The 227,456-nt window shown below is 62.5% G+C and carries 206 protein-coding genes, 2 tRNA genes and 1 other RNA gene (2 of these 209 running past the window's edge); 99 read left to right on the top strand and 110 right to left on the bottom strand.

Annotated features, from left to right (window positions below; all coding sequences use genetic code 11):
- Positions 1–155: the 5' end (the start) of a crotonase/enoyl-CoA hydratase family protein gene (locus tag QYQ99_RS15865; RefSeq protein WP_302089056.1), read on the bottom strand. Its footprint begins 628 nt before the window's first position; 155 of the gene's 783 nt are visible here — the first part of the coding sequence; the start codon lies at positions 153–155; its stop codon lies off the left edge, out of view.
- 158 nt (positions 156–313) lie between these two features.
- On the opposite strand from QYQ99_RS15865, the gene QYQ99_RS15860 reads away from it, so the two are divergent.
- The gene (locus QYQ99_RS15860; RefSeq protein ID WP_302089055.1) at positions 314–2,008 is read left to right on the top strand and encodes an MBL fold metallo-hydrolase; all 1,695 of its coding nucleotides are present in this window, start codon (positions 314–316) and stop codon (positions 2,006–2,008) included.
- 66 nt (positions 2,009–2,074) lie between these two features.
- Positions 2,075–2,842, top strand: a complete 768-nt coding sequence (locus QYQ99_RS15855; RefSeq protein ID WP_302089054.1) for a pseudouridine synthase — start codon at positions 2,075–2,077, stop codon at positions 2,840–2,842.
- A 57-nt stretch (positions 2,843–2,899) separates the two neighbouring features.
- Here the strand turns inward: QYQ99_RS15855 and QYQ99_RS15850 are convergent, their stop codons facing one another.
- Positions 2,900–3,928, bottom strand: a complete 1,029-nt coding sequence (locus QYQ99_RS15850) for a Bug family tripartite tricarboxylate transporter substrate binding protein (RefSeq protein ID WP_302089053.1) — start codon at positions 3,926–3,928, stop codon at positions 2,900–2,902.
- Between the two features lie 27 nt (positions 3,929–3,955).
- Complete coding sequence (locus QYQ99_RS15845) at positions 3,956–4,441, bottom strand: DUF3237 domain-containing protein (protein ID WP_302089052.1); 486 nt, start codon at positions 4,439–4,441, stop codon at positions 3,956–3,958.
- A 136-nt stretch (positions 4,442–4,577) separates the two neighbouring features.
- Between QYQ99_RS15845 and QYQ99_RS15840 the strand changes: the two genes are divergently transcribed.
- Positions 4,578–5,360 (top strand): helix-turn-helix transcriptional regulator, encoded by a 783-nt coding sequence (locus QYQ99_RS15840; RefSeq protein ID WP_302093192.1) that lies wholly within the window; start codon positions 4,578–4,580, stop codon positions 5,358–5,360.
- A 42-nt stretch (positions 5,361–5,402) separates the two neighbouring features.
- Here the strand turns inward: QYQ99_RS15840 and rnpB are convergent.
- Together rnpB and QYQ99_RS15830 are read right to left on the bottom strand one after the other, a co-directional pair.
- An RNA gene (rnpB, locus tag QYQ99_RS15835) (RNase P RNA component class A) lies at positions 5,403–5,763 on the bottom strand.
- Between the two features lie 21 nt (positions 5,764–5,784).
- A complete protein-coding gene (locus QYQ99_RS15830) occupies positions 5,785–6,609 on the bottom strand; it encodes an AraC family transcriptional regulator (protein WP_302089051.1) in 825 nt (274 codons plus the stop codon).
- A gap of 91 nt (positions 6,610–6,700) precedes the next feature.
- Between QYQ99_RS15830 and QYQ99_RS15825 the strand changes: the two genes are divergently transcribed.
- Positions 6,701–7,615 carry a DMT family transporter gene (locus tag QYQ99_RS15825; RefSeq protein WP_302089050.1) on the top strand — a complete coding sequence of 305 codons (915 nt, stop codon included), beginning with the start codon at positions 6,701–6,703 and terminating at the stop codon, positions 7,613–7,615.
- On the opposite strand, the gene QYQ99_RS15820 is transcribed toward QYQ99_RS15825, so the two are convergent.
- On the bottom strand, positions 7,599–7,763 hold the full coding sequence (locus QYQ99_RS15820) for a hypothetical protein (protein WP_230847704.1): 165 nt from the start codon (positions 7,761–7,763) through the stop codon (positions 7,599–7,601). The genes QYQ99_RS15825 and QYQ99_RS15820 overlap by 17 nt on opposite strands.
- A 414-nt stretch (positions 7,764–8,177) precedes the next feature.
- Here QYQ99_RS15820 and QYQ99_RS15815 point away from each other — a divergent pair, with 414 nt between their 5' ends.
- The 3 genes from QYQ99_RS15815 to QYQ99_RS15805 all read left to right on the top strand — a co-directional run bounded on the left by QYQ99_RS15815 (position 8,178) and on the right by QYQ99_RS15805 (position 11,631).
- The gene (locus tag QYQ99_RS15815; protein WP_302089049.1) at positions 8,178–9,497 is read left to right on the top strand and encodes an MFS transporter; all 1,320 of its coding nucleotides are present in this window, start codon (positions 8,178–8,180) and stop codon (positions 9,495–9,497) included.
- A gap of 76 nt (positions 9,498–9,573) precedes the next feature.
- A complete protein-coding gene (locus QYQ99_RS15810) occupies positions 9,574–10,251 on the top strand; it encodes a DUF2848 domain-containing protein (protein WP_302089048.1) in 678 nt (225 codons plus the stop codon).
- 15 nt (positions 10,252–10,266) lie between these two features.
- Positions 10,267–11,631, top strand: a complete 1,365-nt coding sequence (locus QYQ99_RS15805; protein WP_302089047.1) for an amidase — start codon at positions 10,267–10,269, stop codon at positions 11,629–11,631.
- Positions 11,632–11,807: 176 nt separating this feature from the next.
- Here QYQ99_RS15805 and QYQ99_RS15800 read toward each other — a convergent pair whose 3' ends face one another.
- The gene (locus tag QYQ99_RS15800) at positions 11,808–12,749 is read right to left on the bottom strand and encodes a LysR family transcriptional regulator (protein WP_302089046.1); all 942 of its coding nucleotides are present in this window, start codon (positions 12,747–12,749) and stop codon (positions 11,808–11,810) included.
- A gap of 156 nt (positions 12,750–12,905) precedes the next feature.
- Here QYQ99_RS15800 and cysK point away from each other — a divergent pair, with 156 nt between their 5' ends.
- The 3 genes from cysK to QYQ99_RS15785 all read left to right on the top strand — a co-directional run bounded on the left by cysK (position 12,906) and on the right by QYQ99_RS15785 (position 17,366).
- Positions 12,906–13,826 carry a cysteine synthase A gene (gene cysK, locus QYQ99_RS15795; RefSeq protein ID WP_302089045.1) on the top strand — a complete coding sequence of 307 codons (921 nt, stop codon included), beginning with the start codon at positions 12,906–12,908 and terminating at the stop codon, positions 13,824–13,826.
- A gap of 226 nt (positions 13,827–14,052) precedes the next feature.
- A complete protein-coding gene (locus QYQ99_RS15790) occupies positions 14,053–15,897 on the top strand; it encodes an ABC transporter ATP-binding protein (RefSeq protein WP_302089044.1) in 1,845 nt (614 codons plus the stop codon).
- 227 nt (positions 15,898–16,124) lie between these two features.
- A complete protein-coding gene (locus QYQ99_RS15785) occupies positions 16,125–17,366 on the top strand; it encodes a helix-turn-helix transcriptional regulator (RefSeq protein ID WP_302089043.1) in 1,242 nt (413 codons plus the stop codon).
- Between the two features lie 78 nt (positions 17,367–17,444).
- Here QYQ99_RS15785 and QYQ99_RS15780 read toward each other — a convergent pair whose 3' ends face one another.
- Both QYQ99_RS15780 and QYQ99_RS15775 read right to left on the bottom strand, forming a co-directional pair.
- The gene (locus QYQ99_RS15780) at positions 17,445–18,389 is read right to left on the bottom strand and encodes a LysR family transcriptional regulator (RefSeq protein ID WP_302089042.1); all 945 of its coding nucleotides are present in this window, start codon (positions 18,387–18,389) and stop codon (positions 17,445–17,447) included.
- 15 nt (positions 18,390–18,404) lie between these two features.
- Positions 18,405–19,379, bottom strand: coding sequence for a quinone oxidoreductase family protein (locus QYQ99_RS15775; protein WP_302089041.1), 975 nt, complete (start codon positions 19,377–19,379; stop codon positions 18,405–18,407).
- A 187-nt stretch (positions 19,380–19,566) separates the two neighbouring features.
- On the opposite strand from QYQ99_RS15775, the gene QYQ99_RS15770 reads away from it, so the two are divergent.
- The 4 genes from QYQ99_RS15770 to QYQ99_RS15755 all read left to right on the top strand — a co-directional run bounded on the left by QYQ99_RS15770 (position 19,567) and on the right by QYQ99_RS15755 (position 24,833).
- On the top strand, positions 19,567–19,833 hold the full coding sequence (locus QYQ99_RS15770; RefSeq protein ID WP_003081203.1) for a DUF2164 domain-containing protein: 267 nt from the start codon (positions 19,567–19,569) through the stop codon (positions 19,831–19,833).
- A 103-nt stretch (positions 19,834–19,936) separates the two neighbouring features.
- A complete protein-coding gene (locus tag QYQ99_RS15765) occupies positions 19,937–20,113 on the top strand; it encodes a hypothetical protein (protein WP_302089039.1) in 177 nt (58 codons plus the stop codon).
- Between the two features lie 47 nt (positions 20,114–20,160).
- Complete coding sequence (sbcD, locus tag QYQ99_RS15760) at positions 20,161–21,405, top strand: exonuclease subunit SbcD (protein WP_302089037.1); 1,245 nt, start codon at positions 20,161–20,163, stop codon at positions 21,403–21,405.
- On the top strand, positions 21,402–24,833 hold the full coding sequence (locus QYQ99_RS15755) for an SbcC/MukB-like Walker B domain-containing protein (protein ID WP_302089036.1): 3,432 nt from the start codon (positions 21,402–21,404) through the stop codon (positions 24,831–24,833). The genes sbcD and QYQ99_RS15755 overlap by 4 nt, the downstream gene beginning before the upstream one ends.
- Positions 24,834–24,841: 8 nt before the next feature.
- Here QYQ99_RS15755 and QYQ99_RS15750 read toward each other — a convergent pair whose 3' ends face one another.
- Positions 24,842–25,795: an intradiol ring-cleavage dioxygenase gene (locus QYQ99_RS15750; RefSeq protein WP_302089034.1), complete on the bottom strand. Its 954-nt coding sequence runs from the start codon at positions 25,793–25,795 to the stop codon at positions 24,842–24,844.
- Between the two features lie 339 nt (positions 25,796–26,134).
- On the opposite strand from QYQ99_RS15750, the gene QYQ99_RS15745 reads away from it, so the two are divergent.
- The 5 genes from QYQ99_RS15745 (at position 26,135) to QYQ99_RS15725 (ending at position 32,628) form a co-directional block, all read left to right on the top strand.
- On the top strand, positions 26,135–27,250 hold the full coding sequence (locus QYQ99_RS15745) for a TRAP transporter substrate-binding protein (protein ID WP_302089033.1): 1,116 nt from the start codon (positions 26,135–26,137) through the stop codon (positions 27,248–27,250).
- Between the two features lie 112 nt (positions 27,251–27,362).
- A complete protein-coding gene (locus QYQ99_RS15740) occupies positions 27,363–27,935 on the top strand; it encodes a TRAP transporter small permease subunit (protein WP_302089032.1) in 573 nt (190 codons plus the stop codon).
- On the top strand, positions 27,932–29,869 hold the full coding sequence (locus QYQ99_RS15735) for a TRAP transporter large permease (RefSeq protein ID WP_302089030.1): 1,938 nt from the start codon (positions 27,932–27,934) through the stop codon (positions 29,867–29,869). Before QYQ99_RS15740 ends, QYQ99_RS15735 begins: the two co-directional genes overlap by 4 nt.
- A gap of 220 nt (positions 29,870–30,089) precedes the next feature.
- A complete protein-coding gene (locus QYQ99_RS15730; RefSeq protein ID WP_302089029.1) occupies positions 30,090–31,874 on the top strand; it encodes an NAD(P)/FAD-dependent oxidoreductase in 1,785 nt (594 codons plus the stop codon).
- 178 nt (positions 31,875–32,052) lie between these two features.
- Positions 32,053–32,628: a hypothetical protein gene (locus QYQ99_RS15725; RefSeq protein WP_302089027.1), complete on the top strand. Its 576-nt coding sequence runs from the start codon at positions 32,053–32,055 to the stop codon at positions 32,626–32,628.
- 18 nt (positions 32,629–32,646) lie between these two features.
- Here QYQ99_RS15725 and QYQ99_RS15720 read toward each other — a convergent pair whose 3' ends face one another.
- The 6 genes from QYQ99_RS15720 to pyrC all read right to left on the bottom strand — a co-directional run bounded on the left by QYQ99_RS15720 (position 32,647) and on the right by pyrC (position 37,886).
- Positions 32,647–33,441, bottom strand: coding sequence for an oxepin-CoA hydrolase, alternative type (locus QYQ99_RS15720; RefSeq protein ID WP_302089026.1), 795 nt, complete (start codon positions 33,439–33,441; stop codon positions 32,647–32,649).
- Positions 33,442–33,527: 86 nt separating this feature from the next.
- Positions 33,528–33,905, bottom strand: a complete 378-nt coding sequence (locus QYQ99_RS15715) for a hypothetical protein (protein WP_302089024.1) — start codon at positions 33,903–33,905, stop codon at positions 33,528–33,530.
- A gap of 124 nt (positions 33,906–34,029) precedes the next feature.
- Positions 34,030–34,902 (bottom strand): protease HtpX, encoded by an 873-nt coding sequence (gene htpX, locus QYQ99_RS15710; protein WP_003068113.1) that lies wholly within the window; start codon positions 34,900–34,902, stop codon positions 34,030–34,032.
- Positions 34,903–34,975: 73 nt separating this feature from the next.
- Positions 34,976–35,794 carry a DUF3025 domain-containing protein gene (locus QYQ99_RS15705; protein WP_302089023.1) on the bottom strand — a complete coding sequence of 273 codons (819 nt, stop codon included), beginning with the start codon at positions 35,792–35,794 and terminating at the stop codon, positions 34,976–34,978.
- Between the two features lie 14 nt (positions 35,795–35,808).
- A complete protein-coding gene (locus QYQ99_RS15700) occupies positions 35,809–36,690 on the bottom strand; it encodes an NYN domain-containing protein (RefSeq protein ID WP_302089022.1) in 882 nt (293 codons plus the stop codon).
- A gap of 149 nt (positions 36,691–36,839) precedes the next feature.
- The gene (gene pyrC, locus QYQ99_RS15695; RefSeq protein ID WP_302093191.1) at positions 36,840–37,886 is read right to left on the bottom strand and encodes a dihydroorotase; all 1,047 of its coding nucleotides are present in this window, start codon (positions 37,884–37,886) and stop codon (positions 36,840–36,842) included.
- Between the two features lie 162 nt (positions 37,887–38,048).
- Here pyrC and QYQ99_RS15690 point away from each other — a divergent pair, with 162 nt between their 5' ends.
- Both QYQ99_RS15690 and rocF read left to right on the top strand, forming a co-directional pair.
- Positions 38,049–39,155 (top strand): ornithine cyclodeaminase, encoded by a 1,107-nt coding sequence (locus tag QYQ99_RS15690; protein WP_302089021.1) that lies wholly within the window; start codon positions 38,049–38,051, stop codon positions 39,153–39,155.
- Positions 39,156–39,168: 13 nt separating this feature from the next.
- Positions 39,169–40,122: an arginase gene (gene rocF / locus QYQ99_RS15685; protein ID WP_302089020.1), complete on the top strand. Its 954-nt coding sequence runs from the start codon at positions 39,169–39,171 to the stop codon at positions 40,120–40,122.
- Positions 40,123–40,150: 28 nt separating this feature from the next.
- Here rocF and QYQ99_RS15680 read toward each other — a convergent pair whose 3' ends face one another.
- Positions 40,151–40,870, bottom strand: a complete 720-nt coding sequence (locus QYQ99_RS15680) for a Crp/Fnr family transcriptional regulator (RefSeq protein WP_302089018.1) — start codon at positions 40,868–40,870, stop codon at positions 40,151–40,153.
- A 165-nt stretch (positions 40,871–41,035) separates the two neighbouring features.
- Between QYQ99_RS15680 and QYQ99_RS15675 the strand changes: the two genes are divergently transcribed.
- From QYQ99_RS15675 to QYQ99_RS15645, 7 genes are read left to right on the top strand one after another with little or no spacing between them, the layout of a single operon-like run.
- Positions 41,036–42,100, top strand: a complete 1,065-nt coding sequence (locus QYQ99_RS15675) for a porin (protein ID WP_302089017.1) — start codon at positions 41,036–41,038, stop codon at positions 42,098–42,100.
- A 12-nt stretch (positions 42,101–42,112) separates the two neighbouring features.
- Positions 42,113–44,251, top strand: coding sequence for an acetate--CoA ligase family protein (locus QYQ99_RS15670; RefSeq protein WP_437439041.1), 2,139 nt, complete (start codon positions 42,113–42,115; stop codon positions 44,249–44,251).
- A 40-nt stretch (positions 44,252–44,291) separates the two neighbouring features.
- A complete protein-coding gene (locus QYQ99_RS15665) occupies positions 44,292–45,404 on the top strand; it encodes a Bug family tripartite tricarboxylate transporter substrate binding protein (RefSeq protein ID WP_302089015.1) in 1,113 nt (370 codons plus the stop codon).
- Between the two features lie 56 nt (positions 45,405–45,460).
- Positions 45,461–46,849: a DUF1254 domain-containing protein gene (locus tag QYQ99_RS15660; protein ID WP_302089014.1), complete on the top strand. Its 1,389-nt coding sequence runs from the start codon at positions 45,461–45,463 to the stop codon at positions 46,847–46,849.
- The gene (locus QYQ99_RS15655; RefSeq protein WP_302089013.1) at positions 46,846–48,201 is read left to right on the top strand and encodes a DUF1254 domain-containing protein; all 1,356 of its coding nucleotides are present in this window, start codon (positions 46,846–46,848) and stop codon (positions 48,199–48,201) included. Before QYQ99_RS15660 ends, QYQ99_RS15655 begins: the two co-directional genes overlap by 4 nt.
- A gap of 1 nt (position 48,202) precedes the next feature.
- A complete protein-coding gene (locus QYQ99_RS15650) occupies positions 48,203–49,456 on the top strand; it encodes an alkyl sulfatase dimerization domain-containing protein (protein WP_302089012.1) in 1,254 nt (417 codons plus the stop codon).
- Between the two features lie 35 nt (positions 49,457–49,491).
- Positions 49,492–50,487, top strand: coding sequence for a Bug family tripartite tricarboxylate transporter substrate binding protein (locus QYQ99_RS15645; RefSeq protein WP_302089011.1), 996 nt, complete (start codon positions 49,492–49,494; stop codon positions 50,485–50,487).
- 212 nt (positions 50,488–50,699) lie between these two features.
- Here QYQ99_RS15645 and QYQ99_RS15640 read toward each other — a convergent pair whose 3' ends face one another.
- The 5 genes from QYQ99_RS15640 to QYQ99_RS15620 form a co-directional block, all read right to left on the bottom strand.
- The gene (locus QYQ99_RS15640; protein WP_034373277.1) at positions 50,700–51,437 is read right to left on the bottom strand and encodes an amino acid ABC transporter ATP-binding protein; all 738 of its coding nucleotides are present in this window, start codon (positions 51,435–51,437) and stop codon (positions 50,700–50,702) included.
- A gap of 143 nt (positions 51,438–51,580) precedes the next feature.
- Entirely contained in the window at positions 51,581–52,252 is a 672-nt protein-coding gene (locus tag QYQ99_RS15635; protein ID WP_302089010.1) for an amino acid ABC transporter permease, read from the bottom strand.
- A 1-nt stretch (position 52,253) separates the two neighbouring features.
- The gene (locus QYQ99_RS15630) at positions 52,254–53,006 is read right to left on the bottom strand and encodes an amino acid ABC transporter permease (RefSeq protein ID WP_302089009.1); all 753 of its coding nucleotides are present in this window, start codon (positions 53,004–53,006) and stop codon (positions 52,254–52,256) included.
- A gap of 113 nt (positions 53,007–53,119) precedes the next feature.
- On the bottom strand, positions 53,120–54,019 hold the full coding sequence (locus QYQ99_RS15625; RefSeq protein ID WP_302089008.1) for a transporter substrate-binding domain-containing protein: 900 nt from the start codon (positions 54,017–54,019) through the stop codon (positions 53,120–53,122).
- A 430-nt stretch (positions 54,020–54,449) separates the two neighbouring features.
- Positions 54,450–55,400 (bottom strand): LysR family transcriptional regulator, encoded by a 951-nt coding sequence (locus QYQ99_RS15620; protein ID WP_003081255.1) that lies wholly within the window; start codon positions 55,398–55,400, stop codon positions 54,450–54,452.
- A gap of 425 nt (positions 55,401–55,825) precedes the next feature.
- Here QYQ99_RS15620 and QYQ99_RS15615 point away from each other — a divergent pair, with 425 nt between their 5' ends.
- From QYQ99_RS15615 to QYQ99_RS15605, 3 genes are all read left to right on the top strand, one after another.
- Positions 55,826–56,389, top strand: coding sequence for a TRAP transporter small permease (locus QYQ99_RS15615; protein WP_302089007.1), 564 nt, complete (start codon positions 55,826–55,828; stop codon positions 56,387–56,389).
- Positions 56,386–57,684, top strand: coding sequence for a TRAP transporter large permease (locus QYQ99_RS15610; RefSeq protein ID WP_302089006.1), 1,299 nt, complete (start codon positions 56,386–56,388; stop codon positions 57,682–57,684). Before QYQ99_RS15615 ends, QYQ99_RS15610 begins: the two co-directional genes overlap by 4 nt.
- A gap of 83 nt (positions 57,685–57,767) precedes the next feature.
- Entirely contained in the window at positions 57,768–58,805 is a 1,038-nt protein-coding gene (locus tag QYQ99_RS15605) for a DctP family TRAP transporter solute-binding subunit (protein ID WP_046460558.1), read from the top strand.
- A 287-nt stretch (positions 58,806–59,092) separates the two neighbouring features.
- Here QYQ99_RS15605 and QYQ99_RS15600 read toward each other — a convergent pair whose 3' ends face one another.
- The 9 genes from QYQ99_RS15600 to QYQ99_RS15560 all read right to left on the bottom strand — a co-directional run bounded on the left by QYQ99_RS15600 (position 59,093) and on the right by QYQ99_RS15560 (position 68,516).
- Complete coding sequence (locus tag QYQ99_RS15600; RefSeq protein ID WP_302093190.1) at positions 59,093–60,034, bottom strand: 2-hydroxyacid dehydrogenase; 942 nt, start codon at positions 60,032–60,034, stop codon at positions 59,093–59,095.
- Between the two features lie 112 nt (positions 60,035–60,146).
- Entirely contained in the window at positions 60,147–61,115 is a 969-nt protein-coding gene (locus QYQ99_RS15595) for a PDR/VanB family oxidoreductase (protein WP_302089005.1), read from the bottom strand.
- Positions 61,116–61,145: 30 nt separating this feature from the next.
- Positions 61,146–62,225, bottom strand: a complete 1,080-nt coding sequence (locus tag QYQ99_RS15590) for a Rieske 2Fe-2S domain-containing protein (RefSeq protein ID WP_302089004.1) — start codon at positions 62,223–62,225, stop codon at positions 61,146–61,148.
- A 14-nt stretch (positions 62,226–62,239) separates the two neighbouring features.
- Positions 62,240–63,595, bottom strand: coding sequence for an MFS transporter (locus QYQ99_RS15585; protein WP_302089003.1), 1,356 nt, complete (start codon positions 63,593–63,595; stop codon positions 62,240–62,242).
- Positions 63,596–63,756: 161 nt separating this feature from the next.
- Positions 63,757–64,236, bottom strand: coding sequence for a MarR family winged helix-turn-helix transcriptional regulator (locus QYQ99_RS15580; RefSeq protein WP_003051093.1), 480 nt, complete (start codon positions 64,234–64,236; stop codon positions 63,757–63,759).
- A gap of 108 nt (positions 64,237–64,344) precedes the next feature.
- On the bottom strand, positions 64,345–65,421 hold the full coding sequence (locus QYQ99_RS15575) for an aromatic ring-hydroxylating dioxygenase subunit alpha (RefSeq protein ID WP_302093189.1): 1,077 nt from the start codon (positions 65,419–65,421) through the stop codon (positions 64,345–64,347).
- Positions 65,422–65,502: 81 nt separating this feature from the next.
- Positions 65,503–66,264, bottom strand: a complete 762-nt coding sequence (locus QYQ99_RS15570) for a GntR family transcriptional regulator (RefSeq protein ID WP_302089001.1) — start codon at positions 66,262–66,264, stop codon at positions 65,503–65,505.
- A gap of 180 nt (positions 66,265–66,444) precedes the next feature.
- Complete coding sequence (locus QYQ99_RS15565) at positions 66,445–68,274, bottom strand: ABCB family ABC transporter ATP-binding protein/permease (RefSeq protein ID WP_302089000.1); 1,830 nt, start codon at positions 68,272–68,274, stop codon at positions 66,445–66,447.
- Positions 68,232–68,516, bottom strand: a complete 285-nt coding sequence (locus QYQ99_RS15560; protein ID WP_302088999.1) for a hypothetical protein — start codon at positions 68,514–68,516, stop codon at positions 68,232–68,234. The genes QYQ99_RS15565 and QYQ99_RS15560 overlap by 43 nt, the downstream gene beginning before the upstream one ends.
- A gap of 688 nt (positions 68,517–69,204) precedes the next feature.
- Here QYQ99_RS15560 and QYQ99_RS15555 point away from each other — a divergent pair.
- A complete protein-coding gene (locus tag QYQ99_RS15555; RefSeq protein WP_302088998.1) occupies positions 69,205–69,675 on the top strand; it encodes an acyl-CoA thioesterase in 471 nt (156 codons plus the stop codon).
- A gap of 64 nt (positions 69,676–69,739) precedes the next feature.
- Here the strand turns inward: QYQ99_RS15555 and QYQ99_RS15550 are convergent, their stop codons facing one another.
- From QYQ99_RS15550 to argB, 14 genes are all read right to left on the bottom strand, one after another.
- Positions 69,740–70,393, bottom strand: a complete 654-nt coding sequence (locus tag QYQ99_RS15550; protein WP_302088996.1) for a bactofilin family protein — start codon at positions 70,391–70,393, stop codon at positions 69,740–69,742.
- 241 nt (positions 70,394–70,634) lie between these two features.
- Entirely contained in the window at positions 70,635–71,147 is a 513-nt protein-coding gene (locus QYQ99_RS15545; RefSeq protein WP_302088995.1) for a thioesterase family protein, read from the bottom strand.
- A gap of 345 nt (positions 71,148–71,492) precedes the next feature.
- Positions 71,493–72,287: an enoyl-CoA hydratase gene (locus QYQ99_RS15540; RefSeq protein WP_302088994.1), complete on the bottom strand. Its 795-nt coding sequence runs from the start codon at positions 72,285–72,287 to the stop codon at positions 71,493–71,495.
- 46 nt (positions 72,288–72,333) lie between these two features.
- Positions 72,334–73,167, bottom strand: coding sequence for an acyl-CoA thioesterase (locus QYQ99_RS15535; RefSeq protein ID WP_302088993.1), 834 nt, complete (start codon positions 73,165–73,167; stop codon positions 72,334–72,336).
- A gap of 37 nt (positions 73,168–73,204) precedes the next feature.
- A complete protein-coding gene (locus QYQ99_RS15530; protein WP_302088992.1) occupies positions 73,205–74,170 on the bottom strand; it encodes an alpha/beta hydrolase family protein in 966 nt (321 codons plus the stop codon).
- Between the two features lie 12 nt (positions 74,171–74,182).
- Positions 74,183–75,379 carry an acetyl-CoA C-acyltransferase gene (locus QYQ99_RS15525; RefSeq protein ID WP_114863266.1) on the bottom strand — a complete coding sequence of 399 codons (1,197 nt, stop codon included), beginning with the start codon at positions 75,377–75,379 and terminating at the stop codon, positions 74,183–74,185.
- 180 nt (positions 75,380–75,559) lie between these two features.
- Complete coding sequence (locus QYQ99_RS15520) at positions 75,560–77,983, bottom strand: 3-hydroxyacyl-CoA dehydrogenase/enoyl-CoA hydratase family protein (protein WP_302088991.1); 2,424 nt, start codon at positions 77,981–77,983, stop codon at positions 75,560–75,562.
- 178 nt (positions 77,984–78,161) lie between these two features.
- Positions 78,162–78,605 carry a DUF2147 domain-containing protein gene (locus tag QYQ99_RS15515; protein ID WP_302088990.1) on the bottom strand — a complete coding sequence of 148 codons (444 nt, stop codon included), beginning with the start codon at positions 78,603–78,605 and terminating at the stop codon, positions 78,162–78,164.
- A gap of 87 nt (positions 78,606–78,692) precedes the next feature.
- Positions 78,693–80,489, bottom strand: a complete 1,797-nt coding sequence (locus QYQ99_RS15510) for an acyl-CoA dehydrogenase C-terminal domain-containing protein (protein ID WP_302088989.1) — start codon at positions 80,487–80,489, stop codon at positions 78,693–78,695.
- A 75-nt stretch (positions 80,490–80,564) separates the two neighbouring features.
- Positions 80,565–81,371 (bottom strand): TetR/AcrR family transcriptional regulator, encoded by an 807-nt coding sequence (locus QYQ99_RS15505; RefSeq protein WP_302088988.1) that lies wholly within the window; start codon positions 81,369–81,371, stop codon positions 80,565–80,567.
- 186 nt (positions 81,372–81,557) lie between these two features.
- On the bottom strand, positions 81,558–82,253 hold the full coding sequence (gene slmA / locus QYQ99_RS15500) for a nucleoid occlusion factor SlmA (RefSeq protein WP_034373339.1): 696 nt from the start codon (positions 82,251–82,253) through the stop codon (positions 81,558–81,560).
- 176 nt (positions 82,254–82,429) lie between these two features.
- Positions 82,430–83,929 carry a sensor histidine kinase gene (locus QYQ99_RS15495; RefSeq protein ID WP_302088986.1) on the bottom strand — a complete coding sequence of 500 codons (1,500 nt, stop codon included), beginning with the start codon at positions 83,927–83,929 and terminating at the stop codon, positions 82,430–82,432.
- A 130-nt stretch (positions 83,930–84,059) separates the two neighbouring features.
- Positions 84,060–84,779 (bottom strand): response regulator transcription factor, encoded by a 720-nt coding sequence (locus tag QYQ99_RS15490; RefSeq protein ID WP_003068054.1) that lies wholly within the window; start codon positions 84,777–84,779, stop codon positions 84,060–84,062.
- Between the two features lie 157 nt (positions 84,780–84,936).
- Positions 84,937–85,836, bottom strand: a complete 900-nt coding sequence (gene argB, locus QYQ99_RS15485) for an acetylglutamate kinase (protein WP_302088985.1) — start codon at positions 85,834–85,836, stop codon at positions 84,937–84,939.
- A gap of 148 nt (positions 85,837–85,984) precedes the next feature.
- Here argB and QYQ99_RS15480 point away from each other — a divergent pair, with 148 nt between their 5' ends.
- A complete protein-coding gene (locus QYQ99_RS15480) occupies positions 85,985–87,094 on the top strand; it encodes an MraY family glycosyltransferase (protein ID WP_302088984.1) in 1,110 nt (369 codons plus the stop codon).
- On the opposite strand, the gene QYQ99_RS15475 is transcribed toward QYQ99_RS15480, so the two are convergent.
- The 10 genes from QYQ99_RS15475 to glyQ form a co-directional block, all read right to left on the bottom strand.
- On the bottom strand, positions 87,080–87,580 hold the full coding sequence (locus tag QYQ99_RS15475) for a WbuC family cupin fold metalloprotein (protein WP_302088983.1): 501 nt from the start codon (positions 87,578–87,580) through the stop codon (positions 87,080–87,082). The two genes, QYQ99_RS15480 and QYQ99_RS15475, sit on opposite strands and share 15 nt — an antisense overlap.
- A gap of 2 nt (positions 87,581–87,582) precedes the next feature.
- Positions 87,583–88,761, bottom strand: coding sequence for a glycosyltransferase family 4 protein (locus QYQ99_RS15470; RefSeq protein WP_302088981.1), 1,179 nt, complete (start codon positions 88,759–88,761; stop codon positions 87,583–87,585).
- 27 nt (positions 88,762–88,788) lie between these two features.
- Entirely contained in the window at positions 88,789–89,919 is a 1,131-nt protein-coding gene (gene wecB / locus QYQ99_RS15465; protein ID WP_302088980.1) for a non-hydrolyzing UDP-N-acetylglucosamine 2-epimerase, read from the bottom strand.
- A 60-nt stretch (positions 89,920–89,979) separates the two neighbouring features.
- Positions 89,980–91,110: a UDP-2-acetamido-2,6-beta-L-arabino-hexul-4-ose reductase gene (gene wbjC, locus QYQ99_RS15460; protein WP_302088979.1), complete on the bottom strand. Its 1,131-nt coding sequence runs from the start codon at positions 91,108–91,110 to the stop codon at positions 89,980–89,982.
- Between the two features lie 3 nt (positions 91,111–91,113).
- A complete protein-coding gene (locus tag QYQ99_RS15455) occupies positions 91,114–92,163 on the bottom strand; it encodes a polysaccharide biosynthesis protein (RefSeq protein ID WP_302088978.1) in 1,050 nt (349 codons plus the stop codon).
- On the bottom strand, positions 92,150–93,271 hold the full coding sequence (locus QYQ99_RS15450; RefSeq protein WP_302088977.1) for a hypothetical protein: 1,122 nt from the start codon (positions 93,269–93,271) through the stop codon (positions 92,150–92,152). Before QYQ99_RS15450 ends, QYQ99_RS15455 begins: the two co-directional genes overlap by 14 nt.
- Positions 93,264–94,250, bottom strand: a complete 987-nt coding sequence (locus tag QYQ99_RS15445; RefSeq protein WP_302088976.1) for a glycosyltransferase family 2 protein — start codon at positions 94,248–94,250, stop codon at positions 93,264–93,266. Before QYQ99_RS15445 ends, QYQ99_RS15450 begins: the two co-directional genes overlap by 8 nt.
- A gap of 4 nt (positions 94,251–94,254) precedes the next feature.
- Positions 94,255–95,484 carry an oligosaccharide flippase family protein gene (locus QYQ99_RS15440; RefSeq protein WP_302088975.1) on the bottom strand — a complete coding sequence of 410 codons (1,230 nt, stop codon included), beginning with the start codon at positions 95,482–95,484 and terminating at the stop codon, positions 94,255–94,257.
- 50 nt (positions 95,485–95,534) lie between these two features.
- On the bottom strand, positions 95,535–97,643 hold the full coding sequence (gene glyS / locus QYQ99_RS15435; protein ID WP_302088974.1) for a glycine--tRNA ligase subunit beta: 2,109 nt from the start codon (positions 97,641–97,643) through the stop codon (positions 95,535–95,537).
- 97 nt (positions 97,644–97,740) lie between these two features.
- Entirely contained in the window at positions 97,741–98,679 is a 939-nt protein-coding gene (glyQ, locus tag QYQ99_RS15430; protein WP_087863825.1) for a glycine--tRNA ligase subunit alpha, read from the bottom strand.
- 390 nt (positions 98,680–99,069) lie between these two features.
- Between glyQ and QYQ99_RS15425 the strand changes: the two genes are divergently transcribed.
- The 3 genes from QYQ99_RS15425 to QYQ99_RS15415 all read left to right on the top strand — a co-directional run bounded on the left by QYQ99_RS15425 (position 99,070) and on the right by QYQ99_RS15415 (position 101,778).
- Positions 99,070–100,182: an SPFH and helix-turn-helix domain-containing protein gene (locus QYQ99_RS15425; RefSeq protein WP_302088973.1), complete on the top strand. Its 1,113-nt coding sequence runs from the start codon at positions 99,070–99,072 to the stop codon at positions 100,180–100,182.
- A 29-nt stretch (positions 100,183–100,211) separates the two neighbouring features.
- Positions 100,212–100,595, top strand: a complete 384-nt coding sequence (locus tag QYQ99_RS15420) for a bleomycin resistance protein (RefSeq protein WP_302088972.1) — start codon at positions 100,212–100,214, stop codon at positions 100,593–100,595.
- Between the two features lie 88 nt (positions 100,596–100,683).
- Entirely contained in the window at positions 100,684–101,778 is a 1,095-nt protein-coding gene (locus QYQ99_RS15415) for a TFIIB-type zinc ribbon-containing protein (RefSeq protein ID WP_302088971.1), read from the top strand.
- A gap of 106 nt (positions 101,779–101,884) precedes the next feature.
- Here the strand turns inward: QYQ99_RS15415 and QYQ99_RS15410 are convergent, their stop codons facing one another.
- The 4 genes from QYQ99_RS15410 to QYQ99_RS15395 form a co-directional block, all read right to left on the bottom strand.
- The gene (locus tag QYQ99_RS15410; protein ID WP_302088970.1) at positions 101,885–103,000 is read right to left on the bottom strand and encodes a TIGR03364 family FAD-dependent oxidoreductase; all 1,116 of its coding nucleotides are present in this window, start codon (positions 102,998–103,000) and stop codon (positions 101,885–101,887) included.
- A gap of 97 nt (positions 103,001–103,097) precedes the next feature.
- Positions 103,098–104,861 carry a putative 2-aminoethylphosphonate ABC transporter permease subunit gene (locus QYQ99_RS15405; RefSeq protein WP_302088969.1) on the bottom strand — a complete coding sequence of 588 codons (1,764 nt, stop codon included), beginning with the start codon at positions 104,859–104,861 and terminating at the stop codon, positions 103,098–103,100.
- 2 nt (positions 104,862–104,863) lie between these two features.
- On the bottom strand, positions 104,864–105,940 hold the full coding sequence (locus QYQ99_RS15400; protein WP_302088968.1) for an ABC transporter ATP-binding protein: 1,077 nt from the start codon (positions 105,938–105,940) through the stop codon (positions 104,864–104,866).
- A 193-nt stretch (positions 105,941–106,133) separates the two neighbouring features.
- Complete coding sequence (locus tag QYQ99_RS15395; protein WP_302088966.1) at positions 106,134–107,183, bottom strand: putative 2-aminoethylphosphonate ABC transporter substrate-binding protein; 1,050 nt, start codon at positions 107,181–107,183, stop codon at positions 106,134–106,136.
- 346 nt (positions 107,184–107,529) lie between these two features.
- Between QYQ99_RS15395 and QYQ99_RS15390 the strand changes: the two genes are divergently transcribed.
- Positions 107,530–108,396: a LysR substrate-binding domain-containing protein gene (locus QYQ99_RS15390; protein WP_302088965.1), complete on the top strand. Its 867-nt coding sequence runs from the start codon at positions 107,530–107,532 to the stop codon at positions 108,394–108,396.
- On the opposite strand, the gene rfbC is transcribed toward QYQ99_RS15390, so the two are convergent.
- The 5 genes from rfbC to QYQ99_RS15365 all read right to left on the bottom strand — a co-directional run bounded on the left by rfbC (position 108,393) and on the right by QYQ99_RS15365 (position 112,704).
- The gene (gene rfbC / locus QYQ99_RS15385; protein ID WP_302088964.1) at positions 108,393–108,944 is read right to left on the bottom strand and encodes a dTDP-4-dehydrorhamnose 3,5-epimerase; all 552 of its coding nucleotides are present in this window, start codon (positions 108,942–108,944) and stop codon (positions 108,393–108,395) included. The two genes, QYQ99_RS15390 and rfbC, sit on opposite strands and share 4 nt — an antisense overlap.
- The gene (gene rfbA, locus QYQ99_RS15380) at positions 108,941–109,828 is read right to left on the bottom strand and encodes a glucose-1-phosphate thymidylyltransferase RfbA (RefSeq protein WP_302088963.1); all 888 of its coding nucleotides are present in this window, start codon (positions 109,826–109,828) and stop codon (positions 108,941–108,943) included. The genes rfbC and rfbA overlap by 4 nt, the downstream gene beginning before the upstream one ends.
- A 63-nt stretch (positions 109,829–109,891) precedes the next feature.
- Entirely contained in the window at positions 109,892–110,797 is a 906-nt protein-coding gene (gene rfbD / locus QYQ99_RS15375; protein WP_302088962.1) for a dTDP-4-dehydrorhamnose reductase, read from the bottom strand.
- Entirely contained in the window at positions 110,794–111,864 is a 1,071-nt protein-coding gene (gene rfbB, locus QYQ99_RS15370; RefSeq protein WP_302088961.1) for a dTDP-glucose 4,6-dehydratase, read from the bottom strand. The genes rfbD and rfbB overlap by 4 nt, the downstream gene beginning before the upstream one ends.
- Before the next feature lie 66 nt (positions 111,865–111,930).
- Entirely contained in the window at positions 111,931–112,704 is a 774-nt protein-coding gene (locus tag QYQ99_RS15365; RefSeq protein ID WP_302088959.1) for a type III pantothenate kinase, read from the bottom strand.
- A gap of 170 nt (positions 112,705–112,874) precedes the next feature.
- On the opposite strand from QYQ99_RS15365, the gene lysM reads away from it, so the two are divergent.
- Together lysM and galE are read left to right on the top strand one after the other, a co-directional pair.
- Complete coding sequence (lysM, locus tag QYQ99_RS15360) at positions 112,875–113,345, top strand: peptidoglycan-binding protein LysM (protein ID WP_302088958.1); 471 nt, start codon at positions 112,875–112,877, stop codon at positions 113,343–113,345.
- An 81-nt stretch (positions 113,346–113,426) separates the two neighbouring features.
- The gene (gene galE, locus QYQ99_RS15355) at positions 113,427–114,437 is read left to right on the top strand and encodes a UDP-glucose 4-epimerase GalE (RefSeq protein ID WP_302088957.1); all 1,011 of its coding nucleotides are present in this window, start codon (positions 113,427–113,429) and stop codon (positions 114,435–114,437) included.
- A gap of 24 nt (positions 114,438–114,461) precedes the next feature.
- On the opposite strand, the gene QYQ99_RS15350 is transcribed toward galE, so the two are convergent.
- From QYQ99_RS15350 to QYQ99_RS15305, 10 genes are all read right to left on the bottom strand, one after another.
- A complete protein-coding gene (locus QYQ99_RS15350) occupies positions 114,462–114,878 on the bottom strand; it encodes a rhodanese-like domain-containing protein (protein WP_003068022.1) in 417 nt (138 codons plus the stop codon).
- Between the two features lie 26 nt (positions 114,879–114,904).
- Entirely contained in the window at positions 114,905–115,897 is a 993-nt protein-coding gene (locus QYQ99_RS15345; protein ID WP_302088956.1) for a M48 family metallopeptidase, read from the bottom strand.
- Between the two features lie 13 nt (positions 115,898–115,910).
- Positions 115,911–116,651: a lysophospholipid acyltransferase family protein gene (locus tag QYQ99_RS15340; protein WP_302088954.1), complete on the bottom strand. Its 741-nt coding sequence runs from the start codon at positions 116,649–116,651 to the stop codon at positions 115,911–115,913.
- 131 nt (positions 116,652–116,782) lie between these two features.
- Complete coding sequence (locus QYQ99_RS15335) at positions 116,783–117,370, bottom strand: D-glycero-alpha-D-manno-heptose-1,7-bisphosphate 7-phosphatase (protein WP_302088953.1); 588 nt, start codon at positions 117,368–117,370, stop codon at positions 116,783–116,785.
- 79 nt (positions 117,371–117,449) lie between these two features.
- Positions 117,450–118,673, bottom strand: coding sequence for a beta-ketoacyl-ACP synthase I (gene fabB, locus QYQ99_RS15330; RefSeq protein ID WP_302088952.1), 1,224 nt, complete (start codon positions 118,671–118,673; stop codon positions 117,450–117,452).
- Positions 118,670–119,194 carry a bifunctional 3-hydroxydecanoyl-ACP dehydratase/trans-2-decenoyl-ACP isomerase gene (gene fabA / locus QYQ99_RS15325; RefSeq protein ID WP_003073442.1) on the bottom strand — a complete coding sequence of 175 codons (525 nt, stop codon included), beginning with the start codon at positions 119,192–119,194 and terminating at the stop codon, positions 118,670–118,672. Before fabA ends, fabB begins: the two co-directional genes overlap by 4 nt.
- A gap of 202 nt (positions 119,195–119,396) precedes the next feature.
- A complete protein-coding gene (gene lnt / locus QYQ99_RS15320) occupies positions 119,397–121,058 on the bottom strand; it encodes an apolipoprotein N-acyltransferase (protein ID WP_437439040.1) in 1,662 nt (553 codons plus the stop codon).
- Between the two features lie 152 nt (positions 121,059–121,210).
- Positions 121,211–122,092: an HlyC/CorC family transporter gene (locus tag QYQ99_RS15315; protein ID WP_302088951.1), complete on the bottom strand. Its 882-nt coding sequence runs from the start codon at positions 122,090–122,092 to the stop codon at positions 121,211–121,213.
- Between the two features lie 188 nt (positions 122,093–122,280).
- The gene (locus tag QYQ99_RS15310; protein WP_302088950.1) at positions 122,281–123,003 is read right to left on the bottom strand and encodes a GNAT family N-acetyltransferase; all 723 of its coding nucleotides are present in this window, start codon (positions 123,001–123,003) and stop codon (positions 122,281–122,283) included.
- 143 nt (positions 123,004–123,146) lie between these two features.
- On the bottom strand, positions 123,147–123,629 hold the full coding sequence (locus QYQ99_RS15305; protein ID WP_302088949.1) for an Lrp/AsnC family transcriptional regulator: 483 nt from the start codon (positions 123,627–123,629) through the stop codon (positions 123,147–123,149).
- A 219-nt stretch (positions 123,630–123,848) separates the two neighbouring features.
- Between QYQ99_RS15305 and hppD the strand changes: the two genes are divergently transcribed.
- The 4 genes from hppD to QYQ99_RS15285 all read left to right on the top strand — a co-directional run bounded on the left by hppD (position 123,849) and on the right by QYQ99_RS15285 (position 129,960).
- Positions 123,849–124,970: a 4-hydroxyphenylpyruvate dioxygenase gene (gene hppD / locus QYQ99_RS15300; RefSeq protein WP_302088948.1), complete on the top strand. Its 1,122-nt coding sequence runs from the start codon at positions 123,849–123,851 to the stop codon at positions 124,968–124,970.
- Positions 124,971–125,281: 311 nt separating this feature from the next.
- Positions 125,282–126,292: a Bug family tripartite tricarboxylate transporter substrate binding protein gene (locus QYQ99_RS15295; protein WP_302088947.1), complete on the top strand. Its 1,011-nt coding sequence runs from the start codon at positions 125,282–125,284 to the stop codon at positions 126,290–126,292.
- A 94-nt stretch (positions 126,293–126,386) separates the two neighbouring features.
- Positions 126,387–127,271, top strand: a complete 885-nt coding sequence (gene phhA, locus QYQ99_RS15290; RefSeq protein WP_003073454.1) for a phenylalanine 4-monooxygenase — start codon at positions 126,387–126,389, stop codon at positions 127,269–127,271.
- Between the two features lie 199 nt (positions 127,272–127,470).
- Positions 127,471–129,960, top strand: a complete 2,490-nt coding sequence (locus QYQ99_RS15285; protein WP_302088946.1) for a DUF3772 domain-containing protein — start codon at positions 127,471–127,473, stop codon at positions 129,958–129,960.
- Here the strand turns inward: QYQ99_RS15285 and QYQ99_RS15280 are convergent.
- Entirely contained in the window at positions 129,900–130,913 is a 1,014-nt protein-coding gene (locus tag QYQ99_RS15280) for an esterase/lipase family protein (protein ID WP_367882813.1), read from the bottom strand. The two genes, QYQ99_RS15285 and QYQ99_RS15280, sit on opposite strands and share 61 nt — an antisense overlap.
- Before the next feature lie 187 nt (positions 130,914–131,100).
- Here QYQ99_RS15280 and QYQ99_RS15275 point away from each other — a divergent pair, with 187 nt between their 5' ends.
- The 5 genes from QYQ99_RS15275 (at position 131,101) to QYQ99_RS15255 (ending at position 134,691) form a co-directional block, all read left to right on the top strand.
- Positions 131,101–132,810: an AMP-binding protein gene (locus QYQ99_RS15275; RefSeq protein WP_302088944.1), complete on the top strand. Its 1,710-nt coding sequence runs from the start codon at positions 131,101–131,103 to the stop codon at positions 132,808–132,810.
- A gap of 66 nt (positions 132,811–132,876) precedes the next feature.
- Positions 132,877–132,951: transfer RNA gene (locus QYQ99_RS15270), tRNA-Val, on the top strand.
- 6 nt (positions 132,952–132,957) lie between these two features.
- Positions 132,958–133,032 (top strand) — tRNA-Val (locus QYQ99_RS15265).
- Between the two features lie 159 nt (positions 133,033–133,191).
- Positions 133,192–133,644, top strand: a complete 453-nt coding sequence (locus tag QYQ99_RS15260) for a bacteriohemerythrin (protein ID WP_302088943.1) — start codon at positions 133,192–133,194, stop codon at positions 133,642–133,644.
- An 84-nt stretch (positions 133,645–133,728) separates the two neighbouring features.
- Entirely contained in the window at positions 133,729–134,691 is a 963-nt protein-coding gene (locus tag QYQ99_RS15255; RefSeq protein ID WP_302088942.1) for an MBL fold metallo-hydrolase, read from the top strand.
- A 49-nt stretch (positions 134,692–134,740) separates the two neighbouring features.
- Here the strand turns inward: QYQ99_RS15255 and QYQ99_RS15250 are convergent, their stop codons facing one another.
- On the bottom strand, positions 134,741–135,016 hold the full coding sequence (locus QYQ99_RS15250) for a DUF2798 domain-containing protein (RefSeq protein WP_302088941.1): 276 nt from the start codon (positions 135,014–135,016) through the stop codon (positions 134,741–134,743).
- The gene (locus tag QYQ99_RS15245) at positions 135,009–135,809 is read right to left on the bottom strand and encodes a siderophore-interacting protein (RefSeq protein ID WP_302088940.1); all 801 of its coding nucleotides are present in this window, start codon (positions 135,807–135,809) and stop codon (positions 135,009–135,011) included. Before QYQ99_RS15245 ends, QYQ99_RS15250 begins: the two co-directional genes overlap by 8 nt.
- Before the next feature lie 67 nt (positions 135,810–135,876).
- Here QYQ99_RS15245 and QYQ99_RS15240 point away from each other — a divergent pair, with 67 nt between their 5' ends.
- Together QYQ99_RS15240 and QYQ99_RS15235 are read left to right on the top strand one after the other, a co-directional pair.
- Positions 135,877–136,320 carry a MarR family winged helix-turn-helix transcriptional regulator gene (locus QYQ99_RS15240; protein WP_302088939.1) on the top strand — a complete coding sequence of 148 codons (444 nt, stop codon included), beginning with the start codon at positions 135,877–135,879 and terminating at the stop codon, positions 136,318–136,320.
- Between the two features lie 256 nt (positions 136,321–136,576).
- Entirely contained in the window at positions 136,577–136,669 is a 93-nt protein-coding gene (locus QYQ99_RS15235) for a hypothetical protein (RefSeq protein WP_367882856.1), read from the top strand.
- A gap of 28 nt (positions 136,670–136,697) precedes the next feature.
- Here the strand turns inward: QYQ99_RS15235 and QYQ99_RS15230 are convergent, their stop codons facing one another.
- The 3 genes from QYQ99_RS15230 to QYQ99_RS15220 form a co-directional block, all read right to left on the bottom strand.
- Positions 136,698–137,270 (bottom strand): DUF4124 domain-containing protein, encoded by a 573-nt coding sequence (locus QYQ99_RS15230; protein ID WP_302088938.1) that lies wholly within the window; start codon positions 137,268–137,270, stop codon positions 136,698–136,700.
- Between the two features lie 209 nt (positions 137,271–137,479).
- Positions 137,480–139,675, bottom strand: a complete 2,196-nt coding sequence (locus tag QYQ99_RS15225; RefSeq protein ID WP_302088937.1) for a TonB-dependent receptor domain-containing protein — start codon at positions 139,673–139,675, stop codon at positions 137,480–137,482.
- 368 nt (positions 139,676–140,043) lie between these two features.
- Positions 140,044–142,023 carry a lytic transglycosylase domain-containing protein gene (locus tag QYQ99_RS15220; RefSeq protein ID WP_302088936.1) on the bottom strand — a complete coding sequence of 660 codons (1,980 nt, stop codon included), beginning with the start codon at positions 142,021–142,023 and terminating at the stop codon, positions 140,044–140,046.
- A 15-nt stretch (positions 142,024–142,038) separates the two neighbouring features.
- Between QYQ99_RS15220 and QYQ99_RS15215 the strand changes: the two genes are divergently transcribed.
- Positions 142,039–142,611 carry a 5-formyltetrahydrofolate cyclo-ligase gene (locus QYQ99_RS15215; protein WP_054073811.1) on the top strand — a complete coding sequence of 191 codons (573 nt, stop codon included), beginning with the start codon at positions 142,039–142,041 and terminating at the stop codon, positions 142,609–142,611.
- A 28-nt stretch (positions 142,612–142,639) separates the two neighbouring features.
- The gene (locus QYQ99_RS15210; protein WP_302088935.1) at positions 142,640–142,900 is read left to right on the top strand and encodes a hypothetical protein; all 261 of its coding nucleotides are present in this window, start codon (positions 142,640–142,642) and stop codon (positions 142,898–142,900) included.
- Positions 142,901–143,017: 117 nt separating this feature from the next.
- On the opposite strand, the gene queC is transcribed toward QYQ99_RS15210, so the two are convergent.
- Positions 143,018–143,782, bottom strand: a complete 765-nt coding sequence (gene queC, locus QYQ99_RS15205; protein ID WP_302088934.1) for a 7-cyano-7-deazaguanine synthase QueC — start codon at positions 143,780–143,782, stop codon at positions 143,018–143,020.
- Between the two features lie 115 nt (positions 143,783–143,897).
- Between queC and QYQ99_RS15200 the strand changes: the two genes are divergently transcribed.
- The 3 genes from QYQ99_RS15200 (at position 143,898) to adhP (ending at position 147,172) form a co-directional block, all read left to right on the top strand.
- The gene (locus tag QYQ99_RS15200) at positions 143,898–144,578 is read left to right on the top strand and encodes a glutathione S-transferase family protein (RefSeq protein WP_302088933.1); all 681 of its coding nucleotides are present in this window, start codon (positions 143,898–143,900) and stop codon (positions 144,576–144,578) included.
- 59 nt (positions 144,579–144,637) lie between these two features.
- A complete protein-coding gene (locus QYQ99_RS15195; protein WP_302088932.1) occupies positions 144,638–145,900 on the top strand; it encodes a multifunctional CCA addition/repair protein in 1,263 nt (420 codons plus the stop codon).
- Positions 145,901–146,137: 237 nt separating this feature from the next.
- Positions 146,138–147,172, top strand: a complete 1,035-nt coding sequence (gene adhP, locus QYQ99_RS15190) for an alcohol dehydrogenase AdhP (protein WP_302088931.1) — start codon at positions 146,138–146,140, stop codon at positions 147,170–147,172.
- A gap of 61 nt (positions 147,173–147,233) precedes the next feature.
- Here adhP and trxC read toward each other — a convergent pair whose 3' ends face one another.
- Both trxC and QYQ99_RS15180 read right to left on the bottom strand, forming a co-directional pair.
- Positions 147,234–147,668, bottom strand: a complete 435-nt coding sequence (gene trxC / locus QYQ99_RS15185) for a thioredoxin TrxC (RefSeq protein WP_302088930.1) — start codon at positions 147,666–147,668, stop codon at positions 147,234–147,236.
- 209 nt (positions 147,669–147,877) lie between these two features.
- On the bottom strand, positions 147,878–148,078 hold the full coding sequence (locus QYQ99_RS15180) for a DUF2905 domain-containing protein (RefSeq protein ID WP_012839950.1): 201 nt from the start codon (positions 148,076–148,078) through the stop codon (positions 147,878–147,880).
- 208 nt (positions 148,079–148,286) lie between these two features.
- On the opposite strand from QYQ99_RS15180, the gene QYQ99_RS15175 reads away from it, so the two are divergent.
- Positions 148,287–149,273, top strand: a complete 987-nt coding sequence (locus QYQ99_RS15175; RefSeq protein WP_302088929.1) for a Bug family tripartite tricarboxylate transporter substrate binding protein — start codon at positions 148,287–148,289, stop codon at positions 149,271–149,273.
- 20 nt (positions 149,274–149,293) lie between these two features.
- Here the strand turns inward: QYQ99_RS15175 and QYQ99_RS15170 are convergent, their stop codons facing one another.
- Positions 149,294–150,421 (bottom strand): class I SAM-dependent methyltransferase, encoded by a 1,128-nt coding sequence (locus QYQ99_RS15170; RefSeq protein ID WP_302088928.1) that lies wholly within the window; start codon positions 150,419–150,421, stop codon positions 149,294–149,296.
- 9 nt (positions 150,422–150,430) lie between these two features.
- Between QYQ99_RS15170 and QYQ99_RS15165 the strand changes: the two genes are divergently transcribed.
- The 7 genes from QYQ99_RS15165 to QYQ99_RS15135 all read left to right on the top strand — a co-directional run bounded on the left by QYQ99_RS15165 (position 150,431) and on the right by QYQ99_RS15135 (position 156,150).
- The gene (locus tag QYQ99_RS15165) at positions 150,431–151,216 is read left to right on the top strand and encodes an SDR family oxidoreductase (RefSeq protein WP_302088927.1); all 786 of its coding nucleotides are present in this window, start codon (positions 150,431–150,433) and stop codon (positions 151,214–151,216) included.
- Between the two features lie 25 nt (positions 151,217–151,241).
- A complete protein-coding gene (locus tag QYQ99_RS15160; RefSeq protein WP_003050921.1) occupies positions 151,242–151,613 on the top strand; it encodes a dihydroneopterin aldolase in 372 nt (123 codons plus the stop codon).
- Positions 151,607–152,602, top strand: a complete 996-nt coding sequence (gene ttcA / locus QYQ99_RS15155) for a tRNA 2-thiocytidine(32) synthetase TtcA (RefSeq protein ID WP_053283233.1) — start codon at positions 151,607–151,609, stop codon at positions 152,600–152,602. Before QYQ99_RS15160 ends, ttcA begins: the two co-directional genes overlap by 7 nt.
- Before the next feature lie 82 nt (positions 152,603–152,684).
- Positions 152,685–153,401 (top strand): DUF4136 domain-containing protein, encoded by a 717-nt coding sequence (locus QYQ99_RS15150; protein WP_302088926.1) that lies wholly within the window; start codon positions 152,685–152,687, stop codon positions 153,399–153,401.
- A 104-nt stretch (positions 153,402–153,505) separates the two neighbouring features.
- Positions 153,506–153,988, top strand: a complete 483-nt coding sequence (locus tag QYQ99_RS15145; RefSeq protein ID WP_087084422.1) for a DUF2501 domain-containing protein — start codon at positions 153,506–153,508, stop codon at positions 153,986–153,988.
- Between the two features lie 352 nt (positions 153,989–154,340).
- Positions 154,341–154,982, top strand: a complete 642-nt coding sequence (locus tag QYQ99_RS15140) for a histidine phosphatase family protein (protein WP_034373486.1) — start codon at positions 154,341–154,343, stop codon at positions 154,980–154,982.
- On the top strand, positions 154,966–156,150 hold the full coding sequence (locus tag QYQ99_RS15135; protein ID WP_302088925.1) for a DSD1 family PLP-dependent enzyme: 1,185 nt from the start codon (positions 154,966–154,968) through the stop codon (positions 156,148–156,150). Before QYQ99_RS15140 ends, QYQ99_RS15135 begins: the two co-directional genes overlap by 17 nt.
- Positions 156,151–156,272: 122 nt before the next feature.
- On the opposite strand, the gene QYQ99_RS28475 is transcribed toward QYQ99_RS15135, so the two are convergent.
- The 5 genes from QYQ99_RS28475 to QYQ99_RS15115 form a co-directional block, all read right to left on the bottom strand.
- Positions 156,273–156,638, bottom strand: coding sequence for a phosphoribosyltransferase (locus QYQ99_RS28475; RefSeq protein WP_437439039.1), 366 nt, complete (start codon positions 156,636–156,638; stop codon positions 156,273–156,275).
- Positions 156,598–157,041, bottom strand: a complete 444-nt coding sequence (locus QYQ99_RS28470; RefSeq protein ID WP_437439038.1) for a hypothetical protein — start codon at positions 157,039–157,041, stop codon at positions 156,598–156,600. Before QYQ99_RS28470 ends, QYQ99_RS28475 begins: the two co-directional genes overlap by 41 nt.
- 7 nt (positions 157,042–157,048) lie before the next feature.
- Entirely contained in the window at positions 157,049–158,278 is a 1,230-nt protein-coding gene (locus QYQ99_RS15125; RefSeq protein ID WP_302088924.1) for a M20 aminoacylase family protein, read from the bottom strand.
- A gap of 3 nt (positions 158,279–158,281) precedes the next feature.
- The gene (locus tag QYQ99_RS15120) at positions 158,282–159,274 is read right to left on the bottom strand and encodes a Bug family tripartite tricarboxylate transporter substrate binding protein (protein ID WP_302088923.1); all 993 of its coding nucleotides are present in this window, start codon (positions 159,272–159,274) and stop codon (positions 158,282–158,284) included.
- 196 nt (positions 159,275–159,470) lie between these two features.
- A complete protein-coding gene (locus QYQ99_RS15115; protein ID WP_302088922.1) occupies positions 159,471–160,436 on the bottom strand; it encodes a LysR family transcriptional regulator in 966 nt (321 codons plus the stop codon).
- 104 nt (positions 160,437–160,540) lie between these two features.
- On the opposite strand from QYQ99_RS15115, the gene QYQ99_RS15110 reads away from it, so the two are divergent.
- From QYQ99_RS15110 to QYQ99_RS15070, 9 genes are all read left to right on the top strand, one after another.
- Positions 160,541–161,737, top strand: a complete 1,197-nt coding sequence (locus tag QYQ99_RS15110) for a CaiB/BaiF CoA transferase family protein (protein WP_302088921.1) — start codon at positions 160,541–160,543, stop codon at positions 161,735–161,737.
- A gap of 26 nt (positions 161,738–161,763) precedes the next feature.
- Positions 161,764–162,990 carry an acyl-CoA dehydrogenase family protein gene (locus QYQ99_RS15105; RefSeq protein ID WP_302088920.1) on the top strand — a complete coding sequence of 409 codons (1,227 nt, stop codon included), beginning with the start codon at positions 161,764–161,766 and terminating at the stop codon, positions 162,988–162,990.
- A complete protein-coding gene (locus QYQ99_RS15100; RefSeq protein ID WP_302088919.1) occupies positions 162,987–164,087 on the top strand; it encodes an NAD(P)H-dependent flavin oxidoreductase in 1,101 nt (366 codons plus the stop codon). The genes QYQ99_RS15105 and QYQ99_RS15100 overlap by 4 nt, the downstream gene beginning before the upstream one ends.
- Positions 164,088–164,232: 145 nt before the next feature.
- Positions 164,233–165,093, top strand: a complete 861-nt coding sequence (locus QYQ99_RS15095) for a Bug family tripartite tricarboxylate transporter substrate binding protein (RefSeq protein ID WP_302088918.1) — start codon at positions 164,233–164,235, stop codon at positions 165,091–165,093.
- A 74-nt stretch (positions 165,094–165,167) separates the two neighbouring features.
- Positions 165,168–166,970, top strand: a complete 1,803-nt coding sequence (locus tag QYQ99_RS15090) for a lysoplasmalogenase family protein (RefSeq protein ID WP_302088917.1) — start codon at positions 165,168–165,170, stop codon at positions 166,968–166,970.
- A gap of 388 nt (positions 166,971–167,358) precedes the next feature.
- Complete coding sequence (locus tag QYQ99_RS15085; protein WP_302088916.1) at positions 167,359–167,556, top strand: hypothetical protein; 198 nt, start codon at positions 167,359–167,361, stop codon at positions 167,554–167,556.
- Positions 167,557–167,792: 236 nt separating this feature from the next.
- Positions 167,793–168,116 (top strand): hypothetical protein, encoded by a 324-nt coding sequence (locus QYQ99_RS15080; RefSeq protein WP_302088915.1) that lies wholly within the window; start codon positions 167,793–167,795, stop codon positions 168,114–168,116.
- A gap of 12 nt (positions 168,117–168,128) precedes the next feature.
- Positions 168,129–170,876 (top strand): magnesium-translocating P-type ATPase, encoded by a 2,748-nt coding sequence (gene mgtA, locus QYQ99_RS15075; protein ID WP_302088914.1) that lies wholly within the window; start codon positions 168,129–168,131, stop codon positions 170,874–170,876.
- A gap of 105 nt (positions 170,877–170,981) precedes the next feature.
- Positions 170,982–171,701, top strand: a complete 720-nt coding sequence (locus tag QYQ99_RS15070) for an MgtC/SapB family protein (RefSeq protein WP_302088913.1) — start codon at positions 170,982–170,984, stop codon at positions 171,699–171,701.
- Between the two features lie 152 nt (positions 171,702–171,853).
- Here the strand turns inward: QYQ99_RS15070 and ruvB are convergent, their stop codons facing one another.
- Positions 171,854–172,951, bottom strand: a complete 1,098-nt coding sequence (gene ruvB, locus QYQ99_RS15065; protein WP_302088912.1) for a Holliday junction branch migration DNA helicase RuvB — start codon at positions 172,949–172,951, stop codon at positions 171,854–171,856.
- Between the two features lie 143 nt (positions 172,952–173,094).
- Between ruvB and QYQ99_RS15060 the strand changes: the two genes are divergently transcribed.
- Positions 173,095–173,628 (top strand): peroxiredoxin, encoded by a 534-nt coding sequence (locus QYQ99_RS15060; RefSeq protein ID WP_302088911.1) that lies wholly within the window; start codon positions 173,095–173,097, stop codon positions 173,626–173,628.
- Between the two features lie 27 nt (positions 173,629–173,655).
- Here the strand turns inward: QYQ99_RS15060 and QYQ99_RS15055 are convergent, their stop codons facing one another.
- Positions 173,656–175,221, bottom strand: coding sequence for a trypsin-like serine peptidase (locus QYQ99_RS15055; protein ID WP_302088910.1), 1,566 nt, complete (start codon positions 175,219–175,221; stop codon positions 173,656–173,658).
- A 49-nt stretch (positions 175,222–175,270) separates the two neighbouring features.
- A complete protein-coding gene (gene ruvA / locus QYQ99_RS15050) occupies positions 175,271–175,846 on the bottom strand; it encodes a Holliday junction branch migration protein RuvA (protein WP_302088909.1) in 576 nt (191 codons plus the stop codon).
- A gap of 49 nt (positions 175,847–175,895) precedes the next feature.
- On the opposite strand from ruvA, the gene QYQ99_RS15045 reads away from it, so the two are divergent.
- Together QYQ99_RS15045 and ybeY are read left to right on the top strand one after the other, a co-directional pair.
- Positions 175,896–176,909 (top strand): PhoH family protein, encoded by a 1,014-nt coding sequence (locus QYQ99_RS15045; protein ID WP_302088908.1) that lies wholly within the window; start codon positions 175,896–175,898, stop codon positions 176,907–176,909.
- 138 nt (positions 176,910–177,047) lie between these two features.
- Positions 177,048–177,506, top strand: coding sequence for an rRNA maturation RNase YbeY (ybeY, locus tag QYQ99_RS15040; RefSeq protein ID WP_302088907.1), 459 nt, complete (start codon positions 177,048–177,050; stop codon positions 177,504–177,506).
- Positions 177,507–177,652: 146 nt separating this feature from the next.
- Here the strand turns inward: ybeY and QYQ99_RS15035 are convergent, their stop codons facing one another.
- Entirely contained in the window at positions 177,653–178,636 is a 984-nt protein-coding gene (locus QYQ99_RS15035; protein ID WP_302088906.1) for a Bug family tripartite tricarboxylate transporter substrate binding protein, read from the bottom strand.
- A 195-nt stretch (positions 178,637–178,831) separates the two neighbouring features.
- Here QYQ99_RS15035 and QYQ99_RS15030 point away from each other — a divergent pair, with 195 nt between their 5' ends.
- On the top strand, positions 178,832–179,596 hold the full coding sequence (locus QYQ99_RS15030) for a sulfite exporter TauE/SafE family protein (RefSeq protein WP_302088905.1): 765 nt from the start codon (positions 178,832–178,834) through the stop codon (positions 179,594–179,596).
- 99 nt (positions 179,597–179,695) lie between these two features.
- On the opposite strand, the gene dbpA is transcribed toward QYQ99_RS15030, so the two are convergent.
- Entirely contained in the window at positions 179,696–181,105 is a 1,410-nt protein-coding gene (gene dbpA / locus QYQ99_RS15025; protein WP_302088904.1) for an ATP-dependent RNA helicase DbpA, read from the bottom strand.
- Between the two features lie 163 nt (positions 181,106–181,268).
- Between dbpA and QYQ99_RS15020 the strand changes: the two genes are divergently transcribed.
- Positions 181,269–182,594, top strand: a complete 1,326-nt coding sequence (locus QYQ99_RS15020) for an amidohydrolase (RefSeq protein ID WP_302088903.1) — start codon at positions 181,269–181,271, stop codon at positions 182,592–182,594.
- A 45-nt stretch (positions 182,595–182,639) separates the two neighbouring features.
- Here QYQ99_RS15020 and QYQ99_RS15015 read toward each other — a convergent pair whose 3' ends face one another.
- The 3 genes from QYQ99_RS15015 to QYQ99_RS15005 are packed head-to-tail and all read right to left on the bottom strand — an operon-like array spanning position 182,640 to position 185,899.
- Positions 182,640–184,424, bottom strand: coding sequence for a dipeptidase (locus tag QYQ99_RS15015; protein ID WP_302088902.1), 1,785 nt, complete (start codon positions 184,422–184,424; stop codon positions 182,640–182,642).
- 54 nt (positions 184,425–184,478) lie between these two features.
- A complete protein-coding gene (gene dtd / locus QYQ99_RS15010; protein ID WP_302088901.1) occupies positions 184,479–184,928 on the bottom strand; it encodes a D-aminoacyl-tRNA deacylase in 450 nt (149 codons plus the stop codon).
- On the bottom strand, positions 184,925–185,899 hold the full coding sequence (locus QYQ99_RS15005; protein ID WP_302088900.1) for a cation diffusion facilitator family transporter: 975 nt from the start codon (positions 185,897–185,899) through the stop codon (positions 184,925–184,927). The genes dtd and QYQ99_RS15005 overlap by 4 nt, the downstream gene beginning before the upstream one ends.
- Before the next feature lie 238 nt (positions 185,900–186,137).
- On the opposite strand from QYQ99_RS15005, the gene QYQ99_RS15000 reads away from it, so the two are divergent.
- From QYQ99_RS15000 to QYQ99_RS14990, 3 genes are read left to right on the top strand one after another with little or no spacing between them, the layout of a single operon-like run.
- Positions 186,138–188,138, top strand: a complete 2,001-nt coding sequence (locus QYQ99_RS15000; protein WP_367882855.1) for a putative bifunctional diguanylate cyclase/phosphodiesterase — start codon at positions 186,138–186,140, stop codon at positions 188,136–188,138.
- Positions 188,139–188,183: 45 nt separating this feature from the next.
- Entirely contained in the window at positions 188,184–189,635 is a 1,452-nt protein-coding gene (locus QYQ99_RS14995) for an AMP nucleosidase (protein WP_034354761.1), read from the top strand.
- 8 nt (positions 189,636–189,643) lie between these two features.
- Positions 189,644–190,858 carry a GGDEF domain-containing protein gene (locus QYQ99_RS14990; RefSeq protein WP_302088898.1) on the top strand — a complete coding sequence of 405 codons (1,215 nt, stop codon included), beginning with the start codon at positions 189,644–189,646 and terminating at the stop codon, positions 190,856–190,858.
- A 1-nt stretch (position 190,859) separates the two neighbouring features.
- On the opposite strand, the gene QYQ99_RS14985 is transcribed toward QYQ99_RS14990, so the two are convergent.
- On the bottom strand, positions 190,860–192,452 hold the full coding sequence (locus QYQ99_RS14985; protein WP_302088897.1) for a GMC family oxidoreductase: 1,593 nt from the start codon (positions 192,450–192,452) through the stop codon (positions 190,860–190,862).
- Positions 192,453–192,649: 197 nt separating this feature from the next.
- Between QYQ99_RS14985 and QYQ99_RS14980 the strand changes: the two genes are divergently transcribed.
- A complete protein-coding gene (locus tag QYQ99_RS14980; protein WP_302088896.1) occupies positions 192,650–193,498 on the top strand; it encodes a 3-hydroxybutyryl-CoA dehydrogenase in 849 nt (282 codons plus the stop codon).
- A 52-nt stretch (positions 193,499–193,550) separates the two neighbouring features.
- On the opposite strand, the gene QYQ99_RS14975 is transcribed toward QYQ99_RS14980, so the two are convergent.
- Positions 193,551–195,674, bottom strand: coding sequence for a radical SAM protein (locus QYQ99_RS14975; RefSeq protein WP_302088895.1), 2,124 nt, complete (start codon positions 195,672–195,674; stop codon positions 193,551–193,553).
- 147 nt (positions 195,675–195,821) lie between these two features.
- On the opposite strand from QYQ99_RS14975, the gene QYQ99_RS14970 reads away from it, so the two are divergent.
- The 4 genes from QYQ99_RS14970 (at position 195,822) to QYQ99_RS14955 (ending at position 199,081) form a co-directional block, all read left to right on the top strand.
- Complete coding sequence (locus QYQ99_RS14970) at positions 195,822–196,637, top strand: crotonase/enoyl-CoA hydratase family protein (protein ID WP_302088894.1); 816 nt, start codon at positions 195,822–195,824, stop codon at positions 196,635–196,637.
- A 21-nt stretch (positions 196,638–196,658) separates the two neighbouring features.
- Positions 196,659–197,984 carry a serine hydrolase domain-containing protein gene (locus QYQ99_RS14965; RefSeq protein WP_302093186.1) on the top strand — a complete coding sequence of 442 codons (1,326 nt, stop codon included), beginning with the start codon at positions 196,659–196,661 and terminating at the stop codon, positions 197,982–197,984.
- Between the two features lie 140 nt (positions 197,985–198,124).
- Positions 198,125–198,601 (top strand): MarR family winged helix-turn-helix transcriptional regulator, encoded by a 477-nt coding sequence (locus tag QYQ99_RS14960; RefSeq protein WP_302088893.1) that lies wholly within the window; start codon positions 198,125–198,127, stop codon positions 198,599–198,601.
- A 63-nt stretch (positions 198,602–198,664) separates the two neighbouring features.
- Positions 198,665–199,081: an organic hydroperoxide resistance protein gene (locus QYQ99_RS14955; protein ID WP_302088892.1), complete on the top strand. Its 417-nt coding sequence runs from the start codon at positions 198,665–198,667 to the stop codon at positions 199,079–199,081.
- Here the strand turns inward: QYQ99_RS14955 and QYQ99_RS14950 are convergent.
- The gene (locus QYQ99_RS14950) at positions 199,078–199,743 is read right to left on the bottom strand and encodes a 2'-5' RNA ligase family protein (RefSeq protein ID WP_302088891.1); all 666 of its coding nucleotides are present in this window, start codon (positions 199,741–199,743) and stop codon (positions 199,078–199,080) included. The two genes, QYQ99_RS14955 and QYQ99_RS14950, sit on opposite strands and share 4 nt — an antisense overlap.
- Before the next feature lie 176 nt (positions 199,744–199,919).
- On the opposite strand from QYQ99_RS14950, the gene QYQ99_RS14945 reads away from it, so the two are divergent.
- Positions 199,920–200,954 carry a serine/threonine protein kinase gene (locus QYQ99_RS14945; protein WP_302088890.1) on the top strand — a complete coding sequence of 345 codons (1,035 nt, stop codon included), beginning with the start codon at positions 199,920–199,922 and terminating at the stop codon, positions 200,952–200,954.
- Positions 200,955–200,977: 23 nt separating this feature from the next.
- Here the strand turns inward: QYQ99_RS14945 and QYQ99_RS14940 are convergent, their stop codons facing one another.
- Together QYQ99_RS14940 and QYQ99_RS14935 are read right to left on the bottom strand one after the other, a co-directional pair.
- Positions 200,978–201,439: a hypothetical protein gene (locus QYQ99_RS14940; protein ID WP_437439037.1), complete on the bottom strand. Its 462-nt coding sequence runs from the start codon at positions 201,437–201,439 to the stop codon at positions 200,978–200,980.
- 11 nt (positions 201,440–201,450) lie between these two features.
- Entirely contained in the window at positions 201,451–202,185 is a 735-nt protein-coding gene (locus QYQ99_RS14935) for a TetR/AcrR family transcriptional regulator (protein WP_302088889.1), read from the bottom strand.
- A 93-nt stretch (positions 202,186–202,278) separates the two neighbouring features.
- Here QYQ99_RS14935 and QYQ99_RS14930 point away from each other — a divergent pair, with 93 nt between their 5' ends.
- Positions 202,279–203,487, top strand: a complete 1,209-nt coding sequence (locus QYQ99_RS14930; protein WP_302088888.1) for an MFS transporter — start codon at positions 202,279–202,281, stop codon at positions 203,485–203,487.
- Between the two features lie 6 nt (positions 203,488–203,493).
- On the opposite strand, the gene soxR is transcribed toward QYQ99_RS14930, so the two are convergent.
- Complete coding sequence (gene soxR / locus QYQ99_RS14925) at positions 203,494–203,961, bottom strand: redox-sensitive transcriptional activator SoxR (protein ID WP_302088887.1); 468 nt, start codon at positions 203,959–203,961, stop codon at positions 203,494–203,496.
- Positions 203,962–204,161: 200 nt separating this feature from the next.
- On the opposite strand from soxR, the gene QYQ99_RS14920 reads away from it, so the two are divergent.
- Positions 204,162–204,656 (top strand): RidA family protein, encoded by a 495-nt coding sequence (locus QYQ99_RS14920; RefSeq protein WP_302088886.1) that lies wholly within the window; start codon positions 204,162–204,164, stop codon positions 204,654–204,656.
- A gap of 19 nt (positions 204,657–204,675) precedes the next feature.
- Positions 204,676–205,884 carry an MFS transporter gene (locus tag QYQ99_RS14915; RefSeq protein WP_302088885.1) on the top strand — a complete coding sequence of 403 codons (1,209 nt, stop codon included), beginning with the start codon at positions 204,676–204,678 and terminating at the stop codon, positions 205,882–205,884.
- Between the two features lie 112 nt (positions 205,885–205,996).
- On the opposite strand, the gene htpG is transcribed toward QYQ99_RS14915, so the two are convergent.
- The 3 genes from htpG to QYQ99_RS14900 all read right to left on the bottom strand — a co-directional run bounded on the left by htpG (position 205,997) and on the right by QYQ99_RS14900 (position 211,138).
- Positions 205,997–207,946 carry a molecular chaperone HtpG gene (gene htpG, locus QYQ99_RS14910; protein ID WP_302088884.1) on the bottom strand — a complete coding sequence of 650 codons (1,950 nt, stop codon included), beginning with the start codon at positions 207,944–207,946 and terminating at the stop codon, positions 205,997–205,999.
- A 288-nt stretch (positions 207,947–208,234) separates the two neighbouring features.
- A complete protein-coding gene (locus tag QYQ99_RS14905; RefSeq protein WP_302088883.1) occupies positions 208,235–210,322 on the bottom strand; it encodes a pseudouridine synthase in 2,088 nt (695 codons plus the stop codon).
- A gap of 84 nt (positions 210,323–210,406) precedes the next feature.
- Entirely contained in the window at positions 210,407–211,138 is a 732-nt protein-coding gene (locus QYQ99_RS14900; RefSeq protein WP_302088882.1) for a Crp/Fnr family transcriptional regulator, read from the bottom strand.
- Positions 211,139–211,364: 226 nt separating this feature from the next.
- On the opposite strand from QYQ99_RS14900, the gene QYQ99_RS14895 reads away from it, so the two are divergent.
- From QYQ99_RS14895 to QYQ99_RS14860, 8 genes are all read left to right on the top strand, one after another.
- Positions 211,365–213,302, top strand: coding sequence for an AMP-dependent synthetase/ligase (locus QYQ99_RS14895; protein WP_302088881.1), 1,938 nt, complete (start codon positions 211,365–211,367; stop codon positions 213,300–213,302).
- An 11-nt stretch (positions 213,303–213,313) separates the two neighbouring features.
- Positions 213,314–214,099, top strand: coding sequence for an ABC transporter ATP-binding protein (locus QYQ99_RS14890; protein ID WP_003073630.1), 786 nt, complete (start codon positions 213,314–213,316; stop codon positions 214,097–214,099).
- Positions 214,100–214,109: 10 nt separating this feature from the next.
- Positions 214,110–215,039, top strand: a complete 930-nt coding sequence (locus tag QYQ99_RS14885; RefSeq protein WP_302088880.1) for a branched-chain amino acid ABC transporter permease — start codon at positions 214,110–214,112, stop codon at positions 215,037–215,039.
- A gap of 17 nt (positions 215,040–215,056) precedes the next feature.
- Positions 215,057–216,121, top strand: coding sequence for a branched-chain amino acid ABC transporter permease (locus tag QYQ99_RS14880; protein ID WP_302088879.1), 1,065 nt, complete (start codon positions 215,057–215,059; stop codon positions 216,119–216,121).
- 183 nt (positions 216,122–216,304) lie between these two features.
- Positions 216,305–217,621 (top strand): ABC transporter substrate-binding protein, encoded by a 1,317-nt coding sequence (locus QYQ99_RS14875; protein WP_302088878.1) that lies wholly within the window; start codon positions 216,305–216,307, stop codon positions 217,619–217,621.
- Positions 217,622–217,819: 198 nt separating this feature from the next.
- Entirely contained in the window at positions 217,820–218,659 is an 840-nt protein-coding gene (locus tag QYQ99_RS14870; protein ID WP_302088877.1) for an ABC transporter ATP-binding protein, read from the top strand.
- Positions 218,660–218,818: 159 nt separating this feature from the next.
- Positions 218,819–220,066, top strand: a complete 1,248-nt coding sequence (locus QYQ99_RS14865; protein ID WP_302088876.1) for a phenylacetate--CoA ligase family protein — start codon at positions 218,819–218,821, stop codon at positions 220,064–220,066.
- Positions 220,067–220,340: 274 nt separating this feature from the next.
- A complete protein-coding gene (locus QYQ99_RS14860) occupies positions 220,341–221,330 on the top strand; it encodes a tripartite tricarboxylate transporter substrate-binding protein (protein ID WP_302088875.1) in 990 nt (329 codons plus the stop codon).
- Between the two features lie 77 nt (positions 221,331–221,407).
- On the opposite strand, the gene QYQ99_RS14855 is transcribed toward QYQ99_RS14860, so the two are convergent.
- The 3 genes from QYQ99_RS14855 to QYQ99_RS14845 all read right to left on the bottom strand — a co-directional run bounded on the left by QYQ99_RS14855 (position 221,408) and on the right by QYQ99_RS14845 (position 223,705).
- Positions 221,408–221,728 carry a DUF1840 domain-containing protein gene (locus QYQ99_RS14855; protein WP_302088874.1) on the bottom strand — a complete coding sequence of 107 codons (321 nt, stop codon included), beginning with the start codon at positions 221,726–221,728 and terminating at the stop codon, positions 221,408–221,410.
- A 12-nt stretch (positions 221,729–221,740) separates the two neighbouring features.
- Positions 221,741–223,012, bottom strand: coding sequence for an SAM-dependent methyltransferase (locus tag QYQ99_RS14850; protein WP_302088873.1), 1,272 nt, complete (start codon positions 223,010–223,012; stop codon positions 221,741–221,743).
- A gap of 75 nt (positions 223,013–223,087) precedes the next feature.
- Positions 223,088–223,705 (bottom strand): hypothetical protein, encoded by a 618-nt coding sequence (locus QYQ99_RS14845; protein ID WP_302088872.1) that lies wholly within the window; start codon positions 223,703–223,705, stop codon positions 223,088–223,090.
- Positions 223,706–223,747: 42 nt separating this feature from the next.
- Here QYQ99_RS14845 and QYQ99_RS14840 point away from each other — a divergent pair, with 42 nt between their 5' ends.
- Both QYQ99_RS14840 and QYQ99_RS14835 read left to right on the top strand, forming a co-directional pair.
- A complete protein-coding gene (locus QYQ99_RS14840; RefSeq protein WP_302088871.1) occupies positions 223,748–224,929 on the top strand; it encodes an aminopeptidase in 1,182 nt (393 codons plus the stop codon).
- Positions 224,930–225,031: 102 nt separating this feature from the next.
- Entirely contained in the window at positions 225,032–226,729 is a 1,698-nt protein-coding gene (locus tag QYQ99_RS14835) for a phosphoethanolamine transferase (RefSeq protein WP_302093184.1), read from the top strand.
- 98 nt (positions 226,730–226,827) lie between these two features.
- On the opposite strand, the gene QYQ99_RS14830 is transcribed toward QYQ99_RS14835, so the two are convergent.
- A protein-coding gene (locus QYQ99_RS14830; protein WP_003068629.1) for an ABC transporter permease crosses the window boundary here: on the bottom strand, positions 226,828–227,456 show its 3' portion. 142 nt of this gene lie beyond the right edge of the window; only the last 629 of its 771 coding nucleotides appear in the window; its start codon lies beyond the right edge, outside the window — the gene reads right to left on this strand; its stop codon occupies positions 226,828–226,830.

Here is a 227,456-nt window from a genome sequence, read left to right as displayed (position 1 = left end):
GCGCGCACACTGGCGGGCAGATTCATGAATACATCGCGCAGACCCAGCACCAGGCCATCGGACAAGGCGTTGCGCTTTGCGGCACGCATCAGGCGAATGACGGCAACCTGTTCGGCTTCGCCACGGAACTCAACTGCAATTTCTTTATGAGTCATAACCATTCCTTTTGCCACATTATTGTTATTTCAAATAACTAAATGCAAGACATCCCCGGACATTTGCTCTCAGTGCTTTCCCCGATTCGGGTGCTGTAGCGCACAACTAGTCCGGGCGTGACAGGCACGAAGCCTGCGACTTCGCATAATGTGACCTCATGACATCAACCAGCCAGCCCCGTCCCAGTCAGCTCCTTCTGCCCCAGCGCGAACCGGTGCCCACGCGTGACGCCTCGACCTTGCTGTTGCTGCGCGACTGCGCCGACGGCAACGGTTTTGAAGTGCTGATGACAAGGCGTGCCGATCAAGGCATCTTTGCCAATGCCTATGTTTTCCCCGGTGGCGGCCAGGAAGATGAAGATGCCGCCCCAGCCAGTCATGCGCTGGCGCGCGTGCGCCCCAGCATGATTGCCGAGGCGGGAGATGAACGCATCACCCAGGCCCTGGCAGGCATTCGCGAGACTTTTGAGGAGCTGGGCATCCTGCTGGCCTATGACCAGGCCGGCCAACCCGTTCCACCTGCCCAGGTTCAGCAACTGGACCGCAAGGCATCGCTGTATGAACAATGCCGCGCGCGCGGCTGGACGCTGGCCGTGGACCAGCTCTGGTATCTGGCCCACTGGACCGCACCACTGGACCTGCCCAAGCGCTTTGACGTGCCGTTCTTTGTGGCCCGCATGCCCGAGGGCCAGACGGCGGTGGCGGACGAAACCGAGCAGTTCGAGCCCACCTGGATCTCTGCGCAGGATGCGATTGCACGCGTTGAAGAGAAAAAGCTGTTCATCCTCTTTCCCACCCAGCGTACATTGCAGCGCATCGCTCACCTGCCCGATACCCAGGCCGTGATCCAGACCCTGATCAACGAGAAGCCGCTATGGCGGGCCTGTCCCCGTGGCGGCCACCTGAAAGGCAAAGACACGCGCCATACCGAAACCGATATGGCCTATGGCGAGCTGGAAATGGTGCTGCCCGACGGCCACGGCATTCACCATCTGGACTGGCAGCCTGAAAAAGCGGTGCCGCTGCGCAAGAACCTGCTGCGCCTGACGGCCCCCAACCCCGGCATGATGACCGGCCCCGGCACCAACAGCTATCTGGTCGGCGATGCGCATACCGGCTATATCGCCATCGACCCCGGCCCGGACGATGCCGAGCATCTGCAGCGCCTGCACGATGCAGCTGGCGGCGATATCCGTTTCATCGTCTGCACCCATTCCCACCCCGATCACTCGCCGGGTGCTGCGCCGCTGCAGGCCATGGTCCTGCTCTCCGGCCACGCCAGGCCGCCTATCATGGGCCTGCCTTCAGCGCCCACGGCACGTGCCAACAGTCGCTTCAGACCCGAGGTGACGCTACAGGACGGAGAGCGCATCACGCTTACCGGACAAGGCACAGAGGGCGAAATCACGCATACGCTGCAAGCCGTCTTCACGCCCGGCCACGCGGCCAACCACCTGTGCTTTGTGCTGGAGGAGGACGCGCTGCTATTCAGCGGCGATCACATCCTCAACGGCAGCACCACCGTCATCAGCCCGCCGGACGGCAACATGATCGATTACCTCGATTCGCTGGACCGGCTCCACGCCATGTGCCTGGAGTACGACATTCGCTACATCCTGCCCGCCCACGGCTACGTGCTGGGCTTTGCTCCGCACCAGATCACCCGCCTCAAGGCCCACCGCCTGGCGCGCGAGGCCAAGGTGCATCAGGCCATGCGCACCAAGCCGGACGGCAGCATTCAGGACTGGGTTGCGATTGCCTATGCCGACACGCCGCAAGCCCTGTGGCCCGTGGCCCAGCAATCGCTGCTGGCGCATGTGGAACGCATTCAGAAGCTCTGCCTGGGCCGATAGCGCGCCGCGACCGCCGCGCTAGACCTGTGGACAACTAGGACATGGCCGGAGCATTAAGCTCTCGCCATGTCTGAATCCCTGCCTGAACAAGAAAGCATCCGCCTGGCCAAACGCCTGGCGGAGCAAGAACAATGCTCGCGCCGCGAAGCCGAGCTCCATATCGTCGCGGGCAATGTCCATGTGGACGGCAAAGTGGTGCAAGTGCCCGAAACCCGTGTGCGTCCCGACCAGGTGGTGATCCTGCGCAAGGATGCCAAGCCTGAAGCCATTCCGCCCGTCACCATCCTGATGAACAAGCCTGCGGGCATGACCCAGGGCCCGGCCTATGGCCGTGTGCGCAGCGCGCATTCGCTGCTGAGCGAAGACACCAAGGCCAAGCTGGACACACCCATGCCCCAGCTGGTGCTGGATCATCACTTCAGGAATCTGGAGTCGTTTCTGACGATTCCCCTGCCTGCCAGCGGCCTCATCGTCTACACCCAGGACAAGCGCGTGGCACGCAAGCTGACCGAGGAAGGCATCTGGCTGGAACAGGAAATCATCGTCGGCGTGGAAGGCCAGATCATTGAAGATGGCCTGGAGATCCTGTACGAGGGTCTGCCCATTCCCGGCGGCAACGGCCATCGCCGCATGCCTCCCTGCCATGTGAGCTGGCAAAGCGACAACCATCTGCGCTTCGCTCTCAAGGGCATTGCACCCGAAGAGATCGAGAAGATGTGCGCCGCCATCGGCCTGACGGTGCTCAGCATGCGCCGGCTGCGCCTTGGCCGCGTCTCGCTGGCCAAGGTGCCCGAGGGGCAGTGGCGCTATCTGATGCCCTGGGAAAGGTTCTGAGCGGATCGACCTTCGCGCGCCTCGCGCCGGACTCAGCCGCAGCCCGCGCTGGTCCGCTCAATCCGCCTTGAAACCCGTCGCTGCCACCGCCTTGCCCCATTTGACGGTATCGGCAGCAATGATGTCGGCAAACTGCTGCGCACTGGTGCCCGTGACCCTGAAGCCGGCCTCCTGCAGCCGCGCCTTGCCGTCGCTCGATTGCAGGACCTTGAGCAGATCGGCATTGAGCTTGCTCACCACTTGCGCAGGTGTCCTGGCTGGCGCCACGATGCCGAACCAGGAACTGAACTCCAGGTTGCCAAAGCCCTGCTCCTTCATGGTCGGCAGCTCGGGCAGCTGCTCCACACGCGCGCTGCCCGTGCTTCCCAGGGCCACCAGCTTGCCGGCACGCACCTGCGGGATCGCCATGCCGGAGGAAGCGAACACGCCCTGCACATCGCCGCTGAAAATGCCGCTCAAGGCATCCGAAGTGCTCTTGTAGTGCACCACCTCGGGTTTGGACTGCACGGCATCGCCAAACATATAGGCCCCGAAATGCCCCGGCGTGCCCGCTCCGAAAGTGGCCATGAACAAGCCGTTTTGCTGCCGGGTCCAGGTCACGAAGTCCCTGACGTTACGCGCCTTGACCTTTTCGGGATTGACCAGCAGCACGAAGTCGGAACTCACCACCTGGCTGACGGGGGCGAAATCCTTGCTCGGTTGGTAGGCAAGCCGTTGATAGGTATTGGGAGCGATGCTGAGCTGTCCTGTCTCGGCCAGCATGATGGTGTAGCCGTCGGCCGGTGCGCGCGCCGCCTCGCTGGCTGCGATCAGGCCGGCGGCACCGGGCTTGTTGTCCACCACCACGCCCACGCCGCCCCATGCTTCGGATAGCTTCTGTGCCAGCAGCCGGGCCACCACATCGGGTCCCGTGCCCGCTGGAAAGCCCACAATCATGCGCACCGTCTTGCTCGGATAAGCCGTCTGGGCCTGAGCGATGCCTACGGCTGCGCCGCTGCCGGCCAGCAGCGCCAGGGCCATCAGCCGACGTCGCCAGGCCTGTGCCAAAGCGGGTGCGGGCAGGTTCCGGGCTTGCAGTACTTTCATGTTTTGTCTCCTTGTTGCGATGCTGTTTCACAGCACTTCGAAAAACCGCATGACGACCTGCTCCGGAAAGCGCGCTCCCGCGCCCACGAACAGGCGCTGCCCCAGCCAGGCAAAGCGCTTGGAGGCCGTCTCAAAGCGTGGCGCACAGCGAAAGTAGATCGCCGAGGGATCGACCGTCTCGCCACGGCGCAGGCGCTCCATCAGCTCGGCCGGCCCGGTGCGCAACGCCTGGTTGCTCACATAGATCAGATCGCCACCGTCGGTTTCGATGACATAGCGCGCGTCCAGCTCGGCCACTTCCTCGCTGACCAGCAGCTGGAAGTCGGCCCCGCCCGGCAGCACACGCGCCGACCAGTCCTGTCCCTGCACCTGCCCGCCGACGATGGGGATCACACGCCGCAAGCCGCGTGTCGTCGCGCCCACCTCCTGCGCCTGCCCCACCTGCACGCGAAATTCGGCAAAGTGGCGCAGCCTTGGAGCGGCAATCTGGAAATCATGGTTTGGCGACAGCATGGCTCTCCTTGCGATGTCTCAGCACAGGGACATGAGCGTAAGCACTGTTGAAGAATTCGCTGTCCCCCAAGAAGATGACAGCCCACGCCAAGGCACACCGATGAGAACCTGGAAGCTACCCTCGACGACTGAAGCCATGCAGGCCGGCAATAGGGCCCAAGCCAGCAGCATGGCCCAGGCCAGCGCCTTGCTGGCCGGTCTGGTGGAGCATCTGGGACAGGGCTGTTTTGCCCAGGCCGCGCTCGCGCAGCTGAGCGCCATTGCGCCCACGGCCTCGCTGTCGGTGTATCGCATCGGCAGTTGCCGGCCGCGGCTGTTTCTCTCGGCCTCCCAGGGCGTTGCGGACACCACGCGCCAGTGCTGGAGCGCCTATCTCTCGGGACCTCAGCACGAGGACAGAAGCTGGGGCCAGGAATGGCCCGGACATATGCGAACGCCAGGCGCCCGCAATCTGGTCCATGTGCAGGCCAACGAGGTCACGCCCTTGCATCGCCAGTGCGTGTATGACGCCCATGGCGTGGCAGAGCGCATCTCGATTGCCGAGCCCGGCGCAGACGGCTCGGTGTTTGCCGTCAACCTCTATCGCCATGCGCACCAGAAACCCTTTGCCGACCGGCACCTGAGCGACTTCGCGGACCTGTCCAGCGCGCTGATGGCTCTGACGCACAAGCACCTGGCGCTGACGGCGGACATGGCTGCCGGCGATGAGAGATGGCCGACTCGCCTGCACAAGCTGGCACCGGGTCTGACGGCGCGCGAGCTCGAGGTCTGCCTGCGCCTGCTGCGCGGCATGACCCAGGACGGCATTGCGGCCGATCTCGGGTTGAGCGCAGCCACCGTGAAGACCTATCGCAACCGCGCCTTTGCGCGGCTCGATATCCACCACCGCCATCAGCTGTTCGCGCTGATGGTGGAGTGAATGCCGGGGAATCGTCGGGGCTTTGCCCGAGCGAGAAAGAAAGTGTGAAGTGCGCCGATAAGCCGGATTCTGTGCACAACGGTTGCCCGCCATGTGACCGCCATTAATCTTGGCCATCAGTCGCCTGATGGCTCGGTGCTACCTACCCGCACACTCCGGGGGCCCCGTCAACGTGTGCCTACTTGGTATTGCTGCGCGTAGAGATTGCCCGTTTCACCCTGGTTGGTCTGCCTTGCGGCACTCCTGCCAGACTCGTCTCTGTTGCTCTGATCCTCACCTCACGGTGGACAGCTGTTAGCTGCTACGCTGCCCTATGCAGTCCGGACGTTCCTCCAGTACGGTCTTTCGACCCAACGCAAGCGTTGGCCTTTCGGCTAGTACCAGCGGCGGTCTGGCGCACTTCACGGCGCGCATTATCCCGCGTTCAGAAAGAACTTGCACAGAACTCGCGCCGGAACTGCTCGGGCGGCAGGCCGGACTCGCGCTGGAACATGGCAATAAAGGCCGAAGGCGTGCTGTAACCCAGGTCGTAGGCGATGCGCTGCACGGTGTGGCCGGCCTCCAGCGCATCGATTGCCTGCAGATAGCGCATGCGCTGGCGCCATTCGCCCAGACTCATGCCCAGCTCGCGCTGGCAGTGGCGGGCCAGCGTGCGCTCCGTCATGTGCACGGTCTCGGCCCATTCGGCCAGACTGCGGTGGTCGTCGGGGCGCGACTGCATGGCGTCCAGCACCTGCACCAGCGCGGGATGCCGGGCCACGGGCAGAAAGCTCAGCTCCAGCGGCGTGGCACGCAGCTGGTCATGCACCACCCGGGCAAGCCGCAGGTCTGCGTCAGTCACCGGGACCTGCACGCCCCTGGCGCCGAAGTCCGCCAGCACGGCTTTGACGATGGGCCCCAGGCGCATGCAGCCCGCCGTCTGCGGCAGATCCGCACACAGATCAGGGGCCAGATAGACGGAGCGGTACTGCACCGCATGCTGCAGATAACAGCTGTGCACCACGCCCGGCGGTATCCAGACCCCGTGCTGCGGCGGGCACAGGATATGACCCGTGGGCACGTCCATGCTCAGACTGCCGTGTGCCGCATAGTTCAGATGCCCCCAGCGATGGCTGTGCGGCGGAGCCTCGCTGTGTTCGCCGAACTCGTCATAGCGGAAGTAATAGCTGCCGGGCACTTTGTCGGTGTCCAGTATCTGCACGGCATGGCGCTTGGCGGCCGGACCGGGAGTCGGGGCGGAGGCGGGCATGGGTTCGTCCGGCTTGAGTGATGAAATGTCTGAAATCAGCAATGCGCTTCAAATACGTCAAGCGCATCATAAGCACCTCAAGGAGTTTCATATGGGTGCATACCTACTACCACTGGGCGCGGTGCTGATCTGGTCGGTCAACACCGTGGTCAGCAAGCTGGCCGCAGACAGCATCAGCGCGGCCGAGATCGGGTTCTTTCGCTGGCTGGTGGCTGCCGTGCTGTTCACGCCCTTTGTCCTGCCCTCGATCTGGCGCCAGCGCGCCGACATCAAGCCCCTGCTGCCGCGGATCCTCGTGCTGGGCGTGCTGGGCATGGTCATCTACCAAAGCCTGGCCTATTACGCTGCCCACTTCACCACGGCCACGCACATGGGCATCATCGGCTCTCTCACGCCCATGCTGGTGCTGGCCCTGGCCGTGTTCATGCTGGGCCAGCCGCTCACGCATGGCGGCATCTGGGGTTCGTTGCTGGCAATTGCGGGAGTCGCGCTGGTGGTTTCCTCGGGCCGGCTCAGCCATCTGGCCTCCGAGGGCCTGAACCTGGGCGATGCCATGATGTTCCTGGCCATGCTGTCCTATGCGATCTACAACATCCTGCTCAAGCGCTGGCCCATGCCGCGCCTGGCCACGGTGCAGCTGCTGTATCTGCAGGTGCTGGTTGCCGTGATCGTGCAATTGCCGCTCTATCTCTTCTCGCCCAAGACCGGGCTTGACGCCAGCAACCTGCCGCTGGTGGGCTACGCCGGCATCATGGCCTCCATCGCCGCGCCGCTGCTGTGGATGAAGGCCGTGCAGACGCTGGGGCCCGGGCGATCGAGCATGTTCTTCAATCTGATCCCGGTATTCACCGCCCTGATCGCGGCTCTCGCCCTGAACGAGCCCCTGGCGGCCTACCACGCCGTGGGCGGCATCATGACGATTGCCGGTCTGCTGCTGGCCGAGCTGTGGAAGGCCCCGCTGCGCTCGCGGCCTGCCCTGGCCTGCAGTGCTAAAGCAGCAGATTGAGAATCGCGTAACTCATCAGCGACAGCAGACTCACCACGAACACCAGCATGACCCAGGGCCCCCAGCGCTGCTCGCGCCAGGAAAAACCGACCAACAGGCCTACGCAGCAGGCCCCCAGCAGCATCAAAATTGTGTTGAACGTGAGCAAGAGCAGTCCTCCCTCAAACAGACTTCGCTCCATTGTTCCCGATTGCAGGCCCCAGGGGAAACGCCATCACCCCTAGGCTTGATGTGAATCAATCGTCAATCCCTGACACCAGGCGCAGACCGGGGCTTTGAGCGGCCCGGCAGCGCGATCGGGCGTGCCTGACCCCTAGGGTTTTCCCGCGTTTTATCGGTGCACGCCTGCCTCATGCCGGTGCACAGCCCGCACCACCTCTGCTCATAAGAATTTGCATTCAGGGCCGCTCAGAATTTCTTGTTGGACAGCCCCTCGCTGCCTTTCGATACTGCCGCCACAGGAACACCGGCCCGCGCCGCATCCCCATGTTCCAAGACACACAGGAGCGCCAGCAAAAGCGCCCCATGTGCCCGCTGCACTTTCGCATACAGGAGACTCCCCATGAGCAGCCCGGCTTCCGCCACCCACCCTCTTGCCGGCCATGCCGGTGCGCACGCGCACCCCGACATGGACGCCACCTACCGCAAGATCACCTGGCGCCTGATCCCCTTTCTGGTCTTTCTCTTTGTCCTGGCCTGGATAGACCGCGTCAACGTCGGCTTCGCCAAGCTGCAGATGCTGCAGGACCTGCAGTTCAGCGAGGCCATCTACGGCCTGGGTGCCGGCATCTTCTTCATCGGCTACTTCCTGTTCGAAGTGCCCAGCAACCTGCTGCTGGAGAAGATCGGCGCGCGCAAGACGCTGGCGCGCATCACCATCCTCTGGGGCGCGGCCTCCATGGCCATGGCCTATGTGACCACGCCCACCATGTTCTATGTGCTGCGCTTCATCCTGGGCGTGGTCGAGGCGGGCTTCTTCCCCGGCGTGGTGCTGTATCTGACCTACTGGTTCCCGGCCCGCCACCGCGCCCGCATCAACGGCCTGTTCATGACCTCGTTCGCCATCGCCGGCGCTGTGGGCGGCCCGATCGCGGGCGCCATCATGAACGGCATGCAGGACGTGGGCCATCTGGCCAACTGGCAATGGCTGTTCATTCTCGAAGGCATTCCCTCGGTGATCGCCGGCTTCTTCGTGCTGGCCTGGCTGCCCGAGAAACCCGAGAACGCCAAGTGGCTGAGCGCCGCCGAGCAGCGCGCCGTCACCGCCGCCGTGGCCCAGGAGAGCCAGCAGGGCCACAAGCAGCATTCCTTCGCCGACGCCTGCCGCAACTACCGCGTCTGGCTGTGCGCCGCCGTGTACTTCTGCATCGTCAGCGGCAACGCCACGATCGCCTTCTGGTCGCCGTCCATCATCAAGGAGATCGGCATCCAGAACAATCTGCAGATCGGCCTGATCTCGGCCATTCCCTTCCTGGCCGGCACGCTGGCCATGGTCTGGAACGGCATGCATTCGGACAAGACCGGCGAGCGCCGCATGCACAGCGCCATCCCCGCGCTGATCGCCACCACAGGCCTGATCCTGACGGGCATGTTCCTGCACGACGCCGTGCTGGCCCTGTGCGCGCTGACGCTGGCCTCCGTCGGCATCCTCGCCGCCTTCCCCGTGTTCTGGTCCATTCCCTCGGCCTTTCTGGCCGGCACGGCGGCCGCAGGCGGCATCGCCCTCATCAACTCCATCGGCAACCTGGCCGGCTTTGTGGCGCCCTACATGATCGGCGCGCTCAAGACCAGCACCGGCTCGCTGTCCTCGGGGCTGTACTTCGTGGCCGCGCTGGAGTTCCTCGCCGCCTTCCTGGTCGTGCTCTTCGTCAAGAAGCAATGACCGCCTGACGCTGCCTGCGCAGCGCCGCTTTGCGGGGCCCACGGCCTCGCACTCCCCTTTTTTTGAGATTTCCGCCATGCAACTGCAATTCACCACCCCCGAAGGCCAGACCCTGGCCCCCCTCTTCGACACCCTGATCGTCGCCGGCTGGGCCGGACGCGACCATGCGGCCATCGAGCACCACATCGAGGAGCTGGCCGCGCTCGGCATTCCGCGCCCCAGCGCCGTGCCGCTGTACTACCGCATCGCCAGCAACCAGCTGAGCCAGAGCAGCCTGCTGCAGGTGCTGGGCCCGGACTCCTCGGGCGAGGCCGAGGTCTTCGTCTTCAGCCATGACGGCGAAATGTTCGTGAGCCTGGCCTCGGACCACACCGACCGCAAGCTCGAAGCCTATAGCGTGGCCTTCTCCAAGCAGGCCTGCATCAAGCCCGTGGCCACCCAGGCCTGGCGTTTTGCCGACGTGGCCGGCCACTGGGACGAGCTGATCCTGCGCTCGTGGATCGTGGAGGACGGCCGTGAGGTGCTGTACCAGGAAGGCACGCTGGCCAGCCTGCGCACGCCCCGGGACCTGATCGCGGGCTACACCGGCGGCCAGAGTCTGCTGCCCGAAGGCAGCGGCATGACCTGCGGCACCATGGCTGCCATTGGCGGCATCCGCCCGGCCACGCAGTTCGCCATGGAGCTGCACGACCCGCGCAGCCAGCGCAGCATCCGCCACCGCTACCGCAGCGAGCTGCTGGACATCGTCGCCTGAACACCGGAGCTACCCATGACTTCAATCTCCCCCCGCCTTGACCAGGTCTGCGAGCGCCTGGCCCAAGGCCAGACCAGCGCCGTGCAACTGGCCGAGCAGGCGCTGGACCGCGCCGCGCAAGGCGAAGGCCCGCGCGTGTTCACCCGCGTGCTGCGCGAGCAGGCCCTGGCCGAAGCCCGCGCCAGCGATGCGCTGCGCGCGGCCGGCCTGGCACGCTCGCCCCTGGAAGGCCTGCCCATCTCGGTCAAGGATCTGTTCGACATCGCCGGCCACCCCACGCTGGGCGGCTCCAGGCTGCTGGCCAGCGCCGCACCCGCCACGCAGACTGCCGAAGTCGTGCAGCGCCTGCGCCGCGCGGGTGCGGTCATCGTGGGCACCACCAATATGACCGAGTTCGCCTACTCGGGCCTGGGGCTGAATCCGCACTACGGCACGCCGCGCAATCCCTGGCAGCGCGATATCGACGGCGGCCGCATTCCCGGCGGCTCGTCCTCGGGCGCGGCCATCTCGGTGACCGACGGCATGGCGCTGGCCGCCATCGGCTCGGACACCGGCGGCTCGGTGCGCATTCCCTCGGCGCTGTGCGGCCTGACCGGCTTCAAGCCCACGGCGCGGCGCGTTTCCATGCAGGGCGTGCTGCCGCTGTCGGCCAATCTGGACTCCATCGGCCCGCTGGCGCCCAGCGTGCGCTGCTGCGCCGCGCTGGACGCGGTGCTGTCGGGCCAGTCGCATGACGAGCTGCGCGCGGCCTCGCTGCAGGGCCTGCGCCTGCTGGTGCCCACGAACGTGGTGCTGGACGGCATGGACAGCACCGTGGCTGCGGCCTGGCAGCGTGCGCTGTCGCTGCTGTACGCGGCCGGCGTGCAGATCACCGAGGCCGTGGTGCAGCCCTTTTCCGAGCTTGCGCAGATCAATGCCAAGGGCGGCTTCACCGCCGCCGAGGCCTGGGCCTGGCACCGCCGCCATATCGACGGCGCCGGCCGCCTGGCCGAATACGATCCGCGCGTGGGCACACGCATTCTGCGCGGCAAGGACATCAGCGCGGCCGACTATATCGAGCTGCTGGCGCTGCGGCAGCAGTGGATTGCCCGCGTCCAGGCGCAGATGGCCGATCACGACCTGATGCTCATGCCCACGGTGCCTGTGATTGCGCCCAAGATTGCCGAGCTTGAGGCCAGCGACGAGGCCTATTTCGCGGCCAACGGACTGATGCTGCGCAATCCCACGCTGATCAACTTCCTCGATGGCTGCGCGCTGTCCCTGCCCTGCCACCGCGCGGGCGAAGCGCCCGTGGGCCTGAGCCTGGCCGGCACGGCCGGCCAGGACCAGCGCCTGCTGTCGGTGGCGCTGGCCGTGGAGGCCCTGCTCGCCCGGGCCTGATTGCAGAGCCAAAAAATAGGAGCTACTACCGCTTGACTGCAATCGATTTCAGATAGAAAACACTCTGAAATCCATATGCATCAAGCGGTTAAAGCTCCTTTTTTATTCGGTACTGAGGCACACCCCAAATGCACGGCAGGCATTGGCGCGGGCACCATTGGTGCCTGCTCCTGCGCTTATGCATCCCCTGCCAGACGGGTGCCGGGCAGCCGCGCCACCGCCTGGCCGTGGTTCAGCGCAAAGGCCGTGGCCACTTCTTCGGCGGCGCGCACCACGGTTTCGGCCAGCGGGTTATGGTGGTCGTTGCGCCAGCAGGCCACCAGCGGCAGCGTGGGGAACTCGCGATCCACGCGCAGCAGGCGCAGGCGCTGCTCGGACAGCTCGCGCTGGATGATGGCCGGCGGCACGGCCGCCACGCCCAGGCCGTCGCAGACCACGCGGATCATGGTCGCCACCGAGGCAATGCAGTTCATGTGCGGCGAGGCGCTGCCTTCGGCGCTGAACAGTTGCTCGATCACCGCATACGGCTCCGAGCCGCGCGCAAAGCTCATGATCGGAAAAGCCGCCAGCTCGGCCAGGCTCAGGGTCTCGTCGCCTATGCCCAGCTTGGGGCTGCCCACCCAGGCCATGGCGAACTCGCCCAGCGACAGATTCGCGATGGCACCGCTGGACACGGGCTTGGCCTGCAGCGAGACATCGAGCTGCCCCTTGAGCAGTTGCTCCGACATATGGATCGTGGTGTCGCAGGCGATCTCCACCTGCAGCCGCGGATAGCGCTGCTGCAGCAGCGCGAGAAAGTCGGGGAACCAGCTGTGCACGATGGATTCGATGGCGCCGATGCGGATCACGCCCGCGTAGGCCTGCTTGTCCAGCATGTCCTCGCGCATCTCGCGCATCAGCCTGAGCATGCGCTCGGCATGCACCAGGGCCTTGGCTCCGTCGGCCGTGAGCGTGACCTCGCGTACGCCGCGGTCGAACAGGCGCACGCCGAACTCCTGCTCCAGCGTGGCGATGCGGCTGGAGACGGCGGCCTGCGTGGTGAACAGCCGCTCGGCCGTCATGCGGAAGTTGCGCAGCTCGGCCAGCAGCACAAAGGTTTCCAGAAACCGTAGATTCATGGGTCGATGTTAATCACCGCCTGCGGCCTTGCCCACTTTTCGGGTCATATCGATATAGCCCATTCGCACAATGCTTGCGTGCACAATGCTCTGTGTCTGCGCAGACAGCCTGCGCTGTGATCCACTGTCCCACCACCCCTTATTCGCGGAGGTCCGATGAGAGCTGACAACATTCTGCAAACGATTGGCGACACGCCCGTCATTCACATCAACCGTCTGTTCGGAAGCAATACCAACGTCTGGATCAAGTCCGAGCGCAGCAACCCCGGCGGCTCCATCAAGGATCGTATTGCGCTGTCCATGGTGGAAGACGCCGAAAAGTCCGGCGCGCTCAAGCCCGGCGGCACCATCATCGAGCCCACCAGCGGCAACACCGGCGTGGGCCTGGCCCTGGTCGCGGCCGTCAAGGGCTACAAGCTGATCCTGGTCATGCCCGAGAGCATGAGCATCGAGCGCCGCCGCCTGATGCTGGCCTATGGCGCATCGTTCGATCTGACGCCCAAGGAAAAAGGCATGAAGGGCGCCATCGCCCGCGCCCAGGAACTGGCCGCCCAGACGCCCGGCGCCTGGATTCCCCAGCAGTTCGAGAACCCCGCCAACGTGGCCGTGCATGAGGCCACCACGGCCCAGGAAATCCTGCGCGACTTCCCCGACGGCATCGACGCCTTCATCACCGGCGTGGGCACGGGCGGTCACCTGTCCGGCGTGGCCAAGGTGCTCAAGGCCAAGTTCCCCAATCTCAAGGTCTATGCGGTGGAGCCCGCGGCATCGCCCGTGATCTCCGGCGGTCAGCCCGCGCCCCACCCGATCCAGGGTATTGGCGCCGGCTTTGTGCCCAAGAATCTTGACGTCAGCCTGCTCGACGGCGTGATTCAGGTGGAGGCCGAGCCCGCACGCGAATACGCGCGCCGCGCCGCTCGCGAGGAAGGCCTGCTGGTCGGCATCTCCTCGGGCGCCACACTGGCCGCCATTGCCCAGAAGCTGCCCGAGCTGCCACCCAGCGCCAGGGTGCTGGGCTTTGCCTACGACACGGGTGAGCGCTACCTGTCGGTGGAAGGCTTCCTGCCCAACGCCTGATCGCGCAGCGCGCTTTCCTGCCACGCCGCACACGATGCGGCGTTTTTTTTCGCCGCGCAGGCCGCCGCAATAACCCGCTATAGCCCGAGCGCGCCATGCGCTCATCAGGCCCGCACCAATGGCCCATGGGACAAGCGGTCATCGAGTCCGCTTGACACCCATCCCGGACACTCCCCTACCATGCGGACAAGATATGCCACAAGCATGAACCGGGAGAATTTCCATCTTGTTCCGATTTTTTGAAAAACAGGTTCCACCTTATCCCGCGCAGGAGCCCAAGGTCCCGCCCAAAGGTTTTTTTGCCTTTGTCTGGGCCTGCACGCAAGGCATGCGCGGCTGGATTGGTCTGATGACCCTCACCTCGGCACTGCTGGCCGCTTATGAAGCAGTGCTGTTCGCCATCATGGGCCGCGTGGTGGATTGGCTGGGCACGGTCTCGCCCGCCCACTTCTGGGCCGAACAGCAATCCATGGTGCTGGGCATCGCCGCCATCTTGCTGGGCAGCGTGGCGCTGCTGGCCCTGCACACCACCGTCATGCACCAGGTGCTGGCCATCAACTTTCCCATGCGGCTGCGCTGGGTGTTCCACAAGCTGATGCTGGGCCAGAGCATGTCCTTTTATGCGGACGAATTTGCCGGCCGCATCACCACCAAGATCATGCAGACCGCGCTGTCGGTGCGGGAAGTGGTGTTCATGGTGGTGGACGTGTTTGTAGGCGTGGGCGTCTACATGATCGGCATTCTGATTCTGGCGGCCAGCTTCGAGTGGCGGCTGATGATTCCGTTTGCGCTGTGGTTCGTCGCCTATGCCGGAGCCTGCTTCTATTTCGTGCCGCGCCTGGGCCAGATCGGCAAGGAGCAGGCCGATGCGCGCTCCATGATGACGGGCCGCGTCACCGATGCCTATACCAATATCGCCACCGTCAAGCTGTTTGCCCACACGCGCCGCGAAGCCGAATATGCGCGCAATGCCATGGAGGCCTTCAAGGCCACGGGCTATGCGCAGATGCGTCTGGTCAGCCTGTTCGAGATCGCCAACCACCTGATGATTGCCCTGCTGCTGCTGGGCAGCGGCGGCACGGCGCTGTATCTGTGGACGCAGGCTCAGGCCTCCGCCGGCGTGGTGGCGGCCGTGATTGCCATGGCGCTGCGGCTGATGGGCTACTCGCACTGGGTGATGTGGCAGATGACGGGCCTGTTCGAGAACGTGGGCACCATCCAGGACGGCATCACCACGCTGACCAAGCCGCGCACCATCGTCGATGCACCCGACGCCAAACCGCTGCAGGTCACGCGAGGAGCGATTGCCTTCGAGGATGTGAGCTTTGGCTACAAGGCGGACGGCAAAAAGGTGCTGGACCATCTGAACCTGCACATCCGCCCTGGCGAGCGCATCGGCCTGATCGGACGCTCGGGCGCGGGCAAGTCCACGCTGGTCAATCTGCTGCTGCGCTTTCACGAGCCGCAAAGCGGGCGCATCACCATCGACGGTCAGGACATCCGCAGCGTGACGCAGGACAGCCTGCGCAGCGCCATCGGCATGGTGACGCAGGACACCTCGCTGCTGCACCGCTCCATGCGCGACAACATCCTCTACGGTCGCCCCGACGCCAGCGAAGCCGACATGCACGCCGCTGCCGACAAGGCCGAGGCTTCTGACTTCATCGCCACGCTGACCGACCTCAAAGGCCGCAGCGGCTATGACGCCCAGGTCGGCGAGCGCGGCATCAAGCTCTCGGGCGGCCAGCGCCAGCGCGTGGCAATTGCACGCGTGATGCTCAAGGACGCTCCGATTTTGCTGCTCGACGAAGCCACCAGTGCACTGGACAGCGAGGTGGAAGCGGCCATCCAGGAAAGCCTGGACTCGCTGATGGACGGCAAGACCGTGATCGCCATTGCCCACCGCCTGTCCACCATCGCGGCCATGGATCGCCTGATCGTCATGAACGAAGGCCATATCGTGGAAGAAGGCACGCACCAGCAACTGCTGCAGCGCGGCGGCATCTACGCCAAGCTCTGGGCGCACCAAAGCGGCGGCTTCCTGGCCGACCAGGACGAGGCCGTGCAATAGCCCAGTGTTGTCGTGCGCTCAGGCCACCATCGCCGGTAGCGCCTGACACACGGGCGTACCCCGCTCATTGCATGAGTGCGCCGTAGATCATAAGGGGAGCATTGCTCCCCTTTTGCATGCTTCCATTCAAGTGCTGCCAGATGGCTTTGTGTCGTTCACACGACGGTATTGAAAGAGGCAAGCCGATGAGGGGCGCTAATAATGCAATACAGCAAGAGGTCAACGCAATGAGCCCCACCTACGGCAAACTCAAACCCATCGATTACGCACAAGCCTCAATGACTTTTGCGCTCAAAGATGGCCCGACATCCGGAATTCAGACCCCAGAGACCGAAGAGCTGATCGGCGCGGAGCGCTTCAGCGAATTCATCAACCACCTCTATGACGCGGCTTCTTTGCCGGAGGCCTGGGTTCCCTGCCTGGAGGTGATTCGCACGCATATGCGCAGCAATTTTGCCGTGCTGATCATCCGCCAGACCGCAGGGGACAATATCGGTTTGGTGGTCACCGCATCCGGAGGGCTCGAGGGCTTGCTCACGCACGACGTCTACAGCGAGCACAGTCCATTCCTTGGCATGCCCAAGGAGCAATTCAAGACCATTCCCGACCTGATGTCCGAGAGCGAATGGCGCAGCAGCGTCTATTACAAGGACTGGTGCCGTGTGCACAATATTTTCCATGTGATGGCTGCCGATATCGTGACCACAGACGGCAGTGTCTACGGCCTGCGGATCACGCGCCCCGAATCAGAACCGGCCTTCAGCCAGCGGGACCTGGATCTGGGGCGCATGATCATGCCCCATATCCGCCGTGCGCTGAATATGCATCTGGCACTGCACCATGATCGCCAGGTCATGTCGCTGTACAGCACTGTCACGGCTCGCTTGATGGTCGGTGTCGTCATCCTGGACCAGAATGGCCAATTACTGGAAAGCAATCCTGCGGCCAAAGGCATTCTCGATGCTCAGGATGGACTCAGGATCTCCGGCGGCACGCTGGAGGCTGAATATGCCAGCGACAACCGAAAGCTCCAGCGATTGGTCAAGGATGCCTTGATCTCCTCCCAGGTATCGGCGTCCGTCATGACCGAAGGCATCTCGATTGCCCGTCCCTCGGGTCAGCTCAATTGGGGGCTTGTCGTCCAGAGCATTTGCTCGGGTGACAACGCAGAGGCCAAGACCCGTCCCTGCGTCGCGGTGTTCATGCGCAACACCGATGACAAGGCCGATCCGTCGGCGCACCTGGCCCAGCAGCTGTTTCAGCTCACGTCTTCGGAGACCGCGCTGGTGATCCAGCTGACCCACGGCCTGACGCTGGAGGAAGCCGCCAAAGCGCTGGGCATTCGCCTCAATACCGCAAGAGCTCACCTGCGCTCCATCTTCTCCAAGACCGGTGCCCGCCGTCAAAGCGAGCTGGTACGCTTTTTTCTCAATAGCGCTGCCTGGCTGGGAAGCAGGAGCGGCACCTGATCCTCGCGTGGCCAGCGCGCTTCAGGCCTTGAGCGGCCCGTACTCATCGCCCTGAAGCCGCAGGGCAGGCAGGGCTACTCAGCGGTCCGAGGGCCGCCAGGGAGCCGCCGCAAAAGCCTCCGTCACCCATTGCTTGAACGCCTTCATGGCGCCCGTGTTGTACTGCCCCGAAGGTCGCAGCAGGTAGATGCCGCCGGCTTCCCCCAAGGTCCATTGCGGCAATATGCGGACCAGCTCTCCCGCATGGATGGAAGGCATGAGGTGCCAGTCACTGCCGGCGATGATGCCCACGCCTTTGAGTGCCGCATGCAGCAAAGCTTCGTTGTCGTTGCTGAGGATGGAGCCGCTGACGCGCACCGACTCGGCAACCCTGGCGACCTTCTCTCCTGCCGACTGAACCAGCCGCCATTGCGGAAAGTCCAGCAAGCCGGTGTAGCCCAGGCAGTTGTGATGGGCGAGATCCGCAGGCCTGCCTGGCGCTTCATGGCGCTCAAGATAGCTGGAGGATGCACACAGAAAGCGGTACTGATCGCACAGCCGCGTGGCCACCAGCCTGCTGTCCGCCAGACTGCCGATACGTATGGCGGCGTCAAAACGCTCCCCCACAATGTCCACGATGCGCTCGCTGTACTCCACTTCGAGCGCTACTTGCGGGTAGGCCAGGGAAAAATCCGCCAGCATGGGGCTGATCCACCGCCGCCCCATCGTCGCGGGCATGGACAAGCGCAGGCGCCCCCGCACTTCCTGCGCTCCCTGAGCCGCTTCCTGCTCCGCATCCCGAATCAGATGGGCAGCCTGGCGCAGCTTTTCGACAAGTCGCCAGCCCTCGTTGGTGAAATGCAGCTGGCGCGTGGTGCGCTCCACCAGACGCACGCCCAGTCTTCGCTCAAGAGCCTGCATGCGCTTGGAGAGCACCGAAGGGTGACGCGCCAGCAATCGTCCCGCAGCGGCAAACGAGCCCTGGTCCGCCAGTGCGACCAGCGTGGCGAGCTCATCCGTGTGCTGGCTGTCGAATATCTCCATGGTGTCTATAGCGATTCAGGGGGTGAGGATGATCGAGCCTTGCGAGCGTCCTTGCTCCAGGTCTGCGTGCGCCAGGGCTGCGTCCTTGAGCGCGTAGCTTTTCCATATGCGAGGCGTGAGTATGCCGGCTGCGATGGCATCCAGCACGTCCTGCGCACGGCTCTGATACTCCTCTGTCGTTGCCGTATGCGCGGCCAGAGACGGACGGGTCAGAAACAGCGAGCCCTTGGCATTGAGCACGCCCACCTCGACGGCAGGCGGCAGGCCCGATGTGGCCCCAAACGACACCATCAGCCCTCTGGGTCGCAGGCAGTCCAGCGAAGCGAAGAAAGTGTCTTTTCCGATGGAGTCGTAGACCACATCCACCTTCTGGCCCTGCGTGGCCTGCATCACCTGGGATGGCAGTGACTGCGCCTCGAAGACAAACACATGGTCGCAGCCTGCCGCCTTGGCGCGCTCCACACTGGCGGGCTTGGAGACAACGCCCAGAACCTGGGCACCCAGATGCTTTGCCCAAGCGCACATCAGTTGCCCCAGAGCCCCCGCAGCGCCATAGATCAGCACGCGGCTGCCCTGCTTCACCTGGCCGGTGGTCTTGAGCAGGTACTGGGCCGTGATGCCCTTGAACAGGACCGCTGCGGCAGCTTCGTCCCCAAGTGCGTCCGGAAGCCTGATCAGGCGATCCGCGGGAAACAGGCGCGCACTGGCATACGCGCCCAGGGGACCGGTGGCGTAGCCGACCCGATCGCCTGACTTCAGACCCGACACCCCCGAGCCCACGGCGGCCACGATACCCGCGCCCTCAAGGCCCAAACCCGAAGGCAATGCAATCGGGACCATGCCCTTGCGCTGATTGACATCCAGAGGATTGACACCGATGGCGGTCTGCTCAAGCAGAACCTCGCCCGGGCCTGGAGAGGGCAGATCCAGCGCTTCGAGCTGCATCACTTCGGGTGCACCTGAGCTGTAGATTCGAATGGCGAGGGCCATGGCTTTTCCTTGCGAATGATGAAGCAGCCATCGTATTCGTGCCATCTGCGTGCACCAACATGAGCGCATGCACATAATAAGTGCATGTGGTGCAGCAATATCTTCCTCAAACCCTGAGCTTGTACCCAGGTCACGAAGCGAAATCAGACGCCCGAAGCGAAAGAAGTTTTACAAGAAAGCTGGATCGATGAGCATAGAACTCCCCAAACACGCACAGCAGCAGGCCATTGCCTCCATAGAACGCTATTTCCGCGAAAACATGGACGAGCCCATAGGCAATATGCAATCCGGTGCCCTGCTGAATTTCTTTCTCGCGGAAATAGGCCCCAGCATCTACAACCGTGCCGTGGCCGATGTGCAGGAGAGCCTGCAGGCCCGGCTGCAGGAGCTGGACTATGAAGTGGGCAAGGAAGAATTCAGCTACTGGACGGCCAAGCGCACAGGCAAGCGCTGAAACGATGCCTGCCCGACGCCTGCAAGCCGCTTTGCGGCCAGGTCAGCCGGCACCGACTGTGGCTGCGTTAGAGAAGCTGGCGCATGCCCTCAGGGATGAAGGTATGAGCCAGGTCGCGCTCTACCGCCTGTACCTGGCCGAACATGCACGCAGCGACCTCTACGAACCGCGCCTGGAGGCGCTGGCCGAGACCCTGGATCTGATCTGGGGTGGCGGCTGGGCCAAAGGCCGTGCATTGTTCGAGCAAGAGCTGTCGCAAGCACGGCTCAATAGCGGATAAGACAGCGCCTGGCCCGCCAGTCGGCCCGTCTGGCATACCATCGCCGCATGCGTCTTCTCCATACCTCCGACTGGCATCTGGGCCAGCACTTCATGGGCCGCAGCCGCCAGACCGAGCATCAGGCCCTGATCGACTGGTTGCTCACCCAGGTCCAGACCCATGCCGTGGATGCCGTGCTGATCGCCGGCGACATCTTCGACACCGGAGCCCCGCCCAGCTATGCGCGCGAACTCTACAACCAGCTCATCGTGCGCCTGCACGACGCAGGCGCGGCCTTGCTGCTGCTGGCCGGCAATCATGACTCGGTCAGCGTGCTCGATGAAAGCCGCGAGCTGCTGACCTACCTGGGCGCTCAGGTGGTCAGCTCGACCGGTGATGAGGCCCGGCATGTCGTCACGCTGGCGCGGCGTGGCACAGCGCAGGAGCCCGGCTGCATCGTCTGCGCCCTGCCCTTCATCCGCCCGCGTGATGTGCAGCAAAGCCAGGCCGGACAAAGCGCACAGGACAAGCAGCAGGCACTGCAAACCGCGATTGCGTCCACCTACCAGCGCGTGTATGCCGCAGCCCTTCAAACGCAGCAGGAGATACAGGCCAGCCAGGGCGAGCTGCTGCCCATCATTGCCACCGGCCATCTGACCACGGTGGGGGCCAGCAGCAATGAATCGGTACGTGAAATCTATGTGGGCGCACTGGAGGCTTTTCCGACCAATGCCTTCCCGCCAGCCTGCTATGTCGCCCTTGGCCATATCCACAAGCCGCAGCTCGTCGGCGGGCTCGATCACATCCGCTACAGCGGCTCACCCATCGCGCTGGGCTTTGACGAAGCTAGGCAGACCAAGCAGGTACTGCTGGTGGATCTGGATGCCGACGGACTGCAGGCCGTCACCGCCCTGCCCGTGCCGGTGTTCCAGCCCATGGCCTCCATCACCGGCAGTCTGACGCAGATGCCAGAGCTGCTGAAGTCTGCCGCCGCTCAAACCCGCAACCATCTGCCTGTCTGGCTGGAAGTGACGGTGCAGGAAGACGACTACCTGTCCGACCTCACGGCGCGCGTTCAGGCCATGGCCGAGTCACTGCCCGTCGAGATTTTGCGCATCAAGCGCCAGCGCAGCCAGGCTGCGGCACTGCTGTCCGGCGAGGCCCGCGAATCGCTTGATGAACTCACTCCGCTCGATGTGTTTGCGCGCCGACTGGCCCAGGAGAGCCTGGAGCCACCGCTGCAATCGGCGCTGACCGAGCGCTATCGACAAGTGCTGCACGGCCTCCATGACGAGCAAGGAGCAGCGGCATGAGAATTCTCAAACTGCGCCTGAAGAACCTGAACTCGCTCAAGGGCGAGTGGAAGGTGGACTTCACCGTCGCCCCCTTTGCCGACAACGGCCTGTTTGCCATCACCGGACCCACGGGCGCGGGCAAGTCCACCTTGCTCGATGCCATCTGCCTGGCGCTCTATCACCAGACGCCGCGCCTTGACAGCATCAGCGGCAGCAACGACATCATGACGCGCCACACCGGCGAGTGCGAAGCCGAGGTGGAGTTCGAAGTCAAAGGTGTGGCCTACCGCGCCTTCTGGAGCCAGCGCCGCGCGCGCGGCAAGCCGGACGCAGCCCTGCAAGCGCCCAGGGTGGAGCTGGCACTGGTGGCGGACGGCAGCATACTCACCACCCACATCAAGGACAAAGCCCGGCGCATCGCCGAGATCACCGGGCTGGACTTTGCGCGCTTTACCAAGTCCATGCTGCTGGCCCAGGGCGGCTTTGCCGCTTTTTTGCAGGCCACGGCCAATGAGCGTGCCGAGCTGCTCGAGGAACTGACCGGCACCGATATCTACGGTCGCATCTCGGAAAGCGTCTTTGCACGCGCCCGCGACGCCCGCCAGGCCCTGGAAAAGCAACAGGCACAGGCCCAGGGCATGCAGCTGCTGGATGCAGGCACGCGCGAGCAGCTGCAATCCGAGGCGGCGCTGCTGCAAACCGGCTTGACGGATCTGCAGGCACGCCACCAGCAGCTGCAAACCGTACAACGCTGGCAGGCGCAGACCATGCAGGCCATGCAGGAGGTGGAGCAGGCGCGCAATGCGCAAGCGAGCGCCCAGCAAGCGCTCAGTGATGCCGCGCACGATTTGCTGCGCCTGCAGGCCCACGGACCTGCGCAGGCAATCCAGCCCATGCACCATCGCTGGCAGCAGGCGCAAGACCAGCAAAGCGAACAGGCCGCGCAATTGCAGCAACTGCATACCCTGCGGCTGCAAGCCCAAAGCGCGCAATGGCAGCAACATCAACAGGCCCGGCAATTGGCTGGCGATCAGCTGCAGCAGTCACGGCTGCAACTGCAGTCTGCACAGGCTCAGCAGGCTGATTTGGCCGCATGGCTGCAGGTCCATGCCAGCCGCGCCCTGCTGGGTGAAAACCTCAGCGGCTGGCGCGAGCAGCTGCAGCAAGGCCAGCACCTGCAGCAGCAAGCTGCTCAGACAAAAGCGCAGGCCATGCAGTTGCAGCAAGTCGCCCGGCAGCTGCAGCAGCAGGCCGATGAGCAGGCACAGCAAGGCATGCAGTCGACACGACAAGCCGCCCTGGCGCTGCAACAGCAGCAGGCCGCTGAACAAGCCCTGCAGCAGCAGCTGGCCATGCATGGCAGTCTGCCTCAGCTGCGCAGCCACTGGCAAAACGCACAGCGCCAGCTGCATCACTGGCAGCAGTTGCAGGAGCATGCCGCACTGCGCCAGCCCCTGGATGCGCAAGAGCAACGCAATGCGCAGGCGTTGCGCTCCGTTGAAGCCCGCATTCAGGAGCAGCTTGCGCAACGCGATGACTTGCGTGCGCAGTACAAGGCGCTCAAGGACAAGGTGGCCGACAAGCAAGCCCTGCTTGACCAGGAGCGCCTCATCCAGAGCCTGCAGGAGCACCGCGCCGCGCTGCAACCCGGCGAAGCCTGCCCGCTGTGCGGATCGCACGAGCACCCGGCCATCACCGAATACGCGGCGCTGGATGTATCGGCCACTGCCGCTGCACTGCAGCAAGCGCAGAGCGAACTCGAGTTGCTGCAGCGCCAGGGCGAGCAGCTGAACACCGCGCTGGCCACTGCCCAGGGTCAGCGGCACCAGCAGCAGGAGCAGCATCAGGTCATTGCCCAGCAGATTGAACAATGGCTGGCACGCTGGGCTGACCTACGCGCACAGAGCGCGGTGCCGCTGGAGGAGGCGGCATGGCAACAGCCCGATGCACTGCGCACCGCTTGCGCTGAAGCCGGGCAGCAGATTGCGCAGCTGCAGCAGAGCCTGGCCGATGCCGAGGCCGCCGAACGCCAGCTGCAACAGGCCAAGGACGCCTGCCAGGCGGCTGTGCAGCACCAGCAGCAGATCGAGCATGCACAGGCCAGCACCCAGCAGGCTCGGCAGAACAATCTGACGCAGCAGCAGCAGACCGATCACGCACTGCAAGCCTTGATGCAGCAGGCCGGCGACCTGCAAAATCGCTTGCAGCTTGCTCTGCAAACGGCAGGCTACGCATTGCCCGACAGCGCTGACACGACAGAGTGGCTGGCGGCACGACAGCAGGAATGGCAGCAATGGCAGCGCCAGCAACAGGCAATGCAAGAGCTGGCCCAGCAGATCGACCTGCTGCAACGCCGGGTCGAGCAAGCCGCAGAGGATGCCGAGCACTGGCTGCAACGCAGCCAGGCCCTGCCCGATCTCCCCGCCGACGCCACTGCCTGTACAGCGCAACCCCCCGCCACGCTGCAAGAGTGCAAGATCCTGATCGAGCAGACTGCGCAGCAGCTGGCCACGCTTCAAGGTCAGGCAAGCCAGGCCCAAGCCACGCTCGAGCAGTTGCAGCAATCGACGCAGACGGCCCTGCTCGCATGGCAGCAGGCGCTGCAGGCCAGCCCGTTCTCCGACGAGGCGCAGTACACCGCAGCCCTGCTGTCCGATGCCGAACAGCAAGGTCTGCAGGCACTGAGCAACCAGCTTCAGGGCGCGGCACAACGCGCGGCCACCTTGCAGGCAGACGCATGCCAGCGCCTGACCACACTGCAAACACAGGCGCTCAGTGATGAAGCACCCGAAACCATTACCGAGCACATTACCCAGCTGGAGACCGAACGCACCCAGCAGGCCGAACAACTGGGCGCACACCGCGCCCGCCTCAAAGATGACGATGACCGCCGCGCCGGCCAGCAGGCCTTGCTGGCCCAGATTGCCGAGCAGGAAAAAGACTGCGACCTGTGGCAGCGGCTGGACGGCCTGATCGGCTCGGCCAAGGGCGACAAGTTCCGCAAATTTGCACAGGGGCTGACGCTGGACCATTTGCTGCATCTGGCCAACCGGCACCTCGAGCGCCTGCACGGTCGCTATCTGCTGCGGCGCAAGCCCACTGGCGAGCTGGAGCTGGACATCGTGGACGGCTGGCAGGGTGATGTGGCACGCGACACGCGCACGCTCTCCGGCGGCGAGGCCTTTCTCGTCAGCCTGGCACTGGCACTGGCACTGTCCGACCTGGTCAGCAGCAAGACCTCGATTGACTCGCTATTCCTCGACGAAGGCTTCGGCACGCTCGACGGCGACACGCTGGAGATGGCCCTCGCCGCGCTAGACGCACTCAACGCCAGCGGCAAGATGATTGGCATCATCAGCCATGTGGAAGCGCTCAAGGAGCGCATTCCGGCGCAGATCCGCGTAGAAAAAGCGGCCGGAATCGGCTACTCCAGACTGGTGATCTGAAGCCTGGTTCAGGTGCCGGGCTGAGGTGGCGGCACCATGCCCGGGCGCGGCGGCCGCCGCCCCGGACCTCCCGGCCCGCCTGGTCCGCCCGGCGGCATGGAACCCTTGACCTGGCAGAGCTTGTCGGTGCTATCGCTGCGCACCACCACGGTCTTCGATGCCAGCATCACCCCGCCCAGGTTCTGCACATCGAAGACATAAGCCGTCTTGTCCGGCTCTTGCCCGACCACGTTATCCACATCCAGGCGGGTATCGGGCTGGCCCTTGTCCCTGTAAAGCGGCGCCTGCGCAAAGATTTCGCTGTTGAGCGCATCGCTGAACAACAGCTGGCTGGTCAGCCACGATGCAGCGTTGTCTGACGGGTCGTAGCTGCCTTGCAGAATGCGAAAGTGCACATGCACGGCGCGGCCTCGGTACCAGCCCGGGTAGCAGCTATCAAAGCGCGCCACGCCATTGCCGTCGGTGCGCTGATAGCCTCGAAAGAACTGCTTGTTCGCATCGGCGGCATCGTTGTTGCACATGCGGTGAATCTGACCCGAGTAACCGCCCGTGTGATTGGTATGCCAGATCTCGACAATCGTTCCCGCCACCGGCTCGCAGCGCTCGTTGACCACGCGGATCTGCATATGCAGCGGCAGGCCATCCCAGCCATCGCTGATATCTGTTCGCTGCGGCGACAGCGTGTGGCAGGGGCCTATGGTGGCCTCGCAGGTCAGGCGGCAACCGCCCGCCAGCCCGGCACCGGCAAACGGGTTGATGCTGCGCGCAGCAGCTGTGATGGCCGCCGTACCACCGCTGAGCCATGGAGCAGCCGCTTGCCCTCCGCCCCTCACCGACTGCGCAGCGGGAGCTGCGCAGCCGAGCAAGGGAATGACGGGCAGCGCCCCCAGTACAGCACCGGAATGCTGCAGCCAATGCCTGCGGGTAAGCGGTGGGAAAGAGTCGGGGGATGAATGGGACATGGAGCTTGGGCGTCAAGTCAGACTGACTGCATGCTAGTGCACGGCAAGTCATTCGGGCACTTGCTTTGCGAGCTTTACCGCAACGATACATCCACGCAGCGCCCCCCAAATTACCCTTAACCGACAGATCTCCAGCACCGCCGAACACTCACCAATCCATAGCAAACACCACTTTAATTTCGGGCGCAATAGATTGATTTCAATAAAGAAAAATCAAGAATTCAAGCAGCCACCCGTCCATCAAGTCTGGTGTTAACCCTCTGCGCCGGCCTGTCACTCGCTTCAAAGATGCATGCACTGGCGGAAGGCCAGGATAACCACCCTGAGGAGATGAAGTAGATGACACAGGAGACCCAAAAAGCTGGCCGCCGCAACCTACTCAAAGGTGCCGCGGTGGCTGCTTCCTCCATGTCCGTGCCCATGATAAGCACGGCCCAGACCATTTCCTGGCGCTTTCAGAGTACCTGGCCCGCCAAGGACATCTTCCACGAATTTGCCCAGGATCTGGCCAAGAAAATCAATGAAATGGCGGGCAACCGCCTGAAGATCGAAGTGCTGCCCGCAGGTGCCGTGGTGCCTGCGTTTCAATTGCTGGACGCAGTCTCCAAAGGCACGCTCGATGGCGGCCACGGCGTGATTGCCTACTGGTACGGCAAAAGCCAGGCCGTGGCGCTGTGGGGCTCTGGCCCGGCCTTTGGCATGGATGCCAATATGGTGCTGGCCTGGCACAACTATGGCGGCGGCAAGGAGCTGCTGGACGAGATCTACGGCGGCCTGAAGATGGACGTGGTCTCCAAGCTCTATGGTCCCATGCCGACCCAGCCGCTGGGCTGGTTCAAGAAGCCGGTGGCCAAGGTGGAAGACCTCAAGGGGCTGAAGTTCCGCACCGTGGGCCTGGCGGTCGATGTGTTTACCGAGATGGGCGTGGCCGTCAACCCGCTGCCCGGCGGGGAGATCGTGCCCGCGCTGGACCGTGGCCTGCTGGATGCGGCCGAGTTCAACAACGCCTCCAGCGACCGGGTACTGGGCTTTCCCGACGTCGCCAAGAACTGCATGCTGCAAAGCTTTCACCAGTCCAGCGAGCAGTTCGAGGTGCTGTTCAACAAGACCAAGTTCAACGCCCTGCCCGCCGAGGTCAAGTCCATCATCGAATACGCCACGCAGGCAGCCAGCGCCGACATGAGCTGGAAGGCCGCTGACCGCTATGCCAAGGACTATGCGGAGATGCAATCCAAGCAGGGAGTGAAGTTCTACAAGACGCCGGATGCCATCCTGCGCGCCCAGCTGGCCGCCTGGGACAAGGTGACGACCAAGAAATCCGCCGAGAACCCGATGTTCAAGAAAGTCATGGACTCCATGCGCACTTTTGCCCAGCGCAGCGGACGCTGGCAAAACGACACTGACATCGATTTCAAGATGGCCTGGAATCACTACTTCGCGCAAAAGCGCGGTTAATCCTCAACAGCGCAGCTCCAGCAGCTGCGCTTTTTTGTGGTCCAGGGGCCAGACCGGAGCACTGGCCCGCCTCCCTTTGCAAACCTCGCTGCAAGTGGCAGCGGAGACTGCCATGCAAAAAATCCTGCTTGCTGTCGACGCGTTTTCGACCTTTATCGGCAAGGTGGCGGCCTGGGCCGTGGTGCTGCTGACTTTGCTGATCAGCTGGGAGGTTTTCTCCCGCTACGTCCTCAACCAACCCCATGCCTGGGTGCTGGATGCGCAGATCATGCTCTACGGCACCATGTTCATGCTGGCCGGTGCCTACACCCTGTCCAAGAACGGCCATGTACGCGGTGATGTGCTGTATGGCTTCTTCAGCCCGCGTGCACAAGCGGCCGTGGACCTGTGTCTTTACATCCTGTTCTTTCTGCCCGGCGTACTGGCCCTGACCTGGGCGGGCTGGACTTACGCCAACGAGTCTCTGGCCATCCGCGAGCAGACGTTCTCCGCCCACCCGCTGCCGCTGTACCCGTTCAAATTCATGATCCCGCTGGCCGGTGCCGTACTGCTGTTGCAAGGGCTGGCCGAGATTGCACGCTGCGTGCTGTGTCTGCGCCAGGGTGTCTGGCCTTTGCGCGGCAGTGATGTGGAAGAGGTGGATGTGGAAAAGCTCAAGGAAATGGTGCAGGAGGGCAAAGCATGAAGATGCGCAAGGAACTGTGGTTCGGCTTTTCCATCATGGCCCTGGTCGTCCTGTCGGCCATTGCCTTGCTGCTGAGTGTGGAGACCATCACCAACGGTCATCTGGGCCTGCTGATGCTGTCACTCGTGGTCGTCGCCATCATGCTGGGCTTTCCCACGGCGTTCACGCTGATGGGCATGGGCATGATCTTCACCTGGCTGGCCTATGAGCGCGACACCACACGCACTCTCGACCTGATGGTGCAAGCCGCCTACAAGAGCATGACCAATGATGTGCTGATCGCCATCCCCCTGTTCGTCTTCATGGGCTATCTGGTCGAGCGCGCCAACCTGATCGAAAAACTCTTCAAAAGCATGCACCTGGCCATGGCCCGCGTGCCGGGCTCGCTGGCCGTGGCCACGCTGGTGACCTGCGCCGTGTTTGCCACGGCCACCGGCATTGTGGGCGCCGTGGTCACGCTCATGGGCCTGCTGGCACTGCCCACCATGCTGCGCGCCGGCTACAACACGTCCATGGCGGCAGGTGCCATCACGGCGGGTGGTTGCCTTGGCATCTTGATACCGCCTTCGGTGCTGCTGATTCTCTATGGCGCGACAGCAGGCGTTTCCGTCGTCCAGTTGTATGCCGGCGCTTTCTTCCCTGGCCTGATGCTTGCCGGCCTGTACCTGGGCTATGTGGTTATCATGGCCAAGATCAAGCCGGCCTGGGCACCGCCGCTGTCAGCCGCCGAGCGCCAGGTAGCTCTACCGCCCCTGACTCGAGAGCTGCCCGCCACTGCTCAGCAATACGCCCCCATGCGCCTGCTGGCCGCACTCAAAGGCCAGCGCAATGCACAGGTTCCCACAAGCTATCTGCTGCGCCAGCTGGCCGTGGTGGTTCTGCCCGGAATGCTGTTCCTGCTGCTGGCTGCCAGCAGTTGGCGGGCAGTGACGACGCCTACAGTGCAGGAACAGTTCGAGATCCAGCCCATAGGCATGGAAAGCGGCAGCTCCTCGAGCTCCGGCACAGGCCTGGCCGAGCCGCCCATCGAAGGCGGCTTGCAGGAACCACCCACCGAAGGAGGGCTGCAAGAGCCGCCCGGCTCAGAGTCCTCCGCCCCGGTGGCAGCAACGGCGCCGGCAGAGCCTGAAACAGGCAGCAACGCACCGGGCGTGCCTGCTGCCAGCCAGGCTGAAACCCAGCCAGCTCCCACCTGGTGGTGGATTGGCTTTGCAATGCTGGGGACCTGCACAGCGCTGTTCTACCTGTTTCTGAGTTTTGCGCGGCTGGAAATCTTCAAGATGCTGCTGAGCTCGTTCTTTCCGCTGGTGGTGCTGATCCTGACCGTACTCGGCTCCATTGTCTTTGGCCTGGCCACGCCGACCGAAGCGGCTGCCATGGGTGCCTTGGGCGGCTTTGTGCTTGCTGCTGCCTACAAGCGCCTGAGTCTCGATGTCGTCAAGGAGTCCGTGTACCTGACTGCCAAGACCTCGGCCATGGTTTGCTGGCTGTTTGTGGGCTCGGCCATTTTCTCCGCCGCCTTTGCGTTGCTGGGCGGGCAGGAGCTCATAGAGCGCTGGGTGCTGTCCATGAACCTCAGCAAGATCGAGTTCATGATCCTCTCCCAGGTCGTGATCTTTCTGCTGGGCTGGCCGCTGGAGTGGACGGAGATCATCGTCATCTTCATGCCCATCTTCATTCCCCTGCTCAACCACTTTGGCGTTGACCCGCTGTTCTTCGGCCTGCTGGTGGCGCTGAATCTGCAGACGGCTTTCCTCTCTCCGCCCGTGGCCATGTCTGCCTTCTACCTCAAGGGAGTGGCGCCGCCTTCGGTGACGCTCAACCAGATCTTCTTGGGCATGATGCCCTTCATGGGAATACAAATCCTGGCCATCGTGCTGCTCTACATCTGGCCGCAGATCGGTCTGTGGCTGCCGCAACTGCTCTACAAATAACAAAAGGCCAGCAGCACATCACTATTAAATGCATAGCTTGCCGCTCTTGTTACACATCAACTTCGTGCTCATAGATGTGAAAAAATGAGATACATCAAGCGCAAGCAGCTATATTTTTAGAATCGATAAGCACAACAAAGGTCGAGGTCACCACGGCCTTGTCGCGCAGTCATCAGGTCTTTGCCGTACCATCCAGACCCTTGCTTGATAGGTACAAGCCATGATCCGGATCGCAGAACTCAAACTCCCTCTCTCGGCGGTTGAATACCACCCCGAGAACCACACCGAATACCAGCCCACGGACAAGCTCACCCAGCTCGCGGCCGAGCGTCTGGGCCTTGCGGCCGACGCCATTGCCAATGTGCATGTGCACAAGCGCAGCTTCGATGCGCGCAAGGCGGAACTGCTGGCCGTCTACATCGTCGACATCACGCTGGCCGACGAAAGCCAGGAGGCCGCGCTGCTGACGCAGTTTGCCGACCATCCGCATGTCAATCCCACGCCCGACATGAGCTGGAAGCCCGTGGGCCAGGCCCCGGCGGATCTGGACGAGCGCCCCGTGGTCGTGGGCTTTGGCCCCTGCGGCATGTTTGCCGGACTGGTGCTGGCCCAGATGGGCTTCAAGCCCATCGTGCTGGAGCGCGGCAAGACCGTGCGCGAGCGCACCAAGGACACCTGGCGCCTGTGGCGCAAGCGCGAGCTGACGCCCGAGTCCAATGTGCAGTACGGCGAAGGCGGTGCCGGCACCTTCTCCGACGGCAAGCTCTACAGCCAGATCAAGGACCCGCGCCATCTGGGCCGAAAGGTGCTGACCGAGTTCGTGACCTATGGTGCGCCGCCCGAAATTCTCTATGCGGCTCACCCCCACATCGGCACTTTCAAGCTGGTCAAGCTGGTCGAAGGCATTCGCGAGGAAATCGTGCGCCTGGGCGGCGAAATCCGCTTCGAGCAGCGCGTGACCGATGTACAGATCGAAGAAGTCGACGGCCAGCGCCAGTTGGTCGGGCTGCAGGTGCTCGACCAGGCCACGGGCCAAAGCTATGCACTGCCCACCCATCACGCCGTGATGGCTCTGGGCCACAGCTCGCGCGACACTTTTGCCATGTTCTACGAGCGCGGCGTGGCCATGGAGGCCAAGCCCTTCTCCGTGGGCTTTCGCATCGAGCATCCGCAAAGCGTGATCGACCGCGCCCGCTGGGGCAAGGATGCCGGCCATCCGCTGCTGGGCGCTGCCGACTACAAGCTGGTGCACCATGCCAAAAACGGCCGCGCCGTCTATAGCTTTTGCATGTGCCCTGGCGGCACCGTGGTGGCCGCGACCAGCGAACCCGGGCGCGTAGTCACCAACGGCATGAGCCAGTATTCGCGCGCCGAGCGCAATGCCAATGCCGGCATGGTCTGCGCCATCAGCCCTGAGGACTACCCGCAGGACGCCGAGAGCTTTGCCTGGGCCTTCGACGGCAAGACCTTTGGCGTCGAAAAGCTGCAAAAAGGCGAGCATCACCCGCTCTCTGGCATTGTGCTGCAGCGCCAGCTGGAGTCCAAAGCCTATGTGCTCGGCGGCCAGAACTACAGCGCGCCCGGCCAGCTCGTGGGCGACTTTGTGGCCGGCAAGCCCTCCAGCGCGATAGGCGAAGTTCAGCCCTCCTACAAGCCCGGCATCAGCCTCGGCGATCTGCACCAGGCCCTGCCTACGTATGCGATCGAGGCCATGCGCGAAGCCCTGCCCGCCTTCGGCAAGAAGATTCGCGGCTACGACATGAAGGATGCCGTGCTGACCGGTGTGGAAACCCGCACCTCGTCCCCCGTCAAGATCGGCCGCGGCGCCGACTTCCAGAGCGACAACACGCGTGGTCTGTACCCTGCCGGTGAAGGTGCCAGCTACGCGGGCGGCATTCTGTCGGCCGGTGTGGACGGCATCAAGGTCGGCGAAGCCGTGGCGGCTGCGATTCTCGGAGTCGAAGTCCCCTCCTCGGGCGCGCGCGGCTCGGGCGGCGCTCTGTAAGCGAAGCAGACAGCCTCACTGCACCCACTCCCAGGCTGCCAGACCTGCTGCTGGCTGCCTTTGATGGGTGCTCTTCCATACCTGACGGCATGGCTCTACAGGTTTTTGGACGCTGACTGACAGTGCGCCAGGCTGAGCATCGGTACGCTGAGGGCTTCATCGCACGCCAAGCGTCACCATGAAACCTCTGCCTTTGCGACTCGCACCTGCTTTTGCAACCCTGGGACTGGCCTGCTGGCTGGCTGCCGCCAGTGCCGGCGCACAAACCAGTGACTCCGCTGCTGCGGCAGACACTGCCGTGGACAAGCCCTCTGCGCTGTCGGGCTGGATGTTTGGCTACGCCCCCCTGGACTGGCATTTCTCCGATGCCAAAAAGGAAAACGATTTCGAGCCCGATGAACAAAAGCATGCCTATGTCTGGCTGATCCAGGCCGAGAAGGAGCTGGACGAACGCCATATCGCAGGCTTTGCCTATTTCAGGAATTCATTCGGTCAGCCCAGCCAGTACGCCTATTACGGCTGGCGCTTCAGGCCGTTTGACAGCACACCGGGCCTGTTCTTCAAGGTCACGGGCGGCATAATTCACGGCTACAAGTTTCCGTACAACAAGAAGATCCCGTTCAACAACCGGCATGGCTGGGGCATCACGGCCATTCCGGCCGTGGGCTATGACTTCAACCGCAACTGGGGAGCCCAGATCAATGTGCTGGGCAATGCTGGCGTGATGTTCCAGCTCAACTACACGGTTCGCTAAGCCGCTGGGAACGACCTGTCAGGCTCCGCGCAGCCTGGCAAAGTCGGGCGCACGCTTTTCCAGAAAGGCCGCAATGCCTTCGCGGGACTCCTCGCTGCCCTGGGCCTCGACCATATGGTCGGCCTCCAGCGCCAGCTGCTGCTCCAGGCTGTGGCGGTGGGCCACCCGGCACAGTGCCTTGATACGCGCAGTCGCCACCTCCGGCCCCTGGGCCAGTTGCCGGGCCAGCTCCAGCGCTTGGGCCAAGGCCTGGCCCGGCTCCGTCAAACGGTTGATACAGCCATACGCATGCATGCGCTCGCCGCTGATGCGCTCGCCCGTCAGGCAAAGCTCGGTCAGCAACTGGCGGGACATGAACTCGGCCAGAAACGACGTCGCCCCACCGTCGGGGGTGAGGCCGACCTTCACATAGGCCACCGAGAAAACCGCCGACCTTGCCGCCACCAGCATGTCGCAAGCCATGGCCAGAGACAGGCCCGCACCCGCAGCAGCGCCCTCCACCGCCGCGATCACGGGCTTGGGGCAGTCGCGTATGGCACGCATCAGATGGTTGAGATCCTCAAGCCTGAGACGGCGTTCGGCCAGCGGCATCTCGCGCCGCGTCGCCAGCTGGTTCAGATCGCCGCCAGCGCAGAAATGACCGCCCTCGCCCGTGAGGATCACGGCGGCCACCGAGGCATCGGTGCCGGCCCCACGCAGCGCTTGCATGACCGCGTGGTAATACTCGGGCGACAGCGCATTGCGCGCGGCCTGGTTGTTGTTGGAGAGAACGAGAACAGCGCCTTCGCGGCGGGTGACAAGAGCAGGATTCACGGCAAACCTCCTGCACCCGACTCTAGCGACGCTGGCACGGACCGCCTAGCGGGCCAGTGCCACCTCTTGTCACCTAGCGGACGCCCTCAGCGGCGCGGTCCCCAACGGCCACCGCCATGATGCCAGCCGCCGGGGCCATGGTTCCAGCCCCCTTCATGCCAGCCGTAGCCGGGGCGCGGCGGCATGGCCCAGCGACCGGGACGCCAGTTGTAGCGTCCGCCGCCCCAGCCCCAGGCGCCGCCAATCCAGACATAGGCCGGTGAGGGAGCCACCGGGATCACCTCGTTGATCAGGGGCGGCGGGGCCATGGGTGCATAGACGTCGCCCGCGACCACCTCGGATCCATACGCCGGATAAGCCGGATAGGCCGGGGCCACCACACAGCCCGCAAGCAGGGCAGCCGAGCCGCCCAGCAGCAGGGCCGGCAGCAGGCGGCGGGTCATGGTTTGAGAGATGAAGGACATCACAACTCCTGAAAGTCCGGGGACATGTATATGCTCTTACAACGCAAAAGCCCCTGCCAGCTGTTGACAGGGGCTTGTGAAGCAGCGGTAAAGACCGGCTACGGCCGTTTACACATGTGTACGCTTAACGGGCGTTTTGCAGTGCAGCAATGCGCTGCTCGATGGGCGGGTGGGTCGAGAACAGCTGGCCGATGCCGCCGGCAATGCCCATGGCCGCCACGCTCTTGGGCAGCTCGCCCGGATGCATGCCGCCCAGACGGGCCAACGCATTCATCATGGGCTGCTTGCGACCCATGAGCTGTGCGGCACCCGCGTCGGCGCGGAACTCGCGCTGGCGCGAGAACCAGGCCACGATCATGGCGGCGACAAAGCCCAGCAAGATATCCAGCACCACGGTGGTGATCATGTAGCCGATGCCGGGGCCCGAGCTTTGCTCGTCGTTGCGGCGCAGGAAGGAGTCGACCGCATAGCCGATCACGCGCGAGAGGAAGACCACAAAGGTGTTCATCACGCCCTGGATCAGCGTCATGGTCACCATGTCGCCATTGGCGATGTGGGCCACTTCGTGACCGATCACGGCCTCGACCTCTTCACGCGTCATGCCTTCCAGCAGACCGGTGGACACGGCCACCAGGGCCGAGTTCTTGAAAGCGCCGGTCGCAAAGGCGTTGGGCTCGCCCTCATAGATGCCGACCTCGGGCATGCCGATGCCGGCCTTCTCGGCAAAGCCGCGCACGGTGTTGACGATCCAGGCCTCATCGGCGTTGCGCGGCTCGTTGATGACCTGCACGCCCGACGTCCACTTGGCCATGGGTTTGGAGATCAGCAGCGAGATGATGGCGCCGCCAAAGCCCATGATGAAGGCAAAACCCAGCAGGGCGCCCAGATTGAGGCCGTTGGCAGTGAGGTAGCGGTTGACGCCCAGCAAGCTGGCGACGATGCCCAATACCGCCACCACGGCGATATTGGTCAATAAAAATAAGGCAATACGTTTCATCGAGGGTGTACTCCACACAGGGGACAAAATGACCAGAACCCCTGAGGCACCGCCTGTGCAGGACGAATGCTCATCAAGCCAGCTCTCTTTCTGGCGGTACCCGTTGTTGTGTTGTTTGTGCGGTACGTGGGGCTCGGAAAACTAGAGAGTCATCATAGAAGGAAAAGTTCTGGTTTTGCAGGCACCAGTCCGGGATTCCTAATATGGGAATTGGTAGATAGGGCTTGCTGGCCAGATTGCAAGACTGGGTCCGCAACTGATCGTCCAGCCAGCCATCGGCTTCGGCCAGCGATGCCAGGCGCGGCGCCTGCTCCAGCGGCACGCAGATCACATGTGCGGTGATGGCCTTGCGCGGCTGGACCAGCTTTTCCAGCAGGGCATGGCCTATGGGAAGCAAGCGCGCCTGCTGCCATAGCGCACGCCTGGCCACAAACAGCTCCTGCCAGCGCTTGTCGCGCAGCGCATCGCACAGGGCCTGAGGTGCCAGCAGCAGGCCGCCGTTTTCGTCCAGCACCGTGATCGAGTCGCGCAATCGCCCGCGCTGCGCCCCCACTCCCTGGCGCGCGATCTCGGCCGCCTGCAGCGCGTTGAGCCGCTGCTTGAGCAGCGGCCAGTGCAGCCAGATCAGGCCGTTGAAGAAGTCGTGCAGATTGTCGCGCGTGGGAATGCTGCGCTGGCTGTGGATAAATGCCTCATAGGCCTGACCGGCAGGCAGCTGCAGCTGATCGACGAACTGCCAGCCCGGCAGCAGTCCGTGAGCGGCAGCCACCTCCTGCAAGGCCCGGGCCACGCCGGCACCGCCCTGCACCCGGTCATGCACCTGGCGGCCCAGCACCTGCAGCGAGGCCAGCCAGGGCGCCTGCCAGTCAATGGCCCAATCCGCTGACTGCATTGCGGCTGGCTGCATCAAGGCAGCACCTCATCCTGATGCCCACGCAGATCGCGCACCGCCACGCGGGCCGTGCCTTCGTCGCGCAGCTCGAACACCTGGGTCGCGGCCATGAGCTTGGTCAGCGAGGCATAGCCATAGTTGCGTGCATCAAACGACAGCTTGTTGCCGATATGCGTTCCCACCGCAGCCACACGCGCCCAGCCGGCCTCGTCCTGGGTGGCCTTGACGGCATCGCGCAGCATGGCGATGAGTTGCCGGTCTTCCTTGAGCATGTGCGAAGGCACGCGCAGCGTGGTGCAGGCGGGTGCGGCCACACCGGTGCCGCCAGCCACCCGGCCATTGCCGGCGTTGGGGCTCGATCCCTGCGGCTGGCTTGCCGCAGGCACTGCACGTGGCACTGCATCGGCCTCCAGAGCCTCACGGCGTTCGCTGCGGCTGACAATGCCGTCGCCCAGCTCCTTGAGCGCATCGAAATACAGAAAGCGCGAGCAGGCGTTGACGAAAGCCCTGGGCGTCTGCTCCGCACCGAATCCATAGACGGCAGCGCCCTTGGCGCGCAAATGCATGACCAGCGGGGTGAAGTCGGCGTCCGAGGAGACGATGCCGAAGGCATCGGGCTTTTCGGTATAGAGCAGCTCCATGGCATCCACCGTCATGGCCATGTCGGTCGCGTTTTTGCCCTTGGAGTAATCGAACTGCTGCATGGGCCGCACGGCATATTCGAGCAGCTTGCTCTGCCAGCCATGCAGACCGGCCTTGGTCCAGTTGCCATAGGCACGGCGGATATTGATCAGGCCGAAGGTGGACAGCTCGGTCAATATCTCGTCAATCATCTCTGCGGGCGCGTTGTCCGCATCGATCAGCAAGGCAATCTTGGGCTGGACATCGTTGGGCATGCAATCTCCTGAGCGCTGTTTGGCCAAGCCTAACCGAGGCCTTGCGCAACGCCAAATTAAAAAAGGAGCAGCTCGCGCAACTCCTTTCTTGATTTCAGAGTGAAAAAACCTTAAATTCATCTGAATACAGGCGCTTGCAGCTACTGTTTTTAATCCAGCATCTTCCAGGGCAGGGCTTCGCCAAAGCGCAGCGGCTTGAGCTGCGCACCTTCGCCGTATTCAAAGCTCACGGGCGGCGTCCAGCTTTCCTTGACCAGAGTGATGGTGTCGGTGTTGCGGGGCAGGCCGTAGAAATCGGCGCCGTTGAAGGAGGCAAAGGCTTCGAGCTTGTCAAGGGCGCCGACGCCGTCAAACACCTCGGCATACATCTCGATGGCGGCGTGAGCACTGTAGCAGCCGGCGCAGCCGGTGGCGGCTTCCTTCAGGTGCGCGGCGTGAGGAGCGCTGTCCGTGCCCAGGAAGAACTTGCGGCTGCCGCTGGTGGCGGCCTGCACCAGTGCCAGGCGATGGGTTTCGCGCTTGAGCACCGGCAGGCAATAGAAGTGCGGGCGCACGCCGCCCAGGAAGATGGCATTGCGGTTGAACAGCAGATGCTGGGGCGTGATGGTCGCTGCCAGGAAATCATCGGCTGCGGCCACGTACTCGGCGGCTTCCTTGGTCGTCACGTGCTCCATGCCGATCTTGAGCTCGGGGAAATCCTGGCGCAGAGGCTTGAGCTGCTGCTCGATGAACACGGCCTCGCGGTCGAACAGGTCGATGCTCTGATCGGTCACTTCACCGTGCACCAGCAGCACCAGGCCTTCGCGCTGCATGGCCTCCAGCGTCGGGTAGATCTTGCGCAGATCGGTCACGCCATGGTCGGAATTGGTCGTGGCACCTGCGGGATAGAGCTTGCAGGCCACCACGCAGGCCGCCTTGGCGCGCACAATTTCCTCGGGCCCCAGGTTGTCTGTCAGATACAGCGTCATCAGCGGCTGGAACCGGCTGCCTGCAGGCACGGCCGACACAATGCGGGCACGGTAGTCCTGCGCCATCTCTGCCGTGGTGACCGGGGGCTTGAGATTGGGCATGATGATGGCGCGGCCCATCTGGCGGGCGGTGTGCGGCACCACGCAGCGCATGGCATTGCCATCGCGCACATGCAGGTGCCAGTCATCGGGGCGGGTAATCGTGATGGTCTGAGTCATGGCCGATATTGTCCCATCTTCGCTGGCGACAGGCCCGCGCTCAAACCCATGCGGGCCATGCCCTGGAGCTGCGTACAGCGCGGTCATGGGTCCACCTCTTGGGCATTTCCCAGGCATTTCTCTGGCATTTGGCGCCGAAATCCTCAAAAATGAGGTCAAGGAGGAAGTCTCATGTCTGTTCCTCAAGCTCTGGCCCGGACACCATTCCGGACCGACTTTCTCAGCGCCAGCGATGCAGCCCGGCTGGTAGCGCGCATCGGCATCCCCCAGGTGCTGCGCCTGATCAGCCAAGCCCTGGAGGCCGACTTCGGCCGCTGGCAGGACTTCGACAAAAGCGCGCGTACGGCCGCCCATTCCGCCAGCGGCGTGATCGAGCTGATGCCGGTGGCCGATGCGCGGGACTACGCCTTCAAATACGTCAACGGCCACCCGCACAATCCGCGCCTGGGACTGCCCACTGTGATGGCCTTCGGCGCGCTGGCCGATGTCGCCACCGGCATGCCGCGCTTTGTCAGCGAGCTGACGCTGACCACGGCCTTGCGCACCGCCGCCACATCCGCCATGGCCGCGCGTCATCTGGCGCGCACCAGCAACCGCAGCATGGCGCTGATAGGCAATGGCTCGCAAAGTGAATTTCAGGCGCTGGCCTTCATGGAGTTGCTGGGCGTGAGCGAGCTGCGCCTGTTCGACATCGACCCTGCAGCCTCGCAAAAGCTGCTGCGCAACCTGCAGCCGTTCCTGCCCGACTTTTGCGCCACGGCCATCGTCTGCACCAGCGTGCGGGACGCCGTGGCCGGCACGGACATCGTGACCACCGTCACCGCCGACAAGACCCACGCCACCATCATTCCCGGGCATTTGCTGGAGCCCGGCATGCATATCAATGCAGTGGGCGGAGACTGCCCCGGCAAGACAGAGTTCGATGCCAGCGCCCTGCAACGTGCACAGGTCTTTGTCGAGTACGAGCCGCAAACGCGCGTCGAGGGCGAGCTGCAGCAAATGCCTGCCGACTTCGCCGTGACCGAGCTGTGGCGCGTGCTGCAGAAGCTGGCGCCGGGCCGGACATCGGCCGCCCAGATCACCTTGTTCGACTCCGTGGGCTTCGCACTGGAGGACTACTCGGCGCTGCGCACCATGCACAGTCTGGCGCAAGGCGCGGGCCTGCTGTCTCAGATCGAGCTGGTGCCGGAGCTCGCCGACCCCAAGGATCTGTTTGCCATGGTGAGACAGGCATCGCCCCCCCAGATCATCCATCTTGCGGCCCTTAAGACGGCCTGAAGCGGAGCGGCTCATGGCATACACATCGTCCACACTGATCGGTCTGCCCACCGATATCGGTGCCTCACGCCTTGGCGCGGCCATGGGACCCGATGCCCTGCGCGTGGCCCAGCTCGGTCCAGCCCTTGAACGGCTGGGCGTGCAGGTCAGCGATCTGGGCAATCTGAGCGGCCCCACCAACCCGCGTGGCGCGCGCGATGCCCAGGGTCTGCGCAATCTGGCCGAATGCCTGAGCTGGAACCGGATCGCCCATGACGCGGTACTGCAGGTGCTGCAGCAAAACCGGCTGCCCATACTGCTGGGTGGCGACCATACGCTTGCCACAGGCTCCATCAGCGCCGTGGCCCGCCATTGCCGCGCCACGGGCAAGCAGCTGCGCGTGCTCTGGCTCGATGCCCACTCGGATTGCAACACCCCCGAAAGCTCGCCCACGGGCAATCTGCACGGCATGCCGGTGTCAAGCCTCTGCGGACTGGGGCCGACGGAGCTGGCCTCGCTGTCGGGCACGACTCCCGCTCTGCCCGCCTCATCGTTCTGTCAGATCGGCCTGCGCAGCGTGGACGAGAGCGAAAAGCACATGATCCGAGAGCTGGGGCTGGAGGTCTACGACATGCGGGCCATTGACGAGCTGGGCATGCGTGAAGTGATGCGCCGCGCACTGCTCACCTTGCTGGGACGCAACGACAGGGACATCCACCTGCATCTGAGCTTCGACGTGGACTTTCTGGACCCCGACATTGCTCCCGGCACCGGCACGCCGGTACGCGGCGGCCCCACCTACCGCGAGGCCCAGCTGTGCATGGAAATGATTGCCGACACCGGCCGTCTTGCCTCGCTGGACATTGTGGAGCTCAACCCGGCGCTGGACCTGCGCAACCAGACGGCGGAGCTGGTGGTGGATCTGGTGCAAAGCCTGTTCGGCCAGAGCACGCTGATGCGCCCCGCGCCACAAGCAGCGCCGCGCTGAGGCCGGCACCACACGTGCCACAGGCGGATCAGCCGCCGCCCGCCTGGCGCAGGGCTTCGAGGTCGCGGATGGTCACGCGCCCATAGGCCGCATTGATCACGCCCATCTGCTCCAGCGTGCGCAACTCCTTGTTCACGGTCTGGCGCGAGACCGCCAGCATGGCCGCAAGATCGCCCTGCGAGATTCGCAGGCTCACGGCCTGGCCGCCTTCGATGGGCTTGCCGTGGATCAGCGCCAGCCGCGCCAGCGCATCGGCCACATGGTTGGCGGTATCGCCCAGGGCGCGGCGCTGCTGGGTGGCGATCTGCTCGTGCAGGCGCTCCAGCACCAGCATGCAGACATCGCGCCACAGCGCCGGATGCGCATCCAGCACGGCCATGAACGCCCCGCCCGGCAGGTGCACGAGCACCGTGCCCTCCTGCACCACGAAGTGATAGACGAAGCGGATGTTGCCCAGCATGCGCACCAGGCTCACGATCTCTCCGGGGCCGTGCAGCGACAGCACGAAGCGCACGCCCGCTGCATCCACGCCCTCCACCGCCAGACGCCCCGAAGCCACCACCAGCACCTCGCGGCGCGATCGCTCGCCGACCATGAGGGGCGTTCGCTTGTCATAGCGCCTCAGCCGCGCCACGGCCACCACTTCGTCCAGCACGTCATCCGGCCAGTGCCCCATCAGCGGGCACAGCCTCAGGGCACGCCGTATCAGCGCCACGGAACCGGCTTCAGGGTGGTGTTTGCGAGGCATGGACCTGTGTGTGCGGGAAAACAGGCTCCGGGTTAGTCCCGGGCTTGAGTGCCGCCAATTGTCAAAGGGTTGACAGAGTGCCAACCGCACTGGTTCGGATAGTAGCAGTCACACCGCAGCGCAAGGCTGTGCGCCCGTGCAAAGCACAAACACAGGAGACACATCGTGAAGCACAAGCAATGGCTGGTCGCCACAGGCTGGGCAATATTCGGCAGTGCCGCCTGGGCGCAGAGCAGCGTGGAGATCTTCGGCGTCATGGACGTCCATCTCAACAGCGCCCGATCGGGGGGCACGCGGCTGACACGCCTGGAGGACGGCGGCAGCGCCGCCTCGCGCATAGGCTTTCGCGGCGTCGAGGAGCTGGGAGGCGGCTGGCGCGCCCGCTTCATGCTCGAGGCCGGCGTCACTCCGGACACCGGCATGGGCACCATTCCCGGCCCTTCACTGGCCTTCACCCGCCAGTCCTTCATCGGCCTGAGCGCGCCCTGGGGCCACATCCAGATGGGCCGTATGTACACGCCCATGTTCAGCGCCCTGTTCCGCGCCGATCCGTTCGGCATGAATTCGCTGTTCTCTCCCACCAACCTCGGCTATAGCACTGACGGCCAGCCGAACCTGAAGGCCTTTGCCGCGCGCGGCAGCAATCTCGTGCGCTACCGCCTTCCCGAGGGCCAGCCCTTGGTGCTGGACCCGGCCTACTCCTTCGGCGAGGTGCCCTCGCCCAACAGCAACAACGCCCGGCTCTACGGCGGCACCGTGGGCTGGAGGCAGAAGCCCTTCTTCGTGGCCTACAGCGTCCAGAACTCCACAGAGGGCAGCGCGGCAGCGCCCGTGGCCACGCCGCGCACCAGCCGCTACCAGACGCTGGTGACCAGCTGGCAGGCCATGCCCAAGCTGCGCCTGAGCGGCAGCTACAGCCGCGCCAGCATCAACCAAGCGGGTACGGGCGACGCCCGCCTCCTGCAGCTGGGCACGGAGTGGAGCGCAACCTTCACATCCAAGGTGCTGCTATCGGTGGCACGCCGCAAGGTCGACGGATCCGAGCGCCGCCAGACCGCCTGGACCCTGGGCTACGACCACTACCTGAGCAAGCGCACCACGCTGTACGCGCGCTGGCTGCAACTGAGCAACGCGGGCGGCTCCTCGGTATCCATCGCCAACGTGCCCGTGGTGGCCGACAGCGGCAACGGCGTGCGTTCGCTGGCACTGGGCGTGCGCCACAACTTCTGACAGAGGAACTTTATGCAGCCATCCATGGACTTCGATTTCGCCGGGCTGGACGCCCTGTTCTCGCCACGCTCCATCGCCGTCGTCGGCGCCACCGACTCGCCGCAGCGCATAGGCGGCATTCCGCTCGACTACCTGCTGCGCTTCGGCTACACGGGCCGCCTGCGTGCCGTGAACCCGCGCGCGGCCACGGTGCAGGGCCTGCCGGCCCACGCGCGGCTGACCGACATCCGCGAGCCCGTGGATCTGGCCATCGTGGCCGTGCCCCAGGCTCATGTGGCCGCAGTGCTCGAGGACGCGGCCGCGGCCCGCGTGCGCTCCATGGTGCTGTTCTCGTCGGGCTTTGCCGAGACCGGCGCCGAAGGCGCGGCGGCCCAGCAGGCCCTGCAGGAACGCGCCCGCGCAGCCGGCGTACGCCTCATAGGCCCCAATTGCCTGGGCTTCATGCGCCCCGGCCACCAGACCTATGCAACCTTCTCGCCCGCCCCCAATGCGGGCCGCGTCAAGCCCGGGCGCATAGGCCTGATCAGCCAGTCCGGGGCCTTTGGAGCCTATGCCTACAGCATGGCGCGCGAGCGCGGTCTGGGCCTGTCCCTGTGGGCGACCACGGGCAACGAAGCCGACGTGCAGCTGGCCGACGGCCTGGCCTGGCTGGCCCGCGATCCGGAGACCGATGTCATCATGGCCTACATGGAGGGCTGCCGCGACGGCGAGCGCCTGCGCGCGGCCCTGGCACTGGCGCGCGAGCACGGCAAGCCCGTGATCATGTTCAAGGTGGGCACCAGCGAGCTGGGCGCGGCCGCGGCCGCTTCGCATACGGCATCGCTGGCCGGCAACGATGCCGTCTATGACGCCGTGTTCCGCCAGTACGGCGTGCTGCGCGCGCACACCATCAGCGACTTCTTCGCGCTGGCGGCCAGCGCCTCCATCGCGCCGATTCCGCGCAACCACTCCCTGGGCCTGCTCACCGTCTCGGGCGGCGTGGGTGCCATGATGGCCGACGACGCCAGCGCCGCCGGTCTCGACGCGCAGCCCCTGTCCGAGGCCGCCCAGCGCCAGTTGCTCGAATGGGTGCCGTTTGCCGCGCCGCGCAACCCCGTGGACATCACGGGCCAGGTTACCAACGATGTCACCCTGCTCGAGCGCAGCGCCGAGCTGATGATGCGGGATCGGAACTTCGCGAGCTGGCTGGGCTTTTTCGCCGCGGGCGGCCTGTCCGACGCGTTCTGGGCCGTGCTGCGCTCCCTGGTGGAAAAGCTGCGCGCCGCCCACCCCGACACGCTGCTGGCTATCTGCACGCTGTGCTCCGACGCGCGCCGCGCCGAGATGGAAGCCCTGGGCTGCCTGGTGTTCTCGGACCCCAGCGCGGCCATACGCTGCATAGGCGCCCTGGCCTCGCTGGCCGATGCGCAGCGCGCAGCGCCGCTGCCGCCGGCCTTCCCGGCCCAGTCCGCGCTGCAGCTGCCCCCGGGCAGCCTGTCCGAAGCCCGCAGCATGGAACTGCTGGCCGAGGCCGGCATGCCCGTGGTGCCCCACCAATTGGTGCGCACCCAGCAGCAGGCGGCGCAGGCCGTGCAGGCCCTGGGCGGAACCATTGCGCTGAAGGTGGCCAGCGCCGACATCGCGCACAAGTCCGAGGTCGGCGGCGTGGCGCTGAACCTGCGCACGGCCATGGATGCGGGCGCCGCCTTCGAGCGCATTCTCGCCAGTGCGCGCCAGGCACGGCCCACAGCGCAGTTGGACGGAGCGCTGGCCGCCCGCATGGTGCACGGCGGCGTCGAATGCATTGCGGGAGTGCACCGCGATCCGGTGTTCGGCCCGGTGCTGATGTTCGGCCTGGGCGGCATCCACGTCGAAATCCTGCGCGACGTGTCGCTGCGCGCACTGCCCATCACCCGGGACGATGCCCTGGCCATGGTGCAGGAGCTGCGCACCTTTCCCATCCTGGCCGGCGCGCGCGGCAAGCCGCCCGCAGACCTGCAGGCGCTGGCCGATGCGCTGCTGGCCCTGGCCGACTTTGCCCAGCGCTGCGGCGACACCCTGTCCAGCGCCGAGATCAACCCGCTGATCGCCCTGCCCCGGGAGCAGGGCGGCTGCGTGGCGGTCGATGCGCTGGTGATAGGCGCCGACCACTGCACAGTCCCAGCCCGCTGAGCGCGGCCCGCATGCCCTCTGCCCCAACCCAAGGATTCGCATGAAGACCCATCACACCCAAGCCCCGGCCGCTGGCGGCCACAACGACGGCGCCATGCCGGGCCTGCCTGCAGGCAGCTGCGCAGCCGACTCCAGCACCGACTACACAGCCCTGTCCCGGCGCAGCTGCCTGCGGCATCTGGCGGGCCTGGCTCCCGCACTCGCTCCCGTATTCGCCCTGACTCCGGCCGCCGCGCACGCCCAGAGCAGCTACCCCAGCCGGCCCGTGCGCATCATCGTGCAGTTCGCGGCAGGCGGCTCCTCCGACATCCTCGCGCGCACCCTGGGCGACGGCCTGTCCAAACGCCTGGGCCAACCCATCATCGTGGAAAACCGCAGCGGCGCCGGCGGCATCATTGGCACGGACTACGTGGTCAAGAGCGCCGCGGACGGCTACACCCTGCTGCTGACCGTGCCCGGCCCCATCGCCGCCAACCTGGTGCTGTACAAGAAGCTGCCCTACGACCCGCGCACCGACCTGCGCATGGTCTCGGACGTGGCTGGCCAGCGCACCGTCATGGCCGTGCACTCTTCCGTGCCTGCCAAGACCTTTGCCGAGCTGATCGAGCTGGTGCGCAAGGCGCCCGGAGACTACGCAATGGGCTCCTGGGGCGCGGGCACGCAGCCGCACCAGATACAGGCCTTCATGGAGCGCAAGTACGGCGTCAAGGTGCTGCACGCCGCCTACAAGGGCGAAAGCCCCATGGTCTCCGACCTCATCAGCGGCATGATCCAGATGACCTCGGCCTCCATCTCCACGCTCAAGCCCTATATCGAGTCCGGCCGGCTGCGCGCCCTGGCCGTGCCAGGCACCAGCCGCACCACCGCCCTGCCCGACGTCCCCACCTTTGCCGAACAGGGCTTCAAGGACAACGTCTACACCTTCATGGCACCCACCTCGCTGATGGCTCCGGCCAAGACGCCCGACGCCATCGTCGAGCGCATAGGCCGCGAGGTGGCCGTGGTGGTCCGACAGCCCGAGATGCTGCGCCGCCTGCAGGAAATGGGGGCCGACCCCATAGGCAACACGCCCGCCCAGGCCGCCAGCGACTACCAGTCCTACCTGCCCGTCGCCATTGCGCTGACCCAGTCCACCGGCGTGCAGCCGAACTGAAGCCCTGCCCCCTTTTCCCGAACGCCTTCCTGTTCCTTTTTGCAAAGGTAGATTCCATGACCCAGTCCACCACGACCCTGCAGCAGACGCGCCAGGCCCTGGCCCGCTCCATAGGCCAGGCCGCCTTCGTCTACGGCTACCCGCTCACCGAGACCTACCGCACCTGCGCCCTGCAGACCGCCGAGCAGGCTCGGCTGCGCCCCGGCAGCTCGGCCGGCTCGGATGTGCGCGCGCCCATGAACACGCTGCACCATGCGCCGCGCCCTTCCACCCACGAGGATCGCGACGTGGTCACTCCGGCCAACGACCTGCTGTATTCCATGGCCTGGCTGAACCTGGAAGGCGGCCCCATGCTGCTGACCATTCCGTCCTCGGCCCGCCATCCGGAGCGCTACTTCGTGCTGCCGCTGTACGACGCCTATACCGAGAACTTCGAGAACCTGGGTCCGCGCAACTGCAATCCCGAAGGCGAGACCGTGGTCCTGCTCGGCCCCGGCGGCCAGGTGCCGCCATCGATGTCCCATCTGCGCGCGGTGCACTGCCCCACCCACCTGGTCTGGCTGATAGGCCGCATCCTCGCGGGCGACGAGAGCGACTGGCCCGCAGCGCGCGCACTGCAGTCGGAGATACGTCTGGAGCCCGCGCCAGGCACCGTGCTCCAGGGTCGCCCCGCCGCCATCGCGCACTGGTGCGGCGAGCCCGTGGACGCCATGGCCGCAGCCTTCGAGAACGGAGAGCCCGCGCAGCAGGTGGCGCCGCGCTTTTTCACCAATCTCTGCCAAGCGCTGGCCGAGGCGCCTGGCCGCATCGAGGACCGCGGCCTGGTCGCCTGGCTGGGCCAGGCCGGCCTGGTGCCTGGCGTGCCTTTTTCCTGGGAGGCACTGGACGAGCCCACGCGCGCCGGCCTCATCGAAGGCTTTGCCGACGGCGTGCAGACCGTGGCGGCCATGGGCAGCAACCGCCGTCCCAGGCCGTGGACCATGACGACCAATACCGGCCGCTACGGCAGCCACTTCCTGATCCGCGCCCGCACCGCCTACCTGGGCCTGGGCGCGCTGGCCACCACCGAGGCCATCTACTCCGCCTCGCACTACGACGCCGATCTCGAGCCGCTCAACGGCCAGCAGCGCTATGTGATGCGATTCGAAGCGGGCGACCTGCCGCCGGCCGATGCCTTCTGGTCCGTGACGCTGTATGACAGCGACCGCTTTCTCTACCCCAACGACATCCGCCGCCACGCCATCGGCGACCGCACGCCAGACCTTCAGTTCGGCGCCGACGGCAGCCTGGAGATACAGATCGACCACGAGCGCCCCGCCAATGCAGCCAACTGGCTTCCCTCGCCCGCCGGGCGCTTCTATCTGATACTGCGCATGTACTACCCGCACGACGGCGTGCAGAGCTGGCGCATTCCCGCCCTGCAGGCACAGGCGGTGCACGCATGACGGCCACCACAACGGCCGCCGCACAGCAGGCCCTGGCCGAGCAAGCCGTGACCTGGGCCTACCCGCTCTACGAGATGCGCCGCATGCGCGCTGCCACCTCGCCCCGGCGCACCGAGGCGGGCCAGGCCGCGCCCGAAGGCATGCGCTGGTGCAACCTCTTCACCCACGCGCGCCAGCTGCTGCGCGCCGGCACCAGCCGCGTGGTCACACCCAACAACGACACGCTCTACACCAATGCCTGGCTGGACCTGGGCGCAGGACCGCTGGTCATCGACGTGCCCGACACCGCGGGGCGTTACTACGTGCTGGGCCTGCTGGACTTCTACACCAATCCCTTCGCCCACATAGGCCCGCGCCTGACCGGTACCCAGGCGCGCTCCTTCCTGGTCACGCCGCCAGGCTGGAGCGGCGCGCTGCCCGCGGGCTTCGATGCGCCCGGCGCCCACATCCAGGCGCCCACGCGCTGGCTATGGGTCATTGGCCGCATCCTGGTGGACGGCCCCCGGGACCTGGCGGCCGCGCATGCGCTGCAGGACGGCTTCAGCATGGCCCCGCTGGCCGACTGGCTGGCCGGCCAGGCGGCAGTCGCGCCCGTGCCCCGGGCCTTTGCGCCGGACTGCGACCCGCAGGCCCCGGCCACGGCAGACCACTTTGCCGCCCAGGTCAACGCCGCGCTGCGGGAGAATCCACCGCCCGCTGCGCAGCGCGAACTGGTGGAGCGCTTTGCGGCCGTGGGCCTGGGCAACGGCTGCACCGAGCTCGATGACGCCCAGGTCCGGGCATTGCAGCAGGCGCTGGACGCCGTGCTGCCGCGGTTGCGCAGCGCACAGTACGGCACGAGCCAGGCCTCGGGCTGGATCGTGCCACCGCTGGTGATGGACAGCTTCGGTGACGACTACGCCACCCGCGCCCAGGTGGCGCTCAAGTACATAGGCATGCTGGACGGGCGCGAAGCCATCTACCCCATGGCCTGGACCGACGCCCGGGGCCAGCCTCTGGACGGCGGCGCGCGCTACCGCCTTCGCTTTGCGCCCGGGGCCCTGCCGCCCGTGGACGCGTTCTGGTCCATCACCCTGTACGACGCGCGCAGCTACATGCTGGTGGACAACCCGCTGGACCGCTACGCCATAGGCGACCGCAGCACCGGCATGCAGCACGACGCCGACGGCGGCCTGACCCTGCACATACAGCACGCCGCGCCACACAGTGAAGCCGCGCGCGCCAACTGGCTGCCCGCGCCCGAAGGCCGCTTCTACCTCTGCCTGCGCGCCTATCTGCCGCGCACCGACATGCTGAACGGGCGCTACGCACTGCCGCCGCTGCAGCGCCTGAACGATGAACAGGAGTCCTGACATGGACAGCAAAGACGACGACAAGCCCTTCCTGCTCGTGGGCACGGGCAGCGAAACTGTGGCCCCGGGCCTGCACATACTGCGCGGCCAGGGCCAGTCCTTCGCGGCCGAGACGGACGCAGGCCTGGTGGTCGTGGACGCCGGCCCCGGCGGCTCCGTCACCCAGGGCATGATCGACAGCCTGCGCGCGCTCAGCGACGCCCCCGTGCATGCGCTGTGCTACAGCCACGGCCACATCGGCTACAACGCCGGCGTGCCCCAGTGGTTTGAGCATGCGCGCCAGCGCGGCGAGCCCGCGCCTCGCCTCATCGCCCACCGCAACGTGCTGCGCCGCCACGCACGCTACCGCGAGACGCAGGCACTGCAGCACCGCATGGCCGAAGTGCAGTTCAACCGCTCGCCCGGCTTCTTCGAGCGTCGGCTGGCCATGCACGAGCCCACCGAGACCTTTGAGCAGTGCCTGGTCATAGGCAGCGGCGAGCAGCGCATCGAACTGCTGTGGGCACCGTCCGAGACCGACGACGCCATCGCCCTGTGGAGCCCCGCGCAGCGCGTGATCTACGGCGGCGCAGCGCTGCTGGACTCCATTCCCAACATCGGAACGCCGTTTCGCACGCTGCGCGACACCGTGCGCTGGGCCGGCACGCTCGAAGCCCTGGCCGCGCTCGATCCGCGCATCGCCGTGCGCGAATTCGGCCCTGTGATCGAGGGCGAGGCCGAAGTGCAGAAGGTGCTCACCCACACGGCCCGCGCGCTGCGCTGGCTGCGCGCCGAAGTGGTCAGCCTCATGAACCAGGGCCTGGGCGAGCAGCAGGTGCTGGCCCGGATGCACTACCCCGAGGAGCTGTTCGGCATGCCCTGGATGAAGCCCACCTATGGCGACCCCAGCTACATCGTGCGCGACATCTACCGCTCGGAAAACGGCTGGTGGGACCGCAATCCCACCACCCTGCACCCCGAGCCGCCCGAAGCCGTGGGCGCCGCCGTGGCCCGGGCCATCACCGACAAGCCCGCCGTCATCGCCAGCGCCCAGGCCCTGGCCGACGCCGGCCAGTGGCAACTGGCCCTGCACGTCATCGACCTGCTGGCCACCGCCCATGGCGACGCACCCGAACTCACCCAGGCGCGTGCCCTCAAGGCCGCCTGGCTGCGCGAGCGCGCGGCCCAGGTCGCCAGCTATGTATCGCGCAATCTCTACAAGGTCAGCGCCGACATGATCGAGCAAGGCACACAGGGCCGCTTCGGCATCCGCTAGCCCGCCCGCTGGCCAGTCCCATCCAGGAGACATCCATGCACACTCAACCGCACCACCTGCGCCGCTGCCTGGCCCTCGCCGCAGCGCTGGCCTCCGCCACCTCCGGCACCGCCCATGCGCAAGACACCGCCGGCTACCCCAGCCGGCCCGTGGCCCTGATCGTGCCCACGGCGGCGGCCGGCGGCACCGACACCATTGCCCGCCTGTTCACCGACGCGCTGGGCAAGGCCATGAAGCAGCCCTTCGTGGTGGACAACCGCCCCGGCGCCAACGGCATCATCGGCGTCGATTCCGTGGCCAAGGGCCCGGCCGACGGCTACCGCCTGCTGTTCACCTACGCGGCCACCATGGCAGTCAACCCCAGCCTCTACCGCAAGCTGCCCTACGACCCGCTCAAGGACTTCGCCCCCATCGCCCAGATCGGGCGCGGCGGCAACCTGCTGCTGGTCAGAAAGGATCTGCCCGTCAACACGCTGCAGGAATTCGTGAGCTATGCCAAGACCCATCCCGACACGCTCAACTACTGCTCCTGGGGCCTGGGCTCGGGCGGCCACCTGACCATGGAAAGCCTGAAGAAGCAGGCCGGCATCACCATGACCCACATCCCCTACAAAGGCTCCAGCCCCTGCGTGCAGGACATCATGGGCGGGCAGGTGGATGCGGGCTTCGGCGACACCTCCTCCACCGTGGAACTGGTCAAGGCCGGCCGCGTGAAGGCGCTGGCGCACAGCAGCTCGGGACGGCTGCCGTCCCTGCCCGAGGTGCCCTCCATGACCGAGGCCGGCTACCCATTCAAGAACTACTCGTGGTACGGCATCTTCGCGCCGGCCAAGACCCCGCCGGCCATCGTCGCGCGGCTCAACGAACAGGTGCTGCGCGCGCTGCGCGACCCAGCCCTGGTCCAGCGCATGCGCGAGCTCAACTTCTCGGACCTGCCGATGACCACGCCCCAGCAATTCACCCAGACCCTGATCCAGGACCTGGACGACTGGAGCCAGCTGGTCAAGGAAACCGGCGTGCAGCTCGACTAGCGCGCGCCGGCCAGGCCCCGCCTGATGCAGTCGGACTCACATTAAAAAATAGGAGCTGTCATCGCTTACCAGTCAATAAATCTGAATACTTTCATATCCATACTTCTTGATTGACAGGCGATTCCAGCTCATCTTTTATTCAAACCTTCTCACGGCCGAACCAGGAAAAAAGGCGCTCACGAGGAGCGCCTTGGACCCAGAGGGCAGCAGCATCAATGCTGCAGGATCTTGTTGAGGAATTCCTTGGTACGCGGCTGGCGGTTTTCGGGATGACCGAAGAACTCGTCCTTGCTGCAGTCTTCCAGAATCTTGCCGCCCACGTCCATGAAGATCACACGGCTGGCCACCTTGCGCGCAAATCCCATTTCGTGGGTCACGCACATCATGGTCATGCCTTCATGTGCCAGGCCCATCATCACGTCCAGCACTTCGCCCACCATTTCAGGATCCAGCGCCGAAGTGGGTTCGTCGAACAGCATGACGATGGGATCCATCGACAGAGCGCGCGCAATGGCCACGCGCTGCTGCTGGCCACCGGAGAGCTGGCCGGGGAACTTGTCCTTGTGAGCGGTCAGGCCCACACGGTCCAGCATCTTCAGGCCACGGGTCTTGGCGTCGGCTGCACTGCGGCCCAACACCTTCATCTGAGCGATGGTCAGGTTCTCCGTCACCGACAGGTGGGGGAACAGCTCAAAGTGCTGGAACACCATGCCCACGCGGCTGCGCAGCTTGGGCAGATTGGTCTTGGGATCGTGCACTGCCGTGCCGTCCACAAAGATCTCGCCCTTCTGGAAAGGCTCCAGTGCATTGATGGTCTTGATCAGCGTGGACTTGCCGGAGCCCGAAGGGCCGCACACCACCACCACCTCGCCCTTGTTGATATTGGTGGAGCAATCGGACAGCACCTGAAAGCTGCCGTACCACTTGGAAACGTTCTTGAGTTCAATCATTTTTCACTCCGACTTTTGTCAGTGATCCATCGCAGCGCCTGCAACGGGCTCGGTCAGGCCAGGGACGGCCAGCAAGGGCCGCCCCGCAGCCGAGGCCGTCGTCCCCCTTGAGGGGGAGGGCGCAAAGCGACTCAGGGGGTGTTTCATCGAATAATGGCGATCTTCTTGTGCAGACGCTTGACGAACCAAGACAGTGCAAAGCAGATCACAAAATAGGTCACGGCAGCCGCCAGATAGGATTCAATCGGCCGGCCATCATTCTTGCCCGCCAGCTCGAAGCCCTTGAGCATGTCGTAGGCGCCGATCGCATAGACCAGCGAAGTGTCCTGAAACAGGATGATGGTCTGCGTCAGCAGCACGGGCAGCATGTTGCGGAAGGCCTGAGGCAGCACCACCAGACGCATGTTCTGACCATAGGTCATGCCCAGCGCCTGGCCGGCAAACACCTGACCACGTGGAATGGACTGAATGCCGGCGCGCATGATTTCAGAGAAATATGCGGCCTCAAACGCCACAAAGGTGATGATGGCCGAGGTTTCCGCGCCGATGGGCTTGCCGATAAGCATGGGCATCAGCAGGAAGAACCACAGAATCACCATCACCAGCGGGATGGAGCGCATGCCGTTGACATAGATGGTGGCAGGCAGGTCCAGCCACTTCTTGCCCGACAGACGCATCAGCGCCAGCAGCGTGCCAAAGAAGATGCCGCCCAATGTGGCAATCACCGTCAGCGTGAGACTGAAATACAGGCCTTTGAGCACATAGTTGCTGAAAAGGCCCGGCGAGAAAAACGACCAGTCAAGGTTGAGATTCATATCAGTGGCCTCCACCGCTGGCTGCAATCAGGCCGGGAACGCGCGAACGCTTCTCGATGAAGGCCATGATGCGGTTGATGATGAAGGCAGAAATCACATACAGACCTGTCACAGCCATATAAATTTCGACGCCGCGAGCAGTCTCTTCCTGGGCCTGCATGGCAAACATGGTCAGCTCGGCCACGGACACGGCAAACGCCACGGACGAGTTCTTGAACACGTTCATGGCCTCGCTGGTCAGCGGCGGGATGATGATGCGAAACGCCATCGGCAACAGCACATAGCGGTAGGTCTGGAAGGTTGTGAACCCCACGGCCATACCGGCATAGCGCTGGCCCCGCGGCAAAGCCTGAATACCGGAGCGCACCTGCTCGGCGATACGCGCCGAGGTGAAGAAACCGATCGCAAACACCACCAGCACAAAGCCCGGCAGGGACTTCATTGCAGGGAAGATGGCCGGAACCACGTGGTACCAGATGAACACCTGGACCAGCAACGGAATATTGCGGAACAACTCCACCCAGACATTGCCCAGGCGCACGATCCACGGACGATCGGGCAAGGTACGCAAGGTACCGATGACTGCGCCCAACACCAGAGCGATGACCAGCGACAGCAATGCCACCGACACGGTCCAGCCCCAGGCCGACAGCATCCAGTCCAGATAGGTGATGTCACCGTTCTTGCCAAAACAACTCTGCCCGACCTCTTGGGTAATGGTGTCCTGACAGAACACCTGCCAATCCCAACTCATACGAGCACCTCTTTCATTCTCGGTTTATGAGGGCAAACGCTCACACCGGCCCTCGCAACAAAAAAGCCCCTTCTAACCGCTTGGCAGAAGGGGCGGTACACCTATAGGCGGGATTACTTGACTTCGTAAGCTTCCATCGGCTTGTCGTTGGGGTGAGCCCACGCATCCTTGGTCGCTGCCGACAGTGGCAGACCCACCTTCACGTTGTTGGGAGGAATGGGCTGCAGGAACCACTTGTCGTACAGCTTGGTCAGAGAACCATCCTTGATCTGACGCACGATGGATTCGTCCACAGCCTTCTTGAAGGCGGGATCGTCCTTGCGCATCATGCAAGCGATGGGTTCCACCGAAAGCACTTCACCCACGATCTTGTAATCGTTGGGAGTCTTGGACTTGGAAATATTGGCGGCCAGGATGGAGCCGTCCATGATGAAGGCATCGGCGCGGCCGGTTTCCAGCATCAGGAAGCTGTCGGCGTGGTCCTTGCCCATGACTTCCTTGAAGGTCAGGCCGTCGGCGCGCTTGTTCTTGCGCAGGGTCTGCACGGAAGTCGTACCCGTCGTGGTCACGATGGTCTTGCCGTTCAGATCCTTGATGCCGGTGATGCCGGAGTTGGCACGGGTGGCAATGCGCACTTCTTCCACATAGGTGGTGAAGGCGAAGGCTGCATCCTTCTGGCGAGCCGTGTTGTTGGTGGTGGAGCCGCACTCGATGTCCACGGTGCCGTTCTGCACCAGAGGAATACGGTTTTGCGAGGTCACAGGCTGGTACTTCACTTCCAGCGCTGTCAGGCCCAGTTGCTTCTGGATGTCCTTGAGAATGCGCTCACCCATTTCGGTATGGAAGCCTACATATTTGCCATTGCCCAGCGTATAGCCCAGGCCGGACGATTCACGCACGCCCAGAGTGACGCTACCGGTGGACTTGATCTTGGCCAAGGTGTCATTGGCCTGGGCAAACACGGTGCCAGTTGCCAGTGCGGTTACGGCGATGGCCAACAAATGCTTCTTCATACGGATCTCCTATTGGTAAGGACCAAAAACGCTTGCCACTCCTTAACGCATCGCCCTTTGTGAGGGTGGACAGGTTGCGTTAACAAATGTACTGCACACATTGTGCAGTCATGAAGATGGCTGAAATGCAATCATTTCTAAGACTTTTCCCGTAGGCAATTCAGAAAGGCAACCACCTACTTACCGCCTCAATCTTGTGTTGCAGAGCAGCACCTCTTTTTGTGCAAGCTGCGAACTCTAATGCTTTCGTGATTTCACAAGCCAATGCCGATGGTAAAAATCCTTATGCACAACTTGCATATTCAGTATTAACCCGATGCATAACATTAGGGTTTTCACCAGGAAAATGCCTGAAATCACGACATGCTGGTCACACAAGCAAAAAAAGGGCCAACTGGCCCTTTTGGAAGAAAAGCAACACGCGACCCGGTTACACAGCCTTGACCTCGCCACCCGCAATCTCGCCCTGCTCCTTGAGGAAGTTCCAGAGCGCGGCCGCGCCTCCCTGAGGAGCATCGCCCGTGGGTTTTTCCCGATAGGCCCGCACTTCCATGTCCATCTGAAAACCGGTCACGCCTTCCGGCACGGCACGCACCAGTCGACCGGACTCCAGATCGCCGCGTACTGCGCTGTAGGGCAGAAAAGCCACGCCATGACCTTCCAGCGCCATGGCCTTGAGGCCTTCGGCCATATCGGTTTCATAGACGCGCTCCAGGTGCACGGCCTCGGCCGCCTCCTTGAGGATCAGCTCCGTCACCCGACCCAGATAGGCACCAGCGGCATAGCCCAGGTATGGCAGCGGCTGACCCTGGCGGCCGGGCAGAACAAAGATGGGGTTGCCGTTCTCGTCCGGCTTGGAGTAGGGAGCCAGCACCTCATGCCCCAGGCTCACCATCTCATAGCGCGAAGGGTCCAGCTGGAAGGGCTGAGAAGAGTGGTAGTAAGCAATCAGCAGATCGCAGCCGCCTTCCACGAGGCGCATCACCGCATCGTGCACATTGAGCGCAAACAGACGGCTGCGGAAGGGGCCGAACTTCTCGTGCACGGCCGAAACCCAGTTCGGGAAGAACGTGAACGCCAAGGTATGCGGCACGGCAAAGCCCACCATGCCCTTGCCCGCACTGACGTGGGCGCGCAACATGGTTCGGGTGCTCTGCAAGGACTGCAGTATCTCCAGCGCCTGCTCGTACATGGTCTTGCCTGCTGGCGTCAGGCGCGTCGGATACGAGCTTCTGTCGACCAGATCGGTTCCCGCCCAGGCCTCCAGCGCCTGGATACGGCGCGAGAACGCAGGCTGCGTAACGTGGCGCAGCTGGGCCGAGCGGCTGAAACTGCGGGTTTCAGCAAGGCTGACAAAATCTTCAAGCCATTTGGTTTCCATAGACTCTCATTATCCGCTGCCCTGCACCAAAGCTGTGCAACGGAGGTAATCCTTGTTGGCTGGTAAACGGGACAAAACACAGACTCGACGATGAGCCATGCCTTGGTCGCCAGACCCTAGGGTAATGCCTGCCGCCGGACGTAAGCCCTGCGGCATAGATACCTTGATAATATTTGTTCACATCTATCCGGTGTGTCTACTCGCTCCAAGCCATCCCGGCGCACAACGCCGTGAAGGTCAAGGAACAACATAAGGACTTACGCAAACAAGAATGCAACGACGGCCTGCCTCCTGAGGCAATCGTCTTGTCTAAACCCGTTTTGCGCAAGTCGTGAACATAAGGGCATTCTCATCGAGTGCGCGCGGATCACGCCATTCAGGCGAGCTGCCCTGACTCCTGTGTGTTTTTCTGACTTTCCGCGTTCATGTCCTCCACTCCTCCCGAGACCGATGGTGCCGCCGATACCGGCGCGCGCCCGGACGAGCCTCGCTCCCTGCGCATCGAAGACTGGCTGACCGTGATCATCATGGCCGCTCTGGCCCTGATCACGTTTGCCAATGTGCTGGTGCGCTACTTCACCAACTCCTCCTTCGCCTGGACCGAGGAGATCTCCGTCTTTCTGATGATTTTGCTGGCCCTGGTCGCAGGCTCTGCCGCCGTGGCCCGCAATCAGCATATCCGCATCGAGTTTTTCTCGGACAGCGGCTCGCTCCAGCGCCGCAAGGCTCTGGCCCGGTTCGGCTCTCTGATGGTGGCGCTGCTGTTTGCCATCATCGCCGTGCTCAGCGTGCGCGTGGTCTGGGACGACTTCCGCTTCGAGGAGACCTCGCCCGGCATCGGCCTGCCCCAGTGGTGGTATTCGATCTGGCTGCCCCTGGTATCAGCCCTGATCACCGCGCGCGCCATCGGGCTGTTCATCCGCCAGGGCAAGCCCGGCGCCATCCCTGACGAGCCCGTGGAAAAAGACCACAGCAAGGAGATCGCATGATCGCCACCTTGCTGTTCGTGGCCTTTCTGGGCCTGATGTTCATTGGCGTGCCCATCGGCGCGGCCCTCGGTCTGGCCGGGGTGGCCGCGATTGCTCTTGCCAATGCCGATACGCAGTGGTTCGGCCTGCTGGCCGTGCCGCAGAATTTCTATGCCGGACTGGGCAAATATCCGCTGCTGGCCATTCCCATGTTCGTGCTGGTGGGCTCCATCTTCGATCGCTCGGGCGTTGCCCTGCGGCTGGTGAACTTTGCCGTGGCCATCGTGGGCCGCGGCCCCGGCATGCTGCCGCTGGTGGCGATCGCCGTGGCCATGTTCCTGGGTGGCATCTCCGGCTCCGGGCCGGCCAATGCAGCGGCCGTGGGCGGCGTGATGATTGCCGCCATGAGCCGCGCCGGCTATCCCAAGAGCTTCTCCGCCAGCGTGGTCGGAGCAGCCGCAGCGACGGACATTCTGATTCCGCCTTCGGTGGCTTTCATCATCTACTCGGTGCTGGTGCCCGGCGCTTCGGTGCCGGCCCTGTTCGCGGCAGGCATGATTCCCGGCGTGCTGGCGGGTATCGCGCTCATCATTCCCGCCGTGTGGATGTCGCGCAAGCACAAGATGGGCGCGCTCGAAGCCTCCATGCCCCGCCCGCCGTTCTGGAAGAGCCTGCGCGAGGCCTCCTGGGGCCTGGCAGCTCCGGTGCTGATCCTGGGCGGCATGCGCATGGGCTGGTTCACCCCCACCGAGGCCGCCGTGGTTGCCGTGTTCTACGGGCTGTTCGTCGGCATGGTGATTCACCGCACCATCGGCGTGCGCGACCTGTTTCCGATTCTGCGCGAAGCGGGCGAGCTGTCGGCCGTGATCCTGCTGGTGGTGTCGCTGGCCGGTATTTTTGCCTTCTCGCTGTCCACGCTGGGCGTGATCGATCCGGTGGCCAATGCCATCGTGAATTCCGGTCTCGGCGAATACGGCGTGCTGGGCCTGCTGATCCTGCTGCTGATCACCGTGGGCATGTTCCTGGACGGCATCTCGATCTTCCTGATCTTTGTGCCGCTGCTGCTGCCCATCATGAATCACTACCAGTGGGATCCCGTCTGGTTTGGCGTGATCCTCACGCTCAAGGTGGCACTGGGCCAGTTCACGCCGCCGCTGGCCGTGAACCTGATGGTCAGCTGCCGCATTGCGGGCGTGCGCATGGAGTCCACCGTGCGCTGGGTGGGCTGGATGCTGCTGTCCATGTTCGCCGTGATGATTCTGGTCATTGCCTTCCCGCAGCTCGCACTGTGGCTTCCCTCAAAGATGGGCTATTGATTCCAGCAGTTGCGGCCCTGGAGGCTGCAACTGCTCATTCCTGCTTTCCAGTTTTTTCGTTTCTAAAAAGGGAGACAAACCAAATGAAACTTCGTACCTTCCTCGCATCCGCCGTGGCCACTGCCGCCGCTCTGGCCTTTGCATCACCCATGGCCATGGCACAGACCAAGTACAAGAGCGAATACCGCATGTCCCTGGTGCTGGGCACGGCCTTCCCCTGGGGCAAGGGCGGCGAGCTGTGGGCCGACAAGGTGCGCGAGCGCACCCAGGGCCGCATCAACATCAAGCTCTACCCCGGCACTTCGCTGGTGCAGGGCGACCAGACGCGCGAGTTCTCCGCGCTGCGCCAGGGCGTGATCGACATGGCCGTGGGCTCGACCATCAACTGGTCGCCCCAGGTCAAGTCGCTGAACCTGTTCTCCATGCCCTTTCTCTTCCCCAACTTCAAGGCCGTGGATGCCGTGACCCAGGGCGAAGTGGGCCAGGAAATCTTCAAGACCCTGGAAAAAGGCGGCGTGGTGCCCCTGGCCTGGGGTGAGAACGGCTACCGCGAAATCTCCAACTCCAAGCACGCCATCAAGACTCCCGCCGACCTCAAGGGCATGAAGATCCGCGTCGTGGGCTCGCCCCTGTTCCTGGACACCTTCACGGCCCTGGGCGCCAACCCCACGCAGATGAGCTGGGCCGATGCCCAGCCAGCCATGGCCAGTGGTGCCGTGGACGGCCAGGAGAACCCCATTGGCGTGTACATGGCTGCCAAGCTGCAGTCCGTGGGCCAGAAGCATCTGACCATGTGGGGCTATATGAACGACCCGCTGATCTTTGTCGTCAACAAGGACGTGTGGGCCAGCTGGACGCCTGCCGACCAGGCCATCGTCAAGCAGGCCGCGCTGGACGCCGCCAAGGAAGAAATCGCCATTGCACGCAAGGGCCTGGTGGAAGCCGACAAGCCATTGCTCAAGGACCTGGCCGGCCTGGGCGTGACCGTGACCACCCCTAACGCCGCCGAGCGCGAAGCCTTTGTCAAGGCCACCCGCCCCGTCTACGACAAGTGGAAGAGCCAGATCGGCGCACCGCTGGTCGACAAGGCCGAAAAGGCCATTGCCGCCAGCCAGAAATAAGCGCCCCTGAGCCGCTACGCCTAGGCGGCCCCGCGGCTTCCCCCTCTCTCTTCGGGAGGGGGACGACACCCTCGCTGCGGGGCGGCCCTTGCTTGGTGTCACTGGTTTGGTCCGCGCCAGCTTCATGGCGCCGCAGATAGTAAAAATCCCCGCACGGCTTTCCGTGGCGGGGATTTTTATTGCTATGAATATCAAAGCTATAAGCGCTTGATATAAGTGAATTTCAAAGTCAAATCATATTGAAATACAACAATATCAAGCGCAAGCAGCTTCCAATTCAATAGCGCTCAGATGGGCGAGACCAAGGGCTTGCCATCCAGATGGCAGCGCATATTGGCGATGAAGCGGTCCACCGAGTTCTGCACCGCCTCGGGCGACCAGCCACCCACATGGGGCGTCAGCACCACGGCGTCCAGATCGATCAGCTCCTGCGGCGGCAGCGGCTCGCTTTCGTAGACATCCAGCCCGGCACCGGCCAGACGGCCTGCGCGCACGGCTTCGGCCAGCGCTGCGGTATCAACCACCGAGCCGCGCGCGATATTCACCAGCACGCCTTTCTCGCCCAGTGCATCGAGCACCTCGGCATTGATCAGATGGCGGGTGCCGGCGCCGCCCGGCGTGGCCACCAGCAGCACATCGGCCCAGGTGGCCAGCGCCAGCAGATCGTCGAAGTACTGGTGCTCGACTCCCTCGCGGGGCTTGCGGTTGTGATAGCCGACGGGCATATCGAACGCGGCCGCGCGCCTGGCGATCTTGGCGCCAATCTGGCCCAATCCCACGATGCCCAGGCGCTTGCCCGAGACATTGGCCGGCAGCGGCAGGGCCGAGCGCCAGACGCCGGCACGCGTGGCCTTGTCCAGCTTGACGATGCCGCGCACGGCGGCGATCAGCAGGCCCATGGCGTGGTCGGCCACGCAGTCGTCGTTCGTTCCCACGCCGTTGCCGACGGCAATCCCGTGCGCCTTGGCATAGGCCACATCGATGTTCTCGTAGCCCGCGCCCATGGCGCAGACCAGCGACAGCCCGGGCATGCGCTGCATCTGCGCGGCCGACAGGCCCGTCGCGCCAATCGTGCACACACATTGCACGCGCGCGCCGTGGGCGGCGATTGCGGCCTCGGTCTGATCGGCCTCGGGCGCATAGATCACATCAAAGTCGGCAAAGGTCTGCTCCATCTGCTGCAGATGGGCGGGGACCTGGAGGTTCAGAACTAGCAGGGCAGGCTTCATGGCGGGAACGCAGCGCTCTGGCTTCACACAGCGCTTTCATGGAAAGCGCCTATTTTGAGCATGCTGCGCCAGCCCTGCCCGCGCATGGTCAAAGCCCGCCCCCGGCCCTGCATCACAGATCCAGCACCAGACGGCCCGACTTGGCGCGCGAGCAGCAGGGCAGGAACTGGTCATTGGCCGCCTGCTCGTCTTCCGTCAGATACATATCGCGGTGATCGGGCTTGCCCGAGATGACGCGCGTCAGGCAGGTGCCGCAGACGCCCTGCTCGCACGAGGTCTGCACGCAGACGCCGATGGACTCCAGCGCCTGCACCACGGTCTGCGCCGGCGTGACGCGCACCACCTGGCCGCTGCTGGCGACTTCCACCTCGAAGCTCTCGTCGTCGTCGCGGTGCTCCACTTCGGCGGCAAAGAACTCGTAGTGCAACTGTTCGGCAGGCCAGCCCGCCGCTCGCGCCGTATCGAGCACGGCGTCCATGAAGCCCTTGGGCCCGCAGACATACAGATGCTGGTCCGGCTCTACCACCTGCAGCAACTCGCTCAAGCTCAGCGACGACTTTCCATGGGCGTCATCCACATGGATCTGCGCCTTGTCAGCCCACTGCGCCGCCTCGATGGTCTGGGCGAAAGCCATGCGCTCGCGCGAGCGGCCGCAGTAGTGCAAGGCAAAGTCCGCACCGTCACGCGCCAGCTTGCGCGCCATGGCCAGAATCGGCGTGATGCCTATGCCGCCTGCCAGCAGCAGGTGCTTGCGGGCCGGCGCATGCAGCTCGAAATGGTTGCGCGGCTGGCTGATGGTGATCTGCTGGCCGGCCTGCAACTGCTCATGCACGGCCGCCGAGCCGCCGCGCGAGGCAGGCTCGCGCAGCACGGCAATCACATAGCGGTCCAGCTCTGCGGGGTCGTTGCTCAGCGAGTACTGGCGCACCAGCCCTCCGGGCAGGTGCACATCGATGTGCGCGCCGGCGCTGAACGGCGCCAGGCTGCTGCCTTCCAGAGCCCGCAATTCCAGGCTGCAGATGCCAGCCGCCTGCTCCTGCTTGTGCGCGATGCGCACCTCGAACGTGGTTTCACTCTTCATCTCGGGTACTTCTCTTTTGCTTGTGCGTTGCTAGGCCAGCGCCTGCGAGGCCTGCGCGCCGGCCTGGCGCAAGCGCTCGATCACGCGCCGCGCACGGTTGGGGCCCACATCCACATGGATATCCACCACGGCGCGTGAGCCAAAGCGTTGCTGGTTGCGGAACTGGGCTTCGATGACCACCTTGTCTTCTTCGAAAGTGGCCGCCGTCTGATCGATCACCAGCTGTGTCGTGTCCTGCATCTGCGGATGCGGATTGGTCGCAATCGTCCAGAAGTAATGCGCGCTGGTCTCCGTCTCCGGCGTCACGCCGTGAAAGCCGCGCATATGGAATCCTTCGCGCGCCGGGTTGTCCAGTCTGTCCTGGCCGGCATCCATGGCACCGGTCCAGATACGCACATGCGAGGGGTGGAATTCCACTTCCTGCCAGCGGTCGATGCGACCCTGAAACGGCCAGGCCTGCGCATAGGTGGGCGGGGGATCGGAGTCCGGCATCCAGCGCACGACCTTCACGCAGTCCCCGTCCTGGCTGACCTTGAGATCCGCGTTCATATGCACCCTGGCGTTGCCGCCGATGGTCTTGAGATGCACATAGCCCAGATGGCTCAGATCCAGCAGGTTGTCGTGAATCAGCTGATACGGTGCGTCATAGTGGTAGACGCCGCCACCAAAACGGTATTGCGGGTCGCTGTGCACGGCATAGGCCGGCGGCTCCGTGCCCGGCACGGAATCCGGCGTCGCTCCCATCCAGATCCAGAGAATCTGGTCGCGCTCGCGCAGCTCGAAGGGCTTCACGCAGGCCATGGCCGGAATCCGTTCCTGGCCCGGTATTTCCAGGCAACGCCCCTCATGGCTGAAGAGCAGGCCATGGTAGCCACAGCGCAGACCCGCAGCTTCCACCGTGCCACAGGACAGCGGCAACTCGCGGTGGCAGCAGCGATCCTCCAGCGCCGCGACGCGGCCATCTTGCGTGCGGAACAAGACCACCGGCTGGCCCAGCAAGGTGCGCGCCAGCGGCTGGTCCTTGAGCTCCCAGGCAAAGCCCGCCACATACCATTGATCCAGCGCAAAGGCCGGCACGGCTGCGCTCATGGTGTGAGAAATCTGGTTCATCGAAGTCTCCCTGCTCAATGAGCGGCCACGGCTTCGGACGCGGTGCGCCTGTGCCCGGCCTGCGGACCGGCAATGCGGTGCAGGGACACGATGACGGCAGCCAGGACAAAGGCCATGCCATAACCCAGGTACAGCTGATCGGGCGACCAGGCGGCATCCAGCAGTCCTCCGGCCACCAGCGGCGACACAATCGCACCGATGCGGCCGATGCCGATGCCCCAGCCCACGCCGGTGGCGCGCACATCGCTGCCGTAGACCACGGGCGCAATCGCATAAAGGCCGGCCACGCAGGCGTTCACGAACATGCCGATCAGGAAGGCCAGCGTGTACGACATCCATAGCGCACCGGAGCTGCCCACCAGAAAGCACAGCAGCACTGCCGTCACCAGCATGAAGACCGCCAGCGCACGGTGAATCGCAAAACGCGCCGCCAGCAGGCCCAGCAAGGTCGCGCCCAGAATGCCGCCCAGGCTCAGCAGCACGCCCGTGGTCACACCCTGCTCGGGCGTCAGGCCCGAGGCTGCCAGCAGCTTGGGCGTCCAGCTCATCACGAAATAGAAGCCGAACATCACCGAGAAGAAGGACAGCCAGACCAGCACCGTGGGGCGCAGCAGCTGGGGAGACAGCAGCTGCAACGGGCCCATGCGCTTGCTTTCACCACTGCCGGCCACCACGGCCTGAGGCAAGGAGCCCATTGCGGGCAGGCCCATCTTGCGGATCAGTGCATTGAGACGCTGCAGCGCATTGGCGGGCCGCTTGACCAGCAGAAAGTCCATGGACTCAGGCAAGGCGAACCAGGCCAGAACCAGCACCGCGAGCGTGGAAAATCCGCCGAACATGAAGACGGAACGCCAGCCATGGTGCGCGAGCAGCCAGACCGCAATGCTGCCGCCAATGGTCGCTCCCAGCGCATAGCCGGTCGATTGCAGCGTGACCGCCAGACTGCGCCAGCGCAGCGAGGCATATTCGCTGGCAATCACGTTGCTGCACGCCAGGATGCCCCCCACGCCCAGGCCCGTGATCACGCGCAGCACCGCAAGCTGCATAGGCGTCTGGCTCCAGGCCGACGCCAGCATGCCCAGCCCGGATACGGCCAGGCACAGCAGAATCAGGGGACGACGCCCCAGCTTGTCGGCCATGGGCGCCAGCAGCAGCGAACCTGCGGCCATGCCGAAGAGGCCGGCACTGAGCAAAAAGCCCAGCTCCGATCCACTGAGCTTCCAGTGCCCGGACACCGCCGATGCCGTAAAAGCCATCACCAGCACGTCAAAACCATCAATCATGTTCAGGGCCATGCATACCGCGATGACCGACCACTGGAAGGTCGTCATGGGCCGCTGGTCCAGATGCGCGCGCAAATCCTGTTCCATCGTTGTCTCCTTGTTTTTTATCATTCATTCAGCATACTGAATCACATTCAGTTTACTGAATGAAGTCTTGATCCAGCACAAGTGGATTCCCTAGTCGTGCCGGCTCACCGCCTGCGCTGGCCGGCGTGATCGAGGTGCATCCGCCGCGCCAGAACGGGCTGCTAGCCGTTGATCACCGCTTGCTCGCCGGCTTCAGTGCTGTCGTGCAACTGCACGAACTTGCGCAGCAGACGCTTGAACTCTGCCTGCTCCTCGGGCTCCAGCGCGGAGAGCATGCGCTGCTGCAGCTCGTAGACATTGGGCACAAATGCAGCCAGCATGGCTTCACCCTCGGTGGTCAGACTCAAGCGACGCTGACGCCTTGGCAGCAGCTCGCGATGAATCCAGCCCTTGCTTTCCAGTCGCGCAGCGATATCGGCCGTGGTCGAGTTGTCCAGTGCGACAAGACGCGCCAGCGTCACCTGATCGATGCCGGGAGACTCTTGCAGCATGCGCAGGATGGCGTACTGAACCGGAGTCACATCGGGGCCCAGCACTTCTCGAAACAGCAGCGCAGCAATCTGCTGGGCGCGTCGAATCAGATGACCTGGCTGGTCGTAGAGATCCAGGGAAAGCGGGTTGGGTGTGGTGGGCGATTCCATGCAGCAGCGTAGCAAGGGCAGCGCTGACTATGGACAGCGCTGACTCCGATTCGGGGAGCTGCAAGATTACTCCATCTACAGACATGATCTGCCCCTGCCTGCCGCCGCTCAAGCCAGCGCCGCAACGCCCGACTCGGTTTTCTCCTCGTCGATCAGGCGCTCGATGATCTTGCGCGACTGCACGCCGCCGGCATCGATATTGAGCTTGAGCAGCTGCCTGTCCGGATAGTCAGCGAGGTTGCGCTGCTGCAGCTCCAGCATCTCAAGGTCCTCGCTGAAGATCTTGTGCTGGCCCTGCTTGATGGCCGCCGTCACCGATGCATCGCCAGGATTGAACTTGCGCGCCATGCCCCAGAAGTACCACATGCTGCCATCGGTCTCCGGAGTGATGAAATCCACCACCATGCTGTAGACCTTGTGCTCGTCCGCTGCGTCATAGCCGCCCTTGCCGGCATGTGCCACACCCACTTCGATCAGCACGTGGCTGGGAGGAGTGAAGCGACAGACCTGCCAGCGGTCCACAGGCACGTCATCGGCCAGACCATTGCTGCGCAATGCCATCTTCCAGAACGGAGGCGCCTCGATGTTCTCCATGAAGCGGCTGGTGACCACTTCGCTCTCGCCTATGACCTCGGTCTTGCAGGGCGTCTCGTCGATCTCGGCCTGACCGATGCTGCTGGCATGCACATAGGTCTCATGGGTCAGATCCATGAGGTTGTCGATCATCAGACGATAGTCGGCCTTGATGTGGAACAGCCCGCCGTCATAGGCCCACTCGGGGTTGTCATGCCATTGCAGATCCGGGATCAGCGCTGCATCGGCCGCATCCTTGTCACCCGGCCAGACCCAGACAAAGCCGTAACGCTCTTCCACCGGATAGCTCTTGATGGCAGGAAAGCCGCGCACGCGCTGACCGGGCATGGCAACCGTCTTGCCGTCGCAACCCATCTCCAGCCCGTGATAGCCGCAGACCAGCTTGCCTTCGCAGACTCGGCCCAGCGACAGCGGTGCACCGCGGTGCGGGCAGAAGTCCTCGACGGCGGCCATCTTGCCTTCCAGGGCGCGGTAGAAAACGATGCGCTCACCGCAGATCTGGCGCCCCAGCGGCTTGTCCGTGACTTCGGCCGCCGTGGCAGCGACATACCAGGTGTTGCGAGGATAGGTGGGCTGTGCTTGCTTGCTCATCATGGGTGTCTCCTTGTATTTATCGTCGGGGTCTGGTGCGGGCGCACTGTACTGCGCCGAGCGACGGCCTCGGACCGGCCGTCAGCGGCTGGCGCGTATCAGTTGCGCACCGGGTACGCGCGTGGTCTCTGGCGAGCGCATGGCTTCGCGCAGATTGCGACGCGCAATGCGCGAGTGCTCTTTCATCAACGCCTCGGCACGCGCGCCTTCGCGGTGCTCGATGGCGTCAATCACTTCACGGTGCTGCTCCTGCGCAAGGATCAGGCTGCGCAGGGCACGCGGCGACTCGGAGTCGGCCACCACAAAGCCCGAAGGGGACGCGAACGGCAGGCGTTTGACCCGTTCCAGCTCGCGCTGCATGAAGCTGCTGCCGGACATCTCCAGCAGGATGTCGTGGAATTCGGAGTTCAAGGCCACATAGGCGGAAAACGCTTCGTCACCCCAGTTCTGGGCATCCAGCACACGGTCGATGGCATCCAGACAGCGCGCGGCTCGCGCCAGCAGGGCCTCATCCACCCCGCGCTCGGCCGCCATGCGCGCCGCCAGACCTTCCAGCGTGCCGCGCAGCTCGATGGCGTCCGACACGTCTGCTTCGGACAGCACGCGCACCTTGTAGCCACGCCCGCCAGCCGTGGCTTCCAGCATGCCCTCCTGCTCAAGCCGCATCAGCGCTGCACGTATGGGGGTGCGGGAGATGCCCAGACGCTCGGCCAGCACCAGCTCCGAGATGCGCTCTCCGGCCGCCATCTCGCCGGCAAGAATCATTTCGCGCAGCTGCAACTGCGCCTTCACGACCTGGGAATGGTTTTCTTCCGCTGCAGCGGGGGCAATGGAGGGAGGCATGTCTCGCGGGTATTTATTTCTTGGTGACGGAAGAAATGTATACATAAAAATCAAATAACAGCGATTTAATTGCAAATACAAGGGTAAACACTTAACAACATGTATACATAGAAGCGAGGCGGCCAAAAAGAAAGCCACCCGAAGGTGGCTTATCAAACGTCTGGCGAAAGGTGACCGCACTCAGGCGGGAATCTCCGATGACTCCGCCTGGTTGAGCTGCATATTCCACATGCTGGAGTAACGTCCTCCGGCGGCCAGCAGCTCCTCGTGCGTGCCGCGCTCGATGATGCGGCCGCTGTCCATGACCAGGATTTCATGCGCCTCGACCACGGTGGACAGGCGGTGGGCAATGACCAGTGAGGTCTTGCCTTGCGCCGCGCTGCGCAGCTCGTTCTGGATGGCGCGCTCGTTGGCGCTGTCCAGTGCCGAAGTCGCTTCGTCGAAGATCAGGATCGGCGGGTTCTTGAGCAGGGTGCGCGCAATCGCCACACGCTGCTTTTCACCGCCCGAGAGCTTGAGGCCGCGCTCGCCCACGCGCGTGGCATAGCCCTGGGGCGTGTGCTCGATGAAGTCATGAATGCGTGCAGCCTTGGCCGCTGCAACCACCTGCTCCTGCGTGGCGCCCGGCTGTCCATAGGCGATGTTGTAGGCCACCGTGTCGTTGAACAGCACCGTGTCTTGCGGAACAATGCCCACGCAGTGGCGCACGCTGCTCTGAGTCACCGTGCGGATGTCCTGTCCGGCAATGCGCACATGGCCGCCCTGCACGTCATAGAAGCGAAACAGCAGACGCGCCAGCGTGCTCTTGCCCGAACCCGAGGGACCGACCACGGCCACGGTCTTGCCCGCAGGAATGGTGAAGCTCACGTCGTGCAATATGGGCCGCGCGCTATCGTAGGCGAACTGCACGTTCTCAAAGCGCACTTCGGGCGGCGGATTGTCGATCTGCAAGGGCTGGGCGCCAGGCGCATCGGCCACTTCGCGCTCCTTGTCCATGAGCGTGAACATGCGGTTCAGGTCGGTCAGGCTCTGCTTGATCTCGCGATAGATCACGCCCAAGAAATTCAGCGGAATGTAGAGCTGAATCATGAAGGCATTGATCATGACCAGATCGCCCAGCGTCAGCCTGCCGTCGACCACGCCCTGCGTGGCCCGCCACAGGATGGCCACCAGCGCCGCTCCGATGATGAGTTGCTGGCCGCAGTTGAGCATGGACAGCGTGGTCTGGCTCTTGAGCCGCACGCGGCGCAGGTTCTCGAGGTTCTCGTCATAGCGTGCGGACTCGAACTGCTCGTTGTTGAAGTACTTGACGGTCTCGTAGTTCAGCAACGAATCAATGGCTTTGGTATGGGCCGCCGACTCCTGCGCATTGGCCTCTTTTCTGAAGCGGGTGCGCCACTCTGTCACGGTAACCGTGAAGCCGATATAGAACACCAGCGCTGCCAGCGTGATGACGGCAAACCAGATGTCGAAACGCACGGCCAGAATGCCCAGCACCAATGCCATTTCAATCAGCGTGGGCAGGATGGAGTAGAGCGAATACGAGATCAGCGACTCGGTGCTGCGCACGCCGCGCTCGATGTCGCGCGTCATGCCGCCGGTCTGGCGCTCCAGATGAAAACGCAGGCTCAGGGCATGCAGATGCTCGAAGGTCGACAGCGCGATCGAGCGCGATGCGCCCTGCGTGGCCTTGGAAAAGACCAGGTCCCGCAGCTCGGTGAACATCGTGGAGGAAAAACGCAGCAATCCATAGGCCGCCAGCAGACCCACGGGGACCACCAGCACGGCCTGCGCCTGCCCAGGCTTGATATCCAGCGCATCGACCAGATGCTTGAGCAAGATGGGCACGCCCACATTGGCCAGCTTGGCGCAGATCATGAACACCAGCGCTGCCAGCGCATGCCATTTGTAGCGCCAGATATAGGGAAAGAGGCGGCGCAGCGTGGCGCCGTCCGACTGGTTTGCCGCTACTGCGGCTTCTTCTGGGGTTGCAGGTAACTGTGAACGCATTGTGGGGCTGTGTCGCCCTGCAGGCAGTCGGAGCTGCGGTAGAGGGCGTCTATTTCTATGACGGGAATCTGGGTACCCACGAATTCTGCCTGTCCCGTCACTTTTGCGCTCACCCAGACCAGGGTGAAGGGCTGCAGCAACTGTCTGTCATACGGGCCTGCACCGCAGGCCTTGAAGAAGCTTGCCTCGCGCGGCCAGGACAGAAAGCCCTGCTCGCTGAACTCGGCATGCAGCACAACCATGCAATCGCGCTGCTCACCGACCGCCTTTAGAACGTGTTGACGATCTCTACGCAGCCGCGTTGGAGCGCAATCGGGATGAGTTCGAAGCGATGGCTCGCCGCTTGCACCGGGGTGCAAGCAAGAGACAGCGTACAGAAATCGCCCGATTGCGCTCCAACCCTTCGGGACAGGGACTTTGCGGGCGGTCTGCGGCGTTGCGAATCCTCGCAATAGCACAGCTATTGCTGCGGTAACGCGCCTTGCATCCCATCCCGCAAAGCCACTGTCGTGGCGCGAGGAGATCGTCAACACGTTCTTAGGGTGCGCAGCCCGCCAGCCCAGCAGACACGCGCATTCAGCGCACCGGCCTGCAAGGCCTGCCTGGGAGTCATTGCCGTGAAAGGTCCGGCCAGCGCTGCCGCGCCGGTCAAGGGCTCGGGATGGCAGGAGGGCTGCACGGCCTGCACAAGCGGTTTGAGCGGCGTTGCAGATGTCACATCGTCTCTGCCCGATATTGGGGCTTTTACCGGATGGCTGCTGCAGGCCGCCAGCACGACACTCAGGCATCCACAGATCCACCACAAACATCGCTGCATAGTTACCCCCTACTTACTTGCCCGAACCGTCGTTAGTGGCTTTTCCTCGCCAACATGGTAGAAACCCGATGTTGAGGGACAATTCAATCTTTCCATTCGTGTCACAGATTTCCATGCCCCCCCGTTCGCCCGACCTTCCCAGCGTTGCCCTGCCCGCCGACAAGGAACTGGTTCTCAAAGTCGTGCCCATGCCTGCCGATGTCAATGCCAATGGCGACATCTTCGGTGGCTGGGTCATGGCGCAGGTGGATCTGGCCGGCTCGGTGCTGCCGCAGCGCATCAGCCACACCCGCATGGTGACCGTGGCCGTCAACGAATTCATCTTCAAGCAACCCGTGCGCGTGGGCGACATCCTGTCCTTTTATGCTGGCGTGCAGCATGTGGGTCGCACCTCGGTCGCCGTGGATGTGCAAGTCTTTGCCGAGCGCTTTTCCGACCAGGGTAAATATGTCAAAGTGACCGAGGCCCGCCTGACCTATGTGGCCATAGACGCCACCGGCAAGCCTCAGTCTCTGCCCGACACCGAGCAGACACGTGCCTGGCGCGAGAAAATCCAGGCTCAGGCTGCTGCCACCAAGAACTGACATTGTTCAGGCATAAAAAAGCGACCTCCGAAGGTCGCTTTTTTCATGGGCTGTGCGCAGAGATTCAGGCGACTGCAGCGCTACCCGTCGTTTCATTGCTGCTGACCACACCGCTCACCTGGCTGCTGGCGCTGCTGCCGGCACTGCTCTTGCTCCAGGCTGAAGCAGAGGCAGTGCTGGAGTTGCTGGTGCCGGAGCGGGTTCCCGCTTCGATCTGCCCCGTCAACTCGCCCCCCTCTTCGATCACCACCTTGCCATAGCGGATCGTGCCGCTGACCTTGCCCGAACCATAGATCACCAGCTTTTCGCGCACCGTGAGAGTGCCGTCGAACTTGCCGTGGATTTCTGCGATATCGATCTCGGCCGTACCGTGAAACGCCCCCTGTTCGGCAATCTTGATGACACGGGAGTTCATGGTCGCCTCAACCGTTCCCTCCACGACCAAGGTGTCGCAGTCCGTGATTTCCACGCCCTTGAGCTTGATGTTCGGACCGACGGTCAGCTTGCTGCCTCCGTTTTCCTCCGCAGCAGGTGCGGTGGCAGTTGCAGTCGCAGCCGCACGCATGGTGCTCGATGGTGCCGTGCCAAGGCCCGCGTTACTCAGAGAGCTGGCGCCAGATGTCGCAGCGCTATTCGCTGTCGAAAGCCCGCTGACGGAACTGCGTGAAGGAAAGTTATCGTTATCGCGTTTGCCGAAGAACGGGTTTTGCACAGCCATGGCAGGAATCTCCTAGTCAGAAAGTGCCATCCTATGCAGCATAAGTAGCAACATTTACCGCCATCTCGCAATAACGGTAAGCAAAGCTTTCACAAGTTTCAGTTACTTGCATGCATTGCCTGATCTCACACAATGAAAGATTTGGCTGCATCCGGGCAAGCGTTCACTTGCCCGTCTTTGAAGCACTTTTTGCTGCCAGTCCATATTTCGCTGGCGCTTGACGCTCTCGTTTCAGAGAGCGTCAAGAGACGATATAGGCCGCTGTGCCGGTCGAGAGCAGCTCGCCATCCACCGACAGAAACTCCATCTGAGTATTCGCCACCCGCGAGCCCAGGCGCAGCACTCTGGCAGTGAGCAGAAATTCCTTGCCGATGCCGGGGCGCATGTAGTCCACCCGCAGATCGATTGTGCCCAGCCGGGAAAACCGATGCAGTCTTTGCGCGGGCGTATCGTCCATATGCTTGGCCGCAATGGCTGCCATTACAGCCAGCCCGCCCATGGAGTCCAGGCCGGCGCTGATCACGCCGCCATGAATGCGCTGATAGGCCGAATGTCCGATCAGATCAGGTCGCATGGCGATATGCCCCTGCACCCGCGTGGGCGTGATCTCGCCGATCTTGAGCCCTATGGTCTGGTTGAAGGCCACGCGCGTTTCGAATATCTCGCGCAAGCCGGAGATGAACTCCGGCTCGAACTGCACGGACTCGGCAGCCTCCTGCGCCCAATTGCGGGACGGTACGGACCTGGATGTCATAGGCAATCCTGAAAAACGGTCAAAGAAAAATCGCACTGCAACGGGCGATTCTCAGATCGGCACGGCCGCAAGCCGGCGAAGCTGGCCTGGATGCCGGTACATGCCTAAATCCGGATGGCGCTTTGAGTAAAACCGCCACCCATCGCTACGCTCCAATTGCTGCCGCAATGTCTGACTTCAGCACTGGCTGAAGTCGGGGTGGCGTTTTTGGCGAAACCGCCACCCATCGCTACCCTCCACTTGCTGCCGCAATGTCTGACTTCAGCACTGGCTGAAGTCGGGGTGGCGTTTTTGGTGAAACCGCCACCCATCGCTACGCTCCAATTGCTGCCGCAATGTCTGACTTCAGCACTGGCTGAAGTCGGGGTGGCGTTTTTCCATGAAGGCCGTCAGGGCTTCCTTGGCTGCGGGCTCGCGCAGCATGCGGGCGAAGACCGCTCCTTCTTCCACGATACGCTCGCCCACTGCCTTGGACTGGCCGCCCTTCATCAGGCGCTTGGTCTCGATCAGCGAGGACAAGGGCTTGCGCGCCAGCTTTCTGGCCTGGGCCTGTGCCACGGCATTGCATTCGCTGGGCGGCACCACGCGGTTGATCAGGCCCACCTCCAGCGCGGCTTCTGCCATGAAGGGCTCGCCCAGCAGCAGGGCCTCGGCGGCGCGGTGATAACCCAGCATCTGGGGCAGAAGCAGGCTGGATGCCGCTTCGGGGCATACGCCCAGGTTGATGAAGGGCAGCGAGAAAGCGGCGTTATCGCCGGCATAGACCAGATCGCAGTGCAGCAGCAGCGTGGTGCCAATGCCCACGGCCGGGCCACAGACCGCAGCAATCAGCGGCTTGGGAAAGGCCGAGACTTCCTGCAGAAAACGCCACACGGGGGCATCGGCGCCCATGGCATCGGGGGTGGAGGCCTGCTTCAGGAAGTCCGCAATATCGTTGCCTGCGCTGAAGATGGCGATGTCGCCCTGGAACACCACCACACGCACGCCTGCGTCGACCTTGGCGGCAACCAATGCGTCTGCCATCTGGCGGTACATGGCCTCGGTGAAGGAGTTCTTCTTCGCCGCACGGTTGAAGGTGATAGTGCACACGCCCTCTTCGGTGTGCACCAGGATGTCCTGGCTATCCTGGGTATTGCTCATGGTGTTGCCTTGTGAATGATGTGAACAGCTTGCCGGTTTCAGCGCGCTATTCCTTGTAGTAAACAATCTGGTGGCTGGTCGCCAGCATCTGGCCGGACTGGCTCCACAACTGGGCCGTCTGGTCAAAAAATCCATTGCGGAACTCCTGCCCACGCGCCTGCGCCAGCAGCAATCCGTCACCTGCCTCGGCCAGCTCCTCGCGTCCGGCATGGAAGTAGACCGTGATGGACACCGTGCCCGCCGGCACGCGCCTGGAGCGGCGCAGCCACGCCCGCGGAAAGAACACGTCGGAGACCGCAGCCAGCGACGCGAAATCCAGCGGACGCGGCGGATTGTCCCTCACCCAGAGTCGCGTCAGACTGTCGCGCTCGGCCCCGTCCTCCTCACGCGGCAGGATTCCGTCCACAAATCGCATCTCATAGCGGGTCAGCCACTCGGAGGCCTTGAACAGGGGCGGCACGCGCTCCACCTCGGCAGCAGCCCGGACCTCGGGCATGGGCATATCGCTGACGCTCCAGGTCTGACGGCGTACTGCGGTCACGGCCGTGGCCGTGGTCACGATCTGCGGCTGGCCCTGGTCATCGGGCTGGGTGATCGTCAGCAGCCAGTGCTGGGTGGAGCGGTTGGTGCGCACCGGCCTGGCCTCGATCTCGAAAGCACCCGGCCCCACGGCTGCCGCATAGTTGACGGTGATGGACAGCGGATCGCCCAGGCACTGCGGGTGTTGCGCAATGGCTTGCACCAGGCTGGCCGCCGTGATGCCGCCATAAGGGCCGACCATATTCCAGTAATCGGGCGAGGCCGTTCCCTGGTACTGATTGGGCACTCCCGTAGCGGTCAGCGCCACGGCACGATCAAAGGGGTGGAGGTCTGTGCTCATGTTTGGCAGTGTTGCCCAAGGGCGGGAATGAAAGCCGTCAAACAGGTGACTCATGCGGCCCGAACAAGGGTTTGCCTGGGCCGCGGTCACCGTCGCGCCAGCTCTGCAGCAAAGGCAGCAGGGGCTGCCACAGTAGCTCGCGCATCTCTTCCTTGAAATACCCCAGATGGCCTATGCGTCCGCCCGGAGCCAGCCCCGGGTCCACACGCTCCAGCGTGCTGGGCGCACTTTTGTACCAGCCCACCAGCGCTTGCGCGCTGGCCAGCGACATCATTTCGTCGTCCTCGAAATACAGCGCATGCAAGGGGTAGTGGGCTGCTGCATAGGCCTCGGCGGCCCAGCGCCCCTCCACCCCCATGGCGTACAGAGGATTCAGGCACCAGCGACGCCACTGCCAGATCACGCCTGCCGGCAGATCGCCCACGATGCCCAGCTTGCGTCCCGGAAAAGCGCCGTACAAAGCCGTGACCAGCGGAGCGACACCCCACCAGAACAGCCGGATCATGCGCCTCGTGGGCGCTGCGTTATCGCGCCAGTAGCCGCTGCCGCTGCCCACGGAAAGCAAGCCGTTGATGGGCAGGGGGATGGAAGCCAGCCCCGGCAGTTGCGAGCCCACGCTATGACCAATCCAGATCAGCGGCTGCTGGGGAAACTGCTGCTTGAGATGCACGGCCACCAGCTCGCAGTCCTTGGCCCAGTCCAGCAAGTCGGCCCTGGCGTCGCGCAGCGGCACCTGCAGCGACAGGCCATGACCGCGGTAGTCGAAGGTGGTGACGCCATAGCCCTGCTCCGCCAGCCAGCGGGCAAAGGCCTGGTAATAGCTTTGCTGCACGCCCATGGCGCCCGCCACCACCACCTGGGCCAGCGGCGCAGCCGCCCTGGGCTGACACTGGCGCAGCACCAGATGGGCCGAGCCCACGGAGATGGGCAAAGCCAACTCCGTCCATTGCACGGTAGCTTGCACCGGAGCTGGCCCAGAGGCTTGCGACGGGTCGGTCTGCATGGTCGGCAGCGTTCAGACGCGCTCGAAGATGCCTGCCGCGCCCTGACCCATGCCCACGCACATGGTCACCATGCCGTACTTGAGCTGCTTGCGTTGCAGCGCATGCACCACGGTGGCGGCACGGATGGCTCCGGTCGCCCCCAGCGGATGGCCCAGTGCAATCGCACCGCCCATGGGGTTGACCTTGCTCTGGTCCAGGCCCAGGGTGTTGATGACGGCCAGGGACTGGGCCGCAAAAGCCTCGTTGAGCTCGTACCAGTCGATATCGTCCTGCTTGAGACCCGCGTAGCGCAGCGCAGCGGGAATGGCCTCGATAGGGCCAATGCCCATGATGGCGGGTGGCACGCCCTTGCTGGCGTAGCTGACGAAACGCGCCAGCGGCGTCAGACCAAAGCGCTTGACGGCATCGCCGCTGGCAATGATCAGCGCGCCCGCACCATCGCTGGTCTGAGAGCTATTGCCCGCAGTGACCGAGCCGCGCGCCGCAAACACGGTGCGCAGCTTGGCCAGGCCTTCGAGGCTGGTATCGGGGCGCGGGCCTTCGTCCAGGCTCACGGTGCGTGTGCTGGCCACGGTTTCGCCGGTGGCGATGTTCAGCGTGCGGTCGGTGACTTCGATCGGCGTGATCTCGGCGGCAAACTCGCCGGCCTGCTGCGCGGCGATCGCGCGGCGGTGCGATTCGAGTGCAAACGCGTCTTGCGCCTCGCGCGAGACCTTCCACTGCTGGGCCACCTTCTCTGCCGTCAGGCCCATGCCGTAGGCAATGCCCACATCGCCATCGCGCTCGAAGATGCTGGGCGAGAGGCTGGGCGCATTGCCCATCATGGGCACCATGCTCATGCTCTCCACGCCGGCGGCAACCATCACATCGGCTTCACCGACGCGGATGCGGTCTGCCGCCATGGCCACGGCCGACAGGCCAGAGGCGCAGAAACGGTTGACGGTGATGCCGCCGATGCTGGTGGGCAGTCCCGCCAGCACGGCACCGATACGCGCCACGTTCAGGCCCTGCTGGGCTTCGGGAATCGCGCAGCCGCAGACGATGTCCTCGATCGCCTTGGGGTCCAGGCCGGGCACCTGGGCCAGCGCCGCCTTGAGCGTGGTGGCCAGCAGATCGTCGGGACGGTAGTTGCGGAAAAAACCCTTGTGCGAGCGACCGATAGGCGTGCGCGTGGCGGCAACGATATAGGCGTCTTGTACTTGTTTCATGACCAAATTCCTTGGTTGTCTCTTAGCTCTTTAACCTGTGTGCAAGGCTTCAATTGCTTGGCGGCGCATACCAGCAGCCAGCAAGCAAGGGCCGCCCCGCAGCGTTGCTGGCGCTCCCCTTCCCGCAAAGCGGGAGAAGGGGGAAGGCGCGCAGCGACTCAGGGGGATGCCCATATCAAATCAGTTGCGTACCGGCTTGCCGGTGTTCAGCATGCCCAGGATTCGTTCATGGGTCTTGGGGTGGGCAATCAGGTGGCAGAAAGCCTTGCGCTCCAGGCTCATCAGATAGGCCTCATCCACCAGCGTGCCGGCATCGACATCGCCGCCGCAGACCACATTGGCGATCAGACCCGCAATATGCTGGTCGAACTCGCTGATGAAGCCGCCGTCGCGCATATTGACCAGCGAGCCCTTGATGGTGGCCTGGCCGCTGCGCCCCGCCACGGGAAAGCTGCGCTTGTGCGGTGCACGCCAACCGCTGGCGGCCATGGCCTTGGCCTCGTTGATGGCAACAAACAGCACCTCGTCCTTGTGGGCCACGACGATGTCGCTGTCCAGCAGATAGCCGAGCTTGCGCGACTCCAGGGCGCTGGTGCCCACCTTGGCCATGGCAGCGGCCGTGAAGCCTTCGGTCAGGAAGGGCAGCAAATCCTTGCCGGTGCTGGTGGCAGCATTTTCGGCAGCGCGGCGCGCGATATAGGTCAGGCCGCCGGCGCCGGGCACCAGGCCCACGCCGACTTCCACCAGACCGATATAGCTTTCCATATGGGCCACGCGACGCGCCGAATACACCGCCATCTCGCAGCCACCGCCCAGCGCCAGCCCGTGAATGGCAGACACCACGGGCACCTGTGCATAACGCAGGCGCAGCATCAGGTTCTGCAGCTCCTGCTCGATGCTCTCGATGGCGTCCGCTCCACCGATCACAAAGGCAGGCATGGTGGCCTCCAGGTCCGCGCCCACGCTGAAGGGCGCATCGCCGGACCAGATGACCATGGCGTCGAAGTCGCTCTCGGCCGTATCCACCGCCTCCATCAGGCCTTCCATGACTTCGGGGCTGATGGCGTGCATCTTGTTCTTGATGCTGGCAATCAAGACTCGCTTACCGCAGGGGCTGTCATCCTCATCCAGCGTCCAGGTGCGCAGCGCCCTGGTTTCGGCAATCGTCGTGCCAGCCGTCTGCCAGTCGGGCAGATCGGTTTCACCCAGCAGTTTCTCGGGGAAGAGCTGACGCTCGTACACGGGCAGCACACGGCGCGGCACGAATTGGTTCTGCGCAGGGCTCCACGAGCCATTGCCCGTGTGCACGCCGCCGGCCTCGGCCACCGGACCTTCGAAAACCCATAGGGGCAGCGGCGCCTTGCACAGCGCCTTGCCGGCATCGATGTCCTCCTGCACCATCTTGGCCACCTCCAGCCAGCCGGCTTCCTGCCACAGCTCGAATGGGCCCTGCTTCATGCCGAAGCCCCAACGCATGGCCTGATCCACATCGCGTGCGCAATCGGCAATGGATTGCAGGTGCACGGCGGCATAGTGGAAGCTGTTGCGCAAAATGGCCCAGAGGAACTGGCCTTCCTTGCCCTCGGCATTGCGCAGCAGCTTCAGGCGCTCTGCAGCGGGCTTCTTGAGCATGCGGCCGTAGACCTCATCGGCCTTGCCGCCTGCGGGAATGTAGTCCTCGCTGTCGAGCTCGAACTGGAAGATGTCGCGACCGACCTTCTTGTAGAAGCCCTTCTTGGTCTTCTGGCCCAGGTTGCCCAGCTCGATCAGCTTGGCCAGCACGGGCGGCGTGCCGAAGCTTGCGTAGAAGGGGTCGGTCTCCAGGCTCAGATTGTCCTGCAGCGTCTTGACGACATGAGCCATGGTGTCCAGGCCCACCACATCGGCCGTGCGGAAGGTGCCCGAGGAGGCACGGCCCAGCTTCTTGCCCGTGAGGTCGTCCACCACGTCAAAGGACAGGCCGAAGTTCTCGACCTCCTTCATCGTGGACAGCATGCCGGCGATGCCGATGCGGTTGGCGATGAAGTTGGGCGTGTCGTGCGCGCGCACCACGCCCTTGCCCAGCGTGCTGGTGACAAAGGCCTCGAGCTGGTCCAGCACCTCGGCCTGCGTGGTGGGCGTGTTGATCAGCTCCACCAGCTGCATATAGCGCGGCGGGTTGAAGAAGTGAATGCCGCAAAAGCGCGGCTTGATGGCGTCGGGCAAGGCCTCGGACAGCTTGGTGATCGACAGGCCCGAAGTGTTGGATGCCAGCAGCGCGTGCTTGGCGACGAAGGGAGCGATCTTGTGATACAGGTCCAGCTTCCAGTCCATGCGCTCGGCAATGGCCTCAATCACCAGATCGCAGCCCTTGAGCAGCTTCATATGCTCTTCGTAGTTGGCCGCCTGGATCAGCTCCACATCATCGGCCACACCGATCGGCGAAGGCTTGAGCTTTTTCAGGTTGGCAATGGCGCGCTCTGCAATGCCGCTCTTGGAGCCGTCCTTGGCCGGCAGGTCAAACAAAATGACCGGCACCTTGACGTTGACCAGATGGGCGGCAATCTGCGCACCCATCACGCCCGCGCCCAGCACGGCGACTTTTTTCACATTGAATCGGGACATGATTGCATTCATTTCAGGTATTCATAAAGCGCACAGCGCATGAAACTGGCGCGCCCCGGTCCGGGGCAGCCGAGCGAGGGCCGGGGCTGCATCCCCCCTCCGTCAGCGCGTAACGCGTCAAGAGAAGAGGAAGGTACGCAGCCATCCAGGCGCAGCGACTCAAGGGGCTTCATTTCAATTACTGAACGCGGATCCAGGTCTGGGTACGCCAGAAGGGGCCGATGGAGCCACGCACTTCCAGCTTCTGGCCTGCGTCGATGGGCGTCAGGCGCACGGTATAGGTCTTGCCGTTTTCGGGATCGAGAATCTTGCCGCCTTCCCAGACTTCCTTGCCTTCGGCCTTCTTGACGCCGCTGATCAGCGTCATGCCCACCACGGGCTTGTCCTTGAGCTCGTCCTTGCACTCGGTGCACAGCGCATTCGGGTCCGCGCCCTTGCGCAGCAGGGCCTCGACCTTGCCCGTGACCACGCCGCCGGCCTCGGTGATCTTCACCTGCGCCTTGGGCGTGTTTTCCTTTTCATCCATGCTGCGCCAGGTGCCTATGGGCGACATCTGCGCCCAGGCGGCCGACATGCTGCTCGCTATCAATACAAGAGCTACTACCGCTTTTATCTTCTTCATTTCCGAGTCCTTTATATTCAAAACAACGGATGAATAGGCGCATGCAGCTACTCTTTCAATAGCGAAGCAGCATGCACCTGCGGAGCGTCAAGCCAGGGCCGCGTCGCTATCCATCAGCGACTGGCTGCCGGCGCGAGCGGTGCGCATCAGCGACGCCGTCTCGGGGAACAGCTTGGCGAAGTAAAAGCGCGCGGTCTGCAGCTTGCCCTGGTAGAAGGGATCCGCATTGCCGGCAGCGATCTCGCGCAGCGCCACCTGGGCCATGCGGGCAAACAGGTAGCCAAAGACCAGATGGCCGGCCACGCGCAGATAGTCCACGGCGGCTGCGCCGACTTCGTCGGTGTTCTGCATGCCCTTGAAGCCGATCTCGGTGGTGAACTTGGTCATCTGCTCGCCCAGCATGGCAATGGGCGTGATGAACTCGCTCATCTTCTCGTTGACGCCTTCTTCCTCCACCAGCTGAGCGATCAGCTTGCCGAACTTCTTGAGCGTCGCGCCCTGGTTGCCCAGGATCTTGCGGCCCAGCAGATCCAGCGCCTGGATGCCGTTCGTGCCTTCATAGATCATGTTGATGCGCGCATCGCGCACAAACTGCTCCATGCCCCATTCCTTGATGAAGCCGTGGCCGCCGAAGACCTGCTGGCTCAGCGTCGTCGCCGTCCAGCCGTTGTCGGTGATGAAGGCCTTGACGATGGGCGTCAGCAATGCCACCAGCTCGCCGCTGTCCTTGCGCACCTTCTCGTCGGGGTGGTGCAGCTCCTTGTCCAGCAGCAGGCCGCAGAAGGTGGACAGCGCGCGGCCGCCTTCTGCATAGGCCTTGGCCGTGAGCAGCATGCGGCGCACATCGGGGTGGACGATGATGGGGTCAGCCGGCTTGTCCTTGGCCTTCACGCCCGACAGGCTGCGCATCTGCAGGCGGTCCTTGGCATAGGCCAGTGCATTCTGGTAGGCCACCTCGGTCAGTCCCAGCGACTGGTTGCCCACGCCCAGGCGGGCCGCATTCATCATCACGAACATGGCTTGCAGCCCCTTGTTGGGCTCGCCCACCAGGGTGCCGACGGCACCATCGATATTGATCTGGGCCGTGGCATTGCCGTGAATGCCCATCTTGTGCTCCAGCGCACCGCAGAAGATGGGATTGCGCTCGCCCAGCGTTCCATCGGCCTTCACCTTGAACTTGGGCACGACGAACAGGCTGATGCCCTTGGAGCCGACAGGCGCATCGGGCAGACGCGCCAGCACCAGGTGCACGATGTTGCTGGTGAAGTCATGCTCGCCGGCCGAGATGAAGATCTTGTTGCCGGTGATCTTGTAGCTACCATCCCCCAAGGGCTCGGCCTTGGTGCGCAGCAGGCCCAGGTCGGTGCCGCAGTGCGGCTCGGTCAGGCACATGGTGCCGGTCCACTCGCCGCTGGTCAGCTTGCCCAGATAGGTCTTCTTCTGCTCCGGCGTGCCATAGGCATGCAAAGCCTCATAGGCACCATGCGACAGACCGGGATACATGGTCCAGGCCTGATTGGCGCTGTTGAGCATTTCATACAGCGCCGAATTGAGCACGAAGGGCAGGCCCTGGCCGCCATACTCCGGATCGCAGGACAGAGCAGGCCAGCCGCCTTCGATGAACTGCGCGTATGCCTGCTTGAAACCCTTTGGCGTGGTGACCTCGTGAGTCTCCTTGTTCAGCGTGCAGCCCTCTTCATCGCCGGAGATGTTCAGGGGAAACGCGACATTGGCCGCAAACTTTCCCGCCTCTTCGACCACCGCGTTGATGGTGTCGGCATCGACCTCCGCGTACTTGGGAATCTGCTGGTAGGTCTCGGTGACCTTGAAGACCTCGTGCATGAGGAATTGCATGTCACGCAGTGGCGGGTTGTAGCTGGGCATTTGTCGTCTCCTGTGATGGTTGCGCGTTGAACGGTTTGCTGTTGGGGTTGGAACTGACGCGGGTTGTGAGTGGCCTCAGGCGGCCGGAGGCTCGCTGGCATAGCGCGCCAGAATGTTGTTGAAGCCTGCATGAGCGCGCTCTATCGAGCCTTCGCTGTGCAGAAAGCGGGCCTCGTAGTGCAAGGCCAGAATCAGGCCGTGAATTTCAAACAGCAACTGGCTGGCATCGGCATCCGCACGCAGATCGCCGCATTCCTGGCTTTGCACAATGGTGCGGCGCATGGCGGCCAGCCAGGTGCTGACGGATTCAACCAGTGCATCGCGCACCGGACCCGTGCGGTCGTCGAACTCCACCGCTCCGCTGATATAGATGCAGCCGGAATCGATCTCCATGGAAGTGCGCTTCATCCAGTTGCCAAACAGCTCGCGCAGACGCGGAATGCCGCGCGACGCCTCGATGGCGGGGTAGAAGACTTCCTGCTCGAAACGGTCGTGGTACTCGTGCACCACGGAAATCTGCAATTCCTCACGCGAGCCGAAATGGGCAAAAACGCCCGATTTGCTCATCCCCGTGAGCTCGGCAATCGCGCCAATGGACAGGCCTTCAAGGCCGATATGGGTTGCCAGATTGAGCGCTGCCTCGACAATCGTGGCCTTGGTCTGCTGACCTTTGGCGAGCGAGCGGCCCGCAGACCGGACGGCTGCAGCCTCAACGGCCTTGCTGGGGCTAACCGCATCTTGCGCCTGGGCGTGCAGCTTGCGAGACTTTGCGCTAGTCTTCACGGGCCCGCTCTCCCCTTGCTGCCCCGAACGGCCGGCCCTATGCGCCGCATCCCTGGCGGCGGGAGAAGTGGTGGAACGGGAAACGGGAGACGAGGCCATGAAACTCTCAATAAAACGAACGTTCGTTCTATTTTGCACAGTTTCAGGCCGCTTTTGAATCCATCAAGGGTAAATACTTACCCTTCCCTGCCAGAACTTTTGCCGACTCAGGTGCCTTGATACACCATAAAAAACGCCGCCAGTCCTGAGACTGCGGCGTTTCTGAAAGAGCACCCGACGAGTGACTCAGACCACGACCATCATGGCCAGGCTGGCATCCAGGTGTTCGGTGGGCAGGCGGCGGAAGCCCGAGCGGGCATAGCGCTGCAGACGCCCCAGCGCAAACGAGGTCAGCACACTGGCAGCCACCGATGCTTCGGCCGTCGGTGCAGCAGAGCCCATGGCGCCAGCGGCAGGGCGCAGGCATTGGCGCAAGGTGGACTCGATGCGGTCAAAGAACTGGTTCATGCGGGTCTGCAGACGCTCGTGCTCGAAAACAATGGCGTCGCCGACCATCACGCGCACCATGCCAGGGTTTTTTTCGCCGAACTGCAGCAGCAATGCCACCACGCGGTTGGCATTGCGCACGCTCGTGATCGGGTCATGTGCAGCCTCGGGCACATCGCGGCCCACGATCTGCTGCACCAGCGTGAAGACGGACTGCTCGATGAACTCGATCAGGCCTTCGAACATCTGGGCCTTGCTGGCGAAATGACGGTACAGAGCCGCCTCGCTCACGCTCAGATGGGCAGCCAGGGCCGCCGTGGTAATACGGTCGGCACCGGGCTTTTCCAGCATGGAGGCCAATGCCTGCAAGATTTGCTCGCGGCGTTCGCCCGGCTTGGGGCGCTTGCGTGCAGGAGCCATGGCAGGAGCGGCAGGACTGTCCTCCGCGGGATTTTCAATATTGGAAACAGGCGACAGGACTTCAGACTCAGACATAGGCGACTCAGTATTTATTAGCAATTTTCTCACAGCCAGTTGCACTGTTAAGCACACGACTATCCTTACCGGTAGGTGCCAGGTGCGTCAAACCAACCTTAATACACAGCAGGCTTGCGGTCTCCACCCCGAACTTTCACCCCCGCTCTCACCAACACGCAAGCGTAACCGAGAAATTAACCTTTGAGAGCTTCAGATACCTCATGACTGCCTTCTGAAACTGATTGAACCGGAATTTCAAGTCTTACTAATAGGCCTTTACCGAAACTGCCATCTGAAAAACTCAGTACACCTTGATGCAATTGCGTTATTTCATCGGCAATTGCCAGGCCCAGACCGGTTCCTTCTTCAATCACCCCCTGCGCGCGATAGAAACGCTGGGTAATCTGGCTGCGCTCTTCCTCGGGCACGCCGGGCCCGTCATCGTCAACCTCGACAAAAGCCCATTGCTGCACACCCGCCATCTGCAGCAAGGTGGCATCGTCCGTGCCCACGGGCCGGGGGCGCAGACCGCAGCGCAAGGTGACGCTGCCGCCCCTGGGCGTGTACTTGATGGCGTTTTCCACCAGGTTGGAAACCAGTTCGCGCAGCAACCAGCTATGGCCCCAGACCGATGCAGGCTCGACCTCGAGACCAAAGTCCAGATGCTTGATCGAGGCCCGATCGATAAAGGTCTCGAGCATGCTTTCGCAGAGCTCCTTGAGATCCACCTCCTGCAGCGGCTGCACCTCGGCATTGCGCGCATCGGCACGCGACAGAGCCAGCAGTTGACGCGCCAGTTGGGAAGTGCGCCGGGTTGCATCGCGCAGCTGCTCGATCTGCTCCACCGTGAGCACGACCTGCGCCGGCTCGCCCGTACGCTTGGCCAGGCGCCTGGCCTCCTGTCCGCTCAGGGCCCAGGCCTCCACCTGGGTCTGCAAGGCCGCCAGCGGCGTGCGCAGTTGGTGGGCTGCATCGGCGACGAAACGGCGCTGGCCTTCGGCCTGGGCATTGACCAGGGAGAACAGGCGATTGAGCGAGCGCACCAGAGGCCGCACCTCGGCCGGTGAGGTCTGCTCGTCGATCGGGCTCAGATCGCGCGGCGAGCGGCGCTCCACCGCCTGCGTCAGCTTGTGCAGCGGCTTGAAGGCCCGGCTCACCGACCAGTAAATGGCCACGGCCGCGCCCGCAATCAGCAGCAGATTGGGCAGCAGCACATGCATCAGCAGCTGTCGCACCCATTGCTGGCGCACATCGCTGCTGTCGGCCAGCATGACGACCATCTCGCCGGCGCCATAGGTTTCGGCCTTGAGCACGGCAACGCGATAGGTCACACCGTCGTGCTCCTGGCTATGGAATTCCGCCGTGCCGGTCGCAGGCACATCGAAGCTGATCCAGGTATCGCCTGCCACCACATTGCCTTGCAGATCGCCCACGGCATAGCCTGCTTCATCGCCCTGATTGCGCAAAAAGTCTTCGACGCTTGAAGTCAGCGACACCAGCGGCGGCGTACCGTCCGCAATCGAGGGCGCGAGCACCGAATCGGCCAGGGCCGGCAGCAAGCGCAACAAACGCTGGTCATGCTGGGTGGAGGCCTCATCCGCGGCGCTGTAGCTGAACCAGCCGCCCATGGCCGCCAACAGCATCAGCGGCACCAAAAGCAGAACCAGCAGCCGAAAACGCAGATTGGCGGTCATTAATGCTTATTCAATGAGAACTCAGAGTATTCAATTTTTATAGCTGCAAGCGCTTTATTAATAACCAGTTCGGATATATAAATAACCAAACTCCATATCAAACAATCGCTGACAGCTATCAAATAGAGAATCAAACGGATTCAGGCATCAACTCCAGCCGATAACCGAAGCCGCGAATGGAGCGCAGGGCCACGCCATGCGGCTCCAGTTTGCTGCGCAGGCGGGACACATAAACTTCCACGGCATTGGGCGTGATTTCGCGGTCCCAACCGGTCAGGGCCTGCAGCAACTTTTCCTTGCTGGCGGGCTTGGGAGCATTGAGCAGCAGATACTCAAGCACCGTCCATTCGCGCGGCCCCAGGTCGATGGGCAGCAGCTTGCCTTCAGTTTCGCCCTCCTGCGGCAGCTGGCGTGCGCCGGCGCGACGGCCCGCCGTATCCAGCTCAATGCAGCCAAAGTTCAGGACAGCCGAAGTTGCTGCCTGGGAGCGGCGCATCAGCGCACGCAGGCGTGCCAGCAACTCGGGCAGCTCGAAAGGCTTGACCATATAGTCGTCAGCACCCCAGTCCAGGCCCTGCACCCGGTCCTGCAGCGCATCGCGCGCCGTGAGGATCAACACCGGCATGGCCTTGCTTTCCACATCGCTGCTGCGCAGGCGACGCGTCAACTCCAGACCGTTGATGCCCGGCAGGCCGATATCGATCACCGCCACATCGAACGCTTCCTGGGCCAACACTTCCAGCGCACGCTCGGCGCTGCCCACCCAGTCCACGGCATAACCGGCATCGGAAAGACCCAACTTGATACCGCTGGCCACCATCACATCATCTTCCACCAGAAGCAAACGCATAAAGTCCTACCTCGCTCAAAAACAAAAGCCGCCCAAAGGCGGCTTGCGGCGGAGTCTTGAGCGCGACTCCACCCGGGAAAGCCCTGCGGCGATGTTAACGCCATATGTGAAAAGCCACTCGAGAAGAGCAACCACATGTCAGGGCCAGACAGGCTCATCAATGGCTGCGAATCATCGTGCCATACGCCTGGTCCGTCAAAATTTCCAGCAGCATGGAATGCGGCACGCGTCCATCGATGATGTGCACCGCATTCACGCCCGCCTTGGCAGCATCCAGGGCGCCCGAAATCTTGGGCAGCATGCCGCCAGAAATCGTACCGTCGGCAAACAGCGCATCAATCTCGCGCGCCGTCAGATCCGTCAGCAGATTGCCGGCCTTGTCCAGAACGCCCGGAGTGTTGGTTAAAAGCACCAGCTTTTCAGCTTGCAACACTGTTGCGAGTTTGCTTGCAACCACGTCGGCGTTGATGTTGTAACTTTCGTTCTCCTCACCAAAACCGATAGGGCTGATCACCGGAATGAAAGCATCGTCCTGCAGCGCCTTCACCACACTGGGGTCGATGGCGACGATATCGCCCACCTGACCCACATCGTGCTCGATGCTCGGATCCTTGTTATCCAGCATCTTGAGCTTCTTGGCACGAATCAAGCCACCATCTCGCCCCGTCAGGCCCACTGCCTTGCCGCCGGCCTGATGGATCAGACCCACGATGTCCTGCTGCACCTCGCCAGCCAGCACCCACTCCACCACTTCCATGGTCTCTTCATCCGTGACACGCATGCCTTGAATGAATTCACCCTTCTTGCCAAGACGACCCAGCGCCGCCTCGATCTGAGGTCCACCACCATGAACCACCACAGGGTTAATCCCCACCAGCTTGAGCAACACCACATCTTCTGCAAAGTCCGCCTGCAGGGCGGGATCGGTCATGGCGTTACCGCCATACTTGATGACCATGGTCTTGCCATGGAACTTGCGAATGTAGGGCAGCGCTTGCGCCAGGATTTCGGCTTTGTCGCGGGGGGCGATCTGGGTGGTGGAGTCAATGGTGGTCATAGATCAAAGCTCAGTCCCGTGGGACAATGTTCAAGTCAGATGGGCTGCATTGTGCCGCAAATGCTCTTGGAGACGAGCAAGATGCCAACTTCCCCGAGTCAGCTACCCTCGATATAAAACTTAAAACAATTCCACATCCACACACTCCATGAATTCGATTATTTTCTCTGTTCAAGAGTTATTCAGGTATGACGCGTTTCTTGCAGGCTTGGCTTCGTTTATTACCTGCGTGTTGCTGGTTACCACCAAGAAATGGCATGGCAGCTTTTCCATGGACTCCAGTAGTGGGGTACAAAAAGTTCACACCACCCCGACTCCCCGAATTGGCGGTATCGGTATTGCAATAGGCGTCTTTGCAGGTTTCGCGGCCTCAAGCCATGGTGCAGCTGCGGCAGAGAAGAGAATGATTCTTGGTGCCATCCTCATGGCTGGAATACCCGCTTTCATTTTTGGCCTTTTGGAAGATTTGACCAAGAAAGTATCGGTAAAAATCCGTCTTCTGGCCACCATGGCCTCTGGCGTACTGGGCTGGGGTATTACTGGTACATCGCTCACCCATGTCGATATTCCAGGCCTTGACTTCTTGCTGGGATTTACCATCATCTCGGTCATCTTCACTGCCATCGCTGTTGGCGGGGTTGCCAACTCCATCAACATCATCGATGGGCTGAACGGCCTGACTGCAGGCACTGCAATGATTATTCTTGCTGCCTTCGGCATCATCGCTCGGCTGGTAGGAGATATTCCTCTTGCATTTACCTGCCTGATCATAGCGGGTGCTGTGGCAGGTTTCTTTTTTGTCAACTGGCCAAAGGGGAAGATATTTCTGGGGGACGGCGGAGCTTATTTCCTGGGCTTTACACTGGCATGGATTGCCGTGCTGCTACCCGAGCGCAATCACTCTGTTTCCCCCTGGACCAGCCTGTTGATTTGTTCCTACCCAATTATCGAAGTAGGTTTTAGCATTTTGCGAAGATCTCTCCGAGAGGGCTACAGTCCAACTGAGCCAGACTTCTTTCACCTGCACTCTTTGGCCAACAAACGCTGGGCACGAAAAATATTTTCCAATTTTTCAAAGCCTATGCAAAATGGGTTAACCGCGCCTTTTCTCTGGATCTATGCAGCAATCCCCTGCACATTGGCAGTCCTGACCTATCAAAGCAAACTATTGACTGCCGCATCTTTCATATTCAGCTCTTTATGCTATTTGATGTTCTATCGAAAGCTGGCATTCTTTAGATGGCTACCCAGGAAGTGACACATGCTTCTTCAAGGCCTCCAGGTAAACTTGACCTTCTTGAGTCATTTCCTCGGGAGCCCAGGAAGCGAAATACTTCGGAGCGTCAGGATCGAAGGGGCCACCCTTCATTTCGAGCAATATAGAGCCGCTCTCAAGTGAAATGACGGTGTGCCATTGCCCCGGCTGAACCTCGACCCCCACGGCCACGTCCGGCTCCTCTGCGTGATTTCCTGCGCCGAATAGGTGAACAGCCTGCACTTCCCCTTTGCTTCCAAACACCATGAAAGCCAGCAAACCCTTGATGGCAATCAGAGTCTCTGCCCCCTGGTAGGGGCCGTGGCAGTGAGGCCTTAGATAGCTATCGGGCTCAATCGCATTGAAGAATCGCTGGCATGCCTCCTGATAGTCAGCGTGCAGGTTCTTGTGCTTTCGCCTTCTGGGATTGGATTTAGCCTCATCTATCAATGAGCCCATCAAATCCCCAGAGAAAACTCGTACCGACATTATTATCTTTCTAGTTCCTGAACGATTTGTCTCACAGCTTGCGAAGGCGAAAACATTTTTTCATATACAGCTCTACATCTTTTCTGGAAATCGGCATCCGTCTCGACAGAATTGATCAAAGCATTAGCCTTTCGCTCTAAGTCCAGGATGTCAGCGCTCTCGCAAGCCACACCGACACCTTCGCTCCTTATGATCTCCGCAAGATCATTGCCAGGGTTTATGTTTGCCAGAACGGGAATGCCGCTTTGCATATATGAAAGAAATTTCCCGGGAATGTTGTGGGATTTATGCCTCTGATCCAAAGAAACAATACCTGCGAAGCATTGCTCATAAAGTGCAGGAATCTCATCAGGATGGATCTCATCCTTGAATTCCATGTTATCCAAAGACCTTCTCCGAGATTCCTCAGCCAGCCTTTTGGCCTCACTACCACGACCAACAAACAAAAATCCAATATCGCGACGATCTTTAAGTTTTTCTGCCAGATCTATCAGGATGTCCATTCCCTGAGCGACGCCCATATTCCCAGCATACACAAATATCTTTCGACCGGCCAGAGTCGTCCTATTAATCGATATCGAGCAACTACCTGGCTTCGTATCCGCCAGCCAGTTTTGAAGAACCACCAGTTTTTTCCCCCTGTTTTTTTCCCAATCCTCAAAATATGAGAGATTCCCAGGAGTTTGAACGCCAATGATATCGGCCACAGAATATTGATAGCGGGCCACTGCATTGAAGAAACGGTAAATAATCCCCCTCCCCATCAAACCCATATCAACAGCCCATTCAGGGAAGATATCTCTTATTATCAGATAACCTTTGCAGTCACTGGTTTTCTTCAAGTCATTGACAAAAGGCGCATGAAATATGGAAGGGGCGTACCAAGCAATACCATCCCATTTCTCGTCACGCAAAGGGGACTTTTTATAACCCTCCTTCATGAAAAATGGCATCAAAAACTCTGACAGGGTTCTTCTCGCGTAATTGACGTCCTTAGTTTTGGGGGACTTCAGCCTCAAGACCTGAAAGCCTTCCATATCCTCAAGAAGAAAGTCCTCCTTGATCTCCCATGATGGAAGAATTACCGTCAATTCATGACCTTGAGCCACAAATTCACGCGATAAGTCCCTTAGCTGCACTGCCCCGGAATTTCGCAAGGGAGGAAAAGTGTCAGCGATCAAGGCTATTTTCATTCTTCACGACCAGTCTCAGTATTTCTTCCACACAACCCGATTCACATAATCGGTGTAGCTGTGAATGATACGGACTACCTTGTCACTCACGTTCGGCATGCTGTAGTCAGACACTTGGCGCAACAGCCGTTCGTCGCCCCGCAGCTGCTTCTGCAAAATCGCCAGCCCCTGCAGCACCCGCTGCTCTTCCAGGCCGACCATCATCACAGCCGCTTCCTCCATGCCTTCCGGACGCTCATGGGCCTCACGCAGGTTCAAGGCCGGAAAGTTCAAGATGGACGATTCCTCGTTGATAGTGCCGCTATCGGAAAGCACCGCCCGCGCAGACAACTGCAGCTTGTTGTAATCGGTAAATCCCAACGGCTTGAGCAATTGCACCAGAGGATTAAACTGCGTCCCCATGGCCTCCACCCGCTTTTGTGTGCGCGGATGGGTGGAAACAATAACAGGCAGGCCATAGACTTCGGCTACCTTGTTGAGCACCTGCACCAGCTTGCCGAAATTGCGGTCGGATTCAATGTTTTCCTCGCGGTGCGCACTGACCACGAAGAAGTCTGCTGGCTGCAGTCCCAGCCGCTGCAACACATCGGAGGCATCGATACGCTCGCGGTAATGCGTCAGTACCTCGAACATCGGGCTGCCGGTCTTGATGATCTGATCCGGCGGCAAGCCCTCTCGCAGCAGATACTCACGCGCGATGCTGCTGTAAGTGAGATTGATATCGGCCGTGTGATCCACGATGCGACGATTCGTCTCCTCGGGAACACGCTGGTCGAAGCAGCGGTTACCCGCCTCCATGTGGAAGATCGGGATCTTTCGCCGTTTGGCAGGAATCACTGACAGGCAACTGTTGGTATCACCCAACACCAGCAGCGCCTCGGGCTGCTCGGCGATCAACACGGCATCCATGGCTGCAATGATCTTGCCTATGGTCTCAGCGGCGCTGCCGCCGGCTGCGTTCAGGAAGTGATCCGGCTTGCGAATGCCCAGATCGTCAAAGAAGATCTGGTTCAGCTCATAGTCGTAGTTTTGACCCGTGTGCACCACAACATGCTCGCAATTCTCGTCCAGGCGAGCCAATACACGGGAAAGACGAATGATTTCAGGCCGGGTACCGACCACGGTCATGACTTTGAGTTTTTTCATTTGGGATCTGGAAGGAAGAGGATCTGACGCCCGGGCTCACCGGGCACTCAGCGAAGCTGGTTACAGCAGGCAGGCAAAGGTATCCGGCCGAGCGCGGTTGAATACCTCGTTTGCCCAGAGCATGACAATCATCTCGTCAGAGCCGATATTGGTTATGTCGTGAGTCCAGCCAGGCACCGTCTCCACGATCTCGGCCTTGTCACCGCTGGTGACAAGCTCATGGGCTTGGCCTGTCTGCATATGGCGAAATTTGAAACGCGCCTGCCCTTTGATCACTAGGAATTTTTCGGTCTTCGTGTGGTGGTAATGCCCCCCTCGCGTCACACCGGGGTGCGCCGTGAAAAAAGAAAACTGGCCGCAATCCGGTGTCTTGAGCATCTCCACAAACACGCCTCGTGGATCGCCGTGCTGAGGCACTGTGTAAGTAAAAGACTCCACAGGCAGATAGCTTACATACGTGGCATATAGCGCCCGAACCCAGCCTGTCCCCACACGCTCGGTCATCAGCGTGCCACGGCTGTCCTTGAAGGCCTGGATCTGGGCGGCGAGCTGACCCACAGTTGTCGTGTATTGCGGAGTCACGGCGGCAAAGCCATCGACATCGACCATGGCATCCGCACCATCCATGAGTTGCATGAAGCGCTCAACGACATCGTCCACGTAAACAAGAGTCAATGACACCGCTGGATCATTCACCTGAATGGGCAGATCGCGCGCTATGTTGTGGCAAAAGGTCGCCACGGCAGAGTTGTAGTTGGGCTTGCACCACTTGCCAAAGACATTGGGCAAACGGAAGACATGCACCGGCACACCTGCCGTGCGCTGCAGAGCAAACAGTGCATCCTCGGCCATGCGCTTGCTCTGCCCGTAGAGGTTGTCAAGCCCCGCCTGGGTGGAAGAGGTGCACACTACAGGGATCTTTCGCCCCGTCTCCGCGGCCACCTTCCCCACCGCTCGGCACAAGACTTGTGTCAGTTCGGCGTTGCCGGTAGCGAACTCATGCGGGTCTTTCGGCCGATTGACGCCAGCTAGGTGGAACACGAAATCCACCTCCTTCAGCAAACCGGGCAGCAGAGCCACATCGCTTTCACGCGTAAAGCCCAGAACCTGCACATCCTTGCGCTCGGCTAAGTGCAGTTGCAAATTCTTGCCTACAAAGCCGTTAATGCCGGTGATCAGGACCTTTTTCATACTTCAGTGCTCCTCGACATCAATCAGCTCGCCATTGGAAATACGTCGCATTCCCTCCAGCTTAAGCAGCAGTTTCTGCATGCCAGCCACATCCAAGCGCAGCGTATTATGAGAGTTGTAGTCCTCACCATGAGCCGTCTGGGTCAGACGCTGCTGCCCCTGATCCACATATTTCCCATAGTTCAAATCACGGCTGTCGGCAGGCACGCGGAAATAGTCTCCCATGTCTTCCGCGCAGGCCATTTCCTCGCGGCTGAGCAGGGCTTCGTAGAGCTTCTCCCCATGCCGTGTACCTATTACATTCACCGGATGTTCGGGCTTGCCCATCAAGCCCGTCACCGCATGGGCGAGCGTCTCGATCGTCGCAGCCGGTGCCTTTTGAACAAAGATATCGCCGTTGTTGCCATGCTCGAAGGCATAAAGCACCAAATCAACGGCATCGGCCAGCGTCATCATGAAACGCGTCATGGCAGGATCCGTGATCGTGATAGGCTGCTCTCTAATCACCTGCTGAACAAACAGTGGAATCACCGAACCGCGCGATGCCATCACATTGCCATAGCGAGTGCCGCAGATCACCGTACCCGAGCCTTCGAGGTTGCGACTGGCAGCGACCATCACCTTTTCCATCATTGCCTTGCTGATCCCCATGGCATTGATGGGATATACGGCCTTGTCCGTGCTGAGGCAGACCACGCGCTTGACACCAGCCTGGATTGCAGCTTCTAGCACATTCTCGGTCCCCAGTACATTAGTACGAACCGCCTGCATGGGATGGAACTCGCAAGACGGCACCTGCTTCAGCGCCGCAGCATGGAATACATAGTCCACTCCGCGCATGACCTGTTCAACACTACGTGCGTCACGCACATCACCTATATAAAACTTAATCTTAGGATTTCCATAGCGCTTTCGCATGTCATCCTGCTTTTTCTCATCACGACTAAATATTCTTATTTCAGAAATATCCGACTTCAAAAATCTGTTTAGAACAGCATTTCCGAACGATCCGGTTCCACCTGTTATACAAAGAATTTTCTTATCGAATTTCATGGGAATCACCTTTCATTTCATGATTACTTCTTATGAAAATAAAAACAAATGTCATAAAAATGTATGCATTTGCCCCAATAACCAAACCCTTTGTATTCAAAATCAATCCAAAAGTCAGCCATAGAAATTGATGAATACGATTTTTGAAAGCTCTCATTGAAAGTGCTATCAACAAGAAAAGCACTAGAAAAATGGATATCACCCCATAATAATTTATCAAAATCACCCATCCAATATCAGATCCAGACTCCTCGCCATAAACCTTCGTACCAGCTCCAAACATCCAATCCCAAAATCCATTATTGTGAAAATTCAGATGATTTTCAATTAGTATTTGAACTGTTCGAAGCCCACCTGAATCTATCTCGTCAGAAAATCTTGGTATATATTTAATTCCAAAATAAAAAATCAATACAAATGAAACTATAGCAAAAATAATTTTATTGATGACTTTAATCTTGGCCCCCATGAATCCTAAAATAGCAGCCACAGCGACCAAATTTGAATTCACAAGCTGTGTTACAGCATTTATCAAGACTATAGGCGAACTTAAACCAATGAGGATCAAGCTAATAAAAACAGAAACTGAAGGCGATGTGAAATTTATTTCATTAGATAATCCAAAACCACGGCTCTCAATATTTTGAGGCCACAGATTAACCGAATCACTTGCTCCAATAAAATTGTAAACCGCGACCTTAAAATCTACAGAGATATATGTAGCAATCCAAAAAAACAGCTGAACGAAAAATGAGAGCTTCAAAACCCACAGCAATTTCTTCACATCATTCTTTATATACTCCTCAACAATAAAAAAAGCAGAAAAAATCGAAGCAAAAAACATAAAAAATATTCTTAAAGAGAGCGACATTGAATCAAAATCAGCCCCATACAGAATATCTATAACAAGAGAATAAAAAAACAAAAGCAGTATTAAAATATACTCAAATTTAGCACAGAAAATTAATTTATTTGCCTTAGAAACAGATGAAAATACAAATAATAAATACGCAAAATTAATAAATATAGAAATATAGGCAAAAGAATAAAAAACACTAATCCGGTAAAATGATAAAAAAAATACAGCTCCAAAAAAGAACTTAGTCATACCATCCTGTTTTATTAACACTCGAAGTATTTAAGATATTTTTATATCTATCCCTTTTCCCATCCCTATAGGCGGCAGCCAAAACCAATTTATAAAAGTTTTCAACGTAGCAATAACTCAAACCATCTGTCAATTCGCAGAATTTCAAAACCAGCTTAGGAATATAGGAATCAAGCACACCAAGCATTACTCTAATCTTGATGCTTGCAGACTCACTTTCCAACAAGGATGTTTCCCCCAACGAAGCGTCTATTTTATTCTTTCCATAAAAGACTCTCATCCCATCTTTTGAGCAATGGTAAAATTTCTTACAAAATTTCCTCAAACTTCCCTTTAGCTCAAGATGCAATATATCTGAATCACAAGTGATCAGACCAATCCCCTTATTTGATAATTGCAAACCAAAATCAATATCTTCATACCCATACCCCTTAAATGAATCATCAAAATAGACTCCTTCGTCCAAAAGAAGATCTCTTCTGACAAACATATTCATTGTTACGATATTTTTATATGAAAGCACAGTCCCTTTATTTGATTTAAAATGCCGCCCATTTCTATACCGATAATAGTTACTTCTGGCGACTAAATCTTCATCAAAATACACACCGCCACATAACAAAACTTTTTCGTTTGCATGCTCCTCAGCAAATGAGAAAAAATTCCTAAGCCATTCAGCCTCTGGAACGCAGTCATCATCAAGAAATGCAATGTATTTTCCAAACGAATTATTTATTCCAAAGTTCCTTTTCGAACTAATTGAGTTCTCAAGAATATTTAGATATCTTACTTTTTCACTCGAAACTTCATCAATAACAGTCATGGTCTCAAGACCGCTATAACTGTCAACTACCAATATTTCATATGCAATATCATTTGCATGAGATTGATTCAACAGAGCTTGCAGAACCATTTTCAAAATCTCATGCCTACGCCACGTCGAAACAACAATAGAGACATCCACAGTTTTCTTATCCATAAATTTACTGCAATTTATAAAATCTAATCCTAATCAAGAAATAAATTCCTATCAATAGGCATGGAATATATCCCAAAATCATTGATATCGGGCCGGCAAAAGCCCCATATTTTTCCCCTTCAAAATTAAGGAACAATATTGAAACCAGCAAAGAAACTCCCCACTTCAGGAAAACGACCCACCCGTTCTTCATTTTATTAAAAATAACGTTTATGCATTCATCCAAAAAACACAGCAGCAAAGGCGCCATGAATGCATAAATATAAGGCACGGCCGCAACATAATTTGAGCCAAAAATTATGCGAACAACACTCTCCGAAAGAAAAGAAACAAATACAACAATCATCCCATACAACGCAATCACAAAAAAAGTAATTTTAAAAAAATTTCTATATAGCAAATTTACATTACTTTGAGAATATATAAATTTCGGAGCCAAAACAATAACTGATATTGACCCTAGTACCATCAGATTATCATAAATCATTGCCGCAGCAGAATAGAATGAGAATTCTTGAGCCCCAATATAATTCTCAATAAAAACCCGATCTATCTTTTTAAAGGCGTACATCGACAGCACAGCAAGTCCAAAAGGGAAGGATTTTTTTAGCAATTCGACGGCAATTTTTTTATCAAAAATAAAAATTGAAAACTTATTTACTTTTAGAAAAAATAAAAATATAAAGCCGTAAACCAAAAATCCATCAAGCATCAATACTGTCAAGTAATACTTGTAATCGTAAACATCAAAAAAATACAGAAATCCAATGACGGATATCTTTATACAATTTGATATTATTATTAGAGTAGAGTATGTAGAATTTTTTGATTTAGCTTGGAACCAAGCTATTGCGATGGAAAAAGCCTCTTTAAATAATATTGGAATCCCCAAAACAGCAAAATAATTTATACCAACTCTTTCTCTCCAGAAAACTATAAATGCGATAAAGGCAATCGTTCCAAAAAGAAGTCTTATCCAGAAGGCTGTTGCGATTATTATATTTTCTGAAAAATTATCGTCACACTCAACGATTCTCGGAACGATTACTTCTGCTCCGCAGAAAAAAGATATGGCCATAAAAATGGCCACTATCGATAATGCATACTGAAATGAGCCAAAAAGATCTGTTCCCAAACTTCTAGCCAAAATACCGCTAACAAAGACTCCTGCGCCAATGGTGAGCAGTCTTTCAATATTAAGAACAATAAAATTTCTAAGAATAATTTTATTCATAAAAAATATTTGCCTTGATCTTTATCATCAAGGCAAATATCCCGCTCAAATTATAGAACTGAAATTCTCGCTACCTTATTCATCAGTACATATAATTTTCGAAGTAGAAAAATTCTGTTATTTTTCTGCTCCTTATCGTCAGAATTAACCATTACATTTGCAAAGAAATCATCAACAAAAGGACGCAATGAAGATAGCAACACCAAGCTTTGGTCGTATTCACCCTCTTTGAATTTACTAATCACCTCAGGCTCACATCTATCAATCGCCTGAAAGAGATTAATTTCAGACTCTTCAACAAGAAGCTCTCTCCTGACATCGGAATACTGAGATATCTCCGATTTCTTAAGAATATTCTCGACACGCTTGTTGGCCGCAGCCAGGGCTGGAGCCTCGGGCAGGGTCGCAAAGGCGCGCACGGCTTCCAGGCGCTTTTGCACGTCGGACAGGCGCTGGGGCTGCAGGGCCAGCACGGCTTCCACTTCCTGGGCGCTGTAGCCTTGCTCGCGGAACATATTGGCCAGGCGGTCGTAGATGAACTCGACCAGCTGAGGCGTGGCGTCCTGGATCTTGTCGCCAAAGGCGGGCAAGGTGCTGACCAGCAGGGTTTCCAGATCCAGCTCCAGATCCTTTTCGACCAGCATGCGGATCACGCCCAGCGCATGGCGGCGCAGGGCGAAGGGATCGCGGTCGCCCGTGGGCAGGTTGCCGATACCGAACATGCCGACCAGGGTTTCGAGCTTGTCGGCCAGGGCCACGATCACGCCCACATCGCCGCGCGGCAGTTCGTCGCCGGCAAAGCGCGGCTTGTAGTGATCTTCGATGGCATCGGCCACGGCCACATCCAGGCCGTCGTTCTGGGCGTAGTAGCGCCCCATGATGCCTTGCAGCTCGGGGAACTCGCCCACCATGTCGGTGACCAGATCGGTCTTGGCCAGCATGGCGGCCTGATCGGCCAGACGACCCAGCTCGGAGTTGCCCAGCTGCTGGGCAATGCTCTTGGCGATGGCGCGTACGCGGGCGATGCGCTCGCCCTGCGTGCCCAGCTTGTTGTGATAGACGACCTTGTCCAGCTGCTCGACGCGGCTGGCCAGGGTCTTTTTGCGGTCCTGGTCGAAGAAGAACTTGGCGTCGGCCAGACGGGGGCGCACCACACGCTCGTTGCCGCCGACCACGGCCGAAGCGTCCTGAGGCTGGATGTTGCTGACGATCAGGAACTGATGGGTCAGCTTGCCATTGGCGTCCAGCAGCGGAAAGTACTTCTGATTGGCCTTCATGGTCAGAATCAGGCATTCCTGGGGCACGGCCAGGAATTCTTTCTCGAATTCGCAGACCAGCACATTGGGGCGCTCTACCAGGGCCGTCACCTCGTCCAGCAGGGCCGGGTCGTCGATGGGGCGCACGTCGCCACCAATGCGTTCGGCAGCCGCCTGCAGTTGGCGGGCGATATCGGCACGGCGCTCGGTAAAGCCGGCGATCACGGCGCCCTCTTCGCGCAGTTGCTCGGCATAGCTGTCGGCGTTCTGGATGACCACGGGGTCCACAGCGGCTTCAAAGCGGTGGCCATGCGTGGCGGCACCGGCCGTCAGGCCCAGGGCCTTCACGCCGATCAGCACCTGGGTGCCATGCAGCACAACCAGGCCGTGGGCCGGGCGCACAAAGTGCACGCTGGTCCAGCCGTCCTGCAACTGGTAGCGCATGACCTTGGGAATGGGCAGCTTGGCCAGTGCTTCGTCCAGCGCCTTTTGGACGCCATCGGTCAGCAGCACGCCCTTGGCAGTGGATTCGTAGAACAGGGCTTCGGCCTTGCCTTCGCCCTGGCGCTTCAGAGCGGCCACGGCGGATTCGTCGGCCCCCAGGGCCGCCAGCTTTTTGAGCAGTGCCGCCGTGGGCTTGCCCTCGGCATCCAGCGCCACGGAGACAGGCATCAGCTTTTGCGAGACAGCCTTGTCTTCGGCCTGAGGCAGCACTTCGGTGATGTGCACGGCCAGACGGCGGGGCGAGGCGTAGGCGGTCAGGCGCGACTCGGTCGAGGCCAGCAGTCCCTGGACCTTGAGCTGCTCGAAGATGACGGCGGCAAAAGCGTCACCCAGCCTTTGCAGCGCCTTGGGCGGCAGCTCTTCGACAAACAGTTCAACCAGTAGATTCGATGCGTTCATGATGATTTTGATAGCAGCCAGCGCTTGCTATATAAAGGCTGGCTGCTGATATTTTGGAATATGGGACGGCGGTAGCGTGAAAGCGGCTCAGGCAGGTTCAAGCGGCCTTCTTCGCTGCCTGTTCTGCAGCCTTGGCCAGCTCGGCCAGCACCTCGTCGGCATGGGCCTTGGGCGCCATGGGGAAGCCCAGGCGCGCGCGGCTGTCCAGATAGCTCTTGCCCACGGCGCGGGCCAGGTTGCGGATACGGCCGATATAGGCAGCGCGCTCGGTCACCGAGATGGCGCCACGGGCGTCCAGCAGGTTGAAGGTATGGGCAGCCTTGAGCACCTGCTCGTAGGCGGGCAGCGCCAGCTGGGCGTCGATCAGCTGATTGGCCGAGCCTTCGTGGGCCGCAAAGGCGCTGAACAGGAACTCGGCATTCGAGTGCTCGAAGTTGTAAGTGGACTGCTCCACTTCGTTCTGGTGGAACACGTCGCCATAGGACAGGCCGTCGGTATAGACCAGGTCGTATACCGATTCCTTGCCCTGCAGATACATGGCCAGACGCTCCAGCCCGTAGGTGATCTCGCCGGTGGCGGGCTTGCAGTCGATGCCTGCGACCTGCTGGAAATACGTGAACTGGGTCACTTCCATGCCGTTGAGCCAGACTTCCCAGCCCAGACCCCAGGCACCCAGCGTGGGGTTCTCCCAGTCGTCCTCGACAAAGCGGATGTCGTTCTTCTTCAGATCGAAGCCCAGGGCTTCGAGCGAGCCCAGATACAGCTCCAGGATGTTGTCGGGCGCAGGCTTCAGAACAACCTGGAACTGGTAGTAGTGCTGCAGGCGGTTGGGGTTCTCGCCATAGCGGCCGTCCTTGGGGCGGCGGCTGGGCTGCACATAGGCGGCCTTCCAGGGCTCGGGGCCGATGGCGCGCAGAAAGGTCGCGGTGTGCGAGGTACCGGCGCCGACTTCCATGTCATAGGGCTGGAGCAATGCACAGCCCTGTTCGGCCCAGTAGGACTGCAGTTTCAGAATGATTTGTTGGAAGGTCAGCATGACTTGTATACGTTCGCGCGTCAGCAATCACTGGCGATTGCGGGCGGCATCTTCATTAAGAGGTGTTCTGAGCGGTATCGACCGCATAAGCGGTAGATTCTAAGTCTGTGCCACTGATCACGGACGTAGTCTGTCTGCGCGGCCCCACAGCGGGCATTTTCACGAAGGGGCTCCAGCTGGTGATTTCAAAATGTGAAAAACAAAACGCTAGCACTTACCACTCATGAATAGGAAGATGCAGCATCAATTGACATTGAAACTCTTGAATAGCGAGCGCAGTGCGCTCACTTTTTAACAATTTCCGCGCAACGGCCATGCATCCCGGAGCCGGCTGCTGCGGTTTGCCTCCTAGAATGATTCCTTTCCCGTCATCCTCTTTCGGAGCACGTCATGGATTTCATGAAAATCATCACCAAGCAACTGATCGAAATCATCGAATGGACCGATGATTCGCGTGACACGCTGTCGTATCGCTGGCCTGATGAAGACAAGGAAATCAAGAACGGCGCCCAGCTCATCGTGCGTGAGTCGCAGCAGGTGCAGTTCGTCTCCGAAGGCCAGTTTGCAGACCTGTTCAACCCGGGCCGCCATCTGCTGACCACGCAGAACATCCCGGTTCTGTCCACACTGCGCGGCTGGAAGTACGGCTTCAACTCCCCCTTCAAGTGCGATGTCTACTACATCAACACGCGCTTGTTCACGGGCAACAAATGGGGCACCTCCAACCCCATCATGATGCGCGACAAGGACTTTGGCGTGATCCGTCTGCGCGCCTTCGGTACCTATGACTTCCGCATCACCAACGCCGCCCTGTTCCTCAAGGAAGTGGCGGGCACGGACCAGAACTTCCGCATCGACGAGTTTGCCGACACCATGCGCTCGCGCATTGTCAGCATCTTCTCCGAAGCCCTGGCCAAGGCCCAGGTGCCGGCACTCGATGTGGCCCAGCGCTACAGCGAGCTGGGCGACGCGCTGCTGCAGCTCATCAACCCCGCCGTCAGCGAAAAATACGGCCTGGAGATCACCAGTTTCCTGCTGGAAAACGTTTCCGTGCCGCCCGAGGTGGAGCAGGCCATCGACAAGCGCTCCAGCATGGGCGCCATCGGCAACCTCAACGACTATGTGAAATACCAGATGGGCCAGGCCATGGCCAACGGCGGCGAAGGCGCTGCCGCAGCCACCATTCCGGCCACCATGGCCATGGGCTTTGGCATGGCCCAGGAAATGATGAAGGGCATGCAGGGCGGCGGCGGCGCTGCAGGCGGCCCGGGCGCTGCTGTGGCAGACCCCTTTTCGCCGGCCGCGGCCCAAGCCGCCCAGACGCCTGCCGCCCCGGCTGCCGCCGGCCTGCAGGTGCTGACCCCCGCCCAGGCGGCCCAGGTGCTGGGCGTGGCCGAGGCAGATGTGCTGGCCGAAATCCAGGCTGGCAACCTCAAGGCCCGCCAGATCGGCAGCCAGTGGCGCATCGCCCAGGCTGCGCTGGACGAGTTCCTGCGCGGCTGATCCGCAACCCATGGCATCGGGTGCACGTCATGAGTGAACACAAACCGGTTTTCATCAGCACCACTCCGGTGCTGGCATCGCTGGACATGGCGCGCACCGTGGCTTTCTACGCCCGCGTGCTGGGCGCCAGAACCGTCCACGTCCAGCCCGGCGAGTACGCCATCGTCTCGCTGGGTGGACTGGAGCTGCACTTCTGGGCCTGCCAGGACCCGGAGATTCCCAGGCAGACCAGCTGCCGCATCCAGGTGGCGGGAATTGCCGCCCTGCATGCGCAGTGTCTGGCCGAGAATGCGGTTCACCCCAACGGCGGTCTGCGCCAGCAGCCCTGGGGCACCCAGGAATTCAGCCTTCTCGACGAGGATGGCAACTGCGTGACCTTCTACGAAACTCATCCAGCCGCTGCTGCCGCCTGAACCCGTTTTTGCCGTGGCCACACCCGCTTCTTCCTCTCGCTCTTCCGGATCTGCATTCACCCCTGCCTCCGAGACGGCGCCCCCCTCCATGGTGGGCAAGCATGTCTGCCCCGAATGTGGTGGCAATCTGGAGTGGAATGCCAAGGCCCAGTCGCTCAGATGCCCTTACTGCGGCACCGTCGTTCCCTGGAGCGGGCAGACGCAGCCCGAGCTGGGACGCGCGGTGGTGGAGCAGGATCTGGCCGAGGCCTTGCGCAACCCGGCCAGCGGTCGCGGCTGGGGCTCGGACGAGCGCTACGAGGTGCAGTGCCAGAACTGCCGCGCCATCTCGGTATTTCTCGGCAAGCACGTGGCCCAGCGCTGCGACTTCTGCGGCTCGCCGGCCATCGTCGCCCATGAAGAGCGAAGCGACGCCATCACGCCGCAGAGCATTCTGCCGTTCAAGATCAGCGACGGCCAGATTCGCGACAAGATCCGCCAGTGGTATGGCAGCCGCTGGTTTGCGCCCAGCAAGCTCAAGAGCGCCGCGCTGACGGACACGCTGCACGGTGTCTATCTGCCCTACTGGACCTTTGACGCCCACGCCAGCGCACAGTGGTCGGCAGAGGCCGGCTATTACTACTACACCACCGAGTCCTATCGCGACGGCAACGGCAATCTGCAGACCCGCCAGGTCCAGCATGTGCGCTGGGAGCCGACATCGGGCAGCTTGCAGCATTTCTTCGACGATGAGCTGGTGCCCGGCACCGTGGGCGTGCAAGCTCATCTGCTGCGCCAGGTGGAGCCCTTCCCGACCACCACCGACCTCAAGCCCTACAGCCCGGAGTTCGTGCGCGGCTGGACGGTGGAGCGCTACCAGGTGGACCTCTCCAAGGCCGCCAGGATCAACGAGGAAGATATGGACAGCCAGCTGCGCAGCATGTGCTCGCGTGAGGTGCCGGGCGACACGCAGCGCAATCTGCAGGTCCAGCGCCAGTACTCGGGCCGCAGCTTCAAGCACACGCTGGTGCCGGTCTGGCTGGTCGGCTACACCTATGGCAGCAAGACCTACCAGATCGTGGCCAATGGCTATACCGGCCAGATTGCGGGCGAGCGACCTTACAGCTGGGTCAAGATCATGTTTGCCGTGCTGGCCGTGATCTTGCTGCTGGTGCTGATTGCGCCGCTGTTTGTGCAGCAGTGACGCTCATGCATTGATAGCTGCTAGCGCTGAATAGATCTCGATATTGATTTCATTCACCCGACATTCGAGAACTGACAAGCGCTAGCAGCTATTCAATCCGTAGCAACTACCAAGCTTTCCATACCTCTTCAGCCAGACCAAACGCCGTGCTCGCGCCCGAGCCGCTGGTCACCGCCACCACGCGTGTCGCGGCATCGGGCGCTTTGACCAAACAAGGGGCTTCGGCACTGGAGGGGTAGATGCCCGTCCAGCGCTCCACGACCTGGGCCTTGTCGATATGCAGCGCCTCGTGCATGTGGCGCAGCATGAGCTGGTCGACGGCTTCGCTGGCAAAAGGCTGGGGGGCGCTGGCGTAGTGGTGCGAATCGCCCACCACGAGCGAGCCGTCGGCGCTTTGCACGGCAATCAGGTGGATGCCGTGCTTCAGGCTTTGCGCCTCCTCAAGCTCCAGCTGAGCGCGCAGCGCAGCGGCTTCGGGCAGCGCGCTATAGCCCTCGTAGCGCTCCAGGCTCAGATCCCCCATGACCGATCCTTCGAGCTTGAAGCCTGCTTGCGGCTTGATGCGCAGCATCTGCAACTGGCACAGCTGCACTTTGTGGTCAGTCCATTCGCTGGCGAACAGCCCGCCCGGATCGGCGTTGTTGCAGACCACCACACGTTCGGCATGGTAAATACCTCGCGAGGTGGTGACGCGCGGCGTTGCCACTTCGGTCACGCTTTCGCTATAGGCGAAATCCACTCCAAGCGCCTGCTGCAGCCACAGGGCCAGTTGCGGGATGGCGGTGCGCGACTCCACGCGCAGCTCATGCGGGCTGTAGAGCACGGATTGCAGCCCTTGGGTGCGCAGCGCCGGATGGCGTGCTGCGGCCTGGGCTGGCTTCAGCAGCTCACAACCTGCGCCCATCTCGGTGTGCATGAATGCCTCAAGCACAGCAGCAGCAGCAGGACGGCGCGCCGTCAGCCACAGGCCGGAATGCAGGACATCGATACCGGCCTTGGGGGCAATATCGGCCCAGACGTCGCGTGAGCGCATGGCGCGCCGCCAATGGGCACCGGCTCGCTGGCCGGTGATGGTGACAAAGCCGAAGTTGCGAATCGAGGCGCCCAGGCAGGCACCGTCGCGCTCTATCACCAGCACAGAGCGGCCGTGCGCGGCAGCGGTATAGGCATGCGCCAGGCCGACAATGCCGGCGCCGACGACGATCAGATCGTAGTTTTTCATAGCGTTACAGGAAAAGCAGACAAGCCCAATCCCTGCCGCAGCGCCATGGCGATGCAGCGAGAGACATGCAGGGAATCAAGTGGTGAGGACAAAGCCCTCAGCGCTGGCGCCAGTGCTGGGTACGCCGCTGCAGCCAGGCATCGAGCAGCGCAATCAGCAGGCGACCAGCGGCTGCGGTCGCAAAGATCAGCGTGGCCATGGCGGCGGCGGGAGCGGTATCGCCCGCATCATCCATGGCCAGCACGGCCACCGAGGCCAGTGTGGTTTCGGGCGAATACAAAAAGACCACTGCCGACACCGTGGTCATGGCATTCAAGAAGAAGTAGCCCGCCACCTGCATCACCGCAGGCAGGCACACCGGCAGGTGCACGCGCCACAGCAGCGTCCAGAACGGCACGCCCATGGAGTCAGCCACGCGTTCGTATTCGGCGTCCAGCTGCTGCAAGGCAGTGAGCTGGGTGATGTGCGCCACCGAGAAGAAATGCGCCACCGAGCACAGCACCAGAATGCCCATGGAGCCGTACAGAAAGTGCAGTGGATTGCTGCCCGAATTGAAGAACAGGATATAGCCCAGACCCAGCGCCAGCCCCGGCACCGCCATGGGCAGCGTGGCCACCGCGTGCAGCCACTGGCGAGCGCGGCCCCAGCCCGTGGGCCTGGCCACCAGATAGGCACTCAGAAAGCTCAGCAGCGCGCCGGTTGCCGCCGTGGCCACGGCCATGGTCAGCGAGTTGGCGTAACTGGCCCAGCCGCCGCCATCCATCAGGTCGAACTGGTAGTGCTTGAAGCTCAGGCTCAGGTTGTAGGGCCAGAAGCTGACCAGGGATGCCAGCACGGCCACTCCCATCACCGCCAACAGCGCCAAAGCCATCAGGCTGCAATACACCAGCAGCGCACGGTCAAGCGGCGCACAGGGCTGCGGCACCAGAGGCACGGCCCGCACGCTCATGGCAGCGGCCTGCCGGGCACGCAAATGGCGCTCGGCCGCAAAGGCCAGACCCGCAGGCACCAGCAGCAGCATGGCCACCACGGCTCCCATGGACAGGTTTTGCTGGCCAATCACCTGCTTGTAGATATCGGTGGCCAGCATCTGCGTGTTGCCGCCAATCACCTTGGGCACACCAAAGTCGGTGACCACCAGGACGAACACCACGATCCAGGCAATCATCAGTCCATAACGGCTGGCGGGCAGCGTGACTTGGCAGAAGCTGCGCCAGCGGCCTGCGCCCAGTGTGGCGGCGGCCTCATACAAGCGTGCATCGCCCGAGGCCAGCGTGGTGCACAGAATCATCAGCGCATGCGGGAACGTCCACAGCACCGAGCCAATGATGATGCCAAACGGGCCGTAGGCCGTGCCCCCCGCCAACCAGCTCTTGAGCAGACCCTGGGCGCCAAAAAGATAGATCAGGCTGATGGCCATGAGCAGCGACGGTGCCAGCAGAGGCACCAGTGCGATGGCGCGAAAGAGCCGGGCCAGCGGCATGCAGCTGCGCATCACGCCATAGGCATAGCCATAGGCCAGGGCCACACACAAAGTGCTGCTGATGGCCGACAGCCACAGGCTGTTGAACAGCGACTGGCCTACGCCCGGCGTTTGCGCGTAGGCGAGGTACTGGGTCAGGCCCGAGAAATTGCCATCGGCCGACACAAAGCTGCGTCCCAGCAGTGCTCCCACGGGCAATGCAATGGCCGCCAGCAGTACGCCCAGCAGGCCCAGCACCAGCGCGCCCACCAGCCACAGCTTTTCCCAATGGAAAAAGCGCGTTTGCCGTGGCGCTGCAGGGCCGGAGCCTTGCTGCTGGCGTGATGCCGCTGCGGGCGCGTAGCTCCCCACGGGCAGCGCAGAAGAAGAGGCATCCATGCTCATACCGCCTTTCGCAGAATCTCGGGCGCTGCCAGCGACTGCAGCGCAGCAGCCGGCAACTCCACCAGCACCTCGCCCTGCAACCAGTCGGGCAGGCGCGCGTCATGGCGCAGCGGCCATTGCACATCAATCCGGCATTGCAGCGTGGGGCTGAACACGCGCACCAACACCAGCGAGCCCAGGAACGAGGTCTCCACCACCCGCGCCCGGAACAGATTGGGCAGTGCTGCGGGCTGGGCCGGGTGCAGCACCACGCTCTCGGGCCTCACGCCCACCAGCAAGGCATCACCGGCCTCAAAGCCGGCAGTGCAGCATTCAAGCCGCCCCTCACCCACGCGCACCGCATCGCCCGACTCGGCCACGGCGGGCAGCAAATTCATGCGCCCCACAAAGCCGGCCGCAAAATGGCTGACGGGTCGGGCATAAAGCTGCTCGGGCGAGCCCTGCTGCTCGATACGGCCCTGGTGCATCAGAACCACGCGGTCGGCCATGGAAAGCGCTTCTTCCTGGTCATGCGTGACCATCACGCAGGCAATGCCCAGCTGGCGCTGCAACTGGCGGATTTCGCTGCGCAGCTCGGTGCGTACCTGGGCATCGAGTGCGGACAGCGGCTCGTCCAGCAACAGCAGGCGCGGGCGCGGCGCCAGTGCGCGGGCCAGCGCAATGCGCTGCTGCTGGCCGCCCGACAACTGCGCCGGATAGCGCTGCGCCTGCGCGCCCAGGCCTACCAGAGCCAGCATCTCCTGCACCCGGGCCCGCACTTGCGCCGCAGGCTGGCCCTTGAGGCCGAAAGCCACATTCTGGGCCGCCGTCAGGTTAGGGAACAGTGCGTAGCTCTGGAACACCACACCAAAGCCCCGGCGCGCGGCAGGCCAGCGCGTGATGTTGTCCCCCTGAAACAGAATGCGACCCGCGTCGGCCTGCTCGATGCCGCACAGAATGCGCAGCAGCGTGGTCTTGCCGCAGCCCGAAGGGCCCAGCAGGCTGACGAACTCGCCGCTATCCACTGCCAGGTCGATGCCGCGCAGCACCGGCGTTTCCTTGTACTGCTTGGCAATATGGTCTATGCGCAGCATGTATCTCTTTCAACGTGCAAAAACGGACGGCCTACTATTTCCACCAGAGCGCATACCGGTCGATACCGGCGCGCCCCAACCCAGAGACACCGCGCAAGGGCCGCCCCGCAGCGAGGGCAGTGTCCCCCTCCAGCGCGCAGCGCCAGAGAGGGGGAAGGCGCGGCGCCGCCAAGGCGAAGCGCCTCAGGGGGTGTTACTTCTTCTCCGCCTTGGCCTCGTAGCGGCGGCTCCATTCGGAAAGAATGCGATCGCGATTGGCCGCGGCCCAGTTGAAGTCGTTTCTGGCCAGGCGCTTTTCCAGGTCGGCCGGAATGAACTCGTGTTTTTCCTGGGCCTCAGGCAGAGCCAGTACGGCGAAGTTGGCCGCGTAGAGCTTGTTGGCATCGGGCGTCACCGCCCAGTCGGCCAGGGCCTTGGCAGCCTCCTGCTTTTTGCTGGCCTTCAAGATGGCTGTGGCCTCCACATCCCAGCCCAGGCCTTCCCTGGGAAAGACGATGTCTATGGGCGCCCCGTCCTTCTTGGTCTTGTTGGCCCGGTACTCAAAGCTCAGGCCCACGGGAAACTCGCCCGCGCCGGCCTGGCGGCAGGGCTTGGAGCCACTGTGCGTGTAGACGCCGATGTTCTGGTGCAGCGCATCCATATAGGCCCAGCCCTTGTCCTCGCCCATCATCTGCAGCCAGGCGGCCACCATCAGATAACCGGTGCCGCTGGACGCGGGGTGGGGCATGGTGATCGCGCCCTTGAATTCGGGCCTGGTCAGGTCGGCCCAGCTGGCAGGCGTGGGCAGCTTGCGTTTTTCGCCTTCCACGGTGTTGAAGCAGACGGCGGACGACCACAGATCCATGCCCACCCAGGTCGGCGTGGCTGCCGCATCGCGCATGGTGGAGCGCACCTTGGTCAGGTTCCTGGGCGCATAGGGCTGCAGCATGCCTTGCTTGTCCAGCAGCATCAGCGAGGTGGCGGCCACGCCCCAGATCACATCGGCCTGGGGATTGGCTTTTTCGGCCAGCAAGCGTGCAGTGATGATGCCCGTGCTGTCGCGCACAAACTTCAGCTCGATGTCGGGATTGGCTTTTTCAAAAGCCGCCTTGTAGGCCTTGATCTGGTCGGCCTCCAGGGCCGAATACACGAGCAGATCGGTCCTGGCGTGGACCGCGGAAGTGAGGCCCAGCAAGGCCGTGGCAACTGCGGCAAAGGCGATCAAGGTGAAGCGGCGAGTGGCGGGTGCAAAAGCGTGGCGCATGGATAACAGTCCCTTGGATTGATCGTTGCCGCCCGACCAACGCGATCATTTGCGGCATGAGGGAACTGTAGAAACTCACTGTGAAACGCTGGTGTCATAGAACTGAAATCTGCCAAGGATGTCATCAGCAAACTTTGTAGTCATCGCGCCGCGCCAGCGTTGGCCGTCGAAATGCTATCAAATCAGAAGCATATTGCGCTTTACCTGACTCATATTTATATACAAAACCATATAAAAACCTTATTAAATATTCGCAAGAAGCTATTGAAATCAAAGCAACGCTTGCACATTGCCGTTCGCAGCGTTCATGGTGAAATCCGGGCACCGCTTTCTTGAAGACCTTGTCATGTTTGCCACACAGCTCAAATCCTTCTTCTGGGTCGCCCGCCTCGGCAGCATCACGCAGGCAGCGCGCCAGCTGGGGCTGAGCCAGCCCACGGTCACGGCGCAGATCAAGGCCTTGGAGGAGCTGTATGAGGTCGAGCTGTTCACGCGCCAGAGCGGAAGGCTGGCCATCACCGATGCGGGCCTGAAGCTGCTGCCGGAAATAGAGAAGCTGCTGCTGCAGTCGGCCCAGATCGAATCGGCACTGCGCCAGTCAGGCCATGTCAACCAGGGCCAACTGCGCATAGGCGCAACAGCGCCCTACTATGTGCTGGACATCGTCAAGCGCTATCAGCAGCAATATGCGCAGGTGGAGGTGAGCATCGTCAATGGCAATTCGCGCCAGATGATTCAGGCGCTGGCCGAGTACCAGGTGGATCTGGCGACCTCTTCGCACCTGGACACCGACCCGCGTCTGCTGCGCCTGGAGCTGGGGCGCGACCCGCTGGCCCTGGTCGTGCACCGGCAGCATGCGCTGGCCGGGCAGAAGTCCGTAGCCATCAAGGATCTGGCAAAGAACACGCTGATCCTGCGCGAGCGCGGCTCCATGACCCGGCAGATGACCGAGCAGATGCTGGAAACCGCCCAGGTCAGCCCGCACCGGATTCTGGAAATTGCCAGCCGCGAATCCATACGCGAAGCCGTAATACGCCAGATGGGCATCAGCATTTTTGCGCGGCACGAAGCATCGGCCCATCCGGACCTCGTCGTTCTGGATCTGGAAGGCGAGGTCCCCTGTCTTCCCGAATACCTGTACTGCCTGCGAGAGCGGCGCGATGCGCAGCTGATTCAGCCATTTCTGCAGATGGCCGAATCAAGAAAGAACTAATCGAACAGTTCGGCCTGCTTGAATGCCGGCTGATTCCTATCCTTTTCGGACAGGGAAAAAGCGGTATCGAGCTGTGGCCACGCAATAGCGATGTCGGGGTCGTTCCAAAGCAGGCCCCGATCCGACTCCGGCGCGTAGTAGGCCGTGGTCTTATACACAAGGTCTGCGATGTCACTGAGCACCACAAAGCCATGGGCAAAGCCCGGCGGAATCCAGAGCTGGTGGTGATTCTCGGCACTCAGCTCCGCCCCCACCCATTGACCAAAAGTGGGCGAGCTGCGGCGAATATCCACCGCCACGTCAAACACAGCACCGGAGATCACACGCACCAGCTTGCCCTGGGCATGGGGCGGCAGCTGATAGTGCAGCCCGCGCAGCACGCCCTTGCCACTGCGACTGTGGTTGTCCTGAATGAACGCGTGGTTCGTGCCCGTGGCCTGGTTGAAGAGATCCTGGCGAAAGCTTTCCGCGAAAAGTCCCCGTTCATCCCGATGAATCGTAGGTTTGAACAGCTTGATCTCGGGGATCGCAGTCGAAACCACCTTCATCGCGTTCCAGCCTCCAGACATTGCATCAGATACCGTCCATAGCCGTTCTTGAGCAACGGCCTTGCCAGCTCGGCGAGCTGAGTGGCGTCAATCCAGCCAGCACGAAATGCGATTTCTTCAGGGCACGCAACCTTCAACCCCTGACGCTGCTCAAGGGTTGCAATGAATTGGCCTGCCTCCAGCAGACTGTCATGGGTGCCAGTGTCGAGCCAGGCATAGCCTCGCCCCATCAGCTTTACATTGAGCTGGCCTCTTTCCAGATAAATACGATTGATGTCTGTGATTTCCAACTCGCCTCTGCCAGAAGGCTTGAGAGTCTTTGCAATCTCGACCACTTGCGAATCGTAGAAATACAGCCCTGTCACTGCGTAATTGGATTTTGGTTCGACCGGTTTTTCCTCTATCGAGAGCACCTGCCCTTGCTGGTCAAATTCCACCACCCCGTAGCGACTGGGATCCTGCACATGATAGGCAAACACCGTCGCTCCATCCTGAGTCTGATTGGCAACTTTGACCAAGGTCTGCAGATCATGGCCGTGGAAAATATTGTCTCCAAGCACCAACGCGCAAGAGGCACCACTCAGGAAAGACTCGGCAATCAAAAAGGCCTGCGCCAAACCATCAGGGCTCGGCTGCACCGCATATTCAAGCTCAAGCCCCCATTGCAGCCCATCACCCAACAGCTGCTGAAAGCGCGGCGTATCCTGCGGCGTGCTGATGATCAAGATGTCCCGGATGCCCGCCAGCATCAGCGTGCTCAACGGGTAGTAGATCATCGGCTTGTCGTAGATCGGCAGCAGCTGTTTGCTGATGGCCAGAGTGGCGGGGTGCAGGCGGGTGCCGGAGCCACCAGCCAAAATGATGCCTTTGCGCTGTGTCGTCATGATGAATCAATGGATGGCTTCAAACGCTTTACGGATAAGCACTTGAAGCGAATTATTGGAAGATTACAGAATCTCGCGCAGCATGCGCTCCACGCCTTGCTGCCATGGGGGCAGATGCAGTTGCATGGCCGCTTGCAGCTTTTGCGTATCCAGACGCGAGTTCAAGGGCCGTACAGCCGGTGTCGGGAAGGCCGTGGTCGGCACGGCGGCAATGCTTTTCGCCTTCCAGTCCAGATCCGGACGCAGGCGCTGTGCGTGCTCAATCACATGGCTGGCATAGGCATGCCAGTTGGTTTCCCCTGCCGCGACCAGATGGTAGAGACCGCCATCGCCTTCATGGGCGCTCATATGGCGCACGGCATGGGCCGTGACATCGGCGATCAGATCGGCTCCGGTCGGCGCGCCCCATTGATCGTTGATCACGCTGAGCGCTTCACGCTCCTGCGCCAGGCGCAGCATGGTCTTGGCAAAGTTGCCGCCACGCGCGGCATAGACCCAGCTGGTGCGAAAAATCAGATGGCGGCAATGCGTGGCCGCAATCCGCTGCTCACCCTCCAGCTTGGTGCGGCCATAGACCGATAGCGGCCCCGTCGCATCCCCCTCTTTGCGTGCCGCACTGCCAGAGCCGTCGAAGACATAGTCGCTGCTGTAGTGCACCAGCAAGGCGCGCAGGTTTTTGGCTTCGAGCGCCATGACTTCGGGCGCCTCGGCGTTCAGGTGCCAAGCCAGATCCGGCTCGCTCTCGGCCTTGTCCACTGCCGTATGCGCTGCGGCATTGACGATCACATCCGGGCGCACGCTGCGAATGGTCTGCGCCAGTGTCTGCAGATCAGCGATATCGCCGCACAGGCCATTTCCATCCACATTCACGCTCTGGCGATCCAGCGCAATCACCTCGCCCAAAGGGGCGAGACTGCGCTGCAGCTCCCAGCCGACCTGACCGTTCTTGCCCAGCAAGAGCAGCTTCATGCCGAAGCCTCTGCGGTGTACTGCTTTTGCACCCAGTCACGGTAGGCGCCCGACTGCACATGGGCCACCCACTCGGGGTTGGCCAGATACCACTGCACGGTCTTGCGAATGCCGGTTTCGAACGTCTCGGCAGGCTTCCAGCCCAGCTCGCGTTCCAGCTTGCGTGCATCGATCGCATAGCGGCGATCATGGCCGGGACGGTCGGTCACATAGGTGATCTGCTCGGCATAGGTCTTGCCGTCGGCGCGCGGGCGCAACTCGTCGAGCAAGCTGCACACGGTCTTGACGATATCGATATTGGCCTTCTCGTTCCAGCCGCCCACGTTATAGGTCTCGCCCAGCTGGCCGGCCTCCAGCACTCGGCGAATGGCGCTGCAATGGTCGCGCACATACAGCCAGTCACGCACCTGCATGCCGTCGCCGTAGATGGGCAGCGGCTTGCCTGCCAGCGCATTGACAATGACCAGCGGGATCAGCTTTTCCGGAAAATGCAGCGGGCCGTAGTTGTTGCTGCAGTTGGTCGTCAGCACCGGCAGGCCGTAGGTGTGATGCCAGGCGCGCACCAGATGGTCCGAAGCTGCCTTGCTGGCCGAGTACGGGCTGCTGGGCTCGTAATTGTGCTCTTCGGTAAACGCGGGGTCCGTGGGCGCCAGCGCGCCATAGACCTCGTCGGTGGAGACATGCAAAAAGCGAAAGCGGAGCTTGGCCTCGCCCTCCAGGCCATTCCAATAGCCACGCACCGCCTCCAGCAAGCGGAAAGTGCCCACCACATTGGTCTGGATGAAATCCTCGGGGCCATGAATGGAGCGATCCACATGCGACTCTGCCGCAAAATTCACCACCGCGCGAGGCTGGTGCTGCGCCAGCAATTGCGCCAGCTTGGCACTGTCGCCGATATCGGCCTGCACAAACACATGGCGGGCATCGCCCTTCAAGCTAGCCAGATTCTCCAGATTGCCCGCATAGGTCAGCTTGTCGATATTGACCACAGGCTCATTCACATGTGCCAGCCAGTCGAGAACAAAGTTGGCGCCGATAAAGCCTGCACCGCCGGTTACAAAAATCATAGAGAGCTGCCTCTAAATTTCAGTGATAGCGATAAGACCCAACCCACAGCCATCAGGCCTGTGCACTCAGCCCCAGCGCTTTTCAGCCATCACCAGCAGGCCATCAAAGATCAGGTTGTTGATCAGCTCAAAAGGCCTGGTCATGCTGGGAGACATTTTCCAGCCAGCACCACCCGCCATGATGCACATGGGCTCTGCGCCGCAGTGTTCTGCCAGATGCTGGTACATGCGCTCCACGGCACCCGCAATGGCATAGGTGCCGCCGCTGGTCAGTGCATCGCTGGTGTTCTTGGGAAAGCATCTGACTTCACCGGTCGGCACATGCAGGCCCGCAGTACCGCCCTCCAGGGCCCTGAGCATGATGCCATGCCCGGGAATGATCAGTCCGCCAAGAAAATGGCCTTGCGCATCCATGGCATCGACCGTCACTGCGGTGCCCACCATAACCGTGATCAACGGCCTGGCCTCGCCCAATTGCAACATGTGGTGACGTGCACCAATCATGGCCACCCAGCGGTCCGCACCCAGCCTGGACGGGTGGTCATAGCCATTGGTCACCCCTGCTTCTGCGATGGACGGAACTACCCATTGAGGCTCGAGATTCCATCCCAGCATGAGTTCGATCTGCTCGTGCACCCTGCGCCTTGCCGTCTCGCCGGCAACCACGCAGCCCAGCATGCGCTCGGGAGCTGGCAGCCCCGCCCAGGCACCTTCTGCCAGACGCTCTATATGCTCCAGGAACTCCGCTCCATGGGCCAGCAAGGCAGCACCAGGGCGATGATCTTCATACATGGCCCACTTCAAACGGGTGTTGCCAATGTCTATGGCCAAAAATGTCATGCGGCGCATTATCAGCACTTTTCTCTGTGACAGACAGCCGCTTGTCACATTCATTACAAGCGGGCAGGAAATTGTCAAAGAAAGCGCTCAGTCCATATCCTGCAAGGAATCATTTCGATTTCCCGTTAAAGTGAACCGCTTTCTTCCACTACTTTTGAGGAGTCGAAACCATGGGTCTGTTCAGTTTCATCAAGGAAGCCGGAGAAAAACTGTTTGGCGGCAGCGACGCACATGCGGAGGCACCGGCCGAAGACTTGAATGCCAAGGCGGCTCAAGCGATCGCCAGCTATATCAACACTCAAAATCTCGGCGTATCCGATCTGCAGGTTCAATTCGATGGCTCTCAAGGCAAGGTAACGGTCAACGGCACGGCTGCCACTCAGGCTGTCAAGGAAAAAGTGACGCTGTGCTGCGGTAATGTGGCCAATGTCCAGTCCGTGGACAACCTGATGACGGTCACCAACCCCGAGCCAGAAGCCCAGTACCATGATGTGGTGCGCGGCGACACCCTGTCGGCCATCTCCAAGAAGTACTATGGCGACGCCAACAAGTACAACGTGATTTTCGAGGCCAACAAGCCCATGCTCAGCAACCCGGACAGGATCTATCCCGGCCAGAAGCTGCGTATCCCGGCGCTGTAAATACGGCTCTGTAAATACAGTTACGCATAAAGCGCTCCGAGGAGCGCTTTTATCATTCGTGACAAAGCTAGACTGCAGCTTATGAAAACTCTGCTCACAGGCGGCGCCGGCTATATCGGCAGCCATACCGTCATCGAACTGATCAGTCACGGCCATGACGTCGTGATTTTCGACAACTTCAGCAACAGCCATCCTGAAGCTGTTCGCCGTGTGGAGAAGATCACAGGACGCACCATCCCCGTGATCAATGGCGATGTCCGCGATCAAGCTGCGCTTGAGCAGGCCTTGCGCGAGCATGGCATTGACAGCGTCATGCACTTTGCGGGCAAGAAGGCTGTAGGCGAGTCTTCCGCACAGCCAGTTGACTACTACGACAACAATGTCAACGGAACCCTTGTTTTACTGCGGGCGATGCAAAGTCTGGCGATACACAAGCTTGTCTTCAGCTCGTCCGCCACCGTCTACGGGACACCCCAATACCTGCCCTATGACGAAAAACACCCCACAGCGGCAATGAACCCCTATGGGCGAACCAAGCTCATGGCTGAAGAAATCCTCACCGACGTGGCGCACTCGGACTCCCATTGGAGCATTGCCGTTCTGCGTTACTTCAATCCCATCGGAGCGCATCCAAGTGGCCTGATTGGCGAAGACCCGGCAAATATTCCCAATAACCTTCTACCCTACATCGCACAAGTTGCAGTGGGAAGGCGCGACAAGCTGCAGATTTTTGGCGGCGACTACAACACACCGGATGGCACGGGAGTTCGCGACTATCTACATGTCGTGGATCTTGCCCGCGGACATGTCATGGCCTTGGAAAAGCTCCAGCCTGGGGTCATGACCCTTAATTTAGGCACAGGCAAGGGCTTGAGCGTGCTGGATGTTCTACACGCCTTCGAGAAGGCCAGCGGCAAGACGATTCCCTACAGCATTACCGAGCGACGCCCGGGAGACCTGCCAAGCTATTACGCCAACCCCGACCACGCCCTGAAAACCCTAGGCTGGCAAGCCGAGCATGATCTGGACACCATGTGCGCCGACACTTGGCGCTGGCAAAGCCGGAACCCCAACGGCTATCGTTCAGCCTAGAAGCAGCAGGCCAAGCCCTGCGCTTTACTGATGCCAGGGCAGGCCGCGCTTGCGCCAGCCTCCCAACTGGCCTCGTTGGCCGTTGGCGTCAACGTCACCTTCAAAACCTTCAAGAATGTTGTAGGCCTCGATTCCCAGGCCCGCAGCACGCTGGGCCGCCGCAACAGAACGCACACCGCTGCGGCATAGCAGCACCACTTTCTTGCCTTCGGGCACCGCTGCTCGCAGCTCGGCGTCAAAGTTCTGGTTGGCAGCCATGCCGGGCCACTGCTTCCAGGCCACGGCAACAGCGCCTGGCACCTTGCCCACCCACTCGCGCTCGGCATCGGTGCGCACATCGACCAGAACCGCTTCACCGGCCTGCAACCATTGCCAGGCCAACTCCGCCGGCACATCGCCGGCATAGCCGGCAGCAGGTTGGATTTGGGTTGTATTGCTCATCTCATTCCTCGTCTCGGTCATTGCCGCTATTCCCAAACCGGCAGAGGCCTGTCTCTCAGGGCTCTGCGCAAGTGCTTCCAGTCAGGCAGCACCTGAGCCACCACAGCCCAGAACTGCGGGCTGTGATCCATATGATGCAGGTGGGCGAGCTCATGCACCACCACATAGTCGATGATTTGCGGGCCGTGCTGCATCAACCGCCAGTTCAGACGAATGATCCCGCTGCTGTTGGCGCTGCCCCAGCGCGTGCTGGCACTTGTCAGGCGCAGCGCATTCCAGCGCACGCCCATGAGTGCGGCAAAGTGCAGCATGCGGGCCGTGAAATAGCTGCGTGCCTCGCGCAGTATCCAGGCCTGAACGGCAGCGCGCACCTGGGCTGCCGGTGCCTGCGGCGACAGGGGAAGATGCAGGCTTTGCGACCCATCGCTCCCCTGCTCTCGATGCGTCTGGCGAGTAGCCAACGCAGGTGATGCCCCTCCTGTCAGCCGCAAGGTCATGGGCTGCCCCAGATAGTCCAGCACGCCTCCGTCCTGCCAGAGAATGCGCGCTTCCTGCTTGATCTGCTGTCGCTGTCCGGCTTCCTGCAGCTTGCGCACAATCCAGCCGGCCTTGGTCTGCAGCGCTGACTCGATCTCGGGCATGGCCACCCATTGCGGAGCGGTGACTTCAAGCCCTTGCTGCCCTACGCTGAAGCCGATGCTGCGGCGCGCCGAACGGCGCAGCAGATACGCCACCTCACACCCTTGCAAGCGGGCGCTGTGGCTGGCTTCCGGATGCACCAGAAGTACGGGCTCTGCAGGCAGCTCATCCTCTTCAGAATCAATAGCACCCACCGAGATAATGACGGGCGCTACAGGCTTACTATTCTCAAATTCCAGCTCGGATTGATCCAAACGCCGTTCAATGGCTTCAGGGCCGCTGCGCCAGCGCTTGCGCGGCACCAACCCACCCTGCCCATCCCCCACCACAGGCGGCACCAGCCATTGCCAAGCTTGCTGCAAGCTATCGCCTGTGGACATGGGCAGTTTTGCCTTATTTGCGGTAGGCCTCGGGGTCCAGGCGCTGCATTTCGGACTCGATCCAGGCCTCGACCTCGACCATCAGCTCGTCATGCTTGCGGCCCACCGAAGAAATGGGCTTGCCTATGGAAACATCCACCACGCCGGGCTTTTTGATGAAGGCCTTGCGCGGCCAGCACTTGGCCGAGGTAATAGCGATGGGTACCACGGGCGCACCCGTCATGATGGCCAGACGGGTGGCGCCGCTCTTGTACTCGCCCACTTCTCCGCGATTCACACGTGTACCCTCGGGAAACATGATGACCCAGATGCCTTGATCGAGCAGGCGCTTGCCTTGCTCCACCACCTTGTGAAAGGCGCGCGAGCGCTGGGCTCGGTCGATGTGAATCATGTCCAGCGCACCGATGGACCAACCGAAAAATGGCACCTTCAGCAGCTCCTTCTTGAACACATAGGCCAACGGGCGCGGCATGATGGCAGGCATGAGAAAGGTCTCGTAGGTGGACTGGTGCTTGACCAGCAGCACCACCCCCTGATTCGGGTCCACAGGCAGGTTCTCCATGCCCTGCACCTGATACCGGACCCCCATGATCACGCGGGCGCTGTCCACCGAGAGCTTCAGCCAGGCGCGGGCAGCGCGGTATGCCTTGGCCGACGAACCGCTGGTCCACTTGGCCAGCAGCACCGCGAAAGTGTAGGGAATGACGGTAATAGCCATCCACAACATGTGGAGGACGGAGCGAATCAGAGACATGACAGCAATCGAATGACGTGAGCACAGACCTGAAGCCTGGCCCGTTGATTTGGCACGGTTATCAACAAGAAACATAGCAGCTTGCGCTGCTCTTTCAAGCAGTTGAGTCTATTTTGACCTGAAACCCGAGCTCAATGCGGGGCAGGCGCCGAATCCGGGGGGTGAGCATTCTCATCCCCTCCCAGCGGCAACAGCATATTCACCACGGCCTCCAGATCTGGATAGCGCTCGCTGCCTTCAGGCAGGACGGCATCGCTGCTGCACTCGGGCCTGGCAGTGGACTCCACGAACACCAGATGAGCGCCCAGAGCCTTGCCCGCCTGCAAATGCTCGACACCGCTGCCAATGGCCCAGATTTCACCGCCTTCCGCACCGTAGCGATCGGCAATCTGCTCGAACAGCGCTACGCCTGGTTTACGGCACTGGCAGTCTTCATCAGGAGCGTGCGGACAAAAAAACACTGCTTCCACCCGCGCGCCGACGGCGGCCATCTCCCGGTGCATCTTGGCGTGCACGGCGTTGAGCTCGATCACATCGAACAGCCCGCGACCCAGCCCAGGTTGATTGGTGGCGACCACCACATGCCAGCCGGCACGGTTCAGGCGCGAAACTGCCTCCAGCGCGCTGGGGACTGCTACCCATTCATCGGGCCGGCCAATGAAGCCTTGAGCTCCCCACTGGTTCAGGGTGCCATCACGGTCAAGAATTGCGATCTTCATGGGGGAGACGGTAGTCGACGATAGAAAAAAGCCCGCTTACCTCAAGGCCAAGCGGGCTCGCGATCTAGGACTCCAGCGCTTACTGCCCTTCCCAGCGCTTGAGCACCAGGGAGGCATTGGTGCCGCCAAAGCCAAAGCTGTTGGACAGCACGGTCTTGAGTTCGGCATCGCGGGTCTGGGTGACCAGAGGCATATCGCCCAGCAGCGGATCGGGCGTGTCCACGTTCACGGACCCTGCGATAAAGCCCTTGTTCAGCATGATCAGGCAGTAAATCGCCTCCTGCACACCGGTCGCGCCCAGCGAGTGGCCGGTCAGCGACTTGGTGGACGAGAACGGAGGCACCTGGTCACCGAACAGCTCGCGCATGGCACGAACTTCCTGCATATCGCCCACGGGGGTCGATGTGCCGTGGGTGTTGATGTAGTCGATGGGCGCATCCACGGTTTCCATGGCCTGCTTCATGCAGGCGATGGCGCCGTCGCCCGAAGGGGCGACCATGTCCTCACCGTCGCTGGTGGCGCCAAAGCCCACCACTTCGGCCAGGATGTTGGCGCCGCGCGCCAGCGCATGATCCAGGCTTTCCAGCACCACGGCACCACCACCACCGGCGATCACAAAGCCGTCGCGGTTGGCGTCGTAGGCACGCGAGGCCTTCTCTGGCGTCTCGTTGTTCTTGCTGGACATGGCACCCATGCCGTCGAACAGCAGCGACATGCCCCAGGACAGCTCTTCACCGCCGCCGGCAAACATCACATCCTGCATGCCCCAGGCGATCTGCTGAGCCGCAGCACCGATACAGTGGGCCGAGGTGGAGCATGCCGAGGTGATGGAGTAGTTGATGCCCTTGACCTTGAAGTTGGTTGCCAGGCAGGCCGACACCGTGGAGCTCATGCAGCGTGTGACCTGGTAAGGCCCCACGCGGCGGATGCCTTTTTCACGCAGCGTATCGGCTGCCTCGATCTGATTGGCCGGCGAGCCGCCGCCCGAGCCCATGATCAGACCGGTGCGCGGGTTGCTCACCTGTTCGGGCGTGAGACCGGCTTGCTTGATCGCGTCTTCAAGGGCGATCTGCGAATAAGCCGCAGCATCACCCATGAAACGCAACTGCTTGCGGTCGATGCGCGCCTCGATATCGATCTCGGGAATACCTGCCACCTGCGAGCGCATGCCCAGCTCCGTGAACTGGGGCATGGCCTTGATACCGCTTTTGCCCTCGCGCAGCGAGGCCTCCACCGTTGCCAGGTCATTGCCGATGCACGAGACAATGCCCGCGCCGGTGATCACTACCCGCTTCTTGCTCATGCTGCCGTTCCCTTGGCATCACCTTCACGCAGGAACAGACCCACGCGCAGGTCATTGGCCACGTAAATTTCCTTACCGTCGGCCAGCAGGCGTGCGTCGCCGATGGCCATGTTCAGCTTGCGCTTGATTACTCGCTTGATATCAATTTCATATGTCACGAGTTTGACATCGGGACCTACTTCACCTGTGAACTTGACTTCACCTGCACCCAGTGCGCGACCGCGACCCGGCAAACGCAGCCAGGTCAGGTAAAAGCCGATCAGCTGCCACATGGCGTCCAGGCCCAGGCAACCGGGCATGACGGGGTCTCCACGGAAGTGGCAATCAAAGAACCACAGGTCGGGCTTGACGTCCAGTTCCGCAACAATCTTGCCCAGACCGTGGGCACCGCCGTCCTCGGAGATATGTGTGATGCGATCGAACATCAACATGGGAGGCAGGGGCAGACGTCCGCTATCGGCACCAAACAGCTTGCCTTCGCCGGACGCGATCAGTTGTTCGTAGGAAAAAGATTCAGCCATTCTCTCAATTGCTCCGCGGCAGCCTGTGCAAGCTACCTGTTACTGTGTATTTTGGGTGACGGGACCCGCGCCCACTGCGCGCGCCCACTGCGGGCGGTACAACCGGGGATTATCAAGGCTCGCAGACCTACCCGGGACACAATACCCGTTTTCAGGCCCAAGACTCTGCCACAAATGCCACAGCCGCTGATGCCGATGTGGCTTATTCCGTGCGGGACACTACGCCTTCCTCAGTCTTTCTCAAGGTCATACCGGCCAGAGCGCAGAACGCCAGGCACAACAGCGTCAGAGGCACCAGACCCAAAGCATGCACCCAGCGCGCATAAGGCGTCAGTCCGTCGCGTCCCTGAACCCGGCCCTGCAACACCGCGCGCTCGAAAGGCGCCAGTGCTTTCACCACTTGTCCCCTGTGATCAATCACCACTGTGGCACCGGTGTTCGTTGCACGCAACATGGGGCGCTCGAACTCCAGCGCGCGCATGCGGCTGATGGACAGATGCTGATCGATGGCCACGGAGTCGCCAAACCAGCCGATATTGCTCAGATTGACGAGCACCGTGGGTGCCGTCACCGCATTGCCGAAATGGGCCGCAAGCTCTTCGCCAAACAGGTCTTCGTAGCAGATATTGGGCGACAGGCGTTCACCCGCCCAGCTCATGGAAGGCTGGCCCAGTGCGCCGCGATTGAAGTCGCCCAGCGGAATATTCATGAGTTCGGTGAACCAGCGGAACATGGGCGGAATGAACTCGCCAAACGGCACCAGATGGTGCTTGTCGTATTGATAGGCCTGGGTCTGCCCCGGCAGCCAGCCTTCGACCGTATTGGTAAAGCCCTGATCCCAGTTGCCCAACGGAAGACCCACCAGAGCCGCGCGGCTGGATTCCTTGGCGACAAAAGGTGCGCGCACAAAGTCCAGATAGCCTTCAGGAAGCTGCTGGGGCAGCAGCGGAATGGCGGTCTCGGGGGCCACGACCAACTGGGCCCTTGCGTCATGCAGCTGCTGGGCATACCAACGCAGCGCCACCACCACGCCCGAGCCCAGTTCAAACTTTTCATCCTGAGGAATATTGCCCTGCAGCAGCTCCACGCTCATGCCGGGCTGCTGAACAGGCGCTTCAATGGCGGCATCACGCGACCACCACAACCCGCCCCAGACCAGACCCAGGGCCACGGCAGATGCAAGGGCCGGCTTGAATTTCAGCACCGCCGACCTGTTCTGCATGCGCCAGACCAGCAGCGCCAGCCAGGCCGCCGCCCAGGCCGCCACAAACCCCGTGCCGTAGACGCCAATCCAGCGCGGCAGCACGGCCAGCGGGCCTTCCACATGGGCATAGCCGCCGGCGCCCCAAGGAAAACCGGTCCACAACCAGCCGCGCGCCAGCTCGGCCAGCGTCCATAGTGCAGCAAAGACCATCGCTGACAACGCATCCGGCGTCTTTGCCAAACGCTTGAAGCACCATGCAGCCGCGGCGTAATAGCCCCCCAGAAAGCCCGCCAGCGCCAGCACGGCAGCCACGGCCAGCGGCGCCGCCAGCCCGCCATAGGTGTGCATGGAGATAAACAGCCACCAGAAGGTGGCCACAAGCCATGCCGTGCCAAACAACCAGGCCCGGCCTGCCGCCTGAGCGGCACAGCGGGCAGCCAGCAGCGCATGAACCAGCACCGCCAGCGACAGAATCTGCAGCCACCACAGCGGACGGCCATAGCCTCCGGCCAGGCTCAACCAGCCGTCGCCCTGGCCACGAGCCCATGGCCAGGCCAGGGAAAGCGCTTGCAAACTGCCTGCAATCACTAGCAAAGGCCAGCGCATCCAGCCTTGGGGCCTGACAGCAACAGTCTGAACGGAAGAGGCAGTGGTGGTCATAGAAATCAACGGGTACCAACAAAACACCCAACCGGGTGGTTGGGTGAATTCAAGCATACGAGGTATCGGCAGGACTTGCGCAAACAAAGCGGCACAACCGGTATTTCCACCGGCATCACACCTGGCCCGAGCCGGATTTGCGCAAATCGCGATCAGTTGCGAACAAGGCTGTCCGGCGAGGGATCGCGGACCACCTTGAACCAGCGCACCGCACCGCCCTTGGTGTGGAGCACGGTGAACTCCAGCCCGCCCAGGTGAATCTGCTCGCCGCGCTTGGGCATATGACCGATCTCGTGGGCGATCAATCCACCAATCGTGTCGAACTCGGCATCGGGGTCGCTGGCATGCAGCGAGGTCTCGAACTCCTCGCTCACATGCTCGATGCTGGCATCGCCCGCGACGCGATAGCTGTTGTCGGCCAGGGCAAAGATATCGCCCTCGTCCTCAGGGATGTCGAACTCATCCTCGATCTCGCCGACGATCTCTTCCAGCACATCCTCAATCGTCACCAGGCCGGCCACACGGCCAAACTCGTCGATGACCACCGCCAGATGGTTGCGATTGGCGCGGAACTCGCGCAGCAGATCGTTGAGGCCCTTGCTCTCGGGCACAAAGACCGCCGGACGCACCAGAGCGCGGATATTCAGGGTTGGAGAGCGCTGCAGCTTGAGCAAGTCCTTGGCCATGAGAATGCCAATGATGTTCTCGCGTTCGCCCTGGTAGACCGGAAAGCGCGAATGCGCCGTGGTGAGAACCTGGTGCAGGATTTCTTCGTACGGAGCGTCGATATTGATGAGATCCATGCGTGGCGCAGCCACCATGACTTCCCCGGCGCTCATGTCGGCCATGCGGATCACGCGCTCCAGCATGACACGGGACTCGGTGCTGATGACCTGGTTGTCTTCGGCTTCAGCCAGGGTTTCGATCAGTTCATCGGTAGATTCCGGTGCCGGATGGATGAACTCAGCCACCTTTTGCAGGAAGCTTCGCTTGTCTTCCTTCTCGGGAAGGCGCGCTTGATGGGGGTCAGACACTGTCTTGGAGTGCAGGACGTGCGGTAGTCAAACAAGTCTCAAAGAATAACGGATTGTGTTGACAGACGGCTTGCTAGCTCACAAAAGCCATGACCAGCTGTCACCGAGGTCGCTCGGTCAAAGCTATTTTGATAGCTGCTTGCACTGGTCTTTATTGGGCTGCAGCGTTGCCAGCTTCACAAGCCGACTTACTCGCCTGATTTATGGCGGCCTTCCTGCACACCCTTGCGCACTTCCTGCACGCCCGCCAGGAAAGCCCAGAAATTGACGGCCTGCTTCTTGAGCTGGTAGTCCATCTCGCCCAGGTGCTCGGTCACCAGGTCGCTGACATGGGTCTCGAAGTCGGCAGGCGGCAGCTCCAGATAGGCTTCGGATTCCGAGCCTTCGCGCTTGACGGTGGCGCCTGCGTTGCGCGCAATCTTGAGCATGGCCGTGTTCTCGGACAGCGCATGGATGAACATCATGCTCACGTTCTTGCTGCGTGCATGCAGCACGGCACGCTCGAACAAACGGCCCCCCAGACCCTTGCCACGTGCACTCTTGAGCACGGAGACACCGAACTCCGCGCATTTCTGATGCTCGGGATGGCCGGCAAAGGCCAGATGCGCCATGGAGATCAATTCCAGGCGGCGGTTGAAGATGCCGAAGATATCGTCGCGATCGAAATCGAGCTGCTCGACATAGCGGCGCACCTGCTCGTCGTTGGCCGCATAGCCAAAGCGCAGATAGCGGTCCCGCGCATCCAGCTTGAGCAGATGCTTGATGATGCGGTCGCGATGGCGCGGACTCAGCGAACGGATGGGAACCAAGGACGGCGAGCGACGCTCGGCGCCATGGGACTTGCCCATGTCTCGCAGCCAGCCGGAGCCGGCCTGCCAGGGCGATTTCAACCAGTCTTTGGGGAGGTTCATAGCTTGAAATATAGGTAAAAACCCGAAGTTTCACAAGCCACATGTTGCATTGCAACAATTCTGTAAGGATTTTCCGCTAATTCAACACCTTAGCGCCTGTTTCCCGCTAGGTCATGGTCCGTATGAAGGACTGCCCTGAAGGTCTACAGCGGCACGGCCGTCGTGACCTTGACCCGGTCCATGACAAAGCTGGTTTTGCAATCCTGCACGCTGGGGTGTTTGAGCAGGGTATCCATGATGAATCGACTGTAATGCTGCATGTCTGCCACCACCACCCGCAGCAAATAGTCCATCTCGCCAGTGAGGGAGACGCACTCCACCACCTCGGGCCAGGTCTGCACGCTGGCGCGGAACACATCCATGGGGTTGCGCTTGCTTGTTTCGGTGTATTTTTCCAGACGCACATTGATATAGGCAGTCAGCCCCAGGCCCACAGACTCGGGCTGCACCAGAGCCACATAACGGTCGATGACACCGTTTTCCTCCAGACGCTTGACACGGCGCAGCACGGCACTGGGCGACAGGCCAACCTGCTCACCGATGACGTCATAAGTTTCTCGGCCATTGGCCTGCAATCGGCGCAAAATCGCCTTATCCAGTTTGTCGATGGTGTGCATGGGACTCATGGCGGCAGATTATAAAAACAGCGCAGTTTTTATTAATGGTTAACCCTTGATAACCATTTAAATTGCATGAAATCGATTTTTCATGCAATTTTCATGCGTCAAGCTGTTTGCAGCCAAGGCATTTTTGCATGAAGCTTGTCCGCGCCCCATCCTACAGTGCATCCATCGTCGACACCTGTTCTTCATGTGTTGCAGCCCTACCCGATGGAGACCTCTGCCATGAACGCCCCACTGACCCAAAGCAACGCCAGCACCTTCCAGACTTGGGACAATCCCATGGGAACGGACGGCTTCGAGTTCGTCGAATACGCCGCCCCCGATCCGGTGGCCATGGGTCAGCTGTTCGAGCGCATGGGCTTTCAGGCCATCGCCAAGCACCGCCGCAAGAACGTGACCCTGTATCGCCAGGGCGAGATCAACTTCATCATCAATGCAGAGCCCGACAGCTTTGCCCAGCGCTTCGCGCGTCTGCACGGCCCCAGCGTCTGTGCCATCGCCGTGCGCGTCAATGACGCCAAGTACGCCTATGAGCGCGCCACCTCGTTGGGTGCCTGGGGCTATGCCCAGCAGGCCGCCCCCGGCGAACTGAGCATTCCCGCCATCAAGGGCATTGGCGACTCCCTGATCTATTTCATCGACAAATGGCGCGGCAAGAATGGCGCCAAGGACGGTGATCTGGGCAATATCAGCTTCTTCGACGTGGACTTCGAGCCCCTGCCCGGTGCCGATCTGCACCCCGAGGGCCTGGGCCTGACCTATATCGACCACCTGACCAACAACGTCTATCGCGGCCGCATGGCCGAGCTGGCCGAGTTCTACGAGCGCATCTTCAACTTCCGCGAGATCCGCTACTTCGACATCGAAGGCCAGGCCACAGGCGTCAAGAGCAAGGCCATGACCAGCCCCTGCGGCAAGATCCGCATTCCCATCAACGAGGAAGGCAACGACAAGGCCGGCCAGATCCAGGAATATCTGGACATGTACCACGGCGAAGGCATACAGCACATCGCGCTGGGCTCGACCAATCTCTATGACACCGTGGACGGTCTGCAGATGAACGGCATCAAGCTGCTGAACACCAGCGAGACCTATTACGAACTGCTGCCCAAGCGCATCCCGGACCTGCAGGAGCCCATTGCCGAGCTGCTGGCGCGCAATATCCTGGTGGACGGCCAGCCCGGCGAGCTGCTGCTGCAGATCTTCAGCGAAAACCAGCTGGGCCCCATCTTCTTCGAGTTCATCCAGCGCAAGGGCAATAGCGGCTTTGGCGAGGGCAATTTCAAGGCCTTGTTCGAGACCATGGAGCTCGACCAGATGCGCCGCGGCGTGCTCAAGACCTGAGCCGCTTACGGAGTCGATCATGCGCCACCCCGCCCAGCACCTGCCACTTGCGCTCGCTTGCCGCGTGGCCGGCCTGGGCTCTGGCGCTACGACTTGCATCAAAAAGATACCAATGGTTACCACTCCGTCAAATGGACCATGTGGCGATCGCTTTCCGTCCCTATACTTTCCGTCATGCTGCACTGCCGCATCCACGCTTGGCGTGAGTCGGCGCGGCCAGCCTCAACGCCCGGAAGGATCAAGTGTCGCGCCCCCATCAGCCCCCCGCTACAGCCCCCGAGGACTGCAGAGCACCGAGGCTGGACGCGTCCGTGCTTTCCCGTCGCCAGGCCCTGTCGCTGGCGGTGGCCTCCGCGACTACCTTGATCGCGAGCAGCGCGCATGCGGCCAGGGATGCCAGCGTCCTGCCGTCGAATTCCAGCCGCAGCCGCAACGAGCTCTCTCTGGTCGTGCCCTATACAGCGGGCGGCCCTCTGGACCGTTCAGCGCGCAAGCTGTCGCAGGAAACCACGGCCCTGGGCAACATCAATGTGCTCAATGTCGCGGGCGAGGGGGGAGCCACGGGCGCAGCCATGGTGGCCAGGGCGGGAGCGCGCGAGCCCATGCTGCTGATGGGCGCCGTGGCCACCCATGCCATCCTGCCCTGGCTCAATCCCCAACTGCCCTACGATCCGCTGCGCGACTTTCAGCCGCTGATACTCGTGGCCCGCATGCCTCATGTGCTGGTCATGCGCAGCGAGCTGGCCATGCAGTGGCGCATCTACACGCCCGAAGATTTGCTGCGCTTCATGTCCAAGCACCGGCAGCCCCTGCGCTATGCCTCGGCGGGCAACGGCAGCATCGGCCATATCGCGGGCCAGTGGTTCCAGTCGCTGACCCAGGTGCCGTTGCAGCATCTGCCGTTCGGCGGGGCCAGGCCGGCTCTGTCGGCACTGCTCGAGGGCACGGTCGATCTGATGTTCGACAACATCGCCTCGGCCCTGCCCCATCTGCGCGCCGGCAGGCTCAAGGCCATTGGCGTGACCTGGCGCTCGCCGCTGCCGGCTCTGCCGGAGGTGCCCAGCCTGGACGACAGCATCAAGGGCATGAATCTGAGCACCTGGTTCGGCATCTTTGCCACTGCCGGCATTGCGGACAGCCAGGCCAAACGCTGGTCGGACGCTTTTGCCCAGACGCTGCAAAGGCCCGATATACAGCAGTACTTCGACGCCATGGGCGTGGTGCGCGACGACCTGCGTCTGCAGGACTTTGCCCGTCTGGTGCAGGCCGAGCATGTGCGCTACGGACAGCTCGTCAAGCGCGCCCAGATACAGATGCACTGAGCCAGCTTCCGGCTCGCTTCTCCTTTTCCCTGCTGCGCCCCGGCCACAAGCTCTGGCCGCAGCCTTCGCGACCCCTCATTTCAGGGAGTGCCTTATGAACAGCATCCAGAACAGCACCGCCATGACCGGCGGCATCGGCGCAGCCCCCGTCGTCTATGGCCAGTCCGATCGTCCGCCGCGCGGCGACTACACGCGTGCCCATGCCGACTACACCTGCACGCAGGACTATGCCGCCTATACCGAGGCCGAGCATGACACCTACCACCGCCTCTATGAGCGTCAATCCGCGCTGCTGCCGGGCCGCGCCAGTCAGCATTTCATCGATGCCCTGCCCTCGCTGGGCGCCAAGGAACGCATTCCGCGCTTCGAGGAAGTCAACGAGCGACTGTTCAAGGCCACAGGCTGGGAGATCGTCGGCGTTCCGGGTCTGATTCCCGAGGTGCCGTTCTTCTCGCTGCTGGCCCAGCGCAAATTTCCGGTCACGGACTGGATACGCAAGCCCGAAGAGTTCGAATACATCGTCGAGCCCGACATCTTTCACGACCTCTTCGGCCATGTGCCGCTGCTGTTCAACCCCGTCATGGCCGATTTCATCCAGGCCTACGGACAGGGCGGTCTCAAGGCCGCCGAGCTCGGCGCCTGCGAGATGCTGTCGCGCCTGTACTGGTACACGGTGGAATTCGGTCTGATCCGCGAGAGCGGCGGCGTGCGCGCCTATGGCGCAGGCATTCTCAGTTCCGTGGGTGAGTTGGAGTACAGCGTCAACAGCCCTCAGCCGCATCGTCTGCCGCTGCAGCTGGAGCGCACCATGCGCACGCTCTACAAGATCGACACCTATCAGCAGACCTATTTCGTGATCGACGACATGCCCCATCTGCTGAACCTGGCCGATACCGACTTTGCGCCTCTGTATGAGCAGCTGCGTCAGTTGCCCACCATTGGCGCCAAGGAGTTGCTGCCCGGCGAGCAGCTGATTTAGTCAGCGGATGTATACCGGCACGCGCCCCGGAACGCGCGAGGTCACGCGCCGAATTTCCAGATGGAAATCCGGCGCCACTCCTTTTCTGAAAAGCGCATAAAGCTCCATTTTTAATAGCAATCGATACAGAGTATTCAGGCTGCAAGTCCTGCAGGACTTGGCTGCGCCCTGAAACCCTGACCGCAGCATTGCACCTATAGTGAGCGCCAGAGGCAAACTGCCGCCCACTCACTTCTTCACAATGCATTACCGCTGCAACCGACTGCTGCGCTGGCTTTTAGCGCTCCAACTTTGCATAGGTCTGGCCGTCGCGGCCGAGCTGCCTGCCAATGGCGATATCCAGACCACGTCCATCGCCCAGATTCAACAGGCATCGAACACGCTGGACAAGGTACGCCAGTCGCTGGACGATGCCGACACCTCCGAAACGCTGCAGGCCCTGTCCGAAAAAGCCCTGCAGTCCAAACGCGATGCCGACAATGCCGTCACGGCACTGGAGCCGCTGCTCAAGCAGATCGATGCCCGCATTGCCCAGCTGGGGCCGGTGGCCGAAGGCAGCGAGGAATCCCCCGAACTGAGCCTGCAGCGCAAGGATCTGGCGCAGCAGCACAGCGAGCTGGACTCCGCGCTCAAGCGCGGCAAGCTGTTGTCCATGGAGGCCAAGCAGACCACGGACAGCATCGAGAAAATCCGCACCCAGCAGTTCAACGCACAGATCGCCCGCAAGGTGGCATCGCCGCTGTCGCCTTCGCTGTGGAAGCAGTTTGCCGAGCATCTGCCAACCGACCTGCAACGCATTGCGGCCCTGACACGCCAGGGCCGTACCAGCTTTAACGCCGCCATTGCCGAACATGGCTGGTCGGCCACGCTGACCGGCATTGCCCTGGCGCTGTTTGTGATGTTTCCGCTGCGCATCGGCCTGCGCTATGCGGGCCGAAAATTTGCGGCCTCCGAACGCGCACCCAACGGGCGGTTGCGCCGCACGGGTCTGGCCGTCTGGATGCTGGTCGTGGGCACTGCCCTACCCGGCCTGGCCAGTCTGGTATTCATCGAGAGCCTGCGCTCCATAGACGCGATTGCACCTCGCCTGCAGACCGTGGCCGATGCCTGGATTCAATCCTCATTTGTCGCGGCCTTCTTCCTCTCCGTCAGCGCCTGCCTGCTGGTGCCCAAGCGCCCCACCTGGCGACTGCTCAACATCGACGACATTGCCGCTCCTGCGCTCACACGCTTTGCCTGGGGAGCCGCCGGTCTGACCTGGTTCTCCATGATGCTCAACGCGGTGGACATTGCCGCACGCACCAGCGCCGTCAGCAGCGTAGCCCTGGACGGACTGATTGCGCTCGTCTATGCCTTGCTCATCATGTCGGTGCTGATGGTCATCAACAAGCAACGCAAGCGCCAGCAACTGGCCGAGCGCGAGAAAGCCGCTCACCATGGTGACGATTACCGGCCTGCTGCAACCAGTCGCTGGCTGATGCTGGCCTGGCTGGGCGGGCATCTGACGGTGCTGGCCGCGCTGATCGCAGCGCTGATCGGTTATCTGAACTTCTCGGTATTCGCAGCCACGCAAATGGTCTGGATCACCGTGGTGGTTCTGGCCACCTCGCTGCTGATGAAGTTTGTCGACGACCTCTTTACCTGGCTGTGCTCCAGCGAGAGCCGTATCGGCCAGAGCTTTGCTGCCGGCACGGGGCTCAAGCCCTCGCGCCTGGAGCAGGTCGGCGTGCTGCTGTCGGCCTTCACGCGTGTCTGTCTGCTGCTGCTGGGGCTGATGGCGCTGATCGCGCCCTTTGGCAACTCCAGCAGCCTGATCGTGCTGGCCGATACGCTGACCAACGGCCTGCCCGTTGGCGACTCCTTCCTGCGTCCCATGACGATTTTGCGCGGCCTGCTGGTGCTGGTGGCGGGGCTGACGCTGTTTGGTGCCTTGCAGCACTGGCTGGTGGAGACCTTTCTGCCCAAGACCGAGCTGGATATAGGCGCACGCAACTCCATCAGCACCGTGGCCCGCTATACGGGCATTTTGCTGTCCGGCCTGTGGACGCTGGCGGCCCTGGGCATAGGCTTCGAAAAAGTGGCCCTGCTGGCCAGCGCCTTGTCCGTCGGCATCGGCTTCGGCCTGCAGGCCATCACGCAGAACTTTGTCTCGGGCCTGATTCTGCTGGCCGAGCGCCCCGTGAAGCTGGGCGACCGCGTGCGCATCGGCGATCAGGTCGGCGACATCCGCCGCATCAGCGTGCGCGCCACCGAGATTCAGACCGATGACAAATCCACCGTCATCGTGCCCAACTCGGAGTTCATCACCAAGTCCGTGCAGAACCTGACCATGGATGGCGCGCTGGGCCGCATCTCGATCGCGTTCTCGGTGCCGCTGAACACCGATATCGTCAAGCTGCGCGAGGTGCTGCTGGGCCTTTATGCCGAGCATGAGGCCGTGCTGAGCACCCCGGCCCCTTCAATGTATGTGGACTCCATCAATGGCAGCGTGGTCAACATCACCAGCTTCGGCCATGTCTCGAGCTCGCGCAATGTCTACAGCACGCGCAGCGACCTGCTGTTCGGCCTGCTGCAGCGCTGTGCCGAGCAGAAGATCGCCCTGGTCGCTGCCACCGACATCCACCTGGTTCAGGACCCGCAGGCCCGTGCCCCGGCATCGGCTGCCGAGGCACCTCCGTCTGCCGCCTGATACCGCTGCTGCGGTCGCTCCTGCAGTCGCTCTTGCAGTTGCGCCTGCAGCTGCAGACAGTGCTGCCAGACCCGCGCATCAAACAGCAGCTGCATATGCGCTGCATCGTCGACCTGATGGCGCTGCGCATTCGGCAGGACAGCCAGATCGGGGGGAAAGACGATGTTGTCGCTGCTGCTGCACCAGCAGCTGAATGGCACATCCTCGGGCGGCGGCCCCAGACGCTGCAGCCAGTCGCTGCCCTCGCGCATCTCCACGGCCGGCAGGCGCTGCGCAAACCGTGCCAGCCACGCCCCGCCATGCGGCGTGGCCACGGTGACCACATGGGCCGCATGGCGCGCGCGCTCACCGGCATCAAGCCGCTTGAGCCAGGCCCGCACCACCAGACCGCCCATGCTGTGCGCAACCAGAAGAGGGGCACAGCCGGTTTGCTGGACCATGGCTTTCACGCATCGGTCGAGATCGTCCACCATGGCGTTGACGGAGCTGCCATGCGCAGGCTCCAGCGTCATGGCCATGCCGGCAATGCCGCGCGACTTGAGCCTGCGCAGCCAGACGGTCCACACGCCACGGTTGCAGAAATAGCCGTGCACCAGTACTACGCCCACCTGCCCTTGCACTGGCCCTTGCACCTGCTTGCCTTCGACAGACACTCCATCGGGCTCGGCATGTTCGCCAAAAGGAATCTGCCAGCCAAACAACCGCCAGGCCCAGCGCCACTCCGACAGCCAGGCCCGCAGCGCGACCATGGCGGATGGCAGCGGCACACCGCGGCGGCGCAGCACCCTGCGCATCATCAGCATCTGCGTGCCCAGCTGCAGTCCGGCACCGCCCGCAATCAGGGCTGCACCGGCCAAGGCCGTCGCGACCGAGCGCGGCCACCAATAGCCGCACCAGAGCAGCAGCGCCAGCCAGCTGCCCATCACCACTGCGCGCCAGAACCAGGTATTCAAAGCCTGCACCTCCAGGCGCTAGCGTAGCAAGCATGCCGCTCAGCGCCTAGGACAAGCCCCCGTAGACCCTGACAGAGGGCATCCGCAGAATCAGCCGCAGCGCAGGTTTTGCACGCTGGCCTTCTTTGTTCAACCCGCCGCCCGCGTCCCTGGACGACGAGCGGCTTCTGCAAGGTACCTCTTCTATATGGACGCTGCCGCTCCCTGGTTCAAGAACTATCCGCCCAATGTGCCGCACGAAGTACAGCCCGAGCAGTACCGCTCGCTGGTACATCTGCTCGAAGAAGCCTTTTCCCAGCATGCACAGCGGCCGTTTTCCGTCTGCATGGACCGCTGGATGAGCTATGGCGAGCTGGACAAGCTATCCGCACAGATGGGGGCCTGGCTGCAGGGCCTGGGCCTGGAGCCGGGGGCACGCGTGGCCATCATGCTGCCCAATGTGCCGCAGTTCGCCGTCAGCATGGCCGGCGTGCTGCGCGCAGGCTTTACCTGCGTCAACGTCAACCCGCTCTACACCGCGCGCGAGCTCGAGCATCAGCTCAAGGACTCGGGTGCCACGGCCATCATCATCATGGAGAACTTTGCCCACACCCTGGCCCAGGTGCTGGAGCGCAGCCATATCCGCCATATCTGCCTGACCAGCATGGGCGATCTGCTCGGCGGCCTGTACGGCAGCTGGATCACCTTTGCCGTGCGCCACCTGGCCAAGATGGTGCCGGCCTTTGACCTGCCCCTTGGCTCGGATTCAGGCGCCGGCAGCCAGCCGCGCCAGGTCACCCTGTTCAGCAAGGCCCTGACCGAGGGCGCTGGACGCAGGCTCATTCCCAGCACGGCCACGCTGGACTCGATAGCCTTTTTGCAATACACGGGCGGCACAACAGGCCTGTCCAAGGGGGCAGTGCTGACCCATCGCAATATCGTCGCCGCCACGCTGCAGGCCCATACCTGGTTCACCCCTGCGCTGGAAGGCAGGGTCAAGGCCAATGAAACCCATATCGTGGCGGCCTTGCCGCTCTATCACATCTTCGCACTCACCGTGAGTCTGTTCGCCATGCGACTGGGCGGCAGCCTCAGTCTGATCCCCAACCCACGCGATATCCCGAAATTTGTGAAGGTGCTCAAGAAGCGGCCCTTCCATGTGCTGCCTGCCGTGAACACCTTGTTCAATGCGCTGCTTCACAACCCGGAGTTCCGCCAGCTCGATTTCTCGCAGTTGTTCATCTCCCAGGCCGGCGGCATGGCGGCATCCGAAGGCACAGCGCGTCAGTGGCAGCAGACCACGGGCTGCGCCATGATCGAAGGCTGGGGCATGAGCGAGACCTGCGCCATAGGCACGAACAATCCCGTCACCAACAAGGAGTTCACCGGCACCATAGGCCTGCCTCTGCCCGGCATCTCGGTCGCCATCAAGGACGATGAAGGCCGCAACCTGCCCAACGGCCAGGCGGGAGAGCTGTGCATCAAGGGCCCCAACGTCATGCACAGCTACTACAACCAGCCTGCAGAGACCGCCAAGGCCTTCACGGCCGATGGCTATATGCGCACCGGCGATATCGGTGTGCTGGACGATGAGGGATACACCCGCATCATCGACCGCAAAAAGGACATGATGGTGGTCAGCGGTTTCAACGTCTATCCGAACGAGCTGGAAAACGTCATCTCCATGTGCCCCGGCGTGCTCGAATGCGCAGCCGTGGGCGTCAAGGACGATCAGCAGGGCGAATCGATCAAGGTCTATGTGGTGCGCAGCGACCCCTCACTGACGGAAGACCGGGTCATGCGCTACTGCCAGGAGCAGCTGACAGGCTACAAGCGGCCACGCTATATCGAGTTCCGCGACGAGCTGCCCAAGACCAATGTGGGCAAGATCCTGAGGCGCGAGCTGCGGTCGAACTGAGTTTTTTCAGAAAATTTACGAGTTTTCCCGAAGACTTCCAAAGTTGCTGCTAGAATTGCGGTCTTCGGGTGATTAGCTCAGCGGTAGAGCACTGCCTTCACACGGCAGGGGTCACATGTTCGATCCATGTATCACCCACCAGTTAAAGCGCGATTAGCTCAGCGGTAGAGCACTGCCTTCACACGGCAGGGGTCACATGTTCGATCCATGTATCGCGCACCAGACAAAGCCTCTTGAATTTCGGTTCAAGAGGCTTTTTCTTTGCCCGCACGGCAGACCGCCTCCCTCTTTTGCAGGATGCCTGCCCACCGATACGGCTTGCATAATGGTCTTCAAAGACAAGCTGCGCACACTCCGCAGCATTCACAAGAAGACATTGCCATGAGCCACACCGCCACCCTGGTCTGGGGAGACCATCTGCTCATGGGCCACGGGCCCATGGACGAGCTGCACGAGGAATTCGTCGAGCTGATTGCCCTGCTGCAAACCGCCGAAGACAGCGAGCTGCCCAGTCTGCTGCAAGCCATGCAGACCCATCTGCAGCACCACTTTGCCGAAGAGGACCAGTGGATGCTGAGTACCGGCTTCCCGCCACGCGACTGCCATATCGACGAGCATGCGGCCGTGCTCAAGTCCGTGGCAGAAGTCCGCGTCAAGCTCGCCGAAGGCAATGTCGCCCTTTGCCGCGATCTGACCCAAGCCCTGGTGGACTGGTTTCCCGGCCACGCCACGCATCTCGATTCGGCCCTGGCGCACTGGCTGTCCAAGCAGCGCTTTGGCGGCAAGCCCGTGGTGATTCGCCGCCGCATCCTGTCTTCGACCGAGTCACACTGAGCAGCCCGCCCGCGCGACAGCTGCATGATGAGCGGCCTGCTAGGCTTGAGCAAAACACAAAGCACCGCACAGGAGACCAGCTCGATGAATGCATCCCCGGCAATGCATGTCCCACTGCCGCCCGGCATGACCGTGCTGGAGCGCGGTTGGCTGTCGGCCAACAACATCGTCTTTGCCGCGCAGGCCGGCGATGCCGAAGGCGCTGCCGTCATCGACACCGGCTATGTCACGCATAGCGCGCAAACCCTGGCGCTGATCGAAAGCACGCTGGCAGGTCAGCCGCTGGCACGCATTCTCAACACCCATCTGCACAGCGACCATTGCGGCGGCAATGCCGCACTGCAGCAGGCTTATCCACAGGTGCAGACCTTTATCGCACCAGGCCAGGCCGAGCTGGTACGCAGCTGGGACGAGGCCGCCCTCAGCTACGCCCCCACGGGGCAGGAATGCCCGCGCTTTGACATCACGGGCCTGCTGCAGCCGGGCAGCACGGTACGCCTGTCGGGCCGCGACTGGCAGGTCCACGCAGCCCCCGGCCATGATCCGCATTCGGTGATTCTGTTCGAGCCCGACAGCCGCATCCTGATCTCTGCCGATGCGCTATGGGAAAACGGCTTTGGCGTGGTCTTCCCCGAGATCGAAGGCATTGCCGCCTTTGACGAGGTCGCCGCGACCTTGGACGTGATCGAGCGCCTGGAGCCTCGCCTTGTCGTGCCCGGACACGGCGGCTTGTTTGGCGATGTGCAGGCGGCTCTGGGCATTGCCCGCAAGCGGCTGGCCGGCTTTGTCCAGGCGCCGCAACGCCATGCCAGCTATGCCGCCAAGGTGCTGCTCAAATACAAGCTGCTGGAGTGGCAAAGCATCAAAGTGCAGGATCTGCAGCGCTGGGTGCATGCCACCCCCTATTTCGGCATCCTGCACCAAAGCTACTTCGGTGGCCAAACGGAACAGCAATGGCTGGACGGCCTGGTCGCAGGCCTGGTTGCCAGCGGCGCGGCCGAGCTGCGGCGCGATGCGACCGGTGCCCCCGTCCTGCTCAATCAATGAGGCACGCTCAGTGACGCACTGTCGGTGACGAGCGATCAGAGAGATGTGCTCAGGGCTGCACTGTGGCGGCAACCAGCCGCATGACCAGCGGACGCACCAACACCACGCATGCAAAGGCCGAAGGCATGGCCAGCGCATAGGCCTTGAGCACCCGCCACCCGTAGCCTGCGCCCAGACCGCCGTTGGCAGCCACGATGATGCAGCACATGAGAAATGCCATGATCAGCGCCATGTAGAAGGCAAACACCAGGGGCGTGTAGCGCTTGTGCAGCTTGCGGCGCAGTATTGCAGTCAGCTGTGAAGGCGGACTTGTCGCTTCAGTCATTCGCGCTCAGTTCCTCGTGGTGAGCGGCCTCGCCCTGCTTCCAGTAGGACGCAATCCGCATGCGCTTGGGATTGGCACCGGGCTTGGCCAGAATGCGCTTGCGCAGATCGGCCATGGCACGATTCTCGCCAGCCGCCCAGACAAAGCCCTCGCCTTCGGGCAGATCCAGCGCATCGACGGCCGCGGCCAGGGACGGCACCCACAGCAGATCCAGCTTCGCAGCACTGCTCCAGCGGCGCTGGTCAGCCGGATTGGCGATCTGCACCCGCACGATGGCGCGGCTGCCGGCCGGCAGTTCCGCCAGACGGCGCTCCATGGCGGGCATGGCGCTTTCATCGCCCAGCAGCACATGCCAGTCCAGATCGGCGGGCACGACCAGGCTGCCGCGCGGGCCGGCCAGACCCAGCCACTGACCGATGGGTGCCGTGCGCGCCCATTCCACAGCCGGGCCCGAGCCATGCTCGGCGAACTCCAGCTGCAGCGTGTTGCGGGCGACGTCATGGTTCAGCGGCGTGTAGTCGCGCATGGTGGGGCGCTCGCCGTCGATATGGGGGCGGCCGTCGACCATCTGCGGCAGATTGGGCCTATCCATCCCGGCCTGGGGCAGGATGAGCTTGGTATGGTCGTCAAAGCCCGCGCTGACAAAGCCTGCCAGCTCGGGGCCGCCCACGGTCAGGCGGATAAAGCCGGGGCTGAGCTGCTCGCGCGCCAGCAGCTGTACATGGCGCGAGCGGAATTCGTGGCGTACACGCTGCATGATGGACACTGTCTCGGTGTTGGACATGATTTTCATTAAGTTGATAAAGTCCACGAAATATCCATTAATAAGTTGACTAAGTCAACAAACAACCTTTCCCACCATGAGTTCATCCATCGCTGCCGAAGTGTTCGAGGTGCTGCACGATCTGCTGCACCTGTTTCGCGCGCGCCTGCTTGAGTCGCTTGAAGCGGTGCAACCGGGGCTGACCTTCAACGAATTCCGCATCCTCATGCACACCGGTCGTCACCCCGGCATCACGCAAAAGGAACTGGTCGAGCACAGCCACACCGACAAGGCCCAGATGGCGCGCACCCTGGCTCAGCTGCAGGACAAGGGCTGGCTGGAGCGCTCGGCCAGCGAAGCCGACAAGCGCGTGCGCTGCCTGCAGCTCAGCGCCCAGGGACAGCAACTGTTCGATCAGCTCAGACACCGGCGCGAGCAGATAGCCACCGAGCTGCTCAGCGACTTTCCCGAAGCCCAGCAGGGCTTGTTGCACGAGTTGCTGCTGCAGGCCAAGGACAGCGCCCAGGCCACGCGACCGTAAAGACTCTCAAAAAAGAAGCATGCAGCGCATGCTGATCAATGATTTCAATGCTATATCACCTTGAAATACATATATGAAAGGCGATATGCGCTCTCATATTCGAAGTGAAGCGAGTGCCCGCCTCCCTTGGCAATTTTGCTGTGCAACAACGTCAGATATGATTCTCCGTAAACTTCCGAAAAGCAATATTGGGAATCATTATCATTTAATGAATTCGTACCCGAGTACGCTTTAGCCCGCCAGAACTTCGCCCAAGATCGGCCTGCACGGAAAATTCGGCGAAACCGAGGAGAGCGTCAGCCTGACCGGCCACTATCACAACCTGCTGTGCATGTGCGCCAAGACCTGAGAACGTGTTCTGAAAGCGGCCGAACTGCTCAGGGCCTGTGCTTTTCGGCGCAACCGACCAGGTGGTTGTGCATGCTGGTCATGCACTGGTACATATCGCGCGAGCGGCCCGTGGCGGCCTTGCAGTCGCCGACCGTGGCCTGCGAGCGCAGCTTCACGAAGTTGCCCGCCGAGCTGTCGTACTGGGCCTGGGTGATATAGCCGCCCCTGAGGTTTTTCTGGCCGTTTTCCAGCATGGTCTCGATCTGGCTGCGGATGTTGTCCACCGCCAGCGCGCAGTTCAGCGCCACTTCCTTGCCGTCGACCTTTCTCAGGCCCTGGGCCAGACCGTCGGCCATTTCCTGAGCGCCCTTGGGCAGCTTCCTGGTGCCGTCGGGATTGCGTGCCTCAGCTCCCTCGCCAAAGCGCCCCGCGCCCGCACCCGAGCTGCCGTTGGGCGAGACCTTGACCTGCGACGCATCCGCCTGCTGCGGCGGCAGTTGCGAGCCGTAATGCGTCTGCCCCTGCGCATCCACCCATTTGTAGACGGGCTGTGCCATCAGGGCACCGACCCAGACCAGTCCCAGCGTGGCGATGAGCACGCGGCCTCTTGCTGCTGACATTGCGACTTTCTCCCTCACTCGGTATGGGTCTGCCATGCGCAGAACCCGTATTTGTAAAGAAGTGTATCCAATCATCAGGGATATGAAAACAGGAGCTGCCTGCGCTTTTTCATCATTGATTTCAGACATAAAACAGTGTGAAACCCATGAGCAAAATACGCTGACAGCTCCTGATTCAGAAGCTCATGCCGCTCGTGAAGCGTTCAGCCTCAGAACTTCATGTTCGCCGTGATCCAGAAGGTGCGGCCGGCTTGGGTAACGCCGGACACCGAGGAGCCGCCCTGGAAATAGCTGTTCACCCAGGTCGGCGTGCCGTTGACGCTCACCTGCTGGTACTTGCGGAAATCCTTGTCGAACAGATTGAAGATGCTGGCGTTCAGGCTCAGGCTCTTGTTGACCTGATAGCTGCCGCCCAGATGGAACAGCGCATAGCCCTTGATATCGCCCACGGCATCGAACACGGCCTTGTTGGCATTGCTCAGATTGTCGTAGGCGCCACTGAAGCGCGGGCTCTTGCTGCGGTACTCGCCGCGTGCCCACAGACGCCACTGGCTGCTCGGGGTCCAGTCCAGCTGGGCGCTGGCTATGTGCTTTGCGGTGTTGGCCAGCTGACCGTTCTTGCGGCCTCCTTCGATCACCTCGCTGTTGGTCCAGGTGTAGCCGGCCTTGACAGCCCAGTCCTTGGCCAGCTGGGCGCGGCTGCTCAGCTCCAGACCCCAGGTCTTGGCCTTGTCCGCATTGATGGAGTAATTGGCCGTGGGGTTGTAAGCGCAGCTGGAGATGTAGACCGAGCCAGGCTTGTTAGGATCACAAGAGCCGCCCGAGGCGATCTTGTCCTTGACATCGTTGTGGAAGAACGTGGCCGCGCTGGTCCAGCCTGCCTTGTTGTCGAACAGGGCCGACAGCTCCACATTGGTGCTGGTCTCGGGCTTGAGGTTGGGGTTGCCGATATTGATGGTCTGGCCCTGGCCGCTAATGCCGCTGACACCGTCGATCAGCTGGTTAAGGCGCGGCGCCTTGAAGCCCTGGCTCACGCCGCCCTTGAAGGTCCAGTTCGTCGTCGCATCCCAGACCAGATAAGCGCGCGGGCTGAACTGGCCGCCAAAGGCGTCATGGTGGTCATAGCGGCCGCCCAGCGTGGCGGTCAGTCCCTGGCGCAGGCGCCACTCGTCTTCCACGAACAGCGACCACATGGTCTGCTTGTGGCTTTGCGGCAGCAGCCCGTCCTTGAGCTTGGCATCCCAGAACTGGCCGCCTACGGTCAGCATATGGGCATCGCCCAGGGGGGCCACCAGCTTGCTGTCCAGCACCAGATTGGTGGTCTTGAGCTCGCGATCGGCACCAGCACGCGGGTCGCCCTTGGGCACTGACGCGCCGGGGATGGTGCGGCCAATGGTCTCGGTTTCGGTATGCATCAGGCTGCTTTCCAGCGTGCCAAAACCCAGGCGGCTGGTATGACCGATGCTGACCTGATCGCGGTTGAAACGCAGCGCATCGCGATAACCGGGCTGCGAACCAGGCTTGGCAACCGCATCGCGATTGCCCAGACGGCCATCCTCGTTGTTGTACCAGGTGCGGCCCTGGTCCACGTCCAGCCAGATATCGTGATAGCGGCTGGGCGTCAGCGTCAGCTTGGCACCCAGGCTGTGCTGGCGGCTTTGCGCCGGCGCGGGGTTGCGTGAACCGGCGGGCTGTGCGGCGCCAGGGGCCAGCACCCAGTCCGAGGCATCGCGGTTGAAGGTGCTGCCACGCACGGCCAGGCCCAGCACGTCCTGCTTGATGGGGCCGTTGATGTAGAAGCTGCTCTTGTACTGGTTGCCCCATTCGCTGTCTTGCGGAATGCCGGCGCCCACGCTGACTTCGCCACCCCACTCCTTGCTGACCTTGCGCGTGATGATGTTGATCACGCCGCCCATGGCGTCCGAGCCGTAAAGCGTGGACATGGGGCCGCGAATGACCTCGATACGCTCGATGGCCGACATGGGCGGCATGAAGCTGGTCAGCGCCGCACCAAAGCCGTTGGGCGTGACGTCGCCCGCCACGTTCTGGCGGCGCCCGTCGATCAGGATCAGCGTGTAGTCGCTGGGCATGCCACGGATGCTGATATCGAGACCGCCGGTCTTGCCGGTGCCGCCCATCACATCAATGCCTTCCACGCCCTGCAGGGCTTCTGCCAGATCGCGGAAGTTCTTGGTCTCAAGCTCCTGGCGCGTCACGACGGAGATGGAGGCCGGGGCATTTTTCAGCTCTTGCTCGAAGCCGGAGGCAGAGACCACCACCTCCTCCATGGCGGACTCCCTGGCTTGTGCAAAAGCATTGCCGGCGCATGCAGCGGCAGCGGCCAGGGCCAGTAAACGGGGTTGCCAGCGAATATGGCGGGCGCGGCTGAGAGCTGAGTTGGACATGATGACTCCTCGGCCTGCCTCGGGCAGGTCGTTCACAGATACGGGTAGGAAGCGGCGGCCCGGTGGGCCTTCTGGACAGCTGGCAGGCAGCTAAAGGGAGACAAAGCCGAGGTTGTATGTGACGTTATGGGCTCTGACGGTTGCAATTATGTACTTTTGTAAACGCAAACCAATCTCATTCGCCATCTGTTTGTAGGTTATTCACCTACATAGGACTTTGCGTGCTATCTCGCGCGCGCTCCGGCGCGGGTCCTCTTTCGGGTCTTGGTTGAGCACTTCAAACGTTCAACAAAAAAGCGCTCTGACCCTCTCGGGCAGAGCGCTTTTTACTATCGTCAAATGAGCAATCAGCTCATCGAGACACCCGCTTATGGCAAGTCCTTCATGGTCTCGGGATCATTGGCCGGGCGCGGGCCTATGGTGCCCAGACGGCTTTTGAGCGACTGTGGCTGGCCGGTGATCAGTGCCGCATAGTTGGTGGTGTTGGAGAGCACCTTCTTCACATAGTCGCGGGTCTCGCTGAAGGGCACGTTCTCGGCCCAGATGGCGGCGTCCAGCGTGGGGCCGTTGCGCCAGCTGCGCGGGCGGCCCGGGCCGGCGTTGTAACCCGCGGCCGCCAGCGCCATCGAGCCCTCGAAGTCGTCCAGCGCCAGCTTGAGATAGGAGGTGCCGATGGTGATATTGGTGTCGCGGTCGTTGATCATGTCGGGCGTGAAGCCCGTCATGCCGATCTTCCTGGCCGTCCAGCGCGCCGTGGCCGGCATCACCTGCATCAGCCCCGAAGCGCCCACGCCCGAGCGGGCATCCATGATGAAGCGGCTCTCCTGACGGATCAGGCCATAGACATAGGCCGGGTCCAGCCCGATATTGCGCGACTTGGCCAGCACCGTGTCGTGATAGGGCATGGGAAAGCGCTGCTTCCAGTCGGCAAAGGTCTTGGTGCGCTCGCTGGTGTTGATGCAGCGATCCCAGACCTGGCGCTCGCAGGCCAGATCGGCGGCCGCATACAGCTCGCGGTCTTCCATGCCGCCGGGCTGGTGCAGATTGGTGGAGTAGTTCCACTCGCGCACGCCTTCGCTGCGCAGCCCCATGCCGATGGCATACAGGCTGCGGCTCAGGCCTGGGTTGCTGCGCGCCGCCGCCTTTTCCTGCGCCGTCAACGGCGCGGGCGCGGGCGGCACGGTGATGCGCTGACCGATTTCCTCCAGCGCCAGTTGCTCATAGAAGCTGTGGCTGCCGGCCGTGTCCTCCAGCAGTTGGCGGGCTTCGGCCTTTTCCTCGGCATTGGGGCGGCCCGCCAGCATGGCCTTGGCTTTCCAGTAAGCCCAGGCCGGGTCGGTGCGCTCCGGGCCCATGGCGTCGATGGCACGGCGCACGGCCTTCCAGTCGCCGGCGCGCAACGCGGCACGGGCCTTCCAGCCCAGCAGGTCGTCGCTCAGGTCTTCGTTGCGGCGCACCTTGCCGAAATAGCTATTGGCATCGGGCGAGAGCTTGAAGGCGGCCTGCTTGCCGGCCACGGCCCAGGCCCAGTTGCGCTCCTCGCCGTTGAGTTGGGCACCCCAGCCGCCGTCGATCTGCGTGGCTGCCGCATCGGGGTCGCTGGCCGCCATGCGGATCAGCGCCAGCAGGGCCAGCTCCTTGCGCTCGCGACCGCGCGCCTTGCTCTGGCCTGCCAGGTATTTGGCGGGCGAGGCAAACACCTGCGCCACCTGGTCGACCGCTTCGGGGGCGACGATGGCCACCGCATCACGGGCCGCCTTCTGGCGATTGGCTTCGGTGGCCACACGGGCACGGCGCCAGACATCGGCGTCGGTGATCAGCTTGTTCGCATACAGCTGGCCGGCGGCCGTGGTACAGCCGTCATCGGCATCCTTTTGCGCCAGCCACAGATCGCGTACCTGCTGGCCCACATTGGGCGCGCCCCGGCCTTGCAAGGCGTCGGCCAGCAGGGCGTAACAGGTGACGGACTTGTCGTCGCGCATGCGGAACTTGGGATAGACCTGGCTGAAGGTGTTCCAGTCGCGCTGCTTGCCCAGCAGCAGCAGCCAGTCGTTGCGCAAGCGGTCTTCCTGGTAGGTGCCGGCATAGCGGTTCAGAAAACCCTGGATTTCATCGGGCGATGCGCTCTCCAACCGGTTCTTGAGTTCCCAGTAAGCGGCCCAAGGTTCGAGGGGGTGACCGGCCGCCTGGGGCAGGAGCTGGGTCAGCGCCGCCTGATTGCGGCTGCGGAATGCTTTTTGCATGTCCAGCAACACGGCATCGCCCGGGTTTTGTGCCTGCGCAAACGGAGCAGCTACAGTCAGCAGGGAAGCCGCACAAAGCGGTGTCAAAATCTTCAGCCAGTGCATGGAGGAAATTATCCGATGGACAAAGCAGCGTTACGCCGCAAGTTGATTGAACTGCGCCTCAACCTTCCAGATCGCCTGCAACGCGCCGATGCGCTGCAGCAGGTGATGCGCTTTTGGCTGATGGAGCGGCCCGATACCGTGATTGGTGCCTACTGGCCCATCAAGGGAGAGTTCGACCCGCTGCCAGCCCTGCATCGCTGGAAGGAAGATGGTGAGCTACAGGGTACTCCACAAAGGCGCAGGATCGGGCTGCCGGTGATAGACAAACAGCGCAAGACGCTGAGTTTTCACGCCTGGTACCCCGGTTGCCCGATGGAGGAGGACGCCTATGGCATTCCCAAGCCCAAGGATACCGAACTGCTGGTGCCCACGCTGCTGTTTGTCCCCTGCGTAGGCTATGCGGCCGGCGGCTACCGCCTGGGCTATGGCGGCGGCTTCTATGACCGCACGCTGGCCGAGCTGAGCCCGCGCCCGTTTACCGTGGGCCTGGGCTACACCAATGGCTATGTCGATGACTTCCAGCCCGAGGCCCATGACCTGCCGCTGGACGCCATCCTCAACGACAACGGCGTGGTCTGGCCCGTCTAACCTTTGAATCGCTTTGATCGCTTTGCCTATGAATCGTCCCCGCAAGAACATTCCCCAGCGCCGCTACCGCCCGCGCCCCCCGCTGACCGTGATGCAGCTGCCGCTGACTGCGGCAGAGCTGCAGCGGCTGCAAGCCCATATGCGCCGCCATGGCGCGCTCGCCCTGACACCGCGCCAGCACGATGCCATCTGGGACTTTCTGTTCGAGCGCCCGGAAAGCCAGACCTGGCTCAGCCAGATGACGGCGCAGATTCAGGCCGGGCAGATCGCCACACGCCCCGGCGCCTGAATCGGGCCCATCGAAAAAATGCTCCTTATTAAGGAGCATTTACCGCCTTCAATCAAAGGACTTCAGCGCTTTATCAGCCTGAAGTCCTTTTTTATCAAGCGCAAGCAGCTATCAATTTCAAGTTGCGGCCTGACTGGCGCGCCAGTTGTGCCAGCCCGATGCACGCAGCTCGCAGGCCGGGCAGCTGCCGCAGCCATAGCCCCATTCGTGCAGCGCATCGCGCGTGCCCTGGTAGCAGGTATGGGTCTCGGTGCGGATCAGCTCCACCAGATCGCTGCCGCCCAGATCCTGGGCCAGCTGCCAGGTCTGGGCCTTGTCCAGCCACATCAGCGGCGTATCGATGCGCAGCCGGCGCTCCAGGCCCAGGTTCAGCGCCAGCTGCTGGGCCTTCATGGTGTCGTCGCGGCAATCGGGGTAGCCCGAGTAATCGGTCTCGCAGACGCCGGTGACGATCACCGTCAGGCCGCGCCGATAGGCCAGCGCGCCGGCCAGCGTCAGAAACAGCAGGTTGCGGCCCGGCACAAAGGTGTTGGGCAGGCCGTCGGCCTGCATGGCAAAAGCCACATCCTCGGTCAGGGAGGAGCCGCCAATCTGCTTGAGCACATCGAGCGACAGCACATGGTCCTCGCCCAGACGCGGCGCCCACTGGGGAAAGCGCTCAGCCAGTTGCTCGCGCACGCCTGCGCGCACCTGCATCTCCACGCTGTGGCGCTGGCCGTAGTCAAAGCCCAGCGTCTCCACGCGCTCGAACATGGCCAGGGCCTGAGCCAGGCAGGTGGTCGAGTCCTGGCCGCCCGAGAACAGCACCAGCGCGCCCTTGTGGTGACCAGCCCCTGCCACATGCGCGGCCAGGTTTGCAGAAGAAGTCGAAGTATTTGCCATAGTGCTGCGATTACATCATCCGCCGCGCCGCCCCGGCATGACTGTGGAATCAAAACACACAGACCGCCCGCCCCAAGCTTGATAAGCTGCACGGCAAACCACACAGGAGTCCGCCATGAAGCTCTATATCGGCAACAAGAATTACTCGTCCTGGTCCATGCGGCCCTGGGTGCTGATGCGCCAAAGCGGCATCAGCTTCGAAGAGCTCACACTGCGCTTTGACAGCTTTGCGCCCAACTCCAGCTTCAAGCTGCAGGCGCTGGCACTCGCCCCCACCGGCAAGGTGCCACTGCTGGTCGATGGGGGGCTGATCATCTGGGACAGCCTGGCCATCTGCGAATACCTGGCCGAGCGCTTTCCCGACAAGCACCTATGGCCGCAGACCGTGGCCCAGCGTGCCCGTGCGCGCAGTCTGGTGGCACAGATGCACAGCGGCTTCGGTGCGCTGCGCAGCCTCTGCCCCATGAATATCGAAGCCCAGTTGCAGGAGACCGGTGCCCGGCTCTGGGCCGAGCATGCCGATCTGCGCAGCGATGTCCAGCAGCTCGAAGAACTCTGGACCCCGCTGCTGAGCACCGCCAGCGGCCCCATGCTGTTTGACCAGTTCAGCATTGCCGATGCCTTTTTTGCGCCGGTGTGCATGCGCATCAACGGCTACGGCCTGCCAACCTCGGCCCCGGTACGCGCCTATATACAGCGCATCACCCAGCTGCCCGCCACCCAGGAATGGATTCATGCCGCCTTGGCCGAGCAGGACTTTCTGCAGTTCGAAGAGCCCTATCGCCAGCAGCGCTGAGTCCGCCATCCCGCGATTGCGGTATCTGCAGGCCGGCTCGCAGCCACTACCATTGCAGCATGAGTGAATTCAAGGTTTTCAAGGTAGGCGGCGCCGTGCGCGATGCGTTGCTGGGCCTGCCCGTCAACGACACGGACTGGGTGGTGGTCGGAGCCACACCGGAGCAGATGAGCGCGCGCGGCTTCGTGCCCGTGGGGCGCGACTTTCCGGTGTTCCTGCACCCCCAGACCCATGAGGAATATGCGCTGGCTCGCACCGAGCGCAAGAACGGCATGGGCTATCGCGGCTTTGTGGTTCACACCGCTGCCGATGTGACGCTGGAAGAAGACCTGGCGCGGCGCGATCTGACCATCAACTCCATCGCTGCTCCTGCCGACTGGACAGGCAACGACGGCCTCGAAGACCTGGTGGATCCCTATCGCGGCCAGCAGGATCTGAAGGATCACGTGCTGCGCCATGTGACCGATGCGTTTCGCGAAGACCCGGTACGCATTCTGCGCCTGGCCCGCTTTGCGGCGCGCCTCACCGATTTCTCCGTCGCCCCCGAAACCATGGAACTCATGCGCGAGATGGTGGCGGCCGGCGAGGTCGATGCCCTGGTGCCCGAGCGCGTGTGGCAGGAAATCAGCCGCGGCCTGATGGAGGCCCAGCCCTCTCGCATGTTCGACATCCTTCGCGAATGCGGGGCTCTGGCCCGGCTGCTGCCCGAGCTCGACAAGCTCTGGGGCGTGCCCCAGCGCGCCGAATACCACCCCGAGATCGATTGCGGCGTGCATGCCATGATGGTGCTGGACATGTCGGCCCGCTTGCAGGCACCGCTGTCCGTGCGCTTTGCCTGCCTGTGCCATGACTTCGGCAAAGGCACCACGCCGGCCGATGTGTTGCCCCGCCATATCGGCCACGAACAGCGCAGCGCCCGCCTGCTGCTTCAGGTCTGCGAGCGCTGGCGCGTGCCCAACGACTGCAAGGAGCTGGCCGAGGTCGTGGCGCGCGAGCATGGCAACATCCATCGCAGCCACGAGCTCAATGCCGCCGCCCTGCTGCGCCTGCTGGAGCGCTGCGATGCCATACGCAAGCCCCAGCGCTTCGAGGAAGCCTTGCTGGCCTGCGAATGCGACGCACGCGGGCGTCTGGGCTTTGAAGAGGCGGCCTACCCCCAGCGCCAGCGCCTGGGCAATGCCCTGAAGGCGGCTCTGGCCGTGGAAACCGCCCCCGTTGCCCAGGCCGCAGCGCAGCGCGGCCTCAAGGGCAAGGCCATTGGCGATGCCGTGAGCAAGGCGCGCGAGCAGGCGATTGCCGCCTATCTGGAAGGCTGCGCCTAGCAGTGCGCGCGCCGAGATGCTAGCGACAGGGATGGGCACGGCTTGAGTTAAGTCAAAGAAGGTATGCTGCAGCCATTGCACAGTACGGGATGGCTGCGGCGGTTCGCTCCGCCCGAGCCATGCAGCGGGTCACGAAACCTGCTGCAACACCCATGCCATACCGGCATGGTTCTTTGACGGGCAAGTGTCCGGCCCACAGGCCACGGCCTTGCCCTCTTGCTTCAAGGAGGTGCTCTGATGTCCTTACCCCAGACCATGAAAGCCGCCGTGGTGCGTTCCTTCGGGAAACCGCTCACGATTGAAGAAATGCCGGTGCCCCGACCGACAGACGATCAGATCCTGGTCAAGATCGCTGCTTCCGGCGTCTGCCACACCGATCTGCATGCAGCCGAAGGCGACTGGCCTGTCAAGCCTCATCCGCCCTTCATTCCCGGCCACGAGGGCGTGGGCTATGTGGCGGCGGTGGGCAAGAACGTCAAGCATGTCAAGGAAGGCGATCGCGTGGGCGTGCCCTGGCTGCACAGCGCCTGCGGCTTCTGCCGCCACTGCATAGGCGGCTGGGAGACCTTGTGCGAATCTCAGACCAATACCGGCTATTCGGTCAACGGCGGCTTTGCCGACTACGCGCTGGCCGATCCCAACTATGTGGGCCATCTGCCGTCCAACGTGAGCTTTATCGATGTCGCTCCCGTGCTCTGCGCCGGGGTTACGGTGTACAAGGGGCTGAAAGTCACCGATGCCAAGCCCGGCGACTGGGTGGTGATTTCCGGCATCGGCGGCCTGGGCCACATGGCCGTGCAATATGCCAAGGCCATGGGCTTCAACGTCGCGGCCGTCGACATCGATGACAGCAAGCTCGCTCTGGCGCGTCAGCTGGGCGCCACCGTCACTGTCAACGCAAAGACCACCGATCCGGCGGCCTATCTGCAAAGAGAGATTGAAGGCGCCCATGGCGTGCTGGTCACTGCCGTGTCGCCCAAGGCTTTCGAGCAGGCGCTGGGCATGGTGCGCCGCGGCGGCACGATTTCGCTCAACGGCCTGCCGCCCGGCGATTTTCCGCTGCCGATCTTCTCCATGGTGCTCAAGGGCATCACCGTGCGCGGCTCCATCGTCGGCACGCGCCTGGACCTGCAGGAGTCGCTGGACTTTGCGGCTCAGGGCAAGGTCAAGGCCACCGTATCCACCGACAAGCTGGAAAACATCAACGACATCTTTGCCCGCATGCACGAAGGCAAGATCGAAGGCCGCGTGGTGCTGGACATCGCCGCCTGAGAGCCTGACCGGCCTCGCCACGGGGCCGGGTGAGCGGGCCCGGCTCCCGCGAAGCCGGTGCTCAGATCACCGATCGCACCCAGCGCACGATCTCCGAGGCAGGCATTGCCCCGGAGATGCGGGCCAGTTCCTGGCCTTCCCTGAAGATCACCATGGTCGGAATGCTGCGGATGCCCAAGGGTGCGGCGGCCTGCGGGTAAGCCTCGGTATCGAGCTTGGCCAACTGCGCCTGCCCCGCCAGCTGCTGCGCCGCCTGGGCAAAGGCCGGCGCCATCATGCGGCAGGGGCCGCACCAGGGGGCCCAGAAATCCACGACCACCGGCACTTGGCTGCGCCCGGTGTGTCTGGCAAAGCTGTCGTTGTCCAGTGCCACGGGCTCGCCCGTCACAAGAGCCTGGTGGCAGCTACCGCAATCAGGCTGATTGCCCAGCTGCTCTTTGGCGATGCGATTGGTGGTGTGGCAATGAGGACAGACGTAGTGCAGGGATTCGGACACAGGAGCAACCTTTCTAGGATTGACGCAAACAGGAATGCGACAACGGCCTGCCTGCCGAGGCAGTCGCCTTGCCTGAACCCGCTTTGCGTAAGTCGTGCTTTCTTTGGCAATGCCTGACAGTGCCAGCAGGCACTGCTCGGGCTCAGGCTCGTATGTGCAGCCAAAGCCTGCAGATTCAAGTCGGCCGGCCTCAGAACGTGTCTACGACCTCAGAGCTTCACAAAGCGGGCAATCAGCGCCGCCACCACGCTGAGCAGCACGGTGCTGGCCACCGGCAGGAAGAACTCCTTGCCGAACAGGCGAAAGCGGAAGTCGCCGGGCAGACGCCCCAGCCCTATGCGCTGCAGCCAGCCGTGCAGCCCGTTGACGAGCAACAGGGCCAGAAAAATGACGATCAACCAGCGAATCATGAGGCCGCAAGTATAGAGGCCTGCCGTGCTGACGGCCTGAGCGCCCATGCTGGCAGACAGCCATTCCGTTTATGCATGACATGCTTCCCAAAGATTGATTGACCTCAACTCCCCCCTCTGCCCATGATGTCCACGCCCTGCGCCATGCAGGGACCGGGCCCGTGCGTCTGCCGTCAGGGCCCGCGAACTACAAACAACGAGACATACCGTGCCCCTGACCTTCTCACGCAAACAGATTCTTCTGAGCGCAGCGCTGCTAGGCGCTTGCCTGGCCCTGCCTGCTGCCGCCGACAGCTTCCCCAATCGCCCGCTCAAGCTGGTCGTGCCCTTCTCGCCCGGTGGCAATACCGATGTCGTGGCTCGCCTGGTCGGCCAGGGTCTGGCCGAGGCGCTGGGCCAGCCGGTCGTGGTGGAGAACGTCCCCGGAGCCAACGGTGCCATCGGTGCCAGCCGCGTCGCAGCCGCCGCCAATGACGGCTACACCCTGCTGTTCGGCACGGCGGGTACGCAGGCCATCAATCCCAGCCTGTACCGCAATCTCAGCGAGAAAAGCCTGGACGACTTCGAGTACGTCGCTCTGGTGACCTCGATTCCCAATGTGCTGGTGGTCAACGAGTCGAAAACGCCGGTCAAATCGGTGGCCGAGCTGGTGAGTTACGCGCGCGAGCGCCGCGCCGGGATGAGCTATGGCTCGCCGGGCATGGGCTCCACCGTGCATCTGTCGGGCGAGCTGCTCAAGAGCGCCGCCAAACTGGACCTGGTTCACGCGCCTTACAAGGGCAGCGCTCCGGCACTGACCGATCTGATCGGCGGCCAGATTGATTTCATCTTCGAGAACATCACGCCGGCGCTGCCCTTCATCCAGGGCGGCAAGCTCAAGGCGCTGGCCGTGACCTCCGCCGAGCGCCTGCCGCAGCTGCCGCAGGTCCCGACCATGAAGGAAAGCGGCTTTCCGTCCTTTGTGACCGCCACCTGGAACGGCGTGCTGGCCCCCAAGGGGACACCACGAGCCGTGGTTCAGCGCCTGGAAGCGGCCACGCTCAAGGTGGCCAGCAGCCCCGAGTTCAAGGCCAGGGTCGCGGCACTGGGCGGCGAACCGCGCCTGCTCGGCTCAAGCGCGTTCCGCGACTTCACGCGCACCGAGTACAAGCACTGGGGCAGCATCATCCAGGCCGCCAGACTGGAAAAGCAGTAAGCGCACCAGGCACGCAGACGCTATAGCCGGTGCGTGCGGTCGCCCTGCACAAAGCCCAGCGGCGTCCAGGGCTCCACGCCCTTGGACAGGGCAACGACCTTGAACAGCTCGCCCATCTCGTGCTCCATGACCAGCTTGGAGGCCATGGAGCGGGCCTTGATGCCCGCCGCATCGAGCTTGGGCGCAAGTCCGCAGTTGATGAGAAAGTGCGCCTGATTGGTGTAGCCCAGCACGTCGAAGCCCGCATCCTGGGCCGCCACGGCCGTGCCCGTGAAATTGACGTGGGCCGTGATGTCCTTGAGGCCGACCAGCACCAGAGGGTCGTTGTCCACCTGATGCTGGTAGTGGCAGACCAGGGTCCCCATATGGCGCTGTTCGTGGTAGTACTCGCTCTCGCCAAAGCCGTAATCGATGAAAAAAGCGGCTCCCCGGGTCAGGCGCTCGCCCAGGGTGTGGATAAACGCCTCGCCCTGGCGGTGGATTTCGGTCAGAAAGTCATGCGGGCCGCCGATATCCACAGGCGGACGCAGTTCGGTGAGCCGGTCTTCCCAGGCAAAGGCCGCCTCATCACCGTCACCTGCGAGCACCACGCCGCGCTCATGCCATTGGCCCTGGGTGCGCTGCAGCAGTTGCACCGGCATGGCGTCCAGCACCTCGTTGCCGATGATCACGCCTTGCATGGCGTCCGGCAGCGCATCCACCCAGCGCACCAGATGCTCGTACTTGGCCAGCGCCAGCTTCTGGCGCGCGCGCAGCGTGCCCGAGAGATCGACGATGGTGTAGCGCTCAGGCAACGCGCCCTGGGCCGCCAGCTCGTCAAGGATCTGCAGCGCCAGCGCGCCCGTTCCCGCACCGAATTCCCAGATCTCGCGGGTATTCGTTTTTTGTAGCGCTTGCCGCAATTGGGATGCCACCAACTGACCAAAAATAGGCGAAATCTCCGGTGCCGTCACAAAGTCGCTGCCCGACTCCGGCATGGCGCCGAACTTGGCCGTCTCATTGGCGTAATAGCCCAGGCCCGGCGCATAGAGCGCCAGCTCCATGAAACGGTCGAAAGGCAGCCAGCCGCCCACGGCGGCAATCTCCTTGGCAATGCGGGATTGCAAGGCGCTCGTTAAACTTAAGGGTTCTGTCGTCACAACCCGCATTTTCCACGAATGTCCTCACCCGCCCAACCACGCACAGTATTGGTGACCGGTTCCGCCCGTCGCCTTGGACGTGACATGGCCCTGGCCCTGGCCCGCGCGGGCTGGCAAGTGGCTGTGCACTACCGCGACTCCCGCGATCAAGCTATGCAAACCGTAGCTTCTTGCGCAGAATTGGCAGGCGATAGCGCCGCTTTTGATGCAGATTTCTTTGACGAGGAATCGGTGCGCTCGCTGGTACCGCGTGTGGTGGAGCGCTTTGGCCGGATCGACGCCGTGGTCAATAACGCCTCGCTGTTCGAGCATGACGATGCCCAGAGCTTCAGCTATGTGGCCCTGGAAGCGCATCTGCGCAGCAACACGGGCGCGCCCATATTGCTGTCCCAGGCTCTGCATGCCCATGTGCAGGAGCGCGTGGCGGCAGGCGAAGAGTCCGCCCACGGTGCCGTGGTCAATGTGCTGGACCAGAAACTCTGGAACCAGAACCCCGATTTCCTGAGCTACACCCTCTCCAAGGCGGCCCTGGAAGCCGCCAACACCATGCTGGCCCTGGCGCTGGCTCCACGCGTGCGCGTGGTGGGCGTGGCGCCGGGCCTGACACTGACCAGCCATATGCTGAGTCAGGAAAAGTTCGAGGCCCTGCACGCCATGAGCCCGCTGGGCCGCTCCTCCTCGCCCGAGGACATTGCCGCCGCCGTGTGCTTTGCACTGGAGAACCGCTCCATGACGGGCACCACCATGCTGGTGGACGGCGGCCAACATTTACAGCGCTTCGAGCGCGATTTTTCGATGATGTGAGCCCACCGAGGCCGCACCTTCTCTCATGACTTCCACTTCCGGACAACAAATTCTCACGCTCACCGGCCTGCGCTTTGACGCCAGCCTCGGGATTCTCGCGCATGAGAAACAAGAGCCTCAGCCGATCCAGGTCGACGCCGAACTCAACCTCGGCCCCCAGCCCCTGGCTCCGCGCGATGACGACATCCTCCACGTGCTGGACTACCGCAAGGTGCGCCAGATCATCATCGACGAATGCACCTCCGAGCATGTGAACCTGCTCGAGAGCCTGATCGGCAAGCTGGCCCAGCGCCTGCTGCAGCTGCCCGGCGTGCGCGGCGTGCGTGTGAAAATTGCGAAGCTGGAAATTTTTGACGACTGCGAAGTAGCCATTCGCATCGAAACCGGACAATGGTGAACCCCATGAATGCAGTAAACGACAACCCCTGGATTGCCGAAGAGGCAGAAGCCGCCGATGCTGCGGCCGCAGAGAACGCCAACGGCGAAGAAGCCGCCAAGCCCGGCAAGATCAAGATCGAGCGCGAACAGATCAAGCTCGAAAAGCGCCTGTGCCGCGAAGTGGGCAAGGCCATCCTCGACTACAACATGATCGAGGAAGGCGATCGTGTCATGGTCTGCATGTCCGGCGGCAAGGACAGCTACACCCTGCTCGACATTCTGCGCAAGCTGCAAAAGCGTGCGCCCGTGAAGTTCGACATCGTGGCCGTGAACCTGGACCAGAAGCAGCCCGGCTTCCCCGAGCATGTGCTGCCCGAGTACTTCCAGAGCATCGGTGTGGACTACCACATCGAGAACCAGGACACCTACAGCGTCGTCAAGCGCGTCGTGCCCGAAGGCAAGACCACCTGCGGCCTGTGCTCGCGCCTGCGCCGCGCCATCCTGTACAAGGTGGCCGACCAGTTGGGCTGCACCAAGGTGGCCCTGGGCCATCACCGCGACGACATCGTGCAGACCATGATGCTCAACATGTTCTACGGCGGCCGCATGAAGGGCATGCCGCCCAAGCTGGTCAGCGACGACGGCAAGCATGTGGTGATCCGCCCGCTGTGCTATGTGCCCGAGAAGGACACGACACGCTGGGCCCAGTACCAGAACTTCCCCATCATTCCCTGCAACCTCTGCGGCAGCCAGGACGGCCTGCAGCGCGTGGCCGTGGGCAATATGCTGCGCGAGTGGGACAAGAAGTTCCCCGGCCGCATCGAGAGCATGTTCCGCGCCATGGGCAACATCGTGACCACGCACATGATGGACCCCCAGCTGCACGACTTCAGGAACGCCAAGGCCACGGGCATTGCCGATCCCAACGGCGACATGGCCTTTGACCATGAAGAGCTGCCAACCATGGCCGCCCTGCCCGGCGGAGTGCAAGTGGTACAACTGTCCTGAGCGGACTTTTGAACTAAAACCGGACCCTGCAGTCCTATCAAAGGCCCATCTCATGGGCCTTTGTCGTTTCAGAGAAATCATCATGAACCTGCGCAAAACCTCCTTACGCTGGATCGGCCTTGCGGCCCTGACTGCGACGGCTCTGCTGGCCGGCTGCAGCACGGTGCGCGAGGTCAACAGCACGGTGCAGAGCTTTTCCGCACTGAGCACCATTCCCGTGCCGGCCACCTACCGGCTGGAGACCCTGCCCTCGCAGCAGGGCCAGGTGAACTTCGCGGCCGTGGAAGCCCAGGCCCAGCATGCGCTGGCCCGCGTCGGCCTGACGCGCGATGACTCGCACGCCAGCCTGGTGGTGCAGATCAGCGCCATGGCGCGCTATGCGCGCGACTGGGCCAGCTGGCCCTACTACGACCCCTACTGGGGCCCGCGCTGGGGCTGGGGCATGAGCTACGGCCGCGGCTTTGGCTGGGGCTTTGGCGGCGGCATGATGTTCAACGAGCCGCCGCTGGAGTATTACCGCGCCGTGAGCATCGTCATGCGCGATATCAAGACCCAGCAGATCGTCTACGAAACCTCGGCCCAGCGCCAGGATGTATGGACCGACGACCCGGCCATCTTCGGCATTTTGTTCGATGCGGCGCTGACGGGCTTTCCCAAGCCGCCGCAGGGCCAGCGCAACGTGCGCACCGTCATCCAGCCGCCCGGGGCCCAGCCTGCCAGCGGCACGCCGGCGACACCTGCACAGCCCGCCGCACCGGTTGCGCCAGCAGCACCGGCCGCCGTGGCGCCGGCACGTTGATTTGCAATCTTCAACAGTTGCCGGGGCCTGGCGCGTGCTAACGTGCAGCTCGGCTTGAACCGGGGCCTCCTGGCTGGGCCCCCGCCATGAAAAGGATGACTGTCATGAAGAAATTTGCTCTCTCCACCCTGCTTTGCGCCACAGTGGCTGCGGGCTCCTTCAGCGCCCATGCCAGCGGCCTCGGTGACGCCTTGCGCGGCCAGCTGGGCGGCGGCGCAGCCGAGAGCAGCTCCAGCGCCTCGGGCCTGGGCGGCATGCTCGGCGGCTCCGGAGGCTCTTCGGCACTGTCGGCCCTGGGCCTGGGCAACCTGAGCTCCGGCACGGCCAGCAATGCCGCCGGTGTCCTCACCTACTGCATGAAGAACAACTACCTCAACGCCGACAAGGCCGCCCAGGTCAAGAATCAGCTGCTGGGCAAGCTGGGCCTGGGCCAGAAGGAAGAGCCCAAGGACCAGGGCTACCAGAACGGCCTGATGGGCATGGTCACGGGTGCCGACGGCAAGAGCTTCAGCCTGGACAAGGTCAAGAGCAACCTCAAGGAAAAGGCCTGCGACTTTGTGCTGGACAATGCCAAGTCACTGATCTGACACCGAAAGACATGGCGGCCGGCGCTTGAAGCGCAAGTGCCTCAATGCCCAAAGGCCTGCAACCATGGTTGCAGGCCTTTTTTATTGACTGCAGCACCATTTGCCCAGGAAGAAGCAAGGCTTTGCACCGAAATCATCACGCCTCCCGAACTGAGCACTGCCGTCCATGCCCCTGGTCCGCCCTGCCAGGCTGCGCTTTGCAAGCTGGTGATTCGCGCACCAAAGCCCGCTGCGCCTGCCGGATGAATGCCGAGCCTCAAAAGGTCTGTAACAACAGACCGGGGTACAGGCACACTTTGTTTGCAAGACAATGACTGCTCAATAAAACAACCTACGCTGAACGAGCCAAGACATGCACGCCACGCGCATCATTGCCATCCGGCACGGAGAGACAACCTGGAATGTCGATGGACGCATCCAGGGGCATCTGGATATCCCCTTGAACGACACCGGCCTGTGGCAGGCCGAGCAGGCGGCCCAGGCGCTGGCTGACGAGAGCATTGCCGCCATCTACAGCAGCGACCTGCAGCGTGCCCATGTCACGGCGCAGGCCATTGCCCAGAGATCCGGTGCACCTCTGCACACCACCACCGGCCTGCGCGAGCGCTGCTTCGGCGATTTTCAGGGCCGCACCTTCAAGGATGTGGAAGCCACCCAGCCCGAGGACGCCCAGCTCTGGCGCACGCGCAACCCGGCCTACGCCCCGCCCGGCGGCGGCGACTCGCTGCAGGCCTTGCGCGAACGCATCTTTGCCACCGTGGACCGGATTGCGCGCCAGCACGAGGGCGAGCAGATCGTGCTGGTCGCCCATGGCGGCGTGATGGATGTGCTCTACCGCCTGGCCACGCGCCAGGACTTCCAGACGCCACGCACCTGGGAGCTGAGCAACTGCGCCATCAATCGCCTGCTCTGGACGCCTGACGGCCTGTCTTTGGTAGGCTGGGCAGATACCGCACACCTTCAGCAAGGCAGCCGAGATGAAGCACATTCCTGAGCATTTGCAGACCCTTGTCGGCCAGGCCGTCAAACGCATAGACACGCCCGCGCTGGTCATCGACCTGGACGCGATGGACCGCAATATCGAGCGCATGGCCCGCTTTGCCCAGCAGCATGGCGTGCTCTGGCGCCCGCATGCCAAGCTGCACAAGAGCGCACATATCGCCCATCTGCTCGAGCATGCCGGTGCCTGCGGCCACTGCGTGCAAAAAGTCAGCGAGGCCGAGGCGCTGGCCGAGGGCGGCATCACCAATATCTTCATCAGCAACGAAGTCATTGCCCTGACCAAGCTGACGCGCGTGGCGGCTCTGGCCAAGGCACTGAATGCCCAGGGCGGACGGCTGGCCCTGGCCGTGGATTGCGAGGAAGGCATCACGCGGCTGGCGCGGGCCCTGCAGGATGCGCAGGCCGGCGATGCTGCCATGGATGTGCTGGTGGAGATCAATGTCGGCCAGAACCGCTGCGGCGCAGAGCCCGGCGAAGCCGCCCTGCGCCTGGTACAGGCCATTGCCGCCCAGCCCACGCTGCGCTTTGCGGGTCTGCAGGCCTATCACGGCGGCGCCCAGCATCTGCGCAGCGCCGAGGAGCGCAAGGCAGCCATCGACCAGGTGCTCAAGCTCGTCAACCGCACGCGCCACGAGTTCGATCGCGCCGGCCTGGTCATCCCGCTGATCACGGGTGCCGGCACGGGCACCATGGTCAACGAGGCCGCCAGCGGCATCTATGGCGAAATCCAGCCCGGCTCCTTCCTCTTCATGGACGCAGACTACGCCGCCAACCAGCGCGATGCGGCCCAGCCCCTGTTCGAGCATGCGCTTTACGTCAAGACCCAGGTCATGTCGCTCAGCTCCGATCACGCCGTCTGCGACGCCGGGCACAAGGCCCATGCCATAGACTCCGGCCTGCCCAGGCTGCATGCGCTGGCGCCCGAAAACGCACTGCGCTTTGCCAACGGCGGCGACGAGCATGGCGTGCTGCACCCCGATGCCGACGCCGGCAACCACAGCGGCTGGCTGCCCGCGCTGGGCGAGAGCCTGTGGCTGATTCCCGGCCACTGCGACCCCACCGTGAATCTGCACGACCACCTGATCGGCGTGCGCGGCGGCCGGCTCAAGGGCGTGGTCGAGCGCATCTTCACCGTCGACGGGCGCGGCGCGCTGACCTGATGCGCTCTTGCATCGGTCTTTGGATGCTATATAAACAATAGCATTCAGCGCCTTTCATGCAATGATTTCAAGGCATAAACAGTCTGAAATTCATGATTGATAGGCGCCAACAGCTCTCTTTTTTATAGACCTTCAGGCCACCAGCCGTCGGCACGGCGCTCCATGCGCGGGCAGTCGTAGGCCGCAACCACAGGGATGGCGCTGCCATCGGCACGCACCAGCTTTTGCTGCCATTGCGTGCCCTGGCGCATGGCCACGGCAATGGCGGCCACGTGGGCGCCGCAGCGCTCCAGCAGCTTGAGGCCCGAGACCATGGTCGCGCCCGAACTCACGGCATCGTCGACCACCAGCACGCGCTTGCCGGCAATCAGGCCCAGCTGATTCGGGTCGATATAGAGCAGCTTGCCCTTGCCCGGAGTGGTGATGGAGCTGACGGGCTCGGAGAGCTCATCGCGGTACCAGTATTTGCGCGAATAACCCAGGGGCACATAGCGGCTGTGGCCCAGATGCTTGGGGGGGGGGGGGGGCAACCAGCGGGGCAAAGGCCAGACCCAGCGTGGGCAGGCCGATGACCGCATCAAAGTCATGCGCCCCGGCGGCTTGCGCCATGTGCAGCGCCAGCTCCTCCACCACCTCCATCGATGCCTGATTGGCAATCAGGGAGGCCACGCAGCGATCCGGAGCCGAGCCATCGGCCGTGGGCATGCCGCGCAGCGGCAGCAGCAGATAGCGGCCGTCGGGCAATCGGGCCGGGTAGCTCCTGGCATAGGGCGGCAGCGGCGACTGGGTCAGCTCGGCCTCGGTGACGGTGGCTTGCCAGTAGTCGGTCGTGGCATCGAAGCCGGGCAGGTTCTGGCCGCAGAGGTCGGCCACGGATGCAATTTCACTCATACAAAACTCAGTCGCGGCGCAGATAGCTCTCGGCCAGCTTGACCCAGTACGAGGCAGTGACGGGCAGCAGGTTGTCGTTGAAGTCATAGGCCGCGTTATGCACCATGCAGCCGCCCTCGCCCATGCCGTTGCCGACGATGAAATAGTTGCCCGGAACCTGGTTGAGCATGATGGCGAAGTCGTCGCTGGCCTGCAGCGGCTGCAGATCGGGAATCAGCCATTCCTCGCCCAGGAATTCGCGTGCCACACCGACGGCGAAATCGGTCGCAGCCCTGTCGTTCATGACGGGTGGATAACGCCATTTGTAGTCCACCTCGGCCGTGGCGCGGTGCACGGCGGCCTGGGCATGGGCCATGGCCGTGATGCGCTCGCGCAGCTGCTGGCGCACCTCGGGGCAGCGCGCACGGATGGTCACGCGCAGCTCGCAGGTTTCGGGAATCACATTGGGCGCATCGCCCGCATGGATGGCACCGATGGTGACCACGGCCATATCGTTGGGGTCGATCTCGCGCGAGCGTATGGTCTGCAACGCCAGCACCAGATGCGAGGCCACGACGATGGGGTCCACGGCCACATGGGGCATGGCGCCATGGCCGCCCTTGCCGCGGATGGTGATGATGGCCGTGTCAGAGCTGGAATACATCACGCCCGGGCGAAAGCCGAACTGCCCGGCCGGGTAGCCGGGCTCGTTGTGAAACGCATAGAGCGCATCGCAGGGAAACAGCTCGAACAGCCCCTGCTCGACCATCTTCTGCGCGCCGCCATGGCCTTCCTCGGCGGGCTGAAAGATCAGATGGAGCGTGCCCTGGAGCTGGTCCTTGCGCCCGGCCAGCACCCTGGCTGCGGCCAGCAAGGTGGCCGTGTGTCCGTCGTGGCCGCAGGCATGCATCTTGCCGTCGTGACGGCTGGCATAGGGCAGGCCTGTGGTTTCGCGGATAGGCAGCGCATCCATGTCGGCGCGCAGGCCAAGACGTTTGCCGATGTGCTTGCCATGGGCATGCTCGCCGCAGCGCAGCGTCCCCACCACGCCGGTGTCACCCAGGCCACGATGGACCTCATAGCCCCATTCGGCCAGCCTGGCGGCCACGATATCGCCCGTGCGATGCTCTTCGTAGGCCAGCTCGGGATGGGCGTGCAGATCATGGCGCAGGGCCAGCATCTCGGCCGCCACAGCGGCCACTTCGGGCAGCACGGGCGGGTGGATCTCGGCATGCACCGGGTTCAAAGGCGCGGCCATGGCTTATTCCGCCTGGATATTGGCCGACTTCACGATCTGCGCATAGCCGGCTTTTTCCTTCTTCAGGAACTGGACAAAGCTGGCCTGGGTGCCGGAGCCGGGCGTGGCGCCGCCGTCCTCCAGGCGCTTGCGCACATCGGGCATCTTGAGCACGGCATCGAGCTCGGTGGCCAGCCGCGTGACCACGGCCTGAGGTGTCTTGGCGGGCACGAACAGACCCGTCCAGGTGTTGAGGTCAAAGCCCTTGAGTTCGGCCGTCTCGCCAAAGGTGGGCACGTTGTGGATCGCATCGATGCGCTTGGCCGATGTCACGCCCAGACCTTCGAGCTTTTTCTGCTGGATCATGGGCACGGCGCTCACGGTGGTGAGCATGCCCACATCGACCTGGCCCCCCATCACATCGCTGGTGATCTGGGCACCGCCACGGTAGGGCACATGCACCAGCTTGATCTTGGCGCGCTCCTGCAGCATTTCCATGGCCAGATGCAGCATGGTGCCCACGCCCGAAGTGGCGTAGGTCAGCGATCCGGGCTTGGAACGCGCCAGCGCAATCAGCTCGTTCAGATTGTGCGCCGGCAGGCCGGGACGGGCCACGGCGACCACGGGGGCGATGGTGGTCAGCCCCACGGGTGTCAGATCCTTTTCGGCGTCGTACTTGACGGCGGAATTCACCAGCTGGGCAATGCTGATGGGGCCGTCAAAGCCCATGAGCAAGGTGTAGCCGTCGGCCGGGGCCTTGACGGCCTTGCTCACCCCGAGCACCCCGCCAGCGCCGGGCACGTTGTCCACCACGATGGACTGGTGCAGGCGCTCGCCCAGCTTCTGGCCGATCAGGCGTGCCGTGGTGTCCACATTGCCACCGGCGCTGAACGGCACGATCAGCGTGATGGGCTTGGTGGCGGGCCAGGCATCGGCGGCGGCGAAAACGGGAGCGGAAAAACCGACCGCAGCCATCAGGGCGGCGGTCGCGACAAGAGAGCGGCGGGGTATGGACATGTACAGGCAGCAGTGGGTCACGGGTACCTTGCTTGCCGCAGCATGCGGACGGCGGAGTGCCCGTGCAGGCCGGCAGGACAAGACAGCTTGCCGACCGGGGAGATGGGAGAAATTATCGGCTCGCTTCTCGCCCCATGTCATAAATAAAAATACTTAGCAATCAATGCTTACCCCAGAAAACCGCTGATCCACGCCCTCAAAGCACTGCCTGTCGGGCCATCAATGCGCCAGCGGTCTCGGCGACCAGGGCCGCCACCGCCTTGCCCGCCAGAGTGAAAGGACGCTGACTGCTGGTCGCCAGCACCACATGCTGACGAAACACCCGCTCCGCCAGTGCAATAGCTGCGAGGCTGCCACCGGCCAGCTCCTCGCTGACGGCATGGCGCGGCAGCAGCGTGGCGCAGTCGTGGCGAGCCAGCATGCTCTTGAGGATCACCGAGGAGCTGGCCTCCAGGATCACGTTCAGGCGCACCCCCTGTCGGCCTGCCTGCTCATCGAGCAGGTTGCGGATGGCGTTGGGGGGCACCGGCAGCACCAGCGGCAGGCGCTCGAGCGTCTGCAGGGCCATGCTGGCCGGCAGGGCCGTATCCGCCGGCGCCAGCATGCGCTGCAGCACACTCTGGCGGCCCACCACGCAGATCTGCGCATCGGCCAGCTTGCGGTAGCTGTTGCTGCCTCTGGCCCGGTAGCGGTTCAGGATCGCCATGTCGATGCGGCCCTGGCTCAGCGCCACCTCCATGTCTCCGCTGTAGCCCTCTATGACGCGCAGCCGGATCTCGGGAAAGCGCTGCGCCAACTCGCCATACAGCGCCGCGGCCATGAAGCCGGCCACACCCGGCACCAGGCCCAGCGTCACCAGACCGCTGGGCACACCGGTCCGCTCCTTGCCCAGGCGCACCAGCGCCTCGGCCTCGGACAGCAACGCCGAAACGCGCGGCAGCATCTGCTCGGCCAGTGCCGTGGGCTTGACGCCGCGTCCCGTGCGGTAGAAGAGCGCACCGCCCAGCGCGCGCTCCAGCTCGGCAATCTGCCGACTCACGGCCGACTGCGCCAGTCCACGCTCGACGGCCGCGCGTGTCAGGCTGCCGCCCTGGATCGCGGCGGCCAGCGTCCTCAGCGACTTCAGTGTCAGCAGCTCCAGGGCTTCGGTGGCGTGGGTCATGGCAACTTGTGCATCCATCTGAAAGCGAGATATCTGATTCTCATATTTCTGGTTGGCTCGCGGCTAGCGGTTTCCTACATTGACCTTCAGGAGATATGCACACCATGAACGGACCTCTCACCGGACTGCGCGTCCTGGACATCGCCACCATCATTGCCGCGCCCTCGGCCGCAGCCCTCCTGGCCGACTACGGCGCCAGCGTCGTCAAGGCCGAGCTGCCCGGCGCAGGCGACGGCATGCGCGACTTTCCACCACACAAGGACGGCAAGCCTCTGTGGTGGAAAGTGACCAACCGCGGCAAACGCCTGGTCACCCTCGACCTGCGCAAGCCCGAGGGTGCCGCGCTGCTGCTGCGCATGCTGCCTCAGTTCGATGTGCTGATCGAGAACTTCCGCCCCGGCACGCTGGACCGCTGGGGCCTGAGCAAAGAGGCCTTGTGGCAGGCCCAGCCCAGCCTGGTGATACTGCGCACCACGGGCTTCGGCCAGAGCGGCCCCTACCGCGACCGGCCGGGCTTTGCACGCGTGTTCGAGGCCATGGGCGGCCTGACCTACATCAGCGGCGAAGCCCAGGCAGCGCCCATGCACTGCGGCTATCCACTGGCCGACAACGTCGGCGGACTGTTCGGCGCGGTAGGCGTGCTGGCTGCGCTGTGGCGCCGCGCCCGCAACCCCGAGGCCCCGGGCGAGGAAATCGACCTGTCGCTCACCGAGGCCACGCTCAAGCTGCTTGAGTTCCTGCCCATCCAGCACGAGCAGCTAGGCACCGTGTATCAGCGCTCGGGCAATGCCAACCAGTACTCTGCGCCGGCTGCGGTCTACCGCACTGCCGACGGGCAATGGGTATCGCTGTCGGGCAGCACCAATGCCATGTTTGCCAACAACTGCCGCGCCATAGGCCGGCCCGATCTGATCGATGAGCCATGCTTGGCCAGCAACAGCAGCCGCGTGCAGCATGCCCAGGAGCTGAACGGCATCTTCGCGGCCTGGTGCGCAGCACATCCGCTGGCGACGGTACTGGCCGCCTTCGAAGCGGCGCAGGGCACCATCGCCCCGGTCTACGGCATCGACCAGATCGAGGCCGACCCGCACATGCGCGCTCGCCAGGCCCTTTGCGACGTGCCCGACCGGGACTTCGGCAGCGTGCGCATGGCCAATGTCGTGCCGCGCTTTGCCCGATCGCCCGGCGGCATCCGCCACGCCGGCGGTTCACTGGGGCAGGACAACGAAGCGTTCTACCAGGGCGAGCTGGCAATGCCTGCCGCCGAACTGGCCCGCCTGCGCGAGGCAGGCGTCATCTGAGGCAAATCCGAGACAAAGGAGACACCATGTCGATTCCCGAATCCCACCACCCCCTCGTGCGCCTGTCGCCCGATGAAGAAGCCCTGCTTGAGCGCGTGAAAACGCTGGTGGCCGAGCGCATCGGTCCGGACGCCGACCGCGTGGCGCAGCAGGACGTCTTTGCCTGGGATACCTTCCGGCTGCTATGTCGCGAAGGCATCGTCGCCACCGCGTTTCCGCGCGCGCACGGCGGCAGCGAGGCGTCGATGATGCTGCGCGTGCGCATCATCGAGGAAGTCGCGTCTGTGTGTTCGACGGCCGCTTCGCTGATCACAGGCACCGACCTGTCCTCGCGCCCCATCGTGGCCGGCGGCAGCGAGGCGCTGCGCAGCGCGCTGATCCCCGAGCTGGCCAGCGGCGCACGCCAGTCGGCCTTCGCACTGACCGAGCCCGGCGCAGGCAGCGACGTGGCGCGGCTGGGGGCGCACTATGCGCCGGCAGCGCAGGGCGGCTGGACGCTCAATGGCCAGAAAAAGTTCATCACGCGTGCCAACGTCGCCGACATGTTCGTGGTGGTGGCGCGCCAGGCGGACGGTCCCGGCGGCGGCCGCGGACTCAGCGCCTTCGTCGTGCCGCGCGACACGCCCGGCATCACGGTATCGCCGGTGATTCCCAAGCTGGGCTGGTACGGCGTGCCGATCGCGCTGGTCAGCTTCGACGACGTGCACATCGCGCCGCAGCACCTGCTGGGCAAGGAAGGCGAAGGCATGGCGCTGGCGCAGGACACATTGCTGCGCGCACGCATCGGCCACGCTGCGATCGCGCTGGGCCGCGCCGCAGGCGCGCTGCAGATTGCCGCCCAGTACGCCAACCAGCGCCAGGTCTTCGGGCAGCCGGTGGGTGCGCACCAGGGCATCCAGTGGATGGTGGCCGAGATGGCGGCCCAGATCGAGGCCGCACGCTGTCTGGTCTACAGCACCGCGCAGCGCTACGACGCAGGCGATGCCGACGTGGCCATCCATGCATCGATCGCCAAGCTGCATGCCACCGACCTGTGCATGCGCATCGTGGTCGACTGCCTGCAACTGCTGGGCGGCAACGGCTACCTCAAGGCCTTCCCGCTGGAGCGCTTCCTGCGCGACGCCAAGATGAACCAGATCGGCGAAGGTACCAGCGAGATTCACAAGACGCTGATCGGCCGCCATATACTGCAGCGCGCCGCCACGCTGCCCCAGCACCCCTGCCTGGACATGGAGCCGCAGCTGTGGACATGAGCAATGCACTGACCAACGACCTGTGCCGCCGGCTGGGCATACGCCTGCCCATCTTTGGTCTGGCCCACCGCATCGAAGTGGCCGCCGCGATCTCGCGGGCCGGCGGGCTGGGCGTCTATGCCGCTGCGCGTGACGGCCCGCAAGAGCTGCAAAGGAAGCTGCGCCAGCTGCGCGAACTGTGCCCCGACCACCCGGTGGGCGTGGACCTGCTGCTGCCCACCGGCCTGCCCGAACACGACGACCGCGCAGCCGTGGCTGCCGCGCTGCCGCAGGGGCACAGGGATTTCGTGCAGGGCCTGTTCAGGCAATACGACGTGCCGCCAGCCACCGAAGGCAACTTCTTCTCGCAGTACGTACGCTCGCAAAGCCTGTTCGAGGAGCAGGTGGACGCCATTGCGGACAGCGATATCGAGGTCTTTGCCGCCGGCGTCGGCACACCGATGAAGGCGCTGGCACGCATCAAGGCGCGCGGCCTGCACACCATCGCCCTGGTCGGCAGCGTGCGCCATGCGCAAAAGGCGATCGCAGCCGGGGCCGACATTCTGGTGGCCCAGGGCTATGACGCGGGCGGCCACACAGGGCCTATCGGCACCTTCACGCTGGTGCCGCAGATCGTGGCTGCAGCCCAGGGCCGGCCCGTCATCGCGGCCGGCGGCATCGGTACCGGGGCGCAGGTGGCGGCCTCGCTGGCCCTGGGCGCACAGGGTTCATGGCTGGGCACGCTATGGCTGGGCACGCGCGAGCACGAGATGCCGCAGGCGCTGGCCAAGAAGCTGATCGCGGCCAGCAGCGAAGACACGGTGATCACGCGCGCCCACAGCGGCAAGCCCTGCCGCGTGCTGCGCAGCGCGTTCAGCGACGCCTGGGCACAGCCCGGCGCACCCGAGCCACTGTCCATGCCCTACCAGCAGGCTCTCACCGGCGATCTGCTGGCAGCGGTGGAGCAGCACCAGATCGGGCCGCTGATGTACGAGGCCGCAGGTCAGAGCGTGCACTGGCTGCGCGAAATCGAGCCCGTGGCCGCCGTGATGGACCGCCTGGTGACCGAGACACTCCAGGCCCTGCAATCAATGGCGGCTTACATCGCCGCAGACTGAGGAGAGCGTCATGGATCGTCGGCAGTTCAATCTCCACGCGCTGCTCGCCGGCGCATCGGCCGGCCTGGGCCTAGTGCCAGGGCTGGCGCGCGCCTCCGTTGCGCCCGGACCGGGCGGCTATCCCGAGCGGCCGCTGCGCGTCGTCGTGCCCTATCCCGCAGGCGGCGTCGTCGACGTAGTGCTGCGCGCCGTCTGCGACCCGCTGTCCAACGCGCTGCCGCAACGCATCGTGGTCGACAACCGCCCGGGCGCCGACGGGCGCATCGGCATCAATGCGGTGTCCAAGGCAGCGGCCGACGGCTATACGCTGCTGGCGGCGTCCCCGATTCTGACGACGGCCGAGCACCTGATGCCCGACAGCCAGCTGCGCAGCAGGGATTTCGTCGGCATCTGCGGCATCGCTGCCGCGCCGACGGTGTTCGTGGTGCACGACACGGTGCCCGCCAGGACGCTCAAGGAGTTCGTCGCACTGGCTGGCGCCAGACCGGGCGAGTTCAACGCCTCCAACCCCGGCACCGGCAGCTCCATCCACCTGGCGCAGGAACTGCTCTTCGAGCGCACCGGCATCCGCTTGACCAACGTGAGCTACAAGGGCCAGCCGCCGGCGCTGCTGGACCTGGGCTCCGGCCTGCTGCAGTTCGCGCTGATCTCGCAAAGCCTGGTGCTGCCGCTGATCCAGGCCGGCAAGGTACGGGCTCTGGCTGTCAACGCCGCAGCGCGCACGCGCTCGCTGCCCGAGGTACCCACCATCGCACAGGCCGGCTATCCCGATCTCCTGGTGCAGTCCTGGTACGGCATTGGCGCGCCGGCGAAGACGCCCGCGCCGGTGGTCGAGTGGCTGAACCAGCAGTTCCAGCGCGCGCTGGCGATGCCTGAAGTGCGCGCGCGGCTGGCAGCCACCGATGCGGAAATCATGGCGCTGGATGCGGCACGCTTTACCGAGCTTATCGCCGAGGAGACCAGGCGCTGGGGCGCGTTGATCCACAAGCGCGGCATACGGTTGTGAGCGCCCGCGCCAAGCGCTGCAACTAGGGAAGATGCGAGGCGCCGCGCGCCGCGCCCTGCCCACAATCGATGGCCATGCTCTCCCCCAGCCAAGTCATCGTTCTGGCCACGCCGGTCTTTTTTGCATTGATTGCCGTGGAATGGGTCATCAGCCTCAGGCGCGGGCGCAATGCCTATGCGCTGGCCGATGCCATCAGCTCGCTGAACCTGGGCGTCCTGAGCCAGACCAGCGCCGTCTTCACCAAGCTGCTGACGCTGGGCATCTACACCGTCGTGGCCAGCCATGTGGCGCTGATCGAGGCCGATGCCTTCTGGCTCAGCCTGCCGGGCTGGCTGCTGGCCCTGCTGTTCTACGACCTCTGCTACTACTGGCTGCACCGCATGGGTCATGAAGTGGGCGTGCTCTGGGCCGCCCATGCCGTGCACCACCAAAGCCAGGCCTACAACCTCTCCACCGCGCTGCGCCAGACCAGCTCCGGCACTCTGCTGGGCTGGATCTTCTATCTGCCCATGGCCCTGGCCGGCGTGCCGCCACTGGTGTTTGCCGTGGTCGGGCTGATCGATCTGCTCTACCAGTTCTGGGTGCATACCGAGCAGGTCAAGAAGCTGGGCTGGTTCGACCGCTGGTTCTGCGCGCCCAGCAATCACCGCGTGCACCATGCCGTCAACGAGCGCTATCTGGACCGGAACTACGGCGGCATTCTCATCGTCTGGGACCGGCTCTTCGGCACCTACAAGAGCGAGGACGACGAGGAGCCCTGCGTCTACGGAACGCGCGGCCTGCTCAAGAGCTGGGACCCGCTGTGGGCCAACTTCAGCGTCTACCGCCAGCTGGCGCATGACAGCTGGCACGCACGCAGCTGGATGGACAAGGTCAGTGTCTGGTTCAAGCCGCCGGGCTGGCGGCCGGCCGATGTGGCGCAGCGCTTTCCCAGGCCCGCCTTCGATCTGGACGAGCACCGCATCATCTACTCGCCTCCCATGAGCACTGCGCTGCGCTGGTTTGCCGGCCTGCAGTTTGCGGCGCTGGTTGCGGGCACTTCGGTCTTTCTCTGGCATGCCGACCAGTCGCCGCTGGCCACCAATCTGATCTGGTTCGGCGTGCTGCTCACCGGGCAATGGGCTCTGGGCGCAGCCATGCAGGGACGCATCAGTCTGTGGCTTGCGTTGATGCTGCAAAGCGGTGCACTGGCAACGGCCACAGCAGCGCTCGGTCTGCAGCCATGGCATTGGCTGTTCAAGCCTGCCACCATGGTTTTTGCTCTTATATGCATAGCTTCTTGCGCAAGTCAGACATCAAAAACGATACAAAACCTACCTAAGATTCATGTCCACCTGCTGCTGGCAGCTATTGTTTTTTCCCTTTCAGGCGATGTCTTCCTGATGCTGGACGGACAGCTGCCAACCAGTCTGTTCATTCCCGGCCTGGTCAGCTTTTTATTGGCCCATATCTGCTACGTTGCGCTGTTCAGGCTTGATGTGGCCTGGCTTGCCGACCGCAGCGCACTGCTGCTGGTGGCCGCGATCGGCGCCGCCATGTATGTCTTTCTCTGGACCCATGGCCTGCCCGCCGCACTGCGTCTGCCCGTGGCCGCCTATGTCGGCGTCATCGCCCTGATGGCGGCACAGGCCTGGGGACGCTATCGTCAACTGCGCAGCCGCGCCGCACTGCTGAGCGCCCTGGGCGCCAGCTTTTTCATGCTCAGCGACTCCATCCTGGCCATCAACCGTTTTGTGCAGCCGCTGCCCTGGTCGTCAGTGAGCGTGCTGGGCAGCTATTACGCCGCGCAGGCCCTGATCGTCTGGGGCTGTGCGCGCCAATGGGCCGAGCCCGCAAGCCGCCAGGCCCCGGCGCAATTGCAACTGAAAGCCACCTAGGGTTGACCCTGGGCCCGGTCTGGGCCGATAATCGGCGGATCGCAATTTCAGGAGTCCCCACGTGGACAGTGCCAGTTCAACCAGTGATTTATCGCACGCCGCAATGGCTGCGAAGCTGGCCGACTGACAGACTCCCCCGGATCGGGAGTCGTCATCGACCACCCCGCATCCCTTGCCCCGCGCCCCTCGCAACTTGCTGTTTGGCTTCCCGACGTTCGGGGCGGCCTGCCGTGCACAGCACGGATAGTGGCCTCAAGCTCGCAAGCTCTGCTCATCACTGAGTTTTCGCGTCGCCTCCGCTCCGGCTTCCCGTCGGTTCATGGCCGCGCCAAAACGTTTGTGCCGCGCTGCCGCCTGGCCCGCTCCCTCAACCAATGAGGAGAACGCTATGAGCAACCGCCTGACCCGCGCTCTGCACCAGCTGCGCCCTCTGCTGCTGCGCGCCCGCGCCACGCCTTCCCAGGCAGCGCCCGCCACACCGGCAGCCTTGCCGCAAGCGCTGGAACAGACGCTGGCGCTCGATGCACTGACCAGTTGGCCCACGCATCGCATCCGCAGCTATCTGAGCAGCCGCAACGAGCGCTGAGCAGCCTGGTCGCAGACCGGCTTCAGCCCGCATTTCATTCACTTTTCATCAAGGAACACGTATGGATCCCGACCCTAGTCGATCTTGCAGCGCGCCCCGTGCGGCGCGCTGTCAAGCCATTGGCCTGCGTGTGACCCTGATGGCCGCGCGCAGGGACCCGAACCCCGTCCCGGGGCTGGACGCCTGATGCCCTAGCAGCGGCGGGCAGCTCCCGGGCCACCCCAAGGAGTATGCCCATGCAACGCCTCTCCTGGCTGCGCGTGCTGCAACGCAGCCGCCCTGCCCCCCGCCTCAACGACACCACCCGCCACCATGGCCTGACCCATGCCGTGATCTCGGCACTGACAGAGCGCCGCACCGAGGTGCTGCGCCACCTGGTCGACCGCCATGGCGCGCCCCTCATGGCCAGCGCCATGGCCAACCTCAGCATCCGCCAGCGCGCCGATGCGCTGTCGCTGCTGACCCGCGAGCAGCGCAGCCGCATCGACAACCAGTTGCGCGCCAGCCAGGCGCAGCAGCCCTGGAGGCGATCGGGCACCTCAGGCAAGACGCTGCACTGACAAGAGGCCGTGATGCAAACCCTCAAAAACCTGTTCCGGGCCTTTTTGCACAGCCACCGCCTGGCCGGCCTCTTCGGACGTCGGCCGATGCCCGCAGGCGGCCCCTCCAGCGCCGTCGCCGTGCCACCGGCACAGGTACAGGCCCTGCAATCCGCCGCCTGCAGCACCGTGTCTGCGCTGCTGCTTCAGCTGGACACATCGAGCCGGGGCCTGAGCCCCGAGCAGGCCCAGCAGCTCCAGCTGCGCCATGGGCCCAACGAAGTGGCGCATGAAAAGCCGCTGCCCGCATGGCAGCACCTGTGGCATTGCTACCGCAACCCCTTCAACCTGCTGCTGACGCTGCTGGCCGTGGTCTCCTATGTCACCGAAGACGAAAAAGCCACCATCGTCATCGTCAGCATGGTGCTGCTGTCCACGCTGCTGCGCTTTGTCCAGGAGGGGCGCTCCCGGCGCGCCGCCGCGCGCCTGCAGGCCCTGGTCGGCAACCGCGTCACCGTGCGCCGCAGACCCAATGCAGCGGCCGCAGACTTTCGCGACAGCGGCGGCGGCCATGACACCTCGCTGTCCGAGCTGCCCATGCGCGAGCTGGTGCCCGGAGACATCGTGGCCCTGTCGGCCGGCGACATGATCCCGGCCGACTGCCGCCTGCTGTCCGCCAAGGACCTGTTCGTGAGCCAGGCAGCCATGACCGGCGAATCGCTACCCGTGGAAAAGGATGCGCGCACCCTCGCTGCGCTGCAGGCAGGCCAGTTGCTGGAAGCCGGCAACCTGCTCTTCATGGGAACCAATGTGGTCTCCGGCTCGGCCATGGCCGTGGTCGTCGCCACGGGCAACCAGACCTATTTCGGTACGCTGGCGGCGCGCATCACGCACCAGGACCGCACGGCCACCGCCTTCGAGCAGGGCGTGAACAGCGTCAGCTGGCTGCTGATCCGCTTCGCGGCCGTGATGGTGCCCGTGGTGCTGTTCATCAACGGCTACACCAAGGGCGACTGGGGCGAGGCCTTTTTGTTCGCGCTGTCGGTGGCCGTGGGCCTGACGCCCGAGATGCTGCCCATGATCGTCACCTCCACGCTGGCCAAGGGCGCCGTGGCGCTGTCGCGCCAGAAGGTGATGGTCAAGCGCCTGGACGCGATCCAGAACTTCGGCGCCATGGACGTGCTGTGCACCGACAAGACCGGCACGCTGACCCAGGACCGCATCGCGCTGGAGCGACACACCGATGTGCAGGGCCGCCCCAGTAACGAGGTGCTGCAGTTCGCCTACCTCAACAGCTACTACCAGACCGGGCTCAGGAACCTGCTGGACCGAGCCGTGCTCGAGCATGTGGAGCTGCACACGCGGCTGCATGTCAACGAGGACTACCTCAAGGTCGACGAAATCCCCTTCGACTTCCAGCGCCGGCGCATGTCCGTGGTGGTAGCCGAGCGCGACCACCACCATGAGCTGATCTGCAAGGGCGCGGTCGAGGAAATCCTGCAGGTCTGCACACATATCCGAGACAGCGGACGCGACGGAGAGACGCTGCTGCCGCTCACGCCCGAGCGCCGCGAGCAGGTGCGCGCTGTCACCGAAGGCCTCAACAGCGAGGGGCTGCGCGTGGTGGCCGTGGCCATGAAGGAAGTGCCGCCCGACAAGAACACCTACGGCATCGCCGACGAGTCCGCACTGACCCTGATCGGCTACGTGGCCTTTCTCGACCCACCCAAGGAATCCACCCAGGCCGCCATTGCTGCGCTGCTGCAGCATGGTGTGACGGTCAAGGTGCTGACGGGCGACAACGAGCTGGTGGCACGCAAGGTCTGCCGCGACGTGGGCCTGCAGGTGGACAAGGCGATTGTCGGCAACGACATCGAAGCCATGGATGAGGAGCAACTGCGCCGCACGGTGGAGTCACACCTGCTGTTCGCCCGCCTGACGCCGCTGCACAAGGAACGCATCGTGCGTGCGCTGCGCGCCAACGGCCATGTCACGGGCTTCATGGGCGACGGCATCAATGACGCGCCCGCGCTTCGCGCCGCCGATATCGGCATCAGCGTCGACAGCGGCGTGGACATCGCCCGCGAAGCGGCCGACATCATCCTGCTTGAGAAAAGCCTGATGGTGCTGGAGCAGGGCGTACTCGAAGGACGCCGCACCTTCAGCAATATGCTCAAGTACATCCGCATGACGGCCAGCTCCAACTTCGGCAACGTGTTCTCGGTGCTGATTGCCTCGGCCTTCATCCCCTTTCTGCCCATGCTGCCCATGCAGCTGCTGATGCAGAACCTGCTCTACGACCTGTCGCAGATCGCCATCCCCTTCGACAACGTGGACGAGGAAATGGTCGCGCGGCCGCTGCGCTGGAACCCTCAGGACCTGGGTCGCTTCATGCTCTTCTTCGGCCCCATCAGCTCGCTGTTCGACGTGCTCACCTTCGCGCTGATGTGGTTCGTCTTCCATGCCAGCACGGCCGCACAGCAAAGCCTGTTTCAGTCGGGCTGGTTCGTGGTGGGTCTGCTGACACAGACGCTGATCGTGCACATGATCCGCACGCCCAGGATTGCCTTTGTGCAAAGCTGTGCCTCCTGGCCCTTGCTGGCCACCACGGCGGCCATCATGGCCATCGGCATCTTCCTGCCCATGGGCCCGCTGGCCGAGAATTTCAAGCTGCAAGCCCTGCCGCTCGGTTATTTCCCATATCTCATCGTCATATTGCTGGCCTATGCTGTGCTGACGACGCTGCTCAAGCGCATCTATATCCGCAAGTACGGCTGGTGAGCTGCGGGCCGCTTCGCGTCTGCCCTGCGGGGCAGGCGCGCCAGCCCGGGCCGCATGTTTCATGAACCCAAACACCGATCCATCGGCAATAACAATCAGAACTTCATGCAATCCCTACAGAACTTCAATCTGCTCGCCACGCTGAACACGGTGCTGTGTCTTGTCGTGGCCTTTGTCTGCGGCAGCATCATCGGCCTTGAGCGCCAGATACGCCAGCGCACGGCGGGCCTGCGCACCAATACCCTGGTGGCCGTGGGCGCGGCCGTGTTCGTCGACCTGGCCATGCGCGTCTCGGGAGCGGACGGGGCCACGCGCGTCATCTCCTATGTGGTCTCGGGCGTGGGCTTTCTGGGCGCGGGCGCCATCATGAAGGAAGGCGCCAACATCACGGGACTGAACACCGCCGCCACGCTGTGGGGCTCGGCCGCCGTGGGCGCCTGCGCGGGCGCCGGTCTGCTGCCCGAGGCCGGCATTGCCACCTTGTTCGTGCTGGCCAGCAACACCTTGCTGCGCCCCGTGGTCAACTACATCAACCGCCACCCTGTGGCCGAGCATGCCAGCGAGGCTACCTACTATGTCTACGTGATCTGCGGCCAGGAGGCCCAGGCCGATGTGCGCGAGGGCATGCAGGAGCTGCTGGAGGCGGCCAACTACCCGGTGCGCGCAGTCGAAAAGCACGAGATCCCGCCGCACAACACCGAAATCGAGGCCGAGCTGTTCGCCACGGCCGTGCATGCCGAGGAGCTGGATCAGGTGGTCACGCAGATCGAAACACTGCCGGGCGTGCTGCAGGCGTTCTGGAGCGCCGGACCGCAGAATAATTGACCCCCTGAGCCGCTGCGCGGCCTCCCGTTGCACGTCGCCCCCAAGGGGGACGACGCCCTCGCCTAGGCGGCCCCGCCGCGAGGCGGCTCTTGCTCGGCGTCTCTGGCCTTGGCCATGCCAGCTCTTGGCCACGCCGGTTTTAGCGGCAGCGCTTACGTGGCCGAATCGTCTGCGGGGGCCTGCAGGCCCAGATGCCGGTAGGCGGCCTGCGTGGCCATGCGCCCGCGCGGCGTACGCTGCAAAAAGCCCTGCTGGATCAGATAGGGCTCGATCACATCCTCGATGGTGCCCGACTCCTCGCCGATGCTCGCGGCGATATTGTCGAGGCCGACCGGGCCGCCATCGAAGCGATGCACCACCGCCTCGAGCAGCTTGCGGTCCATGATGTCAAAGCCCTGAGGGTCCACATCGAGCATGGCCAGCGCCTTGTCGGCAATCTCGCGCGTGATGCGGCCGTCGCCCTTGACATCGGCATAGTCGCGCACGCGGCGCAGCAGGCGGTTGGCAATGCGCGGCGTGCCGCGCGAGCGGCGTGCGATCTCGAAGCAGCCTTCCTCGTCAATCGGTGCCTTGAGCAAGCCTGCGCTGCGCTTTACGATGCGCGAGAGCTCCTCCGAGCTGTAGAACTCCAGCCGCGCCACAATGCCGAAACGGTCGCGCAGCGGGTTGGTGAGCATGCCGGCGCGCGTGGTTGCGCCCACCAGCGTGAAGGGTTGCAGGTCAAGCTTGATGGAGCGTGCGGCCGGGCCTTCGCCGATCATGATGTCGATCTGGTAGTCCTCCAGCGCCGGATAGAGGATTTCCTCGACCACCGGACTCAGGCGGTGAATCTCGTCGATGAACAGCACATCGTTGGGCTCGAGATTGGTGAGCAGCGCCGCCAGATCCTTGGGTTTTTCCAGCACCGGGCCGCTGGTCTGGCGCAGGTTCACGCCCAGCTCGGCCGCGATGATGTGGCTCAGCGTGGTCTTGCCCAGGCCCGGCGGGCCGAACAGCAGCACATGATCGAGGGCCTCGCTGCGCTTCTTGGCGGCACCGATAAAGATCTCGAGCTGCTCGCGCGCCTTGGCCTGGCCCACATATTCGTCGAGCAGCTTGGGGCGCAGAGCGCGTTCCAGCGCCTCTTCGCCCTGGGACGAATGCCCGGCCGAGACCATGCGCGGCGCTGCCGCCTCGGGGTCGGCGGCCGCGCTTCTGGCCTTGCGTGCAGGTGCGGGGCTGGCCGCAAATTCGTCCACATGAATCGTCATGGCGGCAATTGTGCCCCAAGCACGGCCGAAGCACTGATTAAAAATACAGGGAAAAACAAAATCCCACAGTTGCAGCACAGGCGGCTGGACGCTCGGCCCCGGGCTTTGCGCACAATGGCGGCAAAGACCTCAGGAGCTTTTTCATGCGTATTCACACCCTGGCCTGCACGGCCGCCCTGTTTTGCCTGTCCGTCTCGGCCCAGGCCGCGCTCAAGCCCGGCGATGCGGCCCCGAGCTTCAAGACGCCCGCCGCCGTGGCCGGCAAGGCCTTTGACTTCGATATGACCGAGGCGCTCAAAAAGGGGCCGGTGGTGCTGTATTTCTTCCCCAAGGCCTTCACCCAGGGCTGCACGCTGGAAGCCCATGCCTTTGCCGAAGCCACGCCCCAGTTCGCCGCCATGAAGGCCACGGTAGTGGGCATGTCGCATGACGATATCGACACCCTCAAGCGCTTTTCCACCGAGGCTTGCCGCGACCAGTTTGCCGTGGCCTCGGACCCTAAGGCCCGCACCATCAAGGCCTATGACGCGGGGGCTGCCGCCAACCCGGCCATGGCCGACCGCATCTCCTATGTGGTGGGCCAGGACGGCAAGGTGAAGTTCGCCCTTGTCAGCAGCGACCCGCTGGCCCATGTGGAGCAGACCAAGGCAGCCGTCAGGCAGTTGCAGGGGAAATAGCCCTGCCCGGCCTGGCCCGGCCCTCCATCACTGCGCCAGCCAGTTCCCGATCTGGCTGCTGAAGGTGCGGTCGAAGCGGCTGTAGACGTCGGAGCCGCCGCTGACCGTGCACGAGCTGCTGCCGCCGGACAACGTGCCCACGACGCGTCCGCCCGCAAACATGGCCGAGCCGCTGCTGCCGCCTTCGGTCACGCCCTTGCTCCAGCCGACGTTCACGAAATCGCTCTGGGCATTGCCTGGGTCGCAGGTGATGCTGCCGGCGCTCAAGCTGCAGTTTCGGTAGCTCTGCACCTGGCCTTCGCTGTATTTGAGCAAATCGCCCTGCGGGTGATGCAGGCCGTAGATGGCCGTCCCCGTCACTGCCGTTCCTCTCGCATCCCAGCCGGCCAGCGTCGCACCAGCGGGCGCTGCGTCATTGAGCCGCATCAGCGTGGCATCGTGCGCCGCCGTCGCATACAGCAAGGTGGCACCGCGCTGCAGCGCCGTGGTCTGGGCACTGGGCTCGAAGCTGTTGCAGCTGGCCGAGCGGAAGAACCAGTCCGTGCGCAGCGAGGTGGCCGATGCCTGGGTCGAGATGCAGTGATTGGCCGACAGGAAATACGGCGTCAAATCGCGCCGCGTGTTGTTCAGCAAGGAGCCCGTGCAGTAGTAGTAGCGGTTGTCGGAGCCCACATAGGTCATGCGCGCCACGGCATTGCGCTCGGTGGCGTACTGATCGGCGCAGCTGGCATCGAGCTCGCAACCCGCGGCATCGCCCACATTTCTGGGCACGAGGCTATCGCGCAGCTCCAGCTCCGTGGGCAGGGCCAGGTTGACATAGGCATGGGTGAGCGTGGGAATGGCAATGCGCAGCTGCGATGTCGGCAATCCCGCAGGCAGTGCAATCTCCAGCGTGACCTCATCGGCTCCCAGATCGGGGGTCCACCAGATGCCGGCCGCCCGGGTGTCGCCGTCGACGCGGCGGTTGCGCGCAATGGCCTCGTTGATGGCCTGGCCCGTGGTCACGAACCCGGTCTTGCTGCGATCCTTGCGGTACAGCCTGAGTTCGGCGGCATCGGGCATGGCATCGACCACCAGGCCCAGCCGCAGGCCATGGGCGCCGGCCGAGGTGATGCTGATCGCCGCCACCTGACCGCCCTCCGGGGCCTGGGACCAGTTCAGCGTGCGCGCCATATCGCCTGCGGACTGCAGCAAAGACAGCTCGCGCGGCGCCCCGATCTGCATGGGCAGGCCGGGCATGGGCATGACCGGCGAAGGTGCGTCGCTCCACTGCGGCAATGCCAGGCTGACGGCCTTGGGCCGCACCGCCACGGATGCCACCGCCACGCCTTTGGTTGCCGCCGCAGCCTGGGCAGCAGGCACGACCAGTGAATCCAGCACATTGGCCGTGGGCGGCCCCGAAGGGGGACTGATCTCTGGCGAGCCGCCAATGATCGCACCATTGCCTCCTGCGCCCCCTGCGCCAGTGCCGGGACCAGGGTCCGGAGCACTGCCTCCCCCCCCGCCGCCGCCGCAAGCCGTCAGCACCACCAGCACCAGCACCAGGCTTGCGCACCGGAAGGGAATGCGTCTGCCCTGTTTCCACCCATGCATATCGTGCTCTCCTGCAGTTCACGATCGGACTGGCACAAGGCCAGCGAAGTTATTTGGTCAAAGCCTTGAGCGCGAGCTTAATGCCCTCGCTCACCCCTACATCCGGTGGGAGTTTCTTGAGGGCGGCCGAGGCTTCCTTGTCGGAATAGCCCAACGCCATCAGTGCCTGCTGGATATCGTTTTGCTCGTTGTTATTGGCAAACAGCGACTGAGCACCGGTATCCGCGCCGATCTTGCCCTTGAGCTCCAGCAGCAGACGCTCGGCGGTTTTCTTGCCGATGCCGGGCACCTTGACCAATCGCCCTGCTTGCTGCTGCGATACCGCGTCCGCGAGATCATCGATGGTCATGCCGCTGAGCACGGCCAATGCCATGCGCGGTCCTATGCCGGTGATCTTGATGAGTTCGCGGAAAGTCTGACGCTCGCGGGCCGTTGCGAAGCCGAACAGCAGCTGGGCATCTTCCCGCACCACAAAATGGGTCAGCAGGGCCACCTTGGCGCCGTTGGCGGGCAAGTTGTAGAAGGTGCTCATGGGCACCTGCACCTCATAGCCCACGCCAGCGCAGTCCACCAGGACTTCGGGCGGGTTTTTTTCCAGCAGCGTTCCAGTCAATTTGCCTATCATTGAAATCCTTTGCCGCACCGTGCGGCGATTCTTTTGAGAAATTATCCGCGTGATCCTGCGCCATACCTTCACTCCCCATAACAATACGCGCCTGACCCATCTCTGCGGCCCGGCGGATGCGCATCTGCGCACCATCGAAGTCGCGCTGGGCGTCAAGATCGCTCACCGTCACGAGCAGTTCAAGATCGACGGCCCCAAGGCCAAGGCCAATGAAGCGCTGGAGCTGCTTCAGGCTCTCTATGAGATCGCCGACTACGTGATTGCCGAGGATACGCTTCAGCTCATGCTGGCCGGCGATGTCGAGATGCTGGAAGCCAATCTGACGGCACCGCAGCTGACCACGCGCCGCGCCGATCTGCGTGCCCGCACGCCCAACCAGGCGCTGTATCTGGAAAACATCGCCAGTCACGACATCAGCTTCGGCATCGGCCCGGCCGGCACGGGCAAGACCTATCTGGCCGTGGCCTGCGCCGTGGATGCGCTGGAGCGCAGCGCCGTGCAGCGCATCGTGCTGACCCGGCCCGCCGTGGAAGCCGGCGAACGCCTGGGCTTTCTGCCCGGCGACCTGACGCAGAAGGTGGACCCCTACCTGCGCCCGCTGTACGACGCGCTCTACGATCTGATGGGCTACGAGAAGGTGCAAAAGGCCTTCGAGCGCAATGCGCTGGAGATCGCGCCGCTGGCCTTCATGCGCGGACGCACATTGAACAACGCCTTCGTGATCCTGGACGAGGCGCAGAACACCACGCCCGAGCAGATGAAGATGTTTCTGACCCGCATCGGCTTTGGCGCCAAGGCCGTGGTCACGGGCGACGTCAGCCAGGTCGACCTGCCCAAGGGAGCGCCTAGCGGACTTGTCGATGCCGAGCGCGTGCTCAGGCGCGTCAAGGGCATCTCCATCAACCACTTCACCAGCGTCGATGTGGTGCGCCACCCGCTGGTGGCCCGCATCGTGGACGCCTACGATGCACGCGGGCGCGTGTCCGAAGGCACTTTGGCGCCCAAGCAACGCGCCAGCAGCCCGCGCACGACCCGCTCGCTGCCCACGGCCGACGAGCTTTAAATCAACACGACTTGCGCAAAACGGGTGCAGGCAAGGCGGCTGCCGCAAGAGGCAGGCCGTTGTGGCATTCTTGTTTGCGTAAGTTGCTATCAAAACCCATAGCTACTAGCGCTTGCTTCATAAGGGCTAAAAGCCAAAATGACCTTGAATCAACTGCAACTATCGCTGCAATTCGGCCCCAGCACCGAGGCCGCCGCCCACCGCGAACTGCTGAGCCGCAGCCGCGTCACGCGCTGGATCCGCCATGCGCTGGCCGTGGATGCCGAGATCACGGTGCGCATCGTCGATGCCGAGGAAGGCCGCAAGCTCAACCGCGAGTACCGCCAGAAGGACTACGCGACCAATGTGCTGACCTTCGACTATCAGCAGGAGCCTACCGTGATGGCCGATCTGGTGCTCTGCGCCCCCGTGGTGGAGCGTGAGGCCCAGGAGCAGAACAAGACGCTGGAAGAGCATTACGCCCATCTGCTGGTGCATGGCACGCTCCATGCCCAGGGCTGGGACCATGAGACCAGCGAGGAAGACGCCGAGGAGATGGAGGCCTACGAGACCGACATCATGAAGGAGATGGGTTACGAGGACCCCTACGCCAAATAGCGTACAGGCAGCGGCACACATGCCGCTCACTCCTGAAAGTAGAGCTGCTTTCGCTTGTCCATCATGAATTTCAAAGGTATTTAGCCTTGAAATTCAAGATAGTCATGCGCAAGCAGCTCTTTTTATAGGAGCAACCCCGGTCTCGCCTACTCCACGCTCAGACCGATGCTGCGCACCAGCTGGGCCACGCGCACGTCTTCGGTCTTGATCTGTCTGGCAAACACCTGCTGGCCCTCGCCCACGGGAGTGATGCCCTGCTGCAGCAGGCTCTTGCGCAGCTCGGGGTCCTTGAGCGCCTTGTCGGTGTCCTGGGCGATGGCCTGAACCACGGCAGCCGGCGTGCCCTTGGGTGCGAACAGGCCGAACCAGGCGCCGGCCTCAAAGCCCTTGTAGCTCTCGGCCAGGGTCTGTACCTGGGGCAGCAAGGCGTGACGCTGCAGGCCGGACACGGCCAGCGCCGTGAGCTTGCCGCTCTGGATCTGGGTGAGCGCCGGAGCGATCGCAATCAGCATCACATCGACCTGGCCGGCCAGCACATCCTGCAGACCCTGAGGACCGCCGCGATAGGGAATATGCGTGGCGAAAAAGCCTGCGCGCTGCTTGAACTGCTCCATGGCCAGATGCTGGGCACCGCCCGTGCCCGAGGAAGCGTAGTTGATCTTGCCAGGGTGCGATTTGGCGTAGGCCACAAAGTCCTGCAAGGTCTTGAAGCCCTTCCTGGGGTTGGCCACCAGCACAAAGTCTGACTGGCCCAGCTTGGTCACCGGCACCAGGTCGTTCTTGACGTCATAGGGAAGATTGCGCTGCACGTTGGGCATGATGGTGATGGCGCTGTCGCCGCCCACCAGCAAGGTATAGCCATCGGGCTGGGCCTTGACCACGGAATCCACGGCCGAGACACCACCGGCCGCGCCCTTGTTTTCCACCACGATGGCCTGCTTCCAGTCCCTGCCCACCAGTTGACCCACCTGACGGGCCAGCAGATCCGGAGCGCTGCCCGGACCGTTGGCCACCACCAGCTTGACGGAGCGCGCCGGAAAGTCCGGCTGCTGGGCCATGGCTGCGCCCTGCACACAGATTGCAGCCAACAAGGCACAAGCGGTGCGAGAGAAGAGATGGGGCAGATTCACGGCAAAACTCCTTAACTAAGGAGTTGATTGTCAAAACAATCACTTATTCCTCAAAATACTGTTTTTTCATTTTTTAATATCGATAAATCAATAACGAGCTGAGATGACAGGCGGCCTGAGCAAAGCCCATAAGATCACGCCCTGCCATCCGCACACACAACAAGGCACTTTGCCATCAATGACGGGAGACAAGACATGGAGAACCTGGGCCACCTCGCCCTTTTGCTGGCCGCAGCCTTCACGGCCGGCGCACTCAACGCGGTCGCCGGCGGCGGCAGCTTTCTGACCCTTCCCGCGCTGGTCTTCACCGGCGTGCCGCCCGTGGTGGCCAACGCCACCGGCACCGTCGCTCTGCTGCCCGGCTATATGGCAGGTGCCTGGGCTTTCAAGGACGATATGCAATCGCCGCCCGGTCTGTCGATGAAGCAGGTGATCATGCTGTCGCTGATTGGTGGCTCTGCCGGTGCGGCGCTGCTGCTGGTCACGCCCGACACCACTTTCCGCAAAGTCGTGCCCTGGCTGCTGCTGGCCGCCACCGCCATGTTCGCTTTTGGCCCACAGCTGCGCGCCTGGGCCGCAGGCAAGAACGCCCTCCACCACGCCCCCGGCGCCACCAAAGCCGCCGCCGGCATGCTGGTCGTGGCTGTTTATGGCGGCTATTTCAACGGAGGCCTGGGTATTTTGCTGCTGGCCTTGTTCGGCCTGCTGGGCCAGACCCAGCTCAACGCCATGAATGGCATGAAGAATCTGGTTTCTGCCCTGCTGACTGCGATTGCCGTGGCCATCTATGCAGTCGGCGGCATTGTGCAATGGAAGCTGGCCCTGCTGATGATGATCGCCGCCACCGCAGGCGGCTACGGCGGCGCACGCGTGGCACGCAAGATTCCCGCACCTATTTTGCGCTGGGGCATTGTGGCTACGGGGCTGGTGATGGCGGGCTTGTTCTTCGCCAAGGGCTGAGCACAGCCCCAAAGCAAAAAGCCTTCTCAGACCGAGAAGGCTTTTTGGTGAGCAATCTGCGCTTTCTAGATAAGCGCTACAGGCTTATTTGGCTTGTTTTTAGAGAAGACGGGCTTTGACCGTCTTGCCCTTGACCTTGCCGCCATTGAGCCTGGCGCAGGCGGCCGAAGCGATCTTGCGATCCACCGCCACATAGGTGGAAAAGTCGTTGACGCTGATCTTGCCGATCTGCTCGCGGCTGTAGCCGAAGTCGGCGCACATGGCGCCCATCACGTCGCCGGCGCGGATTTTCTCCTTGCGCCCGCCAATGATCTGGATGGTCATCATGGGCGGCAGCAGCTCGCCACCGGCCGCGGGCGTGAGCTCGTCCACGGGGAAGAATTGCGAGGCGCGGCCTTGCAGTTGCTCGATCTTGCCCACGCTGCCCATCTCGTCCATGGACACCAGATTCAGCGCCAGACCTTCGGCATCGCCGCGGCCGGTGCGGCCGATGCGGTGGATATGCACTTCGGAATCCGGCGTCACGTCCACATTGATGACGGCCGACAGATCGGCGATGTCCAGGCCGCGCGCCGCCACATCGGTCGCCACCAGCACGCTGCAGCTCTTGTTGGCAAACTGCACCAGCACTTCGTCTCGCTCGCGCTGCTCCAGCTCGCCAAACAGCGCCAGCGCACTGAAACCTTCGGCTTGCAGCGCATTGACCACGTCACGGCATTGCTGCTTGGTATTGCAGAAAGCAATCGTCGACTCGGGGCGGAAATGGGCCAGCAGCTTGGACACGGTGGCCACTTTTTCGCGGGCACCGACTTCGTACCAGCGCTGCTCGATCTTGTTGGAGCTATGTTGCGCAGCCACCTTCACGGTCTGGGGGTCGCGCATGAAGCGCTGGGCCAGCGAAGCAATACCCTCGGGATAGGTGGCCGAGAACAGCAGGGTCTGGCGATCCGCCGGGCATTGGCGCACCACGGTTTCGATGTCGCCGAGAAAGCCCATGTCCAGCATGCGATCGGCCTCGTCCAGCACCAGGGTCTTGAGGTTGCCGATGTCGAGCTTGCCGCGCTCCATCAGATCCATCACGCGCCCGGGTGTGCCGACGACGATGTGCGCGCCGTTTTCCAGCGAGGCGATCTGGTTGCGCGAGGGTACGCCACCATAGACGGTTACGACCTTGATATTGTCCTGCGCGCGCGCCAGGCGGCGGATCTCGGTGGCGACCTGATCGGCCAGCTCGCGCGTGGGGCACAGCACCAGGGCCTGGACGGCAAACCAACGCGGGTTCAGGCGGTCGACCATGGGCAGGCCGAAGGCAGCCGTCTTGCCGCTGCCGGTGCTGGCCTGGGCGATCAGGTCCTTGCCCTGCAGAGTCAGCGGCAGGCTGGCGGCCTGGATGGGCGTCATCTGCGCATAGCCGAGCTGCTGGAGGTTGGCCAGCATTTCTGGGGACAGGGGCAGCGCCGAGAAAGCGGTGGAATCAGAGGCCTGGGCGGCGCTGGTGGAGGTATTCATGGAAGCGGATTATCCCGGGCCTGCGCAGGAAAAGCCTTGTGCCATCGCTATTCACGGTGCCATTTGCGGGTTGCCCCTCTTCAGTCCGGGCCGGCCATGCTCCTAGTCTGAAAGCGCGGTCTTCAATGGCCGCCTCTGTTTGAAGCCAACCACAGCCCCTCACATGCACCCTAGCCTTACCCGCAAGTTCTGCGCCGTCGCCACGCTGGCCTTCACTCTGGGCTCGGCCCAGGCTGCGGAGCTGGATCCCCAACCGCTCAAGCCCCAGCTGCAGCAGCTGATCGCCCAGATGTATCCGCAGATGCGCGGCATCTACGAAGACCTGCATGCCAACCCCGAGCTGGGTTTTCAGGAAACGCGCACCGCCGCCAAGCTGGCGGCCGAGATGCGCAAGCTGGGCTTTGAAGTCACCGAGGGTATTGGCAAGACCGGTCTGGTCGCCATCTATCGCAATGGCGCGGGCCCCACCGTCATGGTGCGCACCGAGCTGGACGCCCTGCCCATGGAGGAAAAAACCGGCCTGCCCTATGCGAGCAAGGCCAAGGCCCAGTACAACGGCAAGGAGAGCTTTGTCGCCCATAGCTGCGGTCACGATATGCACATGACCAGCTGGCTGGGCACGGCCCAGGCACTGCTGGGCCTGAAGAAGCAATGGAAGGGCACGCTGATGTTCGTGGCCCAGCCCTCCGAGGAAACCGTGACCGGTGCCAAGGCCATGCTGGCCGACGGCCTGTTCCAGAAGTTCGGCAAGCCCGACTACGCCTTTGCGCTGCACACCGGCTCCATGCCTTATGGCACGGTGGGCTATGTGGCCGGGGCGGCGACCTCCAATTCGGACTCGCTGGACATCACGTTTCACGGCCGTGGCAGCCATGGCTCCATGCCTGACAAAGGCATAGACCCCGTGCTCATGGCCTCGCGCTTCGTGGTGGATGTGCAAGGCGTGGTCAGCCGCGAGAAAGATCCCATGGAGTTCGGCGTGGTCACCGTGGGTGCCTTCAATGCGGGCAGCGCGGGCAACATCATTCCCGACCAGGCACGGCTGCTGGGCACGATCCGCAGCTACAAGAGCGAGGTGCGCAGCAAGCTGCATGACGGCATAGAGCGCAGCGCCAAGGCGCAGGCCGCCATGTCCGGTGCACCGGCCCCCGAGATCAAGCTGACCAAGGGCTCGGACGCCGTGGTCAATGACGCGGCGCTGGTCAATCGCACGGTCAGGCTGTTCAAGGCTGCGCTGGGCGACAAGAACGTGCTGCCCATCCCTCCGGCCACGGCCAGCGAGGACTTCTCGGACTTCATCAACCAGGGCGTGCCGTCCATGTTCTACATCCTGGGCGTGTCCGATCCCCAGAAGGTGGCGCAGGCCAGCCAGCCCGGCGGCAAGCCGCTGCCTTTCAATCACTCGCCCTTCTTCGCTCCCGAGCCCGAACCCACGTTCAAGACCGGTGTGGAAACCATGACGCTGGCCGTCATGAACGTGATGCAGTAAGCAGCGCCAGCCCCGCCATCGGGGCTGCGCCTTGCCTTCAGCGCGTCACTGCATCTGCTGCAGATTGCCGATGCGCACCAGCATCTCGGTGAACATCTGCATGTCCGTGCGCAGATCCGGCAGCTCCTGGTACTCCAGCGCATTGTGGGCCGTGTACTTCTTGCCGGGCATCGCCGGGCCGAAGTTGATGGCATTGGGCATGAGCTTGGCCGTGGTGCTGCCTGCGGTAGGCACGGGTCTGGCGTCCAGCCCCGTGGTGTCGCCAAAGATATTGAGCAGGGTGCTCAGCCACGCGCCCTTGGGATCGCGGGCCATCCAGTTGCCCTGGGTGTACTGCACGGTCACAGGAACCTTGGCCGCATCGCTCCAGCGGGCAATGCCCTGCTCCACCTCGGCGCGCAGCTGCTCGGGCGTCTTGCCCCGCGGCATGCGCGCATTGGCAGTCACCTCCAGCTTGCCGTCTGCCGACTTGATGAGATTAGGCGACAGCGTGAGCGGCCCCATGAAATCATCGGCATAGGCAATGCCCAACTGCCGGCCCTGATAGTCCAGGCCGAACACTCCATTGATATAGCGTACGGCCTGGCTGTACTGATTGGGCTGCAGCAGCGCCGCGCCCTGCTCCAGCATCAGGCTCTGCTGCAGAAACAGCGCCAGGCGCGGCACGGGATTGACCCCTTCTTCAGGACGAGAGCCGTGGGCCGACGCTCCAGTGACCTTGACCGTGACCTGGCCCTCTGCGCGCTGCACGTCGATGGCAAACTTGCCCTGCGCCTCATGCCGATGCACAAACTCGTCCTTTTCCTGAGACAGCCGCTGCGCAATCCGCTCCAGTGCGGCCGCATCGGTGGCGGAGACGGTAGCGGAGGCCGTCTGCGCAATGGAGTTGGCCGAGGCCGCGCCGCTCATGCCCGTGATGGAAGGCCTGGCGGCATCCACGGCCACTTCCGCAAACAAGGCCTTGAGCGCGCCCGTGCCCTTTTCCGCGACCACGGCCGGGTACTTGCTGTCCAGCACGATGTTGTACTCGGGCAGCGCGGTCTTGCTCTGGTAGTACTTCATGGCATCGCCGCCGGTTTCCTCGGTGGTCTCGATCATCAGGCGAATGCTGCGCGACAGCGGCAGACCGCTGTCCTTGACGGCCTTCATCGCATACAGCACGGTGGCGATGGAGCCCTTGTCGTCAATCGTGCCGCGCCCATAAAGCCGGTCGCCCACGCGGGTGACCTGGAAAGGGTTGATCTGTTTGCCGTCCAGCACCCACTCGGCAGCCACCACCGGCACCACATCGGCATGGGTCAGAATGCCGAACTCGGTTGCCTCGCCGGCGCGGCTCGCCACATTGGCTGGCAGCGTCACTTCAAAGATGCGGTTATCCACATTGCGAAAGCGCAACCCGAATTCGGTGGCCAGGGATGCAACGAGCTTGCCGAAGTCCAGGATGGCCGCACTCTCATGCGCAGGCACCTTGGGATCGCGCACCGTGGGCAGCGCCACCATGCGCTGCAGGCTCTCCAGCACCGCCGCCTCTTGTGTCACACGGTTGTACACCCCCAGCAATCGGGCGATATCCGCCAGCTCGCCGTCCGACAGAGACTGACCGAGCATGTAGTGTTGCACCGCTGTTGCCACACCCGGCTCTGCCCTGGCAGCCTGTTGCGCAAAGGCCTTGAAGGAAGCAGAAGGGGTCTTGGCGGACGATGCAATCAATGCGTCCAGCGCGGGTTTCTTCAGGGTCTGCGCCTGAACAGGCAGGCTGACGCCCGCAACCAGACTCAAGGTCAGGCTCGCAGCGATGATCGACAAAGAGGGCTTGCAGGATTTCTTCATGGACAGCTTTTGTAGGAATCGTGGTGGTGAATGTGGTCTCAGGCTTGGCTTCGCCTATACCTGAGGCTCCATGCGCATGGGGATGGTCACGGGCCCGTCATTGACCAGATGCACCTGCATGTCGGCGGCGAACTCGCCGGTCTGCACCTGAGGGTGGGCCACCCTGGCCTGGTCCACAAAGTAGTCGTAGAGGCGCCGACCTTCGCCAGGCTCGGCGGCGGCCGTGAAGCTGGGGCGATTGCCGCCCCTGGTGTCGGCCGCGAGCGTGAACTGGCTGACCACCAGCAGCCCTCCGCCAATGTCCTGCAGGCTTTTGTTCATCTTGCCGGCCTCGTCGCTGAAGATGCGCAGCTTGAGCATCTTGGCCAGCAACTTGTCGGCCTCAGCCTCGGTATCGCCGCGCTCGGCACAGACCAGCGCCAGCAAGCCCTGGTCGATCTGGCCCGTAATTCGACCGCCAACCTCCACGCGCGCCTGCTTGACGCGCTGAACCACACTCATCATGTACTTAAACCTTCCTTGGCCACGCCTTGTACTGCGCTGCCCTGCTCTCCGTCAGCCACTTCGCTGGCCGTGTTCATGCCCATGGGCAGCAGCTCGATGCGGGCATACAGGCCTGGTATGGCCTGCAGCAGCGCGGCTTCAATCTCGGAGCGCAATTGTGCCGCCCTCTGAACGCTCCACTGGCCGGGAACATGCATGTGGAAGTCCACAAAGCTGCGCTCCCCCGCCTGGCGGCTGGAGATATTGTCAAAGCTCACTCCTTCGCTGCGCTTGGCGAAGCTGTCCAGCAAAGTGTCGATCCGCAGGCGCTGAGGCGCATCCAGCGCCTGATCCATCAGTCCTTGCGAGGACTGCCAGACCAGTTGCACACCCTGTACGCAGATATGCACGGCCACTGCCAGAGCCACCAGCGCATCCACCCACAGCCAGCCGGTCAAGGCGGCGGCCAACAGACCGGCCACCACGCCCACCGAGGTCCAGACATCGGTCAGCAGATGCCGTGCATCGCCCTCCAGTGCCATGGAGCGGTATTTGCGCGAGGAGCGCAGCATGACCCAGGCCAGCAGCCCGTTGAAGACCGTGCTGAGCAGCGACAGCATCAGGCCCCAGCTCAACTGTTCCAGGGGCTGCGGGTTCCACAGTCGCGACAGTGCGGCCCAGGCAATCGCCAGGCTGGCGCCTATGACCAGCACGCCCTCGAAGCCGGCCGAGAAGTACTCCGCCTTGTAATGTCCGTAAGGGTGTTCGGTGTCCGCCGGCCGCTTGGCCACGGTCACCATGGTCAGCGCGAACATGGCACCGGCCAGATTCACAAAAGACTCCAGCGCATCGGACAGCAGGCCTACCGAGCCGGTCAGCCACCAGGCCAGGGTCTTGAGAACGATGGTGAGCAGTGCCACCACCACGGATAGACGCAGCAGATTGTGCGGCTGCAGCCATTCGGAAGAATTCGAGAGGTCGGATTTGAGCATGTTTGGGTTCCTGAGCCTCTATATCACTAAGTGCTTTGATACATCAATAGTCTTTGCAAATTGTCTGAAAAGCAATTCACAATCCCTTATCGTGATGGACATGTCATGGTCGAGGCCGATCTGATTCCTATATAAATACTCCCAGAAACAAGGGAGGCGCATGCCTGATACGTTGATAGCACAGCAACCGAGGGATGAGGACGCCATTCTTCGACTGGTGGCCGATACAGCGCCCGCCATGCTGGCTTATTTTGATGCCGACACACGCGCCTGCCGCTTTGCCAACGCGCGCTATGCAGAGCACTTTGGCCACACCATGCAAACCATAGTGGGCATGGATGTGCGTGACATTGTGGGCGAACTGGTCTGGGCACAGATCGAGCCTTATCTGGACTCCGTGGCCGTCGACAACACTCAGACGCTGCGCTACACCCGCCAGGTCGAAAACGAGATTGGTCGGCTGCAACACATCGAGGCGGTACTGCGCCCTCATGAGGAAAAAGGCGTACTCAAGGGCGTTGTAGCGCTGATGACCGATGTCAGCCACCACCATCTGGCGACACAGCAGATACGCGACAGCGAAGAGCGCATGCGCAAATTCGCAGCCATCACCACCGAGGCCATCGTGCTGCATCGTGACGGAATCATCACGGACGGCAATGACGCACTTGCCCGGCTGGTTGGCTACTCGCTTGGCGAGCTGTGCGGCACGCCGGTTCTCGATTATGTGGCACCTGAAGCGCGCCTGCGGGCGCTGCAGAACATGCGCAGCGAGCGAGAAGATCGCCTCGAGTCCGTGATCATTCACAAAAACGGCCAGCTCATCCCCGTCGAGATAGAGGCCTCCACCATGCCTGGAGAAAAGGACAGGCATCGCATCGTCCTGCTGCGCGACCTGACCGCAAGCCTTCAGACCCGGCAGCACATGGACTATCTGACCCAGCATGACCTGCTGACACATCTGCCCAATCGGGCACGTCTGAACCATTTGCTGGCCGATGCCATCGCCAGGGCTGCCGGCGAAGAATCACGACTGGCGGTGCTGTCGCTGGACCTGGACCAATTCAAGGCGGTGAATGATTCGCTCAGTCATCAGGCTGGAGATCTGCTGCTGTGCGAGCTTGCAAAGCGGCTGCGAAGCACTGTAGGTGCTCAGGACATCGTGGCCCGCACCGGCAGCGACGACTTTGTGGTCGTGCTGCCTGACAACCCCGGCCTGCTGGAGACAGAGGCCCTGCTGACGCGACTTCGGGCCACGGCAGAGGCCCCCTACCTGATCGAAGGGACTCAACTGGTGATTTCCGTGAGTGTCGGCATCGCCATGTATCCCAAGGACGGGAAATGTCCGGCGTCCCTGCTGAGCAATGCCGAGGCCGCCATGCAGATGGCCAAGAGTCACGGCCGCAGCTTCTCCCAGTTCTACACTCCTGCGCTCGAAAGCCGGGCCACACGCATGCTGATGCAGGAGCAAATGCTGCGCAACGCTGTGGAACGCGGCGAGTTCGAGCTGCATTACCAGCCACAGATCCTCATGCAGACGGGCGAGCTTTCAGGCTTCGAAGCCCTGGTACGCTGGAAGCACCCGCACCGTGGCCTGGTCTCGCCCGACGAATTCATCGGCTTTGCCGAAAACCGAGGACTGATCGCAGCCGTGGACCGCTGGGTGCTCTATCAGGCCTGTCGTCAAGCCCGTGCCTGGCAGCAGCAGGGATTTCCCCCTATCCCGGTGGCAGTCAACCTGTCGGCGCAGGAATTCCGCCAGCGCGATGTCGTCAAGGAAGTGGCACAGGCACTGGCCGACACGGGACTGGACGCCTGTTATCTGCACATCGAGGTCACAGAAACCACGTTGATGCTCTCGGGCAACCAGATGCAGCAGACTCTGCATGCCCTCAAGACACTTGGCGTGGGACTGGCGATCGATGATTTCGGTACCGGCTACTCGTCTCTTGCCTATCTGCGCAAGCACCCCATAGACCGGCTCAAGATCGACCGTTCGTTCGTGACCGATCTGCCCCACAACCCGGATGCAGCCGCCATTGTCAATGCCATCGTGCAGATGGGACAGAGCCTGCATCTGGAGATTCTGGCCGAGGGTGTGGAAAGCACTGAACAGCTGCAACTTCTGAGAGAGATGGGCTGTGCCATGATGCAAGGGTTTCTCGTGTCAGCGCCATTACCTGCCGAGCAGGCTTCGGCATGGATGTCGCAACACTGTCAACTGCTACAAAGACAATAGTGCATGGCCTCGAATACACCGACACCCTCTCATAAGAGCAGCAGCATGTTTCATACGGATGCCCCTCAGGCACTGGCCCATGTGCAGCAGCTGTACCGCGAGCAAATCGACCATCTGCGAGCTGCCATGCAGCGTTTCGTGGCGGGTGAGACTCCGGCCGCGCCCATTCATGCGTACTACCCGTTTGTACGTATCAAGACCACCACGGTGGCGCAAGCCGATACCAAGCTGACCTACGGCTTTGTGGAAGGCCCAGGCACCTACGAGGCCACGCTGACCCGGCCCGACCTGTTTGCCAGCTACTTCGGCGAGCAACTGCGCCTGCTGATCCTGCACCACCAGGTCCCCATCGAAGTGGGCCTCAGCGACAAGCCCATCCCGATTCATTTCTCGTTCGCCGACAACGACCATATCGAAGGCTCGCTCTCGCCAGAGCGGCGCATGCTGATGCGCGATGTGTTCGATCTGCCCGACCTGGAATCCATGGACGACGGCATCGCCAACGGCACCTGGCGCGCGGCGGCAGGCGAGGCCCTGCCTCTGTCGCTGTTCACCGCCCCGCGCGTGGATTACTCGCTGCATCGCCTGCGCCACTACACAGGCACGGCCCCCGACTGGTTTCAGAACTTCGTGCTGTTCACCAACTACCAGTTCTATATCGACGAGTTCATCCGCCTGGGCCACGCCGAGATGGCCAAGGAGGACAGCGAATACATTGCCTTTGTCGAACCCGGCAATGTGGTGACCCGCCGCGCCGGCCTGCCCGCAGAAGCCGTCGACGAGCTCGGAACGGCGCCGCCGCGCCTGCCGCAGATGCCGGGCTACCACCTGGTGCGCGCAGACAATAGCGGCATCACCATGGTCAATATCGGAGTGGGCCCGGCCAATGCCAAGACCATCACCGACCACATCGCCGTGCTGCGCCCTCATGCCTGGATGATGCTTGGCCACTGCGCGGGCCTGCGCAACAGCCAGCAACTGGGAGACTATGTGCTGGCCCACGCCTATGTGCGTGAAGACCATGTGCTGGACGAAGAGCTTCCTCTGTGGGTGCCGATTCCTGCGCTGGCCGAAATCCAGGTCGCGCTGCAGCAGGCCGTGGCCGACGTGACGCAGATGGAGCGTGCCGATCTCAAGCGCATCATGCGCACCGGCACCGTGGCCAGCACCGACAACCGCAACTGGGAACTGCTTCCCGACAACCTGCCCCAGCGCCGCTTCAGCCAGAGCCGAGCCGTAGCACTGGATATGGAGTCGGCCACCATTGCCGCCAACGGCTTCCGCTTCCGCGTGCCCTATGGCACTTTGCTGTGCGTGAGCGACAAGCCGCTGCACGGGGAGATCAAGCTGCCAGGCATGGCCAACCATTTCTATCGGGAGCGTGTGGACCAGCACCTGCGCATCGGCATGCGTGCCGTCGACATACTGCGCGAAGGCGGCTCCGACCGCCTGCACAGCCGCAAGCTGCGCAGCTTTGACGAAGTGGCCTTCCAGTAAATCCAGCCATGCCGGAGGCCGACCAGTTTTCCATGACATTGATGGTGGCCGTCAATTTGATGACGGTCGCTTTTGCACTGCCATGGTTTATGGGTCAGCAAATGAGCCGGGCGGCCAGAAATGCTCAGCAATTCCTGCTTTTGCAGGGGCTGGCCTGGTTGCTCGTCTTCTGCTCCGGGCAGGTACTCCCCTTCACATGGAATGCGCTGCTGTCGATATCCAGTGCCGCTGCTGCAACCGGTGCACTGTGGCAGCTGCATAAAGCGCTCAAGGGCTGGCTTGGACCTCGCAACAAGATACTCACCCGCTCACTGGCCTTGCTGTGCCTGCTGACACTTGCGGGCGTGCTGGTTCTGATCGAGAGCAAACCCTACCGGCTGGCTTGGTTCAATATCAGCTACGGTTTGAGCCTTGTCACTCTGGTCTGCCTGACCCTGTCGCCGCAAACCAATTCGGCCACGGCCTGGCGTTATCTGCTACTAGGTGCGGGCCTTTGCGTCGCAAGCATTCTGGTCATACGCGGCTACTTCACCTTGTACGCGCCTTGGCTGCACAGCTTTGCGGAGGAACCCAGCCCACATATGCTGCTTTCGTGGCTGATCCCCATGGGTTCCGCCATTTTCTTTGTATCGATCCTGATGGCCTGCCGTGACGAAGAAGTCCGCCAGCGATCCGCAAACGCACCAGAAGACAGCCTGACCGGCCTGCCGCTGCGCCAGGCCATCAAGAACCAGGCCCGCCTCATGCTGAGCAGAGCTCGACGCGAAGGCCTGCCGCTGGCCTTGATTTTGATCGACATGGATCACTTTTCCCGGGTCAACAGCCGCCATGGCTATCAGGCCGGAGACGCGGCGCTGCAGCTCATGTCACGCACCCTGCGAAAGCAGATGCGCGGTGACGAGGTCGTGGCCAGATGGCAGGGTGAATCCTTTTGCCTGCTGATTCACGCCGACCAATTGGGTGTCATGTCGCTGCTGACCCGCATCCAGTCCGCATTCCAGATCGGCGCGCAGTACGAACTGCAGATGGATCTGGACTTCAGCGCGGGTTGTGCCCTGGTCCCCTCAGCCTGGAAGAGCCTGAGCCTCAACGAGCTGGCCAGCCATGCCGCAGCCGCCCTGCAACAAGCCAAGAATCAGGGCCGGGGAAGGGTGGAATGCACCACTCTGACACCTCCGCCCGGCGAGGATCATGCCCCCTCAGACCTGGCTCCGCTGGCCTGAGTCAGTACGCGGCCTTGATCAGATCTGCCGCCTTCTCGGCAATCATGATGGTCGGCGCATTCGTATTGCCGCTCACGATGCGCGGCATGACCGAGGCATCGACCACGCGCAGCCCCTGCACACCATGCACCAGCAAGCGGGCATCGACCACATCCTGCGCCCCTGGCCCCATGCGACAGCTGCCCACGGGGTGATAGATGGTGTCGGCGTAACGGCGGATGAACTGCTCGATCTCCTCGTCACTGCGCGCCCCTGCCGAATACTCCAGTTCCCGGCCCTCGAAGCGGGCCAAGGCCGGCTGATCGAGAATTTCGCGCATGCGGCGTACGCCGCGCACCATGCGCTGCATGTCCTCGGCCTCGGCAAAGAAGGCCGGGTCTATGAGAGGCATGGTGCCCGCATCGGCAGAGGCGAGCTTCACGCTGCCCCGACTCCTTGGCTGCAGCAGGCAGACATGGCAGGAATAGCCATGACCCAGCAGCGTCTTGCGTCCATGGTCGACCAGCTTTCCCACCACAAAATGCAGCTGCAGATCGGGCACCGCCTCCTGTGGCCCGCTGCGGATAAAACCGCCCGCCTCGGCAAAATTGCTGGTCAGCAGGCCCCGGCGCTCATGGCGCCAGCGGCTCATGCCCTGCCAGACATTCCTGAGACCGGCCAGCGAAATGCCGAAGCTGTCCTTGATCTGCGGGCCATCGACCACCTGCACCACATCGGGATGGTCGTGCAGATGCTCGCCCACTCCCGGCAGGTGGTGGACGACATCGATGCCCAACTGCTGCAGATGCTCCCCCGGCCCTATGCCCGAGAGCATCAGCAGCTGCGGCGACTGCAGTGCGCCGGCACAGAGCAGGACCTCGCGCCGGCAAAGCAGTTGCCTGACATGCCCTCCCTGCACATATTCCACGCCGACAGCCTTGCGCCCATCCATCAGGATCCGCCGCACCTGGGCTCCAGTGATGATTTCCAGATTGACCCGGCTGCCGCGCACCGGCATCAGATAAGCCTTGGCCGCACTGCAGCGCTCGCCCTTGTGGTGCGTGACCTGATACAGGCCCACGCCTTCCTGAGCTGTGCCGTTGAAGTCCGGATTGTGCGCATGACCGGCCTGCACGCCTGCGCGCACAAAGGCCTGCGCCAGCGGATTCGGGTCGCAGAGATCGCAGACATGCAAAGGGCCGCTTGTGCCATGCAGCACATCTGCGCCGCGCGTATTGCATTCGGCCTTCAAAAAATAGGGCAAAACATCGCTCCAGCCCCAGCCGGGATTGCCCTGAGCGCTCCAATAATCGTAGTCCGCAGGCTGACCACGCAGATAGATCATGGCATTGATGGAGCTGGAGCCGCCCAGCACCTTGCCGCGCGGCTGATAGCCCCGCCGGCCACCGAGTCCGGGCTGTGGCACCGTGCTCATGGCCCAGTTGAAATTTTTCTGCTTGGCCATCAGCGCCAGCCCTGCCGGGCAGTGGATCAGCACGCTGTTGTCGTCGCCACCGGCCTCCAGCAAGGTCACGCTGACCTGCGGGTTCTCGCTGAGCCTGGCTGCCAGCACCGCACCCGCGGAGCCCCCTCCCACTACCAGATAGTCACGCATGTCCGCACTCCTTTTGCTGCAAATTCTGACCAGAGGTCTGCAGCTGCGAAACGCGGAAAAACACGGTCGTGCAGAAAAAACAATGTCATCGTGATGACTCCTAACACGCCAACCATGCCCGACTAGGGTCAAACCCGGTCAGAACCGGGATAACATTTTCCTGTTCAACCGCACTTATCTGAATGGAGACACAAAAGATGGCAATCCAAACCGTAGGCATCATCGGCGCCGGCACCATGGGCAACGGCATCGCGCAGGCTTGCGCCGTGTCGGGCATCGACGTGGTGATGGTAGACATCTCCGACGCTGCCGTGCAAAAAGGGCTGGCCACCGTGGCCGGCAGCCTGGACCGCCTGATCAAAAAGGAAAAGATCAGCGAAGCCGACAAGAGCGCAGCGCTGGCACGCATCAAGACCTCGACCAGCTACGACGATCTGAAGTCGGCCCAGCTGGTGATCGAGGCTGCCACCGAGAATTACGAGCTCAAGGTCAAGATCCTCAAGCAGCTCGATGCCCTGCTGGCACAGGACGTGATCGTTGCCACCAACACCTCGTCCATCTCCATCACCCAGCTGGCGGCCGCCACCCAGCGTGCCGACAAGTTCATCGGCATGCATTTCTTCAACCCCGTGCCCATGATGGCCCTGGTGGAGATCATCCGCGGCCTGCAGACCAGCGACGCCACCCACGATGCCGTCAAGGCCCTATCGGAAAAACTGGGCAAATCGCCCATCACCGTCAAGAACGCTCCCGGCTTTGTGGTCAACCGCATTCTGGTGCCCATGATCAACGAGGCCTTCCAGGTGCTCAGCGAAGGCACAGCCTCGGCCGAGGACATCGACGCCGGCATGAAGCTGGGCTGCAACCAACCCATTGGCCCGCTGGCCCTGGCCGACATGATCGGTCTGGACGTCTGCCTGGCCGTGATGGAGGTCTACCTCAAGGAATTCGGCGACAGCAAGTACCGCCCCTGCTTTCTGCTGCGCGAAATGGTGGCCGCCGGCCGTCTGGGCCGCAAGACCGGCCAGGGCGTCTACACCTACTGATCTACGGTCGCTGGCTCGGTCAGGAAGCGAGGGCCAGCAAGGCCCACTCGTACTACTCCCGAACCTCTGCCAGCAGCCGACGCACAGCCATCGCCAGAGCCTGAGGCTCGCTGACCCAGAAATGGGTTGTTGCGCCCAGTCTTTGCGCCGCTTGCTTTAAGGTCTCCAGCACCCGCTCAGGCTGGGTGCTGGTCACGCGCACCTGGGCTGCGCCTCGGTAGCCCTGCGCCACCTGCAACTGCTCACCGGGCCAAAGGCTTAGCCGCAGCTCATCCTGCAATAGCTCAATGTCGATGGGTGGCTGCATCGCACGCTTGCCTTTTTGTCTGGGCAACTCAGGCAGCACCAACCGCGCGCTCACCTGCAGCTCAGCAGTATCCAAGGCCCCGACCGTCGCCCCCTGGCGATACGCGAGCACCGCAAGCCTCTTGCGCCGACTCAGGCCTGAGATCAGCACACAATCTGCAGCCACAGTCACTTCGGCCTCGGTCACCATCTGGGCAAAATGCGCTGCTTTCTTCTGCGCCACCGCAGGGTCACCATCCCAGAACTGCAGCACCAGCCTCGGCGTCTGATGAATTTGCACACCGAGCCGCTTCATCACCTCCAGCATGTTCTCGCTGCTGACAATATCAGAGTGCACTTCAACGGCCAGAGGGCGCCCATCAGCCAAAGATTCCAGCTTGCGCTTGCAAGCCTCCAGCTCGCCCTCTTGCCCCATCAGGCCCATGGCCAGCAGCAGCGTATCGCCATAAACAAACGGCCGGGCCTGGAATTCATCAGCCCACTCGACTGCAGCGAGCTTGAGGGCTTCAGCTGCACCGGCGGCGCGCACTGCCGCCAGCAGCGTCACCTCATGGCTGTGTATGCCACCGGACATCGACGCTGCACCCTGCTTCCAGGCCAGCGCCCGCAGCTCGGGGAACTGGTCTTCCAGACCGTAGCCCATTGCCAGCACCGATCGGCCAATGGCCAGCAAATCGCGCGGCATCTCGCCATAGGCCAGCCCCGGCCCGGCCACGGCCTGCGCCTGAAAGAGCTGCTGCCATTCAGGTGCATAGTCTGCTTCCGGCCTCCAGGCTGGCAGCAGTTGCGCCAGATAGCTGTTGGCATCGCTAATGGTGTCGAACTTGGCCACCATCACACATTCGCCACTGTTATTGCCCGAAAACGCCTGCCACACCCGTATGGATGGCGCCGCGGCATGGGCGCGCTGCGTTTGCGGCACGCCAGTCCGTTTGCGGCCCGCACAGCCATGACGCAAACTGGGCTGGGCCAGATGCGAGCGCTGATGCTGCCAGCCCGCCAGAATCTCCTGCGCATTGCGCGCGGGCAGGCCGCCATCGTGGAACGAGCAACCCTGCATGCGCTGATCAGGAGTGATGGACACAAAATCCACGCCCGCGCCGCAGTCCCCGCTACCGTCCGCTCCATCAAACAAGCGAGGCAATGGAACGGTATCGCCAAAGCACACAGAAAGGCGGCAAGGCAGCGGAGCATCCTGCACCATGGCCGCCAGTTGCAGCCGCCCCTCAGCCGTCAAATGCCTGCGCATATCGGCACCGATATACGAGAGCAGCGACACATCGTGGCAACCCAGTGCCGCCAACTCCCCCAGCAGACTGGGCAGCATAGTCAGCACTGCCGCATCGACCAGCAGATTAGCGCCCCATCTTTGCCCATAGCCGGACAAAACCTGCGCCGTATAGCGCCAGCGCGGGTCGTCATAAAGAGAGATGCGCACCTGCCCCAAGCGGCCCGCATACGCCGCAAAGCTGCCTGGGCGAATCAGCAGGCCATTGGTGGTGACATTCAGCGCCAGCGGCGTGGTTTCATGCAGCTGCTGAACCAGATCGGCAAAGCCGCGAAAGACAAAAGGCTCGCCGCCGCCAAACGCAACCTCCAACACACCGGCTGCGCTCAGGTCTTGCAGCACCTGCGCGGCGGAATCGACCGTCCATGCGCTCTCGCGCTGCACATCGCGTGAGCAGAAGTCACAGCTCAGATTGCATTTATTGGTAATGCCAAACATGGCCACCCGGGGGGCCACGCGCTGCAGATGCCGGGTTTCAGCGTTTTCAATGCGGATGCTGGTGCCGCTTTCCGGGTGAAAACGCAGCAGCGCGCCATCCAGCGGGTAGTCTCTGAACAGTTGACGGTGCGGCGCTTCTGGCATCTTTTTTCCAATTCGTGGGATCACGCCCAAAGCATAGCTGCGTGCAAGGCGCTGGCGTTAACACCTAGCTCTGCAAGCGATGACTCGTCCTGTATGCGACTGCTGCGGAAACCGCTGCGGTCTATTGTTTTGCGCAGGAGATTCACCATGCAAATCGACATTCCCAACCCTCCGCCCGAGGGCTGTATTTCTTGTGAAGTCCGCGGCCATGTGCTGCTGATCGGCATCAACCGCCCGGCCAAGCGCAATGGCTGGACGCCGGCCATGTTCCAGCAACTGGCCCAGGCCTATACCCGGCTCGACGATGAGCCTGAGTTGCGCGTGGGCCTGCTCCATGCTTTTGGCGAACATTTCACGGCGGGGTTGGATCTGCCTGTCATCGCCGAGTTCATGAAAAGCGGCAAGAAGGCCATCCCCGCAGGTCTCGTGGAGCCTCATGACTATGGCCTGCCCGGCTACCGCCGCCGCACCAAGCCCATGGTGGCCGCCGTCAAGGGCATCTGCTTTACTGTCGGCATAGAGCTGATGCTGGGTGCCGATATCGTCGTCGCTGCCGACAGCAGCCGCTTTGCACAGATGGAAGTACAGCGCTGCATCATGCCCACAGGCGGCGCCACGCTGCGCATGCCCGAGCGCGCCGGCGTGGGCAATGCCATGCTGCATCTGCTGACCGGCGACGCGTTCGATGCAGCCGAAGCCCTGCGCTGCCACTTTGTGCAAAAAGTGGTGCCTGCAGGCCAGGAACTGGACGAGGCTTTTCGCATTGCCGAGCGCATTGCCGCCCAGGCACCGCAGGCCGTGGTGGCCACACGCCTCAATGTCCTCAAGGCCATAGAACTGGGCCAGGCCGCCGCCGTGGCCGATTTCATCCCCGTGCAGCAGCGCCTGACCAACAGCGAGGATGCCGCCGAAGGCGTGCGCTCCTTCGTCGAGAAACGCCCAGCACGTTTTACCGGTCGTTAATTCCAACTCCAAGAGGTGATGATGAGCTTGAAGTCTTCTACGCGAAAAGCGCTTGTGCCACTTGCGCTGACAGCTATGGTTTCTGCAATCCATGCGCAGACTCCCGCACCCGCACTGCCTGACCCGGTCAGCACCAGCTTGCAGGCCATGGGCTGGATGCAGGGCTTTCCGCCCGCTGCCGACAAGCTCATCACCTTCGACAACCCCGTGGGCAATACCTTCCCGCGCATACGCTGGACCTTCTCGCATATCCGCGAAATCACGCCCACGGCCAATGTCTGGCGCGGCCCGGGCGCTCCCAGCGCCCTGCGCTCGGCTCCGGTCGACATCGAGCAAGTGCGCTTCAAGGTCATGGGCACGGGCGAGGAGCTGACCTTTGCCCAGGCACTGGATCGCAACTACACCGACGGCATTCTGGTCATGCACAAGGGCCGCGTGATCTATGAGAAATATCTGGGTGCGCTGGAGCCGCAGCGCCCGCACCTGGCCATGTCGGTCACCAAGTCCTTTGTCGGAACCCTGGCCGCCCTGCTGGCCCACGAGGGCCTCATCAAACCCGAGGCACCGGTGACCGACTATCTGCCCGAGATGAAGAACACCGCCTATGGCGACGCCACGGTGCGCCAGGTGATGGACATGACGATCGGCGTGAAGTACTCCGAGAACTACGCCGATCCCAAGGCCGAAGTCTGGGACTACGCCCGTGCCGGCGGCATGATGCCCCAGGGCAAGGACTATGCCGGCCCCAAAAGCTTCTACGAATTTCTGCAGACCCTGCAGAAAGAGGGCGAGCATGACCAGGGCTTTGCCTACAAGACGGCCAACGCCGAGGTTCTGGCCTGGATCGTGCGCCGCGCCAGCGGCAAGCCTCTGGCCCAGCTGCTGTCCGAACGCATCTGGAGCCGAATCGGAGCGGAGCAAGACGCCTACTTCATGGTGGATCGCATAGGCACGGAATCGGGTGGAGGTGGCCTCAACACCACGCTGCGCGACCTGGCCCGCTTCGGCGAGCTGATGCGCAACGAAGGCCGCGCCGCCAGCGGCCAGCAGGTGCTGCCCAAGGCCGTGGTCCAGGACATCCGCCGCGGCGCCGACCCCGCCAAGTTTGTGAAGGCCGGTTATGCCACGCTGCCGGGCTGGTCGTATCGCAATATGTGGTGGGTCTCGCACAACGCCAACGGGGCCTATATGGCGCGCGGCATTCACGGTCAGGCCATCTATATCGACCCCAAGGCCCAGATGGTGGTAGTGCGCTATGCCTCCCACCCGATTGCGGGCAATGCGGGCATAGACCCGACCAGCCTGCCCATGTACCAGGCGCTGGCCGATGCACTGACCACCCGTTAGGCGCGAGACAGCTTCAGCCCGCAACAGGCTCCGCTCACGGAGCCTGTTTGCATTGCGCCGAACCTCTTCACTGCCTCCTTGGTCTTGGTGATCTGCAAATTAAATTGCACACAATTAAATTGTCTGCAATAATTCAACCCATGCGATCCACGAACGACCTTCTCCCCGACAGCTCCGAGCTGCTGCGCCTGGACAATCAGGTCTGCTTTGCGCTGTACTCGGCATCGCTGGCCATGACCAAGCTCTACAAGCCCTTGCTGGATGCCATAGGCCTAACCTACCCTCAGTATCTGGTCATGCTGGTGCTCTGGGAAGGCGACCAGCTCACCGTATCGGAACTGGGTGAGCGCCTCTATCTGGATTCAGGCACGCTGACGCCCTTGCTCAAGCGACTGGAGAGCGCAGGCCTGCTGGCACGCCAGCGCGATGCGCAGGACGAGCGCCGCGTGCGCATCGCCCTCACGAACGCCGGCCAGGCACTGCGCGCCGAGGCCGAAAAAATACCTGCCTGCGTGCTTCAGAGCACCCAGTGCACCCTGCCCGAACTGCAGGCTCTTACGGGCCAGCTCAACACACTGCGCGCACGGCTGGCACCGCGCCGCAGCCACTCCGGCTGATACCGGGGTGACGATTTCCTCCACCCGCCCGCACTGCCGGGCAATCTCGCAAAGGAAGACACCATGGCCCAGCTCGACAAAGTTCTCTACACCGCCCACGCCCACACAACCGGCGGCCGCGAAGGCGCTTCGCGCACCGATGATGGCCGTCTGGACATCCAGCTGAGCTCGCCCGGCAGCGCCGGCAAGGGCACCAACCCCGAGCAGCTGTTTGCCGCCGGTTACTCCGCCTGCTTTATCGGTGCCATGAAGGCCGTGGCCGCTCGCCAGAAGATCACCCTGCCCGCCGACCTGTCGGTGGATGCCGAAGTCGACCTGGGCCCCGTGGGCGAAGTGTTCGGCATCGCCGTGCGCATGAAGATCAGCCTGCCCGGCATGGACAAGGCTGCGGCCCAGCAGCTGGTGGACGCCGCTCACAAGGTCTGCCCCTACTCCAATGCCACGCGCGGCAATATCGGCGTGACGCTGACCATCGCCTAAAGCGGCTCAGGCCACAGGGCACCGGGCGCTGCAACATAGCGCCCGGTGTCCAGCTCGAAGACGCCTTCAAGCGTCAGCGGCCCGGCAATATCGGCCGCCGCATAGCGGGCCAACGCCAGCTGCCCTACCTCAAAGACCGGCAAGTCCTGGATCAGTGCCAGCAACTTGTCCACAGCCTCTCGCAGCGGCAGCCTTCTCGCATAGTGGCCCAGGGTCACATGGGGTACATAGCGCCAGCCCGGCGCGGGCTCCACGGGCACCAGCTCCGCATGCAGGCGCTGCAGACATTCCTGCCCCCGGCCGACGCCCAGATAGGGCACGGTGGTGAAGCTGCCAGCCCCCGCGATCTGCACGGCAAAAGGGCGCAGCCGCAGGCTTTGCAGCATGGCGACATCGGCGCGCAGCGCCAGCCGGTCATATTCCCGCGCCGCATGCTCATCCCCTCCCCGGCACAGCCCCCTATAGGCCAGCGTGATATGCGGCTGGCGCGCATGGCGTGGCAGCAGGGCATCACCGAGTCTGGATCTGGCCTGCTGCAGCAAGGACTCCAGGTCAGGGCCTTGCAGCATCACCACCCAGACGGCGCACCAGGGGCAGCCTTGATGCCACTCTGCAAAATCCCGGTCCTCGCAGGGCTGTGAAAGTGCTTCGCTCTCTTGCATGCGGGCAGTGTGCCAGCTTCGGCCGCATGCACAGCACCAAGACAGTTTTTCCCAATTTTCAGGCTCCAGGCCAGTCCTGTCAGACGAATACCGCTATCAAATCAAAAGCAATCTTGTCGACGTATGCGCAACCCCGTCCGACCCGGACTGACCTGTTTGGGCCTGACAATGCTGGGATGAGCGATACACAAGACCCCTCTCACCCCTATGCGGACCTCACGCCCGATTGCGTGATCGATGCGCTGTGCAGCACGGGCCTTGTGCCGGACGGACGGCTGACGGCGCTGAGCTCCTATGAAAACCGCGTGTATCTGGCCCACCAGGACGAGGGCGACAAGGTCGTTGCCAAGTTCTACCGCCCCGGCCGCTGGAGCCGCACCCAGATTGAGGAAGAGCACGCCTTCTCCCAGGAGTTGGCGGAAGGGGAAGTTCCCGTGGTTGCACCGCTGGCGCTGCAAGGACAGACCGTGCATGAACATGCGGGCTTTCTGTTCAGCATCAGCCCCTGGCGCGGTGGGCGCCGCCCCGAGCTGGACGACTGGGAGGTGCTGGAATGGACAGGCCGTTTTCTGGCCCGCATCCACACCGTGGGTGCCGCTCGGCCCTTTGTGCATCGCCCGGCGCTGAACCTGAAAAGCTTCGGCTACGAATCCATGCACTATCTGCTCGAACATGAGGTCGTCGCGCTCGAAGTGCGCAGCCGCTGGCAGCAGGCTTGCGACAAAGCTCTTTCATTGATAGCGCCGTCTGCTGACGGGTTAAGTGCTGCAGGCCATTTCGCCCTGCATTCTGCGACACAGATTCGCCTGCATGGCGACTGCCACCCGGGAAACATTCTCTGGACGCCGCTGGACAACGAAGGCCATGGCGGACCGCATTTCGTCGATCTGGACGACGCGCGCAGCGGTCCTGCCGTGCAGGATCTGTGGATGCTGCTATCGGGCGACCGGGGCCAGCAGACGCAGCAGCTGTCGGCCCTGCTCGAAGGCTATGAACAGTTCCGCAGCTTCGACCGGCGCGAGCTGGCACTGATCGAGCCGCTGCGCACCCTGCGCCTGCTGCATTACAGCGCCTGGCTGGCGCGCCGCTGGCAGGACCCGATCTTTGCCATCAACTTCCCATGGTTTGGCAGCACCGACTACTGGCAGGGCCAGGTGAACATGCTGAACGAACAGATCGAAGCCATGCAGCTGGAGCCGCTTTACGCGTAAGGCGGGCCGATGCCTGCAAAGAGCTAGCAGCGCCCCTGCAAACGGCATTCAGGCACGAGTTGCCCGCGCGCATCGCGCCATTGCACGGCATCGCCGCTCTGCGCGGGGGCAGCGGGCGGCACTGGCTGCACCTCTGGTGCCTGCGGGCGATTGAGGTCATGCAGCACGGTGGAGGACCCCACCCCGACACCCACGCTGGCACCACCCACGCCGGTGGACGCGCCAACACCGGCACTGCCCAGCACCTGCCCGCGCTGGTTGACACCTACGCCCACACCGACAGGCCCGACACCCGTGCCGACGCCTGCGCTGAGACCGCCGCTGCCAAGACCCACGCCCACGGAAAACGGCCCCACCGGAATCCCGACACCCACGCCAGCTCCTACGGAGCCGCAGGCGGGCAAGGCCAGCACCAGAGCGGCGGCGCAGACCGTGCTCAGGATTCTGTGATGACCGGGCTTGATGGTGACGGGCATGGAATTCATCTCACTGACTCTCACTGACGTTGAACAGCCGCATTGTCACCCGCCGTGCCCGCAAAAAGGTTATCAATCAGTAGCTCGACCAGTGGCTTGAGGGCCAGCTTCTGCGAGCCCTCGGAGGCCAGCAGGTTGTTGTGCACCAGCGCCATCCAGAACGGGCTGGCCAGCAACTGGGCACTGCGGCTGACCGAACGGGTCCTGAGCTCCCCCTCTTTCACGGCCAGCGCCAGCAGATCCTGCACATAGTTCTGCCAGGCATCAAAAGCCAGCTCTTTGTACAGTCTGGCCAGCTCGGGCGCATGCCGTGCCTCGCTGAGCACCAGGCGTGCCAGCATGCCGCGCTCGCTGCTGTCCACGGCCTCCAGCGTCGGCAGCAGACTACGGCGCAGAAAGGCTCGCACCGTCTCGCCCTTGCGGCGCCGCAGCTGCTGATAGACGGCCGAATGCCGCAGCGCGTGCTCCACCACGCCCCGCAGCAGCTCGTCCTTGGACGGGTAGTAGAGATACAGCGTGCCCTTGGCCACCTGCGCACGACAGGCAATGCGCTCCATGGTGCTGCGGGCCACGCCGTACTCCACGAACTCGGCCAACGCGGCCTCGGCAATCTGCTGACGCGTCTGCGCCGTCTTGTCGAGACTCGGGCCGCGCGTGCGCCGCTGACGCTTTGCCTGCGTGCCGATATCCGGGTCTGCACAAGGGGCAGCCGTCGCGCCATCCGCCATGCGCTGAAATCCTTTTCTAGAATTCATAAAATTGACCAAATAGTCATTTTTAATAATTCTAGGTCAAGCCGACTTGCCCACACCGGACATGCGGATGACTTCCCCACCCATGCTTTCCCAATGCAATCCCGTCTGAGTCCCTATGCCTGGGTGTGCTTTTCCATGTGCGTCGGCGTCATGGGAACGGCTCTTGCCAGCCCGCTCTACCCGCTCTACCAGCAGGCCTGGGGGCTGCAGCCCAGCCATATCACGCAGATTTTCGTGACCTATATGCTGGGCGCCTTGATCAGCCTGCTGTTTCTGGGCCGTCTGACCAACCTCTTCGGTTTTCTCAAAGTGCTTCGCCTGGGACTGATGGTAATGACCGTGGGCGTCATCGGCTCGGCCCTGTCCTGGAATGCCTGGAGCCTGGGTGCCTCCCGCTTCATCATCGGCCTGGCGTCGGGGTTGATCACCACCTCGGCCTCCATAGGCATGACCCAGCTCAACAACAAGGGGGACCTGCAGCGTGCGGCTGCGACCACCAGCCTGACGATTGCCTTCGGCTTCGGCCTCGGGCCCGTGGTTGGCGGCCTGATGGCGCAGTGGGTGCCATTTCCCCTGGTCAGCAGCTATCTGCCGCCCATTGCACTGAGCTTTCTGGGCATCCATGCGCTGTTCAGAATCCAGCTGCCGGCGACCAGTGCGCCCGTCCACAGCGCGCCCGGCCTGACGCTGAAAGATGTTCTGCCCAGCATCTCCCAGCCGCGCAAGCCTTTTCTCTACCACTATGCGCTGGGCTGCATGGCGGCGTTTTCCGCCTTCGGCATGTTCAGCCTGTTTGCCGCCATGGCCCCCAGCTTCATGGCGCAGATGCTGCCCTGGCACGGACCTGCAGTCTCGGGCTTGTCCATCGGCGTCATCCTGTTTCTGTCGGCCGGCATCCAACTGATCGCCCGGCCCTACCCCACCAAGCGACTGATCATCATCGGCTTCTTCGCCCTGGCGGCGACCAATGCCCTGCTGGTTCTCAATCTGTTTGCCGGCTCGCCATGGCTGTTCGCTCTGAGTGTGCTGAGCATGTCCTGCGGTCATGCACTGTGCAATCTGTCGGGCATGGCCGTGGTCAACAAGGTCTCCAAACCGGTCAACCGCACAGGCCTGCTGTCCACCTATCTGGTCGTGGGCTATGTAGGCACCATCGTCCCCATCCTGGGCATGGGCTGGCTGTCCGACCATATAGGGCTGACGGGCGCATTGATAGGCTTCTGTGGCTGTCTGGGCCTTCTGTCGGCACTGCTTGGCGTCATCAGCCTACGGGCACGCGTGCTGCCCATGCCGCGCCAGTAAGCCCGGCTATCTGAAATGCGGGCCGGCTCCCTGGGCCGCCAGACAGTCATGATCGTTGCGCAGCGGGCAGGCCTGCAGAGACAGGCAGCCACAGCCTATGCAGGAGTCGAGCTGATCCCTGAGCTGGGTCAGCATGGCAATGCGTGCATCGAGCTGTGCCTGCCAGTGCAAGGACAGGCGACTCCAGTCCGCCTTGCCGGGCACGCGGTTGGCAGGCAGATGGGCCAGTGCCTGCGCTATCTCGGCCAGCGGCACACCCATGCGCTGAGCTACCTTGATCACCGCCACCCGTCTCAGCACCGCTCGCGCATAGCGGCGCTGGTTGCCCGCAGTGCGCGCACTCTCGATCAAGCCCTGCTTCTCATAGAAATGCAGGGCCGATACCGCCACCCCGCTGCGGCTGGCGACCTCTCCCACACTGAGATCCGGCATTCCCTCAGCCTCGGCCACCAGGCCGTTGCCGCATCCATTCATATCGTCAATCTCTTCACACTGCACCGTCATCTCCCGCTGCCTTCCGTTGTCCCCGCCTGGCCGCCATGACCGCAATCCTGTGTGGTCATACAAACCGCTTGACCTCAAGCTTAGTTGAGGTTGAACAATTCCAGCAGCTTCCGGAACAAAGGCCTGCTGCTGGCGGGCCTTGCCGGACAAGCCTTGCCTGAAAGACCTTCATGGACGCCAAGCCCAGTTTCATTGCCCAAGCCCCTGCCCCGCATCCGCGCCATCTGCAGCCCACCGGGCTCTATGACAGCCTGCCCAATGGCTACACCCATGTGGTCACCGTCCAGGAGCCGCTGCGCTGGCTCTTCGTCTCGGGCCAGGGTGGAGAAAATGCCCTGGCCGAGCTGCCAGACAGCTTTGCCCTGCAGGCTGCGCAGGCTCTTGCCAATATCAAGACCGCCCTGGCCGCCGGTGGTGCGGACATGGGCCATGTGCTCAAGCTCACCGTGCTCATCGTCGATCACTCGCTGGAGCGCTTCGAGCACTGGCAAAGCGCCGTGAGACAGCATTGGGGCAGCGGCGAGCCCGGCGGCAGGCGGCCGCGCTTTCCGGCCTGCACGCTGATACCCGTACCCAAGCTGGCCCTGCCCGGCATGCTGATCGAGGTGGAGGCCACGGCGGCCCTGCCCATGGAGATGGACGCCAAAGCCGCCATTCCCGCCTGACCCTGCACCTGAGCGTCTCATGAAAACCACAACACCAGCGGCCACCACCGTCCTCTCCAGAACCACCCTGCTGCTCATGGCCACGGCCTGCGGCCTGTGCGCCGGAGCCAATTATTTCAACCAGCCCTTGCTCAACTCCATGGTCCAGCATCTGCAGATCAGCGATGCCCAGGCCTCCAGCACCGTGACCATGGCCCAGGTCTCCTATGGCCTTGGACTGCTGTTTCTGGTGCCGCTGGGCGATATGCTGGAGCGCCGCCGCCTGGTTCTGACCCTGATGCTGCTGGCCGCCTGCGGCATGCTGCTGTCGGGCATCAGCGGCCTGGCGGGCAGCTTCGCGCTGCTCGCCGCCGGCACCCTGATGGCCGGCGTGTTCTCGGTGGCCGCACAGGTCCTGGTGCCCATGGCCGCCACCTTTGCCGCACCTGGCGCCAGCGGGCGTGCCGTCGGCCTGGTCATGAGCGGCCTGCTGATCGGCATTCTGGCCTCGCGCAGCGTGGCGGGAATTCTGTCCGATCTGGGCGGCTGGAGCACCGTCTACTGGGTCGGTGCCACCAGCACCGCATTCATGGCCGTGCTGCTGGCACGGGCCCTGCCCAAGGCGGCTCCCGCCGCTCCCGTCAGCTATGGCGAAGTCATGAAGTCCCTGGGGGATTTGCTGCGCCGGCATCCGCGCCTGCGCAGCCGCGCGCTGATTGGCGGTACCGGCTTTGCCACCGTGAGCGTGCTGTTCTCCACCATGGCGCTGCTGCTGGCCGGGCCGGGCTTTGAACTCTCGGATCTGATGATCGGCCTGATAGGCATCGTGGGCATTGCCGGCGCGCTGATGGCCAATGTGGCCGGACGCATGGCCGACAAGGGACTGGAGCAGCCCGCCACGCTGGCTGGCGCCATTCTGATGCTGCTGGGCTGGCTGTGCCTGTGGCTGGGCGGCAGCAGCATCTGGTGGTTTCTGCTGGGTCTGCTGGTGGTCGACGGTGCCTTGCAGGCCCTGCACATCAGCAACCAGAACGTGGTCTATGCATTGGCGCCCGAGGCCAGATCGCGCATCAATGCCGTCTATATGACCACGTACTTTCTCGGCGCCTCCCTCGGCTCGGCACTGGGCTCGTGGGCCTGGCTGACCTATGGCTGGGCCGGCACCAGCCTCATGGGCGGCCTGCTGGGCCTGCTCACTCTGGCCATGGTGCTCTGGGATCGCAGCCTGCTTGCGCGCTCGCGCAACTAATCAATTTTGATAGCTTGTCGCGCCGTTCCCATAAGGGATAAAGGCTGAAATCATAAAAAAACCCCGCAGAGCCACCACTCTGCGGGGTTTTTTATCGGGGTAACCGAACCGCTCAGGCCAGCAGCGCGTTCACACGCTTGACATAAGCAGCCGGATCTTCGGGCATGCCGCCCTCGGCCAGCACGGCCTGGTCGAACAGAATCTGGGCCAGATCGTTGAAGTGGACGGAGCCGTCCAGCTTCTTGACCAGGGCGTGATCGGGGTTCACTTCCAGTACCGGCTTGGACTCGGGCGCGGCCTGGCCGGCCTGCTTGAGCAAGCGAGCCAGTTGCAGGCTCATGCCACCATCGCTGACCACCAGACAGGCAGGCGAGTCGACCAGGCGGCTGGTGGCGCGCACGTCTTCGGCACGGTCCTTGAGGGCTTCCTTGAGCTTGGCCAGCACGGGCTTGAAAGCTTCGGCGGCTTCCTCGGCGGCCTTCTTCTCTTCTTCGTTCTGCAGCTTGCCCAGATCCACGGCACCCTTGGCCACGGACTGCAGCGGCGTGCCGTCAAAGTCGTGCAGATAGTTGAGCGCCCACTCGTCCACGCGATCGGTCATCAGCAGGACTTCAATGCCCTTTTTCTTGAACACCTCGAGTTGCGGGCTGTTCTTCGCCGCAGCCAGGGTGTCGGCTGTGATGTAGTAGATCGCGTCCTGACCTTCCTTCATGCGTGCCTTGTAATCGGCAAACGAAGTGTTCAGGCCTTCATGCGTGGTGCTGGCGAAACGCAGCAGCTTGGCAATGCGCTCCTTGTTGCCGAAGTCCTCGCCCAGACCTTCCTTGAGCACGGCACCGAACTCGTTGTAGAACTGCGTGAACTTGCCTTCCTTGGCCTTGTCCTCTTCGCTGACGACATCCTGCACGCCATCGGCAGCCTCTGCCGCGGCTTCGTGCTTGTCGTGGCGAGCCAGGTCTTCGAGCATGGACAGCACGCGCTTGGCCGAGCCGTCGCGGATCAGGCGCACATCGCGGCTTTCCTGCAGCAGCTCGCGGCTCACGTTCAGCGGCAGGTCGGCAGAGTCGATCACGCCCTTTACAAAACGCAGGTACTGGGGCATCAGCGCCTCGGCATCGTCCATGATGAAGACGCGCTTCACATAGAGCTTGATGCCGGCGTGCTTGTCACGCTGGTACAGGTCGAACGGGGCCTTGGCGGGGATGTACAGCAGCTGCGTGTACTCGGTATTGCCTTCGACGCGGTTGTGACTCCAGGTCAGCGGGTCCTCGAAGTCATGGCTGATGGCCTTGTAGAACTCCTTGTACTGCTCTTCCGTGATGTCCTTCTTGGCGCGGGTCCACAGGGCGCTGGCCTTGTTCACGGTTTCCCATTCGCCGGTCTTGACCATCTCGCCGGGCTGATCGTTCTCGCCGTCCTTCCACTCTTCCTTTTCCATCAGGATGGGCAGGCTGATGTGGTCGGAGTATTTGGAGATGACCTGCTTGAGCTTGTAGCCGTTGAGAAACTCCTCGGCGTCGTCACGCAGGTGCAGGATGATGCTGGTGCCACGCTGGGGGCGCTCGATCTGCTCGATCTCGAAGTCGCCCGTGCCGCCGCTGATCCAGCGCACGCCGGCCGATGCCGGAGCACCGGCGCGGCGGGTTTCCACGGTGATCTTGTCAGCCACGATGAAGCCCGAGTAAAAGCCCACGCCGAACTGGCCGATCAGTTGCGAGTCGGCCTTCTGGTCGCCGCTGAGCTTTTCCATGAAAGCCTTGGTGCCGCTCTTGGCAATCGTGCCCAGATTGTCGATGGCTTCCTGCTCGCTCATACCGATGCCGGTATCGGTGATGGTCAGCGTGCGGGCAGCCTTGTCAAACGAAACGCGCACTTCCAGCTCGGGCTGATCGCCGTAGAGGCTGGCGTCGCCAAGCGCTTCAAAGCGCAGCTTGTCGCAAGCATCCGATGCATTGGAGATCAGCTCGCGCAGGAAGATTTCCTGGTTGGAATACAGCGAATGCGTGACCAGGTGCAGCAGTTGGGCCACTTCGGCCTGGAAGGAATGGGTTTGCTTTGTCATGTCTTTGTGAGCGAAAAACTGAAATCAAAAGCCGCCCGGAGATCCTCTCAAGGCGATTCGCAGTCATAGCTAGGGCCTGTCCCCGATATTTCAAGGGCTATTCGGGCAAGAAAAAAGCGCAAGCGCTTATTCAAAAAGAATAGCTACTTGCGCTTATCAGCAAAGAGATAGATGCCATTTCCACTTAAAAATGGCGTCACCCTTGCCTGAGGGGCAGCGAGCAAAAGCCGCCTTGCGGCGAAGCTGCCCGTCCCCCTTGGGGGAAGCGGCGGAGCCGCTCAGGGGGTATCAAAAGCTTTCATGCGCCGCCAGATAGCGCCATTGGCCGGTGGGCAGATTGCCCAGGCTCACGCCGCCGATGCGGATGCGCTTGAGGCCCACTACCTTGAGGCCGACCTGCTCGCACATGCGGCGAATCTGGCGCTTCTTGCCTTCGGTCAGCACAAAGCGCAGCTGCTCGGGGTTCTGCCAGTCCACCTGGGCCGGCTTGAGCGGCTGCTCGTCCAGCGACAGACCGTGGCGCAGCAGAGCCAGCTTTTCCTCGGGGAAGACGGACTGCACATCCACATCGCGATCGCCGAAGGTCACACGCACCAGGTATTCCTTGTCGACTTCCGAGTCCTCGCCAATGATCTGGCGCGCCACACGGCCGTCCTGCGTCAGCACCAGCAGACCCACGGAATCGATGTCAAGACGGCCGCAGGGAGCCAGGCCCTTGAGCTGGCTGAAGTTGAAGCGCGTCTTGCTGCGGTCTTCGTTCCAGCGGTTCTCGTTGGTGATCAGCACCACGGCAGGCTCGTGGCCGTCCTCGGCCTGACCGCTGACATAGCCCATGGGCTTGTTCAGCAGGATGGTGACCTGCTGGTCCTGACGGTCCTGAGCCCTCTGGTCGATCTCGATCCTGTCGCCGGGCACCACGTTCTGGCCCATGATTGCGACTTCGCCGTTGACCTTGACCCAGCCGTTTTCCACCCACTCATCGGCTTCGCGACGCGAGCACAGGCCCATGTCGGCAATGCGCTTGTTGATGCGAATCGCTCCGGGACGATCGTCCTGGCGCGCATCCGCTTCAGGCGCACGCTTGACGGGAATCGCACGGTCCGAGCCATCCGCAGCGGGCCGGTAGGTGCGAATGCCGGTCGTGGGGCGGCGAGTGGCCTCCGATACAAACGAACCGGGAATATGACGCTTTTCAGGCTCGCCACCACGGTCGTCGCGGCGTTCGCCACGGCGCTCGTCGTTGCGACGGTCACCACGATCAAAGGAGCGGCCTTCGGGACGGTCACCGTAGCCACGGTTCTGCGGACGATCACCAAAGTCGCGGCCTTGCGGGCGATCGCCACCACGGCGCTCGCCATCACGGGGCTGGTATTCGCGGCGTTCACCACCTTCGGAGCGGTCTGGGCGAGCAAAACCACGGTTTTGCGGACGGTCACCAAAGTCACGACCTTGAGGACGCTCATCGCGGCGGCCTTCAAAGCGATCACCGCCACGACGTTCGTCGTCGCGTGGACGGAATTCACGGCGCTCGCCACCTTCGGAACGCTCAAAACGGCCCTGGTCAGGACGGCCAAAACCGGACGAGCGAGGACGGTCACCAAAGTCACGGCCGCCTTGAGGACGGTCATCACGGCGGTCGTCACGGGGACGGAATTCACGACGCTCTCCGCCTTCGAAGCGCTCAGAGCGGCCCTGGTCGGGACGGCCAAAACCGGACGAGCGTGGACGGTCGCCAAAGTCACGGCCGCCTTGAGGACGGTCATCACGGCGGTCGTCACGAGGACGGAATTCACGACGCTCTCCGCCTTCGGTGCGCTCAAAGCGGCCCTGGTCGGGACGGCCAAAACCGGACGAACGTGGACGGTCGCCAAAGTCACGGCCGCCTTGAGGACGGTCATCACGGCGGTCGTCACGGGGACGGAACTCGCGGCGCTCGCCACTGCGATCACCATCACGCGACTCGCCATAGGGGCGGAAACCTCGATCACCGCCGCCAAAGCGACGCTCGCCGCCTTCGGCAAAGCGGTCATCGCGATCAGAGCGGGGACGGCGCTCGTCGCGCTGCGAGAAGCCGCCGCTGCGTTCGCCCTCGTCACGAGCAGGACGACCACCATCGGGGCGACCAAAGCCGGAAGCGCGGGGACGTTCGTCGCGCTCACGCTGAGGGCGTGCGCCACGCTCGCCACGCGGGCCTTCGCTGCGCGGGCCGCGATCGGAGCCGCCTGCGGGCCGGGAGCCACGGGCTGCCGCGGGCTTTTCCGCCTTGGCTGGCTTGGCCGGTGCACGCAAAACAGGACGCGCCGACGAGGAATCAGAGGGCGCTGAGGAATTGCCAGCACCAGGGGCGCCGGACTCTTTAGGAGGTTTGACTGACATTTGGGCGTAATTGTCTCGCGACGCGCGGACGCGAGGCTAGAGTTATCCACAATTCCAGCGCGGAGCTAGGTTATAGGGCGTCTCTCAGGCAAGCGCCTTGCGCGATGCGCAGAACTCTCCATGCCGCAATGCCTCCAGGTCCAGTACGCGCAGACCGCCATACTCGATCTGGATCACACGCTCGCGCTGCAGCACGGACAAGGCCTCATTCACACGCTGACGTGACAGGCCCACCAGATTGGCCAGTTCCTGCTGAGTGATGCGCAGAATCTGCCCCACGCCGGGATAGAGCAAGGGGTTGAACAAAGCTGCCAGAGTGCGCGCCACGCGCAGATCGGGGTTACTCATGCGGTCGATCTCGCGCGCCGCGATGAACTGGCCTAGGCGCTCGTTGAGCTGGTTCATTACAAAACGATTGAAGCCTATGGAGTGATCAAGCAGCCAGTGAAACATGTCTATGGGCAGGCCGCCCACAACGGTCTTGCGGATGGCCTGCACGTTGTAGCGATAAGGCTCGCGCTTGATGACCGTTCCCTCGCCAAACCAGCCACCGGGCGGCAGACCGGCCAGCGTCATGCTGACTCCGTCGGCGCTTTCGGTGTTCATCTTGAGCAGGCCGTCGACCACGCCAAACCAGTAGGTAGGCGGGCGACCGGTGCGACAGACATAGTCGCCCGGCTCGGCATCGCCGACAAGCAGCACGCGTTCCACGTTTTCACGCTCTATGGGCAACAGGACGGGCCACCAGGGAATGCCATCGAGTTCTGAGCTCAAAGGCTTGCGCCGCCTTTGATGCAGGGACAGTTCTTGACTCATGCCCAGAAGCATTGCCAAAGCCGCGCTGGCGCAACAGCGGGATTTCCACGAGGCAGCAAATGCGCCATTTTCAGCAGCATTTGTTACAGCGGATTTTCACTATGCAGGCTTTCCCTCAAATTGTCGTCAAACAGACATCCTGACGTCAAAGTCGCTCATAGCATGTCTGCAAGACTTTCGTGAAGGGTAGCCGCGGCGGCTCCAACCCCAACCAAGAGGATCAGGCATGACAACCACGTTCCCGCAACTGCTGCTCAAGCACGCGACAGAACGCCCCGATGCGCCCGCACTGCGCGAGAAAGAGTATGGCATCTGGCAAACTTGGAGCTGGCGCGAAGCCGCACAAACCGTACGCCACATGGCCTGCGGCCTGCGCGCGCTGGGGCTTCAAAGTGGCAAGAACCTGGCGTTCATCAGCGATAACCGGCCCCATGTCTACATGGGCTTTCTGGCCGTTCAGGCCTGTGGCGCAGTGCCCATTCCGCTGTACCAGGATGCTGTGGCCGCCGAGATGCGCTTTGTGATGGAGGACGCGGAGATCGCGTTTGCCTTCGCAGAGAACCAGGAACAGGTGGACAAGCTGCTGGAGGTTCGCGAAAGCGTTCCCGGCATTCGTCACATCATCTATGACGATCCGCGCGGCCTGCGCAAATATGATCAACCCGGCCTCATCAGCACCGAGGAGCTGCTGGCCAAGGGCAAGGAATGGGATGCACAGCACCCGGGAGCCTATGAGGCCATGGTCCAGGCCATCTCGCCCGATGATGTCTCGGTCATCCTCTACACCTCGGGTACCACGGGCAAGCCCAAGGGGGTGTGCCAGACCCATGCCAGCTTTGGCGAATCTGCCCGCGGCGGCGTCCAGACCGACAGCCTGAATGCGACGGACAATGTGATCTGCTACCTGCCCCCGGCCTGGGTGGGAGACCATCTGTTCTCGTTTGCGCAATGGCTGGTGGCAGGCTTCACCATCAACTGCCCGGAATCTGCCTCGACCATCGCCATCGACCTGCGCGAGATCGGCCCCAGCTACTACTTTGCTCCGCCGCGCATATTCGAGGGCATGCTGACCTCGGTTTCCATCCGCATGGAAGATGCGTCGCCGCTCAAGCAATGGATGTATGCCAAGGCCATGGAGGTGGCACGTCGCGTCGGCTCTGACATTCTGGACGGCAAGAACGTCGGTGCCGTGGATCGCCTCAAATACCAGCTGGGCAGCTTGTTCATCTACGGGCCGCTGCGCAATGCACTGGGCCTGTCGCGCATCCGCGTGGCCTATACGGCAGGCGCTGCCATCGGCCCCGAGCTGTTTCGCTTCTTCCGCTCCATCGGCATCAACCTCAAGCAGCTCTACGGTCAAACCGAAACCTGTGCCTATGTCTGCCTGCAGCGCGACCGCCAGGTGGAACTCTCCAGCGTGGGCCAGGCCGCACCGGGCATCGAACTCAAGATCGCCGACAACGGCGAGGTGCTGGTCAAGGGCGTGTCCGTGCTCAAGGAGTACTACAAGCGCCCCGACGCCACGGCCGAGGTGATTGATGCCAGCGGCTATTTCCATACTGGCGATGCCGGGGTAATCGACGCCAACGGCCAGTTGCGCATCATCGATCGCGCCAAAGATGTGGGCAAGACCAGCCGCGGCGCCATGTTCGCGCCCAACTACATAGAAAACAAGCTCAAGTTCTTCCCGCATATCAAGGAAGCCGTGTGCTTCGGTCATGGCAAGGACGAGGTCTGCGCCTTCATCAACATTGACTACGAAGCCGTGGGCAACTGGGCCGAGCGCCAGGGCCTTCCGTACGGTGGCTATGTGGACCTGGCCAGCAAGGCTAAGGTGCTGGAGCTGGTGGCCGACTGCATAGACAAGGTCAATGCCGATCTGGCCTGCGAGCCCGGCATGGCCGACACCCAGGTGGCGCGCTTTCTGGTGCTGCACAAGGAGCTGGACCCCGATGACGACGAGCTGACACGCACCCGCAAGGTGCGCCGCAACTTCATCGCCGACAAGTACGGCGTGCTGGTGGAGGCACTCTACACCGGCAAGCAGCAGCAGTTCATCGAGACCCTGGTGAAGTTCGAGGACGGCCGCACAGGCAGCGTCAGCGCCACGCTGACCATCGTTGAAGCCAAGCTCCACCCGGCTTCGGCCAAGGCTGCCGCCTGAGAGGAATTTTCATGAATACAAGAACCAGCGGCGACGTGATCCTGGACATCAAGAACATCAGTCTGCGTTTCGGCGGCGTCAAGGCCTTGACCGATATCTCGTTCAATGTCAAAGAGCACGAAATCCGCTCCATCATCGGCCCCAACGGTGCCGGCAAGAGCTCCATGCTCAACTGCATCAACGGCGTCTATACACCGTCCGAAGGCTCCATCACCTTTCGCGGCCAGACCTTCAGTCATATGAACAGCCGCCAGGTGGCCGAGATGGGTGTCGCACGCACCTTCCAGAACCTGGCGCTGTTCAAGGGCATGAGCGTGATCGACAACATCATGACCGGCCGCAACCTCAAGATCAGGAGCAACATCCTCATGCAGGCACTGCGCATCGGCCCTGCGCAGCGCGAGGAAATGCAGCACCGCGAGTTCGTCGAGCACATCATCGACTTTCTCGAAATCCAGGCCTATCGCAAGACTCCCGTGGGCCAGCTTCCCTACGGCCTGCAAAAGCGCGTGGACCTGGGACGGGCCCTGGCCATGGAGCCGCAGGTGCTGCTGCTGGACGAGCCCATGGCCGGCATGAACGTGGAAGAAAAGCAGGACATGTGCCGCTTCATCCTCGATGTGAACGAAGAGTTCGGCACCACCATAGTGCTCATCGAGCACGATATGGGCGTAGTCATGGACATCAGCGACCGTGTCGTGGTGCTGGACTACGGCAAGAAGATCGGCGACGGCGCTCCCGATGAAGTACGCAACAACGAAGACGTGATCCGCGCCTACCTGGGCGCAGGCCACTGAAGGAGCAGTCATGGGATTTTTCTTAGAGACATTGTTCGGCGGCCTCATGGTGGGCACGCTGTACGCACTGATCGCCATCGGCTTTGTGCTGATCTTCAAGGCCTCGGGCGTCTTCAACTTTGCGCAAGGTGCCATGGTGCTGTTTTCGGCCCTGGCCATGGCGCGCTTTTCGCAGTGGATTCCCGGCTGGCTGGGCATGGAGCCCGGCATCGTCGGCAACCTGCTGGCCATCGTCGTCACTCTGGCGCTGATGGTGGTCGTGGCCTGGGTGATAGAGCGGCTGGCCCTGCGCCATCTGGTCAATCAGGAGCCCATCACCTTGCTGATGGCCACGCTGGGCATTGCCTATCTGCTCGACGGCCTCGGCCCCATGGTCTTTGGCAGCGAGGTCTACAAGATTGACGTCGGCATGCCCAAGGACCCCGTCTTCATCATGGACAGCCTTTTTCAGGGCGGCGTGATGATCAGCCTGGAAGACCTGTATGCGGCCTGCATCGCCGCCATCCTGGTGATCTGCCTGAGCATCTTCTTTCAGAAAACCAAGACCGGGCGCGCCCTGCGTGCGGTCGCCGACGATCACCAGGCCGCGCAGTCCATCGGCATTCCGCTGTCGCGCATCTGGGTCATTGTCTGGTCGGTGGCCGGGGGCGTGGCTTTGGTCGTCGGCATCATCTGGGGCAGCAAGCTGGGCGTTCAGTATTCGCTGTCGCTGGTGGCCCTGAAGGCTTTGCCCGTGGTGATTCTGGGCGGCCTGACCTCGCTGCCCGGCGCCATCATCGGCGGCCTGATCATCGGCGTGGGCGAAAAGCTCTCCGAGGTCTACATCGGCCCCATGGTGGGCGGCGGCATCGAGACCTGGTTTGCCTATGGTCTGGCCCTTTGCTTCCTGCTGGTACGGCCCCAAGGTCTGTTCGGCGACAAAATCATTGACCGCGTCTGAACGGGGAGAACAAGAATATGTTTTATCGTGAAAACGGCCAGTTCAAGACCAGCTACGCAGCAGACCAGCAGATCTTCGGCGTCGCGCAGGACCGCTGGGTCATCCTGTTGGTGCTGGCCTTTGCCTTCCTGGCCATTCCCTTCATTGCCAGCGACTACACCTTTCAGGCGATTCTGATTCCCTTTGTCATCATGTCGCTGGCAGCGCTGGGGCTCAACATCCTCGTCGGCTACTGCGGCCAGATTTCGCTGGGTACCGCCGCCTTCATGGCCGTGGGTGCCTATGCGGCCTACAACCTTCAGGCCCGCATTGAAGGCATGCCCTTGCTGGTGGCGCTGATCGGCGGCGGCGTGGTGGCCATGGTGTTCGGCGTGGTGTTCGGCCTGCCCAGCCTGCGCATCCGCGGCCTGTATCTGGCCGTGGCCACGCTGGCTGCCCAGTTCTTTGTGGACTGGCTGGCGACCCGCGCGGCCTGGGTGACAAACAACTCCTCTTCCGGCTCCGTCAGCGCCAAGCCGCTGGCCATCCTGGGCTGGGCCATCGACACGCCCATGGAGAAATACCTGCTCTGCCTGGCAATCCTGTGTCTGCTCGCACTGGCCGCCAAGAATCTGGTGCGCAGCTCGGTCGGCCGCGAATGGATGGCCATGCGCGACATGGACGTGGCGGCAGCAGTGATCGGCATCCGCCCCACCTACGCCAAGCTCTCGGCCTTTGCCGTGAGCAGCTTCATCGTCGGCGTGGCCGGCGCGCTCTGGGGCTTTGTCCACCTGGGTGCCTGGGAACCTGCGGCTTTCAGCCTCGATCGTTCGCTGCAGTTGCTGTTCATGATCATCATCGGCGGCCTGGGCTCTGTCGTGGGCAGCATCTTCGGCGCCGCCTTCTTCGTGCTGCTGCCGCTGCTGCTCAACCAGGTACCCCACTGGCTGGACCTGCCGCTGTCCACGGCCACGGCCACCTATCTCGAGCACATGATTTTTGGTGCGCTCATCGTGTTCTTCCTGATTGTGGAACCCCACGGATTGGCCAAGCTGTGGGCCACGGCCCGTCAGAAGCTGCGTGTCTGGCCATTCCCGCATTGATGGCTCCCCCTGTGCCGCTGACGCGGCTTCCCCCAAGGGGACGGCACCTTCGCCTCGAGGCGACTCTTGCTAGGTGCCCCTGAAGTGCTGAGTGCTTGATTGAGAGATAGCTGATTTATTGACAAGACACCGCAGAGTGCCTGCCACCGGGACAGCGTCCCATACAACCCAAGGAGACAGTCGATGATGTTCAAGAAAGTTGCGATTGCTGCCGCTGCTGTTGCTGCAGGCATGGGAGCCTTGATGGCCTCACCTGCGGCTCAGGCCCAGGAGCAGTTCGTGCCTCTGCTGGTGTATCGCACGGGCCAGTTCGCGCCTCTGGGTATTCCATGGGCAGACGGCAAGCAAGATTACCTCAAGCTGGTCAATGCCAAGGGTGGCATCAACGGCGTGAAGATCAAATTCGAGGAATGCGAAACCGCCTATGACACGGCCAAGGGCGTGGAATGCTACGAGCGTCTGAAGAACAAGGACGGCGGCGCCTCCGGCTTTGACACCCAGTCCACCGGCATCACCTTTGCCGTGACCGACAAGGCTCCTGGCGACAAGGTGCCGGTGGTCACCCCGGGCTATGGCCTGTCCCAGTCCGTGGATGGCAAGGTTTTCGAGTGGAACTTCCCGCTGCTGGGCAACTACTGGACAGCCGCCGACTCCATCGTCCAGGACATCCTGAAGAAGGAAAAGGGCAGCCTCAAGGGCAAGAAGATTGCCCTCGTCTATCACGACTCGCCTTACGGCAAGGAACCCATTCCGCTGCTGGAAAAGCGCGCCGCCAAGGAAGGTTTCGAGCTGATCAAGCTGCCCGTGACCGCCCCCGGCGTGGAGCAAAAGTCCACCTGGCTGCAGATCCGCCAGAACCGCCCCGACTATGTGCTGCTGTGGTCGGCCGGCGTGATGACTCCTACGGCCGTGCGTGAGGCACAGGCCACAGGCTACCCACGCGAGAAGATGTATGCCGTGTGGTGGGGCGGCTCCGACCATGACGTCAAGGACATCGGTGCCGGTGCCAAGGGCTACAACACGGTGACCATCCACAACACGGCAGAGAGCGACAAGGTGCATGGCGACATCAAGTCCATGCTCTACGACAAGGGCCAGGGCACGGCCAAGGACGCCAAGGAACTGGGCCAGCTGGCACATACTCGCGGCGTGGTGATCTCCATGCTGCAGGTCGAGGCCATCCGTACCGCTCAGGAAAAGTTCGGCAAGGGCAAGGTCATGACACCCGAACAGGTGCGCTGGGGCCTGGAGAACCTGAACATGACGCAGGAACGCCTGAACGAGCTGGGCTTCGGCAAGATCATCCGCCCCTTCAAGACCAGCTGCGAAAACCACCTGGGCGCCGACTGGGCCCGTATCGCCACCTGGGACGGCGGCAAGTTCAAGGTGACTTCCGACTGGTACCAGGCCGACAAGTCCATGGTCGATCCGCTCTACAAGGAATTCGCGGAAAAGTACGCCAAGGAAAAGAACGTCAAGGTAAGAACCTGCACCCCCTGAGGCGCTTCGCGCCTTCCCCCTCACTGGCGCCTAGCGCCTGAGGGGGCGACATCCTCGCTGCGGCGAGGCCAGCACAGGTCCTTGCCTGATGTCTCTGACCAAGGCTCGCCTCATCGCAACCGGATTTACAAAAATCAGCTTCAAGCGCTTGCCCATAAAGTGCAGACAGCTATCTATTTTGAGTTACCAGGTGACCGCATGACCGATATCGCGCACACAGTTTCCAGTTCCGCCCAGACAGCACCGCTGGTGGAAGTCAATGGCATCGAGGTCATCTACAACCATGTGATCCTGGTGCTCAAGGGCGTCTCGCTGCAAGTCCCCCACCAGAGCATCGTGGCCCTGCTGGGCGGCAATGGCGCGGGCAAGACCACCACGCTGCGCGCCATCTCCAATCTGCTCAAGGGCGAGCGCGGCGAAGTCACCAAGGGCGGCATCACGTTGGAGGGCGAGCAGATCGCCAACCTCTCGCCCGCCGAACTTGTCAAGCGCGGAGTGGTCCAGGTCATGGAAGGACGCCACTGCTTCGCCCACCTGACGATCGAAGAAAATCTGCTCACCGGCAGCTACACACGCACGGACAAGGGCGAGATTGCAGCCAATCTCGAGAAGGTCTACAACTACTTCCCGCGCCTCAAGACCCGGCGCACCAGCCAGGCAGCCTACACCTCGGGCGGCGAGCAGCAGATGTGCGCCATCGGCCGCGCGCTGATGAGCAACCCGCGTATGGTGTTGCTCGACGAGCCCTCGATGGGTCTGGCTCCGCAGATCGTGGACGAGGTCTTTCACATCGTCAAAGACCTCAACAGCAAGGAAAAAGTCACCTTCCTGCTGGCCGAACAGAACACCAACATGGCGCTCAAATATGCCGACTACGGCTACATCATGGAAAGCGGGCGCATCGTCATGGACGGCTCAGCCAAGGACCTGGCCAGCAACGAGGACGTCAAGGAGTTCTATCTGGGCGTGGGCGGCGGCGAGCGCAAGAGCTTCAAGGACGTGAAGAGCTACAAGCGCAGAAAACGCTGGTTGGCTTGATGGCTGCCCCCTGAGGCGCTTCGCGCCTTCCCCCGAAGGGGACGACAGCCTCGCTGCGCGGCGGCGCTTGCTCGCTGTCTCTGCCTTGGTGCGCGCCAGTTTTTAGCTTGCGCCCATTGACTTCAGTTTTGCTTGCAGATTTTCTCTACAGGATTTGCCATGAGTGATTTCTACGATGCCCTGGAAACCCGCAGCCCCGAGCAGCGCGAAGCCGACTGCATGACCAGCCTGCCGCTGCAGATTGCCCATGCACAGCAGCGCTCCAGCGCTTTTGCCGAAATTCTCAAAGGTGTGGATGCGTCCCGTATCACCAGCCGCACCGCGCTGGCCCAGCTGCCAGTCACGCGCAAGAGCGAGCTGCTGGAGCGCCAGGCCGCGCAGCGTCCGCAGCAGATTTTTGGCGGATTCAATGCCATTGGCCTTGGCCACGACATGCCCAGGCTGTTTGCCAGCCCCGGCCCCATCTACGAGCCCGAAAGCCGCCGCCCCGACTACTGGCGCATGGCCCGCTCCATGTGCGCCGCAGGCTTCAAGGCTGGCGAGCTGGTGCACAACTGCTTCAGCTATCACTTCGTGCCCGCCGGATCGATGATGGAAACCGGTGCCCAGGCCCTGGGCTGCACGGTGTTTGCCGGCGGCACGGGCCAGACCGAGCAGCAGGTGCAGGCCATGGCCGATCTTCGGCCTGCAGCCTATGTGGGTACGCCCAGTTTTCTGAAAATCATTGTGGAAAAGGCCCAGGAGATGGGAGTGAAGCTGCCCAGCCTGACCAAGGCCATGGTCAGCGGCGAGGCCTTCCCTCCCTCGCTCAGCCAATGGATGCGCGAGCATGGCATAGACGCCTACCAAAGCTATGGCACGGCCGATCTGGGCCTGATCGCCTATGAGACCAGCGCCCGGGAAGGCCTGGTGCTGGACGAGGGCGTGATCGTGGAGATCGTGCGCCCCGGAACCGGCGACCCTGTGGCCGAGGGCGAGGTGGGCGAGCTGGTCATCACCACGCTCAACCCCGACTATCCGCTGATCCGCTTTGGCACGGGTGACCTCTCGGCCTACCTTCCGGGAATCTGCCCCACGGGCCGTACCAATGCCCGCATCAAGGGCTGGATGGGCCGCGCCGACCAGACCACCAAGGTCCGCGGCATGTTCGTGCATGCCAAACAGGTGGCCGAGGTCGTCAAGCGCTTTCCGCAGATCGCCAAGGCCAGGCTGGTGGTGACGGGTGAGATGGCCAACGACCAGATGCAGTTGCTGGTGGAAACCACGGAAACCGCGCCGGGCTTTGCCCTGCAGGTGATCGACGCCTTGCGCGAAGTTACCAAGCTGCGCGGCGAGGTGCAGATGGTAGCCCCCGGCAGCCTGCCCAACGACGGCAAGGTGATCGAGGACGCGCGCTCCTACCAGTGAAGATCTGAAGAGCTGCCGGCATTCGGCTGGCTCTGCGGCTTCAAGGTTTTGTACGGGGACTTGAGCTTGACCAAGTTCCTGCACATGTGTCGCCAATACGCTACAGGCAATCGTTTTGCTTTGGCGCAAATGCAATGTGATCGCCCGCTCCATCAAGGGATAACACTTAGAAAATAACAAAAACCCCACAGATTAGCGCTACCTAGAATCCGGCTTTACGTCACGAAAAGCGAACCGTCCTGGTCTGCTTGCACATTATTTTTAGGGAGACACTGTGAAAACTATTTTCAAGATCGCCACCATTGCTCTGGCAGCCACCGCTGCCATCAGCAGCCATGCTGACAGCTACCCTGCCGCTGGCAAGACGATCACGATCATTGTGCCTTTCACGGCAGGCGGCCCCACCGACAAAGTGGCACGCGACCTGGCCGAATCCATGCGCAAGCAACTGAACAACGCCACCATCGTCATCGACAACGCAGACGGTGCCGGCAGCACAATTGGCACGGCCAAGGCTGCACGCGCACGCAATGACGGCTACACGCTGCTGCTGACGCATATCGGCATGTCCACCATCCCGACGCTGTACCGCAAGCTGTCCTTCAACGTGCTCAACGACTTCGAGTACGCCGGCATCATCAACGATGTGCCCATGACGCTGATCGGCCGCCCCACCCTGCCCGCCAAGAACTTCGCCGAAGTCAAGGACTGGGTCAGCAAGAACCAGGGCAAGGTGAATCTGGCCAACGCCGGAGTGGGCTCGGCCTCGCACCTGTGCGGCCTGATGTTCCAGGCCTCGCTGCAGCAGGACATGACGCCCGTGCCCTACAAGGGTGCAGCTCCTGCGATTGCCGACCTGATGGGCAACCAGGTGGACCTGCTGTGCGACCAGACCACCAACACCACTTCGCAGATTGCCGCCAAGAAGGTTCAGGCCTATGCCGTGACCACTGCCAAGCCGCTGTCCACGCCTGCACTCAAGGACCTGCCCACGCTGCAGTCCCTGGGTCTGAAGGACTTCAACGTGACCATCTGGCACGGCCTGTACGCCCCCAAGGGCACGCCTGCCGATGTGGTGCAAAAGATCAACGAAGCCATGAAGGCTTCGCTCAAGGACCCCGAGTTCATCAAGCGCCAGGAAGCCCTGGGAGCCGTGATTGCCACGGACGACCGTACCAACCCTGCCGGCCACAAAAAGTTTGTGGAGTCTGAAATCGCCAAGTGGGGCAAGGTCATCAAAGCCGCCGGCATCTACGCCGACTGATAGGGCACGCGCTCGTCGAAACAAAAAAGCCTGCATTAGCAGGCTTTTTTGTTGGGGCGGCCAAGAGGCGACTGGACTTACCAGGTCACTTCCTTGCCATCGGCAGCACTGCGCCTGAGCATGTCGACAAAAGGCACGATGCGTTGGCCCAGGGCCACGCTGTCCTGGCTGGCAGGCGCTGCATCCTCTTCCTGTGCGTCGTCTTCCAGCTGCTTGCGCCTGACTGCCTCCTCGGCGGCAGCCGCCTCCAGAGCGGCAATGGCTGCCGGAATCTGCTCCACGGTGATGATGCCGTGTACCTCGTCGGGCGACTTGCCGATGATTTCCAGCAGCTTGCGGCCATTGGCGTCCAGCATGATGAGGTCTGCCGTGGCACGCGATTTGAATTTGTAGGGCATGGAGCGGTTCCTTCAACGGTAGATGTATTCGCGGTTAAAAGGATAGCCGCTCTGTGCACCGGTCATCGCGCCGCTGTGCAGATCGCCATCGGGTTTGCAGCAAAGCATCTGATGCAGCGCAATCCAGCCATGCTCGAAGCCCATGCCCGATCCTGCTAGATAGAGGCGGTAGGCACGCAGCGCCTTGGCGGCTTTTTCCTCGTCATACTGGGCCTGCAAAATGGCCTGGGCCTCGCCCAGCCGGCTCTCCAGCGTATCCGACCAGGCCCAGAGCGTGCGTGCATAGTGCGGGCGCAGGTTCTCGGTGTCCACCATCTCCAACCCGCTGGCAGCCAGGTCATGCAGCACGCGGCTGACATGCATGAGCTCGCCCCCGGGAAAGATGTAACGGTTTATAAACTCACCCATGCCGGCGCCCAGCTCCACATTGCTGACGCCGCCCGCCGTGATGCCATGGACCAATGCAAGACCGCCAGGCCTGAGCATGGAATAAATGGTTTCGAAGTATTCCTGCAGATTGGCGCTGCCAACGTGCTCGAACATGCCGACCGAGCCGATCTTGTCGAACGGCTCCACATCACCCATTTGCCGGTAATCACGCAGCTCGACCTGAACCTTGCCCTGCAAACCCTTCTCGGCGATCAGGCGCTGCACATGCTCGAACTGGTTGCGCGACAGAGTGATGCCATGGGCCTGAACACCGTAATGCTCGGCCGCCCAGAAGATCAATCCGCCCCAGCCGGAGCCGATGTCCCAGAAGCGCTCACCAGGCTGGAGCTTGAGCTTTTTGCAGATGTGATCGAGCTTGGCCTCCTGTGCCTGGGCCAGAGTCATGTTCTGCTCCTTGTAGTACGCACAGGAATAGACGCGGCGCGGATCCAGCCACAGCGCGTAGAAGTCATCGGAAAGATCGTAATGAAACTGAATCTGCTCGGCATCACGCGTCAGCGTGTGCATGGCCAGCGACCTGGCCTTGGAAACCGTCTGCCCCAACCACGAGGGTGCATGGCTGACCGGATCGCCGCGCAGCAGTCCGGCAGCAGCAGCCATGATGTCGCGGGAGCTGCCCTTGACCTCCACCCAGCCTTCGACGATGGCCGAGCCGATCGAGCCGATCTGGCCGTCCAGCAGCGCAGCCAGGGCCTTGGGGGAGCGGAAAATGAGTTGAACCGCACTGCGCTCAGACCCGATGCGCTCGCCCGATGGAAGTTCTACCGATGCCGTCACAGGAAGTCTTGCTAGCAGCGGCTCCAATGTGCTCAACAGGTTTTTCATGAAAACCATTGTTCACATCGACTATGGCAGGGTCAAGACGGGAAACTTCTCCAAACCCCAAACTGCCCTGGGCCCGAAAAGACCTCAGCTGCTGGCCTTCACCAGCTTTGCATAGGCTTTGAGAGTGCCGGGGGCTATCGACTGCAACACTTGCTCATAAGCCGTCTTGTGACGCGCCAGCAGGCGCATGGAGGCAACGGTGCGGCTGCGGCAGAACCAGTGGCAGGTGTGTTGCATCAGCATCAGTTCGGCCGTCATGGTGAAGGCTCGGCGCTTGCGCTCTTCCTCGTCGGCCGCATCCCCCACACGGGCAGCCGCCAGCGCCTGGGCATGAAGCTTCATGGTCTCGCGCACATCCATGGTGGCCGAAGGCAACACCCGGGTCATATAGGGCAGCGCCAGCGGCAGGGTGCTTGCACGCGTCTGCTCGGCCGGCAAGGTGGCGAATTCATCCGCGAAACGCTGAAACTGGCTCACCAGACTGCTCTCGGTATTGGCCAACACGGGCCAGATCTGTTCACGCCTGTGCGCATCCTTCTCGCCGATGACACGCAAATATCCCTCCATCAAATTGGCCATGAGCTTCTCGATCTGAAAGCGTGCCAGATGCTGGGCCAGAAGCTGGGTGTGCTGACGCTGCTCCTGCTTCTTGAGCACGTAGAGCACGGTGGCGACAATGATGACGAGCGTTAGAAAATCCATGAAGCGAAACCAGACAGGCGGACAAGCGCAATGAGAAAAAGGATGAGTGTAGTCAGCCTGAGGGCTTTGCTGGGAATTAGTGCTGCAATTGCAGGCCTGACGGGCTGCAGCAGCGCCGGCTATTACTGGCAAGGTTTCAAGGGACAGATGCAGATTCTTCAGGCCGCACGGCCTATTGATGAATGGATCGCCGAAGACAGCACCTCCGCAGCACTGCGTCAGCGCCTGCAGACCGCGCAACAGATGCGCCGCTTCGCCAGCCGGGAGCTGGCTTTGCCCGACAACGCCAGCTACACCCGCTACGCCCAACTGCAACGTCCGTTTGCGGTCTGGAACGTGGTGGCAGCCCCAGCCTACAGCCTGGAGATGCACCAATGGTGCTTCCCCATCACCGGCTGCATTGCCTACCGAGGCTACTTCAGCAAGAGCGACGCACAGGCGCAGGCGCTAACGCTTCAGTCCCAGGGGTTGGAAACCAGCATCTATGGCGTGCCGGCCTACTCTACGCTGGGCTATCTGAACTGGCTGGGCGGCGACCCCTTGCTCAGCACCTTCACCTCCTGGCAGGAGGGCGACTTTGCCGGCCTGCTGTTCCACGAACTGGCCCACCAGCTGCTGTATGTGAAGAACGACACGGCCTTCAACGAATCCTTTGCCTCCACGGTGGAGCGCATGGCCACACCTTTGTGGCTGCACAGCCATGCCAGCGCAACCACACAACAACGCTGGCAGCAGGGCCTGCAGCGGCGCGAGCTATGGCAGCAGCTGACGCGCAAGACCCGACAGCGCCTGCAACAGATTTATGAACAGAAAAATACTGAACCCTTTGATGCCAAAGCGCTGGAAGCCATCAAAAGCAAAGTATTTGACGAATTCCGCGCTACTTATACGCAGCTCAGAACGCAATGGATTGCCATTGACGAGCCCCTGCTGACCAGCATCGCCCTGCGCGAGCAGTATTACCGGCGCCTGACCCAGACCGATGAATGGGTGGCCCAGGCCAATAACGCCAGTTTCGGCGCCCTGGCCGCCTATGACGACTGGGTTCCCGCCATGACTAGCTGGTGGCTGCGGCTGCGCGGCGATAGCCCGCCCACGCGAGAAACCTGGCGCAGCTTCTATGCGCAGATGGGCGACCTGGCGGCCCTGCCCGCTGAAGAACGCAAGCTACGGCTATGCGCCCAATGGGGAGAAGCGGCAAAAACAGCGACTCAGTGTCAATAAATATTTCAAATTGACATAAACAAATTTTTACAATGGTTAACCATGCAGGAGACTTCAGCGGTTTTTAAGAAAGTCCCGCCAGACTCCTCCGATACCTATTTTTTGCCGTCTACCGTGGCTACCCAAGACTCCGTTTCTGCCCCATTTTTAAAGGGGCTTTTTCAACCTCGCACGCCTCAGTTCATCGCTCTGGCCCTGGCCATCTGGCTGACACTGACGGCCAACTGGGCCCTGTGGCTGCGCCTGCCGTCCCTGGACGGCTATCACGGCAGCCTGGCCCTGCTTGCCCTGCGGGTTGTGCCGCTGGTGCTGGGTGCCAGCCTTCTGCTGACCTCTTTGTTTGCCTGGCCGCGCTTTACCAAGCCGTTCTGGGTTGCGCTGCTGCTGGTGGCGGCCAGTTCCCAGTACTTCATGGTCAGCTACGGCACCGTGATGGACAAGGGCATGGTTCACAACATCCTGCAGACCGATGCGCGCGAAAGCTCGGACTTGTTCAACATCAAGCTGCTGGCCGAGGTGTTGATCATCGCCATACTGCCAGCCATCTGGCTGTGGAAAACCCCGCTCAAACGCGCCAACAGCGTCTGGCGCAATATGCTGCGCACCGCCTTGCTGCTGCTGGGCGGCATCGCCCTGATAGCCGCATCGCTGGCCGTTTCGTACCGCGATCTGGCCCCCGTGGTGCGCAACAATCTTTGGCTGCGCTACATGATCAACCCCATCAACCCCGTGCTCTCGGCAGCTTCGGTGGCGCTGGACCCCATACTCAACAAACCCAGGCCCTTTGTCAGTATCACGGGTGGCGCAGCTCTGGGTGCAAGCTATGCCGCAGCCCAGAAACCACCGCTGCTGGTTCTGGTGGTTGGCGAGACGGCACGCTCAAAGAACTTCAGCCTCAACGGTTATGAACGCGATACCAACCCCGAGTTGGCCAAGCGTGATGTGCTGAGCTGGCGCAACGCCCACTCCTGCGGTACCAGCACCCGCGAATCGGTGCCCTGCATGTTCTCCAACCTGGGCCGTGAAGGCTTTTACGCCTCCAAGGTCGAGCACGACAACCTTCTCGACGTGCTGCAGGCTGCCGGACTGGCCGTGCTCTGGGTGGACAACCAGGCCGGCTGCAAAGGCGTGTGCAAGCGCATCCCCATGGCCGACACCGCCGACAGCGTGAACACGCCTGCTGGCAAGGCGTTGTGCACCCAGGATGGCGAATGCCTGGATGCTCTGCTGCTCAGCGGCCTGGACGAGCGCATCGCCAAGCTGGACCCCGCACGCCGCGCCAAGGGTCTGGTGCTGGTCATGCACCAGATGGGCAGTCATGGCCCCGAGTACTTCAAGCGCTCCACCCCAGACCTCAAGGCCTTCACGCCCGAGTGCGCCACCAATGCCCTGTCCAGCTGCTCGCAGCAAAGCGTGGTCAATGTCTACGACAACTCCATTCGCTATACCGACCATTTCCTGGCCCAGACCATAGACTGGCTCAAGACCCAGCAAAGCCAGTTCGAAACCGGCATGTTCTACATGTCCGACCACGGCGAGTCGCTGGGCGAGCTCGGTGTCTATCTGCACGGCATGCCCTATGCCATGGCACCCGATGATCAAAAGCATGTGCCCATGATTGCCTGGCTGGGAACCCTAGGTGCTCGCACCGGCTTGAATCAGGGCTGCCTGAGCAAGACACTGGATCAGCCGCTCTCGCATGACAACCTGTTCCATACGGTCATGGGTCTGATGGATGTCACCTCGCCGACCTACAAACAGCCGCTGGATGCATTTTCCAGCTGCCGCAAGGCCGGCTAGGCATTGACTGCAAAGCACAAAAAGGCCAGCCGGATCAATGATCCGGCTGGCCTTTTGCGTTTTCAGATGCGGCGTTGACAGCGCTCAGAAACAGTGCATCACTCGCCCTGAGAGCCGCGACGCGCCCAGCCCGTGGTGTGCTTTTCCAGCAAATTGAACAGCTCGTACATCACCATGGCCATGGCCCCGACCACGATCAGCCCCGCAAAAGCCAGACCCATCTGCATAGAAGATCCAGCGGAGACCAGCAGATAGCCGATACCCTCGTTGGCAGCCGTCATCTCGCTGACCGTGGTGCCGACGAAGGCCAGCGTGATCGCGACCTTGAGCGAGCCGTAGAAATACGGCAGGGAGCGCGGTAGGCCGACCTTGATCAGCACGTCCCAGCGCTTGGCCCCCAGCACGCGCAGCACATCCTCCAGTTCGGGCTCCAGCGTGGCCAGACCCGTGGCGATATTGACCATGATGGGGAAAAAGCTGATCAGAAAGGCCGTGAGAATTGCCGGGCCTGCGCCGATGCCGAACCAGACCACCAGAATCGGCACGAATGCTGCCTTGGGCAGGGCGTTGAACGCCGTCATCAGCGGGTAGAACGCCGCATAGGCAAGACGCGAGGAGCCGATCAGAAACCCCAGCAGCACGCCCACCACGATCGCCAGGGCAAAGCCTGCCATCGTCACCCAGTAGGTGCGCCAGGCATGCATGGCAATCGTGCCCGCGAACTCAT

It is taken from the genome of Comamonas testosteroni (assembly GCF_030505195.1).
Classification (GTDB): domain Bacteria; phylum Pseudomonadota; class Gammaproteobacteria; order Burkholderiales; family Burkholderiaceae_C; genus Comamonas; species Comamonas testosteroni_G.
This window is presented reverse-complemented; position numbering and strand designations above follow the sequence as displayed.

Bases quoted from the DNA above. Each gene is read 5' to 3' on its own strand.
- QYQ99_RS15525 (WP_114863266.1), bottom strand. From the start codon at position 75,379: ATGAAACAAGTACAAGACGCCTATATCGTTGCCGCCACGCGCACGCCT.
- QYQ99_RS15305 (WP_302088949.1), bottom strand. From the start codon at position 123,629: ATGAGTCCCATGCACACCATCGACAAACTGGATAAGGCGATTTTGCGC.
- QYQ99_RS15230 (WP_302088938.1), bottom strand. From the start codon at position 137,270: ATGTCAGCAGCAAGAGGCCGCGTGCTCATCGCCACGCTGGGACTGGTC.
- ttcA (WP_053283233.1), top strand. From the start codon at position 151,607: ATGGTGAACCCCATGAATGCAGTAAACGACAACCCCTGGATTGCCGAA.
- QYQ99_RS15765 (WP_302089039.1), top strand. From the start codon at position 19,937: ATGAGCCAGGTCGCGCTCTACCGCCTGTACCTGGCCGAACATGCACGC.
- QYQ99_RS14935 (WP_302088889.1), bottom strand. From the start codon at position 202,185: ATGAATTCTAGAAAAGGATTTCAGCGCATGGCGGATGGCGCGACGGCT.
- QYQ99_RS15590 (WP_302089004.1), bottom strand. From the start codon at position 62,225: ATGAACCAGATTTCTCACACCATGAGCGCAGCCGTGCCGGCCTTTGCG.
- QYQ99_RS15740 (WP_302089032.1), top strand. From the start codon at position 27,363: ATGCAAAAAATCCTGCTTGCTGTCGACGCGTTTTCGACCTTTATCGGC.
- QYQ99_RS15560 (WP_302088999.1), bottom strand. From the start codon at position 68,516: ATGGTTGTGCTGCATGCCGAGTTCAGCGAGCAGGGCTTTCTGTCCTGG.
- QYQ99_RS15275 (WP_302088944.1), top strand. From the start codon at position 131,101: ATGGACGCTGCCGCTCCCTGGTTCAAGAACTATCCGCCCAATGTGCCG.
- QYQ99_RS15255 (WP_302088942.1), top strand. From the start codon at position 133,729: ATGAATGCATCCCCGGCAATGCATGTCCCACTGCCGCCCGGCATGACC.
- fabA (WP_003073442.1), bottom strand. From the start codon at position 119,194: ATGGCTGAATCTTTTTCCTACGAACAACTGATCGCGTCCGGCGAAGGC.
- QYQ99_RS15225 (WP_302088937.1), bottom strand. From the start codon at position 139,675: ATGTCCAACTCAGCTCTCAGCCGCGCCCGCCATATTCGCTGGCAACCC.
- QYQ99_RS14995 (WP_034354761.1), top strand. From the start codon at position 188,184: ATGTTTCATACGGATGCCCCTCAGGCACTGGCCCATGTGCAGCAGCTG.
- QYQ99_RS15170 (WP_302088928.1), bottom strand. From the start codon at position 150,421: ATGCGGGTTGTGACGACAGAACCCTTAAGTTTAACGAGCGCCTTGCAA.
- QYQ99_RS15220 (WP_302088936.1), bottom strand. From the start codon at position 142,023: ATGCACTGGCTGAAGATTTTGACACCGCTTTGTGCGGCTTCCCTGCTG.
- QYQ99_RS15115 (WP_302088922.1), bottom strand. From the start codon at position 160,436: ATGACCCACGCCACCGAAGCCCTGGAGCTGCTGACACTGAAGTCGCTG.
- QYQ99_RS15495 (WP_302088986.1), bottom strand. From the start codon at position 83,929: ATGACCGCCAATCTGCGTTTTCGGCTGCTGGTTCTGCTTTTGGTGCCG.
- QYQ99_RS15015 (WP_302088902.1), bottom strand. From the start codon at position 184,424: ATGAAGAAATCCTGCAAGCCCTCTTTGTCGATCATCGCTGCGAGCCTG.
- htpX (WP_003068113.1), bottom strand. From the start codon at position 34,902: ATGAAACGTATTGCCTTATTTTTATTGACCAATATCGCCGTGGTGGCG.
- rocF (WP_302089020.1), top strand. From the start codon at position 39,169: ATGGCATACACATCGTCCACACTGATCGGTCTGCCCACCGATATCGGT.
- QYQ99_RS14885 (WP_302088880.1), top strand. From the start codon at position 214,110: ATGGGATTTTTCTTAGAGACATTGTTCGGCGGCCTCATGGTGGGCACG.
- galE (WP_302088957.1), top strand. From the start codon at position 113,427: ATGAAAACTCTGCTCACAGGCGGCGCCGGCTATATCGGCAGCCATACC.
- QYQ99_RS15570 (WP_302089001.1), bottom strand. From the start codon at position 66,264: ATGCCTCCCTCCATTGCCCCCGCTGCAGCGGAAGAAAACCATTCCCAG.
- ruvA (WP_302088909.1), bottom strand. From the start codon at position 175,846: ATGATAGGCAAATTGACTGGAACGCTGCTGGAAAAAAACCCGCCCGAA.
- slmA (WP_034373339.1), bottom strand. From the start codon at position 82,253: ATGTCTGAGTCTGAAGTCCTGTCGCCTGTTTCCAATATTGAAAATCCC.
- QYQ99_RS15490 (WP_003068054.1), bottom strand. From the start codon at position 84,779: ATGCGTTTGCTTCTGGTGGAAGATGATGTGATGGTGGCCAGCGGTATC.
- QYQ99_RS15135 (WP_302088925.1), top strand. From the start codon at position 154,966: ATGAAGCACATTCCTGAGCATTTGCAGACCCTTGTCGGCCAGGCCGTC.
- QYQ99_RS15655 (WP_302089013.1), top strand. From the start codon at position 46,846: ATGACGGCCACCACAACGGCCGCCGCACAGCAGGCCCTGGCCGAGCAA.
- QYQ99_RS15610 (WP_302089006.1), top strand. From the start codon at position 56,386: ATGATCGCCACCTTGCTGTTCGTGGCCTTTCTGGGCCTGATGTTCATT.
- QYQ99_RS15730 (WP_302089029.1), top strand. From the start codon at position 30,090: ATGATCCGGATCGCAGAACTCAAACTCCCTCTCTCGGCGGTTGAATAC.
- QYQ99_RS15450 (WP_302088977.1), bottom strand. From the start codon at position 93,271: ATGACTAAGTTCTTTTTTGGAGCTGTATTTTTTTTATCATTTTACCGG.
- QYQ99_RS15310 (WP_302088950.1), bottom strand. From the start codon at position 123,003: ATGAACCTCCCCAAAGACTGGTTGAAATCGCCCTGGCAGGCCGGCTCC.
- QYQ99_RS14970 (WP_302088894.1), top strand. From the start codon at position 195,822: ATGCAAATCGACATTCCCAACCCTCCGCCCGAGGGCTGTATTTCTTGT.
- QYQ99_RS15755 (WP_302089036.1), top strand. From the start codon at position 21,402: ATGAGAATTCTCAAACTGCGCCTGAAGAACCTGAACTCGCTCAAGGGC.
- dtd (WP_302088901.1), bottom strand. From the start codon at position 184,928: ATGATGAGTGTGGTTCAGCGCGTCAAGCAGGCGCGCGTGGAGGTTGGC.
- QYQ99_RS14965 (WP_302093186.1), top strand. From the start codon at position 196,659: ATGAGCTTGAAGTCTTCTACGCGAAAAGCGCTTGTGCCACTTGCGCTG.
- QYQ99_RS15700 (WP_302089022.1), bottom strand. From the start codon at position 36,690: ATGCCCAACGATGTCCAGCCCAAGATTGCCTTGCTGATCGATGCGGAC.
- cysK (WP_302089045.1), top strand. From the start codon at position 12,906: ATGAGAGCTGACAACATTCTGCAAACGATTGGCGACACGCCCGTCATT.
- QYQ99_RS15725 (WP_302089027.1), top strand. From the start codon at position 32,053: ATGAAACCTCTGCCTTTGCGACTCGCACCTGCTTTTGCAACCCTGGGA.
- QYQ99_RS15000 (WP_367882855.1), top strand. From the start codon at position 186,138: ATGCTGGCTTATTTTGATGCCGACACACGCGCCTGCCGCTTTGCCAAC.
- QYQ99_RS15785 (WP_302089043.1), top strand. From the start codon at position 16,125: ATGAGCCCCACCTACGGCAAACTCAAACCCATCGATTACGCACAAGCC.
- dbpA (WP_302088904.1), bottom strand. From the start codon at position 181,105: ATGAATACCTCCACCAGCGCCGCCCAGGCCTCTGATTCCACCGCTTTC.
- QYQ99_RS15395 (WP_302088966.1), bottom strand. From the start codon at position 107,183: ATGCGCCACGCTTTTGCACCCGCCACTCGCCGCTTCACCTTGATCGCC.
- rfbA (WP_302088963.1), bottom strand. From the start codon at position 109,828: ATGACGACACAGCGCAAAGGCATCATTTTGGCTGGTGGCTCCGGCACC.
- QYQ99_RS15510 (WP_302088989.1), bottom strand. From the start codon at position 80,489: ATGCCCAGCTACAACCCGCCACTGCGTGACATGCAATTCCTCATGCAC.
- QYQ99_RS15125 (WP_302088924.1), bottom strand. From the start codon at position 158,278: ATGGCCGCGCCTTTGAACCCGGTGCATGCCGAGATCCACCCGCCCGTG.
- ruvB (WP_302088912.1), bottom strand. From the start codon at position 172,951: ATGACGATTCATGTGGACGAATTTGCGGCCAGCCCCGCACCTGCACGC.
- QYQ99_RS14855 (WP_302088874.1), bottom strand. From the start codon at position 221,728: ATGCCCTACAAATTCAAATCGCGTGCCACGGCAGACCTCATCATGCTG.
- phhA (WP_003073454.1), top strand. From the start codon at position 126,387: ATGAACAGCATCCAGAACAGCACCGCCATGACCGGCGGCATCGGCGCA.
- QYQ99_RS15210 (WP_302088935.1), top strand. From the start codon at position 142,640: ATGAATCGTCCCCGCAAGAACATTCCCCAGCGCCGCTACCGCCCGCGC.
- QYQ99_RS14895 (WP_302088881.1), top strand. From the start codon at position 211,365: ATGACAACCACGTTCCCGCAACTGCTGCTCAAGCACGCGACAGAACGC.
- QYQ99_RS15825 (WP_302089050.1), top strand. From the start codon at position 6,701: ATGGGTGCATACCTACTACCACTGGGCGCGGTGCTGATCTGGTCGGTC.
- QYQ99_RS15535 (WP_302088993.1), bottom strand. From the start codon at position 73,167: ATGAGCACAGACCTCCACCCCTTTGATCGTGCCGTGGCGCTGACCGCT.
- QYQ99_RS15350 (WP_003068022.1), bottom strand. From the start codon at position 114,878: ATGAGCAATACAACCCAAATCCAACCTGCTGCCGGCTATGCCGGCGAT.
- QYQ99_RS15120 (WP_302088923.1), bottom strand. From the start codon at position 159,274: ATGTCCATACCCCGCCGCTCTCTTGTCGCGACCGCCGCCCTGATGGCT.
- QYQ99_RS15860 (WP_302089055.1), top strand. From the start codon at position 314: ATGACATCAACCAGCCAGCCCCGTCCCAGTCAGCTCCTTCTGCCCCAG.
- QYQ99_RS15750 (WP_302089034.1), bottom strand. From the start codon at position 25,795: ATGTCCCATTCATCCCCCGACTCTTTCCCACCGCTTACCCGCAGGCAT.
- QYQ99_RS14905 (WP_302088883.1), bottom strand. From the start codon at position 210,322: ATGTCAGTCAAACCTCCTAAAGAGTCCGGCGCCCCTGGTGCTGGCAAT.
- lnt (WP_437439040.1), bottom strand. From the start codon at position 121,058: ATGACCACCACTGCCTCTTCCGTTCAGACTGTTGCTGTCAGGCCCCAA.
- QYQ99_RS15855 (WP_302089054.1), top strand. From the start codon at position 2,075: ATGTCTGAATCCCTGCCTGAACAAGAAAGCATCCGCCTGGCCAAACGC.
- QYQ99_RS14940 (WP_437439037.1), bottom strand. From the start codon at position 201,439: ATGAATTCCATGCCCGTCACCATCAAGCCCGGTCATCACAGAATCCTG.
- QYQ99_RS14880 (WP_302088879.1), top strand. From the start codon at position 215,057: ATGTTTTATCGTGAAAACGGCCAGTTCAAGACCAGCTACGCAGCAGAC.
- QYQ99_RS15165 (WP_302088927.1), top strand. From the start codon at position 150,431: ATGTCCTCACCCGCCCAACCACGCACAGTATTGGTGACCGGTTCCGCC.
- QYQ99_RS14875 (WP_302088878.1), top strand. From the start codon at position 216,305: ATGATGTTCAAGAAAGTTGCGATTGCTGCCGCTGCTGTTGCTGCAGGC.
- QYQ99_RS15455 (WP_302088978.1), bottom strand. From the start codon at position 92,163: ATGAAATTCGATAAGAAAATTCTTTGTATAACAGGTGGAACCGGATCG.
- QYQ99_RS15660 (WP_302089014.1), top strand. From the start codon at position 45,461: ATGACCCAGTCCACCACGACCCTGCAGCAGACGCGCCAGGCCCTGGCC.
- QYQ99_RS15520 (WP_302088991.1), bottom strand. From the start codon at position 77,983: ATGTCCCGATTCAATGTGAAAAAAGTCGCCGTGCTGGGCGCGGGCGTG.
- QYQ99_RS15245 (WP_302088940.1), bottom strand. From the start codon at position 135,809: ATGAAAATCATGTCCAACACCGAGACAGTGTCCATCATGCAGCGTGTA.
- QYQ99_RS15615 (WP_302089007.1), top strand. From the start codon at position 55,826: ATGTCCTCCACTCCTCCCGAGACCGATGGTGCCGCCGATACCGGCGCG.
- QYQ99_RS15240 (WP_302088939.1), top strand. From the start codon at position 135,877: ATGAGTTCATCCATCGCTGCCGAAGTGTTCGAGGTGCTGCACGATCTG.
- QYQ99_RS15580 (WP_003051093.1), bottom strand. From the start codon at position 64,236: ATGGAATCGCCCACCACACCCAACCCGCTTTCCCTGGATCTCTACGAC.
- glyQ (WP_087863825.1), bottom strand. From the start codon at position 98,679: ATGCTGACCTTCCAACAAATCATTCTGAAACTGCAGTCCTACTGGGCC.
- QYQ99_RS14985 (WP_302088897.1), bottom strand. From the start codon at position 192,452: ATGCGTGACTATCTGGTAGTGGGAGGGGGCTCCGCGGGTGCGGTGCTG.
- QYQ99_RS15480 (WP_302088984.1), top strand. From the start codon at position 85,985: ATGAATTCGATTATTTTCTCTGTTCAAGAGTTATTCAGGTATGACGCG.
- QYQ99_RS15545 (WP_302088995.1), bottom strand. From the start codon at position 71,147: ATGACATCCAGGTCCGTACCGTCCCGCAATTGGGCGCAGGAGGCTGCC.
- QYQ99_RS14870 (WP_302088877.1), top strand. From the start codon at position 217,820: ATGACCGATATCGCGCACACAGTTTCCAGTTCCGCCCAGACAGCACCG.
- QYQ99_RS15640 (WP_034373277.1), bottom strand. From the start codon at position 51,437: ATGATTGAACTCAAGAACGTTTCCAAGTGGTACGGCAGCTTTCAGGTG.
- QYQ99_RS15260 (WP_302088943.1), top strand. From the start codon at position 133,192: ATGAGCCACACCGCCACCCTGGTCTGGGGAGACCATCTGCTCATGGGC.
- QYQ99_RS15100 (WP_302088919.1), top strand. From the start codon at position 162,987: ATGAGCAATGCACTGACCAACGACCTGTGCCGCCGGCTGGGCATACGC.
- QYQ99_RS15020 (WP_302088903.1), top strand. From the start codon at position 181,269: ATGCACCCTAGCCTTACCCGCAAGTTCTGCGCCGTCGCCACGCTGGCC.
- QYQ99_RS15070 (WP_302088913.1), top strand. From the start codon at position 170,982: ATGCAATCCCTACAGAACTTCAATCTGCTCGCCACGCTGAACACGGTG.
- QYQ99_RS14945 (WP_302088890.1), top strand. From the start codon at position 199,920: ATGAGCGATACACAAGACCCCTCTCACCCCTATGCGGACCTCACGCCC.
- QYQ99_RS15665 (WP_302089015.1), top strand. From the start codon at position 44,292: ATGAAGACCCATCACACCCAAGCCCCGGCCGCTGGCGGCCACAACGAC.
- QYQ99_RS15810 (WP_302089048.1), top strand. From the start codon at position 9,574: ATGCAACTGCAATTCACCACCCCCGAAGGCCAGACCCTGGCCCCCCTC.
- QYQ99_RS15840 (WP_302093192.1), top strand. From the start codon at position 4,578: ATGCAGGCCGGCAATAGGGCCCAAGCCAGCAGCATGGCCCAGGCCAGC.
- QYQ99_RS15775 (WP_302089041.1), bottom strand. From the start codon at position 19,379: ATGGCCCTCGCCATTCGAATCTACAGCTCAGGTGCACCCGAAGTGATG.
- QYQ99_RS15585 (WP_302089003.1), bottom strand. From the start codon at position 63,595: ATGGAACAGGATTTGCGCGCGCATCTGGACCAGCGGCCCATGACGACC.
- QYQ99_RS14950 (WP_302088891.1), bottom strand. From the start codon at position 199,743: ATGCAAGAGAGCGAAGCACTTTCACAGCCCTGCGAGGACCGGGATTTT.
- QYQ99_RS15080 (WP_302088915.1), top strand. From the start codon at position 167,793: ATGCAACGCCTCTCCTGGCTGCGCGTGCTGCAACGCAGCCGCCCTGCC.
- QYQ99_RS15690 (WP_302089021.1), top strand. From the start codon at position 38,049: ATGTCTGTTCCTCAAGCTCTGGCCCGGACACCATTCCGGACCGACTTT.
- QYQ99_RS14980 (WP_302088896.1), top strand. From the start codon at position 192,650: ATGGCAATCCAAACCGTAGGCATCATCGGCGCCGGCACCATGGGCAAC.
- QYQ99_RS15345 (WP_302088956.1), bottom strand. From the start codon at position 115,897: ATGTCCACAGGCGATAGCTTGCAGCAAGCTTGGCAATGGCTGGTGCCG.
- QYQ99_RS15440 (WP_302088975.1), bottom strand. From the start codon at position 95,484: ATGAATAAAATTATTCTTAGAAATTTTATTGTTCTTAATATTGAAAGA.
- glyS (WP_302088974.1), bottom strand. From the start codon at position 97,643: ATGAACGCATCGAATCTACTGGTTGAACTGTTTGTCGAAGAGCTGCCG.
- QYQ99_RS15160 (WP_003050921.1), top strand. From the start codon at position 151,242: ATGACTTCCACTTCCGGACAACAAATTCTCACGCTCACCGGCCTGCGC.
- QYQ99_RS14865 (WP_302088876.1), top strand. From the start codon at position 218,819: ATGAGTGATTTCTACGATGCCCTGGAAACCCGCAGCCCCGAGCAGCGC.
- rfbB (WP_302088961.1), bottom strand. From the start codon at position 111,864: ATGATTTTTGTAACCGGCGGTGCAGGCTTTATCGGCGCCAACTTTGTT.
- QYQ99_RS15335 (WP_302088953.1), bottom strand. From the start codon at position 117,370: ATGAAGATCGCAATTCTTGACCGTGATGGCACCCTGAACCAGTGGGGA.
- QYQ99_RS14900 (WP_302088882.1), bottom strand. From the start codon at position 211,138: ATGAGTCAAGAACTGTCCCTGCATCAAAGGCGGCGCAAGCCTTTGAGC.
- QYQ99_RS14845 (WP_302088872.1), bottom strand. From the start codon at position 223,705: ATGGATTTTCTAACGCTCGTCATCATTGTCGCCACCGTGCTCTACGTG.
- QYQ99_RS15340 (WP_302088954.1), bottom strand. From the start codon at position 116,651: ATGTCTCTGATTCGCTCCGTCCTCCACATGTTGTGGATGGCTATTACC.
- QYQ99_RS14915 (WP_302088885.1), top strand. From the start codon at position 204,676: ATGAAAACCACAACACCAGCGGCCACCACCGTCCTCTCCAGAACCACC.
- mgtA (WP_302088914.1), top strand. From the start codon at position 168,129: ATGCAAACCCTCAAAAACCTGTTCCGGGCCTTTTTGCACAGCCACCGC.
- QYQ99_RS15595 (WP_302089005.1), bottom strand. From the start codon at position 61,115: ATGAAGAGTGAAACCACGTTCGAGGTGCGCATCGCGCACAAGCAGGAG.
- QYQ99_RS15060 (WP_302088911.1), top strand. From the start codon at position 173,095: ATGCGTATTCACACCCTGGCCTGCACGGCCGCCCTGTTTTGCCTGTCC.
- queC (WP_302088934.1), bottom strand. From the start codon at position 143,782: ATGGCAAATACTTCGACTTCTTCTGCAAACCTGGCCGCGCATGTGGCA.
- QYQ99_RS15090 (WP_302088917.1), top strand. From the start codon at position 165,168: ATGCTCTCCCCCAGCCAAGTCATCGTTCTGGCCACGCCGGTCTTTTTT.
- QYQ99_RS15565 (WP_302089000.1), bottom strand. From the start codon at position 68,274: ATGCGTTCACAGTTACCTGCAACCCCAGAAGAAGCCGCAGTAGCGGCA.
- QYQ99_RS15600 (WP_302093190.1), bottom strand. From the start codon at position 60,034: ATGAAGCCTGCCCTGCTAGTTCTGAACCTCCAGGTCCCCGCCCATCTG.
- rfbC (WP_302088964.1), bottom strand. From the start codon at position 108,944: ATGAAGGTGGTTTCGACTGCGATCCCCGAGATCAAGCTGTTCAAACCT.
- QYQ99_RS15645 (WP_302089011.1), top strand. From the start codon at position 49,492: ATGCACACTCAACCGCACCACCTGCGCCGCTGCCTGGCCCTCGCCGCA.
- QYQ99_RS15005 (WP_302088900.1), bottom strand. From the start codon at position 185,899: ATGCTCAAATCCGACCTCTCGAATTCTTCCGAATGGCTGCAGCCGCAC.
- QYQ99_RS15195 (WP_302088932.1), top strand. From the start codon at position 144,638: ATGAGTGAATTCAAGGTTTTCAAGGTAGGCGGCGCCGTGCGCGATGCG.
- QYQ99_RS15030 (WP_302088905.1), top strand. From the start codon at position 178,832: ATGGAGAACCTGGGCCACCTCGCCCTTTTGCTGGCCGCAGCCTTCACG.
- QYQ99_RS15475 (WP_302088983.1), bottom strand. From the start codon at position 87,580: ATGTCGGTACGAGTTTTCTCTGGGGATTTGATGGGCTCATTGATAGAT.
- QYQ99_RS15540 (WP_302088994.1), bottom strand. From the start codon at position 72,287: ATGAGCAATACCCAGGATAGCCAGGACATCCTGGTGCACACCGAAGAG.
- QYQ99_RS15745 (WP_302089033.1), top strand. From the start codon at position 26,135: ATGACACAGGAGACCCAAAAAGCTGGCCGCCGCAACCTACTCAAAGGT.
- QYQ99_RS15815 (WP_302089049.1), top strand. From the start codon at position 8,178: ATGAGCAGCCCGGCTTCCGCCACCCACCCTCTTGCCGGCCATGCCGGT.
- QYQ99_RS14920 (WP_302088886.1), top strand. From the start codon at position 204,162: ATGGACGCCAAGCCCAGTTTCATTGCCCAAGCCCCTGCCCCGCATCCG.
- QYQ99_RS15145 (WP_087084422.1), top strand. From the start codon at position 153,506: ATGAAGAAATTTGCTCTCTCCACCCTGCTTTGCGCCACAGTGGCTGCG.
- QYQ99_RS15140 (WP_034373486.1), top strand. From the start codon at position 154,341: ATGCACGCCACGCGCATCATTGCCATCCGGCACGGAGAGACAACCTGG.
- QYQ99_RS15555 (WP_302088998.1), top strand. From the start codon at position 69,205: ATGCCCCCCCGTTCGCCCGACCTTCCCAGCGTTGCCCTGCCCGCCGAC.
- wbjC (WP_302088979.1), bottom strand. From the start codon at position 91,110: ATGAAAAAGGTCCTGATCACCGGCATTAACGGCTTTGTAGGCAAGAAT.
- QYQ99_RS14975 (WP_302088895.1), bottom strand. From the start codon at position 195,674: ATGCCAGAAGCGCCGCACCGTCAACTGTTCAGAGACTACCCGCTGGAT.
- QYQ99_RS15830 (WP_302089051.1), bottom strand. From the start codon at position 6,609: ATGCCCGCCTCCGCCCCGACTCCCGGTCCGGCCGCCAAGCGCCATGCC.
- QYQ99_RS15150 (WP_302088926.1), top strand. From the start codon at position 152,685: ATGAACCTGCGCAAAACCTCCTTACGCTGGATCGGCCTTGCGGCCCTG.
- QYQ99_RS15735 (WP_302089030.1), top strand. From the start codon at position 27,932: ATGAAGATGCGCAAGGAACTGTGGTTCGGCTTTTCCATCATGGCCCTG.
- QYQ99_RS15365 (WP_302088959.1), bottom strand. From the start codon at position 112,704: ATGACATTTTTGGCCATAGACATTGGCAACACCCGTTTGAAGTGGGCC.
- QYQ99_RS14840 (WP_302088871.1), top strand. From the start codon at position 223,748: ATGAGTGTAGTCAGCCTGAGGGCTTTGCTGGGAATTAGTGCTGCAATT.
- QYQ99_RS15575 (WP_302093189.1), bottom strand. From the start codon at position 65,421: ATGAGCAAGCAAGCACAGCCCACCTATCCTCGCAACACCTGGTATGTC.
- QYQ99_RS15800 (WP_302089046.1), bottom strand. From the start codon at position 12,749: ATGAATCTACGGTTTCTGGAAACCTTTGTGCTGCTGGCCGAGCTGCGC.
- QYQ99_RS14890 (WP_003073630.1), top strand. From the start codon at position 213,314: ATGAATACAAGAACCAGCGGCGACGTGATCCTGGACATCAAGAACATC.
- wecB (WP_302088980.1), bottom strand. From the start codon at position 89,919: ATGAAAAAACTCAAAGTCATGACCGTGGTCGGTACCCGGCCTGAAATC.
- QYQ99_RS15605 (WP_046460558.1), top strand. From the start codon at position 57,768: ATGAAACTTCGTACCTTCCTCGCATCCGCCGTGGCCACTGCCGCCGCT.
- QYQ99_RS15680 (WP_302089018.1), bottom strand. From the start codon at position 40,870: ATGCCTCGCAAACACCACCCTGAAGCCGGTTCCGTGGCGCTGATACGG.
- QYQ99_RS15250 (WP_302088941.1), bottom strand. From the start codon at position 135,016: ATGACTGAAGCGACAAGTCCGCCTTCACAGCTGACTGCAATACTGCGC.
- QYQ99_RS15085 (WP_302088916.1), top strand. From the start codon at position 167,359: ATGAGCAACCGCCTGACCCGCGCTCTGCACCAGCTGCGCCCTCTGCTG.
- QYQ99_RS15650 (WP_302089012.1), top strand. From the start codon at position 48,203: ATGGACAGCAAAGACGACGACAAGCCCTTCCTGCTCGTGGGCACGGGC.
- QYQ99_RS15390 (WP_302088965.1), top strand. From the start codon at position 107,530: ATGTTTGCCACACAGCTCAAATCCTTCTTCTGGGTCGCCCGCCTCGGC.
- soxR (WP_302088887.1), bottom strand. From the start codon at position 203,961: ATGAATGGATGCGGCAACGGCCTGGTGGCCGAGGCTGAGGGAATGCCG.
- QYQ99_RS15445 (WP_302088976.1), bottom strand. From the start codon at position 94,250: ATGGATAAGAAAACTGTGGATGTCTCTATTGTTGTTTCGACGTGGCGT.
- QYQ99_RS14850 (WP_302088873.1), bottom strand. From the start codon at position 223,012: ATGGTTTTCATGAAAAACCTGTTGAGCACATTGGAGCCGCTGCTAGCA.
- QYQ99_RS15405 (WP_302088969.1), bottom strand. From the start codon at position 104,861: ATGGATGCCTCTTCTTCTGCGCTGCCCGTGGGGAGCTACGCGCCCGCA.
- QYQ99_RS15780 (WP_302089042.1), bottom strand. From the start codon at position 18,389: ATGGAGATATTCGACAGCCAGCACACGGATGAGCTCGCCACGCTGGTC.
- QYQ99_RS15215 (WP_054073811.1), top strand. From the start codon at position 142,039: ATGGACAAAGCAGCGTTACGCCGCAAGTTGATTGAACTGCGCCTCAAC.
- QYQ99_RS28470 (WP_437439038.1), bottom strand. From the start codon at position 157,041: ATGAGTGAAATTGCATCCGTGGCCGACCTCTGCGGCCAGAACCTGCCC.
- QYQ99_RS15505 (WP_302088988.1), bottom strand. From the start codon at position 81,371: ATGGCCTCGTCTCCCGTTTCCCGTTCCACCACTTCTCCCGCCGCCAGG.
- QYQ99_RS15180 (WP_012839950.1), bottom strand. From the start codon at position 148,078: ATGATTCGCTGGTTGATCGTCATTTTTCTGGCCCTGTTGCTCGTCAAC.
- QYQ99_RS15055 (WP_302088910.1), bottom strand. From the start codon at position 175,221: ATGCATGGGTGGAAACAGGGCAGACGCATTCCCTTCCGGTGCGCAAGC.
- QYQ99_RS15850 (WP_302089053.1), bottom strand. From the start codon at position 3,928: ATGAAAGTACTGCAAGCCCGGAACCTGCCCGCACCCGCTTTGGCACAG.
- QYQ99_RS15415 (WP_302088971.1), top strand. From the start codon at position 100,684: ATGGTGGGCAAGCATGTCTGCCCCGAATGTGGTGGCAATCTGGAGTGG.
- argB (WP_302088985.1), bottom strand. From the start codon at position 85,836: ATGACCACCATTGACTCCACCACCCAGATCGCCCCCCGCGACAAAGCC.
- QYQ99_RS15515 (WP_302088990.1), bottom strand. From the start codon at position 78,605: ATGAAGAAGATAAAAGCGGTAGTAGCTCTTGTATTGATAGCGAGCAGC.
- sbcD (WP_302089037.1), top strand. From the start codon at position 20,161: ATGCGTCTTCTCCATACCTCCGACTGGCATCTGGGCCAGCACTTCATG.
- QYQ99_RS15705 (WP_302089023.1), bottom strand. From the start codon at position 35,794: ATGCAGTCAGCGGATTGGGCCATTGACTGGCAGGCGCCCTGGCTGGCC.
- rfbD (WP_302088962.1), bottom strand. From the start codon at position 110,797: ATGAAGCTGCTCTTGCTGGGCAAGAACGGTCAGGTCGGCTGGGAGCTG.
- QYQ99_RS14955 (WP_302088892.1), top strand. From the start codon at position 198,665: ATGGCCCAGCTCGACAAAGTTCTCTACACCGCCCACGCCCACACAACC.
- QYQ99_RS15550 (WP_302088996.1), bottom strand. From the start codon at position 70,393: ATGGCTGTGCAAAACCCGTTCTTCGGCAAACGCGATAACGATAACTTT.
- QYQ99_RS15635 (WP_302089010.1), bottom strand. From the start codon at position 52,252: ATGAATCTCAACCTTGACTGGTCGTTTTTCTCGCCGGGCCTTTTCAGC.
- QYQ99_RS15105 (WP_302088920.1), top strand. From the start codon at position 161,764: ATGTCGATTCCCGAATCCCACCACCCCCTCGTGCGCCTGTCGCCCGAT.
- ybeY (WP_302088907.1), top strand. From the start codon at position 177,048: ATGACCTTGAATCAACTGCAACTATCGCTGCAATTCGGCCCCAGCACC.
- QYQ99_RS15420 (WP_302088972.1), top strand. From the start codon at position 100,212: ATGAGTGAACACAAACCGGTTTTCATCAGCACCACTCCGGTGCTGGCA.
- QYQ99_RS15200 (WP_302088933.1), top strand. From the start codon at position 143,898: ATGAAGCTCTATATCGGCAACAAGAATTACTCGTCCTGGTCCATGCGG.
- QYQ99_RS15670 (WP_437439041.1), top strand. From the start codon at position 42,113: ATGCAGCCATCCATGGACTTCGATTTCGCCGGGCTGGACGCCCTGTTC.
- fabB (WP_302088952.1), bottom strand. From the start codon at position 118,673: ATGAGCAAGAAGCGGGTAGTGATCACCGGCGCGGGCATTGTCTCGTGC.
- htpG (WP_302088884.1), bottom strand. From the start codon at position 207,946: ATGACAAAGCAAACCCATTCCTTCCAGGCCGAAGTGGCCCAACTGCTG.
- QYQ99_RS15110 (WP_302088921.1), top strand. From the start codon at position 160,541: ATGAACGGACCTCTCACCGGACTGCGCGTCCTGGACATCGCCACCATC.
- adhP (WP_302088931.1), top strand. From the start codon at position 146,138: ATGTCCTTACCCCAGACCATGAAAGCCGCCGTGGTGCGTTCCTTCGGG.
- QYQ99_RS15400 (WP_302088968.1), bottom strand. From the start codon at position 105,940: ATGCTGCGCATAGACCATATTGCCAAGCAGTACAAGGAAACGCCGGTG.
- QYQ99_RS14930 (WP_302088888.1), top strand. From the start codon at position 202,279: ATGCAATCCCGTCTGAGTCCCTATGCCTGGGTGTGCTTTTCCATGTGC.
- QYQ99_RS15715 (WP_302089024.1), bottom strand. From the start codon at position 33,905: ATGTCCTTCATCTCTCAAACCATGACCCGCCGCCTGCTGCCGGCCCTG.
- QYQ99_RS15630 (WP_302089009.1), bottom strand. From the start codon at position 53,006: ATGAGTTGGGATTGGCAGGTGTTCTGTCAGGACACCATTACCCAAGAG.
- QYQ99_RS15530 (WP_302088992.1), bottom strand. From the start codon at position 74,170: ATGCAGACCGACCCGTCGCAAGCCTCTGGGCCAGCTCCGGTGCAAGCT.
- QYQ99_RS14960 (WP_302088893.1), top strand. From the start codon at position 198,125: ATGCGATCCACGAACGACCTTCTCCCCGACAGCTCCGAGCTGCTGCGC.
- QYQ99_RS15625 (WP_302089008.1), bottom strand. From the start codon at position 54,019: ATGAAGAAGCATTTGTTGGCCATCGCCGTAACCGCACTGGCAACTGGC.
- QYQ99_RS15805 (WP_302089047.1), top strand. From the start codon at position 10,267: ATGACTTCAATCTCCCCCCGCCTTGACCAGGTCTGCGAGCGCCTGGCC.
- QYQ99_RS15425 (WP_302088973.1), top strand. From the start codon at position 99,070: ATGGATTTCATGAAAATCATCACCAAGCAACTGATCGAAATCATCGAA.
- QYQ99_RS14990 (WP_302088898.1), top strand. From the start codon at position 189,644: ATGCCGGAGGCCGACCAGTTTTCCATGACATTGATGGTGGCCGTCAAT.
- QYQ99_RS15845 (WP_302089052.1), bottom strand. From the start codon at position 4,441: ATGCTGTCGCCAAACCATGATTTCCAGATTGCCGCTCCAAGGCTGCGC.
- QYQ99_RS15620 (WP_003081255.1), bottom strand. From the start codon at position 55,400: ATGGAAACCAAATGGCTTGAAGATTTTGTCAGCCTTGCTGAAACCCGC.
- QYQ99_RS15410 (WP_302088970.1), bottom strand. From the start codon at position 103,000: ATGAAAAACTACGATCTGATCGTCGTCGGCGCCGGCATTGTCGGCCTG.
- hppD (WP_302088948.1), top strand. From the start codon at position 123,849: ATGAACGCCCCACTGACCCAAAGCAACGCCAGCACCTTCCAGACTTGG.
- lysM (WP_302088958.1), top strand. From the start codon at position 112,875: ATGGGTCTGTTCAGTTTCATCAAGGAAGCCGGAGAAAAACTGTTTGGC.
- QYQ99_RS15770 (WP_003081203.1), top strand. From the start codon at position 19,567: ATGAGCATAGAACTCCCCAAACACGCACAGCAGCAGGCCATTGCCTCC.